Below are 230686 nucleotides of genomic sequence, written 5' to 3' on the forward strand. Positions count from 1 at the left end.
TTAATTATCACCTTATTGAGCGTTATAGGTGCTATTCTTTTAAAGAACGTAGAGCAATATAAATTATTGATAGGTGTATTTGTACCTACTGTAATCCATGTCTATTTATTTACTATGATTTTTATGCTCTATGGTGCAAAAAAATCTAAAAGTGTTTACAGTTATATCTCTGTAGCGCTAGTTTTATTAATTCCCATAATTATTATAAACTTAGGACTTACTAGAGGCTCATATCTCTTCAGTGATTTTTCAAAAGAACTATATTTAGAAAATGATTTTCATGTTTTGCCAGTCAGTTTTTCAAAGTTTTTAGGCATGACCGATGGAACAGAGTTTTACTTCTACGAGTCAATCTGGCTTAAATTCATGATATTTATTTCATTTATTTATTGCTATCACTATCTCAATTGGTTTTCTAAAACGACAGTTATCAAATGGCATAACATGCTCAATAAGAAAAAGATCATTACTATTGCTATCCTGTGGTTTACTGTCATCTTTCTTTACTGGTTTGACTTTGGCCTTGGGTTATTGATATCCTTATTTCTAGGTTTTATACATGTAATTCTAGAATTTCCTTTAAACATGTTAAGTATTAAAGAACTGTTCTTTTCAAAAAAATAATGCTTTAAAGAAAACAGATATTTATATAGTTGCGTTGATCGTTATCATAACATAATTTATCTACTAGTACTGTAAATGGTTAAATATTATGGTTGATCTTGGTCTACAGTCATTGCCCAGATTTTTCTACGCTCATTTATTTGTTCTAGTCTTTTTTTCCAGTAATCAGCTCTTTCAGGAAATAAAAGATTTAATTGTATAACCATCTCACTTAAATTTTTATAAGTTTTAACCGCCGTAATCATTTGCCTGCGTGGATAAGCTATATTATTTACAAACAATCTGTCCAGCGTTATAAAATTATTATTTATAACGGTTTCACAAACTAATTTTGCTTCAATATTATGGCCCATGCGATGGTACAATTTACCCATAGAATAACTAAAGTTACCATAAGGAACTTTTTCGTTAGGCAAAGCTTTTAAACTCAAGTCTAATAAGTTTATAGCTGCAATAGTATCTCTGTTTTCTAAAAGCGCTTGTGATTCAAAATAGGTAGTTCTACGCAATACGGTTTTAGAAATATCTTGCTCTTTACTTGTTGAAATTACAACGTCATCCATTGCTTTATAAATTTGAGGAAGAACAGGATTAGTAATTACAATTTTAGGATTACTGTTTTTATCAACAACAGGCCGTTGAAGTGGTTGTAGTATTTGTATCAATCCGTGTTGTATTAGGTATTCATCCATACCTAAATAATGATTTGTTTTGCCGTTAATTAAAAAACAAATAGGCCGCTCTACCATATTTGCTTGAATCACATCTAAAGCAATAAGCTCACCTCTACTCACGACATCTTTAGATAAATTAAAAACGATATCGCTGCGCAACAATTCTTTCTGATCTTCCAAGATTTGAAATTTATAAAGAAAATCTGCCGCAAATATTCCCATAGTCTTGCTTGGTAAATATTTTATTTTGCGAGATCCATTGTTGTAAAAGAGAGAATCATTTTTAAGATGATCGTCCAGCATTTTCAGATTTGTAACTCGTTTTTCTTCCAGGTTAATAGGGAATTGATACTGCGATCCTTTAAGTGTCATTTCATAAGGTATGTCTGTTCGCACGGCCTTACTCTTACCCATATCTATTTCTAGCTTCTCAATAAATGAAGGCAACTGTAATAAATCAATATTTAGAACTCTAACATCTGTGCGGTAATTATGTATTTCTTGTAAATACCATAAAGGGAAAGTAAAGTTATCGCCTTGTGTAAATAATATGGCGTTTTGGGGGCAGCTATCTAAATATGCTTTTGCTACCAGATCTATCAAACCACTATTTGATAGATCTCTTTGGCTGTAATTTTTTGCCAGCATTTGCAATGGTAGTGCTATTATTAGTAATGCCGCGATGATGGATTTTGTTGCTTTTGGGAAAGCGTAACCACTTAATTTATTAAATAATATACTCATGATTTTGAAAATTAAAGGAAGGCTTAGACCTATAAAAATTGAAAAAACTAAAAAAGACCCTATAAATATATAATCTCGTTCTCTTATTAAAACACTTAAAGGCGTTGGATTAATAATGATAATTATGCCAATGCCATAAAGTACAAATAAAGATAGTAGGAATAAACCTAGCTTAGTACGGTAAATCAGCATGCCCATAAGACCGATCAATCCTAATAAAAAAGGAAGTAAATAGTAGTATGCAGAAGAATGTGTAGAATTTACACCATCATCAATTTCAACACCTCTTGAGCCGTCTATAATTGAAATGCCAGACAGCCAGTTGCCATTTAAATTATCGCCGTTACCTAAATGAATGTTTTGACGTCCAGAAAAGTTCCACATGAGGTATCTAAAATACATCCAGTCCATTTGATAACCCATAAAAAACAAAAATTGATCCTTTAATACTGGAACCTTTATTTTTGTTTTAGTACCGCCTGTATAGAAAGACTCCATTCTTCCATCAATATCTATCCAAGTAGTATAAAGATTACTATTCACATCATCATTTGCATAAAGCCTAGGGAAATAGGTATCAAAGATGGGATGGTAGTTCAGTTCTAAATTTATTCCATCTTCAGTAATTTGATAACGTTTTTCTACTTTGTTATAAGCGATGACCTCATTTCCATCATTGAATGGATGTGTAGCATCAATAATTGCATTGTAAGATGGTGCCTTAAAAATTGGAATGTTATCTACCCCAAAACGGCTAGCTTCCATGTAATCTACTTGGTCATAAAAAGAAGTAGAAACACTATTGAAATTTGTAGTGTTGCTATTGATTAAAGGTAAAAGATTTGAATAACTACTCACTAGAAAAACAATACTTAAAAACATAGCTGATTTCACAGCAGTATTAATCCTTTTTTTCTTTTGAATATACTTGAGAAAAAGAAAGAATATTAAAGGTGCTAAAAACATAAAAGCCATCCCGCCTAGGTTTTTATTCCATCCTAGTTTATTTACAAATAGGTAGTCTACATTACCTGCAATAGTAAAAAGTTTGAAGTATAATATCTGATAACCTATTACAAAGCTAACTAATCCGAGGCCTAAGAATCCCAAGTGAAACAACCATTTGTCATATTTCTTAAAGCTATACAACATAAATAAAGGAATTACACAGGCTACATTTATAGGATGCAGGCTGGCAGATATGCCTAATAAAACAAAAATAATCCTCAGATAGTATCGTGATTTTTTATCAGCCACAGCATTCGACTTGTACCATTTTAAGCTAAACAATAAGGTGCAGGATAGAGCTAGCATGGACAGTGAGTATACCTCTACCTCTGTGCTGTTAGTCCAAAATGTAGATGAAAAAGCAAGACAAAGGCTACCCAATGAAGCGGAAAGCACCTTTGTAAGTTCATCAGAATTTAAAAAGGCCAGTTCTATAAGTTCATAAATGATTAAGAATACCACGCCTATGGCTAATGATCCAAACAAAATGGAATAAAAAACAAAGGCATCTGTTCCAAAAAATGGATGGAATATAAAATCAAGTAAATAAGTAAATAGGGTGTAAAAAGGACTGCCTGGTGCATGTGTGGTTCCTAAGCTATTGGTGCTCATAGCAAACTCCGGGCTATCCCAAACGCCCATTCCAGTTTGTCTTGTTAACCAGTATATCAACGTGCAAATTAGAGCTATAATGCTAGTGTACAGATATTTAATAAGTAAGTTTTTTTAAAATTCATAATGAAACATTGAAGTAAAACAAAAAAAAGCATAATATTGAAGATAAATTAACTTATTATGAAAAAAATAATATTTTTATTAATGTCATTAATCTCAATAATGTCATTTTCTCAAACTTTAAATGAAATACAAGGAACGGGATCTGGAGTAAATATTACGACTGGAGATTTCAATACTCATTATGGTGATAGTACGGGTTCTTTTATTACGTCTGGTTCACGTACAGTTTTAATAGGTTACAGTGCTGGTAGAAGTATGACTACTCAAAGCGAGCTTATAGCAATAGGTTATTTAGCAGGTTATTCTAACACCTCTGGATTTGACAACACTTTTATGGGATATGAAGCTGGTCGCTTAAACACTACTGGAGGTGATAACACTTTTATAGGTACAGAAAGTGGTGAGATGAATACAACTGGCTATGATAATACATTTGTAGGAGAAGAGTCTGGTGCAAATAATACAACAGGCTATGAAAACACTTTTATAGGGGAAGATGCTGGTTTTTCCAATACCACTGGATATAAGCAAACATTTATTGGTAATGAGGTTGGTATTTCTTCTAATAGAGGATATAGAAACACTGGGGTAGGAAGTGAGGCAATGAGTGATGTAGACGACGGACACCATAATTCAGCATTTGGAGATTCAGCTGGTATTGACATAGGTGATGGTATTTACAATACTATGGTAGGAGCCGCATCTGGTGTAGCAACAGAATATGCTGATTATAATACCTTTATAGGTGCGCAAGCAGGTTGGGATAACAACCGTACCAATAGTACTACAAATGCAAATCACAATACTTACTTAGGTTATTCTGCTGGTTATACAAACAGAGAAGGACAATATAATGTAGGGATAGGTTCACTTGCAGATTTTGACAATAACGTCAGATCTAATGCCATTTTTATAGGATATGATATCAATGCAAGTAATAACGACATTCTTGGAATTGGTAACAGAGCCTTTGCAGACGGACAATATTCTGTTTCTTTAGGACATGATCATGATGTTAGAGGGCAAAATTCTGTGATGTTGGGATATTTGGGTAACATGTCAGCATTAGCAGATTATTCTGTTGGTATTGGAGACAGAGTTGATATTGAAGAAAACGATGTTGTAGGTATTGGGCGTGGTGTTGATGTTGATAACCAACAAGCAATTGCCATTGGTTCTACTTCGGTAGCACAAAATGATGGTGCTATTGTGATTGGATATACCGCTTCTTCAACAGATCCAAGTTCTTTAGACCCTACAAATAACATCGCTATTGGTTATGCTGCTAACGTACAAGGAACAAACTCGGTAGCTATTGGTAATGCAGCAACTGCTGTAAACAACAATACAATGGTCCTTGGTGGCGCAACAAATCCTTTAAGTGTGGGTATAGGTACAGATGCGCCAGATGCGCTTGCTTCATTAGATCTAGGAGATACAGATAAAGGAATTCTTTTCAATAGATTAACTGATGCACAAATAACTACACTGGAGACTTCATTGACCACAGCTCATAAAGGTCTTTCCTTGTATGACGCAACTAATGATGTTTTTCAAGTATGGAACGGTACAGAATGGAAATCAGCTATTAATACAGATGATCAAGAACTTTCATTAAATGGAAGTAATCTAGGCATCACAAACAGCATGAATACAGTAGATCTGTCTTCCATAAATACAGATGATCAACAACTAACCCTAAGCGGCTCTGATTTGAATATTACAAATGGAACTGCTGCAGTAGATCTTTCACCTCTTACTTCAGATCTAGAAACAAGAGTCACAGCTTTAGAAAATAGAACGACAGCCTCTACAACAGATACGACACCATTGATGTTCAACTACCAGTCGGTAATTAGAGATACAGATGGTAACCCTATAAAAAATGACGATGTTGATTTGCGCATTGCGGTTAGAGAAGATGGAGTATCTGGGACAGTTGTATATAACGAGCAACATGGATTAACCAGTTCTGAATATGGTGTATTGAGCCTGCAAGCAGGTGGAGGTACACTTATAGCTGGCGATATGGCAACTATTAACTGGGGAGAACACGAGTATTATCTAGAAGTGTCTATCGATAGAGCACAAACAGGAACCTATACCATTTTAAGTACAACACAACTCCTTAGTGTTCCTTATGCTTTGCACGCAAGAACAGCAGACTTTATTACGGGAACATCAGGAACTTCTGGAGCAAGAAGTACGGTATCAAAATCTCAATTAGAAATACAGGATCTTAAAAATCAAGTAAAGCAACTACAGGCTCAAATGCAGCAATTGATGGACATGAAAAAATAATAATTAAAATACATACTTATGAGAATTCTAATTATTATTTGTTGCCTCGCTTTCGCGAAAGCGGGCTTATCACAAACTACTTTATCACATCAAGTCGTAGGTTCACTAGGCGGTACCACAACCTCTGGAAATCTCGTGATGGAACAAAGCTTAGGAGACTTAGTTATTGTTTCTAGCAATGCTGGCGATGACATCGCTTCTGGTTTTCAACAAGGAAGAAAATATATTGATTATATATATGAATCCAGCAGTTGGAGGCCTAAAGTGCCTGAAGCTAATGCTACCTTTATTGACAATTTTTTTATAAGGTCAACGGGACCTGTGTTAGGGAGCGATATAAATATTAAAAACATAACCATAGAGGGAGCTTATTCTTTAGGCTTAGGAGGGTTTCATTTATTTTTTAAAGGTGATATAGCTAGTCAAAATGGAATTATTGAAAATGGTACGCTTCATTTTGTAGGAGATGATACTGAGTTGAACCGTCTTTATAGCAATGGAATTACTGTTGATAGTTTTGTTCAAGAGGGTCCCGACGAGTTTGTCCTAGAAGAAGAAATGAAATTGAAGAACCTCTTTACCATGAAAAACGGAAACTTAAATGCCGGCGATGGTAATTTATTGTTTTTGAGTACGAGCAGTAATACAGCAGAGATAACACCTTATGAAGGAGGTGTAATGACAGGAAGTGCTAGAGTGCAACGTTTTATTCCTGCAAAACGAGCCTTTAGGTTTCTTGCGAGTAGTGTAAATACAAGTGGTACTATATTGGGAAACTGGCAAGAAAATGGAGCTAGTGCTGGTGGTTTTGGAACTCATATTACAGGTTCTGCTTCTGGTGCCAATGGTTTTGATATCAATGCGACAGGTAATGCAAGCATGTTTGATTTTGATAATACCGCTCAATCATGGGCAGCTATTCCAAACACTGATGTTGATGGCCTTAACGTCGGTAAAGCTTATAGGGTAATGGTACGAGGTGATCGTAACACAGACCTTACGAATAACGCGGCTACTGCCTCTCCAACCGTATTACAAGCTAAAGGGACTATGGACTTAGGCTTCCATGAAGATAATACCCTATCACTAGTAGCGGGTCAATTCAACTTTATTGCAAATCCATATCAGGCAACTGTTCATATGAATACGGTTTTACAAGGCTCAAATAATATAAATGAAAACCTATATTACATTTGGGATCAGACTATTAACGCCCGTGGAGCTTATGTTACTGTTTTATTGCCTTCAGGGAATAATATCGCAGGCTCTGTTGCAAATGAGTATTTACAACCATCACAGGCTGCTTTTGTAACGACCCTTAATAATACCACTGCCGCATCACCAACAGCAATAACCTTCAATCAAGATGATATTGTTAACGGGAATCAAACTTTAATTTTCTCTACTCCTAATGTTGATTTTAGTATCGTAGGCAAGCTTCAAAACAATATAACTGGCCAGCCTATGCAACTTATGGATGCCTGGGGAATTTTTATGGATGGACAATACGCTAATAATATAGATTCGTTAGATGCTTTATCAATAGGTAACCTTGATGAAACCATTAGTATAGTGAGCAACAATACCCTACTGAATATAGAATTTAGGGATGTGCCAGGGGATATGGATATCATTCCATTGAATCATACGAGTTATAGACATACTTCTTATAACTATTTACTGCAAATAGAGGCTATTCCTGCAGGAATAGAAGTGTACCTAAAAGATAATTTCTTAAATGTAAGTCAAAGATTAAATGAAGGAAATAACAATTATCCATTTGTACTTGATGCCAGTCTTATAGATTCATCTGGACCAGATCGCTTTCATTTATATTTTACAGCAACCACTCTAAATGAAGACACCGCTGAGGCACTTTCTAGTTTTGAATTTTATCCCAATCCTGTGAATGATGTACTTAACATAAGCTGGAACAACTCCAATGCCAACAAGGATGAAGTTCTTTCCTATAGGTTGATCAATACACTGGGACAGATCATTAGGACTGGAGCGCTGGATTTTACAGGTAGTAATACTGCTACAATAACCGATCTAGGAAATCTAGCTAGTGGAAGTTATTACATAGAGTTGAGTTATAATGGAACGGCCAATACAATTCAAATTATAAAAGAGTAATTCGCTTTAAATTAAGTTAGTATTGATTGCATAAAAAAATCCCTTTCTAAAATTTTAGAAAGGGATTTTCAAGATTATAAGGAATCGTGAACTACGGTGTGTTTGTTGCCACTGGTTCTTTACTGATCCAAGTGTTAACGGCTACAATAGCATTTTCACTATAATCTACTTCAGTGAGTTGGTCGTTAGTCCAGAAAAACCATTTACCTGCTTTTCTATTGTTTTTATACTCTGCTTTAGCAGTTTTTTTACCATCAGCATTATAGCTGATCCACTCACCGTGTCTTTTGTTATTTAAAAATGTACCTGTTTGTGCTACAGTACCATTTTCATGGAAATACGTTGCTTTAATCACTCCATCTTCCATCTTTTCAAAAGTAGGCTTTGCCTCTTGTGCCATTGCAAAGGTTCCTATTGCTAATGCGCATATTAAAAGAAATTTTTTCATCATTCTGTGATTTTGTATAGGCCAAATTTAACTTTAAAAACACATTCACACAACATTTTGGTAACATTAATTTTACATTAAAACTTTAATAAACTGTAAATCAATAAAGTAAGCTAAATAAAAATAGAGCATTTTGTCTGATTAGGGTCTAATTATAGCCAAATCTTTACCTATTCCTTATGTGTTTATGAGTGAAATCGGTTTATTTTTGCACTTTATTAGAAGTTTTAATTATGTATAGATCACACGATTGTGGTAGCCTACGTGCTAACGATATAAATAAAGAAGTAACACTTGCCGGTTGGGTTCAAAAAAGCCGCGATAAAGGTTTTATCGTTTGGGTAGACCTGAGAGACCGTTACGGAATTACTCAGCTATTATTTGACGAAGAACGCACAGAAAAGACACTTATTGAAAAAGCTCAAAAGCTAGGTCGCGAATTTGTGATTCAAGTGAAAGGGACCGTCATTGAGCGCGAGTCTAAAAACAAAAATATGCCTACGGGTGAGATCGAGATTCTTGTAAAAGAGCTTGAAATCCTCAGTGTTTCTAAAACGCCTCCTTTTACCATTGAAGATAAAACAGATGGTGGAGAAGAGCTGCGTATGAAATACCGTTACCTAGACATACGTCGCAATCCAGTACGTGAGAACTTGATCTTCCGTTCTAAAGTGGCTATGGAAGTGCGTAACTTCCTCGCAGGAAGAGATTTTATTGAGGTAGAAACTCCTGTCTTGATCAAATCTACTCCCGAAGGTGCTCGTGATTTTGTGGTGCCGTCTCGCATGAATGAAGGCCAGTTTTATGCCTTACCACAGTCTCCACAGACTTTTAAGCAATTGCTCATGGTAGGTGGTATGGATAAATACTTTCAGATTGTGAAGTGTTTCCGTGATGAAGACTTGCGTGCAGACCGTCAGCCGGAGTTTACACAAATAGACTGCGAGATGTCCTTTGTTGAGCAAGAAGATGTGTTGAATGTTTTTGAAGAGATGACACGTCACTTATTAAAGAAAGTGAAGAACATAGATCTTGCTGAGTTTCCGAGAATGACCTACAACGAGGCGATGGAAAAATACGGTAATGACAAACCAGACATTCGTTTTGGGATGGAATTTGCTGATATTTCCGCTTTCGCGAAAGCGGGAGAATTCAAAATCTTTAACGAGGCAGAGCTAGTCGTTGCCATAGCAGTACCTGGCGGAGAGAGCATGACGCGTAAAGAAATAGATAAATTAATAGACTGGGTACGCCGTCCACAAGTAGGGGCGACTGGAATGGTATACGCAAAATGTAACCTAGACGGAACTTATAAATCCAGTGTAGATAAATTTTACTCTCAAGAAGACCTGGCCAAATGGGCCGAAGCTACTGGCGCAGAACCAGGAGACTTGATCTGTGTGATGTCTGGACCAGCCCATAAAACGCGTGCACAATTAAGTGCGTTGCGTATGGAAATGGCAGAGCGATTGGGATTGCGTAATGCCAATGAGTTTGCGCCATTATGGGTAGTAGATTTTCCTCTTTTAGAGTGGGATGAAGACTCAGCGCGTTACCACGCGATGCACCATCCATTTACTTCTCCTAAACCAGAAGATATTGAAAAGTTAAAAACTGATCCGGGAAATGTACGTGCTAACGCTTATGACCTGGTGATGAACGGAAACGAAATAGGCGGTGGATCGGTAAGAATATTTGATAAAGAACTTCAAGCATTAATGTTTGATCATCTAGGATTTACTCCAGAAGAAGCAAGAGCACAATTCGGTTTTCTGATGGATGCTTTTGAATATGGAGCTCCTCCACATGCAGGATTAGCATTCGGTTTTGATCGACTGGTAGCTATTTTAGGCGGTCAAGAAACCATTAGAGATTTTATTGCTTTTCCTAAAAACAACAGCGGTCGCGATGTCATGATTGATGCGCCAAGTGCCATTGATCAAGAGCAGTTAAAGGAATTGAATCTGAAGGTTACGGTTTAGCCGGTTAGTTTTTGAGTGGTATTTTTTAGAATATCCAATATCGAGGATGCCTGGTTGAGCGATAGTCGAAACCTTTTTTCTAGTATGATGTTTTTACATTCATCACTGTAGAAGCATTTCCCCTTTTTAAATGGAAAACAGAGCTTGTGCCGATGAATATCGGTATTGGCGACGATCTTGGCTTAGTCAAGAGAGCAACCAAAAGGGCTTTACGGTTGAAAATTGAAATGAAAAATGCCTGGTCAGCACTAAATAAATTTCCGCACAGGCTTCGTAGAAATATTTTTCAATAGTAAAATACGATTATATAACATATGAATTTATTAAAATTTCTTGGAATCCTACTTTTGTGTACCTTGATAGCCATAGGATTTGGGTTTTATACTATCGATCAAGGTGATACTGCTTATGGTCATAAAATCATTGGTCTTTCTACCTTATTTATATTTTTTGTAGTGATGCCTTTATTTATATGGACACGCTATAAAAACAAAGATTTGAGTAAATTTAATTTCAACCAGAATAAGAAGGATGATGAAGATGAGGACTGGGATCCAGATGATAAAAGTAAGTGGAATTAAAGAACGTAATTTATACGTATATTTATCGTAAATAAATCGGTCATGGTTAAGGATAAAAAAAGAAAAGAAATCTCTTTAGATAGCGACACCATCGCGATTTTATCTATTCAAGCTGAAAAGGAAGGTAGAAACCTCAAGAACTACATGGAGCATGTTTTGCGAGATAGAGCCAGCAGTTTTGAACTTACAGATGGGTATAAAGCTATGATTGATAATAAACTCATTAAGCATAAAGAAGGTAAGCCTAATTACCTTTCAGAAGAAGAATTTAGACAACACACTTCTAGATAATGACTTATCAAATTAAATTTGATGAAGAGGCTTTAGATGATTTTAAAAAAGCACTAAGTCATTATAATTTGAATTCCATTTCGTTGTCTGATCAGTTTCATAAAGAATTTTGGAACAACATTGATTACTTAAAATTGAGCCCTCTTCATTTCCAATTGAAGTATAAAGAAGTGAGAATTTCACACTTAAAAAAGTTTCCTTACGCTATTCATTATATAATGGATGCTAATGTTTTGTTTGTATTTAGAATTTTACACCATAAACAGTTTTATATGTGATCTGTTTTGTAAGAATTCGATCTTATTTCACATTTTAAACCATTTTTAAGTAATAACCTCTCCTTATTACCGACTTTTGTATTAGTAACAAACAACTATGAAAAAAGGCGTATTAATGGTCAATCTGGGATCTCCAGATAGTCCTAATCCAAAAGATGTAAAAAAGTATTTAGACGAGTTTTTAATGGATGAGCGTGTGATCGATCTTCCTTATATATTAAGAGCCATTCTTGTAAAAGGTATTGTATTAAATACAAGACCTAAAAAAAGTGCTGAAGCTTATAGTAAAATCTGGTGGGATGAAGGCAGTCCGTTAATTGTACTATCAGAAAGACTACAAGAGAAAATAGATGCTTTTACAAGCGTACCTATAGCACTCGCTATGCGTTATGGAGCCATGTCGATTGAGGAAGGAATGCAAGAACTACACGATAAAGGGGTGGACGAGATTTTATTGATCCCATTGTATCCACAATATGCCATGGCAACTACAGAAACCATACAAGTGCTTGCCGAAGAATTGCGACAAGAAAAGTTTCCACATATTTCTTTTACGCACATGCCTCCGTTTTACAATCATCCAGATTACATACGGGTCCTCTCAGAATCGATTAAGGAATCTTTAGAAGGTAAAGACTACGAGCATTTGCTTTTCTCATATCACGGTATTCCTAAAAGGCATATCAGAAAAAGCGATATTACTAAGTCACATTGCAAAATGGACGGCAAATGTTGCTCTACACCATCACCTGCACATGAATTTTGTTACAGCCATCAATGTAAGGAAGTGACCCGATTAGTGGGAGAATACTTGGGAATGGAAGAAGGGACCTTCTCTACGAGTTTTCAGTCCCGTTTAGGTTTTGATCCGTGGTTAACACCTTATACCGATCGTACTATTGAAAAAATGGGCTTAGGCGGCACTAAGAAAATGGCTGTTGCTACACCAGCTTTTGTAAGTGACTGTTTAGAGACATTAGAAGAAATCGCTATGGAAGGGGAAGAGATTTTTCACGAAGTAGGTGGGAAAGACTTTCATGTGATTCCCTGTTTGAACGACCGTGAGGATTGGGTAAAAGTTCTTTCTCGATGGATCGATGAATGGGCGATGAGTGAGGTCACCGCCTAAAGGTTAAACACCCAGATGTCTATAAAACCAGCTAGTAAATCCCAACTTTTAGGGACAGAAACGATTACAAGGTTACTTATAAAGCAGGCAGTTCCTGCTTCTATAGGTATTCTGGTTATGTCGCTCAATATTCTGGTGGACAGTATTTTTGTGGGCAACTGGATCAATTCAGATGCGCTGGCAGCCATAGGTGTTGTTTTACCTATTTCCTTTTTTGTTGCTGCTTTAGGAATGGCGATAGGAATAGGCGGCTCCAGTATTATTTCTCGAGCACTAGGAGCAGATGATACAGAAAAAGCCAAGCGGACTTTTGGAAACATGCTTTCTCTTACGGTAGTCATCACCGTATTGATGACTGTTTTTGGTCTTGTTTTTGTCGACTCTTTGGTACCCGCATTTGGCGGTAGAGGTTCCCTCTTTGAACCGGCCAAAATTTATTATCAGATCGTCTTTTACGGTATTCCTGTTCTTGGTTTGTGTATGATGGGAAATAATGTGATCAGAGCTGAAGGCGCTCCTAAACACGCTATGATAGCCATGTTAATCCCATCTGTTGGGAATTTGCTGTTGGATTATATTTTGATCAACCACTTGGATATGGGTATGGCTGGTGCCGCATGGGCAACGACTATTAGTTATGTTCTATGTTTTAGCTACGTACTTTGGTTTTTTGTGTCTGGAAAAAGCGAGTTGCTCTGTACTCTCCAACACTTATTGCCAGACTGGGAGATTCTTAAAGAAATAGGAGGTCTCGGTTTTGTAACCCTATCAAGACAGGCTACTTCTAGTTTGATCTACTTAATAATGAACAACATCTTATTTGAATTAAGCGGGGCAGACGGCGTTGCCGTATTCCGTATTATAGGAAGTATGATGATGTTTGCTTTATTTCCAGTAATGGGAGTTACTCAAGGCTTCTTACCTATAGCGGGATATAATTATGGGGCAGAACTCTGGGGCCGTGTGCGAGAGGTCATTTATACATCTATCAAAATTTCTTGCGGATTAGGAGTATTGATTTTCTTAGGCCTTTTCTTTTTTACTCGTGAGATTGTAAGTGTCTTTACCGATAATCCAGATGTTATCGAGCAAGCTTCCTTTGCTATGAAATTAGTGTTTCTTTCGGTACCTATTATTTCTATTCAATTGATTGGTTCTGCTTATTACCAAGCCATAGGTAAAGCGATTCCTGCTTTATTGCTCACACTGCTCCGGATGGCTATTATTTTGATACCCCTATTACTGATTCTTCCTAATTTTTATGGAGAATTTGGAGTCTGGATCAGCTTCCCTATTGCAGACGTGCTTTCTACGCTTATTACGGCTTATTTTTTATGGAAAGCAATGGGTAAATTAAAACCTGTTTCTACTGCAGATTAGTTTTTTAATCTCGCTTTCGCGAAAGCGGAATTATTAAATATATCCCAACCTTTTCAATGCTATGCATGCATATAATACCTTCGCCTCAAATGAGTCAAGAGATGTACAAAAAAGAATTTGATGTAAGATGGAGCGATCTAGACGCTAATAGGCATATGGCAAATAGTGCGTATCAAAACTTTATGAGTCACACGCGTATGGCTTTCTTAATAGATAATGATTTTGGACAACGAGAAATGGTTCAATATGAAACTGGTCCAGTTATTTTTAATGAAAACATCTTCTATTTTAAAGAAATTCATCAAGGGAAACCAATTACGGTAACTTGTGAGGTGACTGGAATGAGTGAAAATGGGAGTATGTTTAGTTTTAGACATAATTTTTATGATTACAAAGGCCGTAACGTCGCTCGAGGTCTAATGACAGGCGCATGGATGAATTTAAAAGAACGTAAAATCACCGCACTGCATTCTGAGCTTTATGAAAAGATCAAAAACTTTCCAAAATCTGAAGATTTTAAGGTTTTAGAAAAAGCAGATATGCGAGCACATGGAGAATTTCCTTTAGATAATCTGTAGTTAACAGATAAGTATTGTTATAAGGAATGCGGTACTAAGATCTTAATTTATACAGGTAACGTTCCATACAGTAGCGTCTTTGCAAGAGCCTGGGGAATGGTCTTGAACGATCAGAGTTTCATAAAACAAATGACTCAGGTGTTTATGCAGTTTTGTTTCACGCTCTTGCCGATTGTCACTATCTTCTTTTAAAAAATCAATGTTTTGTAGGGTTTTTGCAACTGGTGTTCTTAGATGATGAGAAATCAATTCAGCTATCTCTTGTTTTTTTATCGACCTCATTGAGACAGGTGATGGTATGTTGAATGTTTCTCAACATTTTACCATCTTCATCAGAGTAGTTTTTTTATTTTTGCCCTATGAAATCTATTAAAGATTCTGTTTTTTATAGTGAGGTGCTCAAGGAGTTGAATTATCATTTTGGTGATTATTACTTTTTTGACGGTTTTATTGTATCAGAAATCAAAGAAGGTGTTGATTTCTCTTGGGACAATGCAAAAATAATTATTGATGAGGCAGCCAATTATTATAATACTTCTGGAAATGATATCGTTTATATCTCTAACCGAATATTTAAATACAAGATACAACCGGTTCACTGGCTCAAGTTTAGTATGCATGCGTACACACTAAAAGGCTATGGTATTGTTACAACAAATGAAATAGCCAACAGGAATGCAAAATTTGAATCTACTTTTGTACGCTCAAAATTCCAAATATTTAACGATGTTTTTCAAGCTATTCAATGGGCAGCAGCGATTAATGACAGTAAAAAGTAAGGGAACCTTTAAGCTTTTTTCTTCTTCAGCCCAGTTAAAAAGACTCCGCTGAAAATAAGAAGTCCTGCGACTGCTTTTTGCCAAGTAATGATATCTTTTCCCAAACCTACTGCTATGAAGGTAGCCAGTAGCGGTTGTAAATACACAAAGACAGCCACAACACTAGGCTTTAAAGTTCTTATGGCAATAATATTTAGCATGTAAGTTCCAAAAGTCGCAAATAAAATGACGTAACCTATATTGAGTAAAGTAGTTGTACTCGCCATTGAAAAATCAAAGGCTAGTCCTTGCGTGATTCCAAATGGTGTGATGAACAGTACACCAAAAAAGTACAGCCATTTCATTAAAGTAAATACGTGATATTTTGCTGTTAGCCTTTTAGCTAGAAGAATGTAAAAGGAATAGGAAAAAGCATTTAAAAATATCAATAGGTTTCCTAAGGTGGGGTTTGATGCTTCAGCACCAGCACCGGTAGATAAAAATATCAACAAGGCCGCTCCAGAAAAGCCAACGAGGATTCCTACAATACGAGTAGCAAAAAGACGTTCTTTTAAAAATATTGCACTTAATACCAATACGATAATAGGTGTGCTTACCATCAACACAGAGGCATTTATAGGGGAAGTAAGGGATAATCCCCACATAAAAGTTACCATATTGAAACCTACACCGCAAAATGCTGCGAGTGCTATAAGCGGTAACTCCTTAAAAGGTATCTTTTCCTTAGGTCCAGCAAATAAAGATATGATCCAGAAAATGGCGCAAGTCACTATAACTCTATACCAGGTTAATCCAAATGGGCCTATATATAATGGAGTTACTTCTTTTGCCGCAGTAAAATTATAGGCGTAAAATAAAGCTACAAAAAAGCCGCAAATAATAGCTATGCTACGTGCATTCATCTAGGAGATCGCCACTTTTGCATCAGCAACTACTTTTTTAGAGTTACCTATAAAAGCTTCCCCCTTATAAATAAGAATAGGTCGTTTTATAAAGGTATAATGATCCAACAAAAGCTCTTTATAATCGGCATCAGAAAGATCTTTTTCGTGAAGTCCACGTCCTCGATACAGCTGTGCCCGCCTATTAAAAAGGGCTTCATAAGAACCAGCTTGTTCTTTTAGAAACTCTAATTGTTCAACAGTTACCAGTTGCTCTTTTGTGTTTTGTAAGACAACATCTGTAGGAAGGTGTAGTTCCTCTTTTATACGCTGACAGGTGTTACAACTATCTAGATAAATGAATAGATTTTTCATGCCGCAAAATTACGATAGCTTTTGCTATAAGGAATATGTTTCATGTGATATTAATTGTTGCAAGTGTTGCGCTCTCTATTTTCTTTATGAAAGAGTAGTTGAAGCTGTGCTGGGTGTAGAATGAAAGGTCAATTTAAATACTATAAAAAAGCCTTAAAGGTTAAATAAACACAATAAAAAATGGGTTGACTAATTTCTTAGACCAACCCATGATTTTAAAAAAGCTAGATGGCTAATTCTTTGCTTCGTTAATAAGGTACGGTGTTCTACCATCGGTAATAATTACTTTACTGTTAGCAGATTTTGAGAGCTCTATAAAAGCTTCAATACTGCGTATTTTAAGTATCTCTGGTGTAAGACCTTGTGCTAGGATTATCTGAGCATCTCTGGTCCCAGTAGCCTCAATGATTTTACGATCTGCCTCTAGGCGTTCTCTTTGTAGAATAAACTCCATTCTCATGGCATCTTGCTCTGCTTGTAGTTTTTGCTCTATAGAAAGAGAAAGCCCTTGAGGCAATTGGATGCTTTTCATAAGAACCGCTTCAATAATAATTCCTTGTGGAGTAAGGGTTTCTTCCATTTTTGCTTTAATGGCTTTTTCTATATCTGCCCTTTTTCCAGAGTGCATGTCTTTGGCAAAAAACTGTGAGCACACATCAGAACTGGCAGAACGAAATACTGCAGACATCACATCTTTATAGTTAGGACCTATGTTTTTAAGAACTGTAGGTACCATATCAACTTCCAGTCTGTAAAGAATTGAAATTTCAGAATCAACACTTAAACCCTCTTTACTAGGTATCCTAAGAGCTAGCTTCAGATTGTTAGTTTGTATGGATTCTTTGATAACTCTTGTTGTAAAAGGGTTAAAAACGATAGTACCTTGGGTGGTTACTTTATCGTCTAGTTTTCCTAGTCGTTGTTTTATACCAGCTTCTCCTGGTCTAATAACTGCGCAACTCGTTATTAATAAAAAAGCTGCGATCATGGCAAGTTGTTTTTTCATAGTAATACTATTAGTTAATAATAGTATTAGTCGCAATAGTGATTGTAATAGTAACAGTTCTGTTTGTTAATTTTTTATTAAAACTATATCAACCTGTTTATTGCTGTCGGGTCAATGAAGAACCAGGAACTTTAATAACCCATCAACTAGTAAGCTAAAGGATCAACTATTTTGTTTTAGCAAGTTGTGCTTGTTATCTTTATCTCATAGAAAATAAGGACATGAAATTTAACACAAAGACCATTCACGGTGGTCAACACAATATAGATCCAGGATATAATTCTGTGATGTCACCTATATATCAAACCACCACTTACAAGCAAAGTACACCAGGAGGGCACAAAGGTTTTGAATATTCACGCAGTGGTAACCCCACTCGTGATGCGTTAGAGAAGTCTATTGCTAGTATTGAAAACGGTTATTATGGGCTGGCTTTTGGTTCTGGATTAGCAGCTATCGACGCTGTTCTTAAATTATTAAATCCAGGAGATGAAGTCATTTCAACAAACGACCTTTATGGCGGTTCTTATCGTTTGTTTACTAAGATATTTCAAAATTTTGGCATTAAGTTTCATTTTATCGGAATGGAAAATGCAGATCATATAGAAAACTTTGTAAATGAACACACAAAGTTAGTTTGGGTAGAAACCCCTACGAACCCAATGATGAATATTATAGATATACAGGCAGTTGCAGAAATTACTAAAAAGCACGACATCTTACTTGCAGTAGACAACACTTTTGCGACAGCTTACCTACAAAGGCCTTTAGATCTGGGAGCAGATATCGTTATGCATAGCGCGACTAAATATTTGGGAGGCCATAGTGATGTGGTCATGGGCTCTCTAGTGGTAAACGATAAAAATCTTGCTGACAGATTGTACTTTATACAAAACGCAAGTGGAGCAGTTCCTGGTCCACAAGACTGTTTCTTAGTACTGCGAGGTATTAAAACTCTTCATGTGCGCATGCAACGCCATTGTGAAAATGCTAAAGCGGTTGCTTATGCATTAAAAATACACCCAAATGTCGCTGAGGTATACTGGCCAGGTTTTGAAGACCACCCCAATCATGAAATTGCCAGAAGGCAGATGAGTGACTTCGGAGGTATGGTGTCTTTTACTACTAAGGCAGGTACGCTAGACAGTGCGGTAAAAATGGTAGAAAAGTTAAAAGTCTTCACCCTAGCCGAATCTCTAGGAGGCGTGGAGTCTCTTGCAGGTCATCCAGTAAGTATGACGCATGCCAGTATACCAAAGAAAGATCGAGAGAAAATAGGAGTAGTGGATTCCCTTATACGCTTGAGCGTAGGAATCGAAGATATAGAGGATTTATTAGCTGATTTAAATCAAGCGCTGGTTGAATCTAGCAGTTTTTAGAATAGTGATGATAATTGCGAGGTTTCACCAGTAAATCGGTCTTTTTGAAGAAATGAATCCTCATAGGAGAATTAAAAACTAGCTTAGAGATTTAACTAAAATGCCTTTATTTTTAACTAAAAAATAAATGGCATAATCTTGGTCTAATATATATTTACTTTATAATTTTAAAGTCATATACCATGGCAAATAAACCAGCAAAAGGCGCCGTAAACTTCGGTAAGCCTTCTTCAAAGCCAGCAGCAGCAATGCCTAAAGCTAAGAACTCTGCTTCTAAAAAGAAGTAATTGTTCTCGATGTGCGATTCGGTCGCATAGAACTCCAACTCATAAAAAAAGAGCCGTTTCCATAAAGAAGAAACGGCTTCTTTATTTATAGCCATCCACACGCTGTCAATGCTCATAGTTTTGAAGTATTCTCGCTTTCGCGAAAGCGAGACCTACAGCACTACCCAATTTATAATTTAAAGTTTACACGACACAAATGGTTATATAAAAATGCATCTTTGTGAAATATTTGAAAACTAAATTGGCAACAAAAAAAATAATCATAGGCCGCACAGACCGTGCTGATTTTCCAAAATTAAAGATAGAGGGAATTGATATTAAAATCGATACAGGTGCTTATACGAGTAGTATACACTGTAAAGATATTGAAGAAGCTGATGGTGTGCTTTATGCAACACTTCTAGATGAAGAACACGATCAATACCATGGAAAGCGACTGAGCTTTGAGGAGTATAAGATCACTAGCGTGCGCAGTAGTAATGGTAGTGTGGATTTGCGCTATGAGGTACAAGGAAATATAAGGCTTTTTAAAAAACTTTATAAAATCTCTTTAACTTTGAGTAATCGGGAAGAAATGAAATACCCAGTTTTAATAGGTCGTAAATTTCTTTCTCTTAAATTTATAATAGATCCTGAATTACAGGATGTTTCCTATTTACATTCCCAATATGAAGATTAGTATTTTATCTCGCAGCACAAGCCTTTACAGTACGAAAAGACTGCTAGAAGAGGCTCGTAAAGCAGGACATATTGCTAAGGCGATCAATGTACTACATTGTAATATCAAATTAGAAAAACAGAAACCTACCGTTTATTATCACGGAGAAAGGTTGGTCACACCAGATGCCATTATTCCACGTATAGGTGCTAGTATTACTTTTTATGGTACCGCTATCGTACGGCAGTTTGAGATGATGAATTGTTTTACGACGGTAAGCTCTATGTCCTTGGTATGTAGTAGAGATAAATTACAAAGTCTGCAATTGCTTTCCAGAAGCGGTGTGGACATGCCCAAGACCGTATTTACTAACTTTGGCGATCATACAGATGATATTTGTAAACAAGTAGGTGGCCCTCCAGTGGTCATCAAAGTCCTTGAAGGAACTCAAGGGATAGGTGTGAATCTTGCAGAAACTATAGCTGCAGCAGACGCTATTATAGATGCTAATAATGAACTGAGGACTCGTGTTATTATACAAGAATTTATAAAAGAAGCAGGAGGTGCAGATTTGCGTGCTTTTGTCGTTGGGGATAAAGTAGTAGGTGCCATGAAAAGACAGGCTCAAAAAGGAGAGTTCAGATCTAATCTGCATCGTGGTGGAACTGCAAAAAGCATCACCCTTACTAAGCTGGAAGAACAAACAGCCGTACGTGCAGCAAAATCTTTAGGTCTTGGAGTTTGCGGTGTGGATTTACTTCAAAGTAGCCGTGGTCCCTTAGTTCTTGAGGTAAATAGTTCTCCAGGTCTCGAAGGAATAGAAAGAGCTACAGGTAAAAATATTGCTGCTGAAATAATCAAGTATATAGAAAAAGGAGTCCATGCTTAAAGAACTCAAGATATTTGATACGATTATTGAACCAGGGAAAAGCTACAGGCTCAATTTTAATATGGCTAAGCTTTATACCTCTACGAGTATTGAAGTGCCTGTGATTATAAATCGGAGTAAAAAAGCTGGTCCAGTAGTGTTGGTTACCGGGGGTATTCATGGAGATGAAATTAATGGTATTGAGGTCGTAAGACAATTGATCTCTAAAAAGATCAATAAACCAGTAATAGGAACAATAATAGCTATTCCTGTTTTAAATGTTTTCGGATTCTTGAGCGGTAAGAGAGAGTTTCCTGATGGTAGAGATTTAAATAGAGTTTTTCCCGGAACAAAGTCAGGAGCGCTAGCAAGTAGATTTGCGTATCAAGTATCATCAGAAATTTTACCGCATGTCGATATCATTTTAGATTTCCATACTGGTGGAGCTCAACGCTTCAATGCGCCGCATTTAAGAGTTTCTCAGTTAGAAGTGAACTCTTGGAATTTGGCTAAAGTTTTTAATGCGCCATTTTTGATGCACGGCAACAATATCAAAAAGACATTTAGAGCAACCTGTTCTGACTTGGGGAAGACGTATTTGCTTTTTGAAGGTGGCATGTCCAATCGCAGCGATAAAGAAGTAGTCGCTACTGCTGTAAATGGAGCTATAAGAGTGCTGGAGCATCTCAAAATGTTAGGGCCTGATATCCCTGTTGAACTTCCAAAAGAAGATTCTATTATCGTAACAGATTCCATGTGGATCAGAGCAAAATATTCTGGATTATTGCACCCTAAAGTAACAACTGGAAAACGAGTAGAAAAAGACGAATTTATCGCTATTATAACAGACCCTTATGGAGAATTAAGGTACAAGGTCAAATCTCCTCATACCGGCTACATTATCAATGTTAATCATAGTCCGCTGGTATATCAGGGGGATGCGATTTTTCATATTTCAAAACATGGAGAGTAAAGAAGTACTTAGAAAGCAATATATTCAACGTAGACTTGCTTTGACGCTTGATCAGGTAGAAGAATACAGCCTACAAATCGCTAATAACGCATTAGAAATTGATATTTGGAACCATTCCAATTACCACATTTTCCTTCCTATAGAAAAACAAAAAGAAATCAATACAGAGTACTTGCTCCATGTCCTTCAGGGGAAGGACAAAAATGTGGTCATCTCTAGATCAAATTTCAAGGATTTTTCTATGTCTAATTATTTGTTGACAGATCAGACTAAATTAACGGTTAATACATACGGCATACCAGAGCCTGATGAAAACGGTATAGCTATAGACGAAAAAAGTATCGATGTGGTATTTGTTCCATTAGTAGCTGTAGATAGATTTGGTAATCGTGTAGGTTATGGAAAAGGATTTTACGACCGATTTTTAAAGAAATGTAGGCCCGATGTTTTGAAGATAGGATTGTCTTTTTTTACACCAAGGGAGGTTAAAATAGACCCTAGTAGTACTGATGTTGGGCTGGATTACATCATATATAGACAGGGTATTCTCAAAGTAGTTTAAATCTTGATTTTCTATCTATAAAGTGAATAATGCGTCACCTTTGTTTATTAAATAATTATTTTTTGTAACTTTCACTTACATTTCAATCTAACCTTGCTTGTTTCTAGCAATATCATTTAAACGTTTTCCCCTAAAACGATGAAAACTTCTCCTAAAAAAAGCTTGCAGCAAAAGCTACAAGACAAAGACTACTTCTTAAATGAGACAGCTCTAATGACCCAAACAGGTTCTTATAGTGGAAACTTTAAAACAGGATTTTGCTTTATGGATGAGATAGGAAAAAAGATTCTTAATATCCCATATGATTTTGAATTAAATTTTGAATCTGCTTTAACCTTATTTGTAGATAATAAACAAACGGTGAAGAGATTTAAAAACACTCTAGAAGGATTTAGCTTTGAGCATGATGTTGAAATGATCGATTATGATTGTAAAAAGTTTTGGGTAAGAGCTACCGGAAAACCGCTTGTTGACGATACTGGAGCAATTGTAGGAATTAGGGGTGTTTTTACAAGTATAGACCGTTTTATTAATCAAGGAAAAGAATTAGAAAAAAGAGCGGAACTCATCGAGGCTCAAAATGAAAGGTTGATTCATTTTGCACATATAGTGTCCCATAATTTAAGATCACACGCTAGTAATTTAGAGCTCACGCTTGAGACCTTTGCGGGTAAAAATTCTGATTCAGAAGAAACCGTTTTTAAGAGCTATCTCAAGGATATTTCGGCTAATTTAAGTCAAACCCTTGAGCACCTCAATGAAGTGGTAACTATCAATACTCATGAAAGAGGCAGGGAACTAGTTGATATTAAAGCTGTTTTTGAATCGGTACTTGAGGATCATCGCCCTTTATTAGCTCAGATAGACTTGCGTTTAGATTATGACTTTACGGCTTTGACTCATATTAATTACATTCCATCATTTTTACGTAGTATTCTTGCTAATTTACTCTCTAATGCTATTAAGTATAGAGACGCCTTAAGACCGCTTCAAATAGAAGTAAAGTCGAAAACTAAAGATTCAAAAGAGCTTCTTGTTTTTAAGGATAACGGAATAGGTATAGATCTTCAGAAGAATGGAGGTAAAATTTTTAATATGTACTGTACCTTTCACAATAATGATGATGCTCGTGGAGTTGGTTTATTTTTAACTAAAAACCAAGTAGAATCCCTAGGGGGTGATATTTCTGTTAAAAGTAGTCCAGGTGTAGGAAGTTCATTTAAAGTAAAATTTTAATATGGAAGATACAGTGATTAAAAGAGCGTGTATCATTGATGATGACAAACTTTATGTAAGTTTGATTAGGATGCTTATTAAAAAAAACAGACTAGCAGAGGACCTACTGATTTTTGAAAACGGTCAAGATGCTTTTGAATTCTTTAAAGAAGAGCTTACAAAAAAAGAGCCTCATCTACCACAAGTCATACTTTTAGATCTCAATATGCCTGTTATGAATGGGTGGGAGTTTCTCGATGCAGTAAAGCCGTTTGCTGGACAGCTTCAGGCAAAGATCAATGTAGTAAGCTCTACGATCAATCCTGTTGAGATTAATAAAGTAAAAAAATACGACTTTGTCAGTACTTTTATTACAAAGCCCATTAATAAAGAAGCAATAGTCCGGGCATTCACTCTAGAAGTTTCACCCTAATGTCTTGAGGATTCTTTTTTAGTCTCTGGGAAAGCTTTTTTACTAAAGACTATCAAAAGGGTCACGCCTATAGTAATCGCACTATCTGCAACGTTAAAAATAGCGTTAAAGAATTTGAAGTGTTCCCCACCTACAACAGGCATCCATTGTGGCCAGTCTCCTTCAAATAAAGGGAAATAAAGCATGTCTACTACATGTCCATAGCCTAAACCTGCATAACCACCACTATCAGGAAAAGCGGTTGCTATGGCGCCGTGATAGCTGCCTGAGAAAACAACGCCGTAAAAAATAGAATCAATAATATTCCCTAATGCTCCAGCAAAGATTAATGAAATACAAATAATTAAAATTTGATGTCCATTATTCTTAATACTGCTTACCAACCAGTAACCGATTCCAAAAACAGCAAATACTCTAAACACAACTAGTATCAACTTACCATAATCACCTGGAATTTCCATTCCCCAGGCAGCACCGGCATTTTCATAAAAGAGTAGTTTAAATTTTCCCCAGTCTACAATAGCTTCACTATTGCTTCCTGTTAATGTATAATTAAGCTTTATATAAATCTTGCTCGCTTGATCTATTAGAAGAACCAATAGAATAATAAGTAACGCTCTTGATAATTTCATTAGGTTTTTTCAAAGTTGTAAAAATACTACTTATTGCGCTTTTTAAGATTGCTTATGTTGCCCGATATGCTTTCTAGTCGAGCAAAATATTTGATCAATGAAGGTTTTTCAAAATTAAAAACATTTCCAGACCTAGAAACAGCCTGAATATCATAGTTTTTAAGGTCTACAGAGATCGTTGCATAAACAGAGACATATCTGAGGTCGCCTGCAAGTTCGTCTATTTTACAACTTCCAGAAAGCTGGTTTATATAAATGCTTTTGTAGTTTCCTGTGATAGTTATGTCTGCTGTTTGGGAATTGATCACCAGATATTTATTTCTAGGGAGGGACAAAGTAGCTTTGCCATCGATAATTTTATGAGCGCTTAATTTGTCTTGAGGAAAGGAAAAAGCAGGGTTAAAAGGATCAGTAATTAACAGAGAATCGTTTCTGATCTCGCTAGATAGCACTACCGCATTTTTATATTCGCCGTTCTGTGAGCTTACAAAGCTTACTTTATCAGAGTCGTTAGTGGTTATTTCTAATTCGAGGTATTGAACCATTTGAATATCTACCACGTTGAACTGAGCTTGAAGATGACTGGTCTCGTTTTTTACGGGTGTAGATTCTTGAGCATCCGCTTTCGCGAAAGCGAGAACAGCACCAATGAATACAGCACAAAAAAACCTTTGTAAAGTAGAATAAGCGGGATCTTTATTCATATTACAAAGGTTTAAAGTTTAAAAACTCCTCGACGGAGCGCAGCAATTGGTTTACTGCAAGTTTTTTGCTTCAATGCTTAGTGTGGCATGAGGAACAAGCTCCAAGCGTTTTTTGTTAATCAGCTTGCCGGTCACTCGACAAACACCATAAGATTTGTTTTCAATTCTTATCAATGCATTCTTTAGGTCGCGTATAAACTTTTCCTGGCGTATAGCCAGCTGTGAACTTGTTTCTTTGCTCATCACAGCGCTTCCTTCGTCAAATGCTTTAAATTGTGGTGCAGTATCATCTGTACCATTATTTGCATCATTCATGTAGGCGCTTTTGATCAATTCATACTGTTCTTTAGCTTCTTCAATTTTTGTATTTAGGATGTCTTTGAAATAAGCGAGATCCTTATCGCTGAATCTTAATTTTTCATTTTCATTCGTACTCATTCGTTTATATTTTAGTGACTTTGATTGTTGTGGTAATATCGTCAAATTCTATTGACGTACCCTTATCAATATGTGTTGTTATCGTTAATAAATCTGCTAGCGTTTCATCTTTGATATATTGCTCGTTTGTTTTAATAGCATCGTCCAGTTCACTATGAGATGCAATCTCAATATTGATACGGTCGGTTACCTCGAGTCCAGATTCTTTTCTTATGTTTTGAATGCGATTTACTATTTCTCTAGAAACCCCTTCTTTTTTAAGTTCTGGCGATATGGTTACATCGAGTGCAACGGTTATACCTGATTGGTTTGCTACTAACCATCCTTCTATGTCTGAAGATGTAATCTCCACATCTTCAAGGGTCAATATAATAGCATTTCCGTTGATTTCCATCTCTTTTTTGCCAGTTTTTTCTAACAAAGCAATATCCTCTTGTTGAAAACTTTTAATCATACCAGCGATTTGTCCCATTTGCTTGCCAAAACGCGGGCCTAAGGCCTTGAAGTTGGGTTTGATTTCTTTTACAAGTATACCACTCGCATCATCGATCAACTCAATTTCTTTCACGTTTACTTCACTCTTCACTAAATCTGCGATGGCTTCTATCTGTGCTTTATCTCTGGCATCTAGAACCGGTATCATAATACGCTGTAGTGGTTGACGTACTTTAATACGTTCCTTTTTACGCAAGGATAAGGTAAGACTAGAAATGATCTGTGCTTTATGCATTTTTTCCTCTAGTACAGCGTCTATAAGAGACTCATCTGCTTTAGGGAAAAGTGCAAGGTGCACACTCTCACTCGCATCGCTTTCACAAACACCAGTTAGGTCTCGATACAATTGATCCATAAAGAATGGAGCAATAGGAGCGCCTAATTGTGCTATTGTTTTTAAACACGTATACAAAGTTTGATATGCAGCAATTTTATCGTGCTCATAAGTTCCTTTCCAGAATCTTCTTCTACATAAACGCACGTACCAGTTGCTCAAGTTCTCTGTAACGAAAGTGGTTATCGCGCGAGCAGCTTTAGTAGGTTCATAATCTTCATAGAATGCTGTGCTGTCTTTTATCAAAGTGTTTAATTCTGATAATATCCATCGGTCTATTTCTGGTCGTTCTGATAATGGAATGTCTTTCTCACTATAGGCAAATCCATCAACGTTTGCATACAGACTGAAGAACGAATAAGTATTATAAAGTGTTCCAAAAAACTTGCGTTGCACCTCCGTAATCCCATCGAGATCAAACTTGAGATTGTCCCATGGATTAGCATTACTAACCATATACCAGCGCGTCGCATCAGCACCGTATTTTCCTAAAGTCTCAAAAGGGTCAGCTGCATTACCTAAACGCTTGGACATTTTTTGTCCGTTTTTATCCAGAACCAGTCCGTTAGAAACAACGTTTTTATAAGCTACATCATCACTTATCATGGTTGCTATAGCGTGTAGTGTGTAGAACCATCCACGTGTTTGATCTACACCTTCGGCGATGAAGTCTGCTTTTCTAAGTTGGTTTTCTACTTGTTCTTTATTTTCAAATGGATAATGCCATTGGGAATAAGGCATGGATCCTGAATCAAACCAAACATCGATAAGGTCTGCCTCACGAGTTAACTTTGCCCCGTTTTTCCCTACTAGATAAATTTGATCTACTACGTTTTTATGAAGGTCTACGATATTGTAGTTTTCTTCACTCATGTCGCCATTTTTAAATCCAGCAAACGGATTGGTAGTCATCAATCCAGCAGCGATAGATTTTTCTATCTCGCCCATCAACTCTGCTATAGAGCCTATGATCATTTCTTCGGTTCCAGTTTCATTTCTCCAGATAGGAAGGGGTATTCCCCAAAAACGAGAACGCGATAAATTCCAGTCGTTGGCATTTGCGAGCCAGTTTCCAAATCTTCCTTCTCCAGTAGATTTAGGTTTCCAGTTGATGGATTTGTTCAACTCGTGCATTCTGTCCTTGAACTCGGTTACTTTTATAAACCAACTGTCTAGTGGATAATATAATATAGGCTTGTCAGTCCTCCAACAATGCGGATAACTGTGTACGTATTTCTCTACGTTAAAAGCGCGGTTTTGTTCTTTTAAAGCAATGGCGATATCTACATCTACTGAGCGTTCTGGCGCTTCTCCATCTACAAAGTATTCGTTTTTTACATATTTTCCGCCTACCTCTGGCAACTCCTCGCGGAATTTACCTTGTAGGGTGACAAGAGGTACTGGATTGTTGTGTTCATCCAATACCAACATAGGCGGGATAGGCGGATTTGCCTGTTTAGAAACCAATGCATCATCTGCTCCAAAAGTAGGTGCAGTGTGCACGATTCCTGTTCCGTCTTCTGTAGTTACAAAATCTCCTAGTATGACTCTATAGGCATCCTGTGCGTTTTCAAAAGGCGTCGCATAAGGTAATAATTGCTCGTATCTTAAGTTGACCAGGTCCGTTCCTTTACAAGATCCTAAGATTTGACAAGGTATTTTTTTATCTCCTAGTTGGTATGTTTGTTTCGCTTTCGCGAAAGCCTCACCTTTTAAAACCTGATACTTTTTACCAAACTGATAGTTCACTAACTTCTCAGCAAGAATTACTTGCATAGGCTCACCAGTATACTGGTTGAACGTCTCAGCAAGTACGTAATCTATTTTAGGACCTACAGTAAGTGCGGTATTAGATGGTAATGTCCATGGTGTCGTGGTCCAGGCAAGGAAAAAAACCTCTCCATTTGTTGGAAAAGGTAATTTTGATGGGTCTTCCACTTTAAATTGAGCAGTAACAGTAGTGTCGGTTACGTCTTGATAGGTTCCTGGTTGGTTCAACTCATGGGAGCTCAATCCAGTTCCAGCAGCAGGCGAATACGGTTGTATGGTATAACCTTTATAAATTAAATCTTTAGAATAAATCTCTTTTAACAACCACCATACCGATTCCATGTATTTGGATTTATAAGTAATATATGGATCTTCCATATCTACCCAATACCCCATATCCTCAGTAAGCTTGCTCCATACGTCGGTGTATTTGAGAACTGCTTTTTTACATTCCTCATTATATTCCTCTACAGATATTTTTGTACCGATGTCTTCTTTGGTAATTCCAAGTGCTTTTTCAACACCTAACTCTACAGGAAGCCCGTGTGTATCCCAACCTGCTTTGCGATTTACTTGATAGCCTTGTTGTGTTTTAAAACGACAGAATAAATCCTTAATCGTACGTCCCATAACATGGTGAATCCCAGGCAAGCCGTTAGCAGATGGTGGTCCTTCAAAGAAAATAAAAGGCTCATTTCCTTCACGAGTCGTCATGGACTTGTTGAAAATGTCGTTTTCCTTCCAAAAAGATTTGATACGCTCATCAACTTCCGGAAGGTTCAATCCTTTGTATTCATTGAATTTTTTACTCATCGTACTGGTGTTTTAAAGCTGGCAAAAGTACGGAAATTTGTGCATTATATTATGCCTAAGGGCAGACTTAAGTCTGCCCTTAGGTAGGTGCCTTTTGTTTTTCTTTTTTATTTCTTATTTTGGGAATAACGTTTCAATCTACCTTAATCTCCAGCACCAGTCCTTCATGACTGCGCAAATTCATTACGGTGCCGTCTTCAAAGATGAGGTATTGCCCCTTGATACCTTTTAATTTTCCAGCATGTTGAGTGGTTTTAGCAAGGTTAACGCTGGTCACTTTTGTGGGATATTGAAGTACAGGAAATTTAATTTGCCATTCTTTTTCATTCTCCAGAATGAATTCTTGGGCTTCTTGAGGTATAAATTGGAGCAAGCTTTCGCGAAAGCCTAATAGGTCAAGATCTTCTATGCTATTTGTAAGCATTTTACGCCAGTTGGTTTTGTCTGCCACGTGGTCTTTTAAGGCAATTTCTGTAATACCAGCGAGGTAACGGTTAGGTGCTTCAAGAATCGCAACGGCTTCATGAGCGCCTTGATCGATCCATCGGGTAGGGATTTGTGTTTTACGGGTCACCCCTACTTTTATATTACTGCTGTTAGCCAGGTAAACGATATGTGGTTTGAGTTGGACTTTTTTCTCGTACTCTAGATCGCGATCTTCTTCATCCAGATGTGCTCGGCTCAACTCGGGTTTCATGATCCATTCTCCGGCTTGTGGGATTTGAGAAAAGCAATCATAGCAATATCCCTGACGCCATATTTTTTTATCAAGGCCGCAATTAAGGCATTCATTTCCTACATGCTTTAAAGAGATATTTTTATCCAGCAGTTGGTTCATGTGCAAAAAGTTATCTGGGAAAACAAGGTAATATTGAACGGTTTCCTTCAGTTCTGTTTGCATTTTTCTAATCGTGCCGGTAAGGATCATGGTAGTAACTTTAAAAATTAAGGAAGTATCTTTGAGACTGTAAAAATACCAATTAGGATTTGTAAAATATGGCAAACGCATTACTCAATTCTGTCGTCTCGTGGTTTCTCAAGAAGCGCCTTCACGATATGGAGCTTTTTATGAAGCATCCACAGGAGTTGCAGGATAATATTTTACAAGACCTTATTTATTACGCAAGGCATACAGAGGTAGGTAGGAAACACGGTTTTGACTCCATAAAATCTTATAGAGAATTTGCAGACAGAGTTCCAGTTTCTGGATATACTGAAATGGAAGCCTCCATAGAAAGGTCTAGAAAGGGCGAGGGAAATATTTTCTGGCCTAGCGATATCAAGTGGTTTGCTATGAGTAGCGGGACGACTAATTCCCGCAGTAAATACATACCAGTAAGCCAGCAGTCACTAGAAGACTGCCACTATGCAGCCGCAAAGGATTTGTTGTGTATGTACTTAAATAACAATCCAGATTCTAAGATTTTTAAAGGAAAAGGATTGCGACTAGGAGGGAGTAAACAACTGGATAGAAAGTCTGGAACTGCCGCTGGAGATTTGAGTAGTATTTTGATAGATAACATGCCTTTTTGGGCAGATTACAGCTCTACTCCAGGAAATGAAGTAGCCTTAATGGCCGACTGGGAAACTAAAATGCCTGCGATTGTTCAAGAAACGATTAAAGAAGATGTGACCAGTCTTGCAGGCGTTCCTTCTTGGATGATGGTGCTTCTTAATAATGTACTGGAAACTACGGGCAAGGATCATGTTTTAGAAGTATGGCCGCAAATGGAAGTGTTCTTTCATGGAGGTGTTAGTTTTGACCCGTATGTAGACCAGTATAAAAAATTACTACCAGCAGATCATATCAAATATTACGAAACCTATAATGCGAGTGAAGGTTTCTTTGCTATTCAAGACACAAATGATAGTAAGGAATTGTTGCTCATGTTGGATTATGGAATTTTCTACGAGTTTATTCCTATGAAAACCTATGATACGCCAGAGGAGAAGATCATACCTCTTAGCGAGGTAGAATTAGGGCAGAATTATGCTATTATTATTACTACTAACGCTGGTTTGTGGCGCTATAAGATAGGGGATACGGTACGTTTTACGAGTAAAAGTCCTTACCGCATTAAAGTAAGTGGTCGTACCAAGCACCACATCAACGTATTTGGTGAGGAGTTGATCATAGAAAATGCGGAGGAAGCACTTAAGAAGACCATAGCAGAGATTCCTTGCTTTATAAAAGATTACACTGTCGCGCCTATATTTATGGAAGGTAAAGAAAAAGGAGCTCATGAATGGATGATTGAATTTGGGAGGCAACCTGACGATATTTCTACTTTCGCAAAAGCTTTAGACCATCATCTTCAAAGAGTAAATAGTGATTACGAGGCAAAACGCTATAACAATATCACACTAACAGCGCCAAAAATAAACGTAGCAAATCCAGATGTGTTTTACAACTGGCTCAAGCAAAAAGATAAACTGGGCGGCCAGCATAAAATCCCGAGACTGAGTAACTCTAGAGAATACATGGATGAGTTGCTTATTATTCATCGCAAAGGCAGACTGTTAAAATAAATGAATTCTTTTAGTAGTTTAATTCTCGATAGCTGGACCAAACTGCTTTGTTAAACCCTATCTGAAAACTGAATAAAACCGTATTTTTGCAAAAAATTTATACATGAGCAAATTAGTTGTGGTAGGAACAGTAGCATTTGATGCAATTGAAACTCCTTTTGGTAAAACAGATAAGATTTTAGGTGGAGCAGCAACCTTTATAGGGCTTAGTGCTTCTCACTTCGATACAGAAGTAGGCTTGGTAAGTGTTGTAGGAGGTGATTTTCCACAAGAATATCTAGATATGCTTAAAAACCGCGGGATGAACATCGACGGTATTGAAGTGGTAAAAGAGGGAAAAACATTTTTCTGGTCTGGAAAATACCACAATGACATGAATACTCGTGATACGTTGGTAACAGAGCTTAATGTATTAGCAGATTTTAATCCAGTAGTGCCAGAAGCTTTTAAAGATGCTGAGGTAGTCATGTTAGGAAACTTGCATCCAGCAGTACAGTTAGGGGTTATAGAGCAAACTCCCGCAGCAAAGTTAATCGTACTGGATACTATGAATTTCTGGATGGATAGTGCATTAGAGATGTTGCATCAAGTAATTGCCAAGGTAGATGTGATAACAATTAATGATGAAGAAGCAAGACAGCTTTCTGGAGAATATTCTTTAGTTGCTGCAGCGCGTAAGATCCATGCCATGGGCCCTAAATATGTAGTGATCAAAAAAGGAGAGCACGGTGCTTTATTGTTCCATGGGGATCATATATTCTTTGCTCCAGCATTACCATTAGAAGAAGTCTTTGACCCTACAGGAGCAGGAGATACATTTGCCGGAGGTTTTGCAGGATTCCTTGCAGCAAGCGGTGACTATAGTTTTGAAAACATGAAACGAGCAATTGTTTACGGTTCTAATTTTGCTTCCTTTGCGGTAGAAAAATTTGGAACAGAGCGTATGCAAACGATTACCAGTGAAGAAATAAACATACGTTTAGAGCAATTTAAAGCCCTAACAAAATTTGAAATAAACAATTAGTAATATCTATCAAAAAAGCCTCAAGAAACCTTGAGGCTTTTCTATTTTTACACCCTAATACATCCCATCATGAGCGACCATTTAAAACACGAGTGCGGTATTGCACTTATCCGTCTTCTTAAACCATTAGAATACTATAAGGAGAAATACGGAACAGCTTTCTACGGTATCAATAAAATGTACTTAATGATGGAAAAACAGCACAACCGTGGTCAGGATGGTGCTGGATTTGCGAGTATTAAACTGGATGTAAAACCTGGCCAACGTTATATTTCTAGAGTGCGCAGCAATGCCGCACAGCCTATTCAAGATATTTTTGCACAGATCAATGATCGCATCAATACAGAGCTGACTGAAAATCCTGAAATAAAAGACGACGTAGCAGCACAAAAAGCAAATATTCCTTATGTAGGAGAATTGTTGATGGGCCATGTGCGTTACGGTACCTTTGGTAAAAACAGCATAGAATCAGTACATCCATTCTTAAGACAGAACAACTGGATGCATCGCAACCTGATTATGGCAGGGAATTTTAATATGACCAACGTATTTAAGCTTTTTAATAAGCTCGTGGAATTAGGCCAACACCCTAAAGACATGGCAGATACGGTTACTGTAATGGAAAAAGTAGGTCATTTCCAAGACAGACAAGTCAGTAAATTATACAAAAAGTTTAAGTCTCAAGGTCTTTCTAAAATAGAAGCCAGTCCTAAAATTGCAGAAGAAATAGACGTTGCAAAAATACTGCGTAAGAGTGCTAAAGACTGGGATGGCGGTTATGCTATGGGAGGTTTAATGGGCCATGGAGATGCTTTTTTATTGCGTGATCCTGCAGGAATACGACCAGCTTATTATTATCAAGATGATGAAGTAGTTGTAGTGGCAAGTGAGCGACCAGTGATACAAACGGCCTTTAATGCGCCGTTTGAAGAAGTAAAAGAATTGGATCCCGGTAAAGCCATTATTATTAAGAAAGATGGAACAGTTACTTTAGACCAAATCACAGAACCTTTAGAACGCAAAGCTTGTTCTTTTGAACGTATTTACTTTTCACGTGGTAGTGATGCAGAGATTTATCAGGAACGTAAGATGTTAGGAAAACTATTGTTTCCTGAGATTATGAAGAGTATTGATGACGATATTGACAATACGGTGTTTTCTTATATTCCCAACACAGCCGAAACATCATTCTACGGTATGGTAGAAGAAGGTCATGCCGTTCTCAACAAGCAGAAAAAAGATTTTATAATTGCAGGAGAAGGAAATCTGACGGAAGAGCAAGTGGAAGCCACGCTTTCGCGAAAGCTAAGAACAGAAAAAATAGCAATTAAAGATGCTAAACTTCGCACGTTTATAACAGAAGACTCTTCTCGCGATGACCTTGTGGCTCACGTGTATGATGTGACTTATGGTGTGGTAAAGCCAGAAGATAATCTGGTGATAATCGACGACTCTATAGTAAGAGGTACTACCTTGAAGAAGTCCATTCTTAAAATGATGGACCGATTGAATCCTAAGAAAATAGTAGTGGTTTCAAGTGCGCCGCAAATAAGATATCCAGACTGTTACGGTATAGATATGGCACGATTAGAAGGATTAGTAGCTTTTAGAGGAGCACTAGCTTTACATAAAGATCGTGGCACATACGATGTGGTAGAAGAAATCTATAAGAAGTGCAAACTACAGACAGAGATGAAAGATGTAGATGTGGTAAATCACGTAAAAGAGCTGTACGAGCCTTTTACAGATCAAGAAGTTTCTGACAAGATAGGGGAGCTGCTTTCTGAGGAAGGTATAAAAGCTGAGGTAAAAATCATTTATCAAACGGTAGATAATTTACATAAAGCTTGTCCTAAGAATTTAGGCGACTGGTATTTTACAGGAAATTATCCTACAGACGGTGGTAATAGAGTGGTCAACCGAGCTTATATCAATTTCTTTGAAGGAAATGAAGAGCGAGCTTATTAGAAAAGTATAGTTGAAGTATATAAAAAATCCCCAAATCATTCAATTGATTTGGGGATTTTTATTTTTGCTAATTGGAAATTACTTCCCTTCAGCATATCTTTTAGAAACTTCTTCCCAGTTGATCACATTAAAAAATGCTTCCACATAATCTGGACGTCTGTTTTGATAGTTCAAGTAATAAGCGTGTTCCCATACATCAAGTCCTAGAACAGGAGTTCCTCCACATCCTACTTCTGGCATAAGTGGGTTGTCTTGGTTAGGAGTTCCACATACATCTAGTTTTCCACCTTCATGTACACAAAGCCATGCCCATCCAGAACCGAATTGTCCTTTTGCAGCGTTGCTAAAAGTGTCTTTAAAAGCGTCAAAAGAACCAAATGAAGTAGTAATCGCGTCAGCTAGTTCGCCAGTTGGTTGACCACCACCATTAGGGCTCATTACTTCCCAGAACAAACTGTGGTTGTAAAAACCACCACCGTTATTTCTTACGGCAGTATTGTTCATGTCTAGATTTAAAAGAATGTTGTCAATAGTTTTTCCTTCGAGACTTGTTCCTTTTACAGCGTCGTTCAATTTAGTAGTATACCCTTGGTGATGCTTTCCGTGGTGTATCTCCATAGTTTTTGCATCGATATGAGGTTCTAGTGCGTCTTTAGCGTAATTTAATTGGGGTAGTTCAAAAGCCATTATATATTCTTTTTAATTAGTTATTTATCGAATTATAAAATTAGGCACAAAAAGGGGACTGTTAAAATTATCCACGTTATATTATCCTTAAAACATTATTGCTTTAAATGAAGAGTTGATAAGTTAAAAGTTTATGGTATCCCTTTTAATTTATAGATTTAACTAGTTGATTTTTTTTCTACAGCCTCTAGACCTTGCTTTAACTTCATAAAGTTGCAGTTTTATTACTTTATTGAGCAGCAGTTAAAAAAACTCATGACTCATAACTTATTTTCAAAATACTTAGTAAGTCTAAAAAATAAATTTTAGAGGCGTTGAAAGCTTTTCAAGTTCAAGTTCAAGTTCATTCCTTATCTTTGAATATGTCTCAATCACCTACTACTTTTTATAGCGCTAGTGCTGGATCTGGTAAGACCTATACTCTCGCGCAAGATTACCTTACACTGCTTTTTAAAAACCCTTATGCTAATGGATACAGGCGTATTCTAGCGGTTACCTTTACTAATAAGGCGGTAGGTGAGATGAAAGAACGTATTCTTGATTACTTGTATAAATTCACTTTTGACGAGTTAGATGAGGGGGTTTTAGGAATAGTAAATCATATTAAAAACGAAACTGGCTTGGACAACGAGCAGTTCAAGAATAAAGCCCGAGCTATTTTTAATCAGCTGTTACACGATTATTCGGCCTTTGATATTGTAACTATTGACTCTTTCAACCATCGTATTTTAAGAACTTTTGCAAAAGATATTGATTTACCAGATAATTTTGAGGTAGAACTGGATAGCAAACGCCTGATTTCAAAAGCCATTCATAACCTTATTGCGAGAGCAGGAAAAGATAAAAAACTCACACAGCAATTAGTAGACTTTTCTTTATCAAAGATAGAAGAAGGTAAAAGCTGGGATATAGAATACGATCTTCAAGATATTGCTAAGCTTATTCAAAATGAAAACCATTATCCTTTTCTCAAGCAATTAAAAGGGAAAAAGGTGGAAGACTTCTTAGGCTTGCGTGAAAGTTTGTATAAGAAAATTAAATTTGCAAAAAGCGAGCTAGAAGAAAAAGGCAAAAGCCTTTTTCAAGAATTTACGGAGAACGGTCTAACTTCTAATGATTTCTTTTATAAAGCTAGTCGTGTTTATAAATTCATTACAGAAAGTGCGCAAGGAAATTATTCCATTGCGCCAGATACAGGTTATGTAAAAGACATGGCAACGGCAACTTTAGAAAATAAAGCTGCAAGTGCATCAGCAAAAGATTTTATTGAAAGTAAACGTGCAGACTTGGTAAATTTATCAGAGTTCTATACGGAGAATTGTGGTGCGATCATGTTTTATAAAAACATAGCCAGCAGCCTCACGCCTTTATCGCTGCTCAATGAATTGCTTCATGAAATAGATAAGATTAAAGTTGCAGAGCAAATAGTGCCTATTTATGAATTCAACGCTTTATTAGCAGAACAAATAAAAGACGAACCAGCTCCTTTTATATATGAACGACTTGGTGAGCGGTACCGGCATTATTTTATAGACGAATTTCAGGATACCAGCCGCATGCAATGGGAAAACCTCGCGCCACTTATAGAAAATGAACTTCAGCAGCAACGAGAGAATGAAGAACGAGGCAGTTTGATGCTGGTGGGTGATGCAAAGCAGTCCATCTATAGATTTCGTGGTGGAGATGCAGACCAGTTTCTGAGATTACTTGCCACTCCAGATCTGTTTATGTTGCCTAAAAAAGATGAAACACTCGAATTCAACTGGCGTAGTTATGATGAGGTTATTAAATTTAACAACGAGTTTTTTGATTATTATGGGGACCACCTTCATAGTGAGGTGTATCAGACATTGTATAAGAAATACCTACAGCAACAAACAAGAGCAAAAGAGGGCGGTTTTATACAAATAGACTTTATTGATAAGGATTTTGAAGCTCCTTATGACACAGACGATTTTAATAATGCGTACCCCTATCAGGTATATCAACAAATTAAAAAGGCGCACAAAAATGGTTTTGCATTAGGCGAGATTTGTGTTCTTGTGCGAGCAAATAAAGAAGGTCATGAGATCGCAAAATATCTAGTGTCTCAAGAAATGCGGGTAGTTTCTGGAGATAGTTTGCTGGTATATGCGTCGCATAAAGTGCAGTTGTTAGTCTCTTTAATGAGGATGGTGCAGGCGCCAGAGCAACAAAAGCCTCGTTTTGAATTTTTGATGGCCTATACCAGAGTTTTTGAGATCGAGGATATTCATTCTTTTGTTACTACGCACCTCCATCAGAGTTTATTGGAATTAGGCAAAGGTCTTATGGCTTTTGAAAAGGATGATTTAGGTGCCGCTTTCGCGAAAACGGCATTATTTCAAGCCACTGAACAAGTAGCAGAATCTCTAGGGTTATTTAAAAAGCAAGACACTAGATTACAGTCCTTTCTAGAATTTCTATTTGAGTATTCTACCGGCTATGAAGTATCGCTCTCTGACTTTTTAGAACATTGGGAATTGAAAAAGGAAAAATTGAGCGTACCAGCTGCAGCTGATGCTGACGCTGTGCAAATCATGACCATTCATAAGTCTAAAGGACTGGAATTCCCAGTGGTCATAGTACCTCATTGCGATAAAAAACTAGATGACGCTAGAAATCCAACCGGCTGGGTTTCTGTAAAGGAAGAAGAATATGAAGGTTTTGATCAAGTGTATATCAATTTAAAAAAAGAAAACGAATTTTATCCAGGTACTGCTCCAGAGATCTATGCAAACAACCTCGGCAAAGTTCAAATGGATCAAATCAATACGTTATACGTCGCTTTTACTAGAGCGAGAGAGCAATTATACATCAGTGCCGAAAGTGCCAATCCCAAAACGAATAACTACTCGTCACTTTTAAAAGAGTTTATAGAGAAAAAAGGAATTGAATTAGAGACTCATAATGGTTATGAGTCGGCACAAATAGGAGATGTGAATCGCAAATCTGTAGCTATAGAAACAGAAGAAAGCCAGATGCTGGAGGAGTACCAAGTATGTTTAGATTCTGAAAGATTGAGTATTTCTACGAGAAAAGGTTTGCTGTGGTCAAGTGGCGCAAGTGAGGCCATTCAAAAAGGTAATGTGTTGCATGAGTATCTTTCCTTGATGAAGGATTCTTCCAACCTTGATAAGGTGCGTAAAAAGATAAATAGAGATTTTTCCCTGTCTAAAGAAGAACAAAAAGAGATGAAAAAGATGATTGAGGCAGTCATCAGTCATCCAGATCTCGTTCCTTATTATACAAAAGGAATCCATGTGCTCAACGAGCAACCTATTTTGCTCCCATCGGGAACAAGGCTTATACCAGATCGAGTAGTGTTTCTAAATGATGAAGCGGTTATCATAGATTATAAAACTGGCGCTGTTTTAGAAAAGCACCGATCACAACTTAATAAATATGAGGATTTATTGGTGTCTATGCATATAAAGGTATCAGAGAAAGTACTGATTTACACAGATAGCTTAGAAATCGTTAAATGGAATGGTTAACGACCTGCGGCTTGTTATATTTGTAAAACACTAAAAAATATATAATGTACGGATCAATTAAAGAACACCTACAAAAAGAACTAGCAGAAATTAAAGATGCTGGATTATATAAAAGAGAACGCATCATTACTTCACCGCAAGATGCGGTCATCACTTTAGAGGATGGTTCTGAAGTTCTCAATTTTTGTTCTAATAATTATTTAGGACTTTCTTCTCATCCAGAAGTGATAAAAGCAGCAAAGGATACCTTGGATTCTCATGGTTTCGGAATGAGTTCTGTTCGTTTTATTTGTGGAACTCAAGACATCCATAAAGAACTAGAGCAAAAACTAGCCGATTTTTATGGTTGTGAAGACACGATTCTTTATGCAGCTTGTTTTGATGCTAATGGCGGTATTTTTGAGCCATTATTAACTAAAGAAGACGCCATCATTTCAGATTCTTTAAATCACGCATCTATTATTGATGGTGTGCGTTTGTGTAAAGCTGGCCGTTACCGCTATGCAACAGGGGACATGGCAGATCTTGAAAAACAATTACAGCAAGCCACTGAAGATGGAGCGCGCTATAAACTTATTGTCACTGATGGTGTTTTCTCTATGGACGGACTGCTAGCACCTTTGGATAAAATATGCGACCTGGCAGATAAGTATGATGCCCTTGTCATGGTAGATGAATGTCACGCGGCAGGCTTTTTAGGGGATACGGGGCGCGGCACTTTAGAAGCAAAAGGTGTTTTAGGAAGGATAGATATTATTACAGGTACTTTAGGGAAAGCACTTGGTGGTGCCATGGGTGGCTATACCTGTGCCAATAAAGAGGTGATTGAAATATTAAGACAGCGTTCTAGACCTTACCTTTTTAGTAATTCGCTTGCACCTTCTATAGTAGGTGCTTCCATAAAAGCATTAGAGCTTATTGATGAGAGCACAGAGCTTATCGATAAAGTGCAGTCTAACACTGCCTTTTTCAAAAAGGGATTGCAAGACTTAGGCTTTGATATTATCGACGGTGAAAGTGCTATTGTTCCAGTAATGTTATACGATGCAAAACTCTCTCAACAAATGGCAGACTTACTCTTAGAAGAGGGTATCTATGTGATAGGATTCTTTTATCCAGTCGTGCCTAAAGAAAAAGCAAGAATAAGAGTACAATTAAGCGCAGCGCATTCACAAGAACATTTGGAAAAAGCAATCGCTGCTTTTGAAAAGATCGGAAAAAAACTAGGCGTTATCTAAAATTGACAAAGAATAAACAGCTAATAAAGCATTTTTAGACAAATTTATTGGCGAGATCCTTGCGAAAGACAAGGAACGGTTTAATTTTGCATATGTTCATTATTAAAAACACCAACATGAAAAATATATTTAAATTACTAGTTGCTGGAGCACTATTGCTTTCTGCCAGCATGAGTTACGCACAAGATGAAAGCAACCGCTGGAGTTTTGCAATAGGGATTAACGCAATTGATCTTTACCCAGTAGGAGAGAAAGATCAAGGATTAGGAGACTATTTTGATCAACCTTTTAATGTAGATCATTACAATATTATGCCTTTCCCAAGTCGTTTTGAACTAGGATACTACGTAGGTGACGGAATAGTTGCTACTGGTGCTTTTTCATTAAATCAAATCGATAGAGTTGGTGATACTAAAATAAAGCAGTTGGCTTATCTATCACTTGATGGTGGTTTGAGATACAATCTTAATGAATTGTGGAATGGTTCTTCTGCATTCAGTCCTTACTTAGGAGCTGGTGGTTCTTACCAGTGGTTAGACGAAGACGGATTCGGGACATTTAATGGTACTTTTGGTTTTGACTTTGGTATCGTTGAAAACCTATCAGCTAACATACAAACTTCTTACAAGCACGCATTTGAAGATGCTTTTCCAAAGCACTGGCAGCACACAGTAGGTGTTAAATTTACTTGGGGATCTGTAGATACTGATGGTGATGGAGTTGTAGATAACAAAGATTTATGTCCAACAGTTCCTGGATTAGAGCAGTTCATGGGATGTCCTGATACTGATAATGATGGTATAGAAGATGCTAAAGATGACTGTCCTAATGTTTATGGTCCTGCTGAAACTAACGGATGTCCTGATACAGACGGAGATACCGTATTAGACAAAGATGATAACTGTCCTGAAACAGCTGGTCTTGTAGCTCTTATGGGTTGTCCTGATGCTGATGCTGATGGCGTTGCTGATGCTGATGATAAATGTCCTAACGAAGCTGGTCCAGTTTCAAGACAAGGTTGTCCAGTAAAAGATAGAGATAATGACGGTGTTGAAGACGCTATGGATAAATGTCCAGACGTTGCAGGTATCGCAGAATTAGAAGGTTGTCCAAGACCAGTTGCTCCTCCAATGGAAGTACAAGCTCAATTAAATGAGTATGCTAAGACCATCTTATTTGATACAGGTAAAACTTCTATTCAAAAGCAGTCTGAACAAACACTTGCAGACATTACCGCTATTTTGAACAAATACCCAGAAGCTAAATTTTCCATTGATGGTCACACTGACAGTACAGGTAGTGCAAAATTAAATGAGCGACTTTCTGACGATCGCGCACTTTCTGTAAAAGGATACTTAGTGAAAAATGGAATTGATGAATTACGTTTAACTTCAAAAGGTTATGGTGAAACTAAGCCAGTAGCATCTAATGCAACTAGTGCTGGAAGAGCTCAAAACAGACGTGTAGAAATTAACTTAGTAAAATAAGTTAGGATTACATCTTAAAATTATTGAAAAGCCATTCTGAAAAGAGTGGCTTTTTTTATATCCCATTTGTTCTCATCTAACTAACATATGCAGATCCTTAAAACATAAAACACCTTTCTAAGGTCTAACAAAAGCTTCAGGAAGCTTCGTGTGATTGTGAAAATAAGAAGAGCGCTCACAAAGGCAGTCACTGGTGTGTTTTATACTACATTCATTTCAGTATAAAAGTATCATTAATTACTTGTAAGGGAAACGTTGTCTAATTCATAGGTGCCATCATTATTGTCATCATCAAATCCAGTGTATCTAAAAGCTATATGTCCTACACTCGTTACACAATCTAATGAGACATGGTTTGAAAAAATCCAATTAGGAAAAAATTCCTCATCAGAAACAATTATGGCATCTGACAGAGCTTCCCAAGTAGCAGCAACAAGGCCGGAATTAGTTCCATCCCAATCAGAACTAAATAGGACTTGCATGTTGGAGTTATTAGCAAAACTATTGGAAGTTTCAAAGGAGAACACTTCCCCTGTTTGTGCATCAAAATCAAATGCTGGGGTAATAAGCCAGGAAGCAGTATTTGTATCTCTTGAGTTTCTAGAACTACAACGAACACTTTTGCCTAAGGAGGCGTTTTGACCGCTAGAGGTATATACCTCCCATGTTTCCGATCCTGCTTCAATAAGGTTGGTCCACCCGGTAGGCATTGCCACAGCACCATTAGATTGAGTTCCAAAGTTTTCAGATAATAATATATTGGACCCCGCATTAGCGACAGTTCCACAGGTAACGACATCAAAACTACATCTTAGGGCAGGTTCAAAATCAAAATCTGCGGGATAGTTGACAGAAATCACGTACCTATCGTCTCCAAAATCTCTATTCAAGATCGCAGTTATAGAACCATTTCCTGCTGGTAATCTCAGTGCTTTAAAGTCAGAAAAAGTACTTGTTTCTAAAATTATAGAGTCAAAAAAGTCAAAACAAGTCTCTAGCATTCTTACCCCATCAAACTGATCAGTTGCTTCAGAAGCAAAAGTCCTGTTTGCTGAAATATCAGCCTCAGTAAATTGAGTAGCTTCCAGCTCAATAAGAGTCAGTAGTCGTTGATCACTGAATTCTGAAGAAGCAGTCAATACGGTGGGGATGATTTCAAATATCTCATTATCTCGTAAAACAGCTGTGTCTTGTAAAGCAGGAGTGATTTTTTCAATGGTCCCATTGGTTCCGTTGAGTCCTATAACAGGTACTCCATTAGCTTTTCCTGCAGTTAGTCCATCTAGTTTGACGTAAACCCGCTGACCAATCGCATAGGTGGTAAATAACGGACTGTTATCTATAAGAATTTTTATTCCCGCGGTAGGGTTTTCTATCGCATCTTGAAGGATCAATTCTTCAAAGTAGTTCCCTGCCTCATCACTAGAGATGACGTACCCTTCTATAAATTGCTCGTTATTTTCAAAAGTAACAATACCAGTTGACGACTGCCCTATCTGTCCTATCACAGCAGACATATCGATTAAGTTAGCAGGAGGGTCTATAGCTACTGTTGCCGTGTCTGGAATGCTAAAGTCGTCGTCTTCGACACAAGAAAAAGCGATTATCGATGCTAAAGCAATGGCGAAAATGTGGTTGATATTTTTCATATTCTTGTTATTAAACAGGTTCCTTAGTGCTTATTAGAACCTTAGGTATAAGTTGAGGTAATAGGTTGTTCCATTACCAAAGAAATAGCGTGGTGCAAATACTTCTTGTGGGTTATTAGCATCATCTCGTGTGGATCTAAAGTTGGAATTACGAGACTGTTCAAAGCCACCTGTTTTGTATTCTTGACCAAACACATTATTAATAGTTGCAAAGAAGCCAATATACTTGTCATCGATTCTCCAGGATTTACCACCGATCACGTTCCACAACAAGTAATTGTCAAATTGCTCTTGCTTTAAAAGTTCATTAGCCACCGCACTATCAAAGTCATTAAATTCCATGCCGTCATAGTCCAATCTAAAATTAGCAGACCTTCTCAAGTTACTGATATCGGCATATGCATTTGCAAAGTAATTTGCTGTTATACCTATATTCCAATATTCTGGATCCCGGTATTCAAAACCTATTTGTAAGGCTGTTTCTGGCCCGCCAGCTACGTGATAATCCTTAAGACTAGTAGTTCCATCACCAAAGGAAAGCGGACCTCTAAAATCGTCACTTGTAAGATAAAGATGAGGGTTGTTGGTATACACATTCTGTCCTAATGCTGCGGCAGCTTTGAACTTAATAGTAGGAGTCATTTGAATTTCTAGACCCAGCTCGATACCAGCGTTACGCCTTTCTATTTGAGTCATTACTTCCTGTACAAAAGCACTGCCGTCATTGAGAGGTAGTCCAGTAAGATCTTCTGTAAAGTAGAATCCTATATCGGTACCCTTGGTAAACTGAGTATAGTAAGCAGTGAACCTTGCTTTAATGATGGGGGTGGAGTAGATATAGCTTAGGTCTGTACTGTACGACTTTTGAGATTCAAGACCGATGACAGTTTCATTATTTTGCCTTGAATTGCTGAAAGAATTTCTAATCGTTGGAGCTTGAGAAATTGAGGCAGCATTAAAATCAATAAACTGTTGACCAGAGATTTTATAAGTAGCACCACCCTTAAAACTAATATCTGTAAATTCCAGTTGTTTACTTTTTCCAAAAGATGCTGCGCCAGGGAAGTTACCGTTCTCAAATTTACCATCTCTTTGATAAACAGTTCTGCTTAGGCTTGCAGCGACAAAGAAATCTACTTTTTTAGTTTTAAACTGAGTTTGAGCAAATCCAGCAATCACATTTGCATTGATGTTGTAATTGTATTTGTAACGGTCTCCTATTCCTGCAATACGGTTGGGCGTTCTAAGGTTAGACTGTGCTGCTTGATCCAGGTTGATCTCACTTGTTTCTTCTGCAAAGAAATCTACATCTAGGAAGCCTGTGCCGCCTAGAAGGTCATTGATCATCGCATAGTTTTCACTAATTAAATTACGGTATCTCATACCCGCATTAAAAAGAATGTTTTCTGTAAGGTCAGCAGTGATGACCGTATTTACTGATAATTGTGTATCGTCTATACGGTCCTCTTGAATAGCGTATAAGGAATTTCCGCCGGCAGCTCTCAAGCTTCTGTTGGCCTCGTATAAGCTGTTCCAGTCCAACTGTCCATCATTAAGGAATTCCTGTTGAGCTTGGTAAGCACGTTGATAATCGATGGGGTCCTGACCATTTCTTAAGAAATAACTAGGTAGGTTCTGGTAGTAATCTGGAAGAGGGTTTCTCGCACCACCTATATAAGCATTTTGACCTAAAGTAGGATCTATTCTGGTACCACCATTATCGATACGTGTATTTCCTATTTTACCAAATTGATACCCCAGGTTTGTGTTTAACTTAAGCTTGTCGTTGACGCTCCAGTAGTGGTTCAACATAAAAATAGGCTCTTCGATCTCTCTCACTCTACTATTGCGTTGCACGTTATTTTGCTCTCCCCACAATGGATTGTAGGCGATGCCTTTAAGATCTCTAACTTCTTGAGTCATTGCTGTACGACGCCCACGTCTATTAGGCGTATAAAGACCAGTAAAATTGATGGAGTGTGCATCGTTTAATTTTTTCTCCACAGAAAGTCCCAATGAGTTGGCATCGTATAAAGTGCCTTCTACAAAACCCTCTTCACTGGCCCTTCTTGATAGGTTGATCGCATAGGACCAGCCGTTGTTCCATAATCCAGAACGGTGAGATAGCATAAAGCGACCTCTATAACTTCGGTTAGAACTCGCATAAGATATTTGTGTTCCTGCGCGTTGTTGTGAGGCTCTCATATCAATGCTTTGTACACCTGCAAAACCACCGAAGCTTTGATCTGCGGCACTAAGTCCCATACTAAAGCTTTGGTTGCGTTGTAAATCGTTGACTCCACCCCAGTTGCTCCATTGTGGTCTTCCAGAGAACTGTTTGTTCATCTCGATACCGTTGATAAGCACCTTACCGTCTTCACTGTTTAAACCTCTAGGTCTAAAAAAAGTAGCGCTGAAATCGTATGCGGCAGCTCTCAAAAACTGGTCTTTAGAAGCTTGTAGCAATCCAGAAAAATTGTTTGCTGCGTTTTCATCATCTGCCAGATCATTTTCTGTTAAAGAAATAATTCCCTGAGATTGGGAGATGTCAGAGTTGTCCAGTTGCAGATAAAGAGGATCAATATTCACTCTGTTGATGCTATCGATCACCACAGGAATTGTTTTTGAATAATACCCATTTTTTAAAACAGCTATTTTTTGATCTCCTAAAGGAATAGCTCCAGTTACTATAAAATAGCCGTTGGCATCAGTTATTGCCTTGAATTTTGTACCCAAAACACGAATACTCACACCAGGGATAGGCTCCTCAGTTGTGTCGTCAATTACGCGACCTTTAAGGAGCTCTTGTGCCATTCCTAGACCAGAAGCCAACATGAAAACAGCCAAAACAAGTATGTTAAGTTTTTGATGAATCATTTCTAAAATTAAGAAATTTTTATGAAAAAATCTATAAAACACTGTTTTCTAATCTTTTAAAATATTTTTTTATGAAATTTGTAGCTAACTTTACAGGAACATAATTTTTAATAGGAGGCAATGTGTAGAAGTTTATTTCTTTTTTTACTAGGGGTTCTCGCTTTCGCGAAAGCGGTACCAGCACAAACTACTTCAAAGGCAAAACAGTACAAAGTGAAGACCGTTGCCTTTTATAACTTAGAGAACCTTTTTGATATAGAGAACGACCCGAGCATCAATGATGAAGCCAGCCCTATCATGGAAATGGCCGAAGGAATTAGAGCAGATGTCTACCAAAAGAAGTTGACCTCTATGGCACGAGTGATACGCAAAATAGGTGCTGATAAGTCAGAATCGGCTCCATCTGTGATAGGTGTTTGTGAGATTGAAAACAGAAAAGTACTGGAAGACTTGGTCAATCACCCTCTACTCATCGAGTTTGATTATGGGATTGAGCATTACAATTCTCCAGATCGCCGTGGCATCGATACCGGACTTTTGTATAAGAAAAGCGATTTTAAAGTATGGAATAGCGTGAGCAAGGAGCTGGTTATTTATGATAAAAGTAGCGGTAATCGCATTTATACTCGCGATCAGTTAGTAGTAACAGGTGAGCTGGATGGAGATAAGATGAGTCTTATCGTAAATCACTGGCCATCAAGGCGAGGCGGCGAACAAAAAAGCCGTCCTAATCGAGTTGCGGCTGCAGCCTTAAACAAAAGAGTGATCGATTCTTTACACAGTATTGATGCGATGTCTAAGATAATTATAATGGGAGATTTAAATGATGATCCTATTAACGAGAGTGTTTTGGTAACCCTTAATGCACAAAAGGACAGAGAAGATGTACGGCCACAAATGATTTACAATCCTTACATTCAAATGTTAAAGGATGGATTCAATACACTAGCTTATCGGGATGCAGGAAATATTTTTGATCAGATCATGTTTACCTATCCATTGTTAAATGAAGCAAATCAAGTAGGGTATCGTTACTATCAAGCAAACATTTACAATCCAAGTTTTATGACCAGCAAAACCGGCAGGTACAAAGGCTACCCATTACGCAGCTTTGCAGATGGTGGTTTTACAGGAGGTTTTAGCGATCACTTTCCAGTGTATGTATATTTAGTCAAGGAAATCACAACTACCGAAGATTTGAAGACTCCTTCAAATAATTGATACCGTTCAACTCATAGCTCACCGACTCCAAGACTCCAAGCGACCTTATTTAAAAATGATAAAAAGCATCTTCAATATGCTCCAGCTTGGCACCGGCTTTATTTTTAATAATTGCCACGATATCAAAACGTACGTTTACATCCTCATCTTCCACAAAATTTTCTACAAAATGATTTGCCGTAGCTACCAGTCGTTGAATTTGACCATCTTTTAAAAAATCTTGTGGATCACCAAAGTCAGGCGTAGATCTGGTTTTTACTTCTACAATTACAACCGTATTTTCTATACGTGCAATAATATCGATCTCGCCTTTTTGAAACACATAGTTACGCATCAATATCTCATAACCATTTTTCAATAAATGCAAGGCAGCTAGTTCTTCACCTGCGTCTCCCAAGTCATTGTGCTCTGCCATTATGGAGTGAAGTTTATGATTTTTGGAGTGATCTCCAGGTGCATTTCTTTACCTAATTGTAACGTCCTGTGATCTTTAATATGACCAGCTGGGAAGTTAAAAATCACCGGATAATCATAACCTGCTGTGAGCGATAAAATGATTTCTTCAGCATTTTTGCCAAAGGCTATTTCATGATCATTCATATCAGTCATACCGCCTACGAGCAAAGCCTTTAAACCTTTAAGTTTTCCGGCTCTTTTAAGCGAGTACATCATGCGTTCTATGTGGTAGAGGTACTCATCGATCTCTTCTATAAATAGTATATGACCTTCTGTTTCTGGAAAGCTGTCACTACCCAATAGGCTATATAATATGGATAGATTACCACCTACTATAGGCGCAGTTATCACCTGACTAGTTAATGAAAAAGTGTTTTGAATAGAGAGGCTTTGGCTTTCGCCAAAAAGCGTTCTTCTCAAGCTTTCCACACTCTTTTCTGGTTTGTCTTTCAATTCCAAGGGCATAAAACTATGTACGCTAGAAAAGCCCAAAGATTGCAATTTGCCGTGTAACAAAGTGACATCTGAGTAACCTATGATGGTGGTTGGTTTCGCTTTCGCGCTGCGTGCTGAGCTTGCCGAAGTAAAAGCGGAAAAATCAATAGCATCTATCAATTGGATCGTTCCATAACCACCACGAGCGATCCATATCGCTTTAATTTCTGGATCGTCAATCGCTTGTTGAAAATCTGCTAAGCGCTCTTCTTTTGTACCACCAAATTGATGCTCTTTTTTACCGATAGTATTTCCAAAACTCACTTGTAAGCCCCAAGATTCTAATAGCTTTTGAGCAGGTTGGAGTTGACGTTCGTCGGCACTTCTTGCGGTGCAAAGTATTCTGACGTGATCGCCTTTTTTAAGGTAAGAAGCTGATTTATAATTCAATGAGAAATTTATTTTTATTTGATTTAAACTTTTTTAAACACTAAAAGTCAGAAGACTAAGTTAGTATTTTATATATTAAACTCGTTTTTAAGAACTGAAGTCTTGTAAAGACCAAACTTGCCAACCCTTCTAACTAAAATTTACCATGGAAACACTTAATTCCTGCAATACAGCATCGCTAGTACTTTATACGGATATTGCTACAAATCCATGGGATATAGGAAAAGTACGTCACCTATTAAGAAGATTAGGTTATGGGCTGGATCAGGCACAAGAAGCTATTGCTTTGACACAAGTTCCTGATGTATTCATAGAAAATTACATCAACACTGCAGCTAATTATGCAGTTTCTCCTGCGCCATCTTGGGCTTTTTGGAGTGCAAGTGATTATACAAATTTGAATACGGAGCGTACTGCTCAGATACAACAATGGTATGCTCAAGTTTTTAATGATACCATCAATCTAGATTTTAGAGCGAGAATGACCTTGTTCTGGCACAACCATTTTGTAACCAGAATTGATGATTATCAAGCTCCTAGCTGGATGTATCAATACTATAACTTACTGCAGACTCATGCTTTGGGTAATTTTAAGACCCTCACCAAAGAAATGGGTAAAAATGAGTCCATGTTGGTTTTCTTAAACGGTGTATTGAACAATAGATTCAACCCTAATGAAAACTATGCTAGAGAATTGCTAGAGCTTTTTACCTTAGGAGAAAATAATAATTATACGCAAACAGATGTAGTAGAAGCCGCTAGAGCATTGACGGGGTATAATAACTTCACAGAATTAGGTGCTCCTATAGTATTCCAACAAGCTACATTTGACGACACACCGAAAACTATTTTTGGAGCTACAGCAAATTACAATCACGATAGTTTAATAGACCACTTGTTTGCTGTACGAGCTAATGAGATCTCTGACTTTATAGTAAAGAAAATTTACAGAGCCTTTGTAAGTCCTGAATTACCCACACAAAACATCATCGACCAGCTAGCGCTGACATTTAGAAATGCCAACTGGGAAATTCAACCAGTAGTGAAGCAGTTGTTTAAAAGTGAGCACTTTTTTGATCCAGAAGCAAGAGCAACGGTCATTAAAGACCCTCTGGATTGTTTAGTAATATTTATTAAGGAAGCTAACTTTAATTATCCACAAGTAAGTTGGAATACGTTATTCTATTTTACCTCTATTCTAGGACAACGATATTTTAACCCTGTAGATGTTGCCGGCTGGCAAGGGGATAGAGATTGGGTCAATAGCAGTACCATTACTGGCAGATGGCAGGCACAAGAATACATCATGTGGACCATGTGGAATATAGATCAAGAATTATTTAGAAATATTGCTTTAGATAATTCTGCCTCCTTAAACGATCCTGCTGTTATAGCAAGAGATATTGTAGATCGGTTGGTGCCTCAAAGTCTTTATACAGCTTCTGATTATGCACTAGCAACAACCGTTTTTAAAGGAGATGTTCCAGAGAATTATTACACTACGATGCAATGGAATCTCAATTGGGGCTCTGTTCCATTTCAGGTGATACTGTTGCTACAACATATTTTTAGAATGCCAGAATTCCAACTTAAATAATAGCGCTATGTGTGATACTCATAAAAAACACCTAGATCCAAATTCTCCATCGCATCACGAGGAACACGAATCTTGGAATAGAAGGACCTTTTTACAAGCACTAGGAATAGCAGGAGCCGGGGCGTTTACTCTTGGTGGATCTCAGATTTCTAGCGCAATGACCTCACCTATTACAGCAGCACTTGCCGCAAGCACCAACGACCGTGTATTGGTTGTAATAAGACTTAAAGGAGGTAATGACGGGTTGAATACCATTGTGCCCGTCTACGATTACAGTACTTATGCAGCTAACCGAGCAAGTATTGCCTTACCACAAAACTCTTTATATAATTTAAGCCCAGATTTTGGCTTGCCTTCTTTTATGAGCTCCTTACAATCTAGGTGGGGGAATGGAGAAATGAAAATCGTTCATGGAGTCGGTTATCCAGGGCAAAACCTATCACATTTTAGATCTAGTGATATCTGGGCAAGTACAGAGCCAGTTGCAGTAGAAGAATCTGGCTGGATGGGTAGATTTTTTGAAAACGAATTTCCCAACTTTTTATTGAGTCCGCCGGCTATTCCACCAGCGATACAAATAGGTAGTTTAGGAAATCTGGCTTTTGAAGGTTTGCAGACTAATTACGCCTTTTCTGTGGCAGACCCACAGCAATTGTATAACCTCGCCCAAAACGGTTGGCAACACGACGCCATCAACGTACCGCCATGTACTTATGGAGATCAATTGAGTTTTTTAAGGTCTACCACCAACAACACCTTTCAATATGCAGGAGTCATCAATAACGCATATCAGGCAAGTACGACCCAAGCTACTTATGGAAATCACTCTATTGCAGAGCAGTTTTCTATTGTGGCGAGATTGATCAAAGGCCAGTTAGGTACAAAAGTTTATATGGTCACCCTAGACGGTTTTGATACCCATGCAAATCAGGCGGGAACACATGCCGACCGCATGCAAAAACTCTCTGAATCTATAGATGCGTTCTACAACGATCTTGCCGCTTATGGAAATCAAGATGAAGTGCTTTGCATGACGATTTCTGAGTTTGGTAGAAGAGTAGAAGAGAATGGTTCTAATGGAACTGATCATGGCGCCGCTGCACCTATGATGCTTTTCGGTGGCGGATTGAATGGAAACGGGTTTATAGGCTCGCATCCAAGTATGACTAATCTGGATGCCAATGGCAACATGATTTACAGCACCGATTTTAGAGATGTTTATTCCACGGTGATGAAAGACTGGTTGTGCATCCCAACATCTGTAGTAGATCAGGCGATGCTCAATGGTAATTTCAATACACTCAACCTAGGATTCAATTGCACTACGGCTGGAATAGGCGACTTTACCGATAAAGACTTCCGTCATTTTGTGATCAATAAACCACAACAGGCGAGTTTGCATATACAGTTAGAAAGTGGTCGTAAATTGGACATTCGTATTTACAATATGCTGGGTCAGGAAATAGGTCAGCTGGCAAATCGATACTTCTTACCCGGCGTTCACGAGATGAATATCCAAGAGACTTTGTCGTCTAGAATTTCCTCAGGTCAGTATATTTATAAAATTGAAACTAACGGACAGCAGTACAGCAGTCAGTTTGTGATGCAATAGGCGTAGGGCTGTTTCGCTTTCGCGAAAGTGAAACACATCTCCAAAATACTGCCCATTAAAGGCCCTTAAACCTGCCTCAGATATCGTAAATTTGCAGCTTTCAAAAGAATTTCATGAGCGATCAAAAACGTTTTACGATTACGGCAGCATTGCCTTATACAAATGGACCTGTTCACATAGGTCACCTTGCTGGAGTCTATGTTCCTGCAGATATTTTTGCGCGCTACCAGCGTATGAAGGGCAGCGATGTGGCTTTTATTTGCGGTAGTGATGAGCATGGAGTGCCTATTACGATCAAAGCTAAAAAGGAAGGTATTACTCCGCAAGAATTGGTGAATCGCTATCATAAAATCATCGGTGATTCCTTTAAGGAATTTGGTATTTCTTTTGATAATTACAGCCGTACCAGCGCACCTATACATCATGAAACGGCCAGTGCTTTTTTTACCAAGTTATACAATGAGGGTAAATTTATCGAGCAAGTGACCGAGCAATTATACGATCCAGAAGCAGACCAGTTTCTAGCAGATCGTTTTGTAGTAGGAACTTGCCCTAAATGTGGCAACACAGAGTCTTATGGAGATCAATGTGAGAAATGTGGAACTTCTCATAATGGTACCGATTTGATCGACCCTAAAAGTGCGATTACAGGAAATACCCCAGAATTAAAAGCAACTAAACACTGGTTCTTACCACTAGATCAATACAGCGACTGGTTGAACGAGTGGATTGTAGAAGGACATTCAAAAGACTGGAAAACAAACGTGTTGGGTCAGGTAAAAAGCTGGATCACTGATGGATTGCACCCACGCGCAGTGACTCGTGATCTGGACTGGGGAATTCCCGTGCCCGTAGAAGGAGCCGATGGTAAAGTACTTTATGTGTGGTTTGATGCACCTATTGGGTATATTTCTGCTACTAAAGAATGGGCAGCTCGTGAAGGAAAGAACTGGGAAGACTATTGGAAGAAAGACGATACATCCCTGCTGCATTTTATAGGGAAAGACAATATTGTTTTTCATTGTATCATTTTCCCTGCGATGTTAAAAGCACATGGGGAGTATATTTTGCCAGAAAATGTTCCTGCAAACGAATTCTTAAATCTAGAAGATGATAAGATTTCTACGTCTAGAAATTGGGCCGTATGGTTGCATGAATATTTACAAGATTTTCCAGAACAGCAGGATGTATTGCGTTATGTATTAACAGCAAATGCGCCAGAGACTAAAGACAATAACTTTACTTGGAAAGATTTTCAAGCACGAAATAACAATGAGTTGGTAGCTAATCTTGGAAACTTTGTAAACCGAGTGGTTGTACTGACCAATAAGTATTATGAAGGAGTTGTTCCAGAAACTATGGAACTTACCGAGCGTGATCAAAAGGTATTGGACCAAATCAAGAACTTCCCTAAATCTATAGGAGACAGTCTGGATAGGTACCGTTTTAGAGAGGCGCTTCAGGACTTGATGAATTTGTCCAGTTTAGGAAACAAATACATTGCTGAGGAAGGATTAGAACCTTGGAAACTCGTAAAAACCAATCCAGAGCAAGTGCAAAACATCATGTATGTGTGTTTACAACTCACTACAGCTTTGGCTATTTTAAGTGAGCCGTTTTTACCACATACATCAACGAAGTTGAAAAACATTCTTGGCTATTCCGCACTTGATGCGGAAGCTGCTGGAACTGATAAAAAAGCCGGTCCTATAGAAGCAAGTTGGGATCGCGTTGCCAGTTCAGAGCCGCTACTTCCATCAGGACACAAAATCAACGCATCAGAATTGCTTTTTTCCAAAATAGAGGACGAGCAAATCCAAGCGCAACTCGATAAACTAGAAGCTACAAAAGCTGCAAATGCGGCAACAATTCCTCACCTTATGCCACAAAAAGAAGAAACTAATTACGACGATTTCATGAAAATGGACCTGCGAGTGGGAGAAATTCTAACTGCCGAAAGAATGCCTAAAACAGATAAGTTAATGGTCATGACGGTAGATACAGGAATCGATAAAAGAACCATTGTTTCAGGAATCGCAAAACACTACACTGCCGAAGAATTAGTAGGTCGTAAAGTAACTGTTCTTGCAAATTTAGCTCCAAGAAAATTACGTGGTGTAGAGTCTCAAGGAATGATTTTACTTGCCGAGGATCCAGAAGGAAAATTGGTTTTTGTCAATCCAGATGATGCAGTGGTGAATGGGTCGACTATTGCTTAATTGTATTTTCCTAAGAGCAGACTTAAGTCTGCCCTTAGGAAAAGCTGCGACTGCGACTATAATCTGACTGCCTACTGGCTTAATCCTGCCACTCAGCAATAAACAAGTTGGTATCTCGTCCACCGCCATTATTGCGGTTAGAAGAAAAAGCCAGGTATTTTCCATTGTTAGAAAAAACTGGGAAAGCGTCAAAAGTGTCCCCATGTGTGATGCGTTCTAGACCAGTTCCATCGGTATTGATCATGTATAAGTTGAAAGGGAAACCTCGCTCTGACTCAAAGTTAGAAGAGAACAAGACCCGTTTTCCATCTGGTAAAAAGAATGGAGACCAGTTGGCATTTCCCAGCTGAGTTAACTGACGCAAATCAGAGCCGTCGGCATTACAGATGTAGAGTTCCATTTCTGTAGGTTGCACCAATCCCGTTTTCAGTAAATCTTGGTATTCTTTAATTTCTGCTTCGGTTTTAGGTCGTGAAGAACGGAAGATCAATTGCGTTCCATCTGGGGAGAAAAAGGCACCACCATCATAACCTAGTTCAAAGGTGATTTGCTTGACATCGCTGCCGTCTATATTCATCGTATACAGCTCTAAATCGCCGCTGCGATCACTGGTAAAAACTATTTTATCACCTTGAGGAGAGACTGTAGGCTCTGCATCATAGCCTTTTTCATTGGTAAGTTGTGCCGTGATGTTTCCTTCTAGGTCGGCTACAAAAATGTCGTAGCTATCATAAATAGGCCATACATATTTACCATTTTCCTTTAATGGCGTATCTGGACACTCCTCCATTTCAAGATGGGTGCTGGCATAAATGATGTGTTGATTATCAGGTAAGAAATATGCACAAGTGGTTCTTCCTTTGCCAGTAGAGACCATTTTCGGTACGCTTTCGCGAAAGCTGTCTCCGTTATTCATCAAGAACATTTGATCACAATTCACGTCCCAATCTGCATAGTTGCTTTGAAAGATGAGCTGCTTGTCGTCAAAACTCCAATAGGCCTCAGCATTATCACCACCAAAAGTGACTTGATACATATCCTTAAAATGCTTTTCACCTTCCATGATAAGTGGATTTGCATTTGCTGTTTCTTTTTCGGTATCAGTTGCTGCTACCTTTTCAGTAGTTGCTGTTTCTTTACAACTGATAAGGGAAACGATGGAAATAAGGAATAAGAACTTTTTCATGGATGATGTAATTTTGGGTAAAAATAAGTGATATACTTTATGTACGTGTAAACCGTATCTTTATATCATGAAATCGCATCTAATAATTCAATTAAAAAACCCTTAGACGTGACAGTCTCAGGCGTTTTTCTGAGATCAGGAAAACGATTAAAAGTAATGAACACCTTATAAAACCATTTTTATCAGTGTTGGAAAAGTGGTTTTCAAAAAACTAAAATAACAGCTCAACTACGAAATATGAGAATTAGCATACTTTTTATAGCCCTTTGTTTTTTAATGTCTTGCAAGACAGATCAAAAAAGTCTAGAACCCATTAAAGGAGACATGAAAGCCGATGTGGTTTACCTCGCCTCTGACAGTTTGCAAGGACGCGAGACGGGAACCTCTTATGAATTACTGGCGGCAGATTATATTGCAAAGCGCATGAAAGAATCTGGCTTAGAACCTAAAGGAAATGCAGGGACTTATTTTCAGACCTTTTCTTTTAAGCCATCCAGTGATCCACATCAAGAAGCTGCTTTTACTGACGAGAAAGGGGATGCGTTTTTAACCGGAACTAACGTGATAGGTTACCTTGATAATGGCGCTGCACAAACTGTTGTTATAGGAGCACATTACGACCATCTAGGAATGGGCGGTGAAGGCTCTTTATACCGTGAAGGAGAAGCTATACATAATGGTGCTGACGATAATGCTAGTGGTGTTGCCGTAATGCTAGACTTGGCTTATGAACTTAAAACCAGCGACAAAAAAGGAAATAACTACCTCTTTATGGCATTTTCTGGAGAAGAGATGGGTTTGTTAGGTTCTAATTATTTCACTAAAAATTCAACGATTGCCTTAGACTCGACGAGTTATATGATCAATATGGATATGGTAGGGCGATTGAACGATGAAAATACCCTTGCTATTTATGGAACAGGAACGTCTCCACGATGGAACCAAATAGTGAATGCCGTAAATAAAGATTTTAAACTGGCGATCAATAAAAGTGGTGTAGGTCCTAGTGATCACACCTCATTTTACTTGAACGATATTCCGGTATTGCACTTATTCACAGGACAACATGAAGATTACCACAAACCAAGTGATGATGCTGAGAAACTGAATTATGTGGGTATGGGGCAAATCTCTGACTACATTCTTAGAATAATAGGAGAGACCGATAAAATAGGAAAACTTGCTTTTAGAAAAACAAAAAACGAAAGCGATGAAGTGCCGCGTTTCAAGGTAGGTCTAGGTGTCGTTCCAGATTATTTATTTACAGGGAAAGGAATGCGTATCGACGGAATAAGTGAAGAAAAACCAGCTCAAAAAGCAGGATTGATGAAGGGCGATATAGTTGTAAAACTAGGCGATAGCACCATAGTAGATATGATGAGCTACATGCGCACACTTGCTACTTTTGATAATGGAGACAAGACTAAAGTCGTTGTGGACCGTGGTGGTACAATGGTGGAGAAGGAGATTGAGTTTTAGTCTTTGAGTCAGTGAGTTTTTGAGTTTTTGAGTCATTGAGTCATTGAGTCGGTGAGGTTTTTAGGTGAGAGGGTTTGTTTTCACTCAGATGCAAGCCCCATTGTCCTGCAGACATTATGCATTCCTCTCGTTGCACTCGTCGGATGCAAGAAGGGGAAACCTTGTCAAAAAACTCTCGGGAACTGTAAAGGATTCCACATCAAGTGCGGAAAATAATTTCCAAAGTTACAATTATAACATACTGCCTACTCAAATTTGTGAGCTTGCTCACAAATCAACCTGCCCACTGCCTACTGAAAACTGAGACTGATTCCAGTAGGCCCCATTGTCCTGCGGACATTATGCATTCCTCTCGTTGCACTCGTCGGATGCAAGAAGGGAAACTTTTATCAAGGGCTCCTTTTTTAAGAATAGGAAAATTAAAGAGCTGCTGTAAAGGTTAAAGGAAGTGAGTTCATTTTTCATTTTACTTTTTCTAATTTAAAATATACTTTTCAAGTTCAAATTCAATTTCATTCGTACATTTGCCGCCAATCTCAAGGGGTGCTTTTTTAATTGCATGAATAATGTAGTTAAAAGGCTGAGATAATACCCAAGGAACCTGGGCGAGTAATGTCGCTAAGGGAAATAGATGAGGTTTTGTTATGTGTCTCGCTTTCGCGAAAGCGAATGCATAAACAAATCCTATCTTAAGAGAATCCTTCAACAATTTTATTTTAATCCAAACCGAATAAATGCCCCTTTTATTTGAACTTAAAAAGTTCATATGAAACATTTACGTCGCGTTTTAATTGCTATGGCATTAACCATAACTGGCCTAGCAACAGCGCAAAACAAACAAGTCAAAGATTCTACAACAGCCGAAAAGCTAGACGAAGTGCTCGTCAAAGCCGTACGAGTGGATGCAAAATCACCCATTACACACAGCAATCTTTCTAAGGAAGAAATTGCAAAACGCAACTTAGGCCAAGACATTCCTATGTTGTTAAATTTCTTACCATCTGTAGTAACCACAAGTGATGCCGGTGCAGGAATAGGGTATTCAGGAATTAGAGTGCGCGGTGTAAGCTCGCAATCTACTAATGTTACCATTAATGGAATCCCCTACACAGATGCCGAGTCCTTAGGAACGTTTTGGGTCAACTTAGGAGACTTTTCCTCCTCTGTAGAAAATCTACAATTACAACGTGGAGTGGGGACCAGCACCAATGGTAGTGGCGCATTTGGGGCGAGTATTAATATTTTAACCGATGCTGTTTCTCGTGAAGCCAGTGGGGAGGTTTCTAACTCTTTTGGTAGTTTTAATAGTAGAAAGCATACCGTGAAGTTTTCTACAGGACTAATGGGTGCGGATGCCGAGCGCAGTCGAGGTATTGAGATCGCTGGAAGGCTGTCTAATATTGAATCAGATGGTTATGTAGATCGCGCTTCGAGTAGTTTGAAATCTTATTTCTTACAAGGTTCTTATGTAGATGACAATACGCTTATTAAAGCAGTCACTTTCGGTGGTAATAATGTGACGTATCAATCTTGGTTCGGTATAGATGCTACAACGCTAAGAGAGAACAGAACCTTTAATCCGGCTGGAGCCTATGAAGATGAAAACGGCAATCAACAATTTTATGATAATGAAGTAGATGATTACCGACAAGATCACTACCAATTGCACTGGAATGAACGTTATAATAACAATTGGTCTACAAATGTAGGTTTGAATTATACTTATGGGCGTGGCTTCTTTGAGCAATTTAGAGAAGATGACGATTTCTCAACTTATGGTTTTGACCCACTAGTGGTAGACGGACAATCGGTAGAAGAAACAGACCTTGTACGTCGCAGGTGGTTGGATAACGATTATTACGTGATCAACGCCAGTGCTAATTATAAGAATAACGAGATAGACTTGATATTTGGAACCTCTATCAGTCACTATGATGGAGATCATTTTGGGGAGGTTATTTGGGCGCGTTCTGCCAGTCAAAGCAATATCAGAGACCGTTATTATGATGGTAATGGGAAGAAGAACGACCTGTCTGTATTTTCCAAGGCAACCTATAAATGGAATGATCGCGTGCAGCTTTATGGGGATCTACAAGTGAGAAATGTCAATTATGAAACCTCGGGTATCAATTCAAATCTCACAGAATTCTTAGTGGACGAAAACTATACGTTTTTTAATCCAAAGGCTGGAGTCACCTATGAATATAATGATAATAATGACCTTTATGTATCTTATGCCAGAGCAAACAGAGAGCCTAATAGAAATGATTTTGAAAGTGATCCTAATGTAAGGCCAGAGCAACTTAATGACTTTGAATTAGGATGGCGTCATAAAAAGGGAAATCTTTCTTTTAATGTAAATAGTTATTTGATGTTGTACAACGAGCAGTTGGTTTTAAGCGGTGAGCTCAATGATGTAGGAGCTCCATTAAGAACAAACAGTGGGGAAAGTTACCGTTTAGGACTAGAATTAGAAGCAGTGGTGCCGGTAACTAGTCAGCTTACTTTACAACCTAATTTTGCGATCAGTAGTAATAAGAATAGAGAAACAGTACGATCTTTTGACGGTGAGTTACAAAATCTAGGATCTACAGATATTGCTTTTTCCCCTAATCTAGTGGCCGCAAATGCTGTGGTGTACCAGCCATTAAAAAACCTACAGATTTCATTATTGAGTAAGTTTGTAGGAGAGCAATTCATGAGCAATACAGAAGCACAGTCTTCCAAATTAGCCAGCTATTTCACTAACGACCTCAATTTAGTGTATACCCTAAAACCGAAGTCCACTTTTGATACAGTAGTGTTTACCGCATTAGTAAATAACATATTTGATCAGAAATTTGTATCCAACGGATATTACTTCACGTTTGATGATGACTTTTCCAACCCGGGAAACATTGCTACTGTAGAAGGAGCTGGGTTTTATCCTCAAGCAGGAATTAATTTCTTAACTGGAGTTACGTTTTCATTTTAGTAGAAAGTAGGACATAAGAAGCAGGCAGCTTGATTTTATTTTGTGAGATAAAATCAAGCTGCCTGTCTTTTTTAATACTAATTAGTAACTCTAATAATTGCTCCGTTTCTGCGAGCGCGGTATGCTTTTAAGCCATAAAGCCCTTCACCTTGAATGGGTTGCCCAGTAATAATATTGTATTTATTCTGGTCGTCAGTGCAAGGACAAGTGGCCTCGATGCCACTTACGGTCATGCGAGAACAGCCGCTAGGAGAATGATTAGGATCGCTTAATTCGTAAACAAAATACTGTGAGTTGTCTAAATTGTATATCACAAAACCACGTAAGCCCACATTAGGAACAATAACAGAGTTCCCTGGGAAGTTGAGGTTTCCATATTGAGGTAAGTTGGTGTTGAGGTCTATTTGAAAACCTAGATCTACTAAAAACGGATTGTTATTACGGCCGTCATCGCTGCTACAAGCGAAAACAACAAATAAAATAGCGAGAAGGTAAGCTTTGCGTATTTTCATAATAAATCAATAAGGTGTAAAAGTATAACGAACTGATTGATATTTATTATATTTGTTTGATAATCCCGCAGCAATGAAGGGATTTTGTTTTTTGTAATCACGAGCCATGATATGAGTAACGAGGCAGATGATTCTAACGCTTTCTTATCCTATCAAGTTCAACATTAATTTCAAATTCTTTGAGAAAAAGGAAAGCGGAACGCAAACAATCATATTTAAATAAAAAAGACATGGGTAACGTATCATATTATACAGAAGCAGGATTAAAGAAGTTAAAGGACGAGTTGAAGCAACTTAAAGATGTGGAACGCCCATTAGCATCGGCGGCTATTGGTGAGGCGCGTGATAAAGGAGATTTAAGTGAAAATGCTGAATATGATGCGGCAAAAGAAGCACAAGGGATGCTGGAAATGCGTATTTCTAAGCTGGACGCCATTGTTTCTAACGCACGTATCGTAGATGAAAACACGCTAGATCTTTCCAAGGTGCTTATTCATAGTACGGTTAAGATCAAGAATCTAGGCAATAAAATGACCATGAATTACAAGTTGGTGGCACAAAGCGAGGCAGATGTTACCCAAGGGCACATCTCTGTAGAATCACCTATAGGGAAAGCATTATTAGGTAAAGAAGTAGGCGATGTGGCTGAGGCCGTTGTTCCTGTAGGAACCATCAAATTAGAAATTATAGAAATTTCAAGAAGTTAATCATGAGCATTTTTACAAAAATCATCACAGGAGAAATACCTAGTTTTAAAGTAGCTGAAAATGAAGACTTCATAGCATTTTTGGACATCAATCCCAACGCTCCTGGGCATACGCTTTGTGTACCTAAAAAAGAAGTGAACAAGATTTTTGATCTCGATAGCGAAACCTATTTTGACTTAATGGACTTTTCTAGAGAAGTTGCCCTCGCACTAAGGGAAGAAGTTCCTTGCGAGCGTATAGGAATGTCAGTGATAGGTCTTGAAGTACCTCATGTTCATGTGCATTTGATTCCCTTGCGTGATATGGAAGATATGCGTTTTATCAATAAAGTCGACCTTAGTAAAGAAGCGATGCAAGATATAGCAGAACGTGTTAAAGCAAGGTTTGAAGCTAATTAGAATTCAAGTTTTGTAAAGCAATGCGTTCCATATGATGGACTTAAGTCTGTCCTGACGGATGATACATATAGAAACCAACATGCCAAGGACTCGTCTTGGCATGTTTTGTTTTACGTAAACGGTTCTACAGGATTCTCAGTAAACGCATCTAAAACAAATTCAGGCTATACCAACATAAATAGTTGACGCCAATTTTTCAGGATGACAATTCAAGTGGTTATTATTTCAAAACCTTAATTCAAACTGCGTTTTCTAACAAAGAACTCCTTCATCAAATCAGAACAAGGCTGTTCAAGAATTCCAGAAATCACTTTTGTTTTAGGATGCAGTTGTGTTGCCATTTTTTGATAACCGCGCTGTTCATCACTTGCTGCAAACACTATGGTCCCTATTTGTGACCAATACAAAGCGCCTGCACACATCTGGCAAGGCTCTAAAGTGACGTATAGAGTGCACTCTTTTAAATACTTACCACCTATAAAACTAGAGGCCGCTGTAATAGCTTGCATCTCTGCATGAGCAGTAACGTCAGTAAGGGTTTCTGTAAGGTTATGGCCTTTTGCAATGATGCGGTTTTGAGCTACGATAACTGCACCAACCGGAATTTCATTACGTTCAAAAGCCGCTTCAGCTTCTTGTAAAGCCTTTCTCATGAAATACTCGTGGTCAAAGGGTTCTATCATCTTTTTAGAATAAACTCAAAAGTAAAAATAAAAGAATCCACCATAGCAGGAATCTCAAAATAAGATCTATTTGTTTTGGAATATTTGTTAGGGGAAACTCATCAAGAAATTACCAAATCATTAATTCAACAAATTGATAAATCATCTTACCTTTGAATATGTCTAAGAATTTACTTGTTACCATTAACGATCCTGCCGATTTAAGACGTTTGCCCAAAAGCGATCTGCCGATTATTGCTCAAGAACTGAGGTCTTTTATCATTGATATAGTAGCGGCAAAAGAAGGTCATTTAGGAGCGAGCTTAGGAGTGATCGAATTGACCATTGCGTTACATTATGTGTTCAACACTCCTATAGATCAATTGGTTTGGGATGTAGGTCATCAAGCTTATGGGCATAAAATTCTAACAGGTCGTAGGGATATTTTTCATACCAATAGAGACCTAGGCGGAATCTCTGGTTTCCCAAAACGTTCAGAAAGTGTTTACGATACCTTTGGAACGGGTCACAGTTCCACCTCTATAAGCGCTGCCCTTGGAATGGCCATGGCGAGCTCTTTAAAGAAAGAAGATAGAAAACACATTGCTGTAGTAGGCGATGCGAGTATCGCCAGCGGTATGGCATTTGAAGCCTTAAATCACGCAGGGGTAAGCGGCGCAGACCTTCTGGTTGTTCTCAATGATAATGCGATAGGGATTGATCCGAGTGTAGGGGCGTTAAAAGATTATTTAACTAAGACTAAATCTGGAAAAGAAACGGGTCGCGATAATATCTTTGAATCTCTCAACTTTGATTATTCAGGTCCCGTTGACGGTCACGATTTACCCTCCTTACTTAAAGAACTAGAAAGACAAAAAGACTTAAAAGGGCCTCGACTTTTACACGTGAGAACGGTAAAAGGGAAAGGCTTAAAACAAGCTGAAATAGATCAAGTGCGTTATCATGCACCAGGAAAATTTGATAAAATTACAGGAGAAATTCCTGCTAGTGATACCAGTAAATTACCGCCTAAATTCCAAGATGTATTTGGTCATACTATAGTGGAGCTGGCCAGAGCGAATGAAAAAATAGTTGGGATAACACCGGCTATGCCTACTGGAAGTTCTATGAAAATCATGATGGAAGCGATTCCAGATCGTGCATTTGATGTAGGGATTGCAGAGCAACATGCCGTAACCCTTGCGGCAGGAATGGCCACTCAAGGCTTGGTGCCTTTTTGTAACGTCTATTCTACTTTTTTACAGCGTGCTTACGATCAGGTGATTCACGATGTTGCCCTACAGAAATTGCCAGTCATTTTTTGTCTTGATAGGGCAGGAATAGTAGGTCAAGATGGTGCGACCCATCACGGTGTTTTTGATCTCGCTTATTTGAATTGTATTCCAGACATGATCATTGCAGCGCCTATGGATGCTGTAGAAATGAGAAATATCATGTTTACGGCTTCTCAAGGATTGGACTCGCCTATCGCCATCAGGTACCCGCGTGGTCGTGGTAAGATTCTGAATTGGCAACAAGCTTTTACACCTATTGAAATAGGTTCTTCTAGGCTTTTGAAGAAGGGTAAAGGTATAGCCGTAATCAGCATTGGTCCTATAGGGACGATGATTGAAGACTTGCTTGAAAAAGAAAACCTAGAGGTCACTCACCTCGATGTTCGTTTTTTAAAGCCTATTGATTCTAAAGCTTTAGAAGCTATTTTTAACACCCATGATCACATCATTACTATAGAAGATGGCACCGTAGTCGGTGGTTTGGGAAGTGTTGTTTGCGATCTCGCTTTCGCGAAAGCGTACCGAGGAACCATTCATAAACTAGGCATGCCAGATGCTTTTATAGAACACGGCCCCACAGCCGACTTGCATAAAATAGCAGGAATCGATGCTGAGGCCGTTTTAAAATTGATTAAAAAATTAAATTAAGCCTTATTCAATAATAATCTTCTCTGTTTGAGAACGACCATTTGCAGTCAGTGTCACTAGATAAAAACCAGAACTTATGTTCAGCTGTACCCTAGTTTCATTAGAACTTAAGTTTTTCTCTGTTTCAAACACCCGCTGACCGCTTAAGTTAAATATCTGAATACTCGTTTTAGCCAGATTTTGATTAGAAGTAATAGCTATCACTCCATTAGAAACAGTAGGGTAGATTTTAATCCCTAAGTCATTTGTGTCAAATTCAGAGATGCTTAATGTATCAAAAGTTCCTGTAAACATGCCGCGACCATGAGTTGTGGCAAGTATGGTGTTATCTGCTGTTCTCAGATCCAGGTCCACTACTTTTACATTAGTCATTCCATTGATAAGCGGCTGCCATGAAGGACTGACACTATTGAAGTCACTAGTGGCATAGACACCTGCTTCTGTACCTATAATTACTTCACCAGGTAACAAGGGGTTTGCGAGAATAGCTTTTACTGGTAGGTCTGGTAGGTTTCCTTCTTTTTCACTCCAAGTAGTTCCTCCGTTAGCAGTATACCATATATTTTGTACACCGTAATTGTGCATGGTAACATATATTTCTTGCTCACTAGTTCCAAATTCAACGTCTGAAACACTACCAAGAAAGTTAGGCCCCGTAATAGCAGTCCATTGTGGGTTTGTAGTATTTGCATTAGTAACTACTAAAAGAGCAGATAATTCAGTTCCTACTAATAGTGTTGTGCTGGAAAGTGTATAAGGGGACACTTTCATGGCCGTAGGTCGGTTAGAAGTTATTAGAAAATTTGTTATGGTATTACAAGCTGCAGCGTTAGCAAATAATTGACAGGCGTCTATGGCATTATTGCCACTAAAGCTTTTACTATTGGAGTATAAGTAGTCTAAATTACTATCCAGCTCTGCTACATTGATAAAGTCGCCATCAGCATTGCTTCCACCATCTCCACAATTAGTAGTAGCGATGCAATAACTAAAATTATAATTAGGATAACTCACGTATCTGTGGTTGTTGTACTGTGATGTAATTACAGCATACCCACCTGCATCATCTATTTCCACGTGACCGCCATCTCCACCTAACTCGGTAATAAAATTATTCATTCCAGCTGATGCATCTTGTACAGCCAAAGTACCATTGTCTTGTGAGCCGCCCACAAGGTCATCTCCTCCACCAATATTTGAAGCGATGCTGCCATAGTAGAACTGTGTCACATTATAACCGTTATTTCTAGTAGAAATAGCGGTGGTCGATAAATCGGCAGCGACAAAAGAGTTTGCCCATGAAATACCACCATCGCTTCCTATGACACCTTGGTTAGGGTCTGTTGGGTGGAACGTCAAGGCGTGGATATCAGCATGTACAAAAGAGATGTTTAAATTTTCAAGTCCAAATGCATTTACCCATTTAGAGATTTGGTTCCATGAGGCACCTCCATTTATAGACCTAAAGGAATCGATTCCTCCTGCATAAATAATTTGATCATTAGTAGGGTCTACTTCTATCACTAAATCATAAAAGGCTTGTCCTCTTGTAAAATCGGTAGGGGGAATGGAGCTATCTGCATCATTAGGCTCGTTGATTGCAGTAGTTGTCAGTAAGGCATCGACACTTTTATATAAATTTCCTTCACCTGCTACTTGTGCTGCTATATAAAATAGATTTTGATTTGTTGAAGACGCAGCAATTTCTATACGGTCACCACCTGTAATGGTACTTTGAAGGTTCCAGTTGACTCCATCTGTGGATTGGTACAAACGACCGCCGCCAAAATTTGTTCCGGGTACTGAAATGGTGCCCATATAAAGTTGATTAGTAGCACTTATTTCAAAATCATTTGGAGCCACATAAAAGCTTTGACCGCCAAATATATATTCCATAGAGGTATTTTCTATGCGTGACCAGCTAGTTCCATCGTCAGGACTGCGATAAAGACCTGCGTTTTGAGCTCCTAAAATATTATTTGGATTGGAGATGTTGAAATTGGGTGACGCATAAATGGTAGAGCCTACTCCAACAAAGACTTCACTAGATCCATTGTTATCCCATACAATCACATCAGTAATAAAGAAAATTCCAGCGGTAAATAAATTAGAAGGAGCGTTTAAGTTTCCAGGTCCAGCGGGTGTAATAGGTACTTCGACCCAAGAGCTTCCTCCATCAATAGTTTTATAAAGGCCATTCCCTACAGCTGCTCCCGCAGTATATTGTTCACCTGTTCCTATATAGAAAGTCATGGAATCATTTGGGTCTATCGCATAAGCGCTTACATTTAGATTTGCCGCAAGGCCAGGAATTATAGCCCATACAGAATTAACGTCAGTGATGTCGTTATTTACCCATAAACCGCCACCTACACCGCCGGCAAATACTCTGTTGTAATCTGTGCCATCTCCGTTATTTGCTCCTATGTCATTAGGATCATAAAATGTGACTCTGGTTCTTCCTCCTACATTAGAAGGTCCTCTTTCTTCCCATGCTCTCGAGCTAGAACCCGGAGCGCTTTTTAATATATCGGTAGCTATGCTTTTTACTTTATAAGGAGTTGGTATCCCTGTCGCAGGATTCATGGTCAGTTCCCACATGCGTTCATTATAGGCGTTAGGGGGTAATGAAAGTGCTTTACGTTCGGCTCTTGAAAGTTTTATGGTTTCCTTAAAAGGACTGTTTTCTAAGAATTGCCTGTGGAGCGCTCTAGCCTCTGCGATTCCTTTTTCTTCTTTATTAAAAACAAATAAGCTAATTACGGCAACCGTAAAGACTAAAATACTTGAAACAATTAGTTTTTTATTCATCTGATAAGCATTAATGCCTTAAAGTTAAGACAACTGAGTGGTTTATTTTAAATTTTACCATTGATCACTTCAAATAACCCAATGGACTTACTGTCTGTAAGGGAGGCGACATAACCACAAACGTCTAATATGCGTTCATATTTATCGTTCCCGCTTAATCTTAGTCCTTTGCAGGATTTAAGAATCAATTGATCGTAGGAACTGGTCATTTGCTCAAAATCATTGATACTGGCTCTTATAACCGCATTTAAAATGTCTTGAAGAATTTTATATCCAGCAATTTCCTTTTGAACAACTTCTTCATTATTGTAAACCTTATCAACGGTAATGCTGAGAATGTCTTCAATTTGTGCTTTGTATTTTGACTTATCGGTGAGTGCATGTGGAAAATTACCAGCTAGTATAGCCTCTTCATGTTCCATAAATATAGAGATACAGTCGGTTATAAGATTATTTATAGCTAGTGATCTCAAATAAGACAATCGCTCTGAAGTAGTAGATAACTGGGTGTAAACCTCAGTCCTAATCGTGTCTCTGACAAGCTTGATTAATTGTTCTAGCGCGTGATCTTCACTGATCCAGCCTAAATTGATACCGTCTTCAAAATCAATTATGGTGTAACAAATATCATCTGCAGCTTCTACCAGATAGGTGAGTGGATGGCGGTAGTGAGTCTCCTGCATAGCACCCTTGTTTACCAGCCCTAGTTCCTTTGCTACATCATTAAAATGATCCAGATCTGCTTGAAAGATGCCGTATTTTTTTTGTGAAACGTGTTTGGTAGGTCGATAAGGAAGGGATTCTTTTGGGTACTTGATAAAAGCTCCTAAGGTGGCATAGGAAAGTCTTAACCCGCCAGAGGTCCCTGGACTATCGAGATTTAATAATCGGTATCCATTTGCATTTCCTTCGTATGAGAGCAGGTCTTGTTGTTGCTTTCGCGAAAGCGTACTAATGATCTCAGCTCCTAGTCCAGTCTTAAAATAACTACCTATAGCTTTTTCTCCACTATGACCGAAAGGAGGATTCCCTATATCATGTGCCAAAGCTGCTGCGGCAACTATAGCGCCAAAATCCTGTTGTTTATACCCAGCCGCCTGTAGATCAGGATGCTTTTCTAGAATACGCTGACCAGCCATTCTTCCTAGAGAGCGACCTACAACGCTTACTTCTAGACTGTGCGTAAGGCGGGTATGAACAAATCCTGTCTGACTTAAAGGGATGACTTGAGTTTTGTCCTGAAGGGATCTGAAGTGCTGAGAGAAAATAACCCGATCATAGTCTACTTCAAAGCCCAACCTTAATTCATCTTGTTGCGCTCTAAGCCTAGGTTGTGAGTCGCCATATCTTTTAAGAGATAGTAATTGCTGCCAGTTCATTTGTAATAAATCTTTTGTGCAAGATAAGAATCATTTCAAGCTATAGACTTACCGATTTTACTTTACTATTTCTTAACAATACGAATTGATGAATTAATCATAGCATAACCTGTATACCTGCATTTAGGTCGTTCATTTGCAAAATCTAATTATACATAATGAAGAAGTTAATTTTCGCTTTATTTTTAATACTAACTGCCTTTGCTTCAGCGCAAAATGGTAAAGTTGCAGGATTGATTACAGATAAAGATTTTGATGATGATCCAGTGGCATTTGCCTCTGTTCAGCTTAAAGGAACGACCTTGGGCGCACAGTCTGATATGGATGGAAACTTTTCCATAGTAGCACCAGTAGGAACTTATACGTTGGTAGTAACATTTGTAGGAATGCAAACTGTTGAAATTCCAAATGTAAAAATACAAGAAGGCACTACTACAACGGTTAATATCCCTATGAGTGCAGAAGCTGGAGTCTTGGATACTATTGAGATCGTAGTAACTAAAAGCAGAGAAAGCCAGGAAGCCTTGATACTTGAAAAAAAGAACTCCATAACTATAAAACAATCTATAGGTGCTGAAGAACTTTCACAAAAAGGAGTGAGCGATGCTGAAGGGGCGGTTACTAAAGTAAGTGGTGTATCTAAGCAAGCTGGTGTCAAGAATGTTTTTGTAAGAGGTCTAGGGGACCGTTACAACTCTACTTCCTTAAATGGCTTACCACTACCATCTGATGATCCTGAGTATAAAAATATCTCTTTAGACTTTTTTAGCAGTGATTTAATTGAAAGCGTAGATATTAATAAGGTGTTTGGATCTGAAATTACAGGAGATAATGCTGGTGCAAATATCAATATTGATTTAAAAGGACTTTCAGGCAGAGAAGAATTAGGAGTAGGTTTCTCTACCGGAGCAAACATGCAAACCTTAGGTGCTGAATTTAAAGGTATAGCAGGAGAAGGTTTCTTCGGGTTTAGTGATGCGGAGTTGCCTGTAAATAATCTCAATGTGTACAGTTTCAATAATCAACTCGCTCCTAGTTCAGAAAATAACCTGGTGAACTTAGGTCTTTCTATCAATGGTGGGAAACGTATTGATATAGGAGATAATTACTTGAACATCTACGGGCTTTTGACATTTGACAATGGGTACCGTTTTATTGACGGTAATGTAAAAAACACGAACAGTGCTGGAAGCATCTACTTAGATCAAGATTTTGATAAGTATGAGTATGAAACTTCTCAAATAGGACAGTTCAATCTAGACTATCATTTTGGAAAAAATAACATTGAGTTTTTAACTATGTACATTCATAAAAATACTCAGAGCTTTCAAGAATATGAAGGTATCAATAATCCAGAGCAAGAAGGAGACCGTGTTTTTGTAAGAAGACAGCAAACGAATGACAACAATCTTTACGTGAGTCAATTATTATCTCATTTTCAATTGAGCGATAGACTAGATCTTGACTTAAAGGGATCTTTTAACGCATTAAGAGGTAGTGAGCCAGACCGTAGAAATTTTGAATACTTATTTAGAGATGGTTTTTATTCTCCTAACATTGACTCAGGAGGTAACAACCAGAGATTTTTTAGTAAGGTACAAGAGAACGATTACAACGCAAATGCTTTGTTGAAGTATGACTTCAATACGAATGAAGAGGATGAACGTCCTAACTACTTCACCGTAGGAGGAGATATAAGATGGACGCACCACATTTTTCAGGCAACTACCTTTAACCATACTTTTGACACTCGTGTTGCTGTAGACATTAATGATGTAGACGCTATTTACAATCAACCATCATTAACTTCTGGGAACTTTAGATTAGAGACAGGAAGAGGAAGTGCTATCAACCCACAGGCATTCAATCCATTTTATTACATAGGGGATAAAATCATATTTGCCGGACAAGGAAATTACGTAAAAGGATTCACAGAAAAATTCTTACTTAATGTAGGTATGCGTTTTGAAAATGTAAGTCAAGAAGTGGAATACGATACTAACATTGCTAGAAGTGCTACCAATGGTCCTTCAAAAATCGATGAGAGTCTGTTCCTTCCTAGTCTAGGAATGAAATATTCACTTAACGAAGATAATATCGTTAGACTTGGAGCGAGTAGAACTTATATCATGCCTAGATTTAAGGAAATTGCTCCGTTTAGATATGATAATCCAGGTGGTACAGCTACTCAAGGTAATCCAGATTTAGAAATCTCTAATGTGACTAATTTTGACCTGGCTTATGAATACTATCCTTCTAAAGGGGAACTAATATCACTAACTGGATTTTATAAGAATATTGAAAATCCAATCGCTCGTACAGAAATCCCTAGTGGAGGGAATACACTTACTTACTTAAACGTAGGAGATAAGGCCACTGTAATAGGGGCAGAGTTTGAATTGCGTAAAGACATCTTCTCAAAAGAAATGCCAGAAGCAGGATTAGAAATGGATCGCGAGACTAAATTTGCTTTAGGTTTTAACGCTTCTTATATCTACAGCAAGCAAGAATTAAATGATCCTTTAGCACAGTTTACAGAAACGAGTACCGCGCTACAAGGTGCTGCTCCAGTGCTAGTAAATCTAGATATCAACTACAATACGTTTATCAACAAGAGCAATGTAAATACGGCATTGGTATTCAACTATTTTACAGAACGTGTTTACTCTGTAGGTACTCGTGGTTTTGAAAATATAAAAGAAATAGGTGTGCCAACCCTAGACTTTGTAAGCTCTATAGGTATAGGAGAAAACGGCAAACTTTCTTTAAAAGCTAGAAACCTCTTGAATCCAGAATACCGTTTAGAACGAGAAAGCAACGACGGTAACATTGTTTTAAGCAATTACAAACGTGGACTTGACATTAGCTTAGGATACAGCTATAAGTTTTAAAGGTTTGGTAATCTTTAGATAACCTTAATCGCATTATTACGATGTTACTTTGTGCCAACAAACAAACTCAAAATATTTAAATTCAACAAAATGAAAAAATTAATCTTATCTGTAATTGCCATAGCTTCTATCGCCTTTACATCTTGTGAAACTGATGATATCGTTATAGTAGGTGGAGGAACCGATGAATCTTTAAACCTTGCAGGAAACGTTCTTGAAAACAGAACACTTACCGCAGGAAATGCTTACGTCCTTAATGGGCCTATGTTTATTAAAAGTGGAGCAACTTTAACTATTGAGCCAGGAACTACTATTACAGCACAAGCTGGTGGTACTGACGTTTATTTATTAGTAGAAAGAGGTGGACGCATTGTAGCAGATGGAACTGCAAATGCACCTATTCGATTTACAAGTTCTTCAAGAACTCCTGCTGCTTGGGGTGGTGTGATCATTAATGGTAACGCTTTTATCTCAGGTCAAAATCCACAAGGACAGAATGAAGCTGGTACAGAGGTCAACACCGGTATTCTTTTCGGTGGAGATAACGATACAGAAGATTCTGGTATCTTAGACTATGTGATCATTGAATATACAGGAGCACGTATAGATGGTGATGCAGAGCACAATGGTCTTACTCTTAACGGTGTAGGTTCTGGAACGACACTTTCTAATATCTGGATTGCAAATGGTGATGATGACGCTATTGAATTCTTTGGTGGATCTGTCAACGCATCTAACATCTTTGTACTAAATGCTAAGGATGATATGTTTGATGTAACTCAAGGTTATAGAGGTACATTAACTAATCTTTACGGAGTACGTGAAGCAGGTTATGTTGCTGTAACTTCTGACCCAAGAGGTATTGAGGCAGATGGTAATCTTGATGGTAATTCTCCGTCAGATAATACGCAGTCGGTATTCACTGTAAATAATGTGACCATTGCTACTTATGGAAACTCGGTAGATTTCTCTGACTTGATTAAAGTACGTCGTGGTGCTACAGCTACTATCAATAATGCGCTAGCAGGTACATTTGGTACAGCAACAGCTTCTGACTTTATCGATCTAGAAGATTCTAGAGGTAACTCAACTGCTGCAACGGTTATCAATGCAACAGCAAATGGTACTGCAGACGGTACAGATATAAAAAATAGTCCAGGTGCTACAGTAACTGTTACAGGAACTAACACAGGAACTGATGCAAGCTTATTTGCTTGGACGGGTTATATGTTCTAGTACTCTTCTAAATACCATTTCAAAAGGCTGCTCTATCGAGTGGCCTTTTTTGCGTTAAAGCGCTTTGTATTATTCCGCTTTCGCGAAAGCGATATCATCAATAAACAGCTTTATTGATAACAATAGCATAACATTTAATCGAGGCAGATAGCCGACTTTTGCAAATTGATTAAACAAAGGAAATGTCAGATATTTATATTTACATGCTTATCATTCTTGCGGGACTTGCTGTTACAGACCTTGTCGTAGGAGTGAGCAACGATGCCGTTAACTTTTTAAACAGTGCCATAGGTTCTAAAGCGATCAGTTTTAAAACCATTATGATCATTGCAAGTGTAGGAATAGCCTTTGGTGCGCTTTCCTCTAGTGGAATGATGGAAGTCGCACGTAAAGGGATTTTTGTTCCTGGAGAATTTTATTTTGACGAGGTCATGATCATATTCATGGCAGTTATGATTACTGATATTTTACTGTTAGACTTCTTTAATAGTATGGGATTGCCTACCTCAACGACTGTTTCCATTGTTTTTGAATTATTAGGAGCAGCCGTATGTATGTCCATTATTAAGATCAATGAAAATGATTCGGAAACTTTATTGGATTTAGGAAAATATATTGCGTCTGATACCGCACTAGAAATTATTTTAGGAATCTTACTTTCTGTGGTTATTGCTTTTGTTATTGGTGGATTGGTTCAATTTTTTTCTAGATTGTTACTCACCTTTAATTATGAAGGGAGGCCTCCGTTTCTAGCAGCTATTTTTGGAGGAGTATCCCTTACCAGTCTTTTTTACTTTATCATTTTTAAAGGTCTTAAAGGAGCAGACTTAGGTGCCGTAACGGAATTTATAGCTACAACTAATGTGCAAACTTTTATAGGTGTTGCTTTTTTAATCTGGACTATTTTTAGTTTTATCTACGTTTACGCTTTCAAGTGGGATATTTATAAACTGATTATTATTTTAGGGACCTTTGGTCTTGCCATGGCCTTTGCAGGAAACGATTTGGTGAACTTTATAGGAGTTCCTATAGGTGCTTACCAAGCATGGGAATATGCTGAAGGAACTGGTCTTCCAGCAAATGAAATCGGTATGAGTTTCTTGAGTGGTCAATTACCCTCTAATAAATGGTTGCTTGTAGTTGCAGGGTTAATCATGGTAGCAACTCTTTGGTTTTCATCAAAGGCACAAGCTGTTGTAAAAACCTCAGTAGATCTCGCCAGACAAGACTCGGGTACAGAGCGTTTCCAGTCTAATTTTTTATCTAGAATTTTAGTACGTTATTCATTGTACGTTGCTGAAGGGATACAACAAGTCATGCCAGAAAGAGCAGCAAACTATATCTCTTCTAGGTTTGAAAAGCTTCCAGTTCCCGCTGTAATTCCTAAACACGCTGATAAGCCTGCATTTGATTATGTGCGTGCGTCAGTAAATCTTATGGTGGCCAGTGTGCTTATTTCCATAGCTACTTCTTATAAATTACCTCTTTCTACTACCTATGTCACCTTTATGGTAGCGATGGGAACCTCGCTTGCTGATAGAGCTTGGGGTACAGAAAGTGCTGTGTATAGAATCGCAGGAGTATTGAATGTTATAGGGGGATGGTTTTTTACTGCTTTTAGTGCCTTTACAGCAGCAGCAGTATTTGCTTACCTTATTTATTTAGGTGGGATGTATGCCGTTGTAGCTTTAGTTGTCCTAGCGATATTGCTCATCATACGCAGTTTTATAGGTCATAAAAAGTCTCAAAAAGAGCAAGAAGTAACCGACCAACTTCAAAAGGCAGAGAGCAAGACCATTCAAGGTATTATCAATGAAAGCTCTGATAACGTCGCTACCGTTTTTAAACGCTCTAAGCGTATTTATAAGAACACCTTAGATGGTTTAATAGCACAAGACCTCGCTATTTTAAAAGCGTCTAAAAAGGAAAGTAAAAAACTTGCTGGAGAGATAGACGACCTGCGTAACAACATCTTCTTCTTTATTAAAAACTTGGACGATCAGAATTTAGGCGCGAGTAAGTTCTATATTGATGTACTAGGGAACCTTCAAGATATTTCTCAATCGCTAGACTATATTTCTAAAGCGAGTAATACGCATATAAGCAATAATCACAAAAGCTTAAAATTTACTCAAATCAAGGATCTTAAGGAGATCATATTGCGTATTCACGAGATTTTTAACGATGCACAAGAGATTTTTAGCACCAAGGACTTTAGTAGTTTAGAGGCTATTATTCTTGAAAAACGCGAACTCATTAATCTGGTTAATGAAAAAATTGATAAACAAGTAAAACGTACTAAGGATGCTGACGAATCACCTAAAAACACCACCTTGTACTTCAGCCTTTTATTAGAAACGCGAGATTTAATGAAGGAAACTATTCAGATTGTAGAGCAATATTACCGAGAGTACGATGCTTCTAAAACAGAACCTATGCAATAGGAAACACCTCAAAAAGATGAAAAGCCGACTTCAACGAGTCGGCTTTTTTTATGTCTTTATGTTAGGGGAATACCAGTTGAATCTATGGGAATCGAATCTTCCTTTTTCTTTTTAATAGCCTACGGATAGACCCGTTTTAGTTTAAGAGAAAGCATAACATCATTTCTATTTATCTTCACACAAGTCACTGCATTCTATTTTTAATTCATTTAAACAATAGGGTGTATAAGTGTTCCGCTTTCGCGAAAGCGGTATTCCAATAAGTAGCCTATAAAAACACGAACTCCTATACGCGTACAGGCTTGTGGTGCTTACTTGTGGTCCATAAATAGGCAGAAGCAGCATTCCCTATATCAAATTTTCAGGGGCTTCTTGATGCGCATAAAAAAAGGCATTTACCCTTAGATAAATGCCTTTTAATTTAACCGAAATAGCTTAAGCTACTTTTTCCTCTTCTTTAAATTCTGAGGAGTCATTTGGTACTGCTATTTTTTCTGGATTTTTAAATCGTTGGATCCTTAATTTTGCTCTGTGTACTAAATACAATAGCACAGGTATGATAATTAACGTCAGGAACGTAGCAAATAACAAACCGAAGATCACCGTCCAGGCTAGTGGTCCCCAGAAAATGACGTTATCTCCACCCATATAGATGTTAGGGTCAAATTCACTAAATAAACTAAAAAAGTCGATGTTGAAACCTATAGCAAGCGGAATCAAACCTAAGACCGTAGTAATAGCTGTTAGTATCACAGGACGCAAACGCGCTTTCCCTGCCTGTACTATTGCTGTAAAAGCATCTTCTTTGCTGATGAGGTACTTGTCATCATCTATTCCTAATTCTTCTCGTCTACGCAATATGAGAATATCTACATAGTCGATCAGTACCACACTATTGTTAACCACAATACCGGCAAGAGATATGATACCCATCATGGTCATCATGATTACAAATGGCCATCCAGTAATCATCAGTCCTAAGAATACTCCTATAAAACTTAAGAAGATCGAGATCATAATGATGGTTGGTTTAGAGATACCCCCAAATTGGAAAATCAAAATAAAGAATATGGCTAGCAGGCCAAAACCTAAAGCAGACATAAGGAACGCTTGTTGCTTATTTTGCTCTTCTAGTTGGCCTGTGTAATCTATTTTGATATTCTTAGAGAGGTTTTCAAAGTCCAGCATCTCATTCTGTATTTGAGCAACCGCTGCTCCAGCATCAGTAAAACCAGGTTTTAAAGCACTATATACCGTTACGACACGCTGATTGTCTTTGTGTTTAATCGCACTAAATCCAGAGACATTTTCTTGAGTGGTTACCGCACTAACAGGAATTTCTAATACTTGGCCAGAGGACATATCTCTGTACGTAATACGTTGATTAAATAACGAGCTGCGGTCGTAGCGGTTCTCTTCATTAAAACGCACATAGATATCGTAATCTTCACCGTCTTTTTTATAAATACCAGCTTTTTCTCCGAATATAGAACGACGCAGCTGCATCCCTACTTGACTGGCGTTTACCCCTAACTCACCAGCTTTTTCACGATCTACTTTTACTTGTAGTGCAGGCTTGCTTTTATTCACGTCTATCTTTAACTCATCTACGGGGGTAATGTTTTTTTCGTTCAGGAATTTTACCATACGTTCTGCAGTAACGATCAATTCTGTGTAGTTATCTCCTTGAAGCTCTACGTTAATTGGGTATCCCGTTGGTGGACCAGCAGCATTTTTTTCAACACTGATCGCAATACCTGGGAACTTACCTTGTACGGCTTCTTGAATTTTTTTGCGCAATACCTCACTGTCAGCTCCATTGCGGTATTTGTATTCTCGCATAGAGGCGGTAATCTTACCTTTATTAGGCATCTCAGCAGCACTACCACCATCGGTTTGTGGGTTTCCAGCTCCTTCACCTACTTGTGACACCGTACTTTCTACTAAAAAGTTTCTACCATCTTCTAAGTACATCTCTTGATTGATCACATCGTAAACGACGGTTTCAATCTCTTTAGTTGTTTTATTGGTCTTGGAAATAGAAGTGCCTTGTGGATACTCTATGTATACCATAATCTGATTAGGCTTATTTTCTGGGAAGAATTCTACTTTGGTACGACCAGTTTCTACAGACCATCCAAAATACAATGCCAGTACACCAAAGAACATTACTGCCATAGTGGCTGTAAAGAAATAAGGCTTCTTACCTCTTAAGGCAAATCTTAGGAAACGCTCATAAGCATTATCTAACCATTTCAACATCCTGCGTTGGAAGTAGAGCGTTGCTCCTTTTACAACGTATTTATACAACCATAATAAAATTACGGTCACAACCATTACAGATCCTATACCTCTTACTGCACCGCCAAAAAGTAAAATCAGCAGTCCGATGCCGCCCATGACTAGGGTAATTAGGACCAATTTTTTAAGAGGAATATTCTTTTCATCAATACTCATGTATTTAGATACCAACATGGAATTGAAGAAAATCGCTACTATAAGGGAACTTCCTAACACGACAGATAAGGTAATAGGGAAGTACTTCATAAACTCTCCCATCACACCTGGCCATAAACCTATAGGTACGAATGCTGCCACGGTGGTTAAGGTGGAAATAATAATAGGAACCGCAATCTCGCCGATTCCCACTTTTGCGGCTTTGATGCGCGACATTCCTTCTTCGTCCATCAACCTGTAGACATTTTCTACCACTACAATACCGTTATCTACCAGCATCCCTAATCCCATAATCATGGCAAAAAGAATCATCGTGTTCAACGTATAGCCTAAGAAATTGAGGATGATAAAACTCATTAACATAGACATAGGAATCGCAAAACCTACAAAAAGGGCATTCCTAAATCCTAAAAAGAACATCAATACGGTAACTACTAGAATTACCCCAAAGATGATGTTATTGACCAGGTCATCTACTTGATTTAACGTACGGCTGGAACCGTCATTAGTAATTGAAATATCCACGTTTTTAGGGATGTTTCCATTTTTTTGAGAGTCTGCTACAATTTTTCTAACGCCTTCTGCAGCGGTAATCATGTTTTTACCAGACTGCTTTTTCACGTCTATCATGACTACTGACTCACCAGATTCCCTCGCAAAGGTGGTTTTATCTTCTTCTTTAAAGTTTATTTCTGCAATGTCTTTAAGATAGATAGGACCTTCTTCATTCTTAACCACAAAACGTTCTAGTTGATCGGGGTCTGTAATTTCGCCTAGAATTCTAATCGTACGTCGTTGACTTTCTGTCTTGATATTACCAGCACTCATGGTAGAGTTTCCGCCACGAACAGCATTGATGACATTGTCAAAACTAACTTTAGAAGCGGTCATTTTATAAATATCGACGGCTATTTCTACTTCGAGCTCTTGAGCACCTCTAATGCTTGCTTCCTTCACTTCTTGTAAGCCTTCAATCTCATCTTGCAGGTACTCCGCAAATACTTTAAGCTCTCGTACCGTATAATCACCACGTAGGTTGATGTTCATAATAGGCACTTCTTCACTCATTTTGAGGTCAAAAATATTGGGTTCAATTTTAGCGCCATTGAATGTAGGCCAGTCTTCACCAGAAGTTTCTACATCTATTTCATCCTTGACCTTTTGTTTTGCTTCTTCTACCGTTAGGTTGGAGCCGAGTAAAGAGCCTTCTTCAAATTCTACGGTAATGATGGAGTAATCTTCTTGAGAAGTCGATAGGATTTCTGCAACACCAGAGATACTCTTTAATTTATCTTCTAAAGGGTCTGTAATAAGTCGCTCTATATCTTCAGCGGTGTTACCTGGATAAACGCTAGAGATGTATATTTTTGTTTCTTTTACCTCAGGAAAATCTTCTCGAGGCATTGCAAAATATCCTTGAATTCCAAGAACAAGCACTAAGCCTATTAGAACCCAAATTACGGTGGAGTTATTGATTGCCCACGAGGAAAATCCGAACTCTTTTTCACTTTTCTGTCCCATTTTTTTAAGCTTTTTTGATTCTAACTTGTTGTTCTTCTCTTACACTCCGAGCACCTTCTACAATAATATGATCGCCTTTGGTCAGGCCGCTGGTGATCTCTATCATGTTTTTAGTAATTTTCCCAGTGGTTATCACTTTTCTTTTCGCGACAGCGGTATCATACTGATCCCCAACTTGTAGATCTGCAGCAATCATGACGTACTGATCTCCATTTTGATTTTCACTGATCACAGCAAGAGGGATTAAGATGGCATCTTTACTTGTATAATCGTTGATTTTTAAACGAGCGGTAAGATTAGGTTTTACACGACCATTTTTGTTAGGAACCGGAATTTCTATATTAAAGGAACGGTTTGATGGGTTGATATAAGCACTGGTCTGTCTTACCTTACTTTTAAGAGTTTCTCCTAACATAGGAAACTCGACTTCTACATCTGTTCCTTCATTTACAGAAGTGATGTAGGTTTCTGGAACCTCAACTTCAATATACATGTTATCGAGGTTGATAATTCTCAATATTTGAGTCATCCCTGGACTTACGGTATTTCCTTGTTCTGTTATCACATCATCTATAACTCCAGCAAAAGGTGCTGTAACTATTGTTTTAGCCAGTTGTTGCTGCATAGACTTGATTGCACTTACTTGTGCCTCATAATTAGCTTTAGCTTGCAGGTACTGTATTTCAGAACCTATCTTTTGATCCCAAAGTCTTTTTTGACGTTCATAAGTGGTTTTTGCTAGTTGAGACTGTACTTTCATCTGCTCAATATTCTGAGAGATACCGCCATCATCTATTCTCGCCAGACGCTGTCCTTTAGAAACTCGTTGCCCTTCTGTCACGTAAACATGAGTAAGTACACCCCCCATTTCTGGCATTAAAGTAATGTTTTGCTTGGTATCTACACTTCCTTGAAGCTCTATAAAATGATTGTAAAGAGTGTCGTTAATCGTTCTTATACTCACTAAGGCGCCGTCTTTTTTTACACTGTTTTTATCAAGGAACTGTTCGATGGAACTGATCTCGTTTTCGAGTTCTTTTTTTGCATTGAGCAGCTCAGTTTTCTTTTGAGCGATCATTTCTGTATCACCTGTAGCGATGAGCTCGTCAACTGTTGGCCCTTTATCACCACATGAGGTGAGAATAAAAAGACCTATAAATAGTATGCTTAATTTTTTCATGATATATAATTCTGTGGTGATTTTATTTTTGATTGATAAATTCAGGGGTGTTCAAAATGGTTTCTAGATTTGCTTTTTCAGAAATCACTTGATACATACTCTGTAAATAAGTTGCCTGTGTGCTGTACAATTGTGTTTGTGCTTGTCTCAAATCAAAGCTGGAAGAAATCCCTTCTCTAAATTTAATTTGGTTCTTGTTTTCAATACGCTCTGCTAGTCTTAAGTTATCCTTACTGGTGCTGTAATTATCTATAGCAGTCTGATAATTGTTAAGAGACCTCTGGTAACTCAATCGTATTTCTTCTCTGGTGCGATCTAGATCGGTAAGAGCTTGATCCCAGGCAATTTTTGTACGATCTTGAGCTGCTTTTCTACCTAGCGAACTAAAAATAGGGAGATTGATGCTCAAACCTGCAATAGAATTGTCAAACCAAAGCTGGTTGTTGTTAAAAAACACAAAATTATTGTTAGCTGTTAAGGTTCCATAATTTATAAAACCACTTACAGTAGGTAAGCTTTTTGCTCTTTCTAGTTTATATTCTAATTTACGTTGTTGAGTAAAATTATAAGCGATTTGATAATCCACAGATAGTTCTAAATCTAGCGCCTCATTACTGAAAGAAGGATTTATATTTTTAATAGCAAGTGACTCAAGATTATCTTTTAAAGTAATTACTGCTTTAAGCTCTATACCTAACGCTAGTTTTAACATATCTAATGCTATTTCTTTTTGTCTTATCGCGCTATTTAATTGATTGTTAAGTTGTGAAAGAGTTATTTGGAGCTGCTCAACATCTTCTTCCTCAGCAAGTCCATTTTCAAAAACTTTAGTTGTTTCATTCAGACTTTCTTGAACATTATTGCGGTTTTTAGTCAGGATATTTATGTTTTCCTGAGTGAGCAATACCCCACCATAAGCATTAATAATTCCTTTTCTCACTTCTAGCTTTGTCTTATTATTTGCGTTTTCTGAAAAATCGATAAATGTAGATGAGGCTTCTAATGCTACAATATAAGAACCATCAAAAATAAGTTGAGACAGTGTTGCCGTTAGGCTCATGTTTTGTCTAGGGCCAAAAATGCCAGGAACAAATTCACCTTCTGGTCCACCACTAAAGGATGCTGGTAAGAAGGAAACAGGTTGTATCAATTGATTTTGATAATTAAGGCCACCGTTAATTTGTGGCAAACCAGCCGCAGTAGTTTCCCATTTTTGCTTAAGTGCTTTAGCAATGTCTCTTTTTGCATTAATGGCTTGGTAGTTATGTTCTAGCCCATGGTTTATCGCTTCTTCTAAGGAAAAGCTGTAAGAGTCCTGGTTTGGGGTTTGTTGTGGGTACGCTTTCGCGAAAGCGAGAACACTAAAAACCCAAACATATATAAATTTATAGTTCATTTAATTGTGGTTTGTGTTGGTTATTTTGTTTAAAATTTTACGCCCTTGCGGAGTAACAATACCTCTAAGGTGGTATTCTAAATACTGGTTATAAAGCTCATTTACAGGAAAATTCTGTGTAGGAAAAACTTGGAGGTTTTTGATTCCTTGAAGACCTATAAAATAGATGCGTGCAATAAAATTTGCATCTATGTTATTTCTATAAAGTCCTTTCTCTATTCCTTTAGAAACATTTTTCTTAATACAGTTATCCATGAAGTCAAATTGAATCTGAGTTACTTCCTTATGGACTTCTGGGTAATATTTTTGAAGTTGATAAATAGGAGAAGTGTCATCACCTTTGAGATGCTCCATCACAAATCTCTTTATGGTATAGAGTTCTTCAATCGCATTTTCTGTTTCTCCATCAATAATGTGATCCACACCGTTACAAATATGGTCGCACAAGTGAACAGAAGACTCTTTTACCAGCTCTCCTTTATTCTTAAAGTGCGTGTACAAGGTCTTTTTACTCATCCCTAATTTTGCTGCGATCTCATCCATAGTAACACTTTTAAACCCTAAGGTTAGGAATAGATCTAGGGAAGTCGCTATAATTTGTGCTTTGATATCAGTCATTTACATTAAAAAGAGTGCAAATATACTCTAAGGAAACTATAGAAACTTTAAAAGTTTCCAAAGTTTTACAATAATTTAACAAGACATTCTCTTTTTCCTATAGCAATGAGCTCTTCATGAAGTATTTTTACCAGATGAATGCGATAGACCAACTTAGAATTATATTTTTAGATCACCTTAATAACAGGATTGCAGAAAAGGAACCTGCGGGATTGTACGATCCAGTTCATTATATTCTAGAGTTAGGCGGGAAACGATTAAGGCCTTTACTGACATTGATGAGTGCAAAAATGTATGGTGCCTCCGTTAAAGATGCCTTGGATGCAGGAGTAGCTGTCGAGGTCTTTCATAATTTCACTTTGCTTCATGATGATATTATGGATGCAGCAGACCTGCGTCGGGGTAAAGAAACGGTTCATAAAAAATGGGATGTCAATACAGGAATACTTTCTGGAGATGTCATGTTGATAATGGCCTACCGTTTTTTGGAAGGCTATAACAAAGATCAATTTCACCAATTGACTAAAATCTTTTCTAGAACAGCGCTAGAAGTATGTGAAGGCCAGCAATATGATGTGGATTTTGAAACTCGAGTTGACGTTAGTATTTCAGAATATTTGTTGATGATCAAATTAAAAACATCGGTTCTTGTAGGTTGTGCACTTCAAATGGGTGCTATTATTGCTGGTGTAGATGAAGAAGAACAAGAGTTGATCTACAACTATGGGATTCATTTAGGACTTGCTTTTCAATTGATGGATGATTACCTCGATGCCTTCGGTGATCCAGAGACTTTTGGTAAAGAAGTAGGCGGAGATATCAGGGAAAATAAGAAGACTTATTTGTACCTGAAAAGTATAGAAGATGAGCATTGCGCTACCGAATTAAAGGAATGGTTTGCTCTTGATCATGAAAAAATGAATGAAGATCAGATTGAGGAGAAGAAAGAAATAGTAAAAGTATTTTTTGAAGAAAGCGGCGGGGCTGCAGCTACACTTGAAGCGATTAAATCGTATACAGATAAAGCACTAACTATTATTGATCAACTTTCTATTAGTGAAGACTACAAAAAAGAGTTGAGAGATTTCTCTATTGATTTGATGGACCGCGTGAGTTAGATATATACCAACTCCCTATTATAAGTACATTATGATAGAGGAATTGCAGGAAAGTCTTGTTTCTTTTCTCTCGACCTTATAGCGGTCTTTATTGAATAACCTAATGCGACCACTGATCATTTGTTGTTGCAAATTTCTCGTACTAAGGGATCAATGCCTTTAAATCATCTAGCGTATTTGCTTCTTCCATAGGTTTATCAGTTCGCCAGCGGACGATTCTAGGAAACCTTGTGGCTACTCCAGATTTGTGTCTTTTGCTAGGTGCTATTCCTTCAAAAGCAATTTCAAATACATGATGCGGTGTTACAGATCGCACGGGGCCGAATCGTTCCAAGGTGTTCTTCTTGATCCAAGCATCTATTTTTCGAAATTCGGCATCAGTAAGTCCAGAATAGGCTTTTGCAAAAGTAACCAGCTCTCCATCTTGCCAAAGTCCAAAAGTATAGTCGGTAAATAAATTAGCTCTTCTTCCGTGCCCTCGCATGGCATAAGTCAATACTGCATCAACCGAAAATGGATCTGTTTTCCATTTCCACCAGTCGCCTTTTTTACGTCCTACCAGATAGGGACTGTCTTTGCGTTTGATCATCAATCCTTCTGATCGTTTTTCTCTTGCCAAAGCCCGCTCTGTCGCCATTTCTTCCCAAGAGTCAAAAGTCATGGTTTCTGAAAGCAGCAATGGTGTTTTTTCCCCTTGTGACAATGACTCTTCTTTTTTGTGAAGATTTAAAACCAGCTCATCCAGTACCGCTCTGCGTTTTTCAAAGGGTTGTTCTCTCAAATCTTTTCCTTGCCATTCCAGTAAGTCGTACGCGACAATAACAACAGGAACATCTTGTAATAGTTTTTTACCTACTGTTTTACGACCTATTCTGGTTTGTAGGTCATTGAAATTCATGATTTCACCATCTTTAAATGGTAGGATCTCTCCATCGATCACAGTCCCATTAGGAATCACATCTAGGAACTTTTGAAATTCTGGATACTTATCGGTAACTAATTCTTCCCCACGGGACCACACAAAAATCTCGTTACTTCGTATAATTGTCTGTGACCTGATGCCGTCCCATTTGTGCTCTGCGTTCCATTGATTGATATTGTTTAGATCGCTAATTTCTCCTTCAATAGCATAAGCAAGGTAGAATGGATAAGGCTTGCCTCTCCTGGCCACTTCATTATCTTCATAAACCAACTCCTGAAAACTGGTGTTTTCTCCCGTCCAGTTTCCCATGAGTTTATGGGCGAGCACATCTTTATCAATTCCAGTAGCATTAGCTAATGCTCGGGTCATTAATTTTTGAGAAACACCTATCCTAAAACCACCAGTTAGTATTTTATTAAAAACAAATCGTTCGTAATAATTGAGTTGGAGCCAGTTTTTTTGCAGGTATTCTTTTTTTTCAAGCTCCCCCTTGGACCTTAGCGCTATAATTTCGCTAATGATTTGCGAAAGGCTTTTGTCGCTAGATTCGTTTGCTGTAGGAAGAATGAGCGCAATGGTTTCTGCCAGATCACCGACAATATGGTAGCTTTCTTCAAACAGCCACATGGGTACACCACTAATTTGTGTCGCCCATTCTCTCATCAAAGTGGTGTTAACGGGTCTTTTGGGGCGTCGGTGAGAAAGTATGGCAATGGTCCACAATTTATCTTCATCATTTGCGGTCTTAAAATACTCCGTAAGCGCAGCTACTTTGAGGTTGGTTTTATTAGTTCCGTCTATAGTACGGATGAGTTCTGCAAACTGTTTCATGGCGCTACGCTTGAAATTGAATTCGAACTTGAATTTGAACTCGAACTCGAACTTGATGTTTTCTCGCTTCGCTCGGAAACACTTTGCTCAGTTTCTGAACTTTCACTTTTTTCTTCAGCGCTTAATTCTGAGTTTTCTCCTTCATATTGTGTGCGCTCGCTTATGGCATTGAGTCCTTTTTCTTCTCTTAAGAACCGAGCAAAAATCTCTTGATAGCCGTGTGTCGTAATTACATTTTCACAGCCAGTGGCTGCTATGCTATCTAATAAACCGTCCCAGTCGCAATGATCAGAAAGGACAAAACCTTTATCGATGGCTCTTCTGCGTCGTGCACCTCTAAAAGTCATCCAACCGCTGGCACTTGCTGTGACATATGGAACCATTTTTTTCATCCAGGCACTTCCATGAGCACTGGGTGGTGCGATAACAATGTTGCCTGCAAGTTCTTCTTTGGTAGTTTCTTTGGTAATCAAATGAGTAGGAGGAAAGTTGATTTGTTGTCTTAAGACTTCCGTCATTTTATAGACGGCTCCATGACAGTAAATCTTCATTTGACTGGTGTCCAGATGTTTGATAATACGCTGTGCTTTCCCTAAAGAATAAGCAAATAGTACGGAGGTCTTCTTTTCTGCATGGTTTTGAGCACACCACAAGTTGATATCATCCATGACCAGTTGTTGAGAACGCCATTTAAAGGCGGGTAATCCAAAGGTGCATTCTGTAATAAAGGTATCGCATTTTACAGGTTCGTAAACGCTAGAAATACCGTCAGCTTCTGTTTTATAATCACCTGTAAAAACCCATACTTCTCCGCGGTGCTCGACGCGTATTTGTGAAGATCCTGGAATATGCCCAGCGGGGTGAAAAGAGAATTTCACATTGTTGATGGAAAAAACTTCGTTATAATTTACTCCCGACACATTGATATCGCCCAGTCGGTGCGTAATGATGGGAACGTTATCATTATGGGTAAGGTATTTTTTGTGTCCCCATCGGGAATGGTCTGCATGGCCATGTGTGATGAGTGCTTTAGCTACGGGTTTCCATGGATCCAGATAGACGCCTGCAGGCTTGCAATAAATTCCTTTTTTAGTGAATTGAAGTAATGGTTGACTCATGACATAAAATTAAATGACAGGAGCGGTATTCTATCTGGATTAAGAGAAGTTTATCATACTAATTTAAAGGCATAATGTCGCTTGTAATTTAAATCACAAAAAAGGACAATGGTATAAGGGCAAAGACGGTTTACTTCGACAGGTTGATGCTGTGATAAGTTCTGTGCAGGTACACTCAGCGCAACTCACTTTAAAGCTATAAAGTAAAGACTTTATCTTTTTGTGAGCCTATAACCTTTTCAGGGTTTGTAATAGGCTTACTTTTCTTCTGGATCCATATCAGCTTTGAGATCTTCTAGAAGTTTGTCATTACTTTGACGGAATTCATTGACTTTCCAGTTCATTTGAATAATTAATTCATCTAAGGCAAGGATGATGTTGTTGTATTTTTCTTCTAACTGAGAAGGAGTTTTTATACGGTATCCTAAGTAAGATTTATAGATGTGGAGTCTGGTTTTTAAAACTTTAATACGGGAGAAAATGGCTTGATCTTGGAATGCTTCTTCAGGATTTAAAAGCATGTTATTTACGTGATCTATTATTTTATTTGTTGCTCTGGCCGTATGATCATAATTCTCTAGTCCTGTAAGTAAGTCTTGAAAGGGTTCCCATTCTAGCGCTTTTTTCTGAGCATCTTTTAGGAGCGTTATTTTTGACGTGCTCAAATTCATAGCCGTATAATCTATTTGTTTTACGTTAGGCGCGTCTTCATTAGAAATGGGTTTGCAGGCTAGCAGTAATATAAAAAGCAGAAAAATAGAGAGTCGCATAGTCTTATAACGATGAATTGCAAATATGCTTATAATTAAAAGAATAAAAAAGCGACATTTTTTATCAGGCACTTTTGATTCTATTTTATAGGCAGAAAATTTAATAGGGTGTTATAGGCTAGCGGTGTTTGCATTTTCGCCCTGAGCGATATCAAGATAAAACTTTATTTTAAAATAATAGAATTGAGGTCGCACTAGTACAGACAAGGGGTGTTGTTACAAATATTAAAACTCTAATCAAACTAGCGATTATCCAAATAAGGTCTTCTTATCTTTGTTGGAAATAAACAGAAATGGCAACCAAAGTATTAGTAATAGGAGCTTGTGGACAGATAGGAACAGAGCTTACCATGCGATTAAGAGAGATCTATGGTGGTGAGCAGGTAATTGCTAGCGATATACGTGAAGGTAGTGAGGAAATTATGGCTTCTGGGCCTTTTGAATCGCTAGATGCGATGAATAAAAGTCAGATAGAAGATGTGTGCCTGCATTATCAAGTAAATGAAGTATATCTCATGGCAGCTATGTTAAGCGCTACGGGAGAGAAGTTTCCTAAAAAGGCTTGGAGCTTAAATATGGATTCTTTGATGCATGTGTTAGACCTTGCAAAGGAAGGAAAGATCGATAAATTATTTTGGCCGTCGAGTATAGCTGTTTTCGGACCTACTACTCCGAAGCATGACACGCCGCAACACACGATTATGGAGCCTACTACTGTTTATGGTATTAGCAAACAAACCGGAGAGCGATGGTGCGAGTATTACCATCAAAAATATGGTGTAGACGTAAGATCTATGAGGTATCCAGGGTTGATTTCATGGAAAACATTACCTGGCGGTGGAACGACAGATTACGCTATAGATATTTTTCACAAAGCAGTGGCAGGTGAAAATTACAATTGTTTTTTAAGTGAAAATACGGAGCTTCCTATGATGTATATGGAAGACGCGGTAAGAGCTACGGTAGAGATTATGCGTGCCCCTTCTGAAGAGATTATTGAGCGTTCTTCTTACAACCTTTCTGGCATGAGTTTTACACCACAAGATATTGCTAATGAGATTAATAAGCACGTACCAGACTTTTCTATCAGTTATGAGCCAGATTTCAGACAACAAATTGCAGATAGCTGGCCTAGTTCTATTGATGATGCCCCAGCCAGAAAAGACTGGAACTGGAAACATGAATACGGCCTTGATCAAATGGTGACTGAAATGTTATCTCATCTCAAATAAGTAAAGCAAACTGCAATTGCTATTCTTATATTTGCAAGAATAAAATTCAAGATTATGTCATTTTCAAGTTTATTTGTGTCTGGCGAAAGTGCCAGAAATAAAAGTCATTTTGCGACTTTAGTAACTATTGCCCAAGTTTCTGGAATTCATGAGGAAGAAGAGATTGTGCTAAATCGATTAAAGGTTGTTCTGGATATATCAGACGCTGATTATACTAATATTATAAAAAACCCAAAGGCCTACCCTGTGACGCCTCCTAACACTAGTGAAGAGCGTATACAATGGTTGCATGACCTTTTTAAAGTGGTATTTGCAGATCATCGTATGAACGAGATAGAGCATCACTTATTGAAAAAGTATGCTACGGCATTAGGTTACAATGATGAAGATGCAGCATATCTAGTGGAGCGTTCTATAGAGATATTTAACGGACACCTCAATTTAGAGGATTACAGATACTTATTGAATAAGAACAGATAGTTGAAGCCAACTTTTAAAGCTGAAGCCTTTTATAAATCGCGTTGTATCACTCGCTATTTATAAAAGGCTTTTTTTATGTTGTCTTTCTTTTAAAGGTCAGGCGCTAAATTGTATTGCTGCGCTAGTTGCAAAATTGAAGTTATCGAGGATATTTACTCATGAATTCTTCTGCTTTTGCAACCATATTTTTACTTCCGCAATAGAAGGGTACTCGTTGATGTAATTCTGTAGGTTTGAGATCCATAATCCTTTGGTGTCCATCACTGGCTTTTCCTCCGGCCTGTTCTGCAATAAATGCCATAGGGTTGCATTCATAAAGCAACCTCAGTTTACCTTCTTTTGCTTTAGTGCTCTTAGGGTACATATAAACACCACCTTTTATCATGTTGCGATGTATATCGCTTACCAAACTACCTATGTAACGACTGGTATATGGACGGTCACCTTCTTCTGCTTGGCAATATTTGATATAATCTTTTACACCTTGTGGAAAATGAACATAATTCCCTTCATTGACACTATAGATGTTGCCATCTTCAGGAAAAGTCATGTTAGGGTGAGAAAGATAATAAGTTCCTAATGAGGGATTGAGTGTAAAACCATTTACTCCATTACCCGTCGTATATACGAGCATGGTAGAGGTTCCATAAATAATATAACCAGCGGCCACTTGCATATTGCCGGGCTGTAAAAAGTCTTCTAATTGTACAGGTGTCCCAACAGGAGTAACTCTTCTATAAATAGAAAAAATTGTTCCCACAGAAACATTTACGTCTATGTTGGAACTACCGTCTAGCGGGTCCATTGCAACTATATATTTATTACCGTGATCCTTACGTTCTCCTTCAATGGTAATAAAGTCATCATTTTCTTCACTCGCAATACCACAGACTATTTGTCGATTGGTAAGTGTTCTAATAAAGGTGTTATTTGCAAAAACGTCTAACTTTTGTTGATCTTCCCCTTGAGTGTTGATTTCGCCAGCACTACCAGTAATATCTACCAGACCTGCTTTGTTTACCTCGTGATTGACCATTTTTGCAGCCAGTCTTATGGAGTTGATGAGTCTGGAGAGTTCTCCACTGCTGTACTGGAAGTCAGCTTGGTTTTCAATGATAAATTCTCCTAGGGATTGGTTTATTGTAGCCATAATTAGATCAGTTGTGCAAATATCTTAATAAAATAGTTGGCACTACAACGTTGTAGTGGATACTTTTCACATTTCTTTAGGCAGGCTCATTTATATTTGCTTAAACTAGAATCATGATTGAGGTAAGAGAAGCTACAAAAGAAGACTTTCCTAGAGTATTAGAACTCATTACTGAGCTGGCTATTTTTGAAAAAGAACCAGATGCTGTTGAGGTAACTGTAGAAGAACTGGAGCAAAACGGATTGGGAGAACAAGCCCTTTTTAAATGCTTTGTAGGATTATACGACGGTCATATAGAGGGTATCAGTTTGTGTTACCCTCGTTTTTCTACTTGGAAAGGCAAGACGATTCATTTAGAAGATCTTATTGTAACAGAAAAAATGAGAGGTAAAGGTTTAGGAAAAGCCCTCTACGACAAAGTCCTGCAATATGCTTATGATCATCGAGTGAAACGAGTAGAATGGGTAGTGCTGGACTGGAATACCAATGCAGTAGCGTTTTATGAACGTACAGGAGCTACTATGATTAAAGACTGGTATCTTGCACAAATGGATCAACAGTCTTTAGAAAAATATATAAAAGGATAGATGAAGATATATAAATTTGGTGGGGCATCAGTTAAAGACGCTGATGGAGTACGTAATGTGTTGCATGTATTGCAAGTTATGGGTGCTGAAGATTTAGGTGTCGTCATTTCTGCTATGGGAAAAACCACTAATGCCTTAGAAGATGTAATTTCCAGTTATCAAGATAATGATGCTTATTATCTGGATCTTATTGATGAGCTACACCTTAAACATTTGGCGGTAATTGAAGGTTTGGAGATGCCTTCTGATGGTATTAAAGAGGAATGGTTGTTCCGCTTTCGCGAAAGCGGAATTAAAAAAACAGTAAAAGCAATCATAGAGTCTCTCAAAGGCGAAATGCTGCGCAACCAAAGTAAAAACTACAGTTTCCTCTACGATCAAGTGGTAAGTCATGGAGAGTTGTTATCCACTAAAATAGTAGCGGCTTTTCTCAACGCTTGTGATATTCCATTGGTATGGAAAGATGCACGACAGCTTATAAAAACCGACCAAAAATACCGTGATGCTGGTGTGAACTGGAAAGAAACAGAAAATTTAATCATTCAATCTTGTAAAGGTCAGCCGTTTATTACACAAGGTTTTATAGGGTCTGATAACAATGGTTTTACCACCACCCTAGGTAGAGAAGGAAGTGATTATACTGCAGCAATTCTAGCCTACTGCTTGGATGGCACTGGGGTAACCATATGGAAGGATGTGCCTGGAGTTCTTAACGCAGATCCCCGGGTTTTTGAAAAAACAATATTATTAAATAAGATTCCCTACAACGAGGCTATTGAGCTGGCATTTTATGGCGCTTCTGTCATTCACCCTAAAACATTACAACCTCTTCAAGGAAAAGAGATTCCGCTTTATGTAAAATCTTTTATGAACCCAGAGGAGGAAGGCACTGTGATAACGGCTGTGGATACTATTGAGCCTTTAACACCTTGTTATATCGTTAGAAAAAACATGGTTTTCCTGAAGATATCTTCTAGGGATTTTAGCTTTATAGGAGAGCATAATATTTCTGATATTTTTCAAGAATTAAGTATTCACAAGATGCAAGTAGGCTTGCTACAGAATAGTGCGATTAGTTTTTCATTATGTGTAGAAGATAAATACGCTAAAATAAATGAACTTCTTAAGGATCTAGAATCTCGTTATCGCGTAAGTCATGTAGAAGGAGTTTCCCTATATACAGTAAGGCATTATGATGGAGATGCCATCGAGTTTATAGAGTCTGGAAAGACGGTTTTATTAAAACAACGCGCACAAGAAACGCTTCAATTAGTCGTTAAAGAATAGAGGCTCTACAATTATATTATATTTGTATACTTATACCAACCAACTTTTATGGGACTTGTGAACGCAAAAGAGGTAGCCAAAGCTATCCACATAGATAAATACGGTTTCTTAGGAACTCTAGGTGGGTGGACGTTGATGAAGCTTTTACGCATTTCTACTCTTAATAAATTGTATGACAAGCATAAAAATAAAGACACCGCTGACTTTTTAAACGGTCTATTAGAGGACCTTCAAATTGAGTTTGAAATTCCAGTGGAAGACTTAAGACGCATTCCTAAAAACGGTGCTTTTATCACTATTTCAAATCATCCATTAGGAGGAGTGGATGGAGTTTTGTTATTAAAATTACTTCTAGAGCGTCGACCAGACTACAAGATCATCGCAAATTTCTTACTGCACCGTATTGAGCCTTTGAAGCCATTCATCATGCCAGTAAACCCTTTTGAAGACCGTAAAGAGGTGAAATCTAGTACTGTTGGTTTTATGCAGGCTATTAGACATCTTAAAAACGATTTACCTTTGGGTATTTTTCCTGCAGGAGAAGTTTCTACGTATAGAGATGGCAAGCTAGTCGTAGATAAAACATGGGAAGAGAGCTCCATGAAATTGATTCAAAGAGCTGAGGTTCCTGTAATCCCTATTTACTTCCATGCAAAGAATAGTCGCATGTTTTACCTACTCGCAAAGCTTAACGATGTTTTTAGAACTGCAAAACTTCCATCTGAAGTGCTTTCACAAAAAAATCGAGTAGTTAAGGTGAGAATAGGAAATCCTATTTCTGTTAAGGCACAAAAGGAACACAAATCTCTAGATGATTTTACAGATTTCTTACGTAGGAAAACCTACATGCTTTCTAAGCCTTATGATAAAGAAACGAAGAGGTTAAGTGATATTCCTAACGCTATCAAGATACCAAAAGCTCCCAAAAAAATAGCTGCTACTACAGATCAACAAGCCATGATTAAAGAAGTAGATGCTTTGAGAGAAATGGGGGATAAACGTCTTTTAGAATCAAAAAATTACGAAGTATTCTTATCTAAAAAAGAACATATCCCTAATGTCTTAACCGAACTAGGAAGGTTGAGAGAGATCACTTTTAGAGCTATAGGGGAAGGAACTAATAATGCGACAGATCTCGATCATTATGATGACTATTACCATCAAATGTTCTTGTGGGACAGAGATGCTAATCGCATTGCGGGGGCCTATCGCATGGGTATGGGAAGTGAGATCAGTAAGGCTTATGGCATGGACGGCTTTTACCTGAATGAACTTTTTAAATTTGAACCAGAATTGCATAAGATGATGAGTGAATCCATAGAAATGGGACGAGCATTTATCATTAAAGAATACCAGCAAAAACCTATGCCGCTGTTCTTATTATGGAAAGGAATAGTGCACTGTACGTTGAGATTTCCAGAGCATAAATACCTTATAGGAGGGGTGAGTATCAGTAATAAATTCTCTAATTTTTCCAAATCACTTATGATTGAGTTTATGAAGAGCAATTATTACGATCCATATATAGCACAGTACATTACTCCTAAAAAGGACTTTAAAGTAAAATTAGAAGATGCAGATAAGGACTTTATCTTTGATGAAAGCGAGGCAGATCTTAACAAATTTGATAAGATTATAGACGAACTGGAGCCCAATGAATTGAGGTTACCTGTATTGATTAAGAAATACGTAAAGCAAAATGCCAAAGTAGTAGCTTTTAACGTCGATCCTTTATTTAACAATGCAGTAGATGGTTTAATGTACATACGTATCGCAGACCTTCCAGAAAGCACCGTAAAGCCAGTTTTAGAAGAGTTCCAAGCAGAGATGGAATCTAAGTATTTCAATGGGCAAGATGATACAAAAGAAGAGGAATAATCTCAAAATATGACAAGTTGAATAACAGGGTCCTATTTTTATTTGTTTTTATTCCTTTCATCATCAACGCGCAATCTATTAAAGGAAATATTACAGACGCCACTTCAAATGAACCTTTAGCTTCTGTAAACGTTTACTTTTCAGGCACCTCAAAAGGAACCATTACCGACTTTAATGGGGATTTTGAAATTTCTTATTATGAAAATAGTCAGAGTGTTTTTACAGTAAGCCTATTAGGTTATGTAACACAAACCTTTAGTGACCCTTTAAACACCGACTTCTCTAACCTTAAATTACAGCCTAAAGTAGGTGAGCTTCCAGCCGTTTACCTCTATCCAGATCCCTGGAGCCGTAAGAAAAAGGAGAAGTACTTTATCAATCAATTTATAGGTACGACTGCAATTGCAAAGGAATGTAGTATTCTCAATCTCGATAAAGTGAGAATGCGTTTTAATCCAATTACTAAAAAGATGACTGCTTATGCTGAAGAGCCTGTACTTATAGAAAATAGAGATTTAAATTACCTAGTAACCTATAACCTGATAGATTTTGAGATTAGTTTTGAAGAGGAAAACTTAGAAAACATCAAAATTAGCAGCTCCATTGAAATTCCTACCCATTATATGATTTCTTCTTACTTTGTAGGCAGTGCCTTTTTCAAAGAATTAAATGAAAAAGATTCAAAAAGAGGGTGGGTAAGACGTCATCGCAAACGCGCTTATAAAGTTTCTGAAGTGCGATTATTTAAACTAATTGCTCAAAGCAGATTTGAAGAAGAAGGCTATCAACTCGTTTTTGATAGAAAAAAAGTTGCGGTAAAAGATCATATCAGAAGCAGGAGAAAAGGAGCTTTATATACTGTTGATTTTAGAGAAAAAAGATACGAAGTTATAGACTCTCAGAACTTTCAATCTGCTATATATCTTGACGCGCCTATATTAGTGATTTCAGATGCGGGTAATGTTCTCAATTATAGAGTTTTAAAAACAGGTGGGTTTGTTTCCAATTTAAAGGTGTCAGGTATGTTACCTCTAGATTATAAGATGGAGTAAAGGCTAAGCTTTTTTATTTTTTTTCTGTAGGTATTGCTCTGCAAATTCCGTGCAGTAGGCTTGTAACTCTTTGCGGCTGGCTTTAAAAGCATTTTTTATATCCGTATCACTTCCTTGAGCGGTATCAAGACTGTCCATTTTGAGATGAAAAACAGTTGCTTTTTTGGTTCTTGATTTAGCCAGCAGATGTGCTTTATCTGAAAAGGTGATAATGTAGTCAAATACAATATCTTCCACAGCTTCAAAATTCCTTCTAGATTTCTCTACAGGTATGCCTAAAGAGTCCATCACCTTTAAAGTCATTTGATGAATAGGTTGGGATTCTATTCCAGCACTGAGCACCTGTGTTTTCTTAGAGCTATAATAATCAAGAAACCCTTGGGCCATAGGGCCTAAGGTTGAATTTGTAGTACTGAGAACGAGAATTTTTAGGGCCATTGTTTTCAACAACAAACATCAATAATCATGTTTGTGTTAACGCAAAGTTAAGACCATTAATTCTTGTGTACAAAAAAAGGCCTTAAACTTAACATTTAAGACCTTATATAACTGATAATCAGTTGTTTTTTAAAACCAGCCCTTTTTGTTGACTTGATAGGTGTAATAAAACTCTTCATCAGACTTCGTCAGATAAATAATACCTTCTATTAATCCTATAATACCTAAGGTTCCACAACTAAGAACACTTATAATTAATTGAATAATACCTTCTTTGTTGTATCCCAAAATAAACTTGTGAATACCAAATGATCCCAAAAAGATCCCTAATATACCAGCTAGAATTTTTTTGTTTTCCTGATTATTTACCGTTCGATTAAAGTCTTGTTGAAAGTTTCTGGCACTTTCTTTTGCGCTGTTTGCTGCGTCGTTGAAAGTTTCCTTGGCAGATTCTTTTGCATTTTCAAAGCCACTTTTTGAACTGTCGTATCCTTCTGTGCTCATGTTTATTTATTTAAGTTGGTGCTGGTAAATGTAGTTTATTTTTCAAATAGGTCCTCATTGCTAGGTTCCCAAAGTTCTACTTTACGGCCATCACAATCTATAACCCACCCAAATTTACCATAATCATACTCTTCTATCTTACCGACTACTTCAACAGCATTTTGTTTCAGTTCTTCTAATAAACTTTTTAAATCAGCGACTCGGTAATTAATCATAAAATCCTGTTTGCCTGGATCAAAATAGGTGGAATCAGATTCAAAAGGACTCCATTGTTGGCTTGCTTTTTTATCAAGCTTTACACTCTCTGCTTGCCAGAAGGTGCATCCATAGTCATCTACGGGTAATCCTAAATGCTTCTCATACCAAGCTTTTGTTGCTTGTGTATCCTTACACTTAAAGAAAATACCGCCTATTCCTGTAACCTTTTTCATAATGCTTGGTGGTGTTTGATGATTTTATTTGCGATGACATCGGCAAGTTGGTATTTAGATTCTACGGTCCATCCAGCCACATGCGGACTCAACAATACGTTATCCATTTCTAGTAGTGCCGCAAATGCCGTTGGGATTTCGCTATTGCGAAAGAGAGATTCAAAAGAACCTTTTTCATATTCCAGTACATCCAGTCCAGCACCTAAAATCTTCATGCTTTTTAAGGCAGCAACAAGATCCTCTGTGACCACAGATTTTCCTCTTGCGGTATTGATCAGGTAAAATGGTTTTGAAAAAGCCTCTATAAAAGCTTTGTCGATCATGCCTATAGTTAATTTAGTTTGTGGGGTGTGAAGACTCAATACATCAGCTTGTTGTTGTAATTCTTGCAGGCTTACTTGTGTACAGTTCTTATCTCCTACATGTTCCTCAATGTCATGACAAATCACTTTACAGTCAAAACCAGAAAGTTTTTTGGCAAAAGCTTTTCCCATATTCCCGTAGCCAATAAGTCCTACGGTCTTCCCGTCCAGTTCTAAGCCGCGATTTTCTTCTCTACGCCACAATCCAGATCGGACTTCTCGGTCTGCTCTATTTAAATGATTGAATAAGGAAAGCAACATTGCCAAAGCGTGTTCACCTACAGCATTTCTATTTCCTTCTGGTGCGTTGTAGCAAGATATTCCTTGTTGTTGGGCAACATCTAGATCTATATTTTCCAGTCCAGCGCCTACGCGACCTATAAACTTTAAAGAAGTGGCCGCTTGAAGAAATTCTTTGTCAATGGGGAACCTGCTGCGCACGATCATCCCGTCATATTTGCTTATCACTTTCATGATGTCTTCCTTAGAGGAAGTATAATCAAAATGGTTTTCAAAGCCAGCTTGTTCTAGTTTTTGTGCAAGTATAACGTGGTTGCTATCGAGGTGAAGTACTTTCATGATCTATATTTCTTTCATAAACAGCGGACTGAATTCCGCCGCTGGGAATCTATTTTGTCGCCCCTGGCGTTTTTCAAATTCAAACTCGAGCAGGCGGACTAAAGTCCGCCGCTGGGAATTTATTTTGTTGCCTGCGGCATTTTTTTATGTAGCCGAATGAATTCGGCTTTTTTTCTTTTCAATTTCTGGTTTCCGTTCCCCAACCCTAAAGGGTGCAGAAGCACAAGCTCAGGTGTTCCTATTCAAATTCAAATTCGATTTCGATTTCAAGTTCGATTTCAAATTTTAGTTTCGACTACCGCTCGACCAAGCATTTTTTTTTCTCCATCACTCAAAAATTTATTTTTCCACATGCCACATGCCTAATACCTAATCAAACCTCTACCATATTGAGTTCCTGCTCATAGTCGTATTGCAAGTCTTCATGGAGTGTGGAGATACGTGTTTTGACAATAATAAGTTGTCTTTCCATAAGGTCACGCATGGTTTTACTGCGCAATACTTGTGGATGGGTCTCTCTCATCAATCGGCAAAAGTGGATCAAAATAGAAACTTCTGTTTCCTTAATTCCCGAGTAACGCACATATTTTTTGGACTCCCGCAGGACTTTACGCACTCCTTTTTGAAGACGGTAATTGTTTGCTGTATTGAGTGCTAGAAACATGTTGTCCATCAAGGTTTTCACGTTTGCGACGTATTCATCTTCATCAGTGGATTCAAAAAGCAGGTAGGTAAGGAGTTCCTTATTCTCTTTCTTAAATCGAGAAAGACGTAAGATGATCTTCATCAGGTCGTCATCAGACCTGAATTTAAGCTCTTCCTTTAACTCTTTTACCGTAGCCGTTTTCATGATTAACGAAGATAAGCAATGGAATAGAGTTTTTAATAAATCTAAAGTTAGAAAAGCGTCTTTGTATTTGTGATATTCCCGCTTTCGCGAAAGCGTGCCAGTAGACCTACTTCTATTTGCAGAAAAAGTAATTAGAAAGCGTCAAATAGTTATACTTCTAGATACCAATAATTGCCTTTGCAATCATGAAATAGATCAAAATTCCAAATATGTCGTTACTGGTTGTAATAAATGGGCCTGTAGCGAGTGCCGGATCTATACCTCTCTTATGTAGAGCGAGTGGAACAAAAGTACCAACTAGTCCAGCCACTATAATGACGGCAAAGAGCGAAATAGAAATAGCAAGGGAGGTAAGAATTTCTCCTTTAGTAGCAAATGTGTAAGCAAATAAAAGTATGGCTAGTATGACTCCATTTAACATCGCGAGCAATACTTCTTTAATCAAACGATTCCCTATACTCCCTCTCAAATCATCATTTGCGATACCTTGTACAATGATCGCACTGGATTGCACTCCTACGTTTCCTGCCATAGCGGCTATCAATGGAGTAAAGAAAAATAGTACGGCGTGCTTTTCAAATATCTCTTCAAAACCACCCATGATTGCCGCGGCACCTATACCACCTAATAGTCCTAGAACCAGCCAAGGCAGTCGCGCTTTAGTCAATTCTAAAATACTGTCATTTGCTTCAACGTCTTGCGAGATACCACTGGCGAGTTGGTAATCTTTCTCTGCTTCTTCTGTGATAAAATCCATAATATCATCAATGGTAATGCGACCTACAAGTCGTTCCAATTCGTCAACCACAGGAATGGCCTCTAAATCGTATTTACGCATGATACGAGAGACTTCTTCTCCAGGAGTGTTGACGGTTACAAAATCTACTTTAGGAATATAAACGTCTTTTATAGGGGTAGATTCCTTACTGGTTAATAGATCTTTTAAGGAAAGTCTCCCTTTGAGTTTGTTGTTGTTGTCTACTACATATATGGAATGCACACGAGTCACGTTTTCGGCCTGTGCACGCATTTCACTTACACATCCAGTAACCGTCCAATTCTCATTAACACGCACCAGCTCTTTTGCCATCAGTCCACCGGCACTGTTTTCGTCAAAACGCAACAGATCCACAATGTCTTCTGCATGTTGTTCATCAATTATTTGATTGATTACTTCTTGGGCAATATTATCAGGAAGTTCGTTTAAGATATCTGCCGCATCATCGGTATCCATCTCTTCCAGCTCTTCAGCGATTTCTTTTGGAGAAAGGGCATTAAGAATGCGATCTCTCTGGTCTTCATCCAGCTCCATTAAAGCTTCAGAAGTTTTTTCTGAATCGAGAAGCTTTACAATATATACAGCTTGTTCCAGATTGAGTTCATCAATAATTTCTGCGATATCAGCAAAGTGAAGCTCTTCTAAAATGTGTTCCAGCTGTTTACTATCATTGACGTCAATCAGTGAACGTATCTCTTGTATAAAGTCATTTGTGATGTTAAACTGCATGGATGAGGCTTATAGGGCAAATATAAATTTTTGAATAAGAGAAATAGAGTTTTTTAAAGCAAAATATTTCATGAGTGAGGCCTTAATTAAGTATTTTAATAACTTCTATAGAGCATAGATGAATGTCTATGCTAACTTACTCCAGAGGTAATTTACTGCTCCTCTAATACTACCAGCAAATTTTTAACAAAGCTATTTATGAGTTTTATTAACCTACTCCATAAGTGATCCCATACTCGTCTAATAAGGAGAGCAACTCGCCACTAACATTTACCTTTTGTAATTTAGCAGACATATCAATCGATATTTTTTCTTCATGATCTTTTAAATTAAAATACAAACGGTGATCTCCTTGGTGTTTATCTAGTGCTTCCTTTAAAATTTCAATACGCTCTTCTATAACTTCACTTACGTGAAACTCAATGGTTAACTTTTTGGCAGCGCTTGCCATGACGTCTTGTAACTGTCCCATTTGTGTAAATAGGATACGAGGATCCCTTGGTCTACCCGTATTTTTATCGAGCCATCCTTGTTGAATCTTTACTTTAGCGTGTAAGAATGAATTTGGTACTAAAAAGTGTCTGAATTTCAAATAGTCCTCACCAAAAATTCTGAATTCGTGAGTCTCATCATAATCTTCCATAGTAAACATCCCCCAAGGTTTGTTGGCCTTACTCATCATGTGTCTTGCTTCTGTAATCACACCGCAAAAAGTAAGCTCTCTATTGACTAGTGGCTCTAGTTCTTTCATGGCTGCTAGGTTTGCATTACAAAAGAATTTGATTTCCTTTTTGTAATCGTCTAATGGATGACCAGAAATATAGATTCCTACGACTTCTTTCTCTCTTTTCAATTTTTCCATCGCACCCCAATCTTCGCAAATGGGTAATTGTGGTTCTGGGATTTGCACATCACTTGCTTCTCCAAATAGGCTCACTTGTGCACTATTTTCATTTTCTTGAAACTTCTGAGCATATTTCACTACTTGTTCTAAAAATATCTGACCGTTGTCAAATTCATAGAAAAATTGCGCTCTATTATCACCGCCTAAACCGTCAAAACCACCACTTAAAGCTAGCGCTTCAAAAGACTTTTTATTTGCAGTTCGCAAGTCGATACGCTTTGCCATATCAAAGATACTTTTGTAATGGCCCTCTTTTCTATTATCTATAATGGTCATTACAGCACCATGGCCTAATCCTTTTACAGCTCCCATCCCAAAACGAATTGCTCCTTTAGGGTTAACGGTAAATTTATAATTGGATTCATTCACATCTGGACCTAGCACATCAAGTCCCATACGACGGCATTCATCCATGAACTTCGTCACATCTTTGATTTGGTTCATGTTATTAGAAAGGGTTGCTGCCATAAATTCAGCGCCGTAATTTGCTTTTAAATAAGCCGTTTGGTAAGCGATCCATGCATAACAAGTGGAGTGTGACTTGTTAAAGGCATAAGAAGCAAATGCTTCCCAGTCTTTCCATACCTTTTCTAAAATGGTACGGTCATGTCCGTTTGCTTCACCAGCATCTAGGAATTGGGGCTTCATTTTTTGAAGTGTGGCCATTTGTTTTTTACCCATAGCTTTTCTCAAAACATCGGCATCACCCTTGGAGAAATTGGCTAGTTTTTGAGACAGTAACATTACTTGCTCTTGATACACCGTAATACCATAAGTTTCCTTCAGGTATTCTTCCATGGCATCTAGATCATAAACAATGTCTTTACGACCGTGTTTACGATCAATAAATTCTGGGATATATTCTAATGGCCCCGGTCTATACAAAGCGTTCATCGCGATAAGATCGGCAAACTGGGTAGGTTTGAGTTCTCGCATATACTTTTGCATCCCGACACTTTCATACTGGAAAATAGCAGTTGTTTCTCCACGCTGGAACAGCTCGTAGGTTTTCTCGTCATCTAGCGGGATGGACTCTATATCCAGTGCTATTCCATGGCGTTCTTTTATAATGGCGACTGTATCCTTGATTTGGCTTAAGGTTTTTAACCCTAAGAAGTCCATTTTCAACAATCCAGCACTTTCTACAACTTCGTTATCAAACTGAGTGACATAAAGATCAGAATTCTTTGCTGTTGCTACAGGAACAAAGTTGGTCAGATCATCTGGTGTAATGATCACTCCACAGGCATGAACACCGGTATTTCTGACAGAACCTTCAAGAATTCGAGCTTGTTTTAAGGTCTCGGCAGTTAGGTCATTTCCAGCGGCGAGGCTTCTTAGTTCTCTCACCATATCAGCATCATCTCCACGGAATTTTCCACTGATTTCATTATCTGCTAAGGCAAAAATATTTTTAAGTTTAGCAAAATCAGGTATTAATTTTGCCACACGATCTGCATCTTGTAGCGGCAGATCGAGCGCTCTTGCAGTGTCTCTTATGGATGACTTTGCTGCCATGGTTCCATAAGTTATAATTTGCGCTACTTGAGAGGAACCGTATTTTTCAATAACGTAATCCATTACTTTATATCGATTTTCATCATCAAAATCAATATCAATATCGGGCATGGACACTCGATCTGGATTTAGAAAACGCTCAAAAAGTAAGTCGTAGTGAATGGGGTCTACATTTGTAATTTTCAAACAATAAGCCACGGCACTACCAGCAGCAGATCCACGTCCTGGGCCTACGGCGACATCCATTTCTCGTGCGGCCTTTATAAAATCCCAAACGATCAAGAAATAACCCGGATAACCCGTATTCTGAATAACGCTCAATTCAAAATCGAGACGTTCCTTAATTTCATCTCCAAAGTCTTCTCCGTAGCGCATTTTAGCACCTTCATAAGTAAGATGTTTTAAATAGGCATTTTCTCCGTTTTTAGTTTTTGCGCTGGCGTCATTGATATCTATAAACTCTTCAGGGATATCAAAAGCTGGAAGTAATACATCTCTAGCGAGTTCATAAGCTTCCACTTTATCAACGACTTCTTGTACATTCAGGATGGCTTCTGGTAAATCTTTAAAGAGTTCTTTCATCTCTTGTGCAGACTTGTAGTAATATTCTTGGTTAGGTAATCCATAACGATACCCTCGTCCACGGCCTATAGGTGTTGCTTGTTTCTCATTATCTTTTACACAAAGTAAAATGTCGTGAGCATTAGCATCTTCTTTATGGACGTAATAGGTGTTGTTAGTAGCGACAATTTTTACATCGTGCTTGCGTGCAAAGTTGATCAGTACTTCATTGGCACGATTTTCATCTTCTTGACCATGGCGCATTACTTCTATATAAAGATCATCACCGAAGTGTTTTTTCCACCACAACAAAGCTTCTTCAGCTTGATTTTCTCCTAGATTCAAGATTTTAGAAGGAACTTCACCATACATGTTTCCGGTAAGGACAATAAGGTCTTCCTTAAATTCTTCAATCAGTTTTTTATCTACTCTAGGCATATAGTAAAACCCTTCCGTATAGGCTTTACTCGCCATTTTTGCTAGATTGTGATAGCCGTTTTTGTTTTTGGCAAGAATCACGATCTGGTATCCATTATCCTTGTGTGTACGATCGTGCATGTCTTCACATACTTGAAACTCACAACCTATGATAGGTTTTATAGGTTCCCGACGCTCGCCATCTTCATTATCAACCAGACTTGCATTATGTGCTTTTACCGCTCGTACAAAATGAAACGCGCCCATCATATTGGCATGATCGGTCATGGTTACTGCAAGCATATTATTTGCCGCGGCTGCCTCTACCAGATCTTTTACACTTGCTGTAGATTGTAATATAGAAAACTGACTGTGACTATGTAGATGTGCAAATTTTGCGTCGCTTAATTCATTTAGATTTTCCTTAATTTCTTCTTTAGAAATTTCTGGACTTTCATCAGTGTTGAGTTTTTCAGATGCTTTTTTAAGGTTGACATGGTTGATGCCTACAGCAGTAATGGTGGAAGGGTTGCTTTCGCGAAAGCGTGCAAAAAAGCCATCTTCAAAGCCTAATTTTTCTAGCGAGTAATGCCCTTTTCTAAGCAATTCTAAAAAACAGCGAGTTGTTGCTTCTACATCTGCCGTGGCGTTATGAGCATCTCCAAATGGCTGATTAAAAAGAAACTGATGTAACTCGGTAAGTGTAGGCAATTTAAATTTACCATACCGGCCTCCTGGAATCTGACATAAATTTGCTGTTTGTTCGGTACAAGTGTCAAGAACTGGAAGCTCTTGTAAGTCGTTGCCTATTTGAGCACGTACAAACTCAGATCCGGTAACATTTAAGTCAAATTTTAAATTTTGACCGACTACAAATTTTGTTTTACTTAGAGCGATGTTGAATTTTGCCAACATCTCTGCAAGCGGTATTCCTTCTTTCTGAGCAAGTGCTGTAGAAATACCGTGAATACGCTCTGCATCGTAAGGAATATCAAAACCATCAGGTTGTATCAAGTAGTCTTGAGCCTCGATCAAATTTCCCATCTCATCGTGTAACTGCCAGGCAATTTGTATCACCCGTGGCCAGTTATCTGTATCTGTATAAGGCGCATCCCAGCGTTTAGGCAATCCAGTGGTTTCGGTGTCAAAGATGAGATACATGTGTGTAATTTATGAAGCGTTAATAGCAAGATGATGAAGTCCTAAAACAAAAATGATACTTCTTTCAAAAGTCTGTATAACAGATACTTGAATCTAAATAAAAATTTCACTTCAGGATTTTAAATATAGGTATTTGAACTGCTTTTTGAAAGCCGAGTTATGAACAGTTTTGAACCTTTTTGTTCCCCGGCCCAAAAGGGTGTGGAAACTTTGGAATGCCAGTTCGAGCGAAAGTCGAGAACGTTTTAATAGTTCTGAGATGGAGTCCAGTAGATTCCGCATCTAGTGCGGAGCTTCAGCGTTTCAAGTTCGAGTTCAAGTTCAAGTTCAAAAGTTTCCATTCCTCGGACTTGAAGGGTTTGGAAACTTTAGGATGCCAGTTCGAGCGAAAGTCGAGAACGTTTTAATAGCTCTGAGATGGAGTCCAGCAGATTCCGCATCTAGTGTGGAAATTCAGAGTTTCGAGTTCGAGTTCGAGTTCAAGTTCAAGTTCAAAAGTTTCCATTCCTCGGACTTGAAGGGTTTGGAAACTTTAGGATGCCAGTTCGAGCGAAAGATAGTTGCGATAGAGTACAAACATAAAAAAGCCCGACCAAAAATTGATCGGGCTCAAAAGGATGAATTGATCCTTTATTATGCTATTTCTTCCATTGCTGTTACTCTACTCAACGAATTTAAAATAGTATTTCGGTGCGAAGTCAGCATGTTTTTGGTCGACGGAGGTAAAGCTGTTTCTGAAATGATGGAATTGTATTCTTCTAGAGCTGTTTTTTCTCCACGAATGGCTTCTTCTAAAATCGCTTCTTCATTATTAGTAGAAAAGGCAGATTTAAATTTCATCCACGTGCGGTGTGCATCTCCTTTTAAACTTGTTCCTTTATCGGGACTTTCTCCATAATTTCTAATCTCTTCTTTTAATTCATGTCCGAAGTTATATCGTTCCTGAGCTTGATCAGTGAAGAAATCTTTTATTCTACTACTATTTACTTTGTCTTTGGCTAATTTATATCCAGCCTCTGCATCGTAGTTCTTGGTTAGTAAATCGTTTAATTTTTCTGACACTTCTTTTGTGTACTTCATTGTATTCGTTTGTATGGTTTATATATGTCGAGAACATAAGTATAACAGGGAGTTTCAAACGAACTTTTGTGACAGGTTTAGTTCTAACTTAATATAGAATTAAGGTTTTTCCTGTACATAGGTAGTGTTGTTAAGGGATTTAACTTAATAAAATAATGGTTTTGTAAATAGAAGAGGCTTTATGGATCTCTTAAAGAGCACCTCTATCTTATGAAACCCCAGACGGAATAGTTAACTCTCTTCAATAGGTCAGTTAAGACTGGAAAGGATTAGTTTCTTGTTAAGTGCGTTATGGCAGTAGTAAGTGGTTGCCAAACTTCTATATTCTAGATTTCACACCTTCTTCTTTTTTTGATACCGAAATCAAGCTAAAACTCCTATAATTAAAAAAAGCCCGATCATATGATCGGGCTTTTTTAGGTTGAAATAAATAGACAGTTTTATGAACCACACATCTCGCAGTCGTCACCATTGCTGGCTGCCTCTTTAGCACGTTGAAGAATTAATCTGTATTCGTCAGCACTCATTTCTTCGGTCTCTGTAACTACATTAGTATCTACAATCGGCTTGGATTCATTCATCACTTTTGCAGCCGCAGGAGCACTATCATCTACAAACAAAGTTTGTGGATGATTCACTTGTTCTACAGCTTTTGGTTGTGTTGGAGCTGATTCTTGTGATTGCTTTTGTGTTCTCAACGTATTTGCAGCTTGTGTCGGTGCTGTATTGTTGATTACAGGAAGTTCTACTGGTGCAGCAACTGGCACTGCTTTCTTTTCTTTAGTAACGGTAAACTTGATTGCGTCTACTGCTGCTTTAGTTCTCAAATAGTACATTCCAGTCTTCAAACCGCTCTTCCATGCATAAAAGTGCATTGAAGTCAATTTAGAAGTGGTTACGTTTTCCATAAACAAGTTCAAAGATTGTGATTGGTCAATAAAGTAACCTCTTTCACGAGACATATCGATAATGTCTTTCATCTTCAATTCCCAAACTGTTTTGTAGAGTTCTTTGATATCCTCTGGAATTCCTTCTATTGCTTGAATGGAACCATTGTTTCTCATAATGGCATTCTTCAAGCCGTCATCCCAAAGTCCCAGATCAACTAGGTCTTTCAATAAGTGTTTGTTCACTACAATAAATTCTCCAGAAAGAGTTCTACGCGTATAGATGTTAGAAGTATAAGGTTCAAAGGCTTCATTGTTTCCAAGAATCTGAGAAGTACTTGCAGTAGGCATAGGTGCTACAAGAAGCGAGTTTCTCACTCCGTGCTCCATAACTTGCTTTCTCAATTCGGCCCAATTCCATCGACCGCTTAAATCGCTATCATTTACATTCCACATATTGTACTGGAATTCTCCTTGTGACATTGGAGAGCCAGCAAATGTAGAATAAGGACCTTCTTCTTGTGCCAATTCTACAGAAGCTTCACAAGCTGCAAAATAAAGAGTCTCAAAAATGTCAGAGTTCAATTTTTTTGCTTCGTCACAGGTAAATGGAAGTCGCAACATGATAAAAGCATCTGCAAGACCTTGAATACCTAAACCTATAGGTCTGTGGCGCATGTTAGAGTTTTCAGCTTCTTTCACCGGGTAATAGTTGCGGTCTATTACTTTGTTTAAATTGCGAGTAACTCTTTTAGTTACTTTATATAAAGCTTTGTGATCAAAAGCGCCATCTTTTACAAACATAGGTAGCGCAATAGAGGCAAGGTTACATACAGCAACTTCATCTGGAGAAGTATACTCCATGATCTCTGTACACAGGTTAGAAGACCTGATGGTACCTAAGTTTTTTTGATTGGACTTATTGTTTGCAGCATCCTTGTAAAGCATGTAAGGAGTACCAGTTTCAATTTGAGATTCTAATATTTTATCCCAAAGTTCGCGAGCTTGAATCGTCTTGCGACCTTTTCCTTCTTCTTCATATTTGGTATAAAGTGCTTCAAACTCATCTCCGTAAACGTTGTAAAGATTAGGACATTCATGAGGACACATTAAGGTCCACGTACTGTTGGTCTCTACTCTTTTCATAAAAAGGTCTGACATCCACATGGCATAGAATAAGTCACGCGCACGCATCTCTTCTTTACCGTGGTTTTTCTTAAGATCTAAGAAGTCAAAAATATCTGCGTGCCATGGCTCCATATAAATAGCAAAAGAACCTTTACGTTTTCCTCCACCTTGATCCACATAACGAGCAGTATCATTATATACTTTTAACATCGGAACAATTCCATTAGAGGTTCCATTTGTACCACCTATGTAAGAACCTCTTGCACGTATGTTGTGGATAGACAAACCTATTCCGCCAGCACTTTGAGAAATCTTAGCGGTTTGTTTTAAGGTATCGTAAATACCTTCTATACTATCATCTTGCATGGTTAATAAGAAACAAGAAGACATTTGAGGTTTTGGCGTACCTGCATTAAACAAAGTAGGTGTTGCATGAGTAAAGAACTTTTTAGACATCAACTCATAGGTTTCTATGGCTGCATCCAGATCATCAATATGTATACCTACAGACACACGCATCAACATGTGCTGTGGTCGCTCAGCAATCTGACCGTCTATCTTTAATAAATAACTACGCTCTAATGTTTTAAACCCAAAGTAATCGTACCCAAAATCACGATTATAGATGATAGCCGAGTTCAAGCGGTCGGCATTATCTTGAATTACTTGATACACCTCATCAGAAATCATAGGTGCTTTTTTCTCTGTACGTGGATTCACATATTCATACAAGTCTGTTACTACGTCAGTAAAAGTCTTTTTGGTATTTTTATGTAAGTTAGATACGGAGATGCGTGCCGCTAGTCTAGCATAATCTGGATGTGCAGTCGTCATGGTAGCCGCAGTCTCTGCAGCAAGGTTATCCAATTCACTTGTAGTAACACCATCATATAATCCGTCGATAACACGCATGGCAACTTTTACAGGGTCTACATGATCACTTAGTCCATAACATAATTTACGCACTCTTGCTGTGATCTTGTCGAACATTACTGGCTCCTTGTGGCCGTCTCTTTTTACTACAAACATATTGAACTCGTTTTTTGGGTGGAGAGATAAGGAGGCTACTCCCTGTCTCGAACAATTGGGTTAACACTTGTGAAAATATCTTGAAATATTTTCTAAACTATATATAAAACAGTCGGTTGACTGTGGGGTTTTTAAAAGGGCTTCTGTTTAGAAGTCTGCATCTAAAGCAAAAGAGTCCATAGTACTCTTGTCTTCTTTAGTACTGTTCATGACTCCAGCTTTCTGGTATTCACCTACTCTTTTTTCAAAGAAGTTGGTTTTTCCTTCCATACCTATAAGATCCATAAAGTCAAATGGATTAGTCACATTGTATACGGGCTCACATTCCAGCTCAACAAGCAAACGGTCGGTCACAAACTCTAGGTATTGCGTCATTAATTTTGCGTTCATACCTATCAAACTTGCAGGTAACGATTCTGTGATGAATTCACGCTCTATATTCAAAGCATCAACTATAATTTCTGTGATACGCTCTTTAGGCACTTTGTTGATCAAGTGATTGTTGTGCAGGTGTACAGCAAAGTCACAATGCATACCTTCATCACGAGAGATCAACTCGTTGGAAAAAGTAAGTCCAGGCATCAAACCGCGTTTCTTTAACCAGTAAATGGAACAGAAAGCACCAGAAAAGAAAATTCCTTCTACTGCTGCAAAAGCGATCAGACGCTCAGCAAAAGAGGGGCTGTCTATCCACTTCATTGCCCAGTCTGCTTTTAATTTAATGGCAGGAAAATTCTCGATGGCTTTAAAAAGCTGATCTTTTTCCTTATTATCCTTTACATAGGTGTCGATCAATAGAGAATAGGTCTCTGAATGAATGTTTTCCATCATGATCTGGAAGCCGTAGAAAAATTTAGCTTCAGAATACTGCACTTCATTCACAAAATTCTCTGCAAGATTTTCATTAACAATTCCATCACTCGCTGCAAAAAACGCAAGAATGTGTTTGATAAAATAACGCTCATCAGAATTAAGAGAGTTTTGCCAATCAGTTAAATCAACTTGTAAATCGATTTCTTCAGCAGTCCAAATACACGCTTGTTGTTTCTTATACCATTCCCATAAATCATCATGTTGAATAGGGAAAATGACAAATCTGTTTGGGTTGTCTTGTAATATAGGTTCTTGTGTAGTTTGCATGTGTGCTTTAATTTATCTCTGTTACTTTTGAAACTCGGGTTAACAAAGATGAAGAATGTTTAAGGCGATATGAGTAATTTAACATCTAGGTTTTTCACAAGTTTTCAACATAAGAAATTTCTTAACAAAATCTAAAATAGGGATCACAACCTATTGATAAACAGAGTGTTGAACTTTTAACGAGTTTTTGTACCCATTCGTAGAACAAGAGGTTAAAACCGTAGTTTTCATCACGGCTCAGCCCAGTTTAGAAGTGGTTCCTAAAAAAAATAATGAAAAAAAAATGGAAGAAGTTATCCACGCTTTCGCGAAAGCGAAACGCTTAAAAATAATTGTTATAAACGCAGATTTCAAATAACTCGATTAAAACTCCTTTGCAATTTCTTCGAGTTCAGCATACCATTCTTGGCCAAATTTTCTAATCAAAGGTTCTTTTAAAAACTTATAGACAGGAACTCCTAATTCGGCCCCTAATTCACAAGCATCGTCACAAATTTGCCATTTGTGGTAATTCACAGCTTTGAAGTCTGTGTATTCTTGAATGCGTGCTGGGTATAAATGACAAGAAATGGGTTTGTAGAAAGTCGTTTTACCGTCTCGATAAGCCGTTTCTATACCGCAAAGCGCTGTTCCATCCTCCTTAAAAGTTGCGTAAGCACATTCGGCACCATTAACGAGTGGTGTCTCCAGCTCACCGCTTTCTCGCTCGACCCAGGTCCCTTGCTCTTTAATAGCAGCAATACCTTCCGGACGTAAAAAAGGTTTTATATTTTCAAACTCGCGATCTAGAATATCGAGTTCTTTTTGCTCTAGTGGTGCGCCAGCTTCTCCAGCGACACAACAAACCCCCTTACAGGCGCTAATATTGCACACAAAGTCTTTTTCAAGAAGATCATCAGAAATGATGGTTTTTCCTAACTGGAACATATAAAAAGTATTTAGCTGCAAAGATACCCTTTGAAAAATCAAAAATAAATGTAAAATCAAAAACAAGTCTAACTTTTATTTGATCTCGATGGTATCACTTGAAATCGAATATGGCTAAGGATCTCCCCTTTAAAAGTAACTTCTATCGTATGTGATTTGGTTGCTCCACTCTAGAGAACTGTCTGTAGGACCATGATCTTAGCGGTGATTGGATTTGAATCTTATAAAACTAAAACAATAAAGCTTTCACACAACCATTACCAACTACAGTAATAAAGGCACTTTAATGACATAGCAATCTCTAGATAAAAAATTTAGTAGGTTTTCTAATTCATTTATATTTGCAGGACACACAACAACCTTATGAGATATAACCGAATTTTATTAAAACTATCTGGAGAATCCTTAATGGGCGAGCGACAGTACGGTATTGACCCAAAACGCCTAGCTACATATGCTGAAGAAATAAAGGAAGTAACCGATCTAGGTGTTGAAGTTGCCGTAGTGATAGGCGGCGGAAATATTTTTAGAGGCGTGTCAGGAGCTAGTAACGGAATGGACCGCGTTCAAGGTGATCATATGGGAATGCTAGCCACTGTGATTAACGGTCTTGCACTACAAAGTGCTTTGGAGAACGCTGGAGTGCCTACTAGATTGCAAACTGCTATCAAAATAAATGAGGTGGCAGAGCCTTTTATACGTCGTAAAGCGATGAGACACCTGGAGAAGGGTCGTGTAGTTATATTTGGTGGTGGAACCGGGAACCCTTATTTCACAACTGATAGTGCTGCTGTTCTTAGAGCCATAGAAATTGAAGCAGATGTTATTCTTAAAGGAACCAGAGTAGATGGAATTTATACCGCAGACCCTGAAAAGGACGCTACAGCGACTAAATTTGACTTCATCACCTTTGAGGAGGTATTGCGTAAAGGATTGAAAGTAATGGATACCACTGCTTTTACATTAAGCCAAGAAAACGAATTACCCATTATTGTCTTTGATATGAATACCCATGGGAATTTACTCAAGCTATTGAATGGAGAGAAGATAGGAACTAAAGTACAATTGTAATAAGGGCAATATATTTGCTCAGCAACTTATAAAAACAGTAGTGATGACAGAAGAAATCGATTTCATACTAGATAGCACCAAAGAAAACATGGATAACGCTATCGCACATTTAGAAAAACAATTATTGAGTATACGTGCCGGTAAAGCCATGCCTGCAATGTTAAGTACTGTTATGGTAGATTATTACGGCAGCCAGACACCATTAACCCAGGTAGCTAATATTTCTACTCCAGACGCGCGTACCTTAAGTATACAGCCTTGGGAAAAAGGAATGATTACCGAAATAGAAAAAGGAATCATGTATGCAAACCTAGGTTTGAATCCTATGAATAATGGAGAAAGCATCATTATAAGTGTTCCTGCGCTTACAGAAGAACGACGTAAAGATCTTACCAAACAAGCAAAATCAGAAGGCGAAGAAGCAAAAATAGGGGTGCGTAATGACCGTAAGGTGGCGATGAACGAACTTAAGAAACTCGATATATCTGAAGACCTACTTAAAAATGCTGAAGGTGATGTGCAAAACCTAACCAACAAGTATGTTATAAAAATTGAAGAGCATTTGGTAGTGAAAGAAAAGGAGATCATGACGGTATAATAGATCAGGTCCTATTCTCTCAGAATAAAGGCTTTCTAAAAAGCAACAATACTTGAGTGTCATCTCCAGCCTGTCGAAAACCTGCAGTATATTCCTATGCTGCCAACTTCGATATGCTTCTTTTGATAATTAAAGAATGCCTTTTAGAGAGCCTTTTTGATGCTCTTATAAACAATAACTAAATGAATATGCTTGTTCTATTTTTATCATTTCTAAGCCAGTCTTAATTTTATGAAATTATTTTTTAGGATTTTGTTTTTGTTTTTATGCACGATTACTTGGGCACAACACCAAGGTGCGCAAGAGGCAGAATTATTAATGGCTAAAGTGCTTATTTCTAAAAAGAAAAATGACCCTACGCACAAGCTTAACTCCTACAGGTACGATGCTTACGAGAATTTAAAAGTTTCTGGAGATCCAGAAGCCTTAACAGGACCAGGTTATAAAAAAACCGAACTTCGTAAAACCCTTAAGAAAACAGGTGTTTTTTTTGCAGAAAAAACATCCCGTCATATTTACGATCATATAGAAGGATACAAAGAGGTTATTAAAGGGGCAAACATGCCCGGTTTTGACGAGCCTGTTTATCCTATTTACAATATTGACTTCCAGTCAGAGAATATATACGATGAAAAGTATATCATTTTTGACCAAGAATACATCAGTCCATTAAATGAGAAGTCCATTTCTCTGTATAACTTTCAAATAGTACAGGACTCCATTATCGCAGGCAGGCCTGTTTTTAAATTGCGTTTCTCGCCTAGAGAAGAAAAAGAACCTCAGTTGTTTTCTGGACTTCTGTACATCGACCAGCAAACTTATGGAGTTGCAAAAGCTATTTTTGAAAAGGAAGGAAATCTTTATATCAACGCTTATCACGAATTTGTTTATGACGAGGTGTTTTCGCTGTGGTTCAACAGTTCAAGAAAGCTATTTGTACGACAAGAAAAAACTATAAAAGAGCTGGAATTATTCGGCGCGAGATTGGAAGTAGGAATTGAGAACAGCACTGATGAAGACCAAAAAGTAGCAGAGGAGCTTTACTTGATTATTGAAGCTGTTAACTCTAATTTTAAAACCAATAAAGGTCTGGATTATGGAAGACGTGGTCTTAAAATAGAAGTTCAGGACTCAGCTATCCATCAACAAAAAATCTACTGGGAGAAATACAGGGGAGCAGATGCCTTCTCTACGACAGAGCTGGCTCAGTTTATGAATTTAGACAGTATAGTAGATGCAACAAAAATCACTCGAAAATTAGAAACACTGGATAAATTTAAAGTGGGCTATTTCCCAGTCAGTGTGGTAGATATTGATTTGAAATACCTGGTGAAATACAACGATTATGAAGCTTTTAGATTAGGAATAGGTGGACAGACTAATGAAAAGTTGAGCGAAAGTTTTAGAATTAATGGTTACCTAGCTTATGGAACTAAAGACGACGTTTTAAAACATAAAATAGGAATAGGTTACCGGATCAGTAAGGAAAAAAACACTTGGCTTAATATTTACAAACAAGACGATATTACTGAATTTGCCGCAGAGAGTTTTTTGACAGACGCACGAGTGTACTCACTTTTTGAGCCTAGACTGATCAATATTCCTACGTTCTATTTGTATAAAGAATATGGGATGTCGTTGCAACAGCGTTTATTTCCCTCTGTGATTAGTGAGGTCTCGCTTTCGCGAAAGCGGGTTTCTCAAACAACAAATTACCAATTCATTCCAGATAATGAGGTTTTTACAGATTACGTGCTAGCGGAGGTTTCTCTAGGAGCAAGGTGGAGTCCAGTAAGTGAATTCATGCGCACGCCAAAAGGCTATCAAGAAATATCTAGAGGTTATCCTATTTTAAGTGGGCAAATTACACAAGGTATTAAAGGATTTACAGAAAGTAATTTTAATTACCTTAAAGTGTCAGGTAAGGTGGAGTACGCTTTTAATAGACCAGATAAATCCAGCACAGAACTCCTGTTAGAAGGTCATTATAGTGCAGGAGAAGTGCCCTTAACGCATCTGTACCACGCTTATCCTAATGCACCTAATAAAGATGAGATCTTACAACGATTCTCGGTTGCAGGAAGGCGTAGTTTTGAAACGATGTATTTCAATGAATTCTTTTCTGATAAGCTCCTGGTAGGTCAGGTAAAACATCACTTTGCTCCTTTTAATATTTTCTCTTTTTTAAAGCCAGAGATGGTTCTAATTTCCAAGGTTGCTTGGGGCGATTTAGACAATGCACAGCGGCACCAAAATGTAGCTATCAATACCTTAGAAAAAGGCTATTTTGAAAGTGGTTTTGAGTTGAATAAATTACTATTTGGGTTTGGATTGAGTGCGAGTTATCGCTACGGCGCCTACCATCTCCCTGATTTTGCAGATAATGTTGCTGTAAAATTTACCTTCTATCTAGAGCTTTAATATCCATAAAGCTGATGGGAACTCTTATGAAATTTGCACCTTTACTTTGTTAAAAGCAAATCCAAATCAATGCATTGTGTTAAGGTTTCTTAATTTATACCAATTTGCTTTTTAAATGGCGTGTTAAAAATTTGAATTGTATTTTATCCAGTTTAGGAATAAAATCTAAGCATAGCACTAGCTACGGTTCTATTTTATGACGACAAATGGGTGAAAAAGAAACTAATTTTATGCGGCATTTGAAAGTTAAATTGGTATTACCCTGTGCACAACACATTAAATAACTAATCGCTAAATAATCACACGTTTTAAAAGTACATTTGCACGTCTTAAAATGATGCATGCAAAAGTTATTTAGTTTTAGATTTTGGAACGGTATTGCTAGACTGATACTGCGCAATAGAGAGATTATTCTCGGGATTATTGTGATCATAACTATCGCTCTTGCCACACAGTGGAAGTACATGCAATTCACGCATTCGGAGGCAAACCTTCTTCCAGATGATCATCCCGTAAATGAGGAGTATAATAAGTTTCTAGATAAATTTGGCGAAGAAGGAAACCTTATCATCTTAGGGGTAGAGAATAAAAACGTAAGTAACTTTAAAAGCTTTAATGCATGGAATGAGCTAGCAGATACTCTAGCTACTTTTAAGGAAGTAGAATTAGTGCTGTCCACTTCTAACTTACCCAACTTATCAAAGACAGAAGACAATACCCAGTTTATTATTGCGCCTGTTCTTAAAGAACCTCTTCAAAATAATAAGGAGTTGATAGCTTTTAAAAAGAAGCTCTTCAATGATTTGCCTTTTTATAAAAACTTGATCTATTCAGAAAAGGATAGCGTGATACGTACCGCTATTTATCTAAAGAAAGAGATCGTAAACACTAAGGAACGTGCCGATTTTATCATGGATAAATTTCAACCACTTGTTCAAGAATATTCCAGTGCAAACCAGTTGGATGTCAGGGCTTCTGGAATGCCTTATATCAGGACCCTCAATTCTCAGAATATTGTTGATGAGATAGGGATGTTTTTAATCGCTGCCTTAGCTATTACCTCTGGTATTTTCTTCTTTTTCTTTAGATCTTGGCGAGCGACTTTTATCTCCATCGTCACCGTGGTCATAGGAGTGATGTGGGCTTTTGGTATTCTAGGATGGATAGGGTATGAAATTACGGTTCTCACGGCATTAATCCCGCCTTTGATTATTGTGATCGGAATTCCCAATTGTATTTTCTTGATCAATAAATACCAACAAGAAATAAAAAAACACGGTAATCAAGCCTTGTCATTGCAACGTGTTATCACTAAAGTAGGTAATGCAACTTTGATGACTAACCTTACTACCGCCAGCGGTTTTGCGACTTTTATCTTTACAGAAAGTAAGTTGTTGGTAGAATTTGGTGTAGTAGCCAGTATATGTATTATCGCGATATTTTTATTGAGCTTGATGATTATTCCTATTATCTATAGTTATTTACCTATACCTAAGGAACGTCATTTACAGCATTTAGGTAAAACATGGATCAATAAATTTGTGAACTGGAATGAGCGGATGGTAAAAAGACAGCGCATTCCTATTTATATTACTAGTGTTGTGGTCCTTATTTTGAGTTTTATAGGGATCTATCAAATCAAAGTTTCTGGGAGTTTGATAGAAGACATGCCTAAAGGAATGCAGTTTTATAAGGATATCAAGTTTTTTGAAGAGAGCTTTGATGGAATTATGCCATTGGAAATAGTAGTTTATAGTAAAAACGAAAAAGTAACGGCTCTTAAAACACTCAAAAAACTAAACAAACTAGAAGAGCATATCATTGAAACACCTGAGCTTTCCCGACCTATGTCACTGGTGTCTGCAATTAAATTCAGTAAGCAGGCTTTTTATGGGGGTGATCCAGAATATTTTGATTTACCTTCTACTTATGACGCAGTTACCATGTCTCAACTGGTAAAGAAAAGTTCAAAGGATATTTCTCTAATGAAAAGTTTTGTGGACAGTACCGGGCAACATGCTCGTATCACTACGTTTATGAAGGATATGGGAACAGATCGCATGGAGCGTGTAGAAGAAAACCTACGGGAAAAGATTCAAGCCATATTTCCTGAAGATCGTTATGAAGTTACTATTACAGGAAAAGCCTTGGTCTTTCAAAAAGGAACCGATTACCTCATTAATAACTTGATACTTTCTTTATCACTGGCCATTGTGCTTATCGCTCTTTTTATGGCGTGGATGTTCAGGTCCTTACGCATGATTTTTGTATCACTAGTGCCTAACTTATTGCCGCTACTCATTACCGCTGGGTTGATGGGTTATCTAGGAGTCCCTATAAAACCATCTACTATTTTGGTGTTTTCCATAGCCTTTGGTATTTCTGTGGATGATACGATTCACTTCCTTGCCAAATACCGTCAAGAACTTATGGCAAATAAATGGCGTATTAAAAGATCTGTTTATGGAGCTTTAAAAGAAACAGGTGTGAGCATGTTTTATACTTCTATAGTTTTGTTTTTTGGCTTCTTGACCTTCACATTTTCTAGTTTTGGAGGTACTGTTGCTTTGGGAGCATTAGTCAGTGCTACCTTGCTTTTTGCGATGGCAGCAAACCTTTTGTTGTTGCCTAGCATGCTGCTTTCTTTAGAGAGAAGCATTGCCAACGAGCGCACGTTTAAAAAGCCGGCGATTCCTCTTATTGAGCCAGTGCAGGGAGAGGAAGAGGATTAGAGCCTTAACACCACTTTTGTTTTTCTGGAGAAAAGGAAAGCTGATGTATAGGTAGCTCAGGGCGAAAGCGAGACCCACCACAAACAGCACCACATTTACAAGCCTTATTAATTGTTCTATAGGCTCATAAAAATTATATTTGCCATACTGAATTGATCAAGAAAACCAATGAAAAGAATAGCAGCAATACTCCAATCTGACCCTAGTATGGTCGAGATTACCGTAAAAGGTTGGGTACGTAGTTTTAGAAACGATAGATTTATAGCACTTAACGATGGTTCTACCATTCATAATTTACAAGCCGTAATAGAGCCAGAAAATCAGGAACGTGATGTGTTAGATAAGATTACAGTTGCGGCTGCAGTTGCTGTAACGGGAACACTGGTTGAAAGTGAAGGTTCTGGACAACGTATAGAATTACAAGCTACTAAAGTGGAAGTTCTTGCCACAGCAGACCCCGAAGAAGTTAAAAAAACAATTTTATCTCCTAAAAAACACAAGCTCGAGACTTTACGAGAACAAGCGCATTTAAGAGTGCGTACCAATACTTTTGGCGCGGTAATGCGGGTAAGAGCAGCGCTGTCTTTTGCAGTACACAGCTATTTTCAAAAGGAAGGATTCTATCAAGCCCACACACCTATCATCACAGGAAGTGATGCAGAAGGTGCGGGAGAAATGTTTAGAATATCCACTTTAGATCCTAAAAATCCACCATTGGATGAGGAAGGAAATATTGATTACAAGCAAGATTTCTTTGAGAAAGAATCTAACCTTACTGTTTCTGGGCAACTGGAAGCCGAAACTTATGCGATGGGACTAGGTCAAGTATATACCTTCGGACCAACTTTTAGAGCAGAAAATTCCAATACGTCTCGTCACCTAGCCGAATTCTGGATGATAGAACCTGAGGTAGCTTTTAATGATCTAAATGCCAACATGGATCTGGCCGAAGATTTTATCAAATATGTGGTAGAATATGCCCTTAAGAACTGTGCTGATGATATTGAGTTTCTTGAAAACAGGTTGACAGAAGAGGATAAAAGTAAGCCGGTGGCCGAGCGCAGTCCTATGCCATTAAGAGAGAAGCTTGCATTTATAGGAAAGAACAACTTTAAGCGTGTCTCTTATACAGAAGCAATTGATATCTTAAGAAACTCTAAGCCTAATAAAAAGAAAAAATTCAAATACATCATTGATGAATGGGGAGCAGATCTACAATCAGAGCACGAGCGTTATCTGGTAGAAAAGCATTTTGAATGCCCTGTCATCTTATTTGATTATCCTGCAAAAATAAAAGCCTTTTATATGAGGTTAAATGATGCAGATAGTGAAGGTCGTGAAACCGTAAGAGCTATGGATATTTTATTCCCTGGCATAGGTGAAATAGTAGGGGGGTCACAACGGGAAGAACGTTATGACGTCCTGAAAGGAAAAATGGATGCAATGGGTATTCCTTTAGAAGAGTTAGGATGGTATCTAGAAATGCGTAAATTCGGTAGTGTGGTGCACAGTGGGTTCGGTCTCGGATTTGAAAGACTGGTTATGTTTGTAACTGGAATGGGAAATGTAAGAGATGTGATCCCTTATCCACGTACTCCTGGAAACGCTTCTTTTTAAAAGCAATTCAACTATATGTAAGTCCTGATTTCTAAACCAGAAATCAGGATTTTCTGTTTGCTAAGAAGCTAAAGGTGTAGGTTTGTTATAATTTTAACAACTTTGTCTTTAATCAAATGGGCTTTTAGTATTTTTACTTAGTTATAAAACAAACATGCTTAAACAGTCACTAAATTTTAAACTCTCTCAGAAGTTATCTCCTCAACAAATACAGTTGATGAAGTTGATACAATTGCCTACACAGGCTTTTGAGCAACGAGTAAAATCAGAACTGGAAGAAAACCCAGCCCTAGATGATGGACAGGAAAAATCTGATGATGAGTATGATGAGTTTTCTAATGAAGAAGACTACGAGGACGGAAATGAGTCTATTGAAACAGACGATATTAATGTAGATGATTACCTGAGTGATGACGACATTCCTGAATACCGCACAAAAGCAAATAATTACAGCGCAGATGACGATGAGAAAAGCATTCCATATGCTGCTGGAAAGTCCTTCACGCAAACCTTATTAGAGCAACTCAACACCCGTAGATTAAGTGAAGATCATCGAGCGATTGCAGAGTTTCTTGTGGGGAGTATTGATGCGAGTGGTTATATAAGAAGATCGCTGGAAGATATAACTGATGACCTTGCTTTTACCATGAACTTGTATACAGAAGTGGAAGAGGTGGAAAAAGTACTTCGGGTAGTTCATGAATTAGATCCTGTCGGGGTAGGAGCTCGTGATTTGCAAGAGTGTTTGCTGTTACAGCTTTCGCGAAAGCGGAAAACAGAAAGTAATGAGATCGCCATAAAATTAATAAGAGATTCGTTTGATGCATTTAGTAAGAAGCATTATGCGAAAATCATGGCCAAATACGATATTACCGAAGATGAATTACGCGATGCGATAGATGATATAGAGCATTTAAACCCCAAGCCTGGGGGTTCTTATGCAGGCGGAAGTTCTCGTGTGGTAGAACAAGTAGTTCCTGATTTCACTATTAGAATTAAAGATGGCGAATTGGAACTCACACTCAACGGCCGTAATGCGCCAGAGTTGCATGTATCTAGAGATTATTCTAATATGTTGCGCGGTTATAAAGAGGCTAAAGAAAAAACCAAATCTCAAAAAGATGCGGTGATGTTTATCAAACAAAAATTAGATGGTGCTAAATGGTTTATTGACGCTATCAAGCAACGACAAGAAACTTTATTTGTGACCATGTCTACCATTATGCATTATCAGCAGGCTTATTTTCATTCTGGAGATGAGCGTAATTTAAGACCTATGATCTTAAAGGATATTGCAGATAAGATTGATATGGATGTTTCTACGGTTTCTCGTGTGGCAAATTCTAAATATGTCGACACCCCTTATGGAACTAAATTAATCAAAGAATTCTTTTCAGAATCCATGACCAATACCGATGGTGAGGAGGTTTCCACTAGAGAGATTAAGAAGATTCTGGAGACTGTTATTAATGATGAAAGCAAGAAAAAGCCGCTTACAGATCAAAAACTAGCTGAACTTCTTAAGGAAAAGGGCTATCCTATCGCTCGTAGAACAGTTGCTAAGTACAGAGAGCAATTAGATATTCCGGTGGCACGTTTAAGAAAAGAGATTTAGAGCCCTATGAAGTGGTTTCTAAAGCTGTGGAGCTACATTGTCAACCCGCTATTTATTCCTTCTCTAGTATCGCTATGGTACTTTAATTTCAACTATTATAACGACCCAGAGAGTGTGCAGTTAAAATTGTACCTCATTGTTATTCTCACCGCTGCCATTCCGTTACTCGTTTATACGATCCTTAAGATATTAGGGATGGTAAATAGCGTTCACCTTTCCAGTACGAAGGAACGCATCACTCCTTTACTGGTCTACATGATCTTGTTAGTTATATTGTTGCGGGGTGCCTTTAGAGACGGTCTGCATTTATCATTGTATTACTTTTTTATAGGAATCTTGATCGCAGCCTTGGTAGCCACTTTAATGACTGCTATGAGATATAAAATAAGTCTTCACTTGATGGCAACCGGGGGTATCTTGGGTTTTTTAATCATGCTTTCTTTTATTCAAGGCATAAGTCTCTTGTTACCTATGGCCCTGATGGGGATCGTTTCTGGTCTTACGGCGACCTCTAGGTTGAGTATGAAAGCGCATAAAGGACACGAACTTATTTTTGGGTTTGCAGTAGGCTTGGTAAGTCAGGTGCTTGCTTTTAGTTATTCTTTATCTTAAAGAAGAATTACTTAAAGAATATAAAACTCAACACCAAATTTGAGGGGTTGTAGATCAACACGCTGGTTATCTATTAAAGCATCTTTATTGAATAAGTTGATCAAATCATACTGCACAAAGGCATTAAAACTTCCATTTCCAAGGGTAAGTGTTGCTGCATAGCGCAATCGATTCAATTCTGGAATATCAGTTTTGATAATGCTCGTATCTGCGCTTTTAAATTTTGCTTTATAACTATAGATATAAGAGAGTTTGACTCCCGCATAAATGCGCCAAAAGCTATTATTAGTAGGAGTAGAAGTACGCCATCTCAATTGAATGGGCATCTCAATAAGGTTGGTGTTGAGTCTATTGCGATCTACGTTATTACTGTCATCAATAATGCTAAAAATAGTCTCGCCACTAGGGTCTTCACCTATAAATAGGTTGGAGTTGTAAGTATTAGTAGAAATGCCTAGCCCGACGCCTATTGCTAGATTACGTCGCTTATTGACAGGCATGTCTCTGATAAAACCCATATGAAGACCTCCAGAAAATCCGTTTTGGGAGAAAGAACTAGGCTTATTACTGATAAGGTTAAAAGAAAGCCCAATATAGAACTGGTCTTCTCTATAGAGGGAATCCACGACATTAGGTATAGCGTTTTCCTGTTGCTTTTTATCTTGAGCAACAGAAGAGAAGATCCCTAATAAAAAGAATAAAAGCATGAAAACAAACCTCATATAGTACATCTATAGTTCAAAAGTAAAGGTATAAAAATAGCCGTTCTTAAGAGAACGGCTATTTTAATTTTTTTATTTACAAAAGGATTACTTCTTTAAATTTTTTAAAGGGTCCCCTTCAATAGAAGTATAACTAATCTTAAGTGCCATAGCTTCCCTCAACTCTTGTTTGACATCTGTTAAGATTCCAACCTGGGCATTTTGATCTACTTTTAGAGAAACGGTCATGGAATCTTTATCATCCTCATCCATTCCATTCCTTTTAGTGTTGACAAATGTCTGTACATCACTGACAGGAGAAATTTTATCTCCTAGTTGAATCACCTCAGAAATACCGAATTGCTTTATAAAATTAGGATTAGGTTTACCTATGTAAATAGTAACTATCTTCTTTTTTTCAGCAAGCTTTTCTACCTGATTTGCTTTTGGAAGCTTATTCTCAATTTGAAGTTCATCGTCTCTCATTACGGTTGCTACCATGAAAAAGAACAATAACATAAATACAATATCTGGAAGAGAGGCTGTATTTACAGCTGGTAATGCACCACTCTTTTTTTTCTTAAACTTAGACATAATTATTCTCTATTTTGAGGTTCAGCTTCAGATAGGTTTCTTGGAAACAAATCTCTTACTTTTTCCATTTTGTCTTGCAGCTCTAGGAATTCCGGACTTTCTTTTTCGTCTGCTGGCCAACCGTCCGACCTATTGGACATAGACTGATAGGTTTCATTATAAAGACGTTTTGCTTCTCGATCTCTGAGGATCGCATAAGCTCTTACGAGTTCATTAGTAACCGCTAAGTACATTTTATATGACGCTTGTCTGTCGTTTACTAAAGATACAATTGCTTTCTTGGGATTATCAGAAGAATCTGGATCTCTCTTGCCCCTACAATAGGTACAGGCATTTCTTGGTTCAGTTGCTCCTCCGTTATCTAAAAAAGCTACAGTAGCTTCCGTTAGTTTACCGATTTCCATATCCTTATCCTCTACAAGGAGACGGTTCTCAGCATTCACAATCACCTGGAAAATATTCTTTTCCTTCACTGGGGGCGGTGGCGTGTTCTCAGGAAGTGGTGGCGGTAGTTTACTAGCAATACCGCTATCTACTTCAATCGTGGTGGTAACCAGGAAGAAGATCAATAGTAGGAATGCGATGTCTGCCATCGATCCCGCGTTTACTTCTGGTGCAGATCTCCTAGCCATAATTTATCTTTTTAATTGTTTGCTTACTCCAGCCCATACAACTGTTCCTATGGCTACTATTCCAAGTATGTAGAACATGTATAAAGAAGCTCCTATCCAACGCGAGGTTCCTGCTGTAAGTAATTCTCCATCTTCTAGTTCAATTACCCTGCCATTTATATCGATAACGCTGTCATCAGCTAAGGCGTAATAAGAAATTAAAGCTACAACAACCAAAAGTCCTACAGATATCCCTGCCTTTTTAAGAGCTGCGGGATTAGTAAATAAACCTTTTAGTACAAAGAAAAGTACGATGAGTACCGTAAGTCCAAGCGTAACATACGCTAGAATTATCAGGGGCGATACGGTAACAGCCTGGCTGCCACCTGTATTTAGTTCTATGGCTTCATCACCTAATGCTAGCGTATAGAAAAAGAATGCCATCGCTATAAGGCTCAAAAGAAGAACTAGGTATTTTAATGCTTTATGTAAAACCATGATTTGTTTTTGTTATGGTTAATTACTTACCGTTCTTGTAATCTACAAGAATGTCGATAAGAGTGATAGATGCGTCTTCCATATCATTTACGATACTATCGATTTTAGAAACAATGTAGTTATAAAAAATCTGAAGGATAATCGCTACGATAAGACCAAATACGGTTGTAAGTAGTGCTACTTTAATACCTCCAGCTACAAGAGATGGTTCCATTGTACCAGCCTCTTCAATACTGTTAAAGGATCCAATCATACCTATTACAGTACCCATAAATCCAAGCATTGGAGCAAGAGCGATAAATAAAGATACCCAAGATACATTCTTCTCTAATTGGCCCATTTGAACTCCACCATAAGCAACAACCGCTTTTTCAGCAGCTTCAATGCTTTCGTCAGCTCTGTCAAGTCCTTGATAATAGATAGATGCAACAGGTCCTTTAGTGTTACGGCATATATCTTTAGCAGCTTCTACACCACCACTTTTAAGAGCTTGTTCTACATCTGCAGCAAGTTTCTTAGAATTTGTTGTAGAAAGATTCAAGTAGATAATCCTTTCAATGGCAATAGCAAGTCCTAATATAAGACACACTAATACGATTGCCATAAATCCAGGACCTCCATCAATAAAGTTTTTCTTTAATACTTGGTGGAAAGTTTCTGTCGTTTTTGTTTCAGTAGCATCTTGTACTAATGCTGAAGCTGAAGCTACACCAGTAACACCTAATGTCATGGCTGCCGTGAATAAAGTTGAAAGGGATCGTTTCATTTGACTTATTTAATTAATTTAAATTTTCAGATTATTGGGGGTAAATATATAATTTATCGAGCGAAAATAACATAACATTTCTTAATGTATCCATAAAAATTTAAGGAAAGAGGTTATATAGTTCCTATTTAACAGGTTTAATTATAAAGAAAACTATGGGGATTCAGCAGCTTAGGGCTTTTCACTCGCTTGTATTATCTAATTGTTAACAATAAAAAGAATCCCCTAAAATAAAAAGAGCTCTATTTATTTAATAAAAAAGAGCTCCTTAAAGTACCTCAGGCCGGAATCGAACCGGCACGCCGTGAAGCATTGGATTTTGAATCCAACGTGTCTACCAATTCCACCACTGAGGCATTTTGTAATTGGGAAGGCAAAAGTAATAAATAAAAATACTTTCTAAGAACAAATTGCCTGTTATTTAGAATGTCTTCTCTAAAATTATAAGTACATTTGCACGCTTAAAATCAAGACTTAAAAGATTTTAATATGAATTACGCTTTACAACAAGATGCTAAATTATTCGGCTGTCGCCAGAGTATGGACCTTGCTTCTGCTATTGCAGACAAGTATGGGGCCTCCTTAGGCAAGGTGAATTTTTCAACCTTTAGTGATGGAGAGTTTCAACCCTCTTTTGAGGAATCTATAAGAGGTTGTCGTATTTTTATTATTGGATCCACACAACCCAATAGTGATAACATCATGGAAATGCTTTTGATGATGGATGCTGCAAAGCGTGCTAGTGCAAGACATATTACAGCGGTGATTCCTTACTTTGGTTGGGCGAGACAAGATCGTAAAGACAAACCTCGTGTGCCTATAGGAGCAAAAATGATCGCTAAGATTCTAGAATCTGCTGGAGCGACTCGTATTATTACGATGGATTTACACGCAGACCAGATTCAAGGATTTTTTGAAAAGCCAGTAGACCATCTTTTTGCCAGTTCTTTATTTATACCTTACTTAAGGAGTCTTAATTTAACTGACCTTACTATAGCTTCTCCAGACATGGGTGGTTCTAAGCGTGCTTATGCCTATGCTAAGACCTTAGAAAGTGATGTAGTGGTCTGTTACAAGCAACGTCAGAAAGCAAATGTGATTTCCCATATGGAACTCATAGGTGATGTGACAGGAAAAAATGTAGTCTTAGTGGATGACATGGTAGATACTGCCGGTACACTTACTAAAGCTGCAGACGTGATGATGGAAAGAGGAGCAAAAAGTGTAAGAGCTATTTGTACACATGCGATCCTTTCAGGGAAAGCTTATGAGCGTATCAATAACTCTCAATTATTAGAATTAATCGTTACAGATTCGATCCCATTGAAACAAGAAAGCCCTAAAATTAGAGTGCTATCTTGTGCATCGTTATTTGCAGGAGTAATGCAAAACGTGCAAAATAATGAATCGATCAGTGACAACTTTATAATGTAATTTCATTAACTAAATATATATAACATGAAATCAATCACGATCTCAGGATCAAAAAGAGAAAGCGTGGGCAAAAAGTCAACTAAAGCCCTACGTAATGCTGGATTGGTACCTTGCGTAATTTACGGAGGAGACGAGCCTATACACTTTTCAGCAGAAGAGAAAGCATTTAAAAAATTGGTTTACACTCCAGACGCGCATACGGTTGTTCTCGATCTAGGTAAAGATGGTAAATACAATACAATTGCTCAAGACATGCAATGGCACCCAGTAAGAGAACTTCTTTTACATGCAGATTTCTACCAAATCTTTGATGATAAGATGGTAACTATGGAAGTGCCTGTAATTCTTGAAGGAGTTTCAAAAGGTGTTCTTAATGGGGGTGTTTTACGTCGTAACAATCGTAAATTAAAAGTAAAAGCATTACCAGCTAACTTGCCAGACTCTATCACTATAGATATTACTTCTTTGAAAATAGGAAATAAGAGATATGTACGTGATTTAAGAGTGGATGAGTATGAAATCATGCACCCAGACTCTGTCGTAGTAGTGATGATCAAAACTTCTCGTACAGCTGTCGCTGAAGATGAAGACGGTGAAGTTGAAGCAGCAGATGTTCCTTCTTCTCAAGATGAGGAAGCAACTGAATAAATACTTTTTATTTTATATAGAAGCTGCAAGATTTATTTCTTGCAGCTTTTTTTATTTTTACACCCTACCATGTTGAATTGGCTTAAAAAAATATTTGTTGGTGAATCTACCATCACGACTATTCTAAATGAAGAAGATCCCATGAAAAAATTCATGATTATAGGTCTGGGAAATCCAGGTGCAAAATATGTGCAAACCAGACATAATATAGGTTTTAAAATACTGGATGAAATCGCTAGTTTAAAGGAAGCTGCTTTTGAAACTCTAAAGTTAGGAGACGTCGCAAGTATTACTCATAAAGGTAAAAGCGTCCTCTTACTAAAACCTAATACATACATGAACTTGAGCGGTAAAGCGATTAAGTTTTATATGAAACAAGAAAATATAGACATAGAAAATATTCTTGTCGTTACAGATGATTTGAACCTGCCCTTTGGTGCCCTGCGCATGAAGGCCAAAGGAACGGACGGAGGTCATAACGGTCTAAAAGACACGCAAGTCACTTTAAATACTCCTAAATATCCTCGATTGCGTTTTGGAATTTCTGATGAATTTTCAAAGGGGAGTCAGGTAGATTATGTTCTAGGAGAATGGAATAAGAACGAACAGAAAGATTTGCCAGAGCGCTTGAGTACTGCTGCTGACATGGCACTCTCTTTTACACATGCAGGACTTGCTAACACGATGAACCAGTATAATGGGAAGTAGTTATTAGAGGGGAAATAGCTGGATGATATTACCGCTTTCGCGAAAGCGAGACAAAAACAAAGCAACACACGAATATTACAATCATTAAAAGGCTCTTAAAAGTCTCCAAATGTGAGGAGATTATTATAATTTGCATGCTTTCAAAGAATATCCTGAATTGAACACTTATACTAATATTGATCAATATAAAGCTTCCAAAGGCGCTGTGGTAACCATAGGTACCTTTGACGGAGTACATCAAGGACATCAAAAAATTCTAGAGCGAGTAGTAAAGAGAGCTCATAAGGATTCTTTGACGAGTGCTTTACTTACTTTTTTTCCGCATCCTAGAATGGTTTTACAACCAGATCAAGATCTTAAATTGATCAATTCTATCGATGAGCGTGTCGCACTTGTGGCAAGCCAAGGGATAGAAAATATCGTGATTCATCCTTTTTCAAAAGAATTTTCTAGAACTACTGCCATAGACTACGTGAAAGAAATTCTAGTGGATCGCTTACAGGCCAAAGTAGTGGTGATAGGTTATGATCACAGATTTGGAATCAATAGATCTGCAAGTATTAAAGAATTAAAAGAATATGCGGTCGAGTTTGATTTTGAAGTCATCGAGATTTCAAAAAAAGAAGTAGAAGAAGTAGCGGTAAGCAGCACCAAGATAAGGAATACACTGGAAAACGGTTCTATTGAAATCACTAACAAATACTTGAATCGCGATTTTAGTATTCACGGAGTTATTATTTCTGGGAAGAAAATAGGGCGTACGATAGGCTATCCTACAGCAAATTTATCGGTCAAAGAATCGTATAAAATTATACCTGCACCAGGAGTATACATCACAAGCTCCATCATCAATGGCCAGCCTGTTTACGGAATGACTAACATAGGCATTAACCCTACTGTTTCTAGCGATGCGGCACAGACTATAGAGACCTATTATTTAGACTTTAAAGAAGATCTTTATGGCAAAGAGATGGAACTCTTCTTTCATAAACGATTGAGAAGTGAAGAGAAATTTCACCATCTTTCAGATCTAGTGGCAGCCATGCAGCTGGACGAGAAAAATACCAGGCTTTATGTACAGCAAATGGGATAGATGGCTTTTTACACAAGTAGATAACACCGCCTTGGTTCTTTTTAGAATGCTGTTCGGGTTGCTCCTTGCTTGTGAGGCTTTTGGCTCTATTGCATTAGGTGCTGTGAACACACTTTTTATAGAACCTGATTTTACCTTTACTTTTATAGGATTTGAATTCCTTGAACCACTTCCAGGAAACTGGATGTATGTGTTGTATGTCCTGATGGGAATTGCAGGTTTATTAGTCATGGTCGGTTATAAATACCGTATGGCTCTATTGTTCTATGCCATCAGTTGGGCCTATGTTTATTTAATGCAAAAGAGCAGTTACAACAACCATTGTTATTTATTAATGCTGCTCAACTTTCTAATGCTATTGTTTCCGGCAAATCGATCTGCTTCTCTGGATGCGCTATGGAACCCGTCTTTCAGAAAAGAGCACATGTCCAGATGGATCTATGTCCTCATCATTACATTTTTAGGAATCATATATGCGTATGCTAGTGTGGCAAAATTTTATCCAGACTGGCTGGATGGGAGTTTTCCTAAATATTTAATGAGCACTAGAGGTCGGGATTTTGATATCCTGCAACAGGATTGGGTGCATCAAGCCATACTGTATTTCGGATTGTTTTTTGATCTTTTGATTGTGCCATTATTACTTTGGAAAAAAACACGGTGGCTAGCTGTTATTGCTTCTGTATTCTTTCATGTTTTTAATAGTGTGGTTTTTCAAATTGGCATTTTTCCTTACCTCGCTTTGTCCTTTTTGCTCTTTTTCTTTTCTACAGAGGTTTTGCATAAAAGATTCCTTTGGAAGAAATCTTATTATGTTGCTGCTGAAGTTCTCGTCCCTAAAACAAAGAAGCTTATTGTATTTTCTGGAACTATATTTCTTTTGGCGATGCTACTGCTCCCCTTACGTCATTGGATCATAGAAGATGATGTGCTTTGGACTGAAGAAGGTCATCGATTGAGCTGGCGCATGATGCTGCGCAGCAGAGTTGGATTAGGGACGTTTTATATCGTGGAAAAAGATACCGGTAAGAAAACAGCTGTTCAGTTAGAGGATTATTTGAGTCTTAAACAGCAGCGGTCTGTGCAATCAAAGCCTGATTTTATTTGGCAATTTGCTCAGGAATTGGAAGAAATATACGCTGAAGAAGGTAAAGAAATTGAGGTTTATGCAGACTTAAAAGTATCCATAAACGGAAGAATTAGAAAACAATTTACAGACCCTACAGTAGATCTTACACAGGAAGAGTGGAGTCATTTTAAACACCATAAATGGATCTTAGCTTCTTCTCTTTATAAAGAAAATAAGCGGCTAAAAAACTAAGCCATACTTAAGAGTAGTTATGTTACCGATAATCCCTAATTTTACTTCTTATATTTTAAATCAGATCACATGCTTCAAATAGCAGAAATACGTGAAAATAAAGAGGCTTTTGCAAAGGCTTTACAAAAGAGAAACATGGATGCGCTTCCTTTATTGGAAAGCGCCATCGCTGTAGATGAAAATCGCCGTAACCTTCAAGCGCAACTGGATGAGACGCTTTCAAAAAGCAACAAGCTGTCTAAAGAGATTGGAGAGTTATTCAAGTCTGGAAAAGCCGCTCAAGCAAATGAGCTCAAAGCCCAAACAATTGATCTAAAAGAATCTTCAAAACAGTTGGGGGAACAATTGAATGCAGTTGTAGAAGAATTACAGACTATTTTATATACGATTCCCAATATACCTCAAGACAGCGTTCCTGCCGGTAATAGTGATGAAGATAATGAGGTGGTTTCTCAACATGGAGAGATACCCGTATTGCACGAAGGTGCAAAGCCACACTGGGAACTAGTGAAGGATTACGATATCATAGATTTTGAACTCGGTAATAAAATTACTGGAGCAGGATTCCCTGTATACAAAAATAAAGGAGCGAGATTGCAACGAGCGTTGATCAATTATTTCCTAGATAAAAATACTGCTGCTGGTTATGACGAGATGCAAGTACCTCTATTAGTCAACGAAGCTAGTGGTTATGGCACAGGTCAATTGCCAGATAAAGAGGGGCAAATGTACCACGTAGGTATAGATGACCTGTATTTGATCCCAACAGCTGAAGTACCTATTACCAATTTATATCGTGGCAGTTTATTAGAGATGAAAGACTTTCCTGTTGCTATGACGGGTTATACCCCATGTTTCCGTCGTGAGGCTGGAAGTTATGGAAGTGACGTAAGAGGATTGAACCGCTTGCACCAGTTTGATAAAGTAGAAATCTTACGTATAGAGCATCCAGATCAAAGTGATGCTGCACTAGATGCTATGGTGGTGCATGTAAAAGGAATTCTTGAAGAATTAGAATTGCCTTATCGTATTTTGAGACTTTGTGGGGGCGATTTAGGATTTACTTCTACCTTGACTTATGACTTTGAAGTCTACAGTACCGCTCAAGAAAAATGGTTAGAAGTAAGTAGTGTTTCTAACTTTAAGACCTTTCAAGCAAATCGTTTGAAATTGCGTTACAGAACCGGAGATAAAGGAACAGAACTAGCCCATACTTTAAATGGCAGCTCCTTAGCCTTACCCCGTATTCTTGCAAGTATTCTTGAGAATTTCCAAGTCCATAATGCCATTCATATCCCTAAAGTATTGATCCCTTATTGTGGTTTTGATGCTATAGATTAACTTTTATACCTTATGCGTACTCTTTTTCTAGTTGTTGCGGTGCTTTCTTGTTCCATGGGCTTTGCTCAGGATTCTAAGCTTGCCGAAAACTATATGGATCAAGGGGAATATACCAAAGCTTTAAAAATCTATCAAAAAATATATGAACTCAACAAGCGCAATCCAAGGAGCGTGTTTGCGTTGGTGGAAGTTTATCAGCAATTAGAACGTTATGAAAGTGTAGATTCATTAATTGATCTAGTTCAGAAAACAACAACTCGCGATGAGGTATTTTCCATTGAAAGAGGTTACAATGCCACCTTGCAAGGAAAAGATAGCCTGGCTAACAAGTACTATCAAAAAGCTATAAAAGCGATAGATTCCTTACCGCAACTCACCTATGGAATAGCTTATAGATTTGAACAGCGCAATGAACTGGACAGGGCTATTGCCGCCTATGAAAAAGGAATGGCGCTCAATGACAAGCTCAATTACAATTACCAGCTGTCAAGATTATACGGCGAGAAAGGTGATTTAGAAAAGATGTTTGATACCAACATCAAAATGATAGAGCAAGATGCGGTTTATCGTTCCCGTGCTCAAGCACTTTTTTCTCAATATGTAACCGATGATGCAGAGAATGAAGGAAATAAGATCTTAAGGAAAGTGTTGTTATTACGCTTACGTGAAAATCCAGACCCTATATACAATCAGCTGTTATCATGGCTTTTTGTGCAGCAAAAGGATTTTAAAAAAGCCTTTATTCAGGAAAGGGCAATCTATATGCGTGATCAAACCAATATGTACAATATTCAAGATCTGGTAGAAACAGCTATTGATGAGAAGGACCTGGAAGCAGCAGCAGAGATACTGGACTATATGATTGAAGAAACACAATCTATAAGTGTGAAGTATACGGCGCAAAGTCTTAAGATTAAATTAAGGGCGGCTGCGGCAACCGCTGAAGCATATGAACAGATCAAACAAGATTATGAAAGTCTCTTAACCTATTACGGTAGAGATAAAGAGACGTTTAGACTGCAGCTGGATTACGCTAACTTTTTAGCCTTTAAAACAAATCAACCTCAAGAGGCAAGTGATTTACTTGTCGCCTTAGAGAAAACAAGTCTGAGTACATTTCAAAAAGCAGATGTAAAAATGTTACTGGCTGATATTCTTGTGTTGCAGGAGCAGTTCCATAGAGCGCTGATTTATTACAGCCAGATTCAGAATGATTTGCCCAATGATTTGCGTTCTCAGGAGTCCCAATTTAAAGTGGCGCGTACCAGCTATTTTCAAGGCGATTTTCCTTGGAGCCTTACTCAGTTAAAGGTGTTGCGCAGCGCTGCCAGCAAGCTCATTGCAAACGACGCTATGCAGTTAAGCCTCACTATTGCAGACCACTCTATAGAAGACACTACTTTTGTTGCGTTGAAAGCTTTCGCGAAAGCGGAATTAAAACAATATCAGAACAAAACAGCTGAAGCCATCACTTTATACGATCAATTACTGCTAGATCACAAAGGAGATCCTATCGAAGATGAGGCCTTACTCAATCAAGCTCAGCTCTATGAAGTAGAGGGAAGCTTTGAAAAAGCTAGAGATAACTATCAGGTGATCATCGATAATTATGGAGATGGAATCCTTGCAGATGATGCCTATTACCGACTGGGGCTGTTGTATCAAGAACAGCTCGCAGCTCCTCAAAAAGCCAAAGAGCTTTTTGAAAAAATAATATTTAACCATGCCGATAGTATTCATTTTGTAGATGCGCGGAGGCGCTATCGCAGGTTGCGTGGTGATGAAAATGAAAAGGCTTTTTAAAGCCTATTAAAATCAATTTAATTATGATTATATATAATGTGACTTGTAATATGGATGCTTCATTGGAGTCCGAATGGATCCCGTGGATAAGAGAGCATATTGCTAAAGTATTAGGGACTGGCTTGTTTATGGATGCGAGACTCACAAGAGTTCTTGTAGAAGATAAGGATGGCTCCAGTACTTTCTCTATTCAGTACAAAGCGATAGATAAAGAGGCGCTTCAAAAATATTACGACGATTACGCTCCTGCATTAAGGAAAGAAGGTCTTACTAAATTTGGAGAGCGAGTGCTGTCTTTTAGAACAGAGCTGGAATTGATTGATGAGTATAATGTGAAACGAAATTAGAAGGCAGTCGTTAGCTTTAATTAATAACCCATATACCAATAACTAAACAACTTGGCAAAATACAAACCTAAATATACTTCACAAGACAAAGGTGTTACTGCAAAGAAACACCTAGGGCAGCACTTTTTAAAAGATGATACCGTAGCCGTACGCATAGCAGACTGCTTGAGTTACAAAGGCTATGATCAGGTTCTGGAAATAGGCCCAGGAACAGGTGTGCTTACCAAGCACGTGATTAGAAAAGAAATTAAAGTTACTGCTCTAGAATTAGATCGAGAATCGGTAGCTTATTTGAAGCAAACCTTTCCCGTAGAACACTCTAAAATTGTCAACGATAAGACGTTTGAAGTCGTAGAAGCAGACTTCCTTAAAAAAGATTTGAGAGATATTTATGGAGAAGGCTCTTTTGCCATCATAGGGAACTTTCCATATAACATCAGTACACAAATTGTTTTTAAGACCATTGAGAACAGAGATCAGATTCCAGAATTTGGTGGGATGTTTCAAAAAGAAGTGGCTAAGCGTATATGCGCTTCTCACGGTTCTAAAACATATGGTATACTATCTGTCTTAGCTCAGGCCTACTACCACGCTGAATACCTTTTTACTGTAGGCCCCGAAGTGTTTAACCCCCCGCCTAGAGTCGATAGTGGCGTATTGCGTTTAATTCGAAAGGTGGACTATAATGATTTGCCTTGTTCTTATGCAAAATTACGTGAGGTGGTTAAACTAGCTTTTCAACAGCGTCGTAAGACCTTGAGGAATTCGTTAAAAACAATGAATTTACCTGATGAAATGAGAGAAAAAGAGATCTTTAATCTCAGACCAGAACAGATCAGCGTGCAGATGTTTGTGGATTTGGTGCAAGAGATTGAGGCTATTGAGGATTGATTTTTACGGGCTAACAAACTCTCTTAGAAAGTAACATGCCCAGTAGTTCTCTTGATATTTGTCGCTGCTATCAAAAAAGTGATATGCCGCTCTCTTCCTCGCAGTTGAGAAACAAGCCATTTTTCTGTAAATACGAGTGTCGAGAACAGATCTAGACCAAGTCACCTCAAATTGTTGGCAGGTCAAATCTTAAAAGTTTGCTCTTTAAAATCAACTTGATAGAAACAATTAGAATACAACTGCATTAAAAACCAAAATATCAATATAAATAACTACAATACTTCTCTTGTGTGTATGGACTTAGTTTTGTTTAACTTTGTAAAAATAATAAAGGAAAATATCATGGCATTAGAAATAACAGATGCAAACTTTGAAGAAACAGTATTAAAAAGTGATAAACCAGTATTGGTTGACTTTTGGGCAGCATGGTGTGGACCGTGTCGTATGGTAGGACCTATCATTGAGGAGGTTTCTACAGAATATGCTGATACAGCTGTAGTAGGTAAAATGGACGTTGATGCAAATCAAGAATTTGCTGCTAAATACGGCGTGCGTAACATTCCTACAGTACTAGTTTTTCAAAATGGCGAAGTAGTAGGTCGTCAGGTAGGAGTTGCTCCTAAAAACGCTTACACAGATGCTCTAGATGCTCTGTTGAAATAGTTTCAAAATATCCTATAAAAAAGCCTGTTCTACTGGAACAGGCTTTTTTATGCTCTTTTTTCAGATTTGTACGAGTTTTAATTTATTTTTTTGCTGAAAGTTGGAATTTGCTAGCCATACTTTAATAAAATACTAATACAGTGCAAATGGCTAATGTGTTATCTTGATATCAAAACAATACATCATGAGTAAGACCATAGTATTAAAGCAACGACCAAAAGGAATTCCAAAGACTAGTGATTTTGAATTTATTGAAGAGGAACAGCCGCTACCAAATGACGGGGAAGTCTTGTTGAAAACAAAATACGTTTCTGTAGATCCCTACCTAAGAGGACGCATGCGGGACGAAAAGTCCTATATAGAACCATTTCAACTAGAGAAGCCTTTAGCGTCAGCTATAGTTGCTGAGGTGATGGAAAGTAAGCATGACGATTTTAAAAAAGGAGACTTTCTAATGGGTATGTTAGATTGGAAAGAGCTTCAAGTGAATTCAGGTAAGGAATTACGCAAAGTAGATCCTCGACTGGTTCCACTTAGTGCTTATTTGGGAATTTTAGGAATGACTGGGTTGACGGCATATTTTGGTTTGAATAGAATAGGAGCACCTAAAAAAGGGGAAACACTTCTAGTTTCTGGGGCTGCTGGAGCCGTGGGCTCTGTAGTTGGACAGATTGGAAAAATTAAAGGGTTGAAAGTAATTGGGATTGCAGGCACCGATGAAAAAGTGGCTATGCTCAAAGATAAATTTGGTTTTGACTCGGCGATCAATTACAATAAAGTTACGGATATGGCGAGTGCCATTAAAGAACATGCTCCAGAAGGTATAGATGTTTATTACGATAATGTGGGAGGGAATACACTGGATGCCGCAATGAAGAATATCAATAGATTTGGTCGCGTGATCAATTGTGGTGCGATCTCCCTTTATAACGAGACAGAACAGCCTACGGGTCCAAGATTAGAAACCACCCTAATAAAACAGAGTGTCAAGATGCAAGGCTTTATAGTGAGTAATTACGAGGAAGATTTCCTTGAAGGCATACAGCAACTTTCTCAATGGTTGCTTGAAGGAAAGTTAAAGCAAGAGGAGACCGTCGTGGAAGGATTTAATCAAATACCTCAGGCATTTATAGACCTTTTTAATGGTAAAAATAAAGGTAAAATGTTAGTTAAAGTCTACTAGTTAGTGGAGGTATAAAGGATCTTATTTAGGACTTGCTTTCGCGAAAGCGAGAACAAAACAAACTCAAAAATACAAGAGAAAACAGAAAAGGCAACTCAAGGATTCCTGCTTTATTTTATTATCTTCACCCTATGGACGTACAACAAGAACTCAACAAAACCACTGGTTTTAAAAACTTACAGTTACTTGCTAGCCAAGTGGTGGAAGGTTATATAAGTGGGATGCACAAATCGCCTTTTCACGGTTTTAGTGCTGAGTTTGCGGAGCATAAGATTTATAATCAGGGAGAAAGCACGCGTCATATCGACTGGAAATTATTTGCTAAAACAGATAAGCTTTATACCAAAAGATATGAAGAGGAAACCAACCTGCGTTGTCATCTTATTATAGATAATAGTCCATCGATGCATTATCCGATTACTAAAAAGCAAGAAATAGGATCGCTTAATAAAATAGGTTTTACTGCGCTCGCAGCAGCAAGTGTGATGAACTTATTAAAGAAACAACGCGATGCCGTAGGATTGAGTATTTATGCTAATGAGTACGAGTATTACGCTCCAGAAAAAGGAAGTGAAAGGCATCACAATATGTTGTTGGACCAACTTTCTAGAATAAGCAGTAGCAAACCAAGTGGTCAAACTACAGACACTTATAAATACCTGCATGAAATAGCAGAGAACATCAAACGCAGGTCCCTTATCTTTCTTTTCACTGACATGTTCCAAAGTGATAGACATGAAGATGAACTGTTTGAAGCCTTAAGGCATTTAAAATATAAGAAACACGATGTGGTTCTTTTTCATACCTACGATAGTGCTACTGAGGTTAATTTTGAATTCTCTAATAGACCCACCCGTTATACAGATGTGGAAACAGGAGAATACATCAACCTCTATGCAGATAACGTAAGAGAAGAGTACCAGAAGGCGGTAAAGGAATATTTTGAAAAATTACGGGTGCGTTGTGGACAGAATAAGATCAAGTATATGCCGGTAGATATTCAGCAAAATTTTGATGTGGTAATGACCACTTTCCTACTAGAAAGACAGCTTTTTAAATAGGCGCTACTATATTATAGTTAAAACCTGCCTCCTGATTTTATCTTACATCAGGTTTTTATAGAATAAAAAAAGCCTATCCGAAGACAGGCTTAGTGCAACTGGTTGATTGATAAAAGTACGAGTTGCTATAAAGGAATTACTGGCTAAATCCTATTGATGTGAACGGGCATTTTTATTTGCTGCCATAAAAATGCTTGGGTCTTTTTCTTGGAATGAAATCAAGTTTTGGAACAAACAAAGATCAGCTCTTTATGAGTTTTTCTACCTGTACTCGATCATTATGTATCAATTCTACAAAATACATTCCTTGTTTTAAATCACTAATTCCATAATGGTTTTGTGATCCTTTAAAACTTTTTACCAGTTGACCAGATACATTGTAAATACGTAGGCTTTCTACTTCTTCAGATAGCCTAAAAGTGTCTGATGCTGGATTGGGAAATAACTTGATCAAAGAAGATGAAGAACGTACATCATCATTACTTAACGGGTCTTGTAATTGCTGAGTCGTATATAATTTATATTCTCCAGGTTGTAAATTCATCAAGGCCGTTGGGTTGGTAACGTTGATGGCCGAGTTATTATTAAAATAATCGAACCAAGTCCCTGTTTGTGAGAAGTTAGGATTGACATTTTGAGCAGTCACCGCAAAGTTAGCTACAACAACCGCATCAAATTGAGAGCCGTTAAGGTTAATTCTTTTTATGAGCCCACTTACATCAAGGTTGTTGGTGTTGCTATTAAAGGTGTCTGGGTACAAGGTTTTAAAATTGATCATGGTAGCCGTCACGTTGTACAAATCCATACGGTCTGCATCTGTATCATAACCTAGTGTCCATGGAATAGGTTTACGTCCTGTGCGGCCATTTAAATCAATGTCCAATTCATAACCTAGTTCTCCAAACTGCCATAACATTTTAGGTCCAGGAATGCTATACAACATCGCAGCAATGGCCTCTTGTCTATCTAAAGCCACAGGCAATGTCCTAACATTATGAGAAGAGTTGGAATTATTGCCGAATTGGAGGTTCTTATACATCAACCTTTGCTCGTCATGACTTTCTGCATAAGCAACTAAGTGTTGATTATTAAAGTTACGCGAGTTGTAATAGGACCTAAAGATGTTTGCATTACCACCGAATCCCATAGAGCTTTCATTGTACTGGTCTGTCATTTTTCCCCAGAGCATAAAACCAGCGTCTGCAAGCGCTTTTTCTTCACTATTATCGGCAAGGTGTTCCAGAATCATGTAAATATCTGTACTATTTGCATTCCATATAGTATTGCGGTAATCATTTAAGATAGCGACTCTAGAGGCATCATAGGCATTCCATGCCCCTATATTTCCTAAGGTATTGTTTTGAGTAAATCCTTTAGAAAGGTCAAATCTGAATCCGTCCACTCGGTACTCATCAATTAAAAATTGCAAGGTTTGTTTTACATAGTCACGCGTAAAGGGGCTCTCGTGATTCATGTCATAGCCTACATTAAAGTCATGACGTGCTGTAGCGTTCATGTACGGGTTATTTGTCGCTGGCCTAAAGTTAGCTTGGTCCCACCACATTTGACACAAAGGGCTTTGACTGAAAGCGTGATTGTACACAACATCAATAATAACCGCAATGCCTTTTGAGTGGCATAAATCTACCAATTCTTTAAATTTTTCTGGAGTACCGTATGCTTTGTCTACCGCTCCATGAAGTTTAGGATTATAACCCCAACTGTCGCTGCCTTCAAATTCGTTGATAGGCATTAATTGAAGGGCATTGATTCCTAAGGTTTCTAAGTAATCCATACGATCGATCACTTGCTGGTAACTGTCTTGCTCTGAAAAATCTCTTACGAGTAATTCATAGACCACTAGATTTTCCTTGTTGGGCCTTGTAAAGTTATTCACGGCCCAGTTATAAGCTGTTTTCTGATAGGTGTACAAAGTTACATCCCCAGTAGTCTCATTAGATGGATAGGTTGCTAGATTAGGGTAATTGCCTGCTGGAATAAAGGCATCGCTTCCAGGATCTAATATCAGCTGGCTGTAAGGATCGGCTATTTTGATATCAAAGTCCACAAGATATTGATACATAAACTCGGTATTTGCAGAGAATTCAATAGAAGGAACAGTTATCCAAAAGTAGTCTCCGTCTTTATTCATCTGGTAATTGGTATCCAGATTCCAGTTGGTAAAACTTCCAATCAGGGCCACATCATTTTTAAGAGGTGCAGCAAGAAGGAAAGTCACGCTTCCATCGGCATTTTCATTAACACCGTTTTTTAACCCTGTAGGGCGTGGAATACTCGGAGTAGTACCAGGAACAAATACATGGATCGTGTCACTGGAAGTATCGGTACCATTAGTGGCAGTGATGCTAATCTCATAAGAACCAGAAGAGGTAAATGTATAAGGACTACTGATGTTCATAGCGGTAGTAGAAGCTATACTAGAATTATTTATACTCAGATCTAGAGCTGTATTTTGAGAGCAGTCACCAGAAATAGTTATGTTTTGGTTTAAGCTAAATATGTCTCCATCTTGTGGAGAGGTAATTGCCGTGTTCAAACCAGGTTGAAAGACGTCGAGAAAAATATCTGGACTGGTCTGAGCAGTTGCTGTAGCATTTCTTATGACTAGGCAAATTTCAGAAACTATATCTCCTGGAGCGACATTGTAAAATTGATCTATACTTGTTCCTAGAGTAAGTTGGTACATATTACCACTTGTATTTACAAATTGGGGAGCAGTGGTATTATCGTTAAAACTGCTGTTCACAATATTTTGCCACCTATTCCCATTGATATTCAATCCGGTATAGGCATAAAGTATTCCTGTCGCGTTTTCTAACCCTGTTCCAGTGGCATCAAAAGTTAATGTTACTTGATCGGTAGGGGTGGGTGTGGATGGTGATGTGGTTACTTGAGCTTTCGCGAAAGCGAAACAAATAAAGGCCATCAAACATAAAGCAAAGTTTTTCATAGCTTGAGTTTTAAGCAAAAAAAGGGCTGCGAACAGCCCTTAAATAAAATAAATTATGGAATTATTCTTGTGGAATAAGCAAGAAACTACCGTCTAAATCATTGAAGAAGATATCGTAGGTACCCGCCTTTACGGTGATGTTTGGGTCGTTATTATTGTTACCCTGTCCAGCGTAAGCAGAGGTGTTATCGCCCCAGCTATCTGTCCAGTCGTTGTCAGCTCTGATTTTCATTTCACCAGCTATTAATACCATATCGCGTCCTACCCATTGGTGAGGGTCAAAAGTAGATTGTGTCAGGTCCGTATCTGGATCATTCCATCCATTAGGAGTTGCAGCTCCTATAATTGCCATACTCGTGTAAGCAGGAGCAGTGGCAGCAGTTGTGTTTGCAACCATACTAAAACTTGAAGAACCTTCTGAAGTATTAGTTACTCCTGTTACATCTATGTTAAAGTCATAATATCCAGCGGTAGGAGCAGAAAAGCTGTTAGGGTCATTTCCAGCACCATCATTGACACCTACAGCACCATTTCTTTCACCGTATTGTGGTTGCCACATTCCTAGGTTTGAAAGAAGTTTAAAGTCATCAGCATTGAAGTATCCTGTGTAATAATGCTTGTTCACATCATTGATATCTACATAAAGAGCAGGGTTCGTTTCTCCGTTTCCATCACCATTATTCCATCCTGGCTCTGTTGCAGCGCCTACAAAGTATAAAGGTTTGAAAGGGTAGGCTTCAAAAGGAGTAATGATCGCAGTAATTTCATTAGAAAATACTGGATTTACAGCTGTAGAGGCTGTAGTAGCTTTTACTCTTAACTTGAAATTACTAGCAGTACCTGGCTCTGCGCCTAATCCTAGGGCAGCGTCATTTAATGCATTGTAAGTAACCGCTGTATTGGTACTGTTGTTTGCCCCCAATACTGCAGGCGCACTGAAGTCTCCTGATTCAAGATCCATTTCTAGTTGGTAGTCAATTTGAACAGGAGTTTCAAAAGTTATTCTGTTCCATGAAAACCTTTCGGCAAGATCTGGACCATTTGTTTCTGTTACCTCAAAGGTATTTGTTTGGGGAGATAAAACGATTTCTCCAGAGCTGTTCGTGTCTAACGAAAACTCTTCGCTATCGGTATCATCACAAGAGATAACTGCTGCGATAGCTAAAAACGAAAGCATTAATATTGAAAACTTTTTCATTTGTATTTGATTTATAAGATTAGTAACCAGTGTTTTGTGGTTGTAGATTAGGATTTTGATTTAATTCTTGTGCCGGAATAGGTAAGACATTTCTGTAAGCAGCTGTTGTGGTACCATTTTGTACATTTCCTTTCCAAGCCCATACTTTAGAAGTAGTGAACTGTCCGAAACGCACTAAATCTTGACGTCTATGTGTTTCCCAGTGCAATTCACGGGCTCTTTCATCTAGTAGGAAGCCTAAGTCTATTTGTCCAGTAGTTAGGTTACCACTCGTGTTTCCATAAGCTCTTTCACGTATGATGTTGATATAGTCTCTAGCAGTGTTGAGGTCTCCACCAGAGCCACCTCTTAAGACAGCTTCAGCATACATTAAGTAAGCATCAGATAAACGAAAGACAGGGAAGTCAATATCTACAAAATTACCTGCTTGATCCAGGCCAGCAGATCCATCTACGTTGACGTTTTTAAATTTCTGTATGGCAAAGCCATCTTTAAATTGTCCTACGTCTGCAATTTCTTTTGTTTGATCATCGGTAAAGAACGTCTCTCTGGTATCAGCAGAGTTTTCTTCTCCTGGGAATAATTCTACAAATTCTGGTGTAGTTCTAATACCACCCCAACCACCGTTGATGCCGAATTCTGTTGGGTCCATGTTTCCACCTACTGGTGCGTGAGTTAAATAAGTAGTACCACCGTAAGTTTGTGTATTTAAACCATCAAAATTAATGGTCCAAATAAATTCGCTCTCTGCACCATTGCGATCGTTATCTGCTTGAAAACTGTAAGCATAAGGTACTGTAGGCACCGTGTACCCCGCTGAAATCACTTTATTCAACTGTGTAATGGCGTCTGTGTTTCTTTCGGTTCCTGTGTAGACTTCAGCATTCAGATAGATTTTTGATAAAAGCATCCATAGCGCCGCTTTGTCTGCTCGTCCATATTCATTCATACGAGCGGCTACCATATCATCTTCAATGGCTAGCAATTCTAATTCTATAAATTGAAATAACTCAGCGCGATTTTTTACTTCTGGTAAAACGGCTGGATCGTAGTTGACATCTCTAAAAGGCATCTTTCCAAAAAGATCCATTCCGTGGTAATAAGAATAAGCTCTTAAAAATCTAGCTTCAGCTCTATACTTTGCAACATCTGCTCTGATATCTGCTGGGATATTGTATTCATTTAGTTTTGCATCTGTACTTAGCGCTAAGAATTCATTACAAACGGCTATTTGATAATTCACTCTTGAGAACATGGCATTGATGAATTCATTACCATCTGTCCATACATGACCGTGTAGGTCTTTGATGGTACCATCATTCCAAGCGATAATCGCCTCGTCTGTAGTCAGTTCTTGCATGTTCCAGTATAACCTTAGGTAGTTGGAGAAACCACCATCGATTCCAGAAATGTCTGCATCACCATCACCACCAGCTTGTCCACCTACGGCAAGACCGGCATAAGCTTTGGCAATGATACCACGATAAGTGGCAGGATCTTGAAATAACTCTGCTTCAGTAACCCGGTTATCCCTTGGCTCTACTGTAAGTGCATCATCACACGCAGTAAAAACAAGCATCCCAAGAAACAAAAAGATAATTGATTTGTATATTTTCATAGTTTTGCTTTTTAAAATTTAAACCCTAATCCAAAGATTAGTCCTCGGTTACGAGGGAAAAGATTGTTGTCTACACCACCGAATACTTCAGGGTCCACCCCGTCGTAATCTGTAATAGTTATAAGGTTGGTTCCTGTAACAGATGCTCTTATATCTACTTTTTCACCTGGAAAATTATAACCTAAGGAGATGTTATCCAGTTTGATAAAATCGGCTTTCTGAATGTAATAGTCAGAAAATAACCTCTGTTGAGAGAAGTTGGTATCTAAAACATCTACAGGCGCATTGATATAAATTGGATTCTGTGTATTGGTTGGAAAAATACTACCGTAGTTAGCTGCGTTAGAAGCCACGTTATTGTAGTTGTATCCACCGGCTGCACCTCTAAAGGTAAAACTTAAATCTAGATTTTTATAATTGAAGTTGGAAGTGAACCCAAAATACAGATCGTGATTTGCTTTTTTATACCGAACTCGGTCGGCATCGTTGATGATATTATCACCATTGGTGTCTACAAAGACACCATCTAACGGATTTCCATCTTGATCGTATACTTGACGGAACACACTGAAGGTAGTTGGGTCAAATCCCACAGCCCATTCTTGAATCGTATTTCCTACACCACCAGAAATTCCTCCTATTGGTACAGGAGTATTATCAGCCCCAGCAAGATCAGTAATTTCTATTTCTTGTACCGTTGCATTTGCAGATAGGGTCCAATTGATGTTTTCTGACTGAATCATCTTTATAGAAATACTAGACTCTATACCTCTACTTTTAGTTTCTCCTGCGTTTATGAAACCAAAATTTTCTAATCCACCTGCTGGAAGCGGAGCGTATTGTAGAACATCAAAGGTTTCTCTATAAAAACCATCTACGCTACCAGTAATACGATCGTCAAAGAAACCTAAGTCGATACCTGCATTCCACTGATCAGTAGTTTCCCATTTAGGGTCAGTAATTCCTTCTGGACGTATGGTAGTGACAAATTGATTTCCAAATTGTACAGCCGCTTGAGGTTGTCCCGGTGTGAATACTCTGATGAACGGGAACGATGCAGCGATATTTTGCTGTCCTGTCTGACCAAAACCTCCACGGATTTTAAGTTGAGATAAGAAGCCACTGTTCTGAACAAAATTAGTATTAGTTAATTTTAAGGCTCCGCTAATACCGTAGAAGTTAGCCCATCTGTTTTCTTCAGAAAAACGAGAACTACCATTACGGGAAGCACTAGCTGATAGAATAACTAAATCCTTAATATCAAAGGAAGCTCTTGCAAAGGCAGTTATTAGAGTAGATTCATCTACAGCTAATGGATTGTCTTGTAATCCACCGTTTACAGAAGAACGACCTCCTGTTTGGCGCATGAAATCTTGGTAACTTCCACCTAATGTTAGCTCCATATCAGTATCTAGAGCCCCTAAAGTTCGCTTATAATCAAAGCGACCATCTAACAATTGGTTTCTTCTAAAGCCTTCACTAAAACTTCTGTTATTTCCACGAGCTCCAGCTCCAGAGTTAAAATCTCTAATCGAGTAACTATCAAATTCGTTGTAATCGATACCTGCATTACCAGTAAACTTCAAACCTGGAACTTGTCTGATGTTGTAAGCAGCATTAAGATTTAATCTGGCTTGTGAATTATCCAATTGGGAATCTAAGCTGTTCAATAGTCCTAATGGATTGCGAGGGGCATTAGGTTCAGGCCCTGTAGTGTTGGTGTATTCAAAATAACCTCCATAAGCGCCACTGTTATTGAAAATAGGTTGTGTTGGATCAAAAACTACAGCAGCTCCTATGGCACCAGCATCAGCATTTCTGATTTCCTCTTGGGCCATTTGAGAGGTAAAGGTGAATCTTAAATCACCTTTTAAGAAATTCTGTCTTACATTAAGTCCTAAGGTAGCTCTTTCATAACCTGATCTCAATAAAGTACCATGTTCGTTAGTGTAACCAAGTGAGGCACGTATAGAGGTAGTCTCATAACCTTTCTCTGCGGTTAAGTTATGTATGACTCTCGTACCATTTTGGTAAATTTCGTTTTGCCAGTCGGTGTTGGCAGTTCCTAATACAGAAGGATCTCTACCTTGATCTGTTATGAGTTGTCTAAACTCGTCTGCACTTAACACATCAGCATAGTTTTGAACCTGGTTGACTGCAAATTGGACATCGTATTCCAATTTAAGGTCGCTATTTAACTTTGCTTTTTTGGTGGTGATCAAAACAACACCATTAGAAGCTCTGTTACCATATATAGCTGTAGCACTCGCATCTTTAAGAATAGTGAACGACTCAATGTCTGCTGGGTTGATAGAATTAAGACTTGCATTACGTTGATCTAATGGCACCCCATCTACTACATAAAGAGCATCTGCATTTCCACTTAAAGTAGACCCAGGACGTACTCTAATGACCGGCCCGTCGCCTGGACGACCAGAAGCAGCAGTAACTTGCACACCTGCCACTTTACCAGCTAGTAGTTGGCCAGGAGATACAATGGCTCCTTTGTTAAATTCTTCTTCATCAACAGTCGTTTGCGCTGAGGTTACATTTGCCTTTTTAATACTACCATATCCTATTAGAACGATCGCATCTAACTCAGAAGGGTTTTCTTCTAAAGTAATATTGATCAAGGTCTGTCCAGTAAAAGGAATTTCCTGAGTGGTATAACCTATAAAAGAGAATACGATGACGGCATCATTCGGAACATTATTTAACTTGTATTTCCCATCAAAATCTGTTGATGTACCGTTAGATGTTCCTTTTACCGATACAGTAGCACCTAAAGCTGGTAGGCCATTAGATTCTAATACTGTTCCAGTAATTACACTTTGAGCAAATGCAAAAAACGGTAGTAAAAATAACAGTAAAACTGCTTTTGATTTTTGATTCATTTCTTTGATTTAATTAGTTGTTAGTATCATCTTCTTCTCACACGGCAGCTAAATTATGTAAAGTAAATGTTAACAAAACCTTTTTCTTATTACATTCTACGAAAACGTTTTCGGTAAATGGTAGTATTATTTTATATTACCTTCACTTTCGCGAAAGCGAAACATACAAATATTCATAACCTAAGTTATAATGGCTCAAAAGATTACGCTTAAGAAAATAGCACAAGATTTAAAAGTCTCTATATCAACCGTTTCTAAGGCATTGAGAGATTCACATGAAATAAGTGTAGAGACTCGTGACAAGATCAAAGAGTATGCAAAGGAGTTCAATTACAAGCCCAATAGTATAGCGCTGAGTCTTAAGAATCAGAAGACAAAAAAGATAGGGATCATCATTCCCGAAATAGTTCACCATTTTTTTGCGACAGTTATTTCGGGGGTGGAACGAGTAGCAAATGAAAAAGGTTATCAGGTTATTATCACCTTGTCTGGAGAGAGTTTTGATAAAGAAGTCGTCAACATGGAAATGCTAGCAAATGGGAGTATAGACGGCTTTATTATGAGTCTTTCAAAAGAAACCATGGAGAAACAAGACTTTCACCATTTAAGAGAGGTGACTAATCAAGGAATGCCTATAGTTATGTTTGATCGTGTAGCTAACGACATACCTTGCGATAAAGTGATTATTGATGATGTTGCCGCAGGTCATGAAGCGACGGAGTTCTTGTTGAGAAAAGGTAAAAACAAACTGGGAATCATCAGTACCGTAGACTATGTAAGCGTGGGCAGATTGCGCTCTCAAGGCTTTAAACAAGCATTGCAACAACGGGGTTTTGAAGTAGAAGACCGCCAATTTCTCAAAATAGAAGACATTGACAATTGTGAAAGCGATATCGAAAACTTTGTAGTCAACAACAATTTTGATGCGGTAGTAGCAGTGAACGAGTTGTTTGCAGTTATAGCGAGTAAAGCCTTGCAAAAGGCGGGTAAGAAAATACCAGAAGATGTTGCTATTGTTGCGTTTACAGATGGAATGCTTTCTAAATTTGCAAGCCCTACCTTAACCACTATAGGACAAAAAGGCGAAGAAATGGGAGGGATCGCTGCTGCAAAACTCATTGAAAAGTTGGAGTCCAAAGATCACGATAATGAAACTTACGAAACCGTTATCGTAAAAACTACCCTAATAGAGAGAGAATCTACACCATAAACTAATAATTTTACACTTCCGATTAAAGTTATATCTTTAGCGAGAAATTGGTTGGAACTTTTACTGTTTCCATCAATTTGATCAATCAAAACTTATCTTCTTCACACACACCATAAGTTTTGATAAGTCATAAGGCTTATCGTCATTAAATCAATAACGATATGCAAAAACCTAAGTTAGGTTTCTGGGATATTTGGAACATGAGTTTCGGATTTCTCGGTATTCAGTTTGGTTTTGCCCTTCAAGGCTCTACCATGTCACGTATTTTTGAAACATTAGGAGCAGAGGAGTCTGAAATTCCATTATTATGGATCGCAGCGCCTCTTGCGGGTCTTATTGTACAACCCATTATAGGTTATCTCAGTGACAATACTTGGCACAAAAGATTAGGACGTCGTCGTCCTTTCTTTCTTATAGGGGCTATTTTGAGTTCTATCGCCTTGCTATTTATGCCTTATTCTTCAGAAGTATGGATGGCTGCGGGCTTACTACTCGTGTTAGATGCCTCTATTAATATCTCTATGGAGCCCTTTAGAGCGCTTGTTGCAGATAAGTTACCAGAATCACAACGCAGTTACGGATTTGTTGTACAAACCTTAATTATAGGTATAGGGACATGGGTAGCCAGTAACTTACCTAAATGGGTCAACAATACATTAGAAATTTCAAATGAAGCTGCTCCTGGAGTTGTTCCAGATTCTGTTAAAGTAGCTTTTGGGGTGGGTGCTTTTGTTTTTATCACCTCCATTCTCGTAACCATATTAACTACAAAGGAATATACTCCTGAAGAAATGGCTGCATTTGACGATGCCGGGAAGCCAGAAGAGAAAAAAGGAATGCTAGCTACCATTTTAGCGACCTATGCTTTAATGCCTTTAATAATGAAAAAATTAGGAGTGGTACAATTCTTCTCTTGGTTTGCATTTTTTGCGATGTGGACACTCGCAAATCCAGCACTTACCAGCCATGTATATAACGCCTCTAAACCAGACGTTATGGAGTTTGCTCAATTGACAACTAATGAGGATGGGGAAGAAGAAGCGGTTAGGTCTCTAGAAAATGAAATAGTGTTTTTAAGTGAAACCTCAAAAGCAACATACAAAAACTTAGATAAAGCTTACAATGAAGCTAGTGATGATGTGGGTTCTAAAATGGGTATCTACGGATTAACCTCCATGATTTTTGCATTACTTCTTACTTTCTATACGGCTTACAAGTCCATCAATAGAAAATACATTCACATGGGAAGTTTGCTCGCAGGGGCCCTCGGTTTCTTGTACATGTTTCACAGTCCGGGGGCACCAGATAACCTCTACATATCATTTGGGCTCATCGGTATTGCTTGGGGGAGTATTTTGTCCATGCCTTACGCGATGCTTTCCAGCTCTGTAGAATCCTCTAAAATGGGATTAATGATGGGGGTTTTCAATATGTTTATTGTCATTCCACAAATTATAGCCGCTATAGGAGGGGTCGTTTTACTGCACAATATAATTGGAGAAGAATCCATTCACGCGATGACTATTGCTGGATTATTCTTGGTTATTGCCGCATTCTCTAATCTACTAATTACAAATAAAAAGGCGATTACTTATCAGCCTGCTATTACAAACGAATAAATGGTTAAAAAAGCATTCATATTTGATTTAGATGGCGTTATCGTGGATACAGCAAAGTTCCATTTTATAGCTTGGCAACGATTAGCGGCGTCTTTAGGTATCAATTTCACAAAAGAAGAAAACGAACAACTCAAAGGAGTTTCTAGGGTGAATTCACTCAAGAAAATCTTAGAATGGGGAAATAAAGAAATCTCTCCAGAAGTTTTTCAACAAAAAATGGATCAAAAGAACGAAGAGTATCTCGATCTTATAAAAAGCCTAAGTACAAAAGACATCATGCCCGGTGTGCATGACTTCCTTTTAAATTTAAAAAAGCAAGAGCAACCTATTGCTTTAGGAAGTGCAAGTAAAAATGCGCGACCTATTTTACAAAAGCTAGGAATACGAGACCTCTTTGAAGTTATTGTAGATGGAACGGACGTTACTAAAGCAAAACCAGATCCAGAAGTATTCCTTAAGGCTTGCCAGCAATTAAATTATACAGCTCAAGAAAGTATCGTTTTTGAAGACAGTGTCGCAGGAGTGCAAGCTGCAAATAGAGCTGGAATGATCTCCATAGGATTGGGAGAAGAAAACATATTGCATGAGGCAGATGAGATTTTTACTCACTTTACAGATATGCCTCAGGATTATATCAACACATTACTAAGTTATAAGAAATGAATCAAGAATATATAATACCAAACGCGTGGTCTATCATCGAAGAAGGGTGGAAGCCTTCTCAAGTAGAATCTAGCGAAAGCCTTTTTTCCATCGGTAACGGTGCTATGGGGCAACGAGCAAATTTTGAAGAAAAATATTCAGGAGATAGCTTTCAAGGAAGTTACGTAGCAGGTGTTTATTATCCAGATAAAACCAGAGTAGGATGGTGGAAAAATGGGTATCCAGAATACTTTGCAAAAGTGTTAAACGCACCTAACTTTATAGGAATAGATGTTTTTGTAGATGGAGAAGAGTTGGATCTTGCGACCGTTCAAGAAGTGAGCGATTACCGTCGCGAGCTGAATATGAAAGAAGGCTGGTACGAGCGTTCTTTTGTAGCTCATTTTTCAGATGATAAAGCGATTAAAGTCGTTGCGCGCAGGTTTATGAGTCTAGAAATAGATGAGCTTGCAGTAATGAACTACGAAGTCACAGCTGTAAAAGGAGATTTAAGAATTTCTTTTCAGCCGTATATCGATGCAGGAATTACTAATGAAGATACCAACTGGGATGATAAGTTTTGGGAAGTAGAAAAACTGGTTTCTGAGGACCATCAAGGGCTGGTACGCAGCCGAACGAATAAAACCAACTTCTATGTAGCAACTTATATGCAATCGGAGTTGATTAAAAATGGTGAGCACGTGCAATATGCTGAGCATTTTGATCAGAATGATGCCGTGATCAGACATAAAGTTGGTTGCCATATAGCTCCAGGCGAAAGCGTCACCCTTATCAAGTATGCCGGTTATGTTTCTAGTATAAATCATGAACATTTAGAATTGTTTACTGCTGCAAAAGCTGTTTTACATAAAGCGACTGCATTAGGTTATGAAAGTTTGCTTAAATTGCAGGCAGATTCATGGGCGCAAATTTGGGCCATGGCAGATATAAGTATAGACGGTGATCTCAAAGCACAGCAAGGGATTCGTTTTAATATCTTCCAACTGAATCAAACTTATTCAGGTAAGGATTCTCGTCTTAACATAGGTCCTAAAGGATTTACTGGAGAGAAATATGGAGGTTCTACCTATTGGGATACAGAGGCTTATTGTATCCCTTTCTACATGGCTACCAAAGATCAACAGGTAGCACGTAATTTATTGAGATATAGATATGAGCAGCTAGACAAGGCCGTTGAAAATGCTAAGAAATTAGGGTTTTCTTCTGGAGCTGCTCTATATCCAATGGTTACTATGAATGGGGAAGAATCTCACAATGAGTGGGAAATTACCTTTGAAGAAATACACCGCAACGGGGCGATGGTTTTTGCTATTTACAATTACATTAGATATACCGGAGATTATAGTTATGTTCCAGAAATGGGATTGGAGGTAATGATTGCTATCGCAAAATTCTGGCACCAACGGGCGACTTATTCACAGCCAGCTAAGAAGTACATGATTCTAGGCGTTACTGGACCTAATGAGTATGAGAACAATGTCAACAACAACTGGTATACCAATTACTTAGCAAAATGGTGTATGGAGTATGCCGTAGAAAATATTCATAAAGTAAAAGAGACCTACCCATCTGATTACGATCGCATCATGGCCAAAACCCAACTGACAGATCGCGAGATCTCCTCATGGATGGATGTGGCAGAAAATATGTACATGCCTTTTGATGAAGAGTTAGGAGTCTACTTGCAACAAGACGGCTTTTTAGATAAAGAAATCATTCCTGTAAACGAGCTTTCTAAAGAACACAGACCTATCAACCAGAAATGGTCTTGGGATCGTATTTTGAGAAGTTGTTACATCAAACAAGCTGATGTGCTGCAATGCTTTTACTTCTTTGAAGACCATTTTACCAAAGAACAACTGTCCAAGCACTTTGACTTTTATGAACCTTTAACCGTTCATGAAAGTTCGCTTTCTCCTTGTGTTCACAGTATACAAGCAGCAAAGTTAGACCGTATGGATCAGGCTTATGAGTTCTATTTAAGAACCTCTCGTCTCGATCTTGATGACTATAATAAAGAAGTGGAAGAAGGTTGTCATATTACCAGTATGGCGGGAACATGGATGAGTATTGTAGAAGGTTTTGGAGGTCTTCAAATTATTGATGACAAACCTAGTTTTACGACCAAACTTCCCCAACAATGGACTGGTTTCAGTTTTAAAATCAACTTTAGACATCAGATTATAGAAGTGCAGGTAACCACCTCTGGAACTAAAGTAAGTCTAGAAGGAAAGCAGCCTCAGGATATCATTCTCAACGGTGAACACATCACTTTGGAGCCACAATTTATAAATGCCTAAACGATGAATAAGCTGATTTTTCTTTTAAGTGTTGTTTTTTATTTCGCTTTCGCGAAAGCGGTAACAGCACAAATTACCGAGCTAGAGGGACCTCTAGAACACATAGAACCTAGATTCTGGTGGAGCGGAATGGAGCACAACGAAGTAGAAGTCCTGTTTCATGGGGAAAATATCTCAAAATATGACGTCGTACGCAGTGACTTTAGTATTCTCAACATAAGAAAAACTGAGAATCCGAATTATCTAATGGTAACTTTTGATATGACCCTGGAGCCTCATACCTATCAGATCGAATTATGCAATGGCGACTGTGAAGAAGGCGATGTGATTTCCATTGCTTACGATATTCTAGAACGGGAGCCAGAAAGCAGTTCAAGAAAAGGATTTGATTCTAGCGATGCGATATATTTAATCATGCCCGACCGATTTGCAAACGGGGACCCATCAAACGATAGCGTAGATGGAATGGCAGAAAAAGCAAACAGAGACCTTAAAGGTGGGCGTCATGGAGGCGATATTCAAGGGATTATAGATCATCTGGATTATATAGATGATTTGGGAGCAACGGCCATCTGGAATACGCCTTTATTAGAAGATAATGACGAGCGTTATTCCTACCATACCTATGCACAAAGTGACTTGTATCGCATCGATCCACGATATGGTACTAACGCCGATTATAAACAACTGGGTGACGAACTGCATAAAAGAGACATGAAATTGATCATGGATTATGTGACCAACCATTGGGGTGCTACCCACTGGATGATGCAAGATTTACCTATGCCAAATTGGATACATCAATTTGACGATAATAAGGGAAAGGATTTTCCTGTTGCAGGCTATGCCAACTCCTCTTACAGACAGACCACACAAATGGATCCTCATGTCAGTAAAAGAGATGCTATTTATGCAGAGAAAGGCTGGTTTGTAAGCAGCATGCCAGATATCAATCAAAGTGAACCTGTGGTATTGAATTATTTGATTCAAAATACGATTTGGTGGATAGAATATGCGGGATTGGATGGATTGCGAGTAGATACCTATTCCTATAACGAGAAGGAAGGCATTGCAAAATGGACCAAAGCTATCATGGAGGAGTACCCTAATTTTAATATAGTAGGGGAGACCTGGTTACACGATCAAGCGCAAATTGCCTACTGGCAAAAAGATTCTAAAATAGCCGCCATTCAGGATTACAATACACACCTCCCTAGTGTGATGGATTTTACTTTACACGATGCGATCATAAGTGCGTTCGATGAAAATGATCAGCAATGGGATAAAGGAATGATAAAAGTCTATGAGAATTTTGTCAATGATTTCTTATATCCAGATATTGATAATATTTTAGTTTTTGCAGGAAACCATGACACCAATCGTATCAACGGTAACGGATTATACAATGGTGACCTAGCCAAATACAAACTGGCTATGACTTTAGTTTTAACCACTAGAGGAATTCCACAATTGTATTATGGTGATGAGATAGGAATGGGTGGTAACCGAGATAAGGATGGCGACGGTGACATAAGAAGAGATTTTCCTGGTGGATGGAAAGGTGATGAGGTGAATGCTTTTAAAAATCCAACTCTAGAGCAAAAAGCCTTTCAAGAATTTACTAAGAAACTCTTGAATTACCGAAAAAATAAAGAAGTGATTCACAATGGAAAGGTCCTTCAATACGTGCCTGAAAACAATTGTTATGTTTACTTTAGAGAAAATGGGGTAGATAGCGTGATGGTGATCATCAATAATAATCCAGAAGAAGTAACTTTAGACCTTTCTAGATTCCAAGAAGGGATTTATACCGCAAAAGAAGGAACCAATATCTTGACTGATAAAAAAGTGCAATTGACTGGTGATTTAAAAGTTGCCGGTAAAACAAGCATGGTCGTAGATTATAGCTTTTAGAAATAATACAACTAAGAAATAAATTATTAAATGAAAAAACTAATTGTCCTATGTACAGCTTTGCTCCTCATAAGCTGTGGTACAAAAGAAGAAAATACACTCGATAATAGAGCTAGTGTAATCGAGGTGATGACAACTCCTATATATGAATCTTCTCAAGGAAACACCGCTGTTCTATACGCCGATTATTTAGGAACAAGAAAGGCAGATAGTGTCAGTGTAGGTAACGGAATTACAGAGCGGGAGTCCATGCCTATGGACAGCCTTTATACTTTTGAAATGCAAGAGGACGCTCCGTTTCTTTCCTATATCACTTTATGGACAGAAGGGATCAGGAACGATATTCCCGTTTTTAAAAGCAACAGTAGGATTATTGAAATCCCATATGATGGGAATTTTAAGAACGTCAGTATAAAAGGAGCGTTTACCAATTGGGCTAGTAAAGAATTGCAGGATAACGGAGAACAATTGGTTTACAAAGCGACTGTGCCACAAGGCAAGTTCCAATATCTTTTCTTAGAAGATGGAAAAGAAGAAACGCTAACAGGAAATGAACTTGGTGTCATTAGTAATGGAATGGGTGGTTTTAATAGGTTGTTGGACAATAGTCGCCTGACAGATCCTGCTCAACTTTTCTATGGAGAAATCTTAGATCAAGCTTTTACTTTTCAAGCTTCTGGAGCACTAGATCAGGTAGTTGTTCTTTATGAAAACCAGCTTATAGAAGCGGTGAAGACTACTAACGAAAACAATTATACGGTCCACTTGCCTAAAAAAGATTTCTCCAAGCGCATTTCAAAAACACAACTGGTACGGGTTTATGCCAGCGATGCCAATGGACGTACTAACGACTTATTGATTCCAGTTCAAAATGCACAAGTAGTAGAAGACCCTACTCAATTAGCCCGTAATGATTTCCATACGCAAGTACTTTATTTTATGATGGTAGATCGTTTCCTTGACGCAGATAAATCCAATACTAAGCCAGTGCCAGATCCAGAGGTTTTGCCCAAAGCCAACTATATGGGTGGTGATCTAGCTGGTGTTTTGGCAAAGATCAAAGATGGTTATTTTGAGGACCTGGGAATCAATACGGTTTGGTTATCCCCTATTACTCAAAATCCAGAAGGCGCATATGGATTGTGGACAGAGCCACGCACAAAGTTTAGCGGTTATCACGGCTACTGGCCTATTTCGAATACCAAGATTGATTACAGGTTTGGTGATGAACAACTCCTGAAAGAAATCATTGAAGAAGCGCACAAACGCGATATGAATGTCATTTTAGATTATGTGGCAAATCATGTGCATGAAGAACATCCTTTATATAAAGAACATCCAGAATGGGCGACTAATTTATACCTAGAGGACGGAAGCTTAAACACAGAGCGTTGGGACGACCATCGATTGACGACTTGGTTTGATACGTTTATGCCTACCCTAGACTTCTCCCAACCAGAAGTCGTAGAAAAAATGACCGACTCGGCTTTATATTGGGTAACCAAATATAAATTAGACGGTTTCCGTCATGATGCGACCAAACATGTTCCTGAAACTTATTGGAGAACACTTACTCAAAAAATACGTAACAATACCGACCGGCCTATTTATCAAATAGGGGAAACCTACGGCTCTTACGATTTGATAAGAGGCTATGTAAGCACAGGAATGCTGGATGCCCAATTTGACTTCAATCAGTACGATGCTGCAGTGAGTGCTTTTGCTACAAAAGATGGAAACTATGCAAATCTTACGGAGACGCTTCAAAAAGGATTGGAATATTACGGCCACCATCATTTAATGGGGAATATTTCTGGAAATCAAGACCGAGCGAGGTTTATAAGCTATGCGAGTGGTGATGTAAAGTTTGATGAAGATGCTAAAAAAGCGGGATGGACTCGTGAAATAGTGATGAGCGACTCTACCGCTTTTGATCGATTGGGAATGTTGCAAGCTTTTAATATGACCATGCCTGGAGTGCCGGTTATTTATTATGGCGATGAGTATGGATCCATAGGGGCAAACGACCCTGATAATCGCAAGATGATGAAGTTTAATGGACTTTCAGACCGGGAGAAGAACCTGCGACAACTGGTGCAAGAGTTGGTGCAATTAAGACGTAATTCTATGTCTTTACTTTATGGAACTACACAAGTGATGGCAGAGAATAACGGGTTGTTGGTGATCAAACGCAGCTATTTTGGAGAAGAAACGACCATTTTCTTTAATGAAAATGCTATTAGTATGAATATAGCTGGAAATGATGCACGCTTTCGCGAAAGCGGAACCGCAATAAACGCCATAGAAACAGATAAAAATCTCCAGATAAAACCTGGTAACTTTATGATTTTACAGATCAAAAGTAAAAAAGCAACACGCCAAATTAATTAACGAGTACATTTGAATCTGACTTTTAGAGGAGAAACAACTATAGACCAAACAAAAAAATAGAAGAATGAAAAAATACATTTTAGGATTACTTGCTTTAACAGCTGTTTTTGCTTGTAAAAATGAAGAAAAGGAAGTAGTTGAAGTAGCAATTACAAAAGAATACAGTCCTATTCAAGACCAAGATCTCGAAAACGCTATTATTTATGAGGCAAACATCAGGCAGTATTCTCCAGAAGGAACTTTTAATGAGTTTACTAAAGATATTCCTCAGCTTAAAGAACTAGGAGTAAAGGTTATCTGGTTGATGCCTGTTTTTCCTATTTCAGAAAAGAATAGAAAGGCAGAAGGGGATCTGCTCGTTGAAGATATCAAGGATCTTAAAAAGAGAGAAAAATATTTAGGTAGTTACTATGCTGTTGCAGACTATAAGAAGATAAATCCAGACTTAGGAACTTCAGCAGATCTTACAAGATTAGTAGAAACAGCTCATGAAAATGGTATGTATGTGATCTTGGATTGGGTTGCTAATCACACCGGATGGGATCATACATGGATTAAGGAATCTCCTGACTTCTATACCAAAGATGGAAATGGCGAGATGATGCATCCAGCTGGAACCGACTGGACCGATACTGCCGATCTTAATTACGAAAATCGCGATTTATGGGATGCCATGACCTATGCGATGTCTTTTTGGGTTACAGAATACAATGTGGATGGTTTTAGATGCGATGTAGCTCATGAAGTGCCTACAGAATTTTGGCACTATGCTACGGCACAATTACAAGATCAAAAGCCACTATTTATGTTGGCAGAAAGTGAGAAGAAAGATCTTTTTACCCAAGCATTTGATATGGGTTACAACTGGGAAGGTCATCACATCATGAATGAGTTGGCTCAAGGGAAAACTTCTGTTGAAAAATGGGATGCTTATATGGATCGCAATTCTAAAAACTATGAAAAAGATGATATTCTTATGAATTTCATTACCAACCATGATGAAAACTCGTGGAATGGATCTGTAAAAGAAAGAATGGGGGCAACGGCAGAAACCATGTTAGCCTTATCCTATATGATTCCAGGTATGCCATTGATTTATTCTGGTCAGGAATACGACATGGATTATCGCTTAAAGTTTTTTGAAAAAGATACCATTCCTAAAACCAAAGGAAAGACTTGGGAACTCATGAAAAAACTAGGAGCTCTTAAAGTCAATAACCCTGCTTTAAATGGTGGTAAAGATGCTGCCAGTTACAAAAGACTAAAAACCAGCGATGACAGTAGTGTATATGCTATTAAAAGAGAAAAGGATGGAGCGACAATTTTCTATGTGGCTAACCTTTCGAACGAAAGACTATCGACTGCAGTTCAAGGATTAAAAGGAAAGATCACAGATGCGTTAAGAGGTGGTTCTGTCGATTTTACAGAAGGGACCAGCCTTGATCTTCCTCCTTATGGCTATCGTATTTTTACTTTAGAAAAGTAAAAATTCTATATCTTAAGAGTAAAAAGCCCTCCGTCTGGAGGGCTTTTTTTGGTTGAGGTAGGGTCGCATCTACATAACATCTATAGAAAATTTCTTTTCAAATGAACCTGTTAGATTAATAATTCCGATAGAGAAGTATTACTTTCGATTTTCTAAATAAAACAACATGGAAAAGACCTATTACGATCCTAAAGACCTTAAAAAATTTGGTAAAATCACAGAGTGGAGTGAAGAGTTAGGAACTAAGTTCTTTGACTATTATGGGAAGGTGTTTGAGGAAGGTGCATTAAGCGCAAGAGAAAAGTCACTCATGGCACTGGCGGTTTCTCATGCGGTACATTGTCCTTATTGCATAGATGCCTATACCAGCGATGCATTAAAAAGAGGTATTACTAAAGAAGAGATGATGGAAGCCGTTCATGTAGCTGGAGCTATTAAAGGAGGGTCTACTTTGGTTCACGGGGTGCAAATGATGAATAAAGTCAACAAACTGGAGATGTAAGCAGGACGTTAACCCTGCGATAGCCAAGATTTACGTATCGCTTATCCCGAAAATCTGCGAAAGCAGACTCACCGGGATCTAAGTCTGTTGAGAAATTATTTTCGCTTTGCAAAACTCTAGAAGTTGCTATCTCAGAAAATCCAGCTATTGATTTATCTGGGATCTGGAACTTGAGTTACAGAATGACCTTGTTTCCATTCAAAATCACCTGTCGACTTATAAATTTTTCCCATAATCCTATATATGTTCCCTTTACAATTGCGGGAAAAATGGAATAATGACAGTTTTGTAATAAATTCTGACTACTTATGTAAAACCATAATAAAACGAGTACCATAATAATTAAATAAAAGACACCATAATTCATGGCTGTAAATACCAAAACCTCTTTAAAAAAGAGAGAAAGCGATTTAGCAAACATCAATAAGCAAATGGAGGTCCTTAATGGTGAGCCATTTTCAAACGGAGAGTTGCCGTATTTTGCAAAAAAAATCAAAGAAATAGGCCAGTTGCCTTTACGACCTAATACATTAGAAATTCTTCAGGTAAATGTGGGTTATATGTGTAATCAAGTTTGTGCTCATTGCCATGTGGATGCAGGTCCAGATCGTCAAGAGATCATGACTAGAGACACGATGAGGTTGATTTTAGATGTTGTAAATACCACAGGAGCCCATACCTTAGATCTTACTGGAGGAGCTCCAGAGATGAATCCAGATTTCAGATGGTTTGTTGAACAAGCGTCAGAGGCAGGAATCAAAGATTTTATCGTTCGTTCTAATTTAACGATTATAAGAGCAAACCCTAAATACCACGACTTACCAGATTTCTTTAAAAAGCATAACATTCACGTGGTGTCTTCCATGCCGCATTGGACAAAAGGAAAAACAGACAAACAACGTGGCGATGGTGTTTTTGATAAGTCCATAAAAGCATTACAAGAACTCAATGAACGCGGCTATGGAATGCCAGGCAGTGATTTAAAGCTCGACTTAGTTTACAATCCTAATGGTGCTTATTTACCAGGGGATCAAGCAAGCATGGAAAAGGAAATGAAAACGGCCTTGTTAGCCGATTTTGATATCCAATTTCACAGCCTTTTTGCAATTACCAATCTGCCGATCGCACGTTTCTTAGATTACCTAGTGGCAAGTGAGAATTATGAAGATTATATGCATGCTCTCGTAGAAGCTTATAATCCAGCAGCAGTAGAAAACGTCATGTGTAAAAATACTATTTCTATTTCATGGGACGGCTGGCTGTACGATTGTGATTTCAATCAGATGTTGGACCTTAAAGTAGATAACAAGATCCAGCACATTAAAGATTATAACGAAGATTTATTAAACGATCGTACCATTCAAATTTCGCAACACTGTTACGGCTGTACCGCTGGAGCAGGAAGCAGTTGTCAAGGAGTTGTTGCTTAATATATAACTATCAAAAAACACGTTTCAAATACCGCCATTCTTCTCTTTGCACAAACAGCAAAGGCCGATGCACTGCATAAAAAACTGGCTCATAATAGTGCCGTAATGGACGTGTTGAATTCAAAGGTTATGCGAACCGTAGAATCTACTGGTCTCGATTATTTTCATTTTACAGAAAAGGAGCAGTACGGTTTAAATTTTGGAGAACGACTTGCTAACTCTATACAAGAGGTTTTTGATAAAGGATATGAGTCGGTGATCTGTCTGGGTAATGACACCCCCTTGTTGACCATTTCCCTTATTCAAGATGCGGCAGCAGCACTGGAAACCGGTAAAGTTGTAAAAGGAAAGTCACTTGATGGAGGGGTGTATTTGATTGGTTTGCATAAAAATTTGTTTGACCACACCTCTTTCCAAGCATTGCCATGGCAATCGTCAGCTTTGGCTGTTGCTTTTCACAAATACATCGCTTCTCAAAACCAAAGACTACTCGTTTTAGAAGCTCTAGCTGATATAGATACGGAGCAAGATCTGGAAGATTTTCTCACAGGGAAAGATGCCCGTGATGCCATCATAAGAATGCTTTTAATGGCGCTTTCGCGAAAGCGGAACAATTATAAACACCTGAAAGAACCCCTATCTTATATTCTTTTTTCAACGCCTTTAAATAAAGGATCGCCACTGGCAGCTTGATCTATAGCTAAAGCCTTTACGGGCATTTCAATCATTTTTTTAAACTTTTACATGAAGGGAATTACTCTATTCATGCTACTTCTATGTGGTTTTATAGGAGCAGCTCAAATTTCTATTACGGGAATAATTAGCGATACTGCAGGCGATCCTATTGCTTTTGCAAATGTCACGGAGCGTGGTACTTCAAACGGTACTACTACAGATGTTAATGGTTTTTATAGCTTAACAGTTGCAAATGATGGCATACTCGTATGTTCCTATATAGGGTATCAAACGGCAATAATTCCTGTTGGAGATGAGGTGATTATGAACCTGACTCTTGAAGAAGGAGATCAACTAGAAACTGTAGTTGTTACCGCACTCGGGGTCAAACGTAACGAGCGAGAATTAGGATATGCAGTTCAAACGCTAGATTCTGAGCAAATTCAAGAAGTAAAATCAGTCAATCTGGTCGATAACTTACAAGGTAAAATTGCAGGAATTACAGTAACTCCTGGGGCAACAGGTGTGGGAGCTTCTTCAAAAATTACCATAAGAGGTGAAGCGAGTTTTTCTAATAACAATCCGCTGTTTATTGTAGACGGGACCCCTATAAATAACAATACTGTTTTCAACTTTTCTAATGAGGCAGCAGCTGGTTTTCAAGAAGTCGATTTTGGAAATGGTGCAGGAGAAGTGAATCAAGACGATATTGAAAGTGTTTCTGTTCTTAAAGGTCCTGCCGCTGCGGCCCTTTATGGAACTCGCGCAGCAAATGGTGCCATCATTATAGAAACTAAAAATGGAGGTAAAAACAAAGGATTGGGCATTTCCTACAACACAAGTTTCTTTGTGGACAGTGCTTTTAAATTACCAGAATTTCAAAACGAATACGGTCAAGGAAACAGCGGTCAGTTTGAATATGTAGATGGTCTAGGCGGCGGCGTCAACGATAACATTAGCTATTCTTGGGGTCCACGACTGGATCAAGGACTTTTGATTCCCCAATTTGATAGTCCGGTGACCTTACCCGATGGATCGACGGTACGTGGTGGAGATACGTCGGTATACAGCGGTTTGCCCATTACAGCAACCCCTTTTACCAGCAATCCTGATAACCTTAAGAATTTTTACAATACGGGTTATACAGCGATTAATAATATAGCGATTACAGATGGTTTTGAAAATGGAAATTACCGTTTGAGCTTTACAGATTTGCGCAGTGAGAGCATCATTCCTGGTGTGGATCTGGATCGACAGACAGTTGCTGCAAAATTGAACTTTACACCAAATGATAAAACTAAAATCCGGGCTAGTGTCAACTATGTCAATAGTGCTTCTGGAAACCGTCCATCAAATGGATATGGAAGTGAAAATGTAAATTATTCACTGGTCGCTTGGGGACCGCGTTCTTTAAATATTGACAATTTGAGAAATTACTGGCAGCCAGGGTTGGAAGGCGTGCAGCAGTATTCTTTTAATTACACCTTTTTTGATAACCCGTATTTTATACTGCAGGAAAACCGCAATAGTTTTGGTCGTGATCGATTGTTTGGAAATGTCTCGCTTTCGCGAAAGCTTACGCCAGAGCTCACGGCAACGGTACGAACAGGAATGGATTACAGCAATGAAAAACGCCGATTCATTCGTAATTTTTCTACCAATAGGTTTAGAAGCGGAGCCTATGCAGAGCACGATGTGTTTTATAGAGAGATCAATACTGATTTCTTATTGAACTATAAAAAGCAGATGGGTGTGATCAATTTTGACGCAAGTGTAGGAGGTAATCGATTATCACAAACGGCGTCCACAACACAAGTGCAAACAACCAGTCTGGCGCAACCTGGTATTTTTTCTTTGAATAATGCGGCCAGTCCTATAGAGAGTTTTGGATTTAGAAGTGAGAAACGCATCAATAGCTTTTATGCCTTTGCAAAAGCAGGTTATAAAAACTTCCTTTATCTAGAGGCAACCGCTCGTAACGATTGGTCCAGCGCACTAGCGACACCTTTTAGTGCCGCTAACACCTCTTTTTTCTATCCGTCAGTTTCTACAAGTTTTATTTTGAGCAATGTAGTGGATTTGCCCAGTGCCATTGACTTTGCGAAAATCAGAGCCAGTTATGCACAAGTGGGAAACGATACCAACCCTTACCAAACTCAAGGAACTTTTATATCTCAAACAAATGTGAACTCCCAACCTACTTTTAGCAATCAAGACTTTATTCCTAATCAAAATTTAAGGCCAGAGCTTACATCAAGTGTGGAATTGGGATTTGATATAAGGTTTTTGAAACAACGCCTCAATCTAGATTTCACCTATTACAACGCCTTAACTAAGGATCAGATTCTTTCCTTGCCTATAGGCATAGCTTCAGGCTTTAGTCAGCAAGTTGTCAATGCAGGTGCGGTAAGAAACAAAGGTTTTGAAGTGGTCTTCAATGCCATTCCTATAAGAACAACTGATTTTGAGTGGAGTGCAACCGTCAACTTTGCTAGCAACCGTGCCATAGTAGAAGACTTGCCCCAAGAAGAGGGACGATTAACACTAGCTTATTCCAGAGTTTATGACAGTCAGAATCAAACCGTATGGCATCAAGTAGAAGAAGGTGGCCGAATAGGAGATCTTTATGGAACTGGTTATTTGCGAAATGAAAATGGAGATTTTGTACTCACACCTGAAGGACGTTTTATTGCCGATCCCGAATTGAGAAAATTAGGAAACTACAATGCCGATTTCACCATGGGTTTCAATAATTCATTTACATATAAAAATTGGGATGCTTCTTTCTTATTGGACTGGAGACAAGGGGGGATTATCGTTTCCAGAACGCTAGCCTTAGGAGCAGTAGGTGGACAGCTTGCAGAAACAGCTAACAGACCCGATGGAGGGATCGTTGCAAACGGTGTGATCAATACGGGAAGCTCAACAAACCCTACTTATGTTCAAAATACTACAGCAGTTAGTGCAGAGAGTTATTACCGCCAGTTTTACGACCGCAACCACGAGGAGAATAATGTGTATGATGCGAGTTATTTAAAATTGCGTCAGTTTTCCGTAGGTTATAGTTTTGATCTGAATAAAGGGGCGTTGGGACTGTTTGATGATGGAGCGCAAATGAGAGTTTCGTTGATAGGTAGAAATCTGTTTGCTTTTAGTAAGATTCCGCACTTTGACCCAGAGCAGCTGGCTGTGCAAGGACAAGGATTTATTAATGGAGTGGAAGATATGTCTTATGCCTCAACAAGAAGTATAGGTATTAAAGCTGGGATACAGTTTTAAGAACTTGAATTTGAACTCGAACTCGAACTTGAAAAAAGGAATAAAACTACTTCCCTTGAGGGAAGGTTGGGATGTGTGTTGCGGTGTTGATGAGATGAAAACCGAGAAAGTATAAGCAGATTCCGCATCGAGTGCGGAATTGCACAAACAGATTCCGCATCAAGTGCGGAATGACAATTAAAAGAATAGCTTCCACCCTTTAGGGTTGGGGAAAGAAGCGGTAAAATGAACTCGAACTTGAACTCGAACTCCAATTTGAAAAAAAATGTCAGTTGGAGCGATAGTCGAAAACGATTATGTAACGAGAAAGAGGAACGATATCTGATTTGATTACTCAGATGAAAATTTTCGAATATTGAATATCGATCAAGGAATAATGAATATTGAAAATGAACTCGAACTTGAACTCGAGGGTATTCTCAAAAGCCATTATAAAGAAAATAGTGGTCCTTTCCTTTGGAAAGGATTTAGGATAGGCCAGAGAACTCGAACTTGAAAAATGGAATAAAACTCCTTCCCTTGAGGGAAGGTTGGGATGGGTGTCGCGGTGTTGATGAGATGAAAACCGAGAAAGTATAAGCAGATTCCGCATCGAGTGCGGAATTGCACAAACAGATTCCGCATTAAGTGCGGAATGACAATTAAAAGAATAGCTTCCACCCTTTAGGGTTGGGGAAAGAAGCGGTAAAATGAAATTGAATTCGAACTTGAATTCGAACTTGAACTTGAAATCGAATTCCAAAACAGGAGTAAAACTCCTTCCCTTGAGGGAAGGTTGGGATGGGTGTTGCGGTGTTTGTGAAATGGACAAATCTATAAACAGATTCCGCATCAAGTGCGGAATGACAGGAAACAAACAGATTCTGCATTAAGTGCGGAATGACAATTAAAAGAATAGCTTCCACCCTTTAGGGTTGGGGAAAGAAGCGGTAAAATGAACTCGAACTTGAACTCGAACTCCAATTTGAAAAAAAATGTCAGTTTGAGCGATAGTCGAAAACGATTATGTAACGAGAAAGAGGAACGATATCTGATTTGATTACTCAGATGAAAATTTTCGAATATTGAATATCGATCAAGGAATAATGAATATTGAAAATGAACTCGAACTTGAACTCGAGGGTATTCTCAAAAGCCATTATAAAGAAAATAGTGGTCCTTTCCTTTGGAAAGGATTTAGGATAGGCCAGAGAACTTGAACTTGAAAAATGGAATAAAACTCCTTCCCTCGAGGGAAGGTGGGGATGGGTGTTGCGGTGTTTGTTAGATCGAGAAAGCTAATAATAGATTCCGCATCAAGTGCGGAATGACAAGAAACAAATAGATTCCGCATCAAGTGCGGAAAATAAAAATTACAAAATGAAAACAATAATAAAATTTACCATACTATCTCTTTTATTAGCCATAGGAATTAGTTCCTGTACCAAGGATTTTGAAGAACTCAACACCAACCCTAATGCCCCGGTTAGCGTACAGCCTAGTCTTCTGTTGCGACAGGTGATCTATAATTACGGAGAAGAGATGTCCTATGAAGGTTTTGTCGCAGGTGGCCTATTAAGCCAGCACATGACCGCATTAGACTTTAACTTATTTGATAGACATGCTCTGAAAAGCCCACAATTGGGAGGTAATCCTTGGCCTATTTTCTATAGAAATTTAAGAGATAATCAGATCATCATCAATCAATCCAGAGCAACACCTGCTTTTGCCGTTTATGAAGGTCCTGCCTTGATCTTTAAAGCCTATATGACTGCTGGATTGACAGATATTTTTGGGGATGTACCTTATTCTGAGGCCTTCAGAGGACTAGAAGGAATTGTAGAGCCTGCATACGACCTTCAAGAAGATATCTATTTGCAACCAGGCGGAATTCTAGATAACCTAGATCAAGGAATCGCTGCCATTGAGAATTACAGCAGTTCTATTGCTCTCCAAGGAGATGTTTTATTTCAAGGAGATCTCGATGCTTGGGTTCGATTTGCAAATAGTTTAAAGATCAAAGCCTTGATGCGCATCTCTTCAAAAGAGAATGTGAGCGCAGGTTTGCAGGCGTTGTATGACGACCAGAATTACATCAGTTCAAACAGTCAAAATGCGGTATTTAATTTCTCAGATTCAGAGCCTAATAACTTTCGTATGGCACGATTGAGAGCAGGAGATTTTAACAACTTTGTCATGAGTGAAACCATGGAAGAAGTACTAGAAGGATTAAACGACCAACGAGTTGAGGTGCTATTTAGAGCTAGAGGAAACAATGGAAATGGGGAAGACTTCAATGGTCTATTAAACGGGATCGATGCTTCCTCTACTTCAGTAACTTTAGCCGACTATTCTCTTGCAGGAACTATTTTTAGAGAAAATACTGGGGCTTTAGACGCCAATTATATGACGGCATGGGAAACCAACTTTCTTCTCGCTGAAGCTGCCGAAAGAGGACTGATCACAGCTTCGGCACAAACGCTTTATGAAACAGGAGTAACGCAAGCCTATGAATACTGGAACACGGCTCTGCCAGCAAACTATTTAACCACTGATGCTGCTTATGCAGCAAATGCTAACGATCCTATTGAGCAAATCATTACTCAAAAATGGATTGCTAGTGTGATCAATGGTTATGAAGGATGGATCGAGTACCGCCGTACCGGTTTTCCAGCATTAAAAACCATATCAGCTAGTTTTAATAACGACCTGATTCCTGTAAGAATGCCTTATCCTGCTGAGGAAGCATCTCTAAATGCCGAAAATTATAATGTCGCTGCAGCCGCTACTAATGACAACGATATTAATGTGCCGGTATGGTGGGATGAATAGATGAACTCGAAATTGAATTCGAACTTGAAAATGAAATCGAACTTGAAAAAAAATGTCAGTTGGAGCGATAGTCGAAAACAGTTATCCAACGAGAAAGAGGATCGATATCAGATTTGTTTACTCAGATGGAAATTTTTGAATATTGAATATCGATCAAGGAATAATGAATAATGAAAAGAAACTCGAGTGTATTCTCAAAAGCCATTATAAAGAAAATAGTGGTCCTTTCCTTTGGAAAGGATTTAGGATAGGCCAGAGAACTCGAACTTGAAAAAAGGAGTAAAATTCCTTCCCTTGAGGGAAGGTTGGGATGGGTGTTGCGGTTTTTATGAAATGGAGAAAGCTATAAACAGATTCCGCATCAAGTGCGGAATGACAGGAAACAAACAGATTCTGCATTAAGTGCGGAATGACAATTAAAAGAATAGCTTCCACCCTTTAGGGTTGGGGAAAGAAGCGGTAAATAAAACTAAAACTAAAATCAAAATCAAAACCAAATCGAACTTGAACTTGAACTTGAACTTGAACTCGAACTTGAACTCGAGTGTATTCTCAAAAGCCATTATAAAGGAAATAGCGGTCCTTTCCTTTGGAAAGGATTTAGGATAGGCTAGAGAACTCGAATTTGAAAACTCCTTCCCTCGAGGGAAGGTTGGGATGTGTGTTGCGGTGTTGATGAGATGGAGAAAGCTATAAACAGATTCCGCATCAAGTGCGGAATGACACAAACAGATTCCGCATAAAGTTCGGAACGACAAGAAACAAATAGATTGCGCATTAAGAGCAGAATGACAAGAATTAAACGAACCGAATGTTAGAATTTCTAACCCAAATAGCAACTTTACAATGGTTGCTCATCATTGCTAGCAGTGTGATCTTTTTCATACTGTCTCCGTATGCTAAAGATGTAGCTACTTTTTTTAAGGCACAGCATCGGGGAAAGCAGCCTTCTATGGTCATGCTTACTGGAAGCTTGATCATCTCTTGGATATTTGCCAAAAGCATTACCAATGCGGCAAATCTAGGATTGGAGTTTGGTCTTGTAGGCGGTGTGGCTTATGCAGGTTATTATTTGTCCTTTGCGGTTGCAGGAGTTATTATTTATCAGCTGCGTACTCAAGGTGGTTATACAAGCATACATCATTTTTTAACCGATAAATACGGTAGAAGAGCTGTTGGTTTGTTCTCTATTTTAATCAGTTTTAGATTGTTCAATGAAGTCTGGTCCAATACGATGGTGATCGGAACCTATTTTGGCGAGATGGGAAGTACGGCTTATTATGCAGCTATTGTAGTCTTTACATTGATGACTCTTGCTTATGCGTTAAAAGGAGGTTTAAGCAGTTCTATTTTTACAGATCTAATTCAAATGGTGTTGTTCTCTGTGTTACTGATCATCATTCTAGCTGTGATCTTTGCAGAGCCTGAAGTACATGCTGCCGAAATGATCAGCTCTGGAACTTGGTCTATGGAACTGGGGTTGAACTTGTTTTTTGCGGCTATTTTACAAAGTTTTAGTTACCCTTTTCACGATCCAGTATTGACCGACAGAGGATTTATTACAAGTCCTAAAGTGACTCGTAAAAGTTTTTTATGGGCTGCTGTTTTAGGAGGTGTTTGTATCGTTCTTTTTAGTTTGGTAGGGGTATACGCGCAACAAGCAGGATTAAAAGGACAAGCAGCTGTTGAGGTAGCTAAAAAACTAGGTGTCGTTTTATTACTGATCATCAACTTTATAATGATTACCAGTGCGGCAAGTACACTAGACAGTACCTTTTCTAGTTTTTCAAAATTACTAACCCTTGATTTAAGATGGGGTAAAACCCTTACTTTTGGTAGACTCATGATGGTTTTTATTGCTGTTTTAGGTACCATCCCTGTATTCTTAAATGCCGAGATCTTAAGCGCCACCACTATAAGCGGTACCATGGTGATAGGACTCACCCCAGTATTTATATTATGGAAAATGAAAGCCCCACAAATCAGTTATTTTTTGTCCGTATTTTGCGGGTTGATTTTTGGCGGATTGCTCATTTTTGAATACTTCCCGCAAAGTTTGCTATTAACCACAGGAAAATATGCGTCACTTTTATGGATCAACGTTTACGGAATACTTACAAGTTTCCTATTATACTTAATACCCGCATGGATAAAAAAATTATAGATTTAGGTAAAAAATCAGGCAAAATACTCCTTTTTGGAGGCGTTTATAGCAATTTACAGGCGCTTTCCAGTCTGATACAAATTGCGCAAGAAAAGGGTGTTCCACCAGAAAATTGTATTTGTACGGGGGATATCATCGGTTATTGCGGACAGCCGCAAGAGACGTTGGATACGTTTAAAAATTGGGGTGCACACAGTATTTTAGGGAATGTAGAGATCCAGTTGCGAGATGATGAAGACGACTGTGGTTGTGATTTTACTACAGGCTCTCGTTGTGATGGATTTAGTGAGATTTGGTACGCTTTCGCGAAAGCGAACTTGCACACCAACACCAGAGACTTTTTCAAGTCCCTACCAGATCATATCACATTGGAGTACGCTGGAAAAAAAATAGGTATTGTTCACGGTAGTTACAATCAGGTTTCTCAATTTGTATTTAAATCTACCGACTGGCAGGAAAAACAAGCCAGTCTAGCTGCTTTACAAGCTGAGGTAATCATCGCAGGACATTGTGGTTTGCCATTTATAGATCAACAAAAGGATCAAATCTGGCTCAATCCAGGCGTGATAGGCATGCCAGCAAATGATGGAAATAGGGAGACTTGGGCCATGATTCTAGACGATGCAAATGGTTTTGAATACGAGCACATTCCATTGTCTTACGATTACCTTACTGCTATAGAGGAGATGAAGAAGCACCATCTTCCACAAGAATATGCACAGACTTTAGAAACCGGTATCTGGGATAATATGGAAATTCTTCCAGAAGAGGAACAATTGCTAAGAGGTAAAAACTTGGAACTGATTCCTATTTAATACCTTTATCTGATGATGAGATATGTATTGATATCAGTTTTTATTATTTTTTCAGTTGTTCCAATTGCTGGACAAGAGATTGTAGATATTCAAGCAGATTATGTGGAACTAGATCCAGATCAGTTAAGATATTATACAAGAATAGATGATAATTCATTTCAAGTAAGTTATTATGGTTTTGATGGCTATCAAGAACTTACGATAGTTAAAAAAAACTGGATCAAAGATTCTAAACAAGTTGATTCATTAGTCCATGTCGGGACCTTAATTTCGGTTGATGAAATAAGGAGTTTAAGTTTATCATCACTACAAAAGGAATGGAAAGAAAAAAGTTTTTATTACCGTCCGTACAAGGATTTGGAAATTTTAAAAAACCTAGATAATGGATTATTTGGTTATGGGGAGATTAAAAATGATCTTTATATTTATGACTATTACAGAATTGTGCCCATAAGAATTAATAAGAGTAAAATACTGTATCAGTTTGTTGGATTAAAAAATGAAACCCTGTACAAATATTTAATTCCTTTTAATAAAAGGTATTGCTTATCTGGTGATTTTGAAAGTACAGAAGTCCATGATAAAGAGTTGGTAGCTAAATGGAATGTGCAATGGAGAGAGGAATCTGATCCTAGCTATATGTACGATATTGAAGATAATTATATCTATGATTATACAAAAAAAGAGAAGTTAATAGAAAGAAAACACGATTCCATTGATGGTGATTATTACAATCACATCATTGGTTTTAAGGATAAAGAAATTTTTGTTTATGATGTTTTCTTGAATGATATAACACCTCAAAATTTACGTTCAATTTCTCGATTGAATGAAAAATGTCTTCAAGTATTGATAGGGAACGAAGTTAAATATCTAAGTAATTCTGGTGAGACATTTAGACTTCCAATAGCTACAGAGTTTTTTATTTGTGGAATGAGATATTTTGATACAGAAATTGAAAAAAATGAAGAGCTTTATTCCTTAACATATATAACGGATCTAATACCAGAAGATCCTTTCGAAGATTATAAAACCATTTACTTGAAAGTTGAAATCGATTCGAAATTAATAACAGAGGAATTTGGTTTTTTAAATGAACGTAGATATCAATTAACTAATTTTAATTATTATTATGGTTCTGGTTACACTAATAATTTCCTTATCTCAAATAATAAAAAGGATAAATTTATTTTCACTCCATTTATTTTTGAATCTGAATTAACGGATGATTTAGAAGAAGTAAATCACGAATTGACCATTCAATATGATCAACAAGTGGAATATGATTCTTTCATTTACAATAAGGATGATCAAACAACAATAGTTGTAAAAAACAACTTAAAAGGCTATTTAGGAATCAATAAGAAACCTAAATATAAAACCTTAGAAGAATTTCAAGGTTCTTTTGCTCGTTTTGAACTTCCAGATGGGAGAAAAGGCTGGTTACAAAAAAATGCTAAAGAATTTTTAGATCAATAATTTAAAAATGTAAATAGCTTAATTATGATCATTTTTTTAATTTTCACCTAATCACCTAATCACCTAATCACCTAATCACCTAATCACCTAATCACCTAATCACCTAATCACCTAATCACCTAATCACATGATCCCAAAATGGTTTTATAAATTTCTGATTGTTATGTGCGTTATCAGTCTTTGCATCATAGGTTATAAAATAGCCGATGGGGAGCAGGACCGCAGTTTTATATGGCTTGGCTTTTTGTTTTTAATGGCCATTTGGTATGCGTTAAGGCAATTGCGATCTAAAGATTAATCTCCTAGAAATTTATTAACATGGATTCCTGAAAACAGTTCGTTAAAATCCATTATTTTCACGTTATGGCAATCTTTAAACGCGATCCTTGGATTCTTGATATTTATCGCACGTATAGTGGTGGAAATCACTTATACATACGAGGTCGTGCCTTAGAAGACCAGCCCTTAAAGCATTATGAGCAGCAAACACTTTACCAAACCCTGCGCAACACCTGGCGTACTTTTGCCACAGACGAGATTAGAAACGCTCATGTAAAACTCAGCCTCTCTAACGGAAAATTCTTTGAGGTAAAGGCAGATCACGAAGGCTATTTTCTCTTTGATCTCAAGACTGATTTTGATTTGCACGAGCTCACTGATAAGGAAGGCTATTTGTCCATTAAAGTAAGTTTTGATGAAGATAATGCTGCTTTTGCCAAAGCGAAACAACAAAAACGTCTGAAAGTAAACAGGTTTACTGGAGAGACTTTAGTGCCCTCAGAAGATGTGGCTTATGGTGTTATAAGCGATATAGACGACACCATCATGCATACAGGTGTGACCAGTTTTCTAAAAATGCGAGTGGCTTTCAATACTTTTTTTAAAAATTACGATCGCAGATTGCCTTTAAATGGTGCAGCCAACTTTTATCAGTTGTTGCATTGTGGCCCTTCTTCTAAAGGTCAAAATCCCATGTTCTATTTAAGCAATAGTCCTTGGAATTTATATAAGTATTTAGAGAAATTCTTAGACTTTCACGGTTTTCCAAAAGGCCCTATTTTGCTCCGAGATTTTCCTACTCCCTGGGATCGAACGCCTAAACTAAAAATACCACATAAGGAGAATGAGCTCATCAATATCCTCAAGCATTACCCACAAATGAGGTTTATACTTATAGGAGACAGTGGTGAGCACGATGTAGATTATTACAAATATGTGGCAGAGCAATTTCCAGAGCGCATTATGGCTATTTATTTGAGGTCTGTAGACCATAAAAAGAAAATGAAGCGAGTAAAATTTATCGCAGACTCTTTTACTATTTGTCCCATGTTGCTTATTAAAGAGTCCACAGAAGGCGTTACGCATGCCAGAGCAAATGGTTGGATAGTTTAAAGAAAATGAAATTGAACTCGAACTCGAATCTGAACTCGAACTTGAACTTGAAAAAAGGAGTAAAACTCCTTCCCTTGAGGGAAGGTTGGGATGGGTGTTGCGGTAATAATAAGGTGGAGGAAGTATAAACAGATTCCGCATCAAGTGCGGAATGACAAGACACAAATAGATTCTGCATCAAGTGCGGATAGGCAATTGAAGAAAAGTGTAGCTTCCACCCTTTAGGGCAGGGGAAAGAAGCGGTAAAATGAAAATGAACTCGAATTTGAACTCGAACTCGAACTCGAACTTGAATCCACTCTAAAAAGCCATTATAAAGAAAATAACGGTCCTTTCCTTTGGAAAGGATTTAGGATAGGCCAGAGAACTCGAACTCGAATCTGAACTCGAACTTGAACTTGAAAAAAGGAGTAAAACTCCTTCCCTTGAGGGAAGGTTGGGATGGGTGTTGGGATGTAGATCAGATGGAGATAGTAACATCCGATTCCGCTCGACAGCGGAATGACAATTGAATAAAAGTAGCTTCCACCCTTTAGGGCAGGGGAAAGAAGCGGTAAATTGAACTCGAACTCGAACTCGAACTTGAACTTGAATCCACTCTAAAAAGCCATTATAAAGAAAATAATGGTCCTTTCCTTTGGAAAGGATTTAGGATAGGCCAGAGGACTCGAACTCGAATCTGAACTCGAATCTGAACTCGAACTTGAACTTGAAAAAAGGAGTAAAACCCCTTCCCTTGAGGGAAGGTTGGGATGGGTGTTGCGGTAATAATAAGGTGGAGGAAGTATAAACAGATTCCGCATCAAGTGCGGAATGACAAGACACAAATAGATTCTGCATCAAGTGCGGATAGGCAATTGAATAAAAGTGTAGCTTCCACCCTTTAGGGCAGGGGAAAGAAGCGGTAAATTGAACTCGAACTTGAACTCGAACTCGAACTTGAATCCACTCTAAAAGCCATTATAAAGGAAATAGCGGTCCTTTCCTTTGGAAAGGATTTAGGATAGGCCAGAGAACTCGAACTCGAACTTGAACTTGAAAAAAGGAGTAAAATTCCTTCCCTCGAGGGAAGGTTGGGATGGGTGTTGCTGTGTTTGTTAGATCGATAAAGTATAAATAGATTCCGCATCAAGTGCGGAATGACAATTAAAACTCAAGCTTCCACCCATTAGGGCTCGGGAAAGAAGCGGTAAAATGAAATCGAACTCGAACTTGAAAACTCCTTCCCTCGAGTGTATTCTCAAAAGTCATTATAAAGGAAATAGCGGTCCTTTCCTTTGGAAAGGATTTAGGATAGGCCAGAGAACTCGAACTTGAATCTGAACACGAACTCGAATTCGAACTTGAAAAAAGGAGTAAAACTCCTTCCTTCGAGGGAAGGTTGGGATGGGTGTTGCTGTGTTGATGAGATAGAGATAGTAACATCCGATTCCGCTCTACAGCGGAATGACAATTGAATAAAAGTAGCTTCCACCCTTTAGGGCAGTGGAAAGAAGCGGTAAAATGAAATTGAATGTATTCTCAAAAGCCATTATAAAGGAAATAGCGGTCCTTTCCTTTGGAAAGGATTTAGGATAGGCCAGAGGACTCGAACTCGAATCTGAAAGCTTTACCCCAAAACACCTTTTTGCTTGTTGTAAAAAGCATCGGCTTGTTTTTGCAAGAGTTCTCTGGCTATTTTTTTCTTATACTCATAAAGTTCGTCCTCATTTGCGATGTCCTTATAGACTCGGTTGTTGAGCTCTTTGTCGGTTTGCACGAGTATGCTTTGCTGTTGTTTTTGCTGGATGACCCAGGAAAGAATCAGGTCCTCGCGTTCTGCAAATTTGTAATCATATGCTCCTCGTGGTGCGATTAATTTTGCAATTATAGGCGAGGTCTCTATGGCTAGAAAGAGCAAGAAGATAAAGAATGAGGTGATAAAAGGCAATTTGTTCAACGCCTCAATACGCGCCATCAATCCGTCAAAGTTTTCGATGATGGGTTGGGATGCTGCAAGCTGTGCGGTCTCACGAGTCTTTAAGTCGGCTAGCTGGAGTTCTATGGCTGCTATTTTCTCCGTATTAATGCTTGTTAATTCTTTAAAATCTGCCTGTGCGGCGTCGTGTTTTTCTCGTTTTTCTTTATAGACAGGCCCTTTTCCTAATTTATTGGTTCCCGATGTTCCTTCAGCTTCTGTAATATAGGTGGTGTAAAGGGCGTCTACTTCTGCTTTTTTTGTGCTGATTTCAGATTTTAATTCTTGTATCGCTTTCGCGAAAGCGGACTCCTCAACAGCAAATAACGCCCCTACTTGCTCTTGATTTTCTAGGGTCATTGCGTTTTTCTCTTCCAGTAATACCTGATCGATCTCTTTTTCAAAAATCTTTAATTCCAAAGGTTTTGAAATCACCATAGCAATAATAATTGCCAAAACAATACGTGGGAGAGCCTGCCAAAATTCGTTGATTTTGCGATCGCTTTTTTTCAGTGTGGAAACAATGTAGCGATCCAGATTAAAGATCAATAATCCCCATACAAGACCTAAAGCAATAGCCATCCAGTAGCTGTCAAAAACGGTATATAAGGCATAACTCGCAGCAAAAAATGCCATCAATGCGGTAAAGAATACGGTGGCGCCTATACCAGCATACTTATTACGCTCGCCAGCATGGCACTCGTCAAGCAATGGAGCATCAGCACCGCTACAAAAGATGAAAAAAGACTGCATAAGAATGGTTTAGAAAGGGATTGTAACTTAATAAACGTCAAATGCATAGAATTGTTACAGTTTTGAACTGAAACTTCAACTTAAGTTCGAGTTCGAGTTCAGATTCATACGTTCATTCCGCTGCATAGCAGCATCGGCTTAATTCATTCTAGGAGCTGGTCGATAGGGTTGGAACAAACAAAAGCCATAGTTCAATGGCTTTTGTTTAAAAATGATAAAGGATGAGGTGTTTTTAGTCTTTGGGATGCATTGGAATTAACAACCACGTTTTTTAATTTCTTCTGGACCTACGATCACATCATAGGTGTTGATCATCATAGCAGCTTTGTTATCTATGTTGTCCAAATAGACATTCCAGTGTTCATTTTTTGCTACTATTAATAAGGCTTCTCGATAATTCAAAATATGTCCATCTACGTAATACACATATTTTTCTTTGTTGATGTTGATGACATCGATAGGGTCACCTATCATTCTTAGTTTCTTTTGTGGCGTTATAATCGATCCTACTTTCTTGTTAGATTTACTGATGATAAAGCTTGAAGTGTTTTTCTCAGGATCAATTGTTTGAAAAAATTTGGAGTACATCCGACTTAAAGTTTCTTTTGACATTTTTAGGGAACTGTCGTTGAAGAATGCTAAGGTGTGTTCATTTCCATTTTGAGTGATAAGGTCAAACGGAATTTCGTTATTGTTTTTGATTAAAGTTTCTACCTCCGCAAGAGTTACCTGCTTCCGATTGATTTCAAACTTTACTGGCTTTTCTTGACGTAACGCCGCCATTAAAAAAGCTTTTCTGATGGAAAGGTCAGTAGGTTCTTTTTTTGACGTTGCAGCAGGTCGCGATTCTAATGAATTAGTGGTGATATAGGTGTAATTTTCACCTTTGATCTTTTTTACTTCTAAAGAAGTTATCGACTTACCGTCTTTAATATTCTCATACTCTTCTTCGGTGATCTGTTTGCCGTTTAAATAAATGTTCGAATTGTCAACAACCGATTTCTTTGAACTAGCAGTGCTTTTTTCCAAGATAGTTTCAACAGCTTCCCAATTGCTATCGTTTATTCCAACACTGTTATCATTGGACTTGGTGTACATTTTCAACGAATTCACTCCGTTGACCGGCATGATTTGCACGCCATTGTTTCCGTTCTTTTTGATAAATGCTTTTGCTTTTTCTGCAGTTACCTTTTTATCATCAATGTAGTAGTGGATGTTATCACCAGCATTTTCAATATAATCTAAAGGACTCGCTGGTGGCGGTGGTGGCGGAAGGTCTTCTTCTTTAATATATTCTACAGTCTTGCCTTTAACGTCTATTTTATTTCCCCAACGATCGTAAAAAGCTTGGTCACCTTCTTTCAAAGTATAATAATAGATCTTTCCATCCACTTTTATATATCCAAAATCTTTAGACGGTGCTGCCGGCGGTGGTGGTGGTGGAATTTGACCTGCTCTAATATCATTTTCCCAATTTAAATAAGGCCATGGTTCATTTTCAGCGCGTTGTTTTTCATTCATAGAATTAAAAATGATTTGCATGCGTTTTGTGTCTTCATTAAAAAGTACGACATGACCATTTTCCTTTATAAATTCTTGATGTCTCTTAGCTAGAAAATTATACTCTTTTATGTCTTTTGAGGTCAGATTTTCTAGAACTTCAATGACTTCGATTACTTCTGGTTGTTCTACTATTTCAATGATTTCTTCTACTTCTTGAAATTCGGTTTCCTCCTTACCACAACTCATAACGAGTAAAGCAAGAACAGGAATAAGCGCTAGACTTCTTAAGAGGAGGCTTATAGGTGACGTACGTATTTTCATAATATGAAATCTTTTTTTAATGATGGGAAACGTAAAGGTGTTTGCCATGGCTTGTTGGTAACTGGTCGTGGCGTGATCTAACAATATTTGTTGGTAGGCTGTGGTAGAAATACCTTGATTTAATACAGATCGATCTGCAAGGAATTCATGATTCAATTTCATAGAATACCTAATAAGATATAGCAGCGGATTGAACCAAAGCAAAACCATAAGCAGTTCAATAAACAAGATGTCCAGCGAGTGCTTTTGATCTAAATGTGCTTTTTCATGCTCCAAAACTACGGTAGGAATTTTGTTAGATTCATGATCTTTTTTAGAGACAAAAATGCGTTTGAGAAATGAATGAGGTATGGTAAGTTGATGGCGCAGTATAAGCTGGTAGGTTTTGTAGGAACTGATCTCGTCTTCTTGTTGGATTCTAAAGGAATTCAAGTTTTTACCAAACCTCCATATCATAATCGCAAGACCTATGGTATAAACGGCTAGCATTACATACAACCAATTCACTTCCAAAGCTGGTTCTTGCGACGCACTCTCTGCCATATTCAATTCATAAGCCGCAAAAGGCGTTTCTTGAATAGGAATCACAATAGTTTCTACCACTATAAATGGAATACATAAGGAAACCATCAAGGCACCAAGTAAATACCACCTTTTAAAGGCATGCCAGGACGTATTTTCTAGCAATAACTTATAAGCGAGCCAGAGAACAAAAAGACAAACAGAGGAGTTGATTAAGAAATGTTCCATGATTACTTATTTTCAATTTGACGGTCTATGATCTTCCTTAATTCTTCCAGTTCTTTTTTACTTAAATCGGTTTCTTTAGTAAAGAAAGAAGCAAATTGTGCAGAGCTGTCATTAAAGAAATTTTTAATCAGGCCATTGACATGCTTGGAGAAGTAGTCGCTTTTTTTAACAAGTGGCTTGTACTGTCGGCTTTTACCGAACAGTTCATAACCTACAAAACCTTTATCTGTCATGCGTTTTAACAGGGTTGCAATGGTAGTGGTAGCAGGTTTGGGATCAGGGTATGCTTCAAGGAGGTCTTTCATAAAAGCTTTTTCTAGCTTCCATAAATGACTCATAAGATCTTCTTCAGTTTTTGACAATTTCATTTCTATGTTTTATGCCTATTTAACTTTACTCTGTTGTATTAAATCGTTCGTTTTTCTATTTTTCTTCGTTAAAAAATAAAACCGTAGCTACTGCTATGCTTTAATTTTTTGTCTTGATAAATAAAAAAACGTTCCAATTTAATTTTACAACAGCACAAAATTAAATTGGCATAAGAACTAACTCTACAAATGTAGAACAATATTTTAATTCTACAAGTGTAGAGCATTAAAAAGTAAAAAATAAAAATAAAAAGAAGTATAAGAACTGCTATTATATAAGGTTTTAAAATACTGAATACGATATGTTTAGGGCTGTTTTCGCTTTCGCGAAAGCGATCAGGTAAAATGGTATAATAAAAGATATAGCGGAAAGCACGGTCACTGGATAATTCTAGGAGCGGTAGCGAAATGAATTTTCTAGTGAACTGCCCAAAAAAAAGTCCCACTCGATTATGAATGGGACTTTTGTAAATTTAAATTTAATAGCTCAAAGATAAATTGGTATTACTTACTCATCTCCGTAAAATGCTTATAAAAATGCGGAATCGTTTCAATTCCTTTTAGGTAATTCCAGATTCCGAAATGCTCGTTAGGAGAGTGGATGGCATCACTGTCCAGTCCAAATCCCATAAGGATAGACTTAGAATCCAGTTCTTTTTCAAATAATGCAACTATAGGAATCGAGCCACCACTGCGCTGTGGGATAGGCGTCTTGCCAAAGGTATCTTCATAAGCGGCACTTGCTGCTTTATAGCCCAGACTATCAATAGGCGTCACATAAGCCGTTCCACCATGATGTGGTGTTACTTTTACGGTTACGCTTGCTGGAGCGATGCTTTCAAAGTGTTTCTGAAACAATTCGGTGATTTCATGCCAGTTTTGGTCGGGAACCAGTCGCATGGATATTTTTGCATAGGCTTTACTGGCGATTACGGTTTTGGCGCCTTCGCCGGTGTAGCCGCCCCAAATCCCATTCACGTCTAAGGTAGGCCTAATGCTATTGCGTTCGTTAGTGGTATACCCTTTTTCACCATGTTCTTCAGCGATGTCTAGTGCTTTGTTGTAGGCTTTTTGAGAGAATGGCGCTTTGGCCATTTCGGCACGTTCTTCTTTACTGAGCTCTTCTACTTTATCATAGAACCCTGGAATGGTGATGTGATGGTTATCATCGTGGAGTTGGGCGATCATGTCGCACAATACATTGATAGGATTTGCTACGGCACCACCATAAAGTCCGGAGTGCAAGTCGCGATTAGGTCCGGTTACTTCAACTTCTACATAGCTCAAACCACGCAGTCCTGTGGTGATGCTAGGGACGTCTTTAGAGATCATGCCCGTATCAGAAATCAAGATCACGTCGTTAGCTAGTTTTTCTCTATTGCGTTCTAGAAACCATCCTAAAGACTCGCTTCCCACTTCTTCTTCCCCTTCAATCATGAACTTAACATTACATGGCAGCTCGTTATTTGCCGTCATGTATTCCATAGCTTTTACGTGCATATACATTTGTCCTTTGTCATCACAAGCACCACGAGCAAATATGGCTCCGTCTGGATGAAGGGCTGTTTTTTTAATCACCGGCTCAAAAGGTGGGCTGTCCCATAAATTTATAGGATCTGGTGGTTGTACATCGTAATGACCATAAACCAATACTGTAGGCAGGTTTTTATCTATTATTTTTTCACCGTAAACAATAGGGTAGCCTGGTGTTTCACATATTTCTACGTGGTCACAGCCGGCTTTTTTTAGGGATTCTTTAATCACTTCACTGGCTCTAATCACATCGTTTTTATGGGCAGGATCTGCGCTAACAGATGGGATCTTAAGTAAGTCTATGAGTTCATTTATGAATCGATCTTTGTGCTGATCAACATAAGGTTTGGTATTCATTGTAATTGTATTTGAGGTAAAGATAAGAAAGGAGTAATTTTTATTTGATAAAGAATTTGTAATATGTGAAAAGTATGTATATTTGCCGTCCCAAATAGGGGTTATCAGTAAGCGGATGTGATGGAACTGGTAGACATGCTAGACTTAGGATCTAGTGCTTCACGGCGTGCAGGTTCGATTCCTGTCATCCGCACATATTCTTAAAAGCTCTTCAGAAATGAAGGGCTTTTTTTATATTTGGTTATGATATATAAAGTTTATGCAATTTCTAGTCTTACTAAAAACTATATATATGTGGGTTTTTCTACTGAACTCGAAGTAAGATTAAATAGGCATAATAAAGGTCTCAATAAAACTACGGCTTCATATGCCCCTTTCCGATTAATTTACTCAGAAGTAGTAGGAACATCAAGAGAGGAAGCACGATTTAGAGAAAAGTATTGGAAAAGTGGAACAGGTAAAAGAAAACTTAGAATTCTAAGAGATGAATTAGATTAATATTTCACGGCGTGCAGGTTCGACCTGCCTGTCGTGCCTCTGGCAGGCAGGTTCCTGTCATCCGCACATATTCTTAAAAGCTCTTCAGAAATGAAGGGCTTTTTTTTAGTTCTCGCTTTCACGAAAGTCTAAAAAAACGAATCATAAGATATCTATATGTTTTATCTCTTGTTTACAAGGCTCGATTATAAAATTTATAATTCGAATGATCGTTTACTACAGCCATGTAATTTAAGGCCCTCAATTGTTTCAGAAAGTGAAAGCAAAACCATAATATTGGATTATTAATAATGAAGTAGTAAGTTCATCTAACTTATGTTTCGAATGTTGAGTCAAACCGTTTTATGCTGTCTGACATGAAAAAACAGAGTTGTTTAAATGGAAGTTTCATTATTTTATTAAAAGGCCCAAAACATGTCAGAAAAAAAAGTAACTATTTTAAGTGCCTTCAAAACCATTATTTGGCCCAGAAGGAAACTCGTTTTTATAGGATTATTTTTAATTGTAATAAGTAAAGCAGCTAGCTTTGTGGCACCCTTATCTCTTAAATATTTAATGGATGATATCATTCCTAATAAAAATGTGGAGTTTCTCAAAGGCTTAGTTGCAGCGGTAGCCTTAGCCATTTTAGTCCAAGCGATTACTTCCTTTCTTCTCACTAAAATATTAAGTGTACAAGCGCAGTATATGATTTCTGAACTGAGAGCGCAAGTTCAAAAAAAGGTACTGTCATTACCTATTCGATTTTTTGACAATACCAAGTCTGGTGCTCTGGTATCAAGAATTATGAACGATGTAGAAGGGGTTCGTAATTTAATAGGAACTGGACTGGTACAATTAGTAGGGGGCTCCATAACCGCCTTGGTATCATTAGTCTTGCTATTACGCATTAGCTGGACGATGACCTTATTTACCCTAATCCCATTGGCGATTTTTGCTCTAATTGCATTAAAGGCATTTAAAATCATACGACCAATTTTTAGAAATAGAGGTGTCATTAACGCTGAGGTCACAGGTAGGTTAACAGAAACATTAGGTGGTGTAAGAGTCATAAAAGGTTTTAATGCCGAAGAGCAAGAAAACAAAATATTTGAAGAAGGTGTAGAACGACTATTTCAAAATGTGAAAAAAAGTTTAACGGCGACAGCTATTATCACCAGTTCTTCGACCTTTTTATTGGGTCTAGCTACAACAGGAATCATGGGAATAGGGGGTTATAAAATCATGATGGAAGAGTTAACTATAGGAGATTTTTTAACCTTTACTTTTTTATTAGGATTGATGATTGCACCGATCGTGCAAATGAGCAATATAGGTAGTCAACTGACAGAAGCTCTAGCAGGTCTAGACCGAACTGAAGAATTAATGAATATGACGCCTGAATCTGACGAAGAGAATCGAACGGAATATTTAGAGAACTTTGAGGGTCATATTGTATTTAACAACGTCTCTTTTGCGTACGAAGAAAACAAAGAAGTATTGCATAACATCAATTTTGAAGCAAAACCAGGTGAGGTCATTGCTCTGGTAGGTAGTTCAGGTTCTGGAAAAAGTACGATTGCAGGACTTGCGGCAACCTTTTTAAATCCTCAGTCGGGCACCATAACTGTCGATAGGCAAGATATAGCAACGATCAATCTCAATAGTTTTAGAAAACATCTAGGAGTCGTTTTACAAGATGAGTTCCTTTTTGAAGGTACGATAAGGCAAAATATCCTTTTCCCTAGACCTAATGCCACAGAAGAAGAACTAAAAGCAGCTGTAAAAGCTGCCTATGTAAACGAGTTTACCGACCGATTTGACGAAGGCCTAGATACATTAATAGGCGAACGTGGAGTAAAACTGTCAGGCGGTCAACGTCAACGTATTGCCATTGCAAGAGCTGTACTAGCAAATCCAAAAGTTTTAATTTTAGATGAAGCTACCTCTAATCTAGATACAGAAAGTGAAGCATTAATTCAAAAAAGTCTGGCAGAATTGACTAAAGGAAGAACCACCTTTGTCATCGCACACCGATTAAGTACTATTAGAAAAGCAGATCAGATTTTAGTGATAGAAAATGGCCGCATTGCCGAACAGGGAACGCATGACGAATTGATTTCTAGTGAAGGTAGGTATTACAATTTGTTTACCTATCAGGCGCGCATTTAAAAGGTAAGAATTTCTATTCAACTTTTCTAGTTGGATTAGAGATAGAGTTCACGGTAAAATTGTGAACCTACAATTGAACTAAACAGCCCATTTTATTAATTAATTCTACAAAGTCTTTACACATTGAAAGAATAGTTGTCTAAAAGGAAATAAGACCTAATATAAAAAAAAACACTTCCCCCAGCTGGCGCGAGCGTCCCGCTCGTGATCTACACAATAAGAGTCAAGAAAGAAAAAAAGAAAGCTAGCAATGGTTTTCCTTTTTTTATGCGCTAGCATTAAAGCGACGCGACCTATTTATTAAAGAAGTCTTTGAACTTCTTTTTGTGATCATAGTATCTATGATTTTAAAGAGCACAGAGGGCTCTTCTTCGTCCAGCTCTTGAATGAGTTGAAGTTGGTCCATAGTGGTCTTATTTTCCATCTCTACCTCTTGTGGCAGCTCTCCATTCATATAGACCAGTTCATCAAGAGTTACATTAAAGAAATTAGCAATCTTTTCCAAAGTGTTTAAAGAAATCTCATGTTATCCGCTTTCCATCTTGCTATAGGATGGTGGATGCCTAAAAATTAAGATAAGAGTTTTTGGGAGTTATAAGGTTCATTTGGCGAGTATCAACGCGAGTATCATTTAATTCAAAATCATTAGGTTTTAAAAAATTAAACTGCTATAAATGAGTACTTTAAAACTTAAAAATAATCAGGGTTAAAACTTAGGATTCTAAGAGATGAATTAGATTAATATTTCACGGCTGCAGGTTCGACCTGTCTGTCGTGCCTCTGGCAGGCAGGTTCCTGTCATCCGCACATATTCTTAAAAGCTCTTCAGAAATGAAGGGCTTTTTTGTTTACAAGCTTGTACAGTTTGACAATAATTAATTTCACCTACAAATATTCGATCATCGCTAATAGTACAATCTAAAACCTAGCAACGTACATAATTTACTGTGTTTATCGTACATGCGCTCGACGACTTCTTTAAGGTCATCATTTTTATAAAACTGACTAAAAAACAAGCGATCTATGGTAAAGGCACTGGACACACTTTCTGAAGGATATCCATATCCAGAAATGGCTCGAGCTCCTGTAACATCAATAAAGTATTGAGACTCTTCATCAGACAGATCTAAAATCTTTTTATTAGCAAAATGGATGACTTTACCATCTAACTTACCTTCAAAAAGCTCAGCGATCTCTTCCATACTATAGTAATAATTATTGATGAGGACATTATTTGCGTCTCCTGACAAAACGAGATATATGATCTCATAATCTTTAAAATTATGGTCGTCGTGAAGTAAATAACTCAGGCTTTCTTCTAGACCTTCTATAGTATCACATGCTTTGTAGATGCTGGTTATGTTTTGGTTTATAGCAATGTCTTCAAGGATTTTTACTACTTCTGTTGTTTCTGATGTATCGGCATCAGGAACTACCTCTAGGCAATAGATAAAATTTTCGACATCTGTTATAGGCAATGCTAACTTACTCATTCACTTCTTTATTTTATCTATGTAGGTATCTCCACATTGGACGAGTAAGATCACATTCATTACGCAATTATCGATTTTAAAATAACCTACAGGATGTAGTACAACAAAAAACCTCTCCAAATTTAAACAGCTTTTTAATTCTCCGCTTTCGCGAAAACTAGTTCATTTAAAAAGAGGATAAAGTCAATACGGCTTTCCTTTTTTATTTTAAAGAGCAGCTATATTCTTTAATCTAGATTTTTTAATCATCGCACTGCAACCTAAGAGAGCATTTCGAAATAGAGAGAGAGTATCAATACAAGGACCGCTCTTGCCTCCGACGAGTGCCACGCAGTGCAGCGAGAGGAAGGCATGTACGACTGTCGTGTCAGGATATGAACAATATCGCCTCTGCAGACAGTTCTGAGATTAAGGAATAAAATTATTGTTATTTTGGCAATTAAATCATCAACCACCCGCAACAAAACGCAGTTTTAAAAAAAAATCAAGTAAGATAAAAACCTATTTAAGCAGCATGGTTAGACGGTAAAGACTATTTTTTTATTCAAACCTTGAATCCCACTATTGTATGTGTTCAACTCAAAAAGTAGTTTAAATTATATCTTGATTTCTAAACTTTTAAAATCATTGAGTTTTTGGAGTTGCTACCCAATCAATAAACACATCACTAGTAGCTTCTTTATCATAAATGCCAATAGTAAACCCCGTTGTGGAAGCATTTGCGACTTTAAAATGAGTAACACTGTGAGAAATATGATTGTCAATACCTACTCCTTCCCTATAAGTTAAATTAATAGAGGGAATACTTGTAAAAACAGATGTAAAAGTAACATTATAATAATTCCATCCTGTAGTAGTACTTCCTACATTATAGGTGCTGGACTGGGCCTTGTTTGCTTCTAGGGACACCCAATTTGGATGTGAACCATCCCCGAAGTTGTATTGGAAAGAATTGGTGTTAGAATTGTAAATTAATAATCCTGAAGCTGGATTAGTAATCGCGTCTCGCTGTACACTTGTTAATCTAGGAAAAAGAACACCAGAATTAGTGGACTGAATATCTAAAACAGTTGAAGCATCAGGAGCAACAGTTCCTATACCAACTTGAGAAAACATCGGACTTATATTAAAGATGACAATTAGTAATATTAAAGAACTTTTCATTTTTTTTGAGGAACTTTTATTTTTTTATAAATCGGAATTCGATTCATAATTAACTAGACTTCACTAGTAAAAGAGATCGATTTTTAGCAAATTTAGGCATTCATTTTGTCAAATCAATAAGCTAAAAATTTATCTGATAATAGGATCAAAGGTATTGAAATTTTATGACTTGTTCATTATTACCCAAGCTGGCGCGAGCGTCCCGCTCGTGATCTACACAATAAGAGTCAAGAAAGAAAAAAAGAAAAGTTAGAAATGTCTTTCCTTCTTTTTAGTAAGAAAAGAATCAATCATTTTAAAGACCCAGCTGGCGCGAGCGTCCCGCTCGTGATCTACACAATAAGATTCAAGAAAGAAAAAAGAAAAGTTAGAAATGTCTTTCCTTTTTTTTAGTAAGAAAAAATCGCCGCTAGTGCCAGTTTGAAACTGGTACCCAGCATGAGTCAACCGCGACAAGAACAACTGTTCTAGGACTATAGTTCTATAATAAATTACCCCATAAAACCTATATCATCAATTTCCAGTACGGTGTGATCTTCTTGAAAGTTTCTGGCACTGGAGTACTTCCAATCTACTTGGTCGATAACAAAACCTGATACAACTGGGTTATTATGAATGTAGTCTAGTTTCTGTTTAAGTACGTCAGGACTCCACAACTCAATAGGCTTGTTATGATGTTGCCAAAATTGATATTTTGACGTGTTGCTATTTTTCTTTCCAGCACGCTCAAACATCCATAAAAGCCATTCTTTTCTGCTTTCTTGAGGGTTTTCTATTATAGCATTTAGAACTTTTTTTGCCGTATGTTTTTTAAAGTCTCTTAATAATTCTGAAGGTTGGTCTATCGAGGATCTAAAAATAAAATGAACGTGACTAGGCATGAAACAATAGGCATATAGTTCCATAGATTTATTTTTTCTACAATAGTCTATACTGTCTGCAAGGATATTTAAATAAACATCTCTTGTAAAAACATCTATCCAGTTTACTGTTGCAAAACTTACAAAATATGCTCCACTCTTATTATGAAATTTATACTTTCTACTCATTTTGTAAATACAGTGTGCGTAATATCAAACCTTAAATCTACAGCATGTCTCGAAGAATATGATAAGAAATGATTATTTTTATTCACTCGGGACGGCACTAGTTACAAACTAGCGCTAGCAGGGAAGTTACAGATGGCGATAAGAAATGATTATTTTTATTCACTCGGGACTGCACTAGTTACAAACTAGCGCTAGCAGGGAAGATTCAAAAGGTTTATTAATATTTCTGATAAAAAATATGAAGAATGAAAGACTTATTAAAGTTATTGTTAGTATTGCAGATTTTAATCCTACAATCATGTTCGTCACTACAAAAAAATAATTATCCTCCTGAATTAGAAATTATTTTAAATGAATTTGACAAGTGTTCAAAAAATAATGCCCTATATAATTATCATGAAATATTAATAACGAATTCAGGTGATAGTTTAGAGTTCTCAATTAATGCACCTATTAATAAATTAGATGTCTGGGTTCAAAAAGGAGAAATGACAATTTTAAACACTCAGCCAGATGGTATTATTAAAAGAGGCAATCATTATTTTATGATTTATGATTTAGTACTATATGAGCCTACTTATTTTTCTGACTATTCCTATAATAAAGAAAAATTAATTAAAGAGATGGATGATCTTGGTTACGTTAATTACTTTTATGAAGACGATTTGTGGACTATTGAAACGGATGAACACGGTAACGTAACTAATGATCCTCATACTTCGACTATTCTTACCCCTGATTATAGTATTTTATATAGATTTGATCCCATCTCTCCTACAAATTTTTATAGGAGTAGTAGTTTTTGTGACGTCATAGATAAAAAGGGTAATGGGTCAGATTAGTTGATGGTAATAAAATGATAGATAAACTCCTCCCACGTCGCGCTAGCAGGGGCAACCCTTTCATGTTAACTTAGCATTTGTAACACAAAACCTATATTTAGTAACTTGTGGTAATCTCAGAAAGATTTAAAGCAACAACTCTTATCAGTTTTTACGCTGCTAACTATATCGTTATGGATTAAATGATTCTACTCAGGTAGGAACTGTTGAGACAGAAACTTTTAAAAAGGAATAAATTATGAGAATTATTATGTTATTCATCGCATTAATACTTTTAGGTTCTTGTAAGTTGGATAAAAATAAACCGATACTCCTTGAAGACAATTTAAATATGAATAACCTAGGAAATAAGGATATAAAACTATTTGCATCCTTATTAAAGGATTCCATTAATATTGGAGAGTCTCCAAAAGTGATTGTTTCAATGCTTAGTCCAGCTTTTAAAAACTCAAAATCCCAAATAGTAGCATTTTCGGAATCACAAGATTCAGCATTACTACAACTTGATGAAAAATTATCTAATCTATATGAATTGGATTTATACGGTTTTCATAATGTTAGTATCGATACTTCAAATAGGCGTTTATTCAAGGAGCCAAGCAGGTATGATATCATAGTGGCAGGGAGAAAGATGTATAAAGAAGGTTACAATAAATCTAGAGTTTTAGTTATTGAATTTATTGGAAAGGATCCTATTTTGGATCTAAAGTTTGACCTTGATAGTATTTGGTTTGATTACATTGAGCTTGATGTATATGTAAGAAAAGGCATTCTCCCAAATTAGGTAATGGTCAGAATAGTTGATTAGCATAAACTCAACACTGCACCACGTTACGCGATATTATAATTTAAAAAGAGGAAGTTCTCTTGACGTTTCAAAACTAGTTGAAGACATTGAAACTTATGAGTCACGACCATTAATTTTTATATCAAAAGGTAAAGTCGAAAGCGCTATAGACTTATTTTGTGTCTTTGAATTTGCTAAAAATAAGTCTCTTAATTTTTTTGATTGTATTGCAGATTGTGATGATAATGTTGGCAGCATAGGTCTCCCCAGCTGGCGCGAGCGTCCCGCTCGTGATCTACACAATAAGAGTCAAGAAAGAAAAAAGGAAAGTTAGAAATAGTCTTCCTTTTTTTTAGTAAGAAAAAATCGCCGCTAGTGCCAGTTTGAAACTGGTACCCAGCATGAGTCAACCGCGACAAGAACAACTGTTCTAGGGCTATAGTTCTATAATAAATTACCCCATAAAACCTATATCATCAATTTCCAGTACGGTGTGATCTTCTTGAAAGTTTCTGGCACTGGAGTACTTCCAATCTACTTGGTCGATAACAAAACCTGATACAACTGGGTTATTATGAATGTAGTCTAGTTTCTGTTTAAGTACGTCAGGACTCCACAACTCAATAGGCTTGTTATGATGTTGCCAAAATTGATATTTTGACGTGTTGCTATTTTTCTTTCCAGCACGCTCAAACATCCATAAAAGCCATTCTTTTCTGCTTTCTTGAGGGTTTTCTATTATAGCATTTAGAACTTTTTTTGCCGTATGTTTTTTAAAGTCTCTTAATAATTCTGAAGGTTGGTCTATCGAGGATCTAAAAATAAAATGAACGTGACTAGGCATGAAACAATAGGCATATAGTTCCATAGATTTATTTTTTCTACAATAGTCTATACTGTCTGCAAGGATATTTAAATAAACATCTCTTGTAAAAACATCTATCCAGTTTACTGTTGCAAAACTTACAAAATATGCTCCACTCTTATTATGAAATTTATACTTTCTACTCATTTTGTAAATACAGTGTGCTAAATATTAAACCTTAAATCTACAGCATGTCTCGAAGAATATGATAAGAAATGATTATTTTTATTCACTCGGGACGGCACTAGTTACAAACTAGCGCTAGCAGGGGAAATACAAAGGAGGTTAAAGAGGGCTTCCATCTATTAAATCAATAACTTATGAAAATGATTAATAAGATTATTTTATTAACTCTATTAATTGGTATTTTTATTTCGTGTGATCAATCTAAGAATAAGAACAACTTAGATATTGAAAAATATATGGAACCAAGTAAAATTATTAATAAAGAAAAACTGTTTTCTACTTTACTAAAAGATACGATTAGAGTAGGAGAAAACGCTAAGGCTTTAGTCTCCTTACTTGACCCTAAATTTGATGACAAGCAATCTCAAATAATAGTTTTTATCGAATCAGAAGACTCTGTACTTTACAAACTAGAAAAAAATTTCAAACAGCTTTACGAGCTGCCGGTAGCAGGGTTTTATAATTTTACGGTTGATACTATAAACAAGGCACCGAAACATTATGAAAAACAGTACTCAGCCTATATAGGAAAAGTTTTTAAAGAAACTGGATATAATAAACTTAGGTTCATGGTTATGGAGTTTTACGGTAATGATCCAACCAAAGATTTAAATTTTGACAAGAAGAAAACATGGGTAGTTATTGACGAATTGGATGTGTTTGTAAAACCTGCATTAGATAGTATTGTCAATTAAGAAAATTAGGATTTTCCCAAGCTGGCGCGAGCATCCCGCTCGTGATCTACACAATAAGAGTCAAGAAAGAAAAAGGAACCTTAGAAATAGCTTTCCTTTTTTTTTAGTAAGAAAAAAATCAATCATTTTAAAGATCATGGAACGTTCTTCATCATCGCACCCATTTGCCCCGCGTCCAATCAACACCAGCATTCGTAATCCGATAGAGCAGGAGCATGTAATGAACTGGAAATTTATGGGTCAGGAAGGCTTAAGTCTGTTAGCTTAAGATCTAGCAGCCCATGCTCCCAGTAGTTCCTTAGGACCTCTTAAATAAGCCTCTGAGTTTTTTGTAAATAAAAGCATTGGTTTTGATGCCGTATAAGGAGATCAAACAAACCACAATCACAAAAATAACCGCGCCTATAGCCGCCTGGTAAGGGTTGAGCGATTTGCTTAAGAGAATGGACAAGCCAAATCCAGTAAGACTGCCGTAAATAACTATAAAGTGAACTATATAAATGGAAAGTGTCTTTTGGCCAATTTTAAAAATCATTTGGTTTTTCAAAAACCTTTCTAAAGCATAAAACAACCCTAGTAAAACAAATACATTACCCAATCTCGTAAACAAGTAATTATAATAAGCTACTTGCTTGAAAAGTAGTACATCGCTCCAGTAATAGAGCTTCATCAACAGGTAAGAGGAATTGTAAATCAATACAGTTCCCAAAACGATGAAGGCAGAAACAATAATAGGCTTGAACTTCTCTCTTCCGAAATAACGATAAAATAGAGAAGCTATAAAAGCTCCTATAGACATATATCCTAACCAAGGTATAATGGTAAAAATAGAACCGTTTGATTTGGTTAAATAATTGGCAAATACCAAGGGTATGCCGCTGGTGTCTAATTCTCTATACCAAGGTTCCATCATAAATATGGAAACACCTAATACGAGCATGAGTATAGAGAAAATCAAGGATTTCTTAAAAGTCAGGTAATAAATACCTACAGTGATTATGATGGAAAGCCCTATACAATGCAATACATCAACAATTAAAAAGGAATTGTTAAACGTACCCGTCAGCCAGTCCCAAATAGGAGCTCTAAGTCCATAACCTATAGCAATGAGCAATAAACCTCTCATCAAGCCTTTGCGTATGCGCACCGGTGCCAGTCCTTTTTTCTTGGACTTCATTAAAAGATAGGTAAAGACGATTCCAGAAATAGTAAAAAACGTAGGCGCTGTTATTCCTCTAAAATAACTCCAAACCTGAAAAATGGAGCTGTCCATGTCTCTGTATTCTGGCGCGAGTAGGGTGTCTACAAAGTGGCCTTGCATCATCATAATGATAGCAAAAGCACGTACGGCATCTATAAAGAAAAGTCGGTCAGTTTTCAAGGTTGTTGAGTTGGCGTAAAACTAAGGTTTATTTAAAACAATAGAAACCTTCCTAAAATAAAAATATGGCTACTATGGAGTCTTCAAAAAGTAAACTTCTATAAAACAAAAAAGCCTCTCCGTTTGGAAAAGCTTCTCAAAAAGTGTCTGATGACACCCTCAAAATCCTCAAGTATTTCTGAGGACACACAACTTGAATTGCTATCCCGATAGCTATCGGGAGATTGCGGTCTGGACGGGATTCGAACCCGCGACCCCATGCGTGACAGGCATGTATTCTAACCAGCTGAACTACCAGACCGTGTTCTTATAGAACGTTGCTCCCACATTTCTGCGTTAGCGGTTGCAAATATACTTTTCATTTATGAATAGACAAGTCTTTTTTATCTTTTTTTTTTGAAAAAAAACAAATCGTTTTTCATTACAAAACTTATAAATCACCTAGCTTCTAAAAATCAGTGATTAAACTTTTTTTATTGGTTTTTGTGCTGTTTAAATTTTGAAGCTGTTGATAATACTTGGTGGTAATCTTACATGCCATGGGCTTAGTATTTATCTTTGAAATATGATACAACTTTTTGCTACAGACATAGACGGGACTTTATTAGATACCAACAGATTTTTATCTGATCGTACCCGCTTGGAATTAGGAAAACTTCTCGTACCTAAAATTCTAATATCTGCCAGAATGCCGCAAGCCATGTATTATTTACAGGAAGCACTTGATATTATAAACGCTCCTTTGATTTGTTATAACGGCGCATTGGTACTGCACGGTTCTGATGTGTTATACGAATTGAGCATTCCGTATGAAGAGATTGAAAAGTTAACCGAAATAGGTCAGGAATACGGCCTGCATGTGGCACTATACCGCAACCAAGAGTGGTTTGTTCCAGCTATGGATCAGTGGGCAAAACGGGAGGAGCACAATACGAGAGTTACGCCTAGCGTAGAAGAGACTTCGGTTACCTTAAATTATTTTAAACAGACCCAAGATCAAGGTGGCGCTCACAAGATCATGTTTATGGGTGATGAGGTAGATATGGATGCCGCTTTCGCGAAAGCGGAACAACTATTAGGTCCCAAGGTCCATTTGTACAGATCAAAAAATACCTATACGGAGATTACTCCTAGTGGAACCTCTAAAGAAGTAGCACTTAGAAAACTATTAGAATTGAGGTATCCAGAAGTGGGTATGAAGAATGTAGTAGCTTTTGGAGATAATTACAACGATACCGATATGCTGGCTGCCGTAGGTTATGGGGTAGCTGTAGAAAACGCTCGAGAAGTGGTTAAGAAGGCCGCTAGATTTATAACCGGTCATCATAAAGAAGACGGAGTCGCTTTATGGCTGGAACAAAACGCCCAAAAAAACGCATAAAAAAAGGCAGTCCCCTTGAGGAACCGCCTTCTTCAAAAAAGTTTTCAGTTATTATTCAATAACGATGATATCATCAGTTGTTAAACCTGCTGCGCTCATTACCTCATTGTAATTGTTCACATCCACACCAGAGTTTAAAAGATCTACGGGTAGAATAACAATTCTAAAGGTTTGATTAGAAATATCAGCAGGAGCAAGTTGGCTCAGGTCTGTAGTTGCTGGAGCGTCTATAAAAATTCTCGCGTCCCCATTAGTTGCATCAAAATTGTATTGAAATTCGCCAAAGTTGGTATAAATAGTTTGTGGTAGTAACCTCCATACATCTACGGTACCTCCATTATTACCTGGAACTACATCCCATAGGAGATACACTAAGGTCATGTCATTAGGAAAAACAGTTACGGTTGGTGGGTAATCAATTAATACCTCATAGTCTGGAGCAAAGAAATCTACAGTTCTTTCAATGGATGTTGCAGTGATGTTTACACCATCAAAGCCATCAAATCCTGGAGGTCCTTGTGGTCCTTCACAAGCGGTTAAGGTGATAGCGAGAACAAAAAGGAGTATACTATATTTCATAATTAGTAGTTTAGACTTTCTTTTTTCAATAAGTGTGCCTAAATTTATAAAATGAAAAAATATTTTGTATTCGCGCTTTTTATCTGCTCTTTTAAATTGATGGCACAACTTGCGGTAGCTGACAGTCTCGTACAGTTAGGAAACTATCAAGAGGCGATGGAAATCTATAAGACCGAGCCAAAAAGCGAATTCAAATTAGCTCGGGTATATGCTCAAATGGGAGCTATTTATGAGGCCCTAGATTCTTATCAGCAAGGTTTTAAGAGAGATAGCCTTAGTCTACAACCACGATTTGAATATGCACGCCTGGCATTGAGTAATAACGATCCTGTAACCGCATTTAACAGCTTTTTGTCCCTTAGTGTTGAAGAACCAGATAATGCCACTTACCAGTATTATATGGGTAAGACTCATGAGGAATTGAGCAATGATGATGCTGCTATTTCCGCTTTCGCGAAAGCGGTATCCTTAAATACATCCTACCGAGCAGCTAGAATCGAGTGGGTAAAATTATTGATTAAAAAGCGAAGGTTTCGAGAGGCAATTCTCCAGGCAAAACCCGCATTAGAATGGTATCCCAACGACATAAAAATGAATAGTTTAATCGCGCAGTCCTATCTTGGAGCAAAGAGATACGATAAGGCGATAGAGCGTTTTGAACTGCTTTTTAGTCTTGGAAATGATACCGAGTTCAATCGTAAAAGTTTGGCATGGTCCTATTTTAACGATCGGCAATGGCAGCTTGCTATAGATAATTACGAGCGTTACAATAGTGATTATGAAAAAGCAGATTCACTGGTTCACTTTATCATGTCCCAAGCCTATTTAAAACTGGGGGAATTGGAATTGGCACAAGATTATATAGAACGCGCCATAGCTATTAAGACTCCAGAGTTGGATCAGGAATTCTTACAGCTGGCCACAGTCTATGTGAGACAAGGCGATTATAAAAATGCTTTTTATGCCACCAAAAGAGCAAAAAAAGAAAAGCCAGAGGACGATGTGATCGGATATCAATATGCGCTTGCAGCAGATCAATATTATGCAGATAAAAGCAAAAAGCTGGAGTTCTATGAGGATTTTATAGGAGCCTATCCTGAGAGTCCTTATCAAGAAATTGCCACTGCTCGAGCAGAAGATCTACGCAAGGAACTCTTTCTAGCTGCAAAAAAATAGAAAGGTTGTACATTAGCCCTATGAATAAAGGATCTGTTGTTTTAATGATACTGCTCGTAGCGCTCTGTTTTTCTTGCCTATCGGACAAGCAAAAAAAAGTACAGGCAGATGAGCAGGCGATAAAAAAGCTGGAGCACCTGAATATGACTTCTATAGATCGCTATCCATTATTTGATAATTGTGACGAGATGCTGACTACAGCAGACTGTTTTTATGAAGAACTTCACGCCTTAGTCCAGCAAAAATTAAGTGCAGGAGACCTACCTATACATTTAGCTAAGAAGGATAGTCTATACTTATCCATTACAGTAAGTAAAGAAGGTCGCATTACATACGATAGTCTATTTAAATCTGCTCCCAGCATTGATAAAGACTATATGCACGAATTGCTCAAAAAGAGATTGAATAACTTCCCTGTTATTAAAAGTGCTCAAAAAAAATCTATACCCGTGGCTACGAGCTATAGATTACCTGTTGTTTTTAATCCTGTGGACTCGTTGGAGCATTAACAGCTCTTCCCTGCCATTGTGGTTTTGACAAACTACTGAAGGCTATCATAACTACCAGAAAGGGATAGATCAAAAAGTTTACAACGGCAAACTTCCATTTTACATCTGCAAAAAATTGATCTCCTATCACCAGCACGATCATGTCGGTAAAGGCTTTGACTGCGAGCACTCCTATAAACATCTGACTGCTGATGAGTGAAAAGTACCATAATAAAGGACTCGATATAAACAAGATGCTCATTAGTAACACCTGAAAACTGAGCAGTTTGTTGAGCATGCTTTTAGTTTCACTTCCTTTTTGTGCCCATCGAGCCCGTTGGTCAATCATGCTTTTCACATCGAGTTTTGGAAAGGTGGTGACTATCGCAGCGGAAGATTTGAGGTAATGGCATTTCATTACATCTTCTGCAGCGAGTTTCTCTAGTAAGAAAATATCATCGCCACTGGAAATATGCTGGTTGCCCTCGTATCCATTTACCTCGTAGAAAGCTTCTTTAGTAAAACTCATGTTTGCTCCATTACACATAAAAGGCTGGCGGTATGAAAAGCTACCAGCGGTGATCAATTGCAAAGCCATCATTTCTTGCTGTTGTAAAGCAGTGAGCAAGGTGTTTTCTTGTTGGATGACCACTGGAGCTGCAATAAAATGAGCGTCTGTATGCTTGTGGTAAATAGCGTTATAGGAGGCTATCCATTCTGCTGGTAATATACAGTCGGCATCTGTAGTAAGTATGTGAGGGTATTTACTCGATCCTAAGGCTTGTGTAATACCGTCTTTTTTACCGCTGGCAGATTTTGGTATTCTGTCCAAGAGCACTATTGGAATTTCTGGATGTTGTGCTGTAAAGGATTGAAGGATCTCAAGGCTATGATCTGTTGTCTTATCGTTTACAAAAATCCACTGGGTTTTTTCAAAGCTGTACTCTTGTTTCTTTACCGAATCTAATAAGGCAGGCAGGCGGTTTTCTTCATTTCTATAGTTGATGATGATGCTAAAGGGAAGCTGCTTTAGGGTTGGGTCTATTTTTGTTGCAGGATAGGTCAGTAGTTCCTTAGATAATAGAAGAATCACCAGCGCATAACCAAAGACAATGATAAAAAATAGCCCACTCATTCTTCTAAAGTTTTAAGTTGTTGAAAAGGAAGTAATGCGCAGCCTAATAAAGTAGGGAGTATTGAATTGGTCAACCAGATAATGGTTGTCGCAACGATAATAAGTTCGGGGTGGAAAAAACCACCTTCAAAAATATAAGTGGCAGCTGTCCATTTTACAGCTATATCAAAGACTTGAAATACGGGGATAATAGAAACGACCAGATAAAATACGCTTACATTTCTTATAGTGATAAGCATAGAGGATTCATAATCGAGCAGCCATAATAGGAGCAGCCAGTTGCTTGCAAATATCAGATACCTCAGTAGTGAAAATAAAATAGTACGGCGCCATTTTTTTGTGGTCAAGCTACCAGACTTCCATTTTTTGATCAGCCATAAAGAAATACTTGCCATGAGTAGAAGCAATAAGATTCCCATACCAATCAGATAAAATGCGGTGTCCAAGTCAAGACTTTCTTTTACATAAAATAAAACTCCGATAACCCCTAGCAAGATAGTGACCAGCATTTGGGAAATAGTACCAGCAAGAATTCTGCTCAGGACTTTTTTACGTAAGGTTTTTTTGAAAAACAGCGATTTCATAGCAAATTCTCCAGCTCTCCATGGGGTTATAAAACTTGCTGCCTGTGCGGTGAGGTTTTGTAGGACGCTTTCGCGAAAGCTTAATTTATAAAAATCATCTAGTAAATACTGCCATTTTTTACTTTCCACCAGCCAGCTCGCGAGGCTTATGGCGATCATAGCGACCAAAGTGAGTCCAGGTAGTTTTTGAAGAGCGATCCATAGCTCATTAAGTTGCAAAGGCCGCTCCATCCACTGCATATAAAGTACGTATGCGCAAATCAAGATAACAATGATTTTTATCAACGGAGCTAGGAATTGCTTAGATTTGTGAAGCGCGATAGACATGTGCGAAAAATACAACAATTGGCAACAGAAAAAATCATTCTTGGGATAGATCCTGGTACGGCAATCATGGGTTTTGGGATTATAAAAGTACAGGGTAAATCCATGAGTTTTGTACAAATGAATGAGCTGGACATGCGAAAATTAAAAGACCCTTACGTAAAATTGCGCCGCATTTTTGAGCGTACTATAGAATTGATAGATACCTATCATCCAGATGAAATGGCATTAGAAGCACCGTTTTTTGGTAAAAATGTTCAGTCCATGCTCAAATTAGGCCGAGCACAAGGAGTGGCTATGGCAGCAGGGCTTTCTCGAGACATTCCTGTTTTTGAATACGCACCACTAAAAATAAAACAGTCCATTACCGGAAAAGGAAGTGCCAGTAAAGAACAAGTGGCAAAGATGTTGCAAAGTCTTTTGGGATTAAAAGAGTTGCCTAAAAATCTAGACATGACTGATGGACTTGCTGCTGCCGTATGCCATTTTTATAATAGCGGTAGAATAGAAGTTGGTAAAAGCTATACGGGATGGGAAGCTTTTGTTAAGCAAAATGAAAAACGAATCAAAAAGTAGCTTATGAAAAGAAGTAGCTTTTTGATATTATTCTTGCTTCTTATAGGTATCCCCTTCTGGCTTTTGTCACAAAAAAAAGAGGCTCCACAAAATGATATTCCTAGTTTGTTGAAGGACTATAATCATAGGAGCGTTCCTTACTTGAGTGTGCAGATGCTTCAAATGGAATATAAGGATTACGTCATTCTAGATACTCGTAAGAAAGAAGAGTTTGATGTAAGTCATCTACCAGGTGCAATATGGGTAGGAGAGCGCTATGATATAGATAAGTTGTCAAATATAGACAAAGACACTAAAATCGTCGTGTACTGCAGTGTTGGAATACGATCAGAAGATTACGGTGAGGAGATGGTGGAAGATGGTTTTTCAAAAGTGTATAATCTTTATGGGAGTATCTTTTCTTGGAAGGATGCCGGTTACCAGGTAGTTGATCAAAACAATCAACCTACTGAAAAAGTTCATGTATATAGTAAAAAATGGGCCAAATACCTGAAGACCGGAAAAAAAGTCTATTAACAAACACTAATGTCCGAGAAAAGATCACAGATCGCTGCGCTCTAAGATCATAGCATATAGACTACACTATAACTAACTGAAAAACAGTAATCGTCATTTGATTTATTCCTATTCTAAGCGCATTCATTTCATAAATAATGAAGAACGACAAAAGCATGGTGGTTCTATAAATGTTTCTTTTGAAACTCTTCAATGGCATCATGTTTAGCGGTATTGGAAAAACTTTATCGGACACTAATGATAAACAAAGACATGTGTTAAAGCCTTGAACTCTTGTGTTATCCTAGAGATTCTTTTCTAAATTGGAGTACTTATTACGCACCTAATAGTAAACAGATGCCTAGGTTGCGATCAGAGTTTAAAACTTTTGCAAGCAGCTTGGTTAAAAAAAAACAGAGAAGCTTACCATTTTAATTCATAGAGTTTTGCTTGGGAAAGCGCTTCATCTTCTCCCAGTCTAATATTTGCTGCTTCACAAGAGAAGTAATAGACTTCCTTATTATTCTTTGTGGTCAAATAAGAAATCGCTTCTACTTGAGCGCCACCATAGATCCCTATTTCTTGTTTTTCAAGGAACTCAAAAGTGCCATTTTTATAATGTACTTTGAAAACAAAAGGAGTAAGGCTGCTGTTGTAACCACAAAGGAGTACCGTATTTTTTCCATTAAAGGTGGCCCCTGTAACAAGACCTTTGATATTATAGGAGCTTACTTTTTGCACTGCTTGATCCTTTTTATTTTTATTGATTTTGTAGACCACGGTGGTTTGATCTTTCCAATCTTTAGAAAAGAGGTAGAGATCATTCTCTATCGCGACAATAGATTCGGCATCATAGGGATGGTCTTGATTCCCTTTTGTAAAGTTCTTTTGATCTGGATAGGAGATGTGTAACTCTTCGACTACGGCATCTTCATTATCAAGCTCTTTTAGGGCAATTTTATAAATGCTAAGGTCTTTACGGTTCCCGTAATTATTACCGGTATCTGCTATATAGAGGTAGGTATCGTCTTTTGTGATGTCCTCCCAGTCTACGGCATTCATATTCTTATAAGTCTTGCTATAGAGCAGGTTTCCTTTTTGATCTAAAAAGTATAAAGTAGGTTGATCGCCACTATCGTTATGAGTGATGATAAGGTCATTGTAATATTCGAGTCCAGAGGTTTCGGTCAGGTCAGCATCGAGGTCTTTAATAAGCTGGAACTCTATCGTGTTCTTTATAGAAACTGTAGACAGGGTTTTTGAGGGCGTTTTACAAGATGTAAAGCCTAGAAATAATAGGCTAAGAAAAGCTAATTTTTGCATGGGATAAAGTTCGCAAAAGAAGGTGGAATTATATAGTATTTTGTGGGATATTATATAGGGGGTACTCCGGATCAAGGAAGGAGTAGAAACAAAAAATCCGACTCCTTTAAAAGAGTCGGATTTTTAAATTTTTAAATAAGCTTTATTAAGCGATAGAAACTCTTTTGAATCCTACAACTTCTGCATCTTTAGAGGATACAAACTTAGCAACAGTTTGCTTGTCATCCATGATATAGTCTTGGTCTAATAATGCTTGCTCTTTATCAAGAGAAGTATTGTCAGCAATAAAGCGCTCCATTTTACCAGGTATAATTCTTTCCCAGATAGCTTCTGGTTTCCCTTCCGCTTTAAGTTCAGCTTCATAAGTTGCTTTTGCAGTAGCAAGAGCCTCATCAGTTAACTGAGATCTAGAGATAAAAAGAGGTATGTTCAAAAGGTTTTTACCTAAACGTCCACGCTCGATGTTATCTTTTTCAGTAGCAGCGATTCTTGATTCTGTTTCAGATTGCACAAATGCAGCGTCAAAATCTTTATAAGATAGTGTAGTGGCTCCCATAGAAGCTACTTGCATAGATACTGATTTTGCAACTTCTTCAGCGTGATCACTATTGGTAGAAAGACCAGTTAATGCACCGATCTTATTACCGTGTACATAACCACCTACGAAAGGAGCTTCAAAAGCTTCAAAGTCACCAATTTCAAGTTTCTCACCAATAACACCAGTTTGCTCAATAAGTTTTTCTTCTACAGTCATGCTGTCATCAAATGCAGAAGCAAGTACTTCTTCTTTTGAGTTACAGTGTTGAGCTATAGTAGCAATCTTATTTGCTAACTCTACATAGGTATCGTTTTTTGCAACAAAGTCAGTTTCACAGTTAAGGGATAAAAGAATACCTCTCGTGTTAGCATCATTGATATTTGAAACAACAACTCCTTCTGAAGAATCACGATCAGCACGCTTTGCAGCTACTTTCTGACCTTTTTTTCTAAGGATTTCTATCGCTTTATCAAAATCACCATCAGCTTCAACAAGGGCATTTTTACAGTCCATCATTCCAGCTCCAGTCGTCTTTCTTAATTTTCCTACTTCAGCAGCAGATATTTTAGCCATTTTAATAAGTTTTGTACTAGTTAACTAGCGTTATAGGTTTATTCTTCTTCGTCTTTTGCAGTAGTTTCAGCGGTAGCTTTTTCCTCTTTAGCTGCTTTCTTATCAGCTTTAGCGGCTTCTTTCGCTTCTTTCTCTTCTTTTGCTACTTTTGCTTCTTTCTCTTCTTTTGCTTGATCTTCTGCGTTCTTCTCAGACTTGCGATCTTCAAGACCTGCTTGGATAGCGTCAGTAGCTTCTTTTACTATAATGTCTATAGACTTAGATGCATCATCGTTAGAAGGGATTACATAATCGATATCGCGTGGATTAGCATTGGTATCAACCATTGCAAAAATAGGAATACCTAATTTTAAAGCTTCTTTTACTGCGATGTGTTCACGTACCGTATCAACGATAAAAAGTGCTGCAGGCATACGTGTCATTTCAGTAATAGAACCTAAGTTCTTTTCTAATTTTGCACGCATACGGTCTACTTGAAGACGTTCTTTCTTAGAAAGAGTTTCATAACGACCATCTTTTTTCATACGATCCACAGTAGCCATTTTCTTAACAGCTTTACGGATGGTTACAAAGTTGGTAAGCATTCCACCAGGCCATCTTTCTGTGATGTAAGGCATGTTAGCATCACTTGCGTGTTGTGCAACAATGTCTTTTGCTTGCTTCTTAGTAGCAACAAAAAGAACCTTACGTCCAGATGCAGCGATGTTACGAAGTGCTTCAGTAGCCTCCGCAAGCTTTGCAGATGTTTTATAAAGATTGATGATATGGATCCCGTTACGTTCCATGTAGATATAAGGAGCCATGTTAGGGTTCCACTTACGAGTAAGGTGACCGAAATGGACACCTGCGTCAAGTAAAGACTTGACATCTGAGTTATTTGCCATAATTAAATAGTTTACGTTCTGTCGATAGCAATAATGAAGTGGTCATAAGCCGGAGCTTAATTGCCTTCATTATTTAGATGCTAAACTGAGCTCTGGCGGCAACCAGGCGTGACAGCAAATTAATATAAATAAAAAAAGAACAAATCCCGTCCCGCAACAAAGCGGGACGGGAGTAATAATATTGTTGTATTAACGTTTCGAGAATTGGAATTTCTTTCTCGCTTTCTTTTGACCGAATTTCTTACGTTCTACCATTCTTGGATCACGAGTCATAAGACCTTCTGGCTTTAAAGCGATGCGGTTTTCTTCGTCAATTTCTACAAGAGCTCTAGCGATTGCAAGACGTATAGCCTCAGCTTGTCCAGTGATTCCACCACCGTGAACACTTGCTTTTACGTCGTAAAGGTCAGTAGTATTGGTAAGTGTGAAAGCTTGCTTTACTTTGTATTGCAACATTCCTGTTGTAAAATAGTCGGTAAGATCTTTCTTGTTAATTGTTACGTCACCTTTACCTTCTGTAAGGTAAACACGAGCAACGGCAGTTTTTCTTCTACCTATTTTGTGTAATGTTTCCATGTTACTTTACCTCGTTAAGATTAATGGTTTTAGGTTGTTGTGCTTCATGACCGTGCTCAGCACCAGAATACACTTTTAGGTTGCGATAAATAGCGCTTCCTAATTTATTTTTAGGTAGCATACCTTTTATAGCACGTTCTACAACACGAGTAGGGTCTTTTGCAAATAATTCATTTGCAGTAAGGCTACGCTGTCCACCTGGATAACCAGTGTGTCTGATGTATGTTTTCTCGCTCCATTTGTTACCACTTAGAGTGATCTTATCAGCGTTTATAATGATGACATTATCACCACAGTCTACGTGTGGAGTAAAATTTGTCTTGTATTTGCCTCTCAAAAACTTTGCAGCTATTGAAGACATACGACCTAGTGGCTGTTCAGCAGCATCTATCAGTACCCATTCTTTGTTTACTGTAGCGCTGTTTGCTGAAACTGTTTTGTAACTTAAAGTATTCACCTTGAAATAGTTTTAATTCTTTGTCTGATTTTACTAACTAAAATCGGGCTGCAAATGTACTCTTTTAATTTAGAATCACAAGCGGCTTTTTTTAATTTTATTTATTAATTGCCAGAGTAGAAATATTTTGTGCAATATTAGCTCTTTGTTTTCCTTATGCAGCCTTTTTAACTGTTTTGTTTTAGTCATTTTGATCTTCCTTTAATAGGCATGGGGCAAGCCTTGATAGCATAACCTGTATAGAGCCTCTTTAAAACGCCCTATTTGAAATAGGAACCTGTTGATTAATAGTGTACTGCTAGAATTTCTTATATTTATCGAAAATTAGAAAGATGAAAAAACTTATGGGATTAATAATTATTTTTCTGGCCATTATAGGTTGTGAATCTGAATCTGCTAGTAGAAACACTGCCAATGTCAATATAGCAGGTAATTACGTTCTCACATCTCTTATTGCAAACACTCCAGTGGACTTTAATCAGGACGGAGTGAGTCATACAGAGCTGCTCATCGAGGCGACTTGTTTCTCTAGTATGGATGTGGACTTCATGCTAAATGGAGCTTTTGTCGCTAGTGTTGCTGAGCCTGATTTTGACATTAATAATAACCTTTCTTGTCTTATAAGTTCCCAAAATGGAACATACTCGTTAGATGCAAACAGTGTTTTAACGATTGTTGCAAATGTAAATGGGGGTACGATTACGGAAAATAAGGCAGTAACTTTTACACCAACTACCTTTGAATTTGCAATTACTGGACAAGATCTTAATCAATATGTAGGTGGTCGTACTGGAACTCCTGCAGCAACTATTACTTCTCTAGACGCTATTTATACTAAAATTTAGTTTTTACATACAGCGTATATGCTATATAAAATTAAAAGGGCGCCATTTAACTGTAGTTGGAATAGCGCCTTTCTTTAACACCTATTAAGGGTGTTTATTATTGTTCAATCTTCACGCCTTTCCAAAACGCCACATATCCCTCTATTTCTTTAGCAGCATGTTTCGTTTCTGCATAATACCAGGCTGCATCTATATTTTTTGCACCATCTATTTCAAGGGAATAGTAACTAGCCGTGCCTTTCCATGGACAGCTCGATTTTGTACTACTGACTTTGAAGTATTCTTTCTTGATACTAGTGGCTGGGAAATAGTGGTTGTTCTCTATTACTTTGGTGGTATTGCTTTCGGCAATTATTTTATTATTCCACGTGGCTTTCATAAGATTTTATTTTATTCATTAAAATTCCATAAATAAGTTTTGGTTCTATAGAAATCTATGTTAAAAATTCCGTTCAACGATTTATGTTGCTTAATTGTTACAAAAATGTTAATACCTGTTGAAGATCCTATATATTTAAGATCTAATTTTAAATTTCATAAAATGAAAAAATTATTATTATCAGTTTTAGTTGCTTTTGCAGTGGTGTCTTGTAGCAATGATTCTAACGAAGAATCATTAGATGCCATTAATAATGATGGCCTTCAACTAGCAGCAGCTAGAAAATGTCACGCTAATGAAAACTACGAAAAAATGTTGCTCAATCCTGCATTTCAACAAAAAGTGTTAGAGATCGAGGAGCAAACACAGCGATTTACTAATGAGTTTCTATCGAAAAAGAAACCTGCTGGAGTTGGCGGTGGTAATGGCGGCGGCGGTGACGACACTACTCCTCCAGCTGATAATATTGGAGTAATTAATATACCTGTCTATGTACATGTTATATATAGTAATGCTAATGAAAATATAAGCGATGCTCAGATCAATTCTCAAATTAGCGTGCTTAATGCTGATTTTAGAAAGTCCAATAGCGATGCTGCTCAGGTTCCATCTGAATTTGCTGGTTTAGCATCAGATACTGAAATCCAATTCAACCTTGTAGGTGTTACTAGAAAATCTTCTACTCGTACGTCATGGGGAACAAATGATGCTATGAAAAGTGCTGCTAATGGTGGAGTGGATGTCGTAGATCCTGCAACCGCAATGAACATTTGGGTTTGTAATATAGGTGGTGGAATCTTAGGTTACGCGCAGTTTCCAGGAGGAAGCGCTAGTACTGATGGAATCGTTGTAGGTCCTCAATATTTTGGGGCTACGGGATATTTAAGTGCTCCATTTGATGAGGGTAGAACAGCAACCCATGAGGTAGGTCACTACCTTAATTTACGTCATATTTGGGGTGATGGAAGATGTAATCGAGACGATTTTGTTTCTGATACCCCTACCTCAGATAGAGCAAATTACGGTTGTCCTTCTTACCCTACTACCAACTGTAGGTCTACTGATATGACTATGAACTATATGGATTATGTAGATGATAGCTGTATGTACATGTTCAGCACTGGGCAAAAAGCGAGAATGAGGTCTTTGTTTGCATCAGGTGGAGTTAGAGCTTCCTTGAACAATTAGATTTTTAGAATCCTATTTTACAAAGCCATCCTATGTTTTAGGATGGCTTTTTTTATTCTTTTTTTTTAAATAAGTAATCTTTGAAGAGCTTCTTTTGATCTTCAAAAACCTGAGAGATTTGAAGCCCAGATTCCTTGGCGAGCCATTCTACTATCAAGTCGTCGTATTTTTGTGATATTTCAGTGTGGATGGTTTCCCATTTATTGAAACTTACTTTCAGGTCTAATTTTTTAATGTGTACCTCGCATTTTTCTGTTGCTAGCAGGTAGCTTTTTGCAGTTCCGCTTTCTGGATCATAAGCTTCCCAGTGCTCAAAGCTATTCACTTTAAAATCAGCATGCATTTCCCGATTTACTCTATGTAATAAATTGCGATTAAATTCTTGGGTCACACCTGTAGCATCTGCATAGGCAGTTTGAATGGTCAGTGGGTCTTTTTTCTGATCAAACCCCATAAATAATTGGTCTTCTGAAGACATGATCTCTTGGATTTGTTTCAAAAAATTGATGGCTTCTATATGGGATAGATTTCCAATATTGGAACCTAATACCATAATCACTTTGGGTCTTTGGTTGTATTTGGCCAGATTTTTTAAGACTTTAAAATAGGTACCTTGCTCTCCTTGAACGTCCATTTCAGGCCATACTCTTTCAATGGATGAAGACAGCTCCTCTATAGCATGTTGGCTTATATCTATGGGTATGTAGGTGAAGTTAGATTTATGACGATCAAGTTCTTCAAGAAGTACTTTAGTTTTCTTTCCATCGCCAGCGCCTAATTCTATAAGATCAAATCCTTTATCATTCTCAAAAAGAGCGCGCAAATCACTTTTATATCGCTGGATGATATTGAATTCTGCCGTAGTTAGGTAATATTCTGGCAAGGCCATGATTTGCTGGAACAGCTTATCACCACGATCGTCATAAATATATTTAGAGCTCAAAAATTTAGGAAAGTTGCTCAATCCCTCTTTTACATGTTGTTCAAATTCTTGTTGGAACGATTCTTTTTTTGTCATAATGATTGGGCAAGTCGCAAGCTGGTAAATTGCCATCTAAGTGGCGCGTGAAAAAAGTTTCTATAAGTAGGTCGCATATGATTTGCGGGTGTTGCGATAGAGCTGCCTCGCAGTACTTTTTGGTTGACCATAAATTTACCGTTGTACTCGCCTAGAGCACCCTCTGGTTTTTGATAGTTAGGATAGGGAAGGTAGGCACTTTCTGTCCATTCCCATCGGTTTCCATGGTTGAAGTTGGACTGAGCAACTTCCCATTCAAACTCGGTAGGCAAACGCATCCCTTTCCACTGTGCAAAAGCAAATGCTTCATAATATGAAATATGAGTAACGGCTGCAGCCGGATTAATTTCCTTTGAACCGCTTAATAAATACTGAGCCCACTTGCCGTTTTCATGATGCCAATACATAGGTGCAACAATGGCGTTTTTATGTACCCAATCCCATCCTTCAGTATGCCATATCATCGCGTTAGAATAACCACCGTCATTTATGAACGCTATCCATTCTCCGTTAGTAACTAATGAATTACAGATAGCATAAGGTTCTAAAAACACCCGATGTCTCGGCAGTTCATTATCGTAACAAAATTCCTTAGAATCGTGGCCTATGGCATAAACACCTTCTTTTATTTCTGTAAAATCACAAGGGGTGTTTTCAAGGAGTTCTTCATTGGAAACGCTGCCGTATTCTGGTTGTAAAGGATTGTTTCCTAAAATATACTTGATGTCGGTAAGTAGTAATTCTTGATGTTGTTTTTCATGATGAATGCCTATTTCTAAGACTGGAATTAGCTCTTCTGTCAGGTGATTTTCTATCAACTGTTGCATGTGAGAAGTTACATAGGCTCGGTACAGGTAAATCTCTTTTACACTAGGTCTTGAAAGATTACCGCGATCAGTTCGTACCACTCGTTTCCCTATACTTTCATAATAGCTATTGAAAACAAAGGCGTAGCTTTTGTGATACCTCTTGTAATTAGGGAGGTGTGCATCCAGTAAAAATTCTTCAAAAAACCAAGTCGTATGGCCTAGATGCCACTTGGGGGGCGACACATCTACGATAGGCTGTACCACATAATCTTCTGTTTCTAATGGTTGACATATACGTTCTGTAGCGGTTCGTGTTTCGATAAAAAGTTGAAGAAGTTGCTTGGTAGAAATCATTTACTCAAAGTTAGGGTGTTTTTGCGTATTACGCTTTCGCGAAAGCTTTAACCTCCAGTTAAATTGATTTTGAAGATACATTCTTTCCTTAAATATTGTTGTACTAATTCAAAAATAAAGATAGCTGGAACAAATAAAATGGTCTCGTCCCATCTGTTATTATAGTTGTAATGTCTGGGTGGGAGCGGCTCTTTGTGTTTGGTATGATACCTGACGAGCCTAATTCCAAAAACAATAATTACTGCTGCAACCAAAACGATCACAATCAATACAAAAGCTTTGGGTATAGCGTCTTTCATCAAAGCTCGTTGTAGTCTTTGCACCTGCTCTTTCTCCTGAACTCTTAGCTGCTTTTCCCGTCTTTAATTCTTTTTTTTTCTAGGGCTTTGTAATAAGTTTCTGGGGGAATAAGTTTATAATTCCTAGTTTTAGCCTCCTGGAGGTTGATAGGAATTTGATAAGACTAGCTTAAACAGCAACTATGCCTTTAATCGCAGGATGTGGATCGTAATTTTCTAAACTGAAATCTTCATACTTAAAATCAAATATATTTTTGATTTCGGGATTCAGTTTCATTTGTGGTAATGCTCTCGGTTCTCTAGTCAGTTGCAGTTCTACCTGCTCTCTTAAGTTGTTGTAAATATGTACATCACCAAAGCTGTGGATAAAATCGCCACATTCCAAATCGCATACCTGCGCGACCATCATGGTTAACAAAGCATAGCTTGCAATGTTAAAAGGAACGCCTAGAAACACATCAGCGCTTCTCTGATAGAGTTGACAGCTCAACTTATTGTCAGCCACATAGAATTGGAAAAATGCGTGGCAAGGTGGTAAAGCAGCTTTACCATTTTCTACATTTTCTGAAAAACTTTTACCAGTATCAGGAAGCACGCTCGGATTCCATGCGCTTACCATCATACGGCGACTGTTAGGGTTGGTCTTTAAGGTGTGTATGACGTCTTTGATTTGATCTATTCCTTCATCATTCCAATTGCGCCACTGGTGTCCATAAACAGGGCCAAGATCGCCATTCTCATCAGCCCATTCATTCCATATTCTTACGTTATGATCTTTGAGGTACTGAATGTTAGTGTCTCCAGATAGCAACCACAGCAGTTCGTGAATAATGGATTTTAAGTGTACCTTTTTTGTTGTTACTAAGGGAAAGCCTTTTTGAAGATTAAAACGCATTTGATAGCCGAAAAGGCTGCGGGTTCCAGTTCCAGTGCGATCACCTTTGTCGGTTCCGTTTTCTAAAATATCTTGAAGTAAATCTTGGTATTGTTTCATAATCAATAAAGTTGCTTTGTTGACACTTGTTAAAGCCAGACATTACAAATTACTTGAAATCTATAATTAAAAACGAATAAATGTTATCGAAGATATAAGCTTTTATTAACCAGCGTGACGCTCGTCTTCATTATCAGTAAATGAATCTGCCCAAGCGACCGCACTTTCCATATTATTGAAAAAGCCAAAGGAGCCAGAATATAAAGATTGCTCTGTAGCCGCTTGAATTTTTTGTTCTAAAGTAGTTCCAACTACAGCAATTCCTATCATAGTCTTTGCATTCACAAGTTGGTATACTTTAGCGTCTACATCATGGCCAAATTCACGATTAGAGATAAACACTATTTTTTCTTTGCCGTAATAATCGTTGATATCAGTGAGCATGCGCATGGCAATTTCATTGTTCACAATTACCCCAGAATGTAACAGGCCTATAACGTAGTGGTCATAGCAAGACATGGAACCAAAGGTGTAATCAAACTTGTGCTTGTAAGGGATGATTTTCAAGAGGGGATGTTTTTTTTAAATATGAACTTTGGCAAAAATAAACCTTTCTTTAACAAAAGCTTGGGTTTTACAAATTTATCCAAATAACATTCCTGCTATGGTTGCTGTAAGCAGTGCCGCGCAAGTTCCTCCTATAAGTGCCTTAATACCAAAAGCGGCTAAGGTTTTACGTTGCCCAGGAGCAAGAACACCTATTCCTCCTATTTGTATTCCAATAGACGCAAAGTTTGCAAATCCACAAAGAGCATAAGTGGCTATAATAATCGATTTAGGATGCATTATTTTACCCGCCTCCTTAAGGTCTTTCAAAGATCCATACGCTATGAATTCATTAAGGATGGTTTTCTCTCCCAGAAGTTGACCTACTAAAACAATATCGTCTGTATGAACACCTATAACCCATGCAATAGGTGCAAAGAGGTTCCCTAAAATGTATTGCATGGAAAAGCCGTCGTACCTACCGTTACTAGAAGATTCTATGATGGAGTTTAAACCAGTGTATTCTCCTATTAAGTCCTTTAGTCCAAAATTCACTACGGCGATTAACGCCGTGAAAACAAGAAGCATGGCACCGACATTTACAGCTAGTTTTAATCCATCTGTGGTACCACGCGAAATGGCATCTAATATGTTACTACCTATTTTATCTTTAGAAACGTTAAGGGATCTGTCAATTTTAGTTTTGTCTTCTTCTGGATACAGCATTTTAGCGATTACGATTGCCGCAGGTGCACTCATTATTGATGCGGTGAGCAAGTGCTTGGTAAATAATATTTGTTGAGCTTCACTTTCGCCACCTAGAAATCCTATAAAAGCAGCAAGGACGCCACCGGCAATAGTGGCCATGCCACCTACCATAAGACATAGCATTTCTGATTTGGTCATTTTCTCTAGATAAGGCTTGACTACCAGAGGTGCTTCTGTCTGTCCAATAAAAATATTTGCTGCAGCTGCAAGGGACTCTGCACCACTTAATCGCATTGTTTTACTCATGATCCAAGCGAGTACATAAACTACTTTTTGAAGGATTCCTAAGTAATATAAAAGCGATGTAAATGCCGAAAAGAAAACAATAGTCGGGAGGACCTTAAAGGCAAATACATAACCCCAATTACCACTAGTGTCTATAAAATTACCAAAAACAAACTCTGCTCCAGCTTCACTGACAGCAAGAAATCTGACAACACCAGTTGAAATAGCGTCGAAAATATAGGCTACACTCTCAAATTTAAGAACAGAAATAGCAAAAACAATTTGTAAGGTAATACCCACTATCACCAAACGCCAGTCTATCTTTCTTTTATTCTTACTTAATACAAAGCAAAGTCCTAATATAAACAGGATCCCTAGTATTCCTCGATAAAAGCTTTCAAGGTTAAAGCCTAACTCATTAGATATTTGAACATTAGAAGAAGCGATTTTTTTTTTGATTAAAAAAGTATAAGTAACGCTCTTGTTTTTTAATAGCAAGCTATCGCCATTTACCTTTTCTAGATCAAACTGTTTAAGTTCTATTAGTGGTTCATTTGGATAAAGAGCGATAAAGTCCCCCTGTAAAATAAACCTACCACTAGAATTGAGACTATCTATTCCAGTGTAGTACTTGTAATTCTGTTTATGGAAGGAAATGCTGTCTAGCTGTAATGGTGTTGCTTGGGAAAGATCATCTGCCGTTGCCGAGTGGAGTGCCCATGTTCCTTCTATAGGGGTATTATCTTGAGCATTTGCTATAAATGAAAAACAGATAAAAGTTAAAGCAGTAAAAAATCTGGACAGAAAAGAAATCATATTTTTGCGGAAAGGGTTATCGTTTAGATATTTCATCTCTGATTTGCGCGGCCAGTTCATAGTTTTCGTTAGCAACAGCTTCACCCAACATCTTTTTAAGTTCAGTTAAGGAGAATTTACTATAATCGTTTGCTTCTTCGGTTGCTGTATTGATGAGCTCATCAATCATTTCTTCACCATCTAATTCTACAACTTCCAGTTCTTTGTCTGGTTTAATGTGTTGTTGGATTCCTGCTTCTTCTAGAATATTTTCATAAGTGAAAACAGGTGCTTTGAATCTTACCGCCAGTGCGATTGCATCGCTGGTTCGGGCATCAATTATTTCTTCAATTTTATCTCTTTCACAAATAAGGCTGCTGTAGAAAACACCATCTACTAACTTGTGAATGATCACTTGTTTTACAGTAATAGAAAATCGTTGTGCAAAACTTTTAAATAAATCATGGGTAAGAGGTCGCGGCGGACTCAGCTCTTTTTCTAAAGCGATGGCGATGCTTTGTGCTTCAAATGCTCCTATGACGATGGGTAGTTGCCTAGAGCCATCAACTTCTTTGAGCACTAATGCATAAGCACCGTTCTGAGTTTGGCTGTAAGATATGCCTCGTATTTTAAGTCGTTTTAGACTCATGCTTAGTTAATTGCTAGAAATAGAAATCATTAGGCTTTTTCTATGTACTTAAAAATTGTTCTTTTCAAATTAAACTTTTGCCTTTACGCTGCTTAGGGTTATACGGAGCAGTTCAAAAAGCATTGATTTAACTTTAAAAATTCTGTTTTTATTTAGACCTAAAACATCTAAATGAGTTCATAAAAAAAGCTGTGCAAAAATGGGGATTTTCTCCTATTGCACAGCTCTAAAAGTAAGAAATTCTTAATGAACTTATAAAGAATCTTAAGCGTTTTCCGCTTTAAAGGCTTTTAATTTTTCAATGAGAGCAGGAACGACTTCAAAAGCGTCACCTACCACACCATAGTCTGCTGCCTTAAAGAAAGGAGCTTCTGGGTCTGTATTGATGACTACTTTAATCTTAGAAGAGTTGATTCCAGCAAGGTGCTGTATAGCTCCAGAAATACCTATAGCGATGTATAAGTTAGAAGCAACTGGCTTTCCTGTCTGTCCTACATGTTCTCCATGTGGTCTCCATCCCAAGTCACTTACTGGCTTTGAACAAGCTGTTGCTGCTCCTAAAACGTCTGCAAGCTCTTCAATCATTCCCCAGTTTTCTGGTCCTTTCATACCACGACCTGCACTTACCACGACTTCAGCATCTGCTATAGTTACTTTATCAGTAGCTTTATCTACGGACTGAACATGAACAGTAAAGTCTGCATCACTTAATGATGGAGTAAATGCTTGAACGGCACAATCAGTTGCATTTTCTTTAAGACCATAAGCGTTTTTAGATATTCCAACTAACTTTATGTCGGTAGTAATTGCTGTATTAGAAAAGGCTTTGTTTGTAAAAACAGTTCTTTTTACGGTAAAAGGTTCTGTGGAAGAAGGCATTTCGGTTACATTAGAAACATAACCCGCTTCTAAATGCACACTTACTAGGGATCCTAAATACTTAGAATCTGCACTAGAACTGATTACTACCACTTTTGCATTTTCAGCTTTTGCGGCTTGTGCAATAGCGTTAGCATAGGCCGCAGCATTAAATTTATCTAATTTGGAATCGCTTACATTGTGCAACCTACTCACACCGTAAGTTCCTAAATCTCCAGCGTCATTAGCATGAAAAGATATAGCGGCAACATCTGTTCCCATCATATCTGCCACACCTTTTGCATAACTGGCTACTTCATAAGCAGTCTTTTTAAAACTACCGTTTTCTGATTCTGTATATACGAGTACTGACATATATTTTGATTTTTATTGTAACATCCATATCTAATGGACGGTTACTTGTTTTGTTATGGTTTGGCTTTTTTACCGTATCAATTGCGGTACAAGCCTTTTTTAATTTCGCTTTCGCGAAAGCGAAATACGTCACATATTAAAATACAGAATTTAATCATTCTGTATTTTAATCCTTAGCTATTAAATCGCTTTTGCTTCGTTGTGAAGTAAATCGATTAATCTGTCCAGATCTCCAGCATCTACAAGAGTTACCTGGCCTTTAGGCTCTGGTTTTGTAAAGGAAATACTATTCGTTTCTGTAGTAGTATCTGTTGCTGGAATTACAGTTAATGACTTTTTACGTGCCATCATAATTCCCCTCATATTAGGAATTCTCAAGTCACTTTCTTCAACAAGACCTTTTTGACCACCTATTACCAGTGGAAGGCTTGCCGTTACAGTTTCTTTACCCCCATCGATTTCACGTACAGCAGTGGCGTTAGAGCCATCTACTTCAAGAGAAATACACGTATTAACAAAGCTAGCTCCGGTCATTGCAGCGATCATGCCTGGAACCATTCCACCGTTATAATCGATTGATTCACGACCAGCGATGATAAGGTCATAACCACCATCTTTTACAACAGCACTTAATTGCTTTGCTACTTGATAACCGTCTGTGGCTGGCGTATCCACTCTAATAGCCGTATCTGCACCTATAGCGAGTGCTTTTCTCAATGTTGGTTCTACTTCAGCTCCACCTACAGTAACAACATCTACACTTGCTCCTTGTTTTTCTTTGAACCACATGGCGCGAGTCAGACCAAATTCATCATTTGGATTGATCACAAATTGAACACCGCTTGTGTCAAATTGTGTATCATTATCTGTAAAATTGATTTTGGAAGTGGTATCGGGCACGTGGCTGATACATACTAATATCTTCATATTTTATAGTCTTTTAAATCTTTTCAATCGTTTGCGAAAATACAGAAAAAACAAATAATAAATTATGCACGCATAATAAAACTTTGTTTAAATATTTATCGCCTATTGATTTTACATAATTTTCAAAAGCAGCGTAAGTGTTGTCTTATATAGGTTTTAGGTAAATAGTTTCAAATTTCAATGTTAATAGTAAGTAATTAGGGTATTTTTTAGCCTAAAATTCTCTAATACTAAGCTTATGTAAGTTATTTTTGTTTTCTTGAAATTTGATCACATCCATATCCTATATATATGAAGACAATACAATTCCGCGAGGCAATATGCGAAGCGATGAGTGAAGAAATGAGACGCGACGAGACTATCTACCTGATGGGTGAAGAAGTGGCAGAATACAATGGAGCCTATAAAGCTTCTAAAGGAATGTTAGACGAGTTCGGTGCAAAGCGAGTTATTGATACTCCTATAGCTGAGCTTGGTTTTGCTGGTATAGCTATTGGTTCTACGATGACAGGTAACCGTCCTATCGTAGAATACATGACTTTTAACTTTTCACTAGTCGGTATCGACCAGATCATTAACAACGCCGCAAAAATACGCCAGATGTCTGGTGGACAGTTCAAGTGTCCTATCGTTTTCCGTGGTCCTACAGCAAGTGCAGGGCAACTTGCAGCAACGCACTCGCAAGCTTTTGAAAACTGGTTTGCCAACACGCCAGGTCTTAAAGTAATTGTACCATCAAATCCTTATGATGCTAAAGGGCTTCTCAAAGCTGCTATACGCGATGACGATCCAGTTATTTTTATGGAGTCTGAGCAAATGTATGGTGATAAAGGAGAAGTGCCTGAAGGGGAGTATGTACTACCTATTGGTGTTGCAGAGATAAAGAGAGAAGGAACTGATGTGACCATCGTTTCTTTTGGTAAAATTATTAAAGAAGCCTACAAAGCGGCAGAAGAGTTGGAAAAAGAGGGGATTTCTTGTGAAATCATCGATTTAAGAACCATACGTCCTTATGATAAGGAAGCGATCTTGAAGTCGGTTAAGAAAACCAACCGATTGATAATCCTTGAAGAAGCATGGCCATTTGGTAACGTATCCACTGAGATTTCTCACATGGTACAAGCAGAGGCATTTGATTACCTCGATGCTCCTATTTATAAAATCAATACACAAGATACTCCAGCACCTTATTCTCCAGTTTTATTTGCAGAATGGTTGCCTAACTACAAAGATGTGGTGGAAGGAGTAAAGAAAGTGATGTATAAGAACTAGTTTTTTTATCCATAAATATGTAAAACCCATTTCTTATGAAATGGGTTTTTTTAGTTTTAAAAGATCAACAGCACTTTTATACATTAAACACCTCCACTTAACGATAGTATTTTTACTTTTGATTTTTACCTACTTATGAAAAATGATGTAAATAATTACGCTTTCGCGAAAGCGATATCCAAACAAGTCCTATTTATAGGGATTCTTTTTTTTACTCTAATAGGTATCGCTCAGACTAAAGTAGGCGGAGTGATCTATGACGAATTTGGAGATGGCGTACCATTTGCAAACGTAGTCTTCCCAGGTTCCAGCGAAGGAACCATCTCTAATGATAATGGAAGGTTTTATTTGCAATCTGAGAACACCTATCAGGAGGTGGAATTCTCTTTTGTAGGATATAAAACACAAATATTAAAATTGGATGTCAAGATTAATCTGGACCTAAAAATAATATTACAAACTGATACGGCAGAATTAGATGCTGTAATGGTCTATGCTGGAAAAACTTCTAAAAAGAACAATCCTGCCATCGATATTCTACGTAAAGTATGGGAAAATAGACGTAAAAATGGACTTTCTCAATTTGAGCAGTATCAGTACGATAAATATGAGAAGCTGGAATTTGACATGAATACCATAGACAGTTCCATGATCAAATCCAAGTTGTTTAAGGGGATGGAGTTTGTTTTTAATTATGCTGATACCAGTCGTATTACAGGTAAAACCTATTTGCCTATTTTTATTAATGAATCCCTTTCTACGGTTTATGGAGATAATGAAATCAATAATGAAATAGACGATGTAAAAGCAAATAAAAACTCTGGTTTTTCCAACAACCAGACATTGATTGCCTTTGTAAAGGACTTGTACAACGATATTGATGTGTACGATCGTTATTTAAAATTCTTTGATAAGAGCTTTACCAGTCCAGTAGGAAAAAGCGGTATTGATACCTATAACTATGTATTGAGGGATACTGCGATTGTCGATGGAGTAGAGGCGTACAACATTGTTTATTATCCGCGTCGTAAAGGAGAGCTTACTTTTAAAGGAGATTTTTGGGTAGCTACAGATTCCTATGCGATCAAAGAGATCAACATGCAGGCAACAAAAAGTGCCAACATTAACTGGGTCAAAGAAATCTATATTGAACAAGAATATGATGTCTTAAACGACAGTTTGTTTTTAATAACCCGCGATTACTTTTTGAGTGATTTTGCTTTGAATAAAAAGGAAAAATCAAAAGGTATTTATGGAAAACGCACCACCTTATTTGATAATTATCAATTTGACATTGCAAAAGATCCAGATTTTTACAGGCGTAGAGTAAATGATTACAACCCAGAAATCTATGATAGAGATGAAGCGTACTGGGACAAAAACAGATTAGAAAAACTCAATAAGGATGAGAAGCAGGTGTACACCATGCTGGACACGCTTAAAAAGAATAAGAAATTCAAGCGTCTTTATAATATAGGTACAGTTCTCGCATCTGGATATTATGAGTTCGATGGCTTTGACTTTGGTCCTATTTTTTCCACTTTCGGATTTAATGATGTAGAAGGGGTGCGTTTGCGTGCTGGAGGAAGAACTTTCTTTACAGCAAATGATCCATGGAGAATAGAAGGTTACGGGGCCTATGGTTTTACCGATCAAAAATTCAAATTTGGAATAGGGGGAAAATACCTATTAGATAAACAAAGCAGATTGATCGTAAGCGTTGGTTATAGAGACGATGTAGAACAACTCGCTGCCAGTCTTACCAGAACAAATGATGTTTTAGGGCGCAGTCTTGCATCAAGCGCCTTAATCAGTGCAGGAAACAATGGCAGGCTTTCTAAAATTAAATTAGGAGTGGCAGCGGTAAGTTTTGAACCGCTGTACAATCTAGAATTTAGATTAGGAGCCAGTTATAGAAAAATTGAAACTGCAAACCCAGGCTTTTTTAGTTTAGATTACTTTGATACAGATGCTCCAGGAGGAATAGGTTCTGAAACCAATCAAGCGGAGGTGGACTTCTCTATTACCTATAAGCCAGGTCGTAAAACGACCAACTATGGTGTGGACCGAACCATCATTAATGATGGTGCTTACCCAATACTTTTCTTAAATTATGCCCGAGGTTTTAAAGATCTTTTTAGTAGTAATTTTGATTATGATAAGGCACAGTTCTATTACAGTCATCCATTTCAGATAGGGGTTTTTGGTAGATTAACAGCCCGTCTTGAAGCAGGGAAAACTTTTGGAGAAGTGCCACTGGCGTTGCTAGATGTCATTCCAGGAAACCAGACCTATTTCAATATTCCCGGTTCCTTTAATACCATGAATTTTTACGAGTTTGTAACCGATGAGTACCTTATGGTGAACTTAAATCATAATTTTAATGGACGTCTTTTTTCACGTATACCAGGCTTAAGAGATTTAAATTTAAGAGAATTGGTAGGTGTGAAAGCTGCCTACGGTCGCATCAGTGATGAGAATATAGCATTAAATGCAAGCGGTCTCAATTACCTCGCACCAGAAGATATTTTTTGGGAATACAGTGTAGGAGTTGGTAATATATTTAAAGTATTGCGATTAGACGTCAACTTTAGAGGGGGCTACAATTACTTGCCAGATGCCAGACAAATTGCAGTGACTGGTAGTTTTGGTTTTTATTTTTAGAAACGTATTCAAACAGCATCTTTACATTGATAGGTCATACCGCTGTAGAGCGGTATCGGCTGGAAATTATCTCAAAAACCCATTTACTTTATGTAGATGGGTTTTTTGGTTTCCGCTTTCGCGAAAGCGGAATCACATCAATTTTTAACCAGACTTATAATTATTCAAATCGTAGTTTATTGTTATCATATCTGTATGATTAATACTGCTGTTAGTGAATATTTATTCGATTCGAAATATAGCGATCGTTTTCTTAACATTATTTTATTACTTTAGCGAGATTTAAAAACCAAATACCAACTATTTTATGGAATCGTATATGATTTATTTGCCAATTCTTTTGGCAGTTTTGGGGCTAGTTTACATGCTCATTAAAAAATCCTGGGTAATGAAGCAGGATGCCGGCGACGGTAAAATGAAAGAAATTTCAGATCACATTTATGAAGGTGCATTGGCCTTTCTAAAAGCAGAATATAAATTACTGGCCATTTTTGTGTTCGTGGTAAGTGTTCTGTTATTTATAGTATCTCTTTTTGTTCCTTCTACCCACTGGATGATTGTTATCGCATTTATTTGTGGAGCCATATTCTCAGCTTACGCGGGAAATATAGGAATGAAAATAGCCACCAAAACAAACGTGAGAACCACACAAGCAGCTCGTACAAGTTTGCCTAAAGCCTTAGATGTTTCTTTCGGTGGAGGCATGGTAATGGGACTAGGCGTTGCTGGTCTTGCCGTTTTAGGTTTAACAGGATTCTTTTTATTGTTCTATCATTTCTTTATGGGTGGAGAATGGACTGATAATGATGCCATGACCGTTGTGCTTGAAACACTTGCCGGATTCTCTCTTGGAGCAGAGTCTATTGCACTTTTTGCTCGTGTAGGTGGCGGTATTTATACCAAAGCAGCTGACGTAGGTGCTGATCTTGTAGGTAAAGTAGAAGCAGGAATCCCGGAAGACGATCCACGTAATCCAGCAACTATTGCAGATAATGTAGGTGATAATGTAGGTGATGTTGCAGGAATGGGAGCAGATTTATTTGGTTCTTATGTAGCGACAATTCTAGCAGCTATGGTTCTTGGAAATTACGTAATAAAAGACATGGGTGGCAATATCGTTAACGAAGGCTTTGGCGGTATAGGTCCTATCTTATTGCCAATGTCTATTGCTGGTGTAGGTATCATTATTTCTATGATAGGAATGATGTTGGTGCGATTAAAAAACAAGGATGCAAAAGAAGCCCAAGTAATGGGTGCTTTAAATATTGGTAACTGGACGGCCATAGGTTTAGTAGCGCTGGCTTGTTATGGACTTTGCATGTGGATGCTTCCAGAAACCATGCAGATGAAGTTTTTTGGAGAAAATTTAGATGCAAATGGCAATGAAATACCCATGCTGGTTTCTAGAATGAATGTATTTTATGCCACTTTAGTTGGACTCGTAGTAGGAGCAGTGATATCCTCTGTGACAGAATATTATACGGGACTAGGTAAAAAGCCTACTCTTAAAATTGTACAACAATCTTCTACTGGTGCAGGAACAAATATTATTGCTGGTCTTGCAACCGGTATGATTTCAACTTTTCCATCCGTTTTACTCTTTGCAGCTGCCATCTGGTCGTCTTATGCTTTTGCAGGTTTCTACGGAGTGGCGCTGGCAGCAAGTGCCATGATGGCCACTACAGCAATGCAGCTAGCTATTGACGCATTCGGTCCTATAGCAGATAATGCTGGCGGTATTGCAGAGATGAGTGAACAAGACCCTATCGTGCGAGAGCGTACTGATATTTTAGACGCTGTAGGAAATACAACAGCAGCTACCGGTAAAGGATTTGCAATTGCTTCGGCAGCATTGACTTCGCTTGCTTTATTTGCAGCCTACGTAACCTTTACAGGAATAGAAGGAATTAATATTTTTAAAGCACCAGTTCTTGCGATGTTATTTGTAGGAGCAATGGTTCCTGTAGTATTTAGTGCGCTTGCTATGAATGCGGTAGGAAAAGCAGCCATGGAAATGGTAGAAGAAGTACGACGTCAGTTTAGAGAGATTCCTGGAATCATGGAAGGTACTGGTAAACCTGAATACGATAAGTGTGTGGCAATTTCTACAAAGGCTTCTTTGAAAGAAATGATGTTGCCAGGTTTATTGACCATTGGTTTTCCATTGGTCATTGCCTTTGTACCTATGATTTTTGGTATGGATAACCTTGCTATTGCAGAGATGCTTGGTGGTTATATGGCCGGAGTTACCGTAAGTGGTGTGCTTTGGGCAATCTTTCAAAACAACGCTGGTGGCGCTTGGGATAACGCCAAAAAATCTTTTGAAGCTGGTGTAGAAATCAATGGAGAAATGACCTATAAAGGCTCTGACGCTCATAAAGCAGCAGTGACTGGAGATACAGTCGGTGATCCTTTTAAAGATACTTCTGGACCATCTATGAATATATTGATTAAATTAACTTGTTTAATTGGTCTTGTTATAGCTCCTATTTTAGGAGGTCATGGAGAAAAAGGACAAGCGGTATTATCAACCCCTACTCCGGTAGTACAAGAAGTAGTAGTAAATAGTAATACAAATAATACCATTCAAGATGTAGATATTCAAAAAACTACAGATGAAGCAACTGGAATCGTGACGGCGAATGTTACTATAAAAACTAAAGTAAACGGTGCAACAGTGAGAAAAACTCATAACTTAAGTGGCACTAAAGCTGAGGTAGATGCACAAATTGCAAGAATTGATAAGGAAGTGAGTGGCTTCAAATAGACCAACTACCTTTTAAAATTAAAAACCCATTGTGATCAAGTCGCAATGGGTTTTTTTTATGGTTAAATTCATAGAGTATATTCAGTTTTTTAAATGATGCTTTCCCATATTAGAAATATAGGCGTTCCATTTTTTGCATCTGACAAGTGCGACCAGAGGAAGGCACAATACCACCAGGCAAAAAGTGTTGGAACTGATGAAATTAATTTAAGCTTTGAAAATTAAACATAAAAAAAACTCTATCGAAAACCTTGGATTCCAATAGAGTTTTAAATCTTATTTGAGACTTAAATATTTAATCAGCTATGGCAAATGCTTTTTTTACTTGATCTACATAATCCAATTTTTCCCAAGTAAATAACTCTACTTCACGTTCTACTCTTCCATTATAGGGAGATTCAAACACTAATTTTTCTATACGTGGGGTTCTCCCCATATGACCATAAGCGGCTGTTTCAGAATAGATAGGATTTCTTAATTTCAATCGAGACTCTATAGCTGCGGGACGCATGTCAAATATTTCAGCAACTTTTTTTGAAATCTCTCCGTCGGTAAGATTTACTGTTGAAGTTCCATAAGTAAAAACGTTGATAGAAGTAGGCTCTACCACACCTATCGCATAAGAAACCTGGACCAATACTTCTGTCGCAAGTCCTGCAGCTACTAAGTTTTTTGCAACATGACGAGAAGCATAGGCAGCACTTCTATCTACTTTTGAAGGGTCTTTTCCAGAAAAAGCACCACCACCGTGAGCACCTTTACCACCATAAGTGTCTACAATGATCTTACGACCTGTAAGTCCGGTATCACCATGTGGGCCACCGATAACAAATTTACCGGTAGGATTGATATGGTAGGTAATGTCATCATTAAACAATTTCTGCGCATAAGCAGGAAGCAATTCTTTGACACGAGGGATCAGGATCTCAAGAAGATCTTTTTTGATTTGTGCCAGCATCGCGTGGTCATCATCATTAAAATCATCGTGTTGTGTGGAAATAACAATGGCCTCGATACGCTGGGGGATATTATCATCACTGTATTCAATGGTTACTTGTGATTTTGCATCTGGGCGCAAATAGGTAATGTCCTTCATTTCACGTCTTAATGCCGCTAACTCGATAAGGATCTTGTGAGAAATATCTAATGCAAGTGGCATGTAATTCTCTGTCTCGTGGGTTGCATAACCGAACATCATGCCTTGGTCTCCGGCACCTTGCTCTTCCTTAGTTGCACGATCTACGCCTTGGTTGATGTCTGGTGATTGCTCGTGAATCAAAGAAATGACCCCACAGGAATCACCAGAAAACTGATAAGCTCCTTTGGTGTAACCTATTTTATTGATCACATCTCGAGCAATTTGAGCTGCGTCCACATAGGTATTGGATTTTACTTCACCGGCAAGCACTACCTGTCCAGTAGTTACAAGGGTTTCACAAGCAACCTTTGATTCTGGGTCAAAAGCTAAAAAATTATCTAATAAAGCATCACTGATCTGGTCAGCAACTTTGTCTGGATGTCCTTCACTAACGGACTCTGATGTAAATAAGTAGGGCATTTTATAGTTGCGCTTTCGCGAAAGCGAAACAAAAACAAACTAATTTTTTAAGATGAACCATCTATTCAATATAGGACCATCTTTTTAAAACTCGCTTGAATCGTAAAACCTCGCGTGATTAATAATAAAAGAAGATAAACGTGGCTGTATTGTTTTGCGCAGTACACTGTTTTAGCGTTTTATGTCTCGAATCTAATTTCGGGACGAGGTCGCAAGCAGCCAAATCTTTCCTCTTTAATGAAGTACAAATGTAATAAATGTAATCCTTTATTAATACCAATGGTATAGGATTATTAACATCTACCATAATAAGATCTTATAACCAGAGTTGATATACGTCACTTTAAATGATGTAGTATGGAATCAGACGCGCTCTTTACGAGAGCCGCAGTTAATTAAAATCATTACATTATTCAGGAATCTGAGGCTTCGGCCGATGTCCTGAACACCCACTTGTTATTTTTTATTTTACAGCATCTAAGCAGAGCAATAAGGCTGAAGCTTCAACTCTTTAGGACTATGAATGTTGATTTTAGAGCAAAGGAATAATTAAATATGATACTGTAAGTAGTTTATAAATCAATGGATTAGACTCTAATAATCCAATACCCTATAAAATAAATAGGATAAAAAACTCTTAAAAATTTGGAAAGAACAAATAGTTTTCTGAATCTTTACATCAACGTTCATAACCTTACTGAAATTATCAAGAAAGGACGAGGGATCAGACCCATCGACTCCTTAGCAACCCTTTATTTATCTCAACAATAAATGAAGAAGGTGCTAATTTCTGCTCACAGCTTTTGTGAGACTAGATGATGCAAACAATAGTAGGTTCATACGACCACAAGTTTCTTTTTTGATTTTTATTTCTGAGCCATTGCTCGGGAACTAAATCTGTATTTCTAGATTGTTTTGAGCTTTATATCAGTTTAATGACGGTATGACGCGTTTAAATTTTCTCATTTCTCGTCTTATTTACAGTTCTCAATTTCCATAGCCACGGCTATTTAACTTGTTGACCGCTTTATAAGACAAAAAAGCAAGATCGTTTTCTCCACACCATCCCATTGTTAAAATGATATGATTTAGATTTTAATTTTTAAAAGAAACTTATTATGTCTCAAAAATTTTCAACAAATGCACTTCATGCAGGTCATGATGTAAAAAACAACGGTGGCACCAGAGCGGTTCCATTGTATCAATCCACTAGTTATGTGTTCAAGAACAGTGACCACGCAGCAAATCTTTTTGCACTGGTTGAGCCTGGATACATTTACACAAGAATTAATAATCCTACGGTAGATGTGCTCGAGCAACGTCTTGCAGCACTGGAAGGAGGAATAGCTGCAGTGGCAACCGCTTCTGGAACCAGTGCCATTTCTACCACTTTGTTAACGCTTTTGCGTGCTGGTGATCATATCGTTGCGAGTAATTCCCTTTATGGCGGCACCTTCAACTTGCTGTCAGTGACCTTACCTCGTTTAGGAATTACAACCACCTTTGTGAATCCCAATGATGAGGATGCTTTTACAAGCGCCATACAAGAAAATACCCGTGCCATTTTTGTGGAGTCTCTTGGAAATCCAAAACTAGACGTGCTCGATCTTAAGAAAATCAGTGCACAAGCAAAAACAGCCCGTGTTCCTCTTATAGTAGATAATACCGTTGCAACTCCTTACTTGTTAAATCCAATTGAGTATGGAGCAAATATTGTAATCCATTCACTTACTAAATACATCAATGGTAATGGAACAGCATTGGGTGGTATTATTATAGATGCAGGAACCTTTGACTGGACCAATGGCAAATTTCCAGAATTTACGGAACCTAGTGCTGGATATCACGGATTAATCTACAGTGAAGCACTGGAAGCGGCAGCTTTTATTGCCAAAGTACGTATTGAAGGATTACGTGACCTGGGTGGAGCGATATCACCTTTTAATGCTTGGCAAATTATTCAAGGCCTAGAAACTTTGTCTTTAAGAATGGATAAACATTCTAAAAGCGCACTGGAACTAGCTCAATGGTTACAATCTAAAGAAGAAGTAGAATGGGTCAATTATCCAGGGTTAGAAACTAGTGACTACTACGGCCTAGCAAAAGAGTATTTGCCTAAAGGGCAAAGCGGTATTGTCACTTTTGGCGTAAAAGGAGGCTATGAAATTGCAAAACAAGTCGTGGACAGCACCAAAGTGTTTTCCTTACTGGCTAACATAGGAGACAGCAAATCATTGATCATCCATCCGGCGAGTACTACACACCAGCAATTAAAAGAGGAAGATCAATTAAGTACTGGGGTGACTAAAGACTTGATCAGGCTTTCTGTAGGTCTGGAGGATCTAACGGATCTCACTGCAGATTTAGAACAAGCATTTGCGGTTATTGATAAAAAAATTCTGGCGTAGATGACTCGTAGGTTAAAATATATCGAGCTTCCTGATTTTAAATTAAAGTCGGGAAAAGCACAAGATATTAGTGTTTCCTATCAGATTTTTGGGCGTGCGTTGCATACGGCGCCCATTATTCTGGTCAACCATGCGCTCACAGGGAATTCTTCTGTGACAGAATGGTGGAGCGACTTAATAGGTGAGGGAAAAGTGATTGATACGACCCATTTCACAATAGTGGCTTTTGATATACCTGGGAATGGTTTTGATGGAGTTATAGATCATTTGATCTTTAATTATCAAGATTGGACCTTGTTTGATGTGGGTTCCGCTTTCGCGAAAGCGCTACAATTATTAAAAATCTCATTTATAGATCTAGCAATTGGGGGAAGCATAGGAGGTGCCTTATTATGGGAAATGCTAGCGCAACAACCTGAATTATTTGGGACTATCGTACCTATCGCTGCAGACTGGAAAGCAACCGACTGGATTATAGCTTGTTGTCATATTCAAGAATCTATTCTTACTACATCAAGCAAACCTGTAGAAGTGGCTAGACAACATGCGATGACTTTTTATAGGTCACCACAAGGATTGCGCTATAAATTTAAAAGGAGTAAGGAAAATACCGCTTTTAAGGTCCAAGAATGGTTGGGTTTCCATGGTGTCGAATTAAAAAAGCGATTTTCATTACCTGCCTATAGATTGTTAAACCAATTATTATCTAGTGCCAATGCCGCTATTGATAGGGATGAAAATATAGTCGCAACTATCGCTGCTTCTCAAACAGCCATCGAGTTAGTTGCTATAGATACGGACGGGTTTTTTGTCGCTGATGAAGATCGCATGACTTATGGCTTATTGAAAGAAGAAAGAGATATTAATTATCATGAAATTTCTTCCCTACATGGCCACGATGCCTTCCTGATCGAACACGATCAAGTAAAGAAGATTCTTTTTGAGGTCATACAAAACCGACTGTCTAAAACTTCAAAAACCATATGTAATAATATCAGCACACTACAACGTATTTAGTGAGCTATCTAAAACTGAATAATTTGAAAAAAATACACTTATATATATTTGGAATCGGGAACGTGGGAAGTACCTTGATTGATCAAGTACTCCAGTCGCATTCCTTTTTTAAACAGCAACACGGTATAGACTTGAGAATCGTAGGGCTTGCCAATTCCAAACGAGTTTTATTGGATATAGAAGGAATTTCTAAGAACTGGAAAGAAGACTTTGGCAATTTATCTGAAGCTCGAGAAGCAGATAGTTTTTATAAGGTTTCCAATCTTTATGACACCACTAAAATCGCTGTAGATGCAACGGCAAGTAAAGAGGTTTCTCAGTTCTATCCAGAGCTTTTAGAAAATGATTTCAATATCGTAACGGCTAATAAAATTGCCAATACCTTGTCACAAGAATTCTACGATTTGATACGGTCATTATTAATCAAAAAGAACTTGTGCTTTGAATATGAAACTAACGTGGGTGCAGGATTACCGATAGTTCAATCAGTTCATGATTTGTACAGTAGCGGGGAGCAATTATTTGCCGTAAATGGTGTTTTTTCTGGTTCTTTGAGCTACATCTTTAATCGTTTTAGTAAAGAACAAAGACCATTTTCTGAGATCGTTATCGATGCCTTAAAGGGCGGTTATACAGAGCCAGACCCTAGAGAAGATCTCTCTGGGAATGATGTAGCAAGAAAGTTATTGGTTCTAGCTCGTGAAGCAGGATTAAAGCTGGAGTTTGATGATATAGAGGTAGAAAACTTGGTCATTCCATCACTGAGAACATCCTCCTTACATCAGTTTTTAGATGAGCTAAAACAACTAGACTCCGTTTTGCAAGAAAAGAAGGAGTCTTTAAAAGGCGGGGAAGTACTCAGGCATTTAGGCGAATTGGACGTTCTTAATAAAAAACTTAAGGTATCGCTTAAGGCAGTAAAAGAAGAAAGTCCTGCTGGTCAGTTAAAAGGCAGCGATGGCTTTTTTGAAATTTATTCAGAAAGTTATGCGGCAAACCCTTTAGTGATCAAAGGTGCTGGCGCTGGAAAGGCGGTGACTGCTCGAGGTTTGTTATCTGATATTATCAAGGTGAGTAAAGCGACTCAGGAAGTTTTAGTGTTTAGATAATTTAAATGGGTCAAGGGAGTGAGGATAGTTCCGCTTTCGCGAAAGCGGAACTATCCTCATACATTATTGCGCAATACTTAAAGTGAAGGTTCTATAGGAGCCTAGCTCAGATGTTACAGTAATTTCTCCATCTCACTTAAGGACTAGTTTTTACGATACAAAGACCTATTCCATGGCCCTTTTGGCTGTCACGATTGTATTTGCCTGACTTATGTTGTGCAATGTGGTTAAGATGTCAATGGAAAGTTAAGAATAGTATTCCAGACATAGTAGGGAAGAGTAGAAAGTATTAGATTTGGCCATGCTCTCAAGAAAAACTAAATACGGTATTAAGGCACTCGCTTATCTTGCAAAATTAGAAAGTCGGTCCCCTACGGCAATTGCTACTATTGCAGACGCTGAGAATATCCCTCATAAATTTCTAGAAGCCATTCTTCTAGAATTGCGTAAGAATAGCATTTTGGGTAGTCGCAAAGGAAAAGGTGGTGGCTATTATTTAATGCAAAGCCCAGAAAAAATAAGAATGTCTACCGTTCACCGTATTTTAGAAGGCCCTATTGCTATGCTTCCTTGTGTAAGTCTTAATTTTTATGAAAAATGTGAGGACTGTGTGGATGAAGACGGCTGCTCGGTAAACAGACTTATGGTTCAAGTAAGGGATAATACCCTTGCTATTTTAGAAAATCAAACTTTACAGGATTTGATTTAATTTTAAATACTGCTGTATTTTTTACTTTTAACGATACCTCTTTCGCATTACTTGGACACTTAGATGAATTTATATTCATTTGATCGGAGTATTCTGCGCGGTTCAACTCTGTGCATATCAATGGATCGCAAACATGTGCGTCATCAGCTTATTTTAATGCTTCGCTCTTGAAAAAGCAGAACAGCTATCCAACTGTTTCTCAATCACTACTATTTCATAATTTTCACAGAATCTATAAGTTTGTTTTTACGGTAAAATAATGATTTTGTAAAATACAACTGTCTCTATTAAATTATCTTTAAAAAGAAGCTTTAAGAATAATAATACGATATTATCCTATCTGACTTGTAGGGTTTAAATAAAGCTGTATATTTGCAGTGTTAAGTTTTAACAAATTGTTTTGGATAGGTCAAATACCACGAGTTGCTTACGATATTAAGATGGGCTGTTTTCTTATTTTAACATCTCGTGGTTGACCGTTCAAAAAATCCCATCTCCATCTTTTATGATGGATTTTTTGTTTCTAAAGCTTTTTCAAAAAGAATCTCATTTCAACTTCTTTCCACAATCATAGAATTCCGTTAATCATTTGCTTAACTAGGGAATGATGACGACCTTTGCAAAGGCAATTTATTGGCCTTAAAGTAGCTATGGAACAAGATATGATTACCACAGATATATTAATAATAGGTGCTGGACCTACAGGTCTGTTTGCCGTTTTTGAAGCTGGATTATTAAAGCTCAGATGTCATTTAATTGATGCTCTAGAGCAACCAGGGGGACAGTGTTCAGAATTGTATCCTAAAAAGCCTATTTACGATATCCCGGGTTTTCCAGAAGTTCTTGCAGGTGATTTAGTGACCAATTTGATGAAACAAATTGAGCCTTTTCAGCCTGGTTTTACATTAGGGGAGAGAGCAGAAACTATTGATAAACTAGAAGACGGCACTTTTATAGTTACCACGAGTAAAGGAACCAAGCATCATGCAAAAGTTGTTGCTATTGCCGGCGGCTTGGGGTCTTTTGAACCTCGTAAGCCCGCTATAGAGGGAATCGCGAAGTATGAAGGCAAAGGTCTTGCCTATATGATCAAGGACCCAGAAGTTTACAGGGATCAAAAAGTAATCATTGCTGGTGGAGGTGACTCTGCACTAGATTGGTCGATATTTCTGGCTGATGTGGCATCTGAGGTAACACTGGTGCACAGAAGGGAAGAATTCCGTGGAGCTCTGGATAGTGTGGAGAAAGTACAAAACCTAGTGGACCAAAATAAAATAAGGTTGATCACTCCCGCTGAAATTCTAGATATCAAAGGAGAAGATAAAGTAGAATCTGTTTTACTACAACATAATGATGAAGCTAAGCGTATGGAAGTTATAGAGTGTGATGCGTTTATACCTTTATTCGGACTTGCACCTAAGTTAGGTCCCATTGGAAAATGGGGTCTAGAAATAGAAAAAAATGCGATCAAAGTTGATAATACATTGGATTATCAAACTAATATTCCTGGAGTTTATGCGATAGGAGATGTCAATACGTATCCAGGTAAATTAAAATTGATTCTTTGCGGTTTTCATGAAGCGACATTGATGTGCCAAAGCGCCTACCAGCGTATTTTTCCAGATAAGCGGTATGTGATGAAATATACGACTGTAGGCGGTATAGACGGTTTTGACGGTTCTCGTAAAGAGGCAGAAAAATCGGTCATAAAGAAAATAGGAAATCATTAATGTCTGACGTAAACATTACTATCATTGATAGAGTAGGAGCAGCGCATCAAGTGCTCGCTCCTACCGACATGAATATGAACCTGATGGAGGTGTGTAAAGCTTACGAGCTGCCTGTGCAAGCAGTTTGTGGAGGTATGGCTATGTGTGCTACATGTCAGTGCTATATTATAAGTGATCACGACTTAGGAGAACGCAATGATGACGAACAAGCGATGCTTTGGGAAGCTGAAAATGTAAAAGACAACTCTCGTTTAGGTTGCCAAGTTCCCATTACCGAAGATCTCGAAGGTTTAATTGTTCAACTTGCTCCAGAGGATTAATCGCTAGTGATTTTTGTGATCCAGAACGCACAGATTTTTCATCGGGAACTGCGGCTTGGAATAGGAATGTAAAACAAAAAATCACCTGAACCATTCCTGGTTGCGGTGATTTTTTGTTTTAAAGGAACGTCCTACAAGCGTGAATGTTCAAGAAACATAGCCAGGCAGGTTGATTATCCTGAATAATTACTTTAATACGATAGGAAGCTCTGTTCTGTAAGTTCCCCATCCAGTTTTTAAATGAACGGTGTTGTCGTTATTAGGAGAGTAGAGTGTGATACTTAAGTTTTCAAGATTTTCTTCACCCATAGTAACAGGAACGCTTACAGTTACTACGTCCATTTCAGGTTTATGAGAATAATTTCCCCAGCCATCATTTTCTGAGTTGATGTGAAAGGTCCATTCGTTGACAGTAGGGGTTACTACTATAGAATAACGTCCAGCTTTGATCAATTTCCCACCTATCATGGCGTCTTGCATTAAAAGAAGTTCTGTGCTTTCATTAGCACCAAGTCTCCAAGATGTACCATAAACGGTAATGCCTTCTTTCTTTTTGTCTTCTGTTGTGAAAATGTTGCGACCTTTTAAAGAAGGGCGACTGTAAAGAACTCTAATTTTAGGTGCACTCACACCTTCTCTAAACGCGCGTTTTGCTGCATCGGCTGGAAAGAAAGAAGCATCCATTGGGCTATTGTCTGTTTTGACAAAATCTTGAGCAAAAAGGGATGAGGTAGATAGAACTACTGCTAGTAATAAAATATATTTTTTCATGATTGTGTTTTTTGATAAGGGTTTAAAAATAAAGACATCCTATCAGTAATGGGTCACTTTAACAAATCTATAAGAGTTGAGGTCTACTGGAATTGAGTGGTATACAACATCAACCCACTAGGTGGAGCAATGTGTGAAAGATGAATTTTAAGATTTCCATCTAGGGTTTCTTTAAATTCATCTAGAGTGAACTTGTGCATTCCTAAGTCAAATAACATGCCCATCATCAGACGCACTTGATGGCGTTTAAAACCTGCTCCTTTTACTCTAAAAACAAAACTTTGTTCTGGAAAGAAGCTTGCTGTAAAGAGCTCATTCTTTTCAATCAAACAACTTTCTATGCTGGAGGTAGTTTCTGTAGTGTCAGAAGGTTTATAGGTGTAGGACCAAAAATCATGTGTCCCCTCGAAGAGTTGTGCAGCTGTTTTCATGATTTCTATATCGAGTTCACTCTTCATATAAACCATCATAGAGGCGCAAAAAGGATGGAACTTCGCTCCATGAGAAAATAGATAGATGTACTCCTTGATTTTAGGAGCTTGAATCACGTTAAAATCCTTGTCGGTTGTCTCGATTTCTAAAGCTCTAATGTCACTGGGTAGATTTTGATTGAAGTCTATCAAGAAGGGGGCTATATCTAATTCTTCAGAATCATCTAGAAAGAGTTCGATCCAAGTCTCGTTCACAGAAACCTTAGCATCTGTTCTACCGGCAGCAAGTACTTTAAAGTTAGAATGGTCAAATACATACTTCAAGGTTCTTAAGACCATGCGTTCTACAGTTGGTATGTTATTAGGTTGTTTTTGCCAGCCGTGAAACCTAAACCCTAGGTACTGCATTTTGATCAGAAAAAACTGTCGGTTGTTTTGAGCAAAGGGTCCTGGATTCATAAATCAAATTAAGAGGTAAAAATACAAAGTAAAAAGGGCTTTTATTTCCCACCGTTCCACTCTGCATAGAACTGATCTAGAAAACCTTGCATATAATCATGACGTTGTTGTGCGATTTTCTTTCCAGTTTTGGTATTCATGAGGTCTTTTAAAAGCAACAACTTTTCATAAAAGTGATTGATCGTAGGAGCGGTACTCTTTTTGTATTGCGCTGCGGTCATGTCTAAATCTGCAGGGATGTTAGGATCATAAATTGCTCTATTCTTAAAACCACCATAATTAAAAGTGCGTGCAACACCTATCGCGCCTATGGCATCCAGTCTATCAGCATCTTGAACGATGTCCAGTTCTATACTGGTAAAATCTTTACTTTGATGACCACCTTTGTAGGAAATGTATTTGATAATGTTTGCTACATGTTCCATGACATCTTTTGGGACTTCAAGCGATTCAAGAAAGTCTCTAGCTACTTGTGGTCCAAGAGTTTCATCGCCGTCGTGGAATTTAGAGTCGGCTATGTCGTGTAAAAGAGCACCTAATTCTACAATTCCTCGATCACATTTTTCGTCTTGCGCGATCAGTTTTGCATTTTTCCAAACGCGTTCTATATGGAACCAGTCGTGTCCACCTTCGGCATTTTGTAATTGTGTTTTTACAAATTGTACGGTTTGATCTATGATTTGTTGTTGGGTCATGCGGTAAAGGTACTGTGCTTTTTGTTGTTTTGCTTTCTTGTGTTTCGCTTTCGCGAAAGCGAAATTATAACAAACATAATCGATCGTTTCAATATTGCTTATGCTGGTTTTCAATTTTAATTTGAAACTATTGAGGAGTGTTGGAAGGATTTAGTCTAATTTCTCTTTCTTCTTATAATTCACATAAAAATCTTCAACAATATCAAATTCAGAAGTTTTAGACGGCAATTTCAGTTTTTGAATCTGAGTAGATGGTGTGATCCATGTTTTTTCTCCGTCTATTAAAATTTGGAGGGGCATCTTAAAGCCATCTACCACATTGGTCCAGCGGTAGTGCATTCTGTTCTTGCTAATGGAGTACTCTAATTTAGGAATGCGAATATCCCGCAAATATTGATCAAATACTGGATCGAGATCTAGTCCCATTTGATCAGAAATATAGTTTTCGATTTGAGCAGTAGTGACCGTTTGATGATAAAACTCTGAATTGAGGCCACGTAGAATTTGCCTCCATTTTTCATCATCATTTGTGATTTGTCTTAGCGTGTGCAAGAGGTTAGCTCCTTTGTAATACATATCTCCTGACCCTTCATGATTCACATCATAATCCCCTATAATAGGTCGGTCGTTTTTGATACTTCGTCTTGTTCCTATCACATATTCCGAACTGGCTTTTTTACCGTAGTAATAATCTAGAAAAAGACTTTCTGAATAAGCAGTGAAACTCTCATGTATCCACATGTCTGCAATGTCTTTATCGGTAATGTTGTTGGCAAACCACTCATGTCCTGATTCATGTATGATGATAAAGTCAAATTTCATTCC

The 230686-nt window shown here is 37.9% G+C and carries 184 protein-coding genes, 3 tRNA genes and 1 riboswitch (2 of these 188 running past the window's edge); of the genes, 101 read left to right on the plus strand and 86 right to left on the minus strand.

Going from position 1 to position 230686, the window contains the following annotated elements; genetic code table 11:
• On the plus strand, positions 1 to 624 hold the 3' portion of the coding sequence (locus tag CW736_RS05415; RefSeq protein WP_157810886.1) for a hypothetical protein. The gene continues 93 nt to the left of window position 1, outside the view; only the last 624 of its 717 coding nucleotides appear in the window; the start codon falls outside the window, past its left edge; its stop codon occupies positions 622 to 624.
• Between the two features lie 86 nt (positions 625 to 710).
• On the opposite strand, the gene CW736_RS05420 is transcribed toward CW736_RS05415, so the two are convergent.
• A complete protein-coding gene (locus tag CW736_RS05420; RefSeq protein WP_157810887.1) occupies positions 711 to 3722 on the minus strand; it encodes a DUF2723 domain-containing protein in 3012 nt (1003 codons plus the stop codon).
• A 123-nt stretch (positions 3723 to 3845) separates the two neighbouring features.
• Between CW736_RS05420 and CW736_RS05425 the strand changes: the two genes are divergently transcribed.
• Positions 3846 to 6089: a hemagluttinin family protein gene (locus CW736_RS05425; RefSeq protein ID WP_101012937.1), complete on the plus strand. Its 2244-nt coding sequence runs from the start codon at positions 3846 to 3848 to the stop codon at positions 6087 to 6089.
• Positions 6090 to 6107: 18 nt separating this feature from the next.
• Complete coding sequence (locus CW736_RS05430) at positions 6108 to 8225, plus strand: T9SS type A sorting domain-containing protein (RefSeq protein WP_101012938.1); 2118 nt, start codon at positions 6108 to 6110, stop codon at positions 8223 to 8225.
• A 91-nt stretch (positions 8226 to 8316) separates the two neighbouring features.
• Here the strand turns inward: CW736_RS05430 and CW736_RS05435 are convergent, their stop codons facing one another.
• A complete protein-coding gene (locus CW736_RS05435) occupies positions 8317 to 8673 on the minus strand; it encodes a nicotinic acid mononucleotide adenyltransferase (protein ID WP_317044418.1) in 357 nt (118 codons plus the stop codon).
• A gap of 233 nt (positions 8674 to 8906) precedes the next feature.
• Between CW736_RS05435 and aspS the strand changes: the two genes are divergently transcribed.
• The 7 genes from aspS (at position 8907) to CW736_RS05470 (ending at position 14892) form a co-directional block, all read left to right on the plus strand.
• Positions 8907 to 10655, plus strand: coding sequence for an aspartate--tRNA ligase (aspS, locus tag CW736_RS05440; protein ID WP_101012940.1), 1749 nt, complete (start codon positions 8907 to 8909; stop codon positions 10653 to 10655).
• Between the two features lie 314 nt (positions 10656 to 10969).
• Positions 10970 to 11236 carry a hypothetical protein gene (locus CW736_RS05445; RefSeq protein ID WP_101012942.1) on the plus strand — a complete coding sequence of 89 codons (267 nt, stop codon included), beginning with the start codon at positions 10970 to 10972 and terminating at the stop codon, positions 11234 to 11236.
• A gap of 42 nt (positions 11237 to 11278) precedes the next feature.
• Positions 11279 to 11527, plus strand: coding sequence for a hypothetical protein (locus tag CW736_RS05450; RefSeq protein ID WP_101012944.1), 249 nt, complete (start codon positions 11279 to 11281; stop codon positions 11525 to 11527).
• A complete protein-coding gene (locus CW736_RS14355) occupies positions 11527 to 11805 on the plus strand; it encodes a type II toxin-antitoxin system RelE/ParE family toxin (RefSeq protein WP_101012946.1) in 279 nt (92 codons plus the stop codon). The genes CW736_RS05450 and CW736_RS14355 overlap by 1 nt, the downstream gene beginning before the upstream one ends.
• A 97-nt stretch (positions 11806 to 11902) precedes the next feature.
• A complete protein-coding gene (gene hemH / locus CW736_RS05460) occupies positions 11903 to 12934 on the plus strand; it encodes a ferrochelatase (protein ID WP_101012949.1) in 1032 nt (343 codons plus the stop codon).
• A 15-nt stretch (positions 12935 to 12949) separates the two neighbouring features.
• Positions 12950 to 14314 (plus strand): MATE family efflux transporter, encoded by a 1365-nt coding sequence (locus CW736_RS05465; protein WP_101012951.1) that lies wholly within the window; start codon positions 12950 to 12952, stop codon positions 14312 to 14314.
• 101 nt (positions 14315 to 14415) lie between these two features.
• On the plus strand, positions 14416 to 14892 hold the full coding sequence (locus tag CW736_RS05470; protein ID WP_198519372.1) for an acyl-CoA thioesterase: 477 nt from the start codon (positions 14416 to 14418) through the stop codon (positions 14890 to 14892).
• Between the two features lie 42 nt (positions 14893 to 14934).
• Here the strand turns inward: CW736_RS05470 and CW736_RS05475 are convergent, their stop codons facing one another.
• Positions 14935 to 15174, minus strand: a complete 240-nt coding sequence (locus CW736_RS05475) for a hypothetical protein (RefSeq protein WP_101012955.1) — start codon at positions 15172 to 15174, stop codon at positions 14935 to 14937.
• A 77-nt stretch (positions 15175 to 15251) separates the two neighbouring features.
• On the opposite strand from CW736_RS05475, the gene CW736_RS05480 reads away from it, so the two are divergent.
• Positions 15252 to 15671, plus strand: coding sequence for a hypothetical protein (locus CW736_RS05480; protein WP_101012957.1), 420 nt, complete (start codon positions 15252 to 15254; stop codon positions 15669 to 15671).
• 8 nt (positions 15672 to 15679) lie between these two features.
• Here the strand turns inward: CW736_RS05480 and CW736_RS05485 are convergent, their stop codons facing one another.
• The 3 genes from CW736_RS05485 to CW736_RS05495 all read right to left on the minus strand — a co-directional run bounded on the left by CW736_RS05485 (position 15680) and on the right by CW736_RS05495 (position 17933).
• Entirely contained in the window at positions 15680 to 16573 is an 894-nt protein-coding gene (locus tag CW736_RS05485) for a DMT family transporter (protein WP_101012959.1), read from the minus strand.
• The gene (locus CW736_RS05490) at positions 16574 to 16927 is read right to left on the minus strand and encodes an arsenate reductase family protein (RefSeq protein ID WP_101012961.1); all 354 of its coding nucleotides are present in this window, start codon (positions 16925 to 16927) and stop codon (positions 16574 to 16576) included.
• Positions 16928 to 17159: 232 nt separating this feature from the next.
• Positions 17160 to 17933, minus strand: a complete 774-nt coding sequence (locus CW736_RS05495; RefSeq protein ID WP_101012963.1) for a prohibitin family protein — start codon at positions 17931 to 17933, stop codon at positions 17160 to 17162.
• Positions 17934 to 18154: 221 nt separating this feature from the next.
• On the opposite strand from CW736_RS05495, the gene CW736_RS05500 reads away from it, so the two are divergent.
• Positions 18155 to 19312: a cystathionine gamma-synthase gene (locus CW736_RS05500; protein ID WP_101012965.1), complete on the plus strand. Its 1158-nt coding sequence runs from the start codon at positions 18155 to 18157 to the stop codon at positions 19310 to 19312.
• Between the two features lie 154 nt (positions 19313 to 19466).
• On the opposite strand, the gene CW736_RS05505 is transcribed toward CW736_RS05500, so the two are convergent.
• Entirely contained in the window at positions 19467 to 19715 is a 249-nt protein-coding gene (locus CW736_RS05505; RefSeq protein WP_101012967.1) for a hypothetical protein, read from the minus strand.
• Positions 19716 to 19819: 104 nt separating this feature from the next.
• On the opposite strand from CW736_RS05505, the gene CW736_RS05510 reads away from it, so the two are divergent.
• The 6 genes from CW736_RS05510 to CW736_RS05535 all read left to right on the plus strand — a co-directional run bounded on the left by CW736_RS05510 (position 19820) and on the right by CW736_RS05535 (position 24308).
• Positions 19820 to 20278: an ATP-dependent zinc protease gene (locus tag CW736_RS05510; RefSeq protein WP_232735428.1), complete on the plus strand. Its 459-nt coding sequence runs from the start codon at positions 19820 to 19822 to the stop codon at positions 20276 to 20278.
• Positions 20268 to 21146 carry a 30S ribosomal protein S6--L-glutamate ligase gene (rimK, locus tag CW736_RS05515; RefSeq protein ID WP_101012970.1) on the plus strand — a complete coding sequence of 293 codons (879 nt, stop codon included), beginning with the start codon at positions 20268 to 20270 and terminating at the stop codon, positions 21144 to 21146. The genes CW736_RS05510 and rimK overlap by 11 nt, the downstream gene beginning before the upstream one ends.
• Positions 21139 to 22098 (plus strand): succinylglutamate desuccinylase/aspartoacylase family protein, encoded by a 960-nt coding sequence (locus tag CW736_RS05520; RefSeq protein ID WP_232735429.1) that lies wholly within the window; start codon positions 21139 to 21141, stop codon positions 22096 to 22098. Before rimK ends, CW736_RS05520 begins: the two co-directional genes overlap by 8 nt.
• Complete coding sequence (locus CW736_RS05525; protein ID WP_101012973.1) at positions 22088 to 22660, plus strand: 5-formyltetrahydrofolate cyclo-ligase; 573 nt, start codon at positions 22088 to 22090, stop codon at positions 22658 to 22660. Before CW736_RS05520 ends, CW736_RS05525 begins: the two co-directional genes overlap by 11 nt.
• A gap of 138 nt (positions 22661 to 22798) precedes the next feature.
• Complete coding sequence (locus tag CW736_RS05530; protein WP_101012975.1) at positions 22799 to 23896, plus strand: sensor histidine kinase; 1098 nt, start codon at positions 22799 to 22801, stop codon at positions 23894 to 23896.
• Position 23897: 1 nt separating this feature from the next.
• Entirely contained in the window at positions 23898 to 24308 is a 411-nt protein-coding gene (locus CW736_RS05535) for a response regulator (protein WP_101012977.1), read from the plus strand.
• On the opposite strand, the gene CW736_RS05540 is transcribed toward CW736_RS05535, so the two are convergent.
• From CW736_RS05540 to CW736_RS05560, 5 genes are all read right to left on the minus strand, one after another.
• Entirely contained in the window at positions 24305 to 24940 is a 636-nt protein-coding gene (locus CW736_RS05540; RefSeq protein ID WP_101012979.1) for a lipoprotein signal peptidase, read from the minus strand. The genes CW736_RS05535 and CW736_RS05540 overlap by 4 nt on opposite strands.
• Before the next feature lie 26 nt (positions 24941 to 24966).
• A complete protein-coding gene (locus CW736_RS05545) occupies positions 24967 to 25644 on the minus strand; it encodes a hypothetical protein (protein ID WP_101012981.1) in 678 nt (225 codons plus the stop codon).
• A gap of 51 nt (positions 25645 to 25695) precedes the next feature.
• Positions 25696 to 26082, minus strand: coding sequence for a TraR/DksA family transcriptional regulator (locus tag CW736_RS05550; RefSeq protein WP_101012983.1), 387 nt, complete (start codon positions 26080 to 26082; stop codon positions 25696 to 25698).
• Positions 26083 to 26086: 4 nt separating this feature from the next.
• Complete coding sequence (gene ileS / locus CW736_RS05555) at positions 26087 to 29494, minus strand: isoleucine--tRNA ligase (RefSeq protein WP_101012985.1); 3408 nt, start codon at positions 29492 to 29494, stop codon at positions 26087 to 26089.
• Between the two features lie 133 nt (positions 29495 to 29627).
• Positions 29628 to 30422 (minus strand): DUF2797 domain-containing protein, encoded by a 795-nt coding sequence (locus CW736_RS05560; RefSeq protein WP_198519373.1) that lies wholly within the window; start codon positions 30420 to 30422, stop codon positions 29628 to 29630.
• Positions 30423 to 30490: 68 nt separating this feature from the next.
• On the opposite strand from CW736_RS05560, the gene CW736_RS05565 reads away from it, so the two are divergent.
• From CW736_RS05565 to CW736_RS05575, 3 genes are all read left to right on the plus strand, one after another.
• The gene (locus CW736_RS05565) at positions 30491 to 32023 is read left to right on the plus strand and encodes a GH3 auxin-responsive promoter family protein (protein WP_101012989.1); all 1533 of its coding nucleotides are present in this window, start codon (positions 30491 to 30493) and stop codon (positions 32021 to 32023) included.
• A 103-nt stretch (positions 32024 to 32126) separates the two neighbouring features.
• Positions 32127 to 33047: a PfkB family carbohydrate kinase gene (locus CW736_RS05570; protein ID WP_101012991.1), complete on the plus strand. Its 921-nt coding sequence runs from the start codon at positions 32127 to 32129 to the stop codon at positions 33045 to 33047.
• 69 nt (positions 33048 to 33116) lie between these two features.
• A complete protein-coding gene (locus CW736_RS05575) occupies positions 33117 to 35015 on the plus strand; it encodes an amidophosphoribosyltransferase (RefSeq protein ID WP_101012993.1) in 1899 nt (632 codons plus the stop codon).
• 78 nt (positions 35016 to 35093) lie between these two features.
• On the opposite strand, the gene CW736_RS05580 is transcribed toward CW736_RS05575, so the two are convergent.
• Positions 35094 to 35702, minus strand: coding sequence for a superoxide dismutase (locus tag CW736_RS05580; protein ID WP_101012994.1), 609 nt, complete (start codon positions 35700 to 35702; stop codon positions 35094 to 35096).
• 362 nt (positions 35703 to 36064) lie between these two features.
• Here CW736_RS05580 and CW736_RS05585 point away from each other — a divergent pair, with 362 nt between their 5' ends.
• The 3 genes from CW736_RS05585 (at position 36065) to CW736_RS05595 (ending at position 41942) form a co-directional block, all read left to right on the plus strand.
• Positions 36065 to 39217 (plus strand): UvrD-helicase domain-containing protein, encoded by a 3153-nt coding sequence (locus tag CW736_RS05585; protein WP_101012996.1) that lies wholly within the window; start codon positions 36065 to 36067, stop codon positions 39215 to 39217.
• 44 nt (positions 39218 to 39261) lie between these two features.
• The gene (gene kbl / locus CW736_RS05590; RefSeq protein ID WP_101012998.1) at positions 39262 to 40455 is read left to right on the plus strand and encodes a glycine C-acetyltransferase; all 1194 of its coding nucleotides are present in this window, start codon (positions 39262 to 39264) and stop codon (positions 40453 to 40455) included.
• 116 nt (positions 40456 to 40571) lie between these two features.
• Positions 40572 to 41942 (plus strand): OmpA family protein, encoded by a 1371-nt coding sequence (locus CW736_RS05595; protein ID WP_101015041.1) that lies wholly within the window; start codon positions 40572 to 40574, stop codon positions 41940 to 41942.
• Positions 41943 to 42175: 233 nt separating this feature from the next.
• Here the strand turns inward: CW736_RS05595 and CW736_RS05600 are convergent, their stop codons facing one another.
• Both CW736_RS05600 and CW736_RS05605 read right to left on the minus strand, forming a co-directional pair.
• The gene (locus CW736_RS05600; RefSeq protein WP_101013000.1) at positions 42176 to 43591 is read right to left on the minus strand and encodes a DUF5689 domain-containing protein; all 1416 of its coding nucleotides are present in this window, start codon (positions 43589 to 43591) and stop codon (positions 42176 to 42178) included.
• 33 nt (positions 43592 to 43624) lie between these two features.
• Positions 43625 to 46468, minus strand: a complete 2844-nt coding sequence (locus tag CW736_RS05605; RefSeq protein ID WP_101013002.1) for a TonB-dependent receptor — start codon at positions 46466 to 46468, stop codon at positions 43625 to 43627.
• A gap of 120 nt (positions 46469 to 46588) precedes the next feature.
• Between CW736_RS05605 and CW736_RS05610 the strand changes: the two genes are divergently transcribed.
• Positions 46589 to 47689 (plus strand): endonuclease, encoded by a 1101-nt coding sequence (locus tag CW736_RS05610; protein ID WP_101013004.1) that lies wholly within the window; start codon positions 46589 to 46591, stop codon positions 47687 to 47689.
• Positions 47690 to 47738: 49 nt separating this feature from the next.
• On the opposite strand, the gene CW736_RS05615 is transcribed toward CW736_RS05610, so the two are convergent.
• Positions 47739 to 48104, minus strand: coding sequence for a YraN family protein (locus tag CW736_RS05615; protein WP_101013006.1), 366 nt, complete (start codon positions 48102 to 48104; stop codon positions 47739 to 47741).
• Positions 48104 to 49030: an LD-carboxypeptidase gene (locus tag CW736_RS05620; protein ID WP_101013008.1), complete on the minus strand. Its 927-nt coding sequence runs from the start codon at positions 49028 to 49030 to the stop codon at positions 48104 to 48106. Before CW736_RS05620 ends, CW736_RS05615 begins: the two co-directional genes overlap by 1 nt.
• A 145-nt stretch (positions 49031 to 49175) precedes the next feature.
• Between CW736_RS05620 and CW736_RS05625 the strand changes: the two genes are divergently transcribed.
• The 3 genes from CW736_RS05625 (at position 49176) to metG (ending at position 54458) form a co-directional block, all read left to right on the plus strand.
• Positions 49176 to 50627 carry a DUF1800 family protein gene (locus tag CW736_RS05625; protein WP_101013010.1) on the plus strand — a complete coding sequence of 484 codons (1452 nt, stop codon included), beginning with the start codon at positions 49176 to 49178 and terminating at the stop codon, positions 50625 to 50627.
• A 7-nt stretch (positions 50628 to 50634) separates the two neighbouring features.
• Entirely contained in the window at positions 50635 to 52239 is a 1605-nt protein-coding gene (locus CW736_RS05630; RefSeq protein ID WP_101013012.1) for a DUF1501 domain-containing protein, read from the plus strand.
• Positions 52240 to 52352: 113 nt separating this feature from the next.
• On the plus strand, positions 52353 to 54458 hold the full coding sequence (gene metG / locus CW736_RS05635; RefSeq protein ID WP_101013014.1) for a methionine--tRNA ligase: 2106 nt from the start codon (positions 52353 to 52355) through the stop codon (positions 54456 to 54458).
• Positions 54459 to 54537: 79 nt separating this feature from the next.
• On the opposite strand, the gene CW736_RS05640 is transcribed toward metG, so the two are convergent.
• Positions 54538 to 55644 carry a TolB family protein gene (locus tag CW736_RS05640; protein ID WP_101013016.1) on the minus strand — a complete coding sequence of 369 codons (1107 nt, stop codon included), beginning with the start codon at positions 55642 to 55644 and terminating at the stop codon, positions 54538 to 54540.
• A 237-nt stretch (positions 55645 to 55881) separates the two neighbouring features.
• Between CW736_RS05640 and CW736_RS05645 the strand changes: the two genes are divergently transcribed.
• The gene (locus CW736_RS05645) at positions 55882 to 57123 is read left to right on the plus strand and encodes a M28 family peptidase (protein WP_101013018.1); all 1242 of its coding nucleotides are present in this window, start codon (positions 55882 to 55884) and stop codon (positions 57121 to 57123) included.
• 475 nt (positions 57124 to 57598) lie between these two features.
• On the opposite strand, the gene CW736_RS14265 is transcribed toward CW736_RS05645, so the two are convergent.
• Positions 57599 to 57889, minus strand: coding sequence for a hypothetical protein (locus CW736_RS14265; RefSeq protein WP_101013019.1), 291 nt, complete (start codon positions 57887 to 57889; stop codon positions 57599 to 57601).
• Here CW736_RS14265 and CW736_RS05655 point away from each other — a divergent pair, their 5' ends adjacent.
• Positions 57890 to 60097: a TonB-dependent receptor gene (locus tag CW736_RS05655; RefSeq protein ID WP_101013021.1), complete on the plus strand. Its 2208-nt coding sequence runs from the start codon at positions 57890 to 57892 to the stop codon at positions 60095 to 60097.
• 77 nt (positions 60098 to 60174) lie between these two features.
• On the opposite strand, the gene CW736_RS05660 is transcribed toward CW736_RS05655, so the two are convergent.
• Positions 60175 to 60609 carry a Rieske (2Fe-2S) protein gene (locus CW736_RS05660; protein ID WP_101013023.1) on the minus strand — a complete coding sequence of 145 codons (435 nt, stop codon included), beginning with the start codon at positions 60607 to 60609 and terminating at the stop codon, positions 60175 to 60177.
• Positions 60610 to 60839: 230 nt separating this feature from the next.
• Between CW736_RS05660 and greA the strand changes: the two genes are divergently transcribed.
• Entirely contained in the window at positions 60840 to 61316 is a 477-nt protein-coding gene (gene greA / locus CW736_RS05665) for a transcription elongation factor GreA (protein WP_101013025.1), read from the plus strand.
• Positions 61316 to 61714, plus strand: coding sequence for an HIT family protein (locus CW736_RS05670; RefSeq protein ID WP_198519375.1), 399 nt, complete (start codon positions 61316 to 61318; stop codon positions 61712 to 61714). The genes greA and CW736_RS05670 overlap by 1 nt, the downstream gene beginning before the upstream one ends.
• A 233-nt stretch (positions 61715 to 61947) precedes the next feature.
• On the opposite strand, the gene CW736_RS05675 is transcribed toward CW736_RS05670, so the two are convergent.
• A complete protein-coding gene (locus CW736_RS05675) occupies positions 61948 to 62397 on the minus strand; it encodes a nucleoside deaminase (protein WP_101013029.1) in 450 nt (149 codons plus the stop codon).
• A gap of 158 nt (positions 62398 to 62555) precedes the next feature.
• Here CW736_RS05675 and CW736_RS05680 point away from each other — a divergent pair, with 158 nt between their 5' ends.
• Complete coding sequence (locus tag CW736_RS05680) at positions 62556 to 64319, plus strand: 1-deoxy-D-xylulose-5-phosphate synthase (protein WP_101013031.1); 1764 nt, start codon at positions 62556 to 62558, stop codon at positions 64317 to 64319.
• A 3-nt stretch (positions 64320 to 64322) separates the two neighbouring features.
• On the opposite strand, the gene CW736_RS05685 is transcribed toward CW736_RS05680, so the two are convergent.
• Both CW736_RS05685 and dgt read right to left on the minus strand, forming a co-directional pair.
• Positions 64323 to 67130 (minus strand): T9SS type A sorting domain-containing protein, encoded by a 2808-nt coding sequence (locus CW736_RS05685; protein ID WP_101013033.1) that lies wholly within the window; start codon positions 67128 to 67130, stop codon positions 64323 to 64325.
• 47 nt (positions 67131 to 67177) lie between these two features.
• On the minus strand, positions 67178 to 68509 hold the full coding sequence (gene dgt / locus CW736_RS05690) for a dGTP triphosphohydrolase (RefSeq protein WP_101013035.1): 1332 nt from the start codon (positions 68507 to 68509) through the stop codon (positions 67178 to 67180).
• 158 nt (positions 68510 to 68667) lie between these two features.
• Between dgt and CW736_RS05695 the strand changes: the two genes are divergently transcribed.
• The 3 genes from CW736_RS05695 (at position 68668) to CW736_RS05705 (ending at position 75080) form a co-directional block, all read left to right on the plus strand.
• The gene (locus CW736_RS05695) at positions 68668 to 71400 is read left to right on the plus strand and encodes a TonB-dependent receptor (protein WP_101013036.1); all 2733 of its coding nucleotides are present in this window, start codon (positions 68668 to 68670) and stop codon (positions 71398 to 71400) included.
• 90 nt (positions 71401 to 71490) lie between these two features.
• Positions 71491 to 72636 (plus strand): hypothetical protein, encoded by a 1146-nt coding sequence (locus tag CW736_RS05700; protein ID WP_101013038.1) that lies wholly within the window; start codon positions 71491 to 71493, stop codon positions 72634 to 72636.
• Positions 72637 to 72818: 182 nt separating this feature from the next.
• A complete protein-coding gene (locus tag CW736_RS05705; RefSeq protein ID WP_101013040.1) occupies positions 72819 to 75080 on the plus strand; it encodes an inorganic phosphate transporter in 2262 nt (753 codons plus the stop codon).
• Between the two features lie 435 nt (positions 75081 to 75515).
• Here CW736_RS05705 and CW736_RS05710 read toward each other — a convergent pair whose 3' ends face one another.
• The 4 genes from CW736_RS05710 to CW736_RS05725 are packed head-to-tail and all read right to left on the minus strand — an operon-like array spanning position 75516 to position 82252.
• Complete coding sequence (locus CW736_RS05710) at positions 75516 to 79058, minus strand: efflux RND transporter permease subunit (protein ID WP_101013042.1); 3543 nt, start codon at positions 79056 to 79058, stop codon at positions 75516 to 75518.
• Positions 79059 to 79062: 4 nt separating this feature from the next.
• A complete protein-coding gene (locus tag CW736_RS05715) occupies positions 79063 to 80238 on the minus strand; it encodes an efflux RND transporter periplasmic adaptor subunit (protein WP_101013044.1) in 1176 nt (391 codons plus the stop codon).
• Between the two features lie 22 nt (positions 80239 to 80260).
• Positions 80261 to 81634: a TolC family protein gene (locus tag CW736_RS05720; RefSeq protein ID WP_101013046.1), complete on the minus strand. Its 1374-nt coding sequence runs from the start codon at positions 81632 to 81634 to the stop codon at positions 80261 to 80263.
• Positions 81635 to 82252: a TetR/AcrR family transcriptional regulator gene (locus CW736_RS05725; protein WP_101013048.1), complete on the minus strand. Its 618-nt coding sequence runs from the start codon at positions 82250 to 82252 to the stop codon at positions 81635 to 81637.
• A 134-nt stretch (positions 82253 to 82386) separates the two neighbouring features.
• On the opposite strand from CW736_RS05725, the gene CW736_RS05730 reads away from it, so the two are divergent.
• Entirely contained in the window at positions 82387 to 83370 is a 984-nt protein-coding gene (locus CW736_RS05730; RefSeq protein WP_101013050.1) for a polyprenyl synthetase family protein, read from the plus strand.
• 142 nt (positions 83371 to 83512) lie between these two features.
• Here the strand turns inward: CW736_RS05730 and CW736_RS05735 are convergent, their stop codons facing one another.
• The 3 genes from CW736_RS05735 to CW736_RS05745 form a co-directional block, all read right to left on the minus strand.
• Positions 83513 to 85123: an ATP-dependent DNA ligase gene (locus tag CW736_RS05735; protein WP_101013052.1), complete on the minus strand. Its 1611-nt coding sequence runs from the start codon at positions 85121 to 85123 to the stop codon at positions 83513 to 83515.
• Positions 85120 to 86241: a ligase-associated DNA damage response exonuclease gene (locus CW736_RS05740; RefSeq protein WP_101013054.1), complete on the minus strand. Its 1122-nt coding sequence runs from the start codon at positions 86239 to 86241 to the stop codon at positions 85120 to 85122. The genes CW736_RS05735 and CW736_RS05740 overlap by 4 nt, the downstream gene beginning before the upstream one ends.
• A 257-nt stretch (positions 86242 to 86498) precedes the next feature.
• Positions 86499 to 87011 carry a hypothetical protein gene (locus tag CW736_RS05745; RefSeq protein WP_101013056.1) on the minus strand — a complete coding sequence of 171 codons (513 nt, stop codon included), beginning with the start codon at positions 87009 to 87011 and terminating at the stop codon, positions 86499 to 86501.
• 293 nt (positions 87012 to 87304) lie between these two features.
• Here CW736_RS05745 and CW736_RS05750 point away from each other — a divergent pair, with 293 nt between their 5' ends.
• Entirely contained in the window at positions 87305 to 88243 is a 939-nt protein-coding gene (locus CW736_RS05750; RefSeq protein WP_101013058.1) for an NAD-dependent epimerase/dehydratase family protein, read from the plus strand.
• 54 nt (positions 88244 to 88297) lie between these two features.
• Positions 88298 to 88723: a TerB family tellurite resistance protein gene (locus CW736_RS05755; RefSeq protein ID WP_101013060.1), complete on the plus strand. Its 426-nt coding sequence runs from the start codon at positions 88298 to 88300 to the stop codon at positions 88721 to 88723.
• Positions 88724 to 88862: 139 nt separating this feature from the next.
• Here CW736_RS05755 and fbp read toward each other — a convergent pair whose 3' ends face one another.
• Positions 88863 to 89873 (minus strand): class 1 fructose-bisphosphatase, encoded by a 1011-nt coding sequence (gene fbp / locus CW736_RS05760; RefSeq protein WP_101013063.1) that lies wholly within the window; start codon positions 89871 to 89873, stop codon positions 88863 to 88865.
• A gap of 113 nt (positions 89874 to 89986) precedes the next feature.
• On the opposite strand from fbp, the gene CW736_RS05765 reads away from it, so the two are divergent.
• The 4 genes from CW736_RS05765 to CW736_RS05780 are packed head-to-tail and all read left to right on the plus strand — an operon-like array spanning position 89987 to position 94677.
• A complete protein-coding gene (locus tag CW736_RS05765; protein WP_101013065.1) occupies positions 89987 to 90460 on the plus strand; it encodes a GNAT family N-acetyltransferase in 474 nt (157 codons plus the stop codon).
• The gene (locus tag CW736_RS05770) at positions 90461 to 91747 is read left to right on the plus strand and encodes an aspartate kinase (RefSeq protein ID WP_101013067.1); all 1287 of its coding nucleotides are present in this window, start codon (positions 90461 to 90463) and stop codon (positions 91745 to 91747) included.
• A 48-nt stretch (positions 91748 to 91795) separates the two neighbouring features.
• Positions 91796 to 93625: a GNAT family N-acyltransferase gene (locus CW736_RS05775; RefSeq protein WP_101013069.1), complete on the plus strand. Its 1830-nt coding sequence runs from the start codon at positions 91796 to 91798 to the stop codon at positions 93623 to 93625.
• A 17-nt stretch (positions 93626 to 93642) separates the two neighbouring features.
• Complete coding sequence (locus tag CW736_RS05780; protein ID WP_157810888.1) at positions 93643 to 94677, plus strand: carboxypeptidase-like regulatory domain-containing protein; 1035 nt, start codon at positions 93643 to 93645, stop codon at positions 94675 to 94677.
• 3 nt (positions 94678 to 94680) lie between these two features.
• On the opposite strand, the gene CW736_RS05785 is transcribed toward CW736_RS05780, so the two are convergent.
• The 10 genes from CW736_RS05785 to CW736_RS05830 form a co-directional block, all read right to left on the minus strand.
• The gene (locus CW736_RS05785) at positions 94681 to 95115 is read right to left on the minus strand and encodes a low molecular weight phosphatase family protein (protein WP_157810889.1); all 435 of its coding nucleotides are present in this window, start codon (positions 95113 to 95115) and stop codon (positions 94681 to 94683) included.
• Between the two features lie 129 nt (positions 95116 to 95244).
• Positions 95245 to 95619, minus strand: coding sequence for a TM2 domain-containing protein (locus tag CW736_RS05790; RefSeq protein WP_101013074.1), 375 nt, complete (start codon positions 95617 to 95619; stop codon positions 95245 to 95247).
• A gap of 35 nt (positions 95620 to 95654) precedes the next feature.
• Complete coding sequence (locus CW736_RS05795) at positions 95655 to 96050, minus strand: VOC family protein (protein WP_198519348.1); 396 nt, start codon at positions 96048 to 96050, stop codon at positions 95655 to 95657.
• Positions 96047 to 96991, minus strand: a complete 945-nt coding sequence (locus CW736_RS05800) for a 2-hydroxyacid dehydrogenase (RefSeq protein ID WP_101013078.1) — start codon at positions 96989 to 96991, stop codon at positions 96047 to 96049. The genes CW736_RS05795 and CW736_RS05800 overlap by 4 nt, the downstream gene beginning before the upstream one ends.
• A 373-nt stretch (positions 96992 to 97364) precedes the next feature.
• The gene (locus CW736_RS05805; RefSeq protein WP_101013080.1) at positions 97365 to 97841 is read right to left on the minus strand and encodes a hypothetical protein; all 477 of its coding nucleotides are present in this window, start codon (positions 97839 to 97841) and stop codon (positions 97365 to 97367) included.
• Positions 97842 to 97998: 157 nt separating this feature from the next.
• On the minus strand, positions 97999 to 99348 hold the full coding sequence (mgtE, locus tag CW736_RS05810; RefSeq protein ID WP_101013082.1) for a magnesium transporter: 1350 nt from the start codon (positions 99346 to 99348) through the stop codon (positions 97999 to 98001).
• Positions 99349 to 99556: 208 nt separating this feature from the next.
• On the minus strand, positions 99557 to 103909 hold the full coding sequence (gene dnaE, locus CW736_RS05815) for a DNA polymerase III subunit alpha (RefSeq protein WP_101013083.1): 4353 nt from the start codon (positions 103907 to 103909) through the stop codon (positions 99557 to 99559).
• A gap of 633 nt (positions 103910 to 104542) precedes the next feature.
• On the minus strand, positions 104543 to 104989 hold the full coding sequence (locus tag CW736_RS05820) for a ferritin-like domain-containing protein (protein ID WP_101013084.1): 447 nt from the start codon (positions 104987 to 104989) through the stop codon (positions 104543 to 104545).
• A gap of 440 nt (positions 104990 to 105429) precedes the next feature.
• Positions 105430 to 108033, minus strand: a complete 2604-nt coding sequence (locus CW736_RS05825) for a ribonucleoside-diphosphate reductase subunit alpha (RefSeq protein ID WP_101013085.1) — start codon at positions 108031 to 108033, stop codon at positions 105430 to 105432.
• A gap of 147 nt (positions 108034 to 108180) precedes the next feature.
• Positions 108181 to 109173: a ribonucleotide-diphosphate reductase subunit beta gene (locus tag CW736_RS05830; RefSeq protein ID WP_101013086.1), complete on the minus strand. Its 993-nt coding sequence runs from the start codon at positions 109171 to 109173 to the stop codon at positions 108181 to 108183.
• 187 nt (positions 109174 to 109360) lie between these two features.
• Here CW736_RS05830 and CW736_RS14035 point away from each other — a divergent pair, with 187 nt between their 5' ends.
• Entirely contained in the window at positions 109361 to 109531 is a 171-nt protein-coding gene (locus tag CW736_RS14035) for a hypothetical protein (protein WP_157810890.1), read from the plus strand.
• Between the two features lie 5 nt (positions 109532 to 109536).
• Here CW736_RS14035 and CW736_RS05835 read toward each other — a convergent pair whose 3' ends face one another.
• Positions 109537 to 110100 (minus strand): DUF3109 family protein, encoded by a 564-nt coding sequence (locus tag CW736_RS05835; protein WP_101013087.1) that lies wholly within the window; start codon positions 110098 to 110100, stop codon positions 109537 to 109539.
• 363 nt (positions 110101 to 110463) lie between these two features.
• Between CW736_RS05835 and pyrH the strand changes: the two genes are divergently transcribed.
• From pyrH to CW736_RS05870, 7 genes are all read left to right on the plus strand, one after another.
• Positions 110464 to 111171 (plus strand): UMP kinase, encoded by a 708-nt coding sequence (gene pyrH / locus CW736_RS05840; RefSeq protein WP_101013088.1) that lies wholly within the window; start codon positions 110464 to 110466, stop codon positions 111169 to 111171.
• A gap of 43 nt (positions 111172 to 111214) precedes the next feature.
• Complete coding sequence (gene frr, locus CW736_RS05845) at positions 111215 to 111769, plus strand: ribosome recycling factor (RefSeq protein ID WP_101013089.1); 555 nt, start codon at positions 111215 to 111217, stop codon at positions 111767 to 111769.
• 231 nt (positions 111770 to 112000) lie between these two features.
• Entirely contained in the window at positions 112001 to 114190 is a 2190-nt protein-coding gene (locus CW736_RS05850) for a DUF5686 family protein (protein WP_101013090.1), read from the plus strand.
• Positions 114191 to 114531: 341 nt separating this feature from the next.
• Positions 114532 to 116922 carry an efflux RND transporter permease subunit gene (locus tag CW736_RS05855; RefSeq protein ID WP_101013091.1) on the plus strand — a complete coding sequence of 797 codons (2391 nt, stop codon included), beginning with the start codon at positions 114532 to 114534 and terminating at the stop codon, positions 116920 to 116922.
• A 168-nt stretch (positions 116923 to 117090) separates the two neighbouring features.
• Entirely contained in the window at positions 117091 to 118539 is a 1449-nt protein-coding gene (gene asnS / locus CW736_RS05860) for an asparagine--tRNA ligase (protein ID WP_101013092.1), read from the plus strand.
• 154 nt (positions 118540 to 118693) lie between these two features.
• On the plus strand, positions 118694 to 120154 hold the full coding sequence (rpoN, locus tag CW736_RS05865; RefSeq protein WP_101013093.1) for an RNA polymerase factor sigma-54: 1461 nt from the start codon (positions 118694 to 118696) through the stop codon (positions 120152 to 120154).
• A gap of 6 nt (positions 120155 to 120160) precedes the next feature.
• On the plus strand, positions 120161 to 120766 hold the full coding sequence (locus CW736_RS05870; protein WP_232735430.1) for a hypothetical protein: 606 nt from the start codon (positions 120161 to 120163) through the stop codon (positions 120764 to 120766).
• An 11-nt stretch (positions 120767 to 120777) separates the two neighbouring features.
• On the opposite strand, the gene CW736_RS05875 is transcribed toward CW736_RS05870, so the two are convergent.
• The 6 genes from CW736_RS05875 to CW736_RS05900 all read right to left on the minus strand — a co-directional run bounded on the left by CW736_RS05875 (position 120778) and on the right by CW736_RS05900 (position 124292).
• Positions 120778 to 121488 (minus strand): porin family protein, encoded by a 711-nt coding sequence (locus CW736_RS05875; protein ID WP_101013094.1) that lies wholly within the window; start codon positions 121486 to 121488, stop codon positions 120778 to 120780.
• A gap of 87 nt (positions 121489 to 121575) precedes the next feature.
• Positions 121576 to 122061, minus strand: a complete 486-nt coding sequence (locus CW736_RS05880) for an ExbD/TolR family protein (RefSeq protein ID WP_101013095.1) — start codon at positions 122059 to 122061, stop codon at positions 121576 to 121578.
• A 2-nt stretch (positions 122062 to 122063) separates the two neighbouring features.
• Positions 122064 to 122693: an ExbD/TolR family protein gene (locus CW736_RS05885; protein ID WP_101013096.1), complete on the minus strand. Its 630-nt coding sequence runs from the start codon at positions 122691 to 122693 to the stop codon at positions 122064 to 122066.
• Between the two features lie 3 nt (positions 122694 to 122696).
• Positions 122697 to 123170 (minus strand): hypothetical protein, encoded by a 474-nt coding sequence (locus CW736_RS05890; RefSeq protein WP_157810891.1) that lies wholly within the window; start codon positions 123168 to 123170, stop codon positions 122697 to 122699.
• Between the two features lie 22 nt (positions 123171 to 123192).
• Entirely contained in the window at positions 123193 to 123936 is a 744-nt protein-coding gene (locus tag CW736_RS05895; RefSeq protein WP_101013098.1) for a MotA/TolQ/ExbB proton channel family protein, read from the minus strand.
• Positions 123937 to 124210: 274 nt separating this feature from the next.
• Positions 124211 to 124292, minus strand: a tRNA-Leu gene (locus CW736_RS05900).
• Between the two features lie 133 nt (positions 124293 to 124425).
• On the opposite strand from CW736_RS05900, the gene CW736_RS05905 reads away from it, so the two are divergent.
• The 12 genes from CW736_RS05905 (at position 124426) to CW736_RS05960 (ending at position 136429) form a co-directional block, all read left to right on the plus strand.
• On the plus strand, positions 124426 to 125370 hold the full coding sequence (locus tag CW736_RS05905) for a ribose-phosphate pyrophosphokinase (protein ID WP_101013099.1): 945 nt from the start codon (positions 124426 to 124428) through the stop codon (positions 125368 to 125370).
• A 24-nt stretch (positions 125371 to 125394) separates the two neighbouring features.
• Positions 125395 to 126018, plus strand: coding sequence for a 50S ribosomal protein L25/general stress protein Ctc (locus CW736_RS05910; RefSeq protein WP_101013100.1), 624 nt, complete (start codon positions 125395 to 125397; stop codon positions 126016 to 126018).
• A 69-nt stretch (positions 126019 to 126087) separates the two neighbouring features.
• Positions 126088 to 126726: an aminoacyl-tRNA hydrolase gene (gene pth, locus CW736_RS05915; RefSeq protein ID WP_101013101.1), complete on the plus strand. Its 639-nt coding sequence runs from the start codon at positions 126088 to 126090 to the stop codon at positions 126724 to 126726.
• Between the two features lie 157 nt (positions 126727 to 126883).
• The gene (locus tag CW736_RS05920) at positions 126884 to 127819 is read left to right on the plus strand and encodes a bifunctional riboflavin kinase/FAD synthetase (protein ID WP_101013102.1); all 936 of its coding nucleotides are present in this window, start codon (positions 126884 to 126886) and stop codon (positions 127817 to 127819) included.
• Positions 127800 to 129140, plus strand: coding sequence for an HTTM domain-containing protein (locus CW736_RS05925; RefSeq protein ID WP_101013103.1), 1341 nt, complete (start codon positions 127800 to 127802; stop codon positions 129138 to 129140). The genes CW736_RS05920 and CW736_RS05925 overlap by 20 nt, the downstream gene beginning before the upstream one ends.
• Positions 129141 to 129209: 69 nt before the next feature.
• Positions 129210 to 130481 carry a serine--tRNA ligase gene (gene serS, locus CW736_RS05930; RefSeq protein WP_101013104.1) on the plus strand — a complete coding sequence of 424 codons (1272 nt, stop codon included), beginning with the start codon at positions 129210 to 129212 and terminating at the stop codon, positions 130479 to 130481.
• A 12-nt stretch (positions 130482 to 130493) separates the two neighbouring features.
• Complete coding sequence (locus tag CW736_RS05935; RefSeq protein WP_157810892.1) at positions 130494 to 132284, plus strand: tetratricopeptide repeat protein; 1791 nt, start codon at positions 130494 to 130496, stop codon at positions 132282 to 132284.
• Positions 132285 to 132307: 23 nt separating this feature from the next.
• Positions 132308 to 132631 (plus strand): DUF4286 family protein, encoded by a 324-nt coding sequence (locus tag CW736_RS05940; protein WP_101013105.1) that lies wholly within the window; start codon positions 132308 to 132310, stop codon positions 132629 to 132631.
• 51 nt (positions 132632 to 132682) lie between these two features.
• Complete coding sequence (gene rsmA, locus CW736_RS05945; protein ID WP_101013106.1) at positions 132683 to 133522, plus strand: 16S rRNA (adenine(1518)-N(6)/adenine(1519)-N(6))-dimethyltransferase RsmA; 840 nt, start codon at positions 132683 to 132685, stop codon at positions 133520 to 133522.
• A 342-nt stretch (positions 133523 to 133864) separates the two neighbouring features.
• On the plus strand, positions 133865 to 134185 hold the full coding sequence (gene trxA, locus CW736_RS05950; protein WP_101013107.1) for a thioredoxin: 321 nt from the start codon (positions 133865 to 133867) through the stop codon (positions 134183 to 134185).
• 184 nt (positions 134186 to 134369) lie between these two features.
• Positions 134370 to 135368 (plus strand): NADP-dependent oxidoreductase, encoded by a 999-nt coding sequence (locus tag CW736_RS05955; RefSeq protein WP_101013108.1) that lies wholly within the window; start codon positions 134370 to 134372, stop codon positions 135366 to 135368.
• Positions 135369 to 135499: 131 nt separating this feature from the next.
• Positions 135500 to 136429 carry a DUF58 domain-containing protein gene (locus tag CW736_RS05960; protein ID WP_101013109.1) on the plus strand — a complete coding sequence of 310 codons (930 nt, stop codon included), beginning with the start codon at positions 135500 to 135502 and terminating at the stop codon, positions 136427 to 136429.
• Between the two features lie 241 nt (positions 136430 to 136670).
• On the opposite strand, the gene CW736_RS05965 is transcribed toward CW736_RS05960, so the two are convergent.
• The 4 genes from CW736_RS05965 to CW736_RS05980 form a co-directional block, all read right to left on the minus strand.
• Positions 136671 to 139400, minus strand: coding sequence for an alpha-amylase family glycosyl hydrolase (locus CW736_RS05965; RefSeq protein ID WP_101013110.1), 2730 nt, complete (start codon positions 139398 to 139400; stop codon positions 136671 to 136673).
• Between the two features lie 61 nt (positions 139401 to 139461).
• Positions 139462 to 140598, minus strand: coding sequence for a SusE domain-containing protein (locus tag CW736_RS05970; RefSeq protein WP_101013111.1), 1137 nt, complete (start codon positions 140596 to 140598; stop codon positions 139462 to 139464).
• 19 nt (positions 140599 to 140617) lie between these two features.
• Positions 140618 to 142216 carry a RagB/SusD family nutrient uptake outer membrane protein gene (locus tag CW736_RS05975; RefSeq protein WP_101013112.1) on the minus strand — a complete coding sequence of 533 codons (1599 nt, stop codon included), beginning with the start codon at positions 142214 to 142216 and terminating at the stop codon, positions 140618 to 140620.
• Between the two features lie 11 nt (positions 142217 to 142227).
• Positions 142228 to 145110 carry a SusC/RagA family TonB-linked outer membrane protein gene (locus CW736_RS05980; protein WP_101013113.1) on the minus strand — a complete coding sequence of 961 codons (2883 nt, stop codon included), beginning with the start codon at positions 145108 to 145110 and terminating at the stop codon, positions 142228 to 142230.
• 190 nt (positions 145111 to 145300) lie between these two features.
• Here CW736_RS05980 and CW736_RS05985 point away from each other — a divergent pair, with 190 nt between their 5' ends.
• From CW736_RS05985 to CW736_RS06065, 16 genes are all read left to right on the plus strand, one after another.
• Positions 145301 to 146320 (plus strand): LacI family DNA-binding transcriptional regulator, encoded by a 1020-nt coding sequence (locus tag CW736_RS05985; RefSeq protein WP_101013114.1) that lies wholly within the window; start codon positions 145301 to 145303, stop codon positions 146318 to 146320.
• 161 nt (positions 146321 to 146481) lie between these two features.
• Positions 146482 to 147939, plus strand: coding sequence for an MFS transporter (locus tag CW736_RS05990; protein WP_101013115.1), 1458 nt, complete (start codon positions 146482 to 146484; stop codon positions 147937 to 147939).
• Entirely contained in the window at positions 147940 to 148602 is a 663-nt protein-coding gene (pgmB, locus tag CW736_RS05995; protein WP_101013116.1) for a beta-phosphoglucomutase, read from the plus strand. It begins immediately after the preceding gene.
• The gene (locus tag CW736_RS06000) at positions 148599 to 150902 is read left to right on the plus strand and encodes a glycoside hydrolase family 65 protein (protein WP_101013117.1); all 2304 of its coding nucleotides are present in this window, start codon (positions 148599 to 148601) and stop codon (positions 150900 to 150902) included. The genes pgmB and CW736_RS06000 overlap by 4 nt, the downstream gene beginning before the upstream one ends.
• Positions 150903 to 150905: 3 nt before the next feature.
• Entirely contained in the window at positions 150906 to 152816 is a 1911-nt protein-coding gene (locus tag CW736_RS06005) for an alpha-amylase family glycosyl hydrolase (protein WP_101013118.1), read from the plus strand.
• Positions 152817 to 152846: 30 nt separating this feature from the next.
• The gene (locus tag CW736_RS06010) at positions 152847 to 155207 is read left to right on the plus strand and encodes an alpha-amylase family glycosyl hydrolase (RefSeq protein ID WP_101013119.1); all 2361 of its coding nucleotides are present in this window, start codon (positions 152847 to 152849) and stop codon (positions 155205 to 155207) included.
• Positions 155208 to 155271: 64 nt separating this feature from the next.
• The gene (locus CW736_RS06015; protein ID WP_101013120.1) at positions 155272 to 156693 is read left to right on the plus strand and encodes an alpha-amylase family glycosyl hydrolase; all 1422 of its coding nucleotides are present in this window, start codon (positions 155272 to 155274) and stop codon (positions 156691 to 156693) included.
• Positions 156694 to 156859: 166 nt separating this feature from the next.
• Positions 156860 to 157195, plus strand: a complete 336-nt coding sequence (locus CW736_RS06020; RefSeq protein WP_101013121.1) for an arsenosugar biosynthesis-associated peroxidase-like protein — start codon at positions 156860 to 156862, stop codon at positions 157193 to 157195.
• 365 nt (positions 157196 to 157560) lie between these two features.
• A complete protein-coding gene (gene arsS, locus CW736_RS06030; RefSeq protein ID WP_101013123.1) occupies positions 157561 to 158625 on the plus strand; it encodes an arsenosugar biosynthesis radical SAM (seleno)protein ArsS in 1065 nt (354 codons plus the stop codon).
• 129 nt (positions 158626 to 158754) lie between these two features.
• Positions 158755 to 159318: a DUF2064 domain-containing protein gene (locus tag CW736_RS06035; RefSeq protein WP_232735431.1), complete on the plus strand. Its 564-nt coding sequence runs from the start codon at positions 158755 to 158757 to the stop codon at positions 159316 to 159318.
• A 51-nt stretch (positions 159319 to 159369) separates the two neighbouring features.
• Complete coding sequence (locus tag CW736_RS06040; RefSeq protein WP_101013125.1) at positions 159370 to 162579, plus strand: SusC/RagA family TonB-linked outer membrane protein; 3210 nt, start codon at positions 159370 to 159372, stop codon at positions 162577 to 162579.
• A gap of 1359 nt (positions 162580 to 163938) precedes the next feature.
• On the plus strand, positions 163939 to 165390 hold the full coding sequence (locus CW736_RS06045; protein WP_101013126.1) for a SusD/RagB family nutrient-binding outer membrane lipoprotein: 1452 nt from the start codon (positions 163939 to 163941) through the stop codon (positions 165388 to 165390).
• Between the two features lie 811 nt (positions 165391 to 166201).
• Entirely contained in the window at positions 166202 to 167554 is a 1353-nt protein-coding gene (locus CW736_RS06050) for a sodium:solute symporter family transporter (RefSeq protein ID WP_101013127.1), read from the plus strand.
• On the plus strand, positions 167536 to 168369 hold the full coding sequence (locus tag CW736_RS06055) for a metallophosphoesterase family protein (RefSeq protein ID WP_101013128.1): 834 nt from the start codon (positions 167536 to 167538) through the stop codon (positions 168367 to 168369). Before CW736_RS06050 ends, CW736_RS06055 begins: the two co-directional genes overlap by 19 nt.
• A 12-nt stretch (positions 168370 to 168381) precedes the next feature.
• On the plus strand, positions 168382 to 169848 hold the full coding sequence (locus CW736_RS06060; protein WP_101013129.1) for a hypothetical protein: 1467 nt from the start codon (positions 168382 to 168384) through the stop codon (positions 169846 to 169848).
• A gap of 363 nt (positions 169849 to 170211) precedes the next feature.
• Positions 170212 to 171240, plus strand: a complete 1029-nt coding sequence (locus CW736_RS06065; protein WP_101013130.1) for an App1 family protein — start codon at positions 170212 to 170214, stop codon at positions 171238 to 171240.
• Between the two features lie 1609 nt (positions 171241 to 172849).
• Here CW736_RS06065 and CW736_RS06070 read toward each other — a convergent pair.
• The 4 genes from CW736_RS06070 to CW736_RS06085 form a co-directional block, all read right to left on the minus strand.
• Entirely contained in the window at positions 172850 to 173950 is a 1101-nt protein-coding gene (locus tag CW736_RS06070) for a DUF4407 domain-containing protein (RefSeq protein WP_101013131.1), read from the minus strand.
• Positions 173951 to 174205: 255 nt separating this feature from the next.
• Positions 174206 to 176524 carry a M56 family metallopeptidase gene (locus CW736_RS06075; RefSeq protein WP_101013132.1) on the minus strand — a complete coding sequence of 773 codons (2319 nt, stop codon included), beginning with the start codon at positions 176522 to 176524 and terminating at the stop codon, positions 174206 to 174208.
• A 2-nt stretch (positions 176525 to 176526) separates the two neighbouring features.
• Positions 176527 to 176892: a BlaI/MecI/CopY family transcriptional regulator gene (locus CW736_RS06080; protein WP_101013133.1), complete on the minus strand. Its 366-nt coding sequence runs from the start codon at positions 176890 to 176892 to the stop codon at positions 176527 to 176529.
• Between the two features lie 504 nt (positions 176893 to 177396).
• Positions 177397 to 178782, minus strand: coding sequence for a dipeptidase (locus CW736_RS06085; protein WP_101013134.1), 1386 nt, complete (start codon positions 178780 to 178782; stop codon positions 177397 to 177399).
• A gap of 111 nt (positions 178783 to 178893) precedes the next feature.
• Between CW736_RS06085 and CW736_RS06090 the strand changes: the two genes are divergently transcribed.
• The 3 genes from CW736_RS06090 (at position 178894) to CW736_RS06100 (ending at position 181431) form a co-directional block, all read left to right on the plus strand.
• A tRNA-Leu gene (locus tag CW736_RS06090) sits at positions 178894 to 178975 on the plus strand.
• A gap of 50 nt (positions 178976 to 179025) precedes the next feature.
• Complete coding sequence (locus tag CW736_RS06095) at positions 179026 to 179280, plus strand: GIY-YIG nuclease family protein (RefSeq protein ID WP_232735432.1); 255 nt, start codon at positions 179026 to 179028, stop codon at positions 179278 to 179280.
• A 414-nt stretch (positions 179281 to 179694) separates the two neighbouring features.
• Positions 179695 to 181431, plus strand: coding sequence for an ABC transporter ATP-binding protein (locus tag CW736_RS06100; protein ID WP_101013135.1), 1737 nt, complete (start codon positions 179695 to 179697; stop codon positions 181429 to 181431).
• A gap of 265 nt (positions 181432 to 181696) precedes the next feature.
• On the opposite strand, the gene CW736_RS06105 is transcribed toward CW736_RS06100, so the two are convergent.
• The 4 genes from CW736_RS06105 to CW736_RS06120 all read right to left on the minus strand — a co-directional run bounded on the left by CW736_RS06105 (position 181697) and on the right by CW736_RS06120 (position 185137).
• Entirely contained in the window at positions 181697 to 181936 is a 240-nt protein-coding gene (locus tag CW736_RS06105; RefSeq protein ID WP_198519349.1) for a hypothetical protein, read from the minus strand.
• 400 nt (positions 181937 to 182336) lie between these two features.
• Complete coding sequence (locus CW736_RS06110; RefSeq protein WP_101013136.1) at positions 182337 to 182924, minus strand: DUF6642 family protein; 588 nt, start codon at positions 182922 to 182924, stop codon at positions 182337 to 182339.
• Between the two features lie 624 nt (positions 182925 to 183548).
• Positions 183549 to 184088: a hypothetical protein gene (locus CW736_RS06115; RefSeq protein ID WP_157810893.1), complete on the minus strand. Its 540-nt coding sequence runs from the start codon at positions 184086 to 184088 to the stop codon at positions 183549 to 183551.
• A gap of 491 nt (positions 184089 to 184579) precedes the next feature.
• The gene (locus CW736_RS06120) at positions 184580 to 185137 is read right to left on the minus strand and encodes an REP-associated tyrosine transposase (RefSeq protein ID WP_101013138.1); all 558 of its coding nucleotides are present in this window, start codon (positions 185135 to 185137) and stop codon (positions 184580 to 184582) included.
• Between the two features lie 245 nt (positions 185138 to 185382).
• Between CW736_RS06120 and CW736_RS06125 the strand changes: the two genes are divergently transcribed.
• Both CW736_RS06125 and CW736_RS06130 read left to right on the plus strand, forming a co-directional pair.
• Positions 185383 to 185979 (plus strand): hypothetical protein, encoded by a 597-nt coding sequence (locus CW736_RS06125; protein ID WP_101013139.1) that lies wholly within the window; start codon positions 185383 to 185385, stop codon positions 185977 to 185979.
• 238 nt (positions 185980 to 186217) lie between these two features.
• On the plus strand, positions 186218 to 186763 hold the full coding sequence (locus tag CW736_RS06130; protein WP_157810894.1) for a hypothetical protein: 546 nt from the start codon (positions 186218 to 186220) through the stop codon (positions 186761 to 186763).
• A 457-nt stretch (positions 186764 to 187220) separates the two neighbouring features.
• On the opposite strand, the gene CW736_RS06140 is transcribed toward CW736_RS06130, so the two are convergent.
• Complete coding sequence (locus CW736_RS06140; RefSeq protein WP_101013138.1) at positions 187221 to 187778, minus strand: REP-associated tyrosine transposase; 558 nt, start codon at positions 187776 to 187778, stop codon at positions 187221 to 187223.
• A 173-nt stretch (positions 187779 to 187951) separates the two neighbouring features.
• Here CW736_RS06140 and CW736_RS06145 point away from each other — a divergent pair, with 173 nt between their 5' ends.
• Positions 187952 to 188512: a hypothetical protein gene (locus CW736_RS06145; protein ID WP_157810895.1), complete on the plus strand. Its 561-nt coding sequence runs from the start codon at positions 187952 to 187954 to the stop codon at positions 188510 to 188512.
• Between the two features lie 298 nt (positions 188513 to 188810).
• Here the strand turns inward: CW736_RS06145 and CW736_RS06150 are convergent, their stop codons facing one another.
• Together CW736_RS06150 and CW736_RS06155 are read right to left on the minus strand one after the other, a co-directional pair.
• Positions 188811 to 189893: a heparan-alpha-glucosaminide N-acetyltransferase gene (locus CW736_RS06150; RefSeq protein ID WP_101013143.1), complete on the minus strand. Its 1083-nt coding sequence runs from the start codon at positions 189891 to 189893 to the stop codon at positions 188811 to 188813.
• Between the two features lie 227 nt (positions 189894 to 190120).
• Positions 190121 to 190194 (minus strand) — tRNA-Asp (locus CW736_RS06155).
• 264 nt (positions 190195 to 190458) lie between these two features.
• On the opposite strand from CW736_RS06155, the gene CW736_RS06160 reads away from it, so the two are divergent.
• Complete coding sequence (locus tag CW736_RS06160) at positions 190459 to 191274, plus strand: HAD family hydrolase (RefSeq protein ID WP_101013144.1); 816 nt, start codon at positions 190459 to 190461, stop codon at positions 191272 to 191274.
• A 51-nt stretch (positions 191275 to 191325) separates the two neighbouring features.
• On the opposite strand, the gene CW736_RS06165 is transcribed toward CW736_RS06160, so the two are convergent.
• Positions 191326 to 191853, minus strand: coding sequence for a dihydrolipoamide dehydrogenase (locus tag CW736_RS06165; RefSeq protein ID WP_101015046.1), 528 nt, complete (start codon positions 191851 to 191853; stop codon positions 191326 to 191328).
• A 51-nt stretch (positions 191854 to 191904) separates the two neighbouring features.
• Between CW736_RS06165 and CW736_RS06170 the strand changes: the two genes are divergently transcribed.
• Positions 191905 to 193029 carry a hypothetical protein gene (locus tag CW736_RS06170; RefSeq protein ID WP_157810896.1) on the plus strand — a complete coding sequence of 375 codons (1125 nt, stop codon included), beginning with the start codon at positions 191905 to 191907 and terminating at the stop codon, positions 193027 to 193029.
• Positions 193030 to 193049: 20 nt separating this feature from the next.
• Positions 193050 to 193538 carry a hypothetical protein gene (locus CW736_RS06175; RefSeq protein WP_101013146.1) on the plus strand — a complete coding sequence of 163 codons (489 nt, stop codon included), beginning with the start codon at positions 193050 to 193052 and terminating at the stop codon, positions 193536 to 193538.
• Here the strand turns inward: CW736_RS06175 and CW736_RS06180 are convergent.
• Together CW736_RS06180 and CW736_RS06185 are read right to left on the minus strand one after the other, a co-directional pair.
• A complete protein-coding gene (locus CW736_RS06180; protein WP_101013147.1) occupies positions 193510 to 194652 on the minus strand; it encodes a glycosyltransferase in 1143 nt (380 codons plus the stop codon). The genes CW736_RS06175 and CW736_RS06180 overlap by 29 nt on opposite strands.
• On the minus strand, positions 194649 to 195563 hold the full coding sequence (locus CW736_RS06185) for a lysylphosphatidylglycerol synthase domain-containing protein (protein WP_101013148.1): 915 nt from the start codon (positions 195561 to 195563) through the stop codon (positions 194649 to 194651). The genes CW736_RS06180 and CW736_RS06185 overlap by 4 nt, the downstream gene beginning before the upstream one ends.
• A gap of 18 nt (positions 195564 to 195581) precedes the next feature.
• Between CW736_RS06185 and ruvC the strand changes: the two genes are divergently transcribed.
• Both ruvC and CW736_RS06195 read left to right on the plus strand, forming a co-directional pair.
• Positions 195582 to 196136, plus strand: a complete 555-nt coding sequence (ruvC, locus tag CW736_RS06190; protein ID WP_101015047.1) for a crossover junction endodeoxyribonuclease RuvC — start codon at positions 195582 to 195584, stop codon at positions 196134 to 196136.
• Between the two features lie 3 nt (positions 196137 to 196139).
• Entirely contained in the window at positions 196140 to 196652 is a 513-nt protein-coding gene (locus CW736_RS06195; protein WP_101013149.1) for a rhodanese-like domain-containing protein, read from the plus strand.
• Positions 196653 to 197054: 402 nt separating this feature from the next.
• Here the strand turns inward: CW736_RS06195 and CW736_RS06200 are convergent, their stop codons facing one another.
• The 5 genes from CW736_RS06200 to rplM form a co-directional block, all read right to left on the minus strand.
• Positions 197055 to 197954: a hypothetical protein gene (locus CW736_RS06200; protein ID WP_101013150.1), complete on the minus strand. Its 900-nt coding sequence runs from the start codon at positions 197952 to 197954 to the stop codon at positions 197055 to 197057.
• Between the two features lie 145 nt (positions 197955 to 198099).
• On the minus strand, positions 198100 to 199065 hold the full coding sequence (tsf, locus tag CW736_RS06205) for a translation elongation factor Ts (protein WP_101013151.1): 966 nt from the start codon (positions 199063 to 199065) through the stop codon (positions 198100 to 198102).
• 38 nt (positions 199066 to 199103) lie between these two features.
• A complete protein-coding gene (gene rpsB, locus CW736_RS06210) occupies positions 199104 to 199949 on the minus strand; it encodes a 30S ribosomal protein S2 (RefSeq protein WP_101013152.1) in 846 nt (281 codons plus the stop codon).
• 189 nt (positions 199950 to 200138) lie between these two features.
• The gene (gene rpsI, locus CW736_RS06215) at positions 200139 to 200525 is read right to left on the minus strand and encodes a 30S ribosomal protein S9 (protein WP_101013153.1); all 387 of its coding nucleotides are present in this window, start codon (positions 200523 to 200525) and stop codon (positions 200139 to 200141) included.
• 1 nt (position 200526) lies between these two features.
• Positions 200527 to 200982 (minus strand): 50S ribosomal protein L13, encoded by a 456-nt coding sequence (gene rplM / locus CW736_RS06220; protein WP_101013154.1) that lies wholly within the window; start codon positions 200980 to 200982, stop codon positions 200527 to 200529.
• Between the two features lie 332 nt (positions 200983 to 201314).
• Between rplM and CW736_RS06225 the strand changes: the two genes are divergently transcribed.
• Positions 201315 to 201827 carry a lipocalin family protein gene (locus tag CW736_RS06225; protein ID WP_101013155.1) on the plus strand — a complete coding sequence of 171 codons (513 nt, stop codon included), beginning with the start codon at positions 201315 to 201317 and terminating at the stop codon, positions 201825 to 201827.
• 97 nt (positions 201828 to 201924) lie between these two features.
• Here the strand turns inward: CW736_RS06225 and CW736_RS06230 are convergent, their stop codons facing one another.
• Entirely contained in the window at positions 201925 to 202206 is a 282-nt protein-coding gene (locus tag CW736_RS06230) for a DUF427 domain-containing protein (RefSeq protein WP_101013156.1), read from the minus strand.
• 162 nt (positions 202207 to 202368) lie between these two features.
• Here CW736_RS06230 and CW736_RS06235 point away from each other — a divergent pair, with 162 nt between their 5' ends.
• Complete coding sequence (locus tag CW736_RS06235; RefSeq protein WP_101015048.1) at positions 202369 to 203394, plus strand: zinc metalloprotease; 1026 nt, start codon at positions 202369 to 202371, stop codon at positions 203392 to 203394.
• Between the two features lie 52 nt (positions 203395 to 203446).
• Here the strand turns inward: CW736_RS06235 and CW736_RS06240 are convergent, their stop codons facing one another.
• From CW736_RS06240 to CW736_RS06275, 9 genes are all read right to left on the minus strand, one after another.
• Positions 203447 to 204412, minus strand: a complete 966-nt coding sequence (locus tag CW736_RS06240; RefSeq protein WP_101013157.1) for an L-histidine N(alpha)-methyltransferase — start codon at positions 204410 to 204412, stop codon at positions 203447 to 203449.
• A complete protein-coding gene (egtB, locus tag CW736_RS06245) occupies positions 204409 to 205575 on the minus strand; it encodes an ergothioneine biosynthesis protein EgtB (protein ID WP_101013158.1) in 1167 nt (388 codons plus the stop codon). Before egtB ends, CW736_RS06240 begins: the two co-directional genes overlap by 4 nt.
• 47 nt (positions 205576 to 205622) lie before the next feature.
• Complete coding sequence (locus CW736_RS14040) at positions 205623 to 205874, minus strand: hypothetical protein (protein WP_157810897.1); 252 nt, start codon at positions 205872 to 205874, stop codon at positions 205623 to 205625.
• A gap of 169 nt (positions 205875 to 206043) precedes the next feature.
• Positions 206044 to 206868, minus strand: coding sequence for a thymidylate synthase (locus CW736_RS06250; protein ID WP_101013159.1), 825 nt, complete (start codon positions 206866 to 206868; stop codon positions 206044 to 206046).
• A 105-nt stretch (positions 206869 to 206973) separates the two neighbouring features.
• Positions 206974 to 207375: a thymidylate synthase gene (locus CW736_RS06255; RefSeq protein ID WP_232735433.1), complete on the minus strand. Its 402-nt coding sequence runs from the start codon at positions 207373 to 207375 to the stop codon at positions 206974 to 206976.
• A 75-nt stretch (positions 207376 to 207450) separates the two neighbouring features.
• Positions 207451 to 209163, minus strand: a complete 1713-nt coding sequence (locus CW736_RS06260) for a NupC/NupG family nucleoside CNT transporter (protein WP_101015050.1) — start codon at positions 209161 to 209163, stop codon at positions 207451 to 207453.
• A gap of 16 nt (positions 209164 to 209179) precedes the next feature.
• Positions 209180 to 209791, minus strand: a complete 612-nt coding sequence (locus tag CW736_RS06265) for a bifunctional nuclease family protein (RefSeq protein ID WP_101013160.1) — start codon at positions 209789 to 209791, stop codon at positions 209180 to 209182.
• Between the two features lie 264 nt (positions 209792 to 210055).
• Complete coding sequence (locus CW736_RS06270; protein ID WP_101013161.1) at positions 210056 to 211024, minus strand: electron transfer flavoprotein subunit alpha/FixB family protein; 969 nt, start codon at positions 211022 to 211024, stop codon at positions 210056 to 210058.
• Positions 211025 to 211204: 180 nt separating this feature from the next.
• Positions 211205 to 211951, minus strand: coding sequence for an electron transfer flavoprotein subunit beta/FixA family protein (locus tag CW736_RS06275; protein WP_101013162.1), 747 nt, complete (start codon positions 211949 to 211951; stop codon positions 211205 to 211207).
• 291 nt (positions 211952 to 212242) lie between these two features.
• Here CW736_RS06275 and CW736_RS06280 point away from each other — a divergent pair, with 291 nt between their 5' ends.
• From CW736_RS06280 to CW736_RS06290, 3 genes are all read left to right on the plus strand, one after another.
• Positions 212243 to 213223: a pyruvate dehydrogenase complex E1 component subunit beta gene (locus CW736_RS06280; RefSeq protein WP_101013163.1), complete on the plus strand. Its 981-nt coding sequence runs from the start codon at positions 212243 to 212245 to the stop codon at positions 213221 to 213223.
• Positions 213224 to 213358: 135 nt separating this feature from the next.
• Positions 213359 to 215887, plus strand: a complete 2529-nt coding sequence (locus CW736_RS06285; protein WP_101013164.1) for a DUF5686 and carboxypeptidase-like regulatory domain-containing protein — start codon at positions 213359 to 213361, stop codon at positions 215885 to 215887.
• Between the two features lie 307 nt (positions 215888 to 216194).
• A complete protein-coding gene (locus tag CW736_RS06290) occupies positions 216195 to 218654 on the plus strand; it encodes a sodium-translocating pyrophosphatase (RefSeq protein WP_101013165.1) in 2460 nt (819 codons plus the stop codon).
• Positions 218655 to 218949: 295 nt separating this feature from the next.
• Here CW736_RS06290 and metK read toward each other — a convergent pair whose 3' ends face one another.
• Positions 218950 to 220212 carry a methionine adenosyltransferase gene (gene metK / locus CW736_RS06295; RefSeq protein ID WP_101013166.1) on the minus strand — a complete coding sequence of 421 codons (1263 nt, stop codon included), beginning with the start codon at positions 220210 to 220212 and terminating at the stop codon, positions 218950 to 218952.
• Positions 220213 to 220912: 700 nt separating this feature from the next.
• Positions 220913 to 221034: riboswitch (SAM riboswitch) on the plus strand.
• Positions 221035 to 221327: 293 nt separating this feature from the next.
• Between metK and CW736_RS06300 the strand changes: the two genes are divergently transcribed.
• The 6 genes from CW736_RS06300 (at position 221328) to CW736_RS06325 (ending at position 227505) form a co-directional block, all read left to right on the plus strand.
• Positions 221328 to 222620, plus strand: coding sequence for an O-acetylhomoserine aminocarboxypropyltransferase/cysteine synthase family protein (locus CW736_RS06300; RefSeq protein WP_101013167.1), 1293 nt, complete (start codon positions 221328 to 221330; stop codon positions 222618 to 222620).
• Positions 222621 to 223637 (plus strand): alpha/beta fold hydrolase, encoded by a 1017-nt coding sequence (locus CW736_RS06305; protein ID WP_101013168.1) that lies wholly within the window; start codon positions 222621 to 222623, stop codon positions 223635 to 223637. It abuts the gene before it with no gap.
• A gap of 23 nt (positions 223638 to 223660) precedes the next feature.
• On the plus strand, positions 223661 to 224746 hold the full coding sequence (locus CW736_RS06310; protein WP_232735434.1) for an aspartate kinase: 1086 nt from the start codon (positions 223661 to 223663) through the stop codon (positions 224744 to 224746).
• A gap of 301 nt (positions 224747 to 225047) precedes the next feature.
• A complete protein-coding gene (locus CW736_RS06315; RefSeq protein ID WP_101013169.1) occupies positions 225048 to 225455 on the plus strand; it encodes an RrF2 family transcriptional regulator in 408 nt (135 codons plus the stop codon).
• Between the two features lie 662 nt (positions 225456 to 226117).
• Positions 226118 to 227185, plus strand: coding sequence for an NAD(P)/FAD-dependent oxidoreductase (locus tag CW736_RS06320; RefSeq protein WP_101015052.1), 1068 nt, complete (start codon positions 226118 to 226120; stop codon positions 227183 to 227185).
• The gene (locus CW736_RS06325; protein ID WP_101013170.1) at positions 227185 to 227505 is read left to right on the plus strand and encodes a 2Fe-2S iron-sulfur cluster-binding protein; all 321 of its coding nucleotides are present in this window, start codon (positions 227185 to 227187) and stop codon (positions 227503 to 227505) included. The genes CW736_RS06320 and CW736_RS06325 overlap by 1 nt, the downstream gene beginning before the upstream one ends.
• Before the next feature lie 186 nt (positions 227506 to 227691).
• On the opposite strand, the gene CW736_RS06330 is transcribed toward CW736_RS06325, so the two are convergent.
• From CW736_RS06330 to CW736_RS06345, 4 genes are all read right to left on the minus strand, one after another.
• Positions 227692 to 228276 carry a DUF2911 domain-containing protein gene (locus CW736_RS06330; RefSeq protein ID WP_101013171.1) on the minus strand — a complete coding sequence of 195 codons (585 nt, stop codon included), beginning with the start codon at positions 228274 to 228276 and terminating at the stop codon, positions 227692 to 227694.
• Positions 228277 to 228359: 83 nt separating this feature from the next.
• Positions 228360 to 229166, minus strand: a complete 807-nt coding sequence (locus CW736_RS06335; protein WP_101013172.1) for a tRNA pseudouridine(38-40) synthase TruA — start codon at positions 229164 to 229166, stop codon at positions 228360 to 228362.
• A gap of 41 nt (positions 229167 to 229207) precedes the next feature.
• Positions 229208 to 229861, minus strand: a complete 654-nt coding sequence (locus tag CW736_RS06340) for an HD domain-containing protein (protein WP_101013173.1) — start codon at positions 229859 to 229861, stop codon at positions 229208 to 229210.
• A gap of 150 nt (positions 229862 to 230011) precedes the next feature.
• Positions 230012 to 230686, minus strand: partial view of a M1 family metallopeptidase gene (locus CW736_RS06345; protein ID WP_101013174.1) — the 3' end only. Its footprint extends 993 nt past the window's final position; 675 of the gene's 1668 nt are visible here — the last part of the coding sequence; the start codon falls outside the window, past its right edge; its stop codon occupies positions 230012 to 230014.

This window comes from Nonlabens sp. MB-3u-79 (genome assembly GCF_002831625.1).
In the GTDB taxonomy this organism is placed as follows: domain Bacteria; phylum Bacteroidota; class Bacteroidia; order Flavobacteriales; family Flavobacteriaceae; genus Nonlabens.

Bases quoted from the DNA above. Each gene is read 5' to 3' on its own strand.
- CW736_RS05545 (WP_101012981.1), bottom strand. From the start codon at position 25,644: ATGAATAAAGATCCCGCTTATTCTACTTTACAAAGGTTTTTTTGTGCT.
- CW736_RS05700 (WP_101013038.1), top strand. From the start codon at position 71,491: ATGAAAAAATTAATCTTATCTGTAATTGCCATAGCTTCTATCGCCTTT.
- rpsI (WP_101013153.1), bottom strand. From the start codon at position 200,525: ATGGAAACATTACACAAAATAGGTAGAAGAAAAACTGCCGTTGCTCGT.
- CW736_RS06045 (WP_101013126.1), top strand. From the start codon at position 163,939: ATGAAAACAATAATAAAATTTACCATACTATCTCTTTTATTAGCCATA.
- rpoN (WP_101013093.1), top strand. From the start codon at position 118,694: ATGCTTAAACAGTCACTAAATTTTAAACTCTCTCAGAAGTTATCTCCT.
- CW736_RS05585 (WP_101012996.1), top strand. From the start codon at position 36,065: ATGTCTCAATCACCTACTACTTTTTATAGCGCTAGTGCTGGATCTGGT.
- CW736_RS06265 (WP_101013160.1), bottom strand. From the start codon at position 209,791: ATGAGTCTAAAACGACTTAAAATACGAGGCATATCTTACAGCCAAACT.
- CW736_RS06240 (WP_101013157.1), bottom strand. From the start codon at position 204,412: ATGACAAAAAAAGAATCGTTCCAACAAGAATTTGAACAACATGTAAAA.
- CW736_RS06225 (WP_101013155.1), top strand. From the start codon at position 201,315: ATGAAAAAACTTATGGGATTAATAATTATTTTTCTGGCCATTATAGGT.
- CW736_RS06000 (WP_101013117.1), top strand. From the start codon at position 148,599: ATGAATCAAGAATATATAATACCAAACGCGTGGTCTATCATCGAAGAA.
- CW736_RS05770 (WP_101013067.1), top strand. From the start codon at position 90,461: ATGAAGATATATAAATTTGGTGGGGCATCAGTTAAAGACGCTGATGGA.
- kbl (WP_101012998.1), top strand. From the start codon at position 39,262: ATGTACGGATCAATTAAAGAACACCTACAAAAAGAACTAGCAGAAATT.
- CW736_RS05800 (WP_101013078.1), bottom strand. From the start codon at position 96,991: ATGAAAGTACTTCACCTCGATAGCAACCACGTTATACTTGCACAAAAA.
- CW736_RS06275 (WP_101013162.1), bottom strand. From the start codon at position 211,951: ATGAAGATATTAGTATGTATCAGCCACGTGCCCGATACCACTTCCAAA.
- CW736_RS05720 (WP_101013046.1), bottom strand. From the start codon at position 81,634: ATGAACTATAAATTTATATATGTTTGGGTTTTTAGTGTTCTCGCTTTC.
- CW736_RS06280 (WP_101013163.1), top strand. From the start codon at position 212,243: ATGAAGACAATACAATTCCGCGAGGCAATATGCGAAGCGATGAGTGAA.
- CW736_RS05875 (WP_101013094.1), bottom strand. From the start codon at position 121,488: ATGAGGTTTGTTTTCATGCTTTTATTCTTTTTATTAGGGATCTTCTCT.
- CW736_RS05705 (WP_101013040.1), top strand. From the start codon at position 72,819: ATGTCAGATATTTATATTTACATGCTTATCATTCTTGCGGGACTTGCT.
- CW736_RS05625 (WP_101013010.1), top strand. From the start codon at position 49,176: ATGGAAACACTTAATTCCTGCAATACAGCATCGCTAGTACTTTATACG.
- ileS (WP_101012985.1), bottom strand. From the start codon at position 29,494: ATGAGTAAAAAATTCAATGAATACAAAGGATTGAACCTTCCGGAAGTT.
- CW736_RS06160 (WP_101013144.1), top strand. From the start codon at position 190,459: ATGATACAACTTTTTGCTACAGACATAGACGGGACTTTATTAGATACC.
- CW736_RS06230 (WP_101013156.1), bottom strand. From the start codon at position 202,206: ATGAAAGCCACGTGGAATAATAAAATAATTGCCGAAAGCAATACCACC.
- CW736_RS05850 (WP_101013090.1), top strand. From the start codon at position 112,001: ATGAAATTATTTTTTAGGATTTTGTTTTTGTTTTTATGCACGATTACT.
- CW736_RS06010 (WP_101013119.1), top strand. From the start codon at position 152,847: ATGAAAAAACTAATTGTCCTATGTACAGCTTTGCTCCTCATAAGCTGT.
- CW736_RS05675 (WP_101013029.1), bottom strand. From the start codon at position 62,397: ATGATAGAACCCTTTGACCACGAGTATTTCATGAGAAAGGCTTTACAA.
- CW736_RS05980 (WP_101013113.1), bottom strand. From the start codon at position 145,110: ATGAATCAAAAATCAAAAGCAGTTTTACTGTTATTTTTACTACCGTTT.
- CW736_RS06055 (WP_101013128.1), top strand. From the start codon at position 167,536: ATGGATAAAAAAATTATAGATTTAGGTAAAAAATCAGGCAAAATACTC.
- CW736_RS05960 (WP_101013109.1), top strand. From the start codon at position 135,500: ATGGACGTACAACAAGAACTCAACAAAACCACTGGTTTTAAAAACTTA.
- CW736_RS05975 (WP_101013112.1), bottom strand. From the start codon at position 142,216: ATGAAAATATACAAATCAATTATCTTTTTGTTTCTTGGGATGCTTGTT.
- CW736_RS05560 (WP_198519373.1), bottom strand. From the start codon at position 30,422: ATGATCCTTACCGGCACGATTAGAAAAATGCAAACAGAACTGAAGGAA.
- CW736_RS05835 (WP_101013087.1), bottom strand. From the start codon at position 110,100: ATGTTCCAGTTAGGAAAAACCATCATTTCTGATGATCTTCTTGAAAAA.
- CW736_RS05695 (WP_101013036.1), top strand. From the start codon at position 68,668: ATGAAGAAGTTAATTTTCGCTTTATTTTTAATACTAACTGCCTTTGCT.
- CW736_RS06040 (WP_101013125.1), top strand. From the start codon at position 159,370: ATGAAGGGAATTACTCTATTCATGCTACTTCTATGTGGTTTTATAGGA.
- CW736_RS05680 (WP_101013031.1), top strand. From the start codon at position 62,556: ATGTCTAAGAATTTACTTGTTACCATTAACGATCCTGCCGATTTAAGA.
- CW736_RS06290 (WP_101013165.1), top strand. From the start codon at position 216,195: ATGGAATCGTATATGATTTATTTGCCAATTCTTTTGGCAGTTTTGGGG.
- CW736_RS06100 (WP_101013135.1), top strand. From the start codon at position 179,695: ATGTCAGAAAAAAAAGTAACTATTTTAAGTGCCTTCAAAACCATTATT.
- CW736_RS05520 (WP_232735429.1), top strand. From the start codon at position 21,139: ATGCTTAAAGAACTCAAGATATTTGATACGATTATTGAACCAGGGAAA.
- pth (WP_101013101.1), top strand. From the start codon at position 126,088: ATGTTGAATTGGCTTAAAAAAATATTTGTTGGTGAATCTACCATCACG.
- CW736_RS05605 (WP_101013002.1), bottom strand. From the start codon at position 46,468: ATGATTCATCAAAAACTTAACATACTTGTTTTGGCTGTTTTCATGTTG.
- rpsB (WP_101013152.1), bottom strand. From the start codon at position 199,949: ATGGCAAATAACTCAGATGTCAAGTCTTTACTTGACGCAGGTGTCCAT.
- CW736_RS05925 (WP_101013103.1), top strand. From the start codon at position 127,800: ATGTACAGCAAATGGGATAGATGGCTTTTTACACAAGTAGATAACACC.
- dnaE (WP_101013083.1), bottom strand. From the start codon at position 103,909: ATGTATCTCATCTTTGACACCGAAACCACTGGATTGCCTAAACGCTGG.
- CW736_RS05830 (WP_101013086.1), bottom strand. From the start codon at position 109,173: ATGCAAACTACACAAGAACCTATATTACAAGACAACCCAAACAGATTT.
- CW736_RS05495 (WP_101012963.1), bottom strand. From the start codon at position 17,933: ATGAAAAAACAACTTGCCATGATCGCAGCTTTTTTATTAATAACGAGT.
- CW736_RS05550 (WP_101012983.1), bottom strand. From the start codon at position 26,082: ATGAGTACGAATGAAAATGAAAAATTAAGATTCAGCGATAAGGATCTC.
- CW736_RS05435 (WP_317044418.1), bottom strand. From the start codon at position 8,673: ATGAAAAAATTTCTTTTAATATGCGCATTAGCAATAGGAACCTTTGCA.
- CW736_RS06170 (WP_157810896.1), top strand. From the start codon at position 191,905: ATGAAAAAATATTTTGTATTCGCGCTTTTTATCTGCTCTTTTAAATTG.
- CW736_RS06270 (WP_101013161.1), bottom strand. From the start codon at position 211,024: ATGTCAGTACTCGTATATACAGAATCAGAAAACGGTAGTTTTAAAAAG.
- CW736_RS05790 (WP_101013074.1), bottom strand. From the start codon at position 95,619: ATGAGCACAGAAGGATACGACAGTTCAAAAAGTGGCTTTGAAAATGCA.
- CW736_RS05990 (WP_101013115.1), top strand. From the start codon at position 146,482: ATGCAAAAACCTAAGTTAGGTTTCTGGGATATTTGGAACATGAGTTTC.
- metG (WP_101013014.1), top strand. From the start codon at position 52,353: ATGAGCGATCAAAAACGTTTTACGATTACGGCAGCATTGCCTTATACA.
- CW736_RS05735 (WP_101013052.1), bottom strand. From the start codon at position 85,123: ATGAAACAGTTTGCAGAACTCATCCGTACTATAGACGGAACTAATAAA.
- CW736_RS05895 (WP_101013098.1), bottom strand. From the start codon at position 123,936: ATGAAACGATCCCTTTCAACTTTATTCACGGCAGCCATGACATTAGGT.
- CW736_RS05685 (WP_101013033.1), bottom strand. From the start codon at position 67,130: ATGAATAAAAAACTAATTGTTTCAAGTATTTTAGTCTTTACGGTTGCC.
- CW736_RS05785 (WP_157810889.1), bottom strand. From the start codon at position 95,115: ATGGCCCTAAAAATTCTCGTTCTCAGTACTACAAATTCAACCTTAGGC.
- CW736_RS06305 (WP_101013168.1), top strand. From the start codon at position 222,621: ATGACTCGTAGGTTAAAATATATCGAGCTTCCTGATTTTAAATTAAAG.
- mgtE (WP_101013082.1), bottom strand. From the start codon at position 99,348: ATGCAGTTTAACATCACAAATGACTTTATACAAGAGATACGTTCACTG.
- CW736_RS06260 (WP_101015050.1), bottom strand. From the start codon at position 209,163: ATGATTTCTTTTCTGTCCAGATTTTTTACTGCTTTAACTTTTATCTGT.
- fbp (WP_101013063.1), bottom strand. From the start codon at position 89,873: ATGGCTACAATAAACCAATCCCTAGGAGAATTTATCATTGAAAACCAA.
- greA (WP_101013025.1), top strand. From the start codon at position 60,840: ATGGGTAACGTATCATATTATACAGAAGCAGGATTAAAGAAGTTAAAG.
- CW736_RS05445 (WP_101012942.1), top strand. From the start codon at position 10,970: ATGAATTTATTAAAATTTCTTGGAATCCTACTTTTGTGTACCTTGATA.
- CW736_RS05740 (WP_101013054.1), bottom strand. From the start codon at position 86,241: ATGAGTCAACCATTACTTCAATTCACTAAAAAAGGAATTTATTGCAAG.
- frr (WP_101013089.1), top strand. From the start codon at position 111,215: ATGACAGAAGAAATCGATTTCATACTAGATAGCACCAAAGAAAACATG.
- CW736_RS06175 (WP_101013146.1), top strand. From the start codon at position 193,050: ATGAATAAAGGATCTGTTGTTTTAATGATACTGCTCGTAGCGCTCTGT.
- CW736_RS05475 (WP_101012955.1), bottom strand. From the start codon at position 15,174: ATGAGGTCGATAAAAAAACAAGAGATAGCTGAATTGATTTCTCATCAT.
- CW736_RS05645 (WP_101013018.1), top strand. From the start codon at position 55,882: ATGAGAATTAGCATACTTTTTATAGCCCTTTGTTTTTTAATGTCTTGC.
- CW736_RS05745 (WP_101013056.1), bottom strand. From the start codon at position 87,011: ATGCGACTCTCTATTTTTCTGCTTTTTATATTACTGCTAGCCTGCAAA.
- CW736_RS05730 (WP_101013050.1), top strand. From the start codon at position 82,387: ATGAATGCGATAGACCAACTTAGAATTATATTTTTAGATCACCTTAAT.
- pgmB (WP_101013116.1), top strand. From the start codon at position 147,940: ATGGTTAAAAAAGCATTCATATTTGATTTAGATGGCGTTATCGTGGAT.
- CW736_RS05725 (WP_101013048.1), bottom strand. From the start codon at position 82,252: ATGACTGATATCAAAGCACAAATTATAGCGACTTCCCTAGATCTATTC.
- CW736_RS06035 (WP_232735431.1), top strand. From the start codon at position 158,755: ATGCGAACCGTAGAATCTACTGGTCTCGATTATTTTCATTTTACAGAA.
- CW736_RS05710 (WP_101013042.1), bottom strand. From the start codon at position 79,058: ATGGGACAGAAAAGTGAAAAAGAGTTCGGATTTTCCTCGTGGGCAATC.
- rimK (WP_101012970.1), top strand. From the start codon at position 20,268: ATGAAGATTAGTATTTTATCTCGCAGCACAAGCCTTTACAGTACGAAA.
- CW736_RS05755 (WP_101013060.1), top strand. From the start codon at position 88,298: ATGTCATTTTCAAGTTTATTTGTGTCTGGCGAAAGTGCCAGAAATAAA.
- CW736_RS06325 (WP_101013170.1), top strand. From the start codon at position 227,185: ATGTCTGACGTAAACATTACTATCATTGATAGAGTAGGAGCAGCGCAT.
- CW736_RS05660 (WP_101013023.1), bottom strand. From the start codon at position 60,609: ATGAAAATACGCAAAGCTTACCTTCTCGCTATTTTATTTGTTGTTTTC.
- CW736_RS05985 (WP_101013114.1), top strand. From the start codon at position 145,301: ATGGCTCAAAAGATTACGCTTAAGAAAATAGCACAAGATTTAAAAGTC.
- CW736_RS05880 (WP_101013095.1), bottom strand. From the start codon at position 122,061: ATGTCTAAGTTTAAGAAAAAAAAGAGTGGTGCATTACCAGCTGTAAAT.
- CW736_RS05955 (WP_101013108.1), top strand. From the start codon at position 134,370: ATGAGTAAGACCATAGTATTAAAGCAACGACCAAAAGGAATTCCAAAG.
- CW736_RS05715 (WP_101013044.1), bottom strand. From the start codon at position 80,238: ATGAAAAAATTAAGCATACTATTTATAGGTCTTTTTATTCTCACCTCA.
- CW736_RS06015 (WP_101013120.1), top strand. From the start codon at position 155,272: ATGAAAAAATACATTTTAGGATTACTTGCTTTAACAGCTGTTTTTGCT.
- tsf (WP_101013151.1), bottom strand. From the start codon at position 199,065: ATGGCTAAAATATCTGCTGCTGAAGTAGGAAAATTAAGAAAGACGACT.
- CW736_RS06130 (WP_157810894.1), top strand. From the start codon at position 186,218: ATGAGAATTATTATGTTATTCATCGCATTAATACTTTTAGGTTCTTGT.
- hemH (WP_101012949.1), top strand. From the start codon at position 11,903: ATGAAAAAAGGCGTATTAATGGTCAATCTGGGATCTCCAGATAGTCCT.
- CW736_RS05530 (WP_101012975.1), top strand. From the start codon at position 22,799: ATGAAAACTTCTCCTAAAAAAAGCTTGCAGCAAAAGCTACAAGACAAA.
- CW736_RS06195 (WP_101013149.1), top strand. From the start codon at position 196,140: ATGAAAAGAAGTAGCTTTTTGATATTATTCTTGCTTCTTATAGGTATC.
- CW736_RS06140 (WP_101013138.1), bottom strand. From the start codon at position 187,778: ATGAGTAGAAAGTATAAATTTCATAATAAGAGTGGAGCATATTTTGTA.
- CW736_RS06065 (WP_101013130.1), top strand. From the start codon at position 170,212: ATGGCAATCTTTAAACGCGATCCTTGGATTCTTGATATTTATCGCACG.
- CW736_RS05805 (WP_101013080.1), bottom strand. From the start codon at position 97,841: ATGAAAACGGCTACGGTAAAAGAGTTAAAGGAAGAGCTTAAATTCAGG.
- CW736_RS05450 (WP_101012944.1), top strand. From the start codon at position 11,279: ATGGTTAAGGATAAAAAAAGAAAAGAAATCTCTTTAGATAGCGACACC.
- CW736_RS05795 (WP_198519348.1), bottom strand. From the start codon at position 96,050: ATGAAAAAGGTTACAGGAATAGGCGGTATTTTCTTTAAGTGTAAGGAT.
- CW736_RS06320 (WP_101015052.1), top strand. From the start codon at position 226,118: ATGATTACCACAGATATATTAATAATAGGTGCTGGACCTACAGGTCTG.
- CW736_RS05610 (WP_101013004.1), top strand. From the start codon at position 46,589: ATGTGTAGAAGTTTATTTCTTTTTTTACTAGGGGTTCTCGCTTTCGCG.
- CW736_RS05430 (WP_101012938.1), top strand. From the start codon at position 6,108: ATGAGAATTCTAATTATTATTTGTTGCCTCGCTTTCGCGAAAGCGGGC.
- CW736_RS05540 (WP_101012979.1), bottom strand. From the start codon at position 24,940: ATGAAATTATCAAGAGCGTTACTTATTATTCTATTGGTTCTTCTAATA.
- CW736_RS05870 (WP_232735430.1), top strand. From the start codon at position 120,161: ATGAAGTGGTTTCTAAAGCTGTGGAGCTACATTGTCAACCCGCTATTT.
- CW736_RS06115 (WP_157810893.1), bottom strand. From the start codon at position 184,088: ATGAAAAGTTCTTTAATATTACTAATTGTCATCTTTAATATAAGTCCG.
- CW736_RS06335 (WP_101013172.1), bottom strand. From the start codon at position 229,166: ATGAATCCAGGACCCTTTGCTCAAAACAACCGACAGTTTTTTCTGATC.
- CW736_RS06070 (WP_101013131.1), bottom strand. From the start codon at position 173,950: ATGCAGTCTTTTTTCATCTTTTGTAGCGGTGCTGATGCTCCATTGCTT.
- CW736_RS05570 (WP_101012991.1), top strand. From the start codon at position 32,127: ATGAGCAAATTAGTTGTGGTAGGAACAGTAGCATTTGATGCAATTGAA.
- CW736_RS05575 (WP_101012993.1), top strand. From the start codon at position 33,117: ATGAGCGACCATTTAAAACACGAGTGCGGTATTGCACTTATCCGTCTT.
- CW736_RS05820 (WP_101013084.1), bottom strand. From the start codon at position 104,989: ATGAAGTACACAAAAGAAGTGTCAGAAAAATTAAACGATTTACTAACC.
- CW736_RS05905 (WP_101013099.1), top strand. From the start codon at position 124,426: ATGAATTACGCTTTACAACAAGATGCTAAATTATTCGGCTGTCGCCAG.
- CW736_RS06340 (WP_101013173.1), bottom strand. From the start codon at position 229,861: ATGACCCAACAACAAATCATAGATCAAACCGTACAATTTGTAAAAACA.
- CW736_RS05965 (WP_101013110.1), bottom strand. From the start codon at position 139,400: ATGAAAAACTTTGCTTTATGTTTGATGGCCTTTATTTGTTTCGCTTTC.
- CW736_RS05655 (WP_101013021.1), top strand. From the start codon at position 57,890: ATGAAACATTTACGTCGCGTTTTAATTGCTATGGCATTAACCATAACT.
- CW736_RS06200 (WP_101013150.1), bottom strand. From the start codon at position 197,954: ATGCAAAAATTAGCTTTTCTTAGCCTATTATTTCTAGGCTTTACATCT.
- CW736_RS05595 (WP_101015041.1), top strand. From the start codon at position 40,572: ATGAAAAATATATTTAAATTACTAGTTGCTGGAGCACTATTGCTTTCT.
- CW736_RS06020 (WP_101013121.1), top strand. From the start codon at position 156,860: ATGGAAAAGACCTATTACGATCCTAAAGACCTTAAAAAATTTGGTAAA.
- CW736_RS06145 (WP_157810895.1), top strand. From the start codon at position 187,952: ATGAAAATGATTAATAAGATTATTTTATTAACTCTATTAATTGGTATT.
- CW736_RS05630 (WP_101013012.1), top strand. From the start codon at position 50,635: ATGTGTGATACTCATAAAAAACACCTAGATCCAAATTCTCCATCGCAT.
- CW736_RS05600 (WP_101013000.1), bottom strand. From the start codon at position 43,591: ATGAAAAATATCAACCACATTTTCGCCATTGCTTTAGCATCGATAATC.
- CW736_RS05940 (WP_101013105.1), top strand. From the start codon at position 132,308: ATGATTATATATAATGTGACTTGTAATATGGATGCTTCATTGGAGTCC.
- CW736_RS06250 (WP_101013159.1), bottom strand. From the start codon at position 206,868: ATGAAACAATACCAAGATTTACTTCAAGATATTTTAGAAAACGGAACC.
- CW736_RS14265 (WP_101013019.1), bottom strand. From the start codon at position 57,889: ATGAACTTTTTAAGTTCAAATAAAAGGGGCATTTATTCGGTTTGGATT.
- CW736_RS06315 (WP_101013169.1), top strand. From the start codon at position 225,048: ATGCTCTCAAGAAAAACTAAATACGGTATTAAGGCACTCGCTTATCTT.
- CW736_RS06330 (WP_101013171.1), bottom strand. From the start codon at position 228,276: ATGAAAAAATATATTTTATTACTAGCAGTAGTTCTATCTACCTCATCC.
- CW736_RS06085 (WP_101013134.1), bottom strand. From the start codon at position 178,782: ATGAATACCAAACCTTATGTTGATCAGCACAAAGATCGATTCATAAAT.
- CW736_RS05750 (WP_101013058.1), top strand. From the start codon at position 87,305: ATGGCAACCAAAGTATTAGTAATAGGAGCTTGTGGACAGATAGGAACA.
- CW736_RS05885 (WP_101013096.1), bottom strand. From the start codon at position 122,693: ATGGCTAGGAGATCTGCACCAGAAGTAAACGCGGGATCGATGGCAGAC.
- CW736_RS05580 (WP_101012994.1), bottom strand. From the start codon at position 35,702: ATGGCTTTTGAACTACCCCAATTAAATTACGCTAAAGACGCACTAGAA.
- CW736_RS06060 (WP_101013129.1), top strand. From the start codon at position 168,382: ATGATGAGATATGTATTGATATCAGTTTTTATTATTTTTTCAGTTGTT.
- pyrH (WP_101013088.1), top strand. From the start codon at position 110,464: ATGAGATATAACCGAATTTTATTAAAACTATCTGGAGAATCCTTAATG.
- asnS (WP_101013092.1), top strand. From the start codon at position 117,091: ATGAAAAGAATAGCAGCAATACTCCAATCTGACCCTAGTATGGTCGAG.
- CW736_RS06165 (WP_101015046.1), bottom strand. From the start codon at position 191,853: ATGAAATATAGTATACTCCTTTTTGTTCTCGCTATCACCTTAACCGCT.
- arsS (WP_101013123.1), top strand. From the start codon at position 157,561: ATGGCTGTAAATACCAAAACCTCTTTAAAAAAGAGAGAAAGCGATTTA.
- egtB (WP_101013158.1), bottom strand. From the start codon at position 205,575: ATGATTTCTACCAAGCAACTTCTTCAACTTTTTATCGAAACACGAACC.
- CW736_RS06095 (WP_232735432.1), top strand. From the start codon at position 179,026: ATGATATATAAAGTTTATGCAATTTCTAGTCTTACTAAAAACTATATA.
- CW736_RS06180 (WP_101013147.1), bottom strand. From the start codon at position 194,652: ATGAGTGGGCTATTTTTTATCATTGTCTTTGGTTATGCGCTGGTGATT.
- CW736_RS06285 (WP_101013164.1), top strand. From the start codon at position 213,359: ATGAAAAATGATGTAAATAATTACGCTTTCGCGAAAGCGATATCCAAA.
- CW736_RS06075 (WP_101013132.1), bottom strand. From the start codon at position 176,524: ATGGAACATTTCTTAATCAACTCCTCTGTTTGTCTTTTTGTTCTCTGG.
- CW736_RS05565 (WP_101012989.1), top strand. From the start codon at position 30,491: ATGGCAAACGCATTACTCAATTCTGTCGTCTCGTGGTTTCTCAAGAAG.
- CW736_RS05505 (WP_101012967.1), bottom strand. From the start codon at position 19,715: ATGAGCATTGACAGCGTGTGGATGGCTATAAATAAAGAAGCCGTTTCT.
- CW736_RS05425 (WP_101012937.1), top strand. From the start codon at position 3,846: ATGAAAAAAATAATATTTTTATTAATGTCATTAATCTCAATAATGTCA.
- CW736_RS06125 (WP_101013139.1), top strand. From the start codon at position 185,383: ATGAAAGACTTATTAAAGTTATTGTTAGTATTGCAGATTTTAATCCTA.
- metK (WP_101013166.1), bottom strand. From the start codon at position 220,212: ATGCCCTACTTATTTACATCAGAGTCCGTTAGTGAAGGACATCCAGAC.
- CW736_RS05640 (WP_101013016.1), bottom strand. From the start codon at position 55,644: ATGAAAAAGTTCTTATTCCTTATTTCCATCGTTTCCCTTATCAGTTGT.
- CW736_RS05970 (WP_101013111.1), bottom strand. From the start codon at position 140,598: ATGAAAAAGTTTTCAATATTAATGCTTTCGTTTTTAGCTATCGCAGCA.
- CW736_RS06050 (WP_101013127.1), top strand. From the start codon at position 166,202: ATGTTAGAATTTCTAACCCAAATAGCAACTTTACAATGGTTGCTCATC.
- CW736_RS05890 (WP_157810891.1), bottom strand. From the start codon at position 123,170: ATGGTTTTACATAAAGCATTAAAATACCTAGTTCTTCTTTTGAGCCTT.
- CW736_RS06120 (WP_101013138.1), bottom strand. From the start codon at position 185,137: ATGAGTAGAAAGTATAAATTTCATAATAAGAGTGGAGCATATTTTGTA.
- CW736_RS05615 (WP_101013006.1), bottom strand. From the start codon at position 48,104: ATGGCAGAGCACAATGACTTGGGAGACGCAGGTGAAGAACTAGCTGCC.
- CW736_RS05485 (WP_101012959.1), bottom strand. From the start codon at position 16,573: ATGAATGCACGTAGCATAGCTATTATTTGCGGCTTTTTTGTAGCTTTA.
- serS (WP_101013104.1), top strand. From the start codon at position 129,210: ATGCTTCAAATAGCAGAAATACGTGAAAATAAAGAGGCTTTTGCAAAG.
- CW736_RS06235 (WP_101015048.1), top strand. From the start codon at position 202,369: ATGAAAAAATTATTATTATCAGTTTTAGTTGCTTTTGCAGTGGTGTCT.
- CW736_RS05525 (WP_101012973.1), top strand. From the start codon at position 22,088: ATGGAGAGTAAAGAAGTACTTAGAAAGCAATATATTCAACGTAGACTT.
- CW736_RS05775 (WP_101013069.1), top strand. From the start codon at position 91,796: ATGGGACTTGTGAACGCAAAAGAGGTAGCCAAAGCTATCCACATAGAT.
- CW736_RS05500 (WP_101012965.1), top strand. From the start codon at position 18,155: ATGAAATTTAACACAAAGACCATTCACGGTGGTCAACACAATATAGAT.
- CW736_RS05480 (WP_101012957.1), top strand. From the start codon at position 15,252: ATGAAATCTATTAAAGATTCTGTTTTTTATAGTGAGGTGCTCAAGGAG.
- CW736_RS05935 (WP_157810892.1), top strand. From the start codon at position 130,494: ATGCGTACTCTTTTTCTAGTTGTTGCGGTGCTTTCTTGTTCCATGGGC.
- CW736_RS05465 (WP_101012951.1), top strand. From the start codon at position 12,950: ATGTCTATAAAACCAGCTAGTAAATCCCAACTTTTAGGGACAGAAACG.
- CW736_RS14040 (WP_157810897.1), bottom strand. From the start codon at position 205,874: ATGAAAGACGCTATACCCAAAGCTTTTGTATTGATTGTGATCGTTTTG.
- CW736_RS05490 (WP_101012961.1), bottom strand. From the start codon at position 16,927: ATGAAAAATCTATTCATTTATCTAGATAGTTGTAACACCTGTCAGCGT.
- CW736_RS05535 (WP_101012977.1), top strand. From the start codon at position 23,898: ATGGAAGATACAGTGATTAAAAGAGCGTGTATCATTGATGATGACAAA.
- CW736_RS05825 (WP_101013085.1), bottom strand. From the start codon at position 108,033: ATGTTTGTAGTAAAAAGAGACGGCCACAAGGAGCCAGTAATGTTCGAC.
- CW736_RS06185 (WP_101013148.1), bottom strand. From the start codon at position 195,563: ATGTCTATCGCGCTTCACAAATCTAAGCAATTCCTAGCTCCGTTGATA.
- dgt (WP_101013035.1), bottom strand. From the start codon at position 68,509: ATGAACTGGCAGCAATTACTATCTCTTAAAAGATATGGCGACTCACAA.
- CW736_RS05765 (WP_101013065.1), top strand. From the start codon at position 89,987: ATGATTGAGGTAAGAGAAGCTACAAAAGAAGACTTTCCTAGAGTATTA.
- aspS (WP_101012940.1), top strand. From the start codon at position 8,907: ATGTATAGATCACACGATTGTGGTAGCCTACGTGCTAACGATATAAAT.
- CW736_RS06080 (WP_101013133.1), bottom strand. From the start codon at position 176,892: ATGAAATTGTCAAAAACTGAAGAAGATCTTATGAGTCATTTATGGAAG.
- CW736_RS06110 (WP_101013136.1), bottom strand. From the start codon at position 182,924: ATGAGTAAGTTAGCATTGCCTATAACAGATGTCGAAAATTTTATCTAT.
- trxA (WP_101013107.1), top strand. From the start codon at position 133,865: ATGGCATTAGAAATAACAGATGCAAACTTTGAAGAAACAGTATTAAAA.
- CW736_RS14355 (WP_101012946.1), top strand. From the start codon at position 11,527: ATGACTTATCAAATTAAATTTGATGAAGAGGCTTTAGATGATTTTAAA.
- CW736_RS05855 (WP_101013091.1), top strand. From the start codon at position 114,532: ATGCAAAAGTTATTTAGTTTTAGATTTTGGAACGGTATTGCTAGACTG.
- CW736_RS05910 (WP_101013100.1), top strand. From the start codon at position 125,395: ATGAAATCAATCACGATCTCAGGATCAAAAAGAGAAAGCGTGGGCAAA.
- CW736_RS06005 (WP_101013118.1), top strand. From the start codon at position 150,906: ATGAATAAGCTGATTTTTCTTTTAAGTGTTGTTTTTTATTTCGCTTTC.
- CW736_RS05470 (WP_198519372.1), top strand. From the start codon at position 14,416: ATGTACAAAAAAGAATTTGATGTAAGATGGAGCGATCTAGACGCTAAT.